This is a genomic window from Lysinibacillus sp. GW821-FHT14F06, from assembly GCF_058803665.1.
This window is the reverse complement of sequence record NZ_JBXAPF010000001.1, coordinates 50,032-280,717: the sequence shown is the minus strand read 5'-3', so window position 1 is coordinate 280,717 and position 230,686 is coordinate 50,032. Positions and strand designations below refer to the sequence as shown.

The window sequence follows — 230,686 nt, the reverse complement described above, 5'->3', positions numbered from 1 at the left end:
AATTTGATTTCTCATAGATGAAATCTTTTGACCATCAAGATGAATTTCTCCTTTATCTGCATTCAAAATGTCGGCAATGATTTGAATTAACGTGGATTTCCCCGCTCCGTTTGGTCCAATTAATCCAACACACTCATTAGCATCAATGACCATTGAAAAATCATTCACGGCTGTTTTTTGTTTAAACTTTTTCGTAATATTTTTAATCTCTAAGCGCACCTTTATTTACATCCTTTCTACCAATAATGAAGTATAGAACAGAACCAATTGAGTTACAGAACAAAATAATAATTGTCCACATCAGTATGTTTTCCCGCGTATCTCGGTGCCGATATAAATCGAATAAAGCAACAATGATTAGAACAAATCCTACGAATATAAATGGCGAAATGATTGGAAGTATACTTGCCCAATCCAGTTGGTCTAAATCATCAAAACTATAGTGTAATTTCATCCCTAAAACCTCCATTCATTATCATTATCAATAATGATAACAGAAGATGTAAAAAATTTCATTACCTTTTTACTGTACATCTGTAAAAAAAATATATAGTATATTTATTGATAATGTTCTCATGTTGATAACATTTGATTGCTTCCCTTGATACCATCTGATAGGAGGATCGTTTTATGCGGAATAAGGCAGAGACTTTAATGCACCCTGTGAGAATGAAAATTTTCCAAGCTCTGATGCACAATAAAGAAGAAGGTTTAAGCACTTTGGAAATGATTTCTATTATAAAGGATGTACCTCAGGCTACTTTATATCGACACATCCAAATTTTAGTAGATGAAAATATCATAAAAATTGTGAAAGAGAGAAAAGTACGTTCTGTTACAGAGAAATTTTATGCATTAAATGAAGGAGCAGAAAAACTTAGTAAGGAGGATTGGATACAACTAACAATCAAACAAAAACTAAATTATGTTTCTAACTATCAATTAACTTTACTATCTCAATATCAAAATTATTTACATTCATTGGATGAAAAAGAAAGCACTGCTGATTTAGCAACTTTTTCATTTATTGATTTAACATTAACAACTGATCAATTCCAGAACTTAGAAAATGAATTAAACGATTTAATCATTAAATACTATAATATGGCCGACTCAAACAATGATGAGACAAAAACAATAGCTATAAATATTATCCCAAAACCTTAAGTATTATTTTTACGTAAAGAAATGGAGAAGATTTATGAAAAGAAGAAAGTCAGTTGAAAATACACGAAAATTTATCATGATTATAATTGGCGCCATCATCGCAGCATATGGACTAGAAGCGGTATTAATTCCGAACGATGTCATTGATGGTGGCGTGACAGGTATCAGTATTATGGGAGCATACCTCTTTGGTGTTCCATTAGGCGTACTGCTCTTTGTATTAAATATTCCTTTTATTTGGATTGGCTACAAACAAGTAGGTAAAACCTTTGCATTGATGAGTAGTGCTGGGATAGCAGCTCTTTCTATTTCCACTGTGCTTATGCATGATGTTAAAACAATTTTAGGTCCAAGTGATCCGTTATTAATTGTTTTATCTGGTGGTTTGCTACTAGGTGTTGGGATTGGGATTGTCTTGCGTAATGGTGGCGCTTTGGATGGCTCTGAGGTTTTAGCCGTGCTACTATCACGTAAGATTCCGTTTTCAGTCGGGGATATTATATTATTTATTAATGCCTTTATTTTCTTAGGGGCAAGCTTTATTTTTGGCTTGGAGAGCGCATTATACTCCGCTTTAACCTACTATATTGCCAAAAATGTTATTGATATTATTCAAGTTGGTTTAGAAAAATCCAAAGATGTTCGCGTTGTTAGTGCCAAATCAGAAGAGATTGGAGATGCGATTCAAGCTCGTTTAGGACGTGGTGTTACATATACAAAAGGTCGCGGTGGATTTTCCAATGAACCCACAGATATTTTAAACTGTGTTATTAACCGTATGGAAGAAAATAAACTTGTGACGATTATCAAAGATATTGACGAGAGTGCCTTTGTTGTTATTTCTGATGTGTCAGAGGTACGTGGCGGTAACTTCAAAAAGCGAGATATTCACTAAATCAAGAACTTATTATGAGGCTGGGACAAGAGTGTTTCAGCCAACAAAAATACCGAACTATCCAATAAAACGCTCATGAAGTGTTTCGGAATAGTTCGGTTTTTCTATTTATCCTGTTTTGTTAATTTAGAGATTATTTAATTTTATGAAGAAACCATTTAGTTATGTCCTATCCTCTTTTTTTATTGACTAAAAAACTTCAATATCTTGCTATTACGTTAGAAAGGACTTATGTTTTCGCTCAATGCAGTTATACTTTGTTGTACAAAAACATGGAGGAAAGCATTTTAAAAGAAAAGAGTGAAAACATAATGAAGGATAAAAAAAACATGGAAGCGCCACAGAATAGTGGTAGCAATCAACATCCTGAAGAAATGATGACAGACGAAAGATGGCAAGCAATCGTTGAGAACGATGCATCATATAATCATCAATTTTTCTATGCTGTCGAAACGACCAAAATTTTTTGTAAGCCTTCATGTAAATCTCGTGTACCTAAAAAAGAAAATGTACGAATTTTTCAAACAGCGGAGCAAGCCCTCAATGAAAACTTTCGTCCTTGTAAACGCTGTAAGCCAACAAATCAAAACCTTCCTGATTGTGAATGGATCTCTCATGTTACTGAATATATTGATAAAAATTTCACTGAAAAGTTAAATCTTGAATTATTAGGGATGATTGCTCATGGAAGTCCCTTTCATTTACATCGAACATTTAAAAAGATTAAGGGAATTACTCCTGCTGAATACATCCAACATGTCCGATTAAAGGCTGCTAAAGACTACCTGATTGAAACAAATAAATCTATTACAGATATATCGATAAGTGTAGGCATCTCTAATTCAACTTACTTCATTACCCTATTTAAAAATAAATTTGGTTACACACCAGTACAATATCGAAAACTCTATCAATCGGACGAGAAAAAGGAGAAATGAAAAATGAACAGCATTTATTGGTCTTTACTTCAACATAAGGATTGGCATCTCTATGTCGCAGCAACACCCCAACATCTTTTATACGTTGGATCACAAAATCAGCCTTATGCAGCAGTGAGTGAATGGGTTAAGAAAAAATATCCTAAAGCTACGCTGGTCGAAAATACAGCTCTACTCGCTGCTTATTGTGATGAAATCATCGAGTATCTTGAAGGAGAACGGGCTGAATTTACATTTTCCATTGATTACAGGGGTACACCATTTCAGCTTTTAGTATGGAAAGCGCTAAATGAAATTCCTTATGGACAAACAAAGACTTATTCAGATATTGCCCACTATATTAATAAGCCAGCAGCTGTTCGTGCCGTTGGTACAGCTATTGGCGCAAATCCAATTTTACTAGCGGTTCCTTGCCATCGCATAGTAGGAAAAAATGGCGCATTAACAGGCTATCGTGGAGGGCTTGAAATGAAGAAAAAACTGTTAGAGTTAGAGAAATTGAATGCTCATTTGTAAGGGGTATTTCACGTAAAGGAGAGATAAATCGAATGAAACAAAATGTAAGCTATAAAAACTCAAAGACCATACTTAATAAAGGCACAGGTTTTTTTCAGGCTATACACATTCCTTAAATCCATATTTTAATTTACTTTATATTAACAATTATGGATCTATGTACACAACTTAAGAATTAATAATTAGTTAGAAAAACACACATGGATTTATAATTATCTAAACCATGTGTGTTTACTTTAACTGAACTGGCCATCTATTATAAGTTTCGTAGCCATAGGAGCGGGTTATTTCTCCTTCATTTACTTTAATTCGAATGGACATTCCATCTCCTACATTGGTATTGATAGAAAACTTTCCATTAAACGTCTGTACCCTTTCTTGCATTCCTCTGATCCCCATTGAATCGGCAAGAATGATTTCATCCATTTTACATCCTACACCATCGTCAGAATAATTGATTTCAAAGCCATACTCTGTTTCTAAGAGATGAATTTCGACAATGTTGGCATGTGAATGCTTCAAGGCATTGTTCATTAACTCTTGAAAAATGCGATAAATCATCAAATTTAAACGCTCATCTTCTAAATAAAGACGATCGATGGTGTAAATTAGGACAAAATCAGCACGTTTATGGAATTTTTTGATAAGTTTCTCAAGCGCTGCATTTAATCCTAATGTATCTAATAGCGGAGGTTTTAAATTTTCACAATAACCTCTCAAATCAGTCAACGATGCAATCATATGGTCATGTACTTTTGATAGGTTCGTTTGAATATTTGTTGTTTTCTTTGCATGAATCACTTCATGCATCTCTCTAGCAATATGGAGCTGCTCTTGTAAAATCGTATCATGAAGTTCTTGCGCTAATTGATACTTTTCTTGCTCAAATCGTAGCCAAAGTAACTTATTGAGCCAAGGCACCTGGTTATTATCTGCTTCCTTCATCTGCTTTAATTGTTCTAAAAGTTCTTCCACCATTTTAGTATTTTCTATAAAATTATTTAAATATAAAAGCAATAATTCTAGCCATAATAATTCCTCACCCTTTAGATAGATAGATTTATTATGATCTACGACTAGTATTCTTTTATAATTTACATCTTGGTGAATAAAAGCAATATAAAAATGCTCTGTTTTCTTTATATCCCCCAAGCTTAGTTCCTCTAGCAAAACTTCATCAATTTGATTTTGCGTATATTCTTTTGATTCCTTTGATTTACTTAATGAAGTAACCTGTTGTGTTTGTAAATCATAAGTTAGTACGTCTATATGATTAATCTCAAGATGTAAAGCAACTTCGTGAACAAATCTCTCCAATAAGTCTTCAATCTTTATGACTCTTCCAATACTATCAATGGTCGTATACATTCTATGAATTTGATCACCTTTTGTTGAAAAAAGGATTTTTCGCTTATAATAATCTATTTTTTCTTTAATATAGAAAAGTGCTATTAAAGAGAAGAAGGTAAAAGGGAAAATTTGTGTCATTCTTGAAATAGATATATCAGTTATCCAATAGTAAACAAATAACAGCCATATTGTAAAAGCAAATGAAAAATTAAAATAATGGCGTAAGCGAGTTATATAGTACTCCATATCAAATATACGTTCAGTTAACTGTGTAAAGATAAAACTATAAGGTATTAACATTAGAAATAATGAACAGATATCCGCAGAGAGTATTTGTTTATTAAAAATTATATTTGGTAATGTATATAGGAACAAAAATGGTAGAAACGGAATAATGATACTACTTAATAAGATTTTTAATTGAGGTGTTTTAAATTTAAAGTAGCTTAATCCCAATATACTTAGAATCATAGTTAGTAAAATGAAAAATATCCAAAGTGTTAGGTTAGAGAATATTGGATAAGTAGAAGGATAAATAGTACTATAAATACTTAAAAAAACAGTAATCAGGGGCAGTAAATAAAGTACTTTTATATTGTTAATAAATATCCATTTTAAATTCAAAAACAAAAAGTATTTCTTTAGAAAATGAATTAATAGGACTAGGCAAAATAGCATACTACTTCGATTTACAATAATACCAACACTATCTAATCTACCTGCCACTCCTATACTAACATAAGCCAATGACACCGTTAGTATAAAAAGAATAAGTAAATTCACTAAGAGGTTATTCTTTTGATTAAAAAATAAATATAGAGATATTATAAAAGTCAAAAAAAAGTAACAAGTTGGTGCTATAAGTACATAATAAAATTGTTGAGGAATATCACTTGGTTTTATGTGTATATGAATTAAATTACCATTTGGCTTCTTTATTAATAAATCATTGGCTGCTCGTAATATGAAATCATACTTTATATTAGAAATATTATTAATCCCTGTTCCATCTACATTTATTATAATATCTCCAGTTTCGATTTGTTGTTTAGTAGCCCAATCTTTGTAATAAGATTCCACTACTAACCATTCTCCATTTTCTTCTTTAACCCCAATATTTATAAATGTTTTGCTATAAGTTAAATAAAGTAAATAAAAACCAATTAACAAATAAATACTTATTACAAGCAAAAACCACTTACTTTTAATATTGTTTAGTACCAAAGCCGAAGATCTATACGTAGCACTTCATCAAAAGATTCAAGAATTGCCTTCTGTTCAAGTTCCGTAACACCAACAAGAGAAGCCTTTTTTTCTTTTAACAAAGATACTAACGACGGATTTTTTACTAAATATTGAATCATGTTAATCATAAAATCTCCTCATTTCATTAGTTTTTATAGTTACACTTACACTTTTTTGAAGGTATTCAATTAAGTTTCAGTTTCTATTAACTATTCACCATTTACTTGTTTATAAGGGATTAATAACCATAAATGTAACTACACCTATATTATCTTTCATATCACAATTTATATCAACATTATTTTCTAAAAATTGCTAAAATTTAATATATTATAGGTTAATTTTGCTAAAAACAGGATTTATATTCTTTTTTTGACAAATTTATTTAGATACTAATATGAGTCTAGGTCCTTCTTTAGTCAATGTGGATTTGAACCATAGCAAATAAGCCATAGTAGAGAAACATCCCTACAATGGCTTTGCTTAATTTAAGTGGACTAAACTTTCCGCTTCATTTGTCGAATTAGATTTTTAGCCTCTTTTTCCACTCGGTTAGATTCTGTAATTTTTTGTAATGCTTTGTGATAAGTAAAATCATCCAGTGAATTGTTTCTTAAATAGTCCATTGTTACAAGAGGAACTTTAACATAACAAATGGAAATAGCCCATGCGACAGCCATTTTAACATAATAACCATCATGCTTTATATCATTTATTATGGTCAAAACGCTTCCTATATAATGATAATCAATAAAATAATTTAATAGCATGACTACTCCAAAACGTACCTCATATTCTTTATTTGAAGAAAAATAAGGTTGTAAAAATGTCCATACACGCTCTTGATTATCCTTTGTAAATTTTAAGCCTGTACAAAAACTATCACATACTGACCAATTATCTATTTTCGGAACAAATGAAGATATATAAGAAAGGCGATTCTCGGTATTTGTCTTTACATAACCAATGACCATCCCTTGTAGCATCACCTCTTCAAAAAATTCATCACTCGCGGCTTTTAAATAGGTCTGCCAATCTTCCTTAGCAATGCTTTTAGCTATTTTTCGAAGCTCGGGTAACCGAATACCTAAAATATGTTGGCAATTTGGGATAAGTGAGGATGAAAACTTTTGATAATCTTGGTCAGCTAAATTTATAAGTTGTTCTCTTATTTGTTGATGCATCAATATTCTCCTATCATTTATTTTTTTATCATACTATAAAAAGTTAGTATGTTATAAAAAAATAAATGAAGTAGCAAGATTTTAAAGTGTCTACAGAGAACTAATTTTTTCATATTTTAATCCACCAATAAGACATAAGGCCCCTACGACGACAACGACGGTTGCGGCAAATATTGCATATTGATAGCTGTTCGTATAATTAGCTAATGCTCCTGCAAGTGAAGGACCTAGCATTTGTCCCAAGGCATACCCAGCAGTTAAATACCCTAATATTTGATGGCTATTTACTGGTAATATCTGTCTCGCTAATGTTGTAGCAACAGTGGTAATGCCCATAAAGGTTGCGCCAAAAATAAAGGCACTTGTATAAAGTGTTATTGTATTTGTTGCAAAGGCTGGTAATACAATGCCAAGCCCTTGAAATAGCATAGAAATCAATAATATCCTTACATAACCATAGCGTTGTGCCAGCTTTGACCAAACAATGCACGATGGAATTGCTGCAACCCCAACAACAAACCATACAAACGCAGCGTCTCCATGAAAGCTTGTAGACTCTTCAGCAATGGATACGATAAATGTCCCTGTAACAATATAGCCTAGCCCCTCTAAGCTATAGGCGATAATCAGCCATTTCATCCATGTTGTAGGGGGTGCTTTCAGTGAAGCTATGGCTGTATTCCCCTTTTGTTGAACACTTGGTGTAACGGGTTTTATAAAAATTATAATGAATATAAACAATAGGACACAAAATATTGCCAAGGCAATCCATGTTCCATTCCAATCAAAAAGAGCATGAATGGGTGATACAATAATTGCACTTAATGCAATGCCTAAACCTACACCACTATAAAAAAGCCCAGATAAATGTGCTTTGCCATTCCCTGCTAATTGATCAAGCACAAGGCTTGCAGCGACTACAAAGATAAACGCACTCATTACGCCAGAAATACAACGAAGTACATACCAAACAATAACGGTATCTGTAAAGCCCATCAAAGCCGTTGTCAAAATACTTATTACAAGTGCTATTTGTAAAAAAGGAATACGCTTATCTGCTAGTTGTAAACGGCCAGCCACCAATGCCCCTACTAAGTAACCTAGATAATTACTAGTAGCTAAATAACCTGCTGTTGCTCGACTAAAGGTAAAGGTATCTTGCATATATGGCAATATTACTGTATAAGAGAATCGACCAATCCCCATAGCAATCACTAATGCGAAAATGCCTCCAATTAAATATTGAAATGTTTGCTTGTTCATATTTTCCCTCCCTTCATCCTCACTATAACGAAAATCTAGGTATCACAAATAGAGCAAATTCGTTATAATAGATATCAAATAAATTGATGGCTGGTGGAATATATGAATATGAATGATCTCACAATTTTTCGGACAGTCGTGCAAACTGGTAGTTTTTCGAAAGCGGCTGAAGCGCTTAATTACACGCAATCCAATATCTCTATGAAAATACAAAATCTTGAGAACATGTATCAGACAACATTTTTTTATCGTGGACATCGAGGTATTCGCTTAACACCAAAGGGAGAAAAGTTTTATGAGATGGTATTAAAAATGCTACATCTCTATGAGAAATCCTTTGAAATCCTACAAAATCCAAATGAGCATAGAGGTCTTCTACGTATCGGTTCTATGGAAACGACAGCGGCACTTCACTTACCCACACTTTTAACGACGTTCCATAAGGCCCATGAACAAGTAGATATTACAATACAAACAAATCCAACGCAGCAAAATATAGAACGATTAGAAAACTATGAATTAGACGGAGCCTTTGTAACAGGACCAGTGTATAAGGAAAATATTCTTGCAAAGGAATTTGTTTGTGAGGAGCTAGTAGTAGTTACATCCAGCAAGCATAGGCATATTGATAGCTTACGAGATTTAGAGAAAAGTACCTTGATTACTTTTCGCAATGGCTGCTCCTATCGAGCCATTTTAGAGCACTGGCTGCATGAGGATGGTGTGCGTCCGCAAAATCGTATGGAGTTTGGCACCTTGGATGGAATCATTGGCTGTGTTGCTGCGGGGCTAGGTGTAACCTTATTACCACGAGCAATTGCTCAAAAATATATGAAAAACCAATCTTTGTCCCTGCATATACTAACAACAAAGAAAGCTCAAGTTCCTACTTGGTTTATCTATCGCAATGATGAAGTACAATCTCCTGTACTAAAAGATTTCCTTGAAGCAATTGCTGCATATGACTACCCATCCATGTAAAAATTTATCTTGTCATTTTAAAAAGGAGTTGTTCGACGTTTGAACAGCTCTTTTATGTTGTTATACCATAGGAAAGCAAGCGTCCATATTCTATTAAGTACAACTGGTCTTTTATCTAGCACAAATATTAGTTATTCGTGCATATTTTCTCTTCTATTCACCAAGGCCTCCCTCAAAATAAAGATTTCCTATTGTATTCGACAAAATGTAATTCCTGTTTTTCAACACTATGAAAGAGCTGTTCGAGATTTAAACAGCTCTTTTCTCCTATCTAAATTGTTATCCTTTGACGATTTATCTCATTTCCATTACGCTTTTGTTAAATCGTATATATAAAGGAGCAATATATGGATATATTGATTGCCAGTAATCGTCAGCTACCTATTCGATACTATGTTGATAAAGCTATTTGGATTCGTCGAGGTGGCTGCTCTATACATCCTCAAATGACTTTACCGTTTTTTGTGGAAATCGAAATTAAAAACAGTCTTAACTTACAAATTATCATTGACTACATTTTTGAGTTTCAGCGGCAGTACAAACAGACTGAGCTTCAAATCTTGATAAAAGATGCCCATATCTTAACAAAAATAAATGAATTGCTACATTACAATTTAACTCACCATCACACAATCACTATTCAGCAGCTATAGCAGGTAACGTGATGATAAAATGCAACATCTTATCCGAATATTTTGCATGGATGTTGCCATCATGTAGCTCGACAATACTTTTAGCAATGGCAAGGCCAAGTCCTGAGCCTTCCGCGACTTTTGTTCTTGATTGATCCTTTTTATAAAATCGCTCAAATAAGTTCACCAGCTCTTCTGATGTAAATTCATCACTCTCATTAGCAATACTAATTATTACCTGACTTTCTTTTCGCTCAAAAGAAACCAAAATTTGGCCGTTACCTGAGCTATATTTAATCGCATTCATAAGTAAATTATCAAAGACTCTGACCATTTTTTCAGTATCAATGAAAGTAAAGATACGCTCTTCCAAAAAATGTTTCACGAATGAACGATTATTTTCCTCAGCTTGTGGGATCAGCTCTTCTATTAATTGTTCGAGAAGCTCATTGATGCAAACCTCTTGTTTCCCCATAACGATATTTTCATTCGTTAGCTTCGTATATTCAAATAAATCATCTATCAAATTCTTTAATTGCTCGGATTTTGAAAATGCGATTTTAAGATATTCTTCATATTGCTCCTTTGTCTCATATCTCCCCTCTCTTAACAATCGTAAGTAGCCCATTATCGAGGTTAGTGGCGTTCGCAAGTCGTGGGATACATTGGTGATTAATTCATTTTTTTGTTGTTCAATCTTTCGTTCCATTTCGATATTGGTCATGATTGCTTCAGCCATATGATTGACATTCTCTGTTAATAATGCAATTTCATCGATGCCTTTTTTCTTTACTCGATAGCCAAGGTTTCCTTTTGCGATTTCCATGACCCCCTTTGCCAGTGCCTCAATCTGTTTCATTTTTCGTTTTGTTAAATAAAAGAAAGATAAAGTAAAAACAGCAATCGCAATAAAGTAAGAAATCGGGTCCCCCTTCGTTGTACTTGTATACAATACCCCTTGTGGAATACCACTAACAAATAAATATAAATTTTTATCCTCAATCGTTATTGGGTAAAAGGTTATATATTCTTGTCGTGATTGCTCAATCGTCTGTGCATTGAGTGGCTGAATAATAGCAAATTCCATTACGCGCCCTATCTTATTATGTAAATTAATTTGTTCCTCCTCAGCTTGCTTTGTCTTATACAGTACCTTTCCGCTCTCATCTGTCACTAATACTTTTAATGCACTCTGCTTCATTTCAAGCATGACATTTTCATCCTCAATCAATTGTCTTAAGGCTTCAATACTATTGTCGTTGATGGCTCTGTCTACTACATGCTGTACCTGATAACGAATTTGCTGCATACCTGGGCTATAGTCAATAGTAGTTCTCTCATTCATATTTCCAAGGAGAGGAAGTGAAGCTCTTGCAACAATTAGCCCTAGAAACGCACAGAAAATAAAGGTGGTCAATAACTGAACTCTAAGGTTTTGGCGCACCTTTGTGATAGCTTTTATAAAGAGCATTTTTATTTTTATGAATAAATAAAATGCTAGCTTACTGATCCTTTTCAATTTTATAACCTACTCCCCATACAGTTTTAATATATTGAGGATTTCTAGGATTGGTCTCAACCCTTTCTCGTATTTTTCGGATATGTACCATTACTGTATTTTCAGATTGGATTGCCTCTTCCTTCCAAACCTTTTCATAAATTTGCTCAGCGCTCATCACCATACCTTGATTTCTCGCAAGTAGTTCAAGTATTGAAAACTCCCTTGGGGTAAGCTTTACTTTTTCATTATTAACAATCACCTCATGTGTAGCTGTATTTATTCGCATATCTCCTATCTCTATCTCATTTTCGTTCATCGTATCGTTTCGACTCATTTTTATGTATCTACGAAGCTGGGATTTTATGCGTGCCATAAGCTCTAAGGGGTTGAAGGGCTTAGTTACATAATCATCTGCACCTAATGTTAACCCAACGATTTTATCCATATCCTGTGATTTCGCTGACAGCATTATGATGGGCATTTCTGCTATTTCTCTAACCTTCATACACATCTCAATACCATCTATCTTCGGCATCATGATATCTAAAACTATGAGATGCACCTTATGCTTTCTTAGCAGGCTTAAGCCTTGCTCTCCATCACCTGCCTCTAGCACATGGTAGCCCTCATTTTTTAAGTAAATAGCGATAAGATTTCTTATCTCCTTCTCATCATCTACAATTAGTATTGTTTCTTTCGTCATCCAATCCCACCAATTTCAATCATACTTGTTCCTAATTTTAACTATCTTTTTAATTTTCGTATATACCAATAATATAAACACCCAATTATACCGACAGATATGCCAAAATAAATACCATAACGCGTTGCCAGGGCAGAAATATACTCAATATGCTTGCCAAAGAATAACCCAAGTGTAAAATACAGCAATGTCCAAATAAAACCTGTTGTGTAGGAATACATAGCATACTTTATAAAAGACATATTATTCATGCCAACTAAGTAAGGAATAATATGTCTTACTATAGGTATAAAATAGCTGATAACCAAGGCAAAATGCCCATATTTATCTATTAGCTCCTTGGACTTTACTAAATACTTAGCTTTTTTCTTTTTCAGCAATTTATCTACTACTTTATGTCCAAATCCCTTCCCAAGGATATAGCCTAGAGACAATCCAGATACTACACCTAGATACGTTAGGATAAAGGCTTTCAAGACTGACATTTTTTCCATGGAACCTAAAAATCCACCACTCATTACAATCATCTCATCTGGAAGCGGCATCCCCACTATGCCAAGCCAAAGACTAAAAAACAATGCCCAATAACCGTATTGCTCTATAAAGGATAATAACTCACTCAATCCCATCTAACTAACCCTCTTCGTTCTCTGCTTACAGCTCAGCACATAGGCTGGAGGAAGATTAATCCATACTTTTTCATGTGTAATAGTATCAAAATATTGTTGGATAAATGATTTCTTAACTAGTGAATATTGGAATGTAATAAATTCCCCTTCCTCTAAACACTCTTTCACATTTTGTAAGATTCGTGATGCAACGACTGGATTTAAGGATGTAAAAGGCAAACCCGATACAATATAGTCGATTGTTTCGATATTTAAGTTCTTCATATACAACCCTAAATTCTCAGCAGAGCCGTAGATTACGATAACATTCGGCTCATGCTCATATTGTTGATGGAGCCTATTATAAAAAACGGTATTATTTTCAATGAGTATTAGCTTTGTAGTATGCGCCTTCCTTTTCATTAATTCTTTAGTAAAGGAGCCTGTACCAGGACCAAGCTCAACAATACATTGTGCCTTTTTAAAACAAATAGCTTCGACTATTTTTTTTGCCAATTTTTTTGAACTAGGTGAAACAGCACCGATATTTTTTGGATGCTTTATAAATTCAGTAAGAAACGTTATAAATTGCATTCATGTTCTCCCCAATCTGATGAAATGTGAATGTCTTTACTATAACGAGCATTTCTTAAAGATTTAAGAGGAGATTTCTTAACTTTTTCTTAAGAGTTTACATTTTGTTTCTGTGTCATCTATGTATGTAATATTTTAAGCTAACTTTATTTATTTGTATTTCACTGTATTCTCATGTGGGGTACGAAGCATTTTTTTCTGGGGTACTTGGGGTACAAAAAATACGGACAGGTAGATATTGAATCTGATAACTTTAGATTTATATAACCGTCCTGAACCTTGAGATGGTTATATTTTAACCAATTATTAGAATTATCAAGAACTAAATTGAAAAAAGATAGATAAATTAAAGAGCGATACATATTAGTCATGACTAGTATGTATCGCTCTTTTACTTCTTGTACAACGTTGAACCAAACAAATTAGTATTTCAAATCAATTTGTACTGGTAGTTGATTTAAAATTAATTTCAATACATTATCTTGTGACATATCATCAGTCAATTTCATTTCCCCTGCTACGCCAAGATAATCATTTGGATTCCACCAGGCACGTAAAGAATCCTATCCGAATTCCATCTTTTTTTCCCTAGAGTTATGGCGTAAGACTGTCTCCTCAAAAGATAAATCAAAATAGAAAGCGTAAGCCTCTTGGTCATAGAACTGAATTAAGTTTTTTAGCATTTCACCGTAACGCTCTTTATATAAGATCCCTTCCACAATAATAAATTCACATTTATCTTTGCCATATTCCGCAATTTGGCGAATTAGATCAATGGAAAGATTCCCTTCTCTATCCTGGACCTTCAACATTTCACGGCGAACAACATCCTGGGAAACCAATAGTGTTCCATGCCCCAAATAATTTTGAAGACTTTTCGCAGTCGTTGTTTTTCCACTTCCAGAGTTTCCCCGTATGATAATTAGTTTTGACTCCATATTTCCCCCTCGTTCATTAATAATATCTCAGTAAATAAAGCTTATATCCAATCACACGTGTTGATTAACCAAATTCATCCAGTACTTACTTGATACAGTCCTGATGAAATGTGAGTATTTCTTTGAGACCGATGTACCACTCGACAGGTAGGGTTGCATAAAGAAGCTGGCGTTTAAAACCAGCGAAGGATAAGCGTTTACAGTTGTTTTTCTTGTGTCCTTCGGTATGTAAAAACTTTAGTAACACATAGGCAATTAAAGCCGCAAAAAGCTGATTAAATACCGCATTTTTCGTCGTGCCAAATAACACAGGCGCATTTAAGTTCTGTTTAATCCAGCGAAATTTCTTCCTGTGAAATAAAGTTTTGAAGTAGTGTGAAAATCTTTGTATTCTTAGCCATGAGAGATTCCTCCTCGTAAAAGTTTGTGTGGTAACTTACATTTTACATGGAATCTCTCTTTTTCATTAGGTTTTCATGGTAAAAACTAGTTAATCAACAGACGTGGCACTTGGCGAAGTTTATACCCAAGGTGGTATAGGAAATACGCTAATGTGCCAATTTTATGTACATTGTATGGCTGGTGGAAGTGAAAGCCAATTTGCAAGGCTTGCGGTATACATGGAGTGGAAATATGGAATTACATGTATAAAGCAAATAAAAACAGAGCATGTATATGAGCTTTTAGAGCTTTTAAAGGAGAACGGCTTTAAGGATACTACTATTAAAGGTTATGTATCAGCTTTTAGACAAGTTTATAGATGGAATAAACACTTGTTTTCAGAAGATTTTGAGATGCCAACAAACACAGGCTTTGCAAAATGGACAGAAAAAGAAACACCTATTGAATAATGAAAGTAGCAGAGATATTGCAATCTACATTTAGTTAAATTACAAAAACAATTTGCACCGTATTATTAATAATAATGGATAAAACAATTAAAAATAAATAGGTTCTCCGCTAAAATTCTGACAAAGGAGAAATACAGGGATATTGTGTAAAAGCAATATCCCTTTTTTATTTCCTAAGATATTTTGAATCACAGTTTATAGGCTTTTGATAGATAATTTATATGATTTACCGACAGATGGCGTTTTTAAGTTGTGGCAAAATTGGAGAGATTATGTTCGTGGCAGATTTTAGAATAAATAAGGAGAGAAAGAAAACTATTCTATCAAAAAGATTACCTAGTGTTAAATCGTTAATTTTAATCAACCCACTTGAAAATAAAAAAGACACTCCATAGTAAGAAGTGTCCCATTATTTTTGGAAACTCTAAAGATATTAAATTTAGTGTGAGTTTACCTTGCTGTGCTGCGAAGAACACCTTTAAATACCCATTTGCGCGAGTGAGCGTTTTTGGCACGCCGTCACCCTTTACTAGGATAGTCTTATTGGGATCGTTCACTATAAGGGCTTTTTCCTTTGTCATCTCCAAATCACTCGTAATGATAATTGTCCCGCCTGTTGCTGGTAAGGCATTATATGCAGCTTCCAATGTTGCGAATGCTGTAGTTGCCGTTTTCCCATTATTGCTATTGTCTCCCGTTGCACTTACATAAACCACATCCGTAGCTGCTTTTGCCTCATATGGCATAGTTACGACAGCTACCCCACTTGTTGCCAAGGTTGCCGCTAAGAAGGCATTTAGCGGCTTTTTCCATTTTTTCTTATCCACTCGCTGCTTCCTCCCTCTTTCTTTGTTTGTTTGTGCTATTATCTGATATGCCTCCTTCCATCCGATTTGTGTCTATAAACAAAAATACCCTTGCTTATACACATGAATTAATCTACCAAATTCACTATGTGCAAAATATGTACATCTTTAGGAGGGTGGAAAAGCGCTTATCTTTTTCCCCTTCAAAAACAAAATCCTCTCAAATAGATTTTTTGATTTATTAAACCACAGATTGGGCACACTTCGTATCACGCAAAAGGCAAGGAATTGATTCGTTGTTTTGAATAACAGATAGAGGTTTTTACCAAAAAAAGTATCTGACAAAATAGATATTTAGTTAATTATTTATATTCTCTCCCTTCTAATATTCTGATACAATCAACAATATATATTTCCTCTTTTACCATATAATTGATATCTTTTGATTTGGACATAGGAGGTGTGTAGTTTGTTATATCCTTTTTAATTTTGTTTAACATCATAAAATTTTTTATGTATCAATTTATTTATTGAGCGTTACTTTTATAAATGTTATAGAAAACTAACTATATTGAAAGCGGTGAAATTCAATCATGAAAATTACAAATTTCTCACAAATACAGTCTACTTCTGTCAACACAGCAAGTAATGACACGAAGAAAAAAGATAATCAAACTCATTTAACAGAAACCTATATCCCTACGACAAAAAGCACCCAAACTGACAATTCGCTATGGAATTACACACCCCATGAAATTGGGAAACAAACCAATGTCAAAACAGCCTCCATGTTTTCCAATGATTTAACAACACCTGATTGGGATGTGTTACCAACCAAAGGGAAACAAGTACCATCACAGGATGAATTAATAGAACAAATGAAAGCGTTAGCTAGGAGAACGGCAAAAGCAGCCAATGATTCAACACATCGAAATAATGATGAAAATCATGCCATTAATAGACAATTTGCCATATTACGTGCACAATATATTTCACCTGTATCACCTGACCGCCAAGCACTACATCAACAGGCTATGAAAGCCATTAAACAATTTGAAGCAGAAGAAAACGAAAATGCGACACCTTTAGGAGAATTATCGCTTGTCACCTATCTAAGTAAAAGGGATGGGGGAATAGAGAAAAATATAGCCATGTCTACTGATGGTATCGTTAAACCGAGGCAAAATTCTTTAGGTGGTTACGACTATGAAGTGGTAGTTGGAGGACAGACATTATTAACAAGCATTAATGACAAGTGGCATTATGGTTTAACACCTGCCGAACAACAAAAGAAGGATGAGTTTAATAAAATATATTGGTCGTTTGTAGACCAAGCAAAGAATGAGTTAAAAAATTTATCAAACCAGCAAGAATAAATCATTTTTTGTAAGTTTACTATTATTTAACTATTTAATTTGAATTTATTTTACAAATATCTATTTTTGTTAATTTATGGTTATAGTGCAGTTTGGAAATATTTGAAAAATGAAATAAGGTGGGATTGAATTTGAAAAAGCTTCTATATGCTGGATTAACAGCAGCTATGGTATTATCTACAGGTACTCCTGCTACTCTTGCAAGTGAACGTGCGCTAACAGAGAACTTGACAGAAATAAAAACTGTTGAAGTACCATTAGTAGATGTATTGGAGGATTATGCAACATATGCAATTAATCAATCGACAACAAGTACACTAGCTAAGGATTTTGCTACATCAAGGTCGACAGGTAAAATTAGTTCTATTGGGCAAAATATTGATTTAAGTAAAGTAATTCCTACGGGTTCAAAAGTTGTTAGTGTTACGATTTATTGTCCAACTAATGTATCTGTGACACAATCACTCTATACATCCATTGATAATTATCGTCTTACAAATGGTGATGGCACTACAGCAACTGTTAAATTCCAAAAGACTAATACACCTACATCTACAAGCAAAACAACAGCTTTTGCAGGTGACAATGCTAGTAGTCTATGGTTTGTCCAAATAGAAGGAACTGTTCTGATGCAACATACAGGCATGGATGGATTCACTGTATTTGGTGGTAGTAAAATGATTGTAGAATATAACTAATTTTTCAAACTGCACTATCCTAATATTTTAAGATTAGGATACATCCCTTGACAGTAAGACTTTACTGGTTACGAATTTCCATAAACAATCTTTATGTTAGAGATGGCAAATGAAATGACAATTCTTTAGTTAGAGTGGCAAAAGCTACTCTTTTTTTATTTGTACTTAATTCGTAGCTAATATTAAATTACCCTTGTACACGCATTGATGGCTGAAGTAAATGTGTTTTGTTTGAATAACTTAGCATATTTAGGATTACATAAGCCTTTATCATAACCTAGTTCACCCCTTCTATTCAGTAATGGAACTTGGAACCAGCCACTTGATGCACCATATAACCATGTAAAATCAGACTCTTTTGGTTAATCTTCTGTATCTGTCATTTGCAATGTTCCTTGCGAATAAGTAAACGATTTTCCATTGATGGTAAACGGTTGACTTAAATCAAGCCCTATCCCCTCAGCGAATTTTGGGAAATGTTGCGCAAACATAGCATCATCATTTATACTATCCACAGATTTTTTTCCTTCTGCTAACCGAGAGGGGCTCATAAAAACTGCTACAAATTCATTTGCTTCTTGACGTTCGGGTAGTGAGTAGGGTTGTCGCATTTTAAGTGCTGCTTCTTGCTCTGGTGTTACAATGGACGAACCCGAAACTTTCCATAATTTAGGACTAAAATTCGAATTGAATCCCCCACTTGCTAAAGGCGTACCATTCAAAGGTTTGCCATTTACTGTTCCCAAATTATAGTAAACACCTGCTACAATATTAATAGAACACGTCTGTTGATTAACTAGTTTTTACCATGAAAACCTAATAAAAAAGAGAGATTCCATGTAAAATGTAAGTTACCACACAAACTTTTACGAGGAGGAATCTCTCATGGCTAAGAATACCACGATTTTCACACTACTTCAAAACTTTATTTCACAGGAAGAAATCGATGGAATTCTCGCTGAATTTAGTTTTGAAGATACGGCTCGTAAATGTGATGTACCAACGCTTCTAAATTACTTAGTTGGCGCAGCTGCATTTGAATGGAAAAGCTTACGTTACGCTTCCGATGTGGCAATAGAGAAAGGCTTGAAACCAGTAGATTATTCTACGCTTTCCAAACGTTTAGGTGAACTGTACTATCTGATTGTCAACGTATTTTTGAGTTGATTGTCAGCCGATTAAACCGGGCAGCGAGACGTAAACTGAAACTGAAAAAAGAGCTATTGGCGATTGATTCCACAACAATCACAGTCGGGAAAAACGCTTGCCATGGGCGCTTTATCACGGTGAACGTTCCGGTATTAAACTGCATGTTAGCTTTACAAATAGCACAGGGATGCCCCTTCAAGTCGTTGAAACAACTGGTCTGAAGCATGATGGTCCTATCGGTGTCGAATTGGAAGATAAGGGGTTTATTATCGTTGCAGATCGTGCTTATTTTTCCATGGATAAAGTCGATCGCTATGTGACAACAAATCAAGATTTCGTCATTCGTTTAAAGGATAATATCCAGTTAAATCGCAAAAAATCGTTAAAAAAAGCTGCCGTTGAAGAGGCCAATATCATCGCTGATTTCACGTGTACACTTGGCACAGCTCAAAAACAAACAAAAGAACGCCACCGTGTTGTTGAGTTTACAGATTATGAAGGTAGGATTGTACGAGTTGTCACGAATCTCCGTGATGTAACGGCAGAAGAAATCGCAGGTATGTACAAAGAACGCTGGGCAATCGAATCCTTTTTTCGCTGGATTAAACAGAACTTAAATGTGCCTGTGTTATTTGGCACGACGAAAAATGCGGTATTTAATCAGCTTTTTGCGGCTTTAATTGCCTATGTGTTACTAAAGTTTTTACATACCGAAGGACACAAGAAAAACAACTGTAAACGCTTATCCTTCGCTGGTTTTAAACGCCGGCTTCTTTGTGCAACCCTACCTGTCGAGTGGTACATCGGTCTCAAAGAAATACTCACATTTCATCAGGAACTGTATCAAGTAAGTACTGGATGAATTTGGTTAATCAACACGTGTGATATCCAATGTTTATACTTTTTAGTAGTTTTATTTGTTTACTTAAATTGTTATTGAATAACAATGGTCCGTTAGAAGATTTACTTTCAAAATATGCGTACCCGTTGACAAAAGCTTTACAATGAATATTGTTCTCTTCCGACATAAACGAATTAGCTTCTTCTTTATTTTTTGTATAAACGATCTTATATTGTTTTGTCTCTTCAGACTGTTTAAAGCGATAGGAGAACCCATTAGTTTTCTCAAGTTCGTATCCTTTAACTGCCATTGCATTTAACCAATCTGTTTCTTTTTGAGCATCTATAAAAATACGATATTTCGTTATTATCATAATAAAAATCCCTCTCTTATTTTGGAATAAAATACTATAAACACTTATATTAGGCTCTTCATCATAACGTGATTGATTTTCTATTAATTCAATAATTTTACATTTCAGTCTAGAAGAAAAGCGAAAACTCACGTATCGTAATTGTTGTCGAGACAAACCACGAGAGGAGTTTTCGCTTTGTACTCCAAGCTTATCCAAATGCTAGTACCGTTACCATCTTTTTCGAAGTTTCTTTTCCAGCAGATGAATTAACGGAAGAAATTGCCACAACTATCTGTGTAGATGCGTTCGCCTTGCGCAAAGGACACAATTATGCGACCAGTGTTTTAAATGCCGACACAGGTCGTATTTTGGCGATTGTTCCTCACCAAAATCAAGACGCCATTACCGCTGTTTTACAGAAAGTAACAGGTCCTATTCGTGCGGTGGTCAGTGATTTCGCCCTAACGATGGCGAACGCGATACAAGCCGTTTATCCAGCTGCGATTCATGTGCTGGATCGCTTTCATCTCGTGTACAGTAACTATTTGAATGACACAGTTAAAGATATCTAATTTTAGTTGGTGTATAATTTTAATAGCTCATGTATTGGTAAACTATTCACATCACTAATATGAAAAAAATACGGTAATTGCCACTTTTGTGTTGCTATCGCTTGTTTGCTAGTGGGAGTATCCCATCTAGGATAAACTCTAATTGCCATTTTTCCCTTTGTACTAGAGGTTCTAAGGATGTTTTGTTGTAAAAGAATCTCTTTTGGAAAAACGAATTGACCAAAATCACCATTATCATTAAAGGTATTTATTACCAATAAATCAGTAGCATTATCATATGTAAATGCTTGGTTTTTATTAGCTTCATCCTTTTCCCAAAATGAAACAAACTGTCCTATCTTGGTAGGTGTTATTTTTGCGACTCTAAATCTAATCGATTTGGAATTTAACTGAAATATCCCAGCCCCATAATCTGAATTTTGAGTCTCTTCTTGGATGTTTTTTATAGTTAAATTATTAGGTTCATATAGTAATTCATTTACATATGCTAACGTCTTATTAAATTTATTCATAGTTTTACTCCTTATCGTATACTAAGATATACTAGTATATCATTTCCGGACTTGTCACCGTAATTGTTCATTAAAAGGTTTTATTTCATTAGTATTTTTATTTAGATTTACTGTACCATTTGTTTCTATTGCTCATTAGCCAAATCAATAATTAAACCCAAAATCAATATTACAAACCATGCCCATCCAGCGATTATTCCTATTTTCGTATAAACAAATTCATCCTAAAACCAATTTATGAATTTCATTTAATAACCTTTCTCGCTTCGCAATATCTTTCAAATACCCTTTACACCAATTATCAGAATAGCTATATTTTTTATTTCCTTAGTGAAATTTATGTTTACCTCAAGTGGCGTGACCCAGACATACCCACTCGAGGTCTTTTTTATTTCACTTACGTCTTCCACCTACGCAACTGAATAATCTGCTTCAGCTCTTTCCCATTGCTCCTGAGTTCCTTATAAACTTGCATCCTCGGCACTTTTTAGTAGGCTTGTATGCAGCTCGCTTTGAGCACCCTTTACAACTGAAAAAAGCTATGTGGTCCTGTTGATTGATTAGCCTGACTCTATGCTGATTAACTTTCTTACGTACAGTGTTCATTTCCATCACCCAACTTTAGTCTCTTTTTTATAGAGGAAAGCATTCACAAAATTGTAGCTATTGATTTTTTCCTACATAAAGTAGGCATACAAATGCTTCCAGAAGAATAGAACCTATATAGAGGTCATTTTTTTCGAAAATTAAAGTGGGGTGTGAAAGGATGCTGAAACTAAATGATGCAAAGGAAATGGTACTCGAAATTGTACAACATGACCCATTATTTGTTGTTTTACAACAAGATACACCATTAGAAGAAACTCTTTATAATGATGCTTATTTAGCACATATTAAGGAATCAAATTATTATTCTATTTCAGAAGTAGCTGGTTGGTTTAATATCACTGATGCGATGCTTCGTTACTATATTAAGCCATTTGAACAGTATATTTTTAATGATGCTACAAATAGCCCAAACACCAATATTCGTTTAAATCTTTCTGCCATTTTAAGACTTCGGATGATTTTATTATTAAAGGACAAGCACCGTGTTAAAGGTCTGAAGAATTTATTAGGGATTGATGATCATGGTCAACTCCCTAATCATCAAATAACTGCAACAACGATGATTAATGATGATTTAGCCAATAAAGTCGATGTTCTCGGAAATGTCTTACAGCAGATAATCCAAACGGGACTCTTTACTATCTTGCCAAATGAAGAGCAAGGAGCCCTGCAAGTAGCTATTAATCAAGATTTTCTTACACAAAAAATTCAATTACTATCCACTGAGTCAAGTTCTTTTGAAGACATACAAAAAGAAACAGCTGAGCTGAAACAAGAAAATGAAAATTTACAAAAACAAATTCAAGAGCTGCAGGGAGAAAACGTGAAGACCATCGTTCAAAAAATACGTGAGCGTCATATTGAGAATGAAATTGTATCCATATTGCGCACAGAGGCCTTACAGCAATTTTCACAGGAAAGAAAAGTAGGCTTTTTCGTGAAAATGTTTCGTTCCTCACAAATTGAGATGGAAAAAGAGCAATTCGCCTTGAACTATATTTCTAAGAATTTAGAAGAACGCTTAGAAGCAACCTTGAATAATTATTATGGAAAATAATTCGACTTTTTATTTAACGTTTGCAAAAGAAAGTATTAGTCTCCCAGGGTAATGTCGCGAAGGTTTTGTCCATATGGATGTGATAATTTCTGCCTTCGTCCCCCCCCCTGGGGAGTTCCACAAGCTTACTCTTTATTCCCTAAGATCCTCTTTCTGTTCATTTCTCTATCTATATCTCTAGGAAAATTATCCATCAATCATATTGACCACCTTGGTCAATTCATATATAATCGACTTAAAATACATAAAAAGGAGAAAAAAATTGTATCAAGCATTTCAAAATTTAGAAGATGAAAAACGTTATAAAATTATAAATGCTGCACTACGAGAATTCTCATTTCATAACTACGAAACCGCTTCAACTAATAAAATAGTGAAGGATGCAAAAATATCAAAAGGAATTTTATTTCACTACTTTGGTAGTAAAAAAAATTTATATCTTTATTTATATGACTATGTAACAACGATTTTCACTGAAGCAATCAATAGTAGCGTAGATTTGGAAGAACCCGATATTTTTAAACGCTATAAACAAATCATGATGATGAAATTTGCATTAATTCAGCAATACCATACACTTTTTGATTTCTTAAAAAAGACATATGCTGAAACAAGCTTAGAAGTAAGAAATGAACTTGATCAATATAATAGTAAGCTACAAGATTCTTCCTATACTCGTGTGTTCGCTGGAATTGATTATAATTTATTTCATGAAAATATAGATAATACTAAGGCATTAGATACTATTAGATGGGTTACTGATGGAATCAGTGATCGATTTGAAAAGCAATTAAAAAGCAACGTGGATAACGCTGAAGGCTTTCATCAATTACTAGAGCAATGCATGGAAGAGGCAGCCCATTATTTTGAATTTTTAAAACAATTATTATACCGAAACACAAAGGGGTGATTAGCATGACAATAATTGAGATTAATCAGTTAACTAAAAGGTTTGGGGATTTTTATAGTATACAAAATGTGAACTTACAGATTGGAAAAGGAGAGGTATTTGGATTTTTAGGTCCAAATGGTGCTGGTAAATCTACAACAATCAGACATTTAATGGGGTTTTTACAGCCAACTGAGGGCATCTGTACTATAAAAGGATTAGATTGCCGAAAAGCTACAGCTGAAATACAAAAATTTGTAGGGTATTTACCAGGTGAAATAGCGTTTATTGATAAAATGACAGGACAACAATTTATTCAATTTATTGCCAAAATGCGGGGACTACATGATCTAACAAGAGCTCATGAGCTTATGCAATACTTTGAATTAAATGCTACAGGGCTAATAAAGAAAATGTCAAAGGGCATGAAGCAAAAAGTCGGTTTAGTTTGTGCATTTATGCATAGTCCTGAAATAGTCATTTTAGATGAGCCGACAAGTGGATTAGACCCGCTTATGCAAACAAAATTTATTGATTTGGTTATCCGAGAAAAAGAAAAAGGAACGACTATCTTCATGTCCTCTCATATGATTGAGGAAATTGAGAAGACCTGTGACCGAGTAGCCATTATTAATGCCGGAAAGATTGTTGCCATAGAAGCCATTGCTGATCTAAAAAAACGCAAATCAAAGAAATTTTTAATTGAATTTCAAAGTGAGCAGGAGCTTTCTCGCTTCCTAGAAGAATCATTTACGACTGAGCAAATCAGTCCAACAAAGGCGATTATCAAGGTTCAAGGGAATGTCCAAACATTACTTTCAACATTAGCACACTATCAAATGGTGGACCTCGATGTTATATCACAATCACTCGAAGATATTTTTATGCATTACTACGATGTAGGAGGACAAGAATCATGAACTTTCCTTTGCTAAAACATGAGATGCAAGCCACGGTTAAATTATTTTGTATTATACTCGCAGTATTAATGCTCTATATTATCAGTATTGTTTATATGTATAATCCAGAAATGAGCAATACTCTAAAGCAGCTTACGGCTACTATGCCAGAAATGATGGCCGCATTTGGGATGGGTTCTATCGGTGATACGTTAATTGAATTTTTATCCACCTATCTCTATGGATTTTTATTATTAATCCTCCCATTGGTGTTCATTATTATGTTAGCGAATAAACTTATAATGGGCTATATAGATAATGGTTCAATGGCCTATCTTATTGCAACGCCAAATAGACGATTGAAAATTGTAATTACACAGGCATCTTTTTTAATTGCTAGCATCTTTATACTGCTCGCTGTGACCACTTTGGTTGCCATTATCTTTTCAGAATTTTTATTTCCTAATGAATTAGATATCCCTGCTTTTCTTACATTAAATCTAGGTCTATTTTTCTTGCACTTTGCCATCAGTGGCTATTGTTTTCTTGTTTCTTGTAGTAGTAGGGATTTAAAAACCTCCTATGCTTATAGTACGGGCTTACCAATTATTTTTTATTTAATTGAGGCGCTAAGCAATATGGGAGGCTCGTTAGAAAAACTTCAGTACTTTACAATCTATTCACTATTTGCTCCAGAAAAATTAATGGCTCAGGATAGCTCGGCTATTTGGATGCTTGGAACATTATTTATTATTGGGCTACTATGCTACACGTTCGCTGTTCGCATTTTTGCGAAACGGGATTTGTACTTATAAAATGCATGCCAATCTATATCATAGATGCAAGCTTGGTTTGAGATTTAAACCAAGCTTTCCTTCATAAAAAGCTACATGGTTGGTGGTAAATAAATATTTAGAAATGTTAGCACGGTTAAATTACCAATATCTACAATAAAATGTGAAAAAATAACCCACCTTAAGCTCTTTGTTTTAAAATATGTAATAGCCCACACAATACCTGCTATACTTAGATAGATATATAAATGATAGGATTTACTAGCAATCGAAAATACACCCCACATGAATGGATGGCTTAGCACAAAAAATAAAGTGGAATATATTATGCTAAACCATTTTGACCAATCATCTTTCAGCCCATCTAGTAACACTCCGCGCCAATAAAGTTCCTCAAACCAAGGATTAATAAAAGCAAATACTAACCATAGTATTATGAGTAAAGTGGAATCGAATAATTGGTAATTCATTAGTAGAATGCTTAACGGAAACATCCCCAATAATAAAGAAATAGTAATCCATAATTTTGATTTATTCGACTTCCTCAGCCAGCTTTTAATTGATCGATCTCCTTTAAATAGGACAATACAAATACCCAAAGAACTCCAATAAACTACTGCTAGGGGAATCCAAGACCACCCATCTATGTACTGACTAAAAAAGGTTGCGGTTAAAAATCCTACGCCAATAATTATAATTGGTGATAGTAAAAGAGCTATATTTTTTCGACTATTCATACTAATGGCTACTCCCTTTTTCATTTATAAAAATTTTCAACAGTAAATTGGCATCAGGGATGGGGCATTCAGGCCATTGAATTTTATTAATAGCTAAGCCTTGTATAAAAGCATAATAAGTAACAGCCAAAGTTACAGGGTTTGCTGAAATAATTTCTCCCTTTTCTTGCCCTGCTTCAATAATAGGCAATGTACACATAACTGGTGATAACGACGGATCTCCTGTGAGTAGCTCTTTCACTTCAGCCGGGATAGCATCAGAGGTACTTGCCTGGATCATGATTAAAAAAAGTAGTGTATGCTCTGAATCTATAAAGCTATTTAAGATTTTCTCTGTCATCCATCTTAATTTTTCCAGTGGTGTACCCTTATATTCTTTTGTCTTTTGAATAACCTCTATAGAACTATTCGCTGCTTTTTTTACAAGCAATGAAAAAATCTCTTCTTTCGAATTAAAATAATGATAGACAAGACCATGACTTAATCCTGCCTCTTTAGCAATATCACTTATTTTTGTTGCGACCATTCCCCTCCTTGCAAAAACGATCAAGGCAGCTTTTAATATCTGTTCTTTTCGCACATCCCTTAATTCTTGATTAAGCTCTGATTTCCTTGGCATTTCTAAACACTCCTTTTTCGATTGACTAGTCAGTCAATGTTATTCTATTGTTTATTTACATATTTGTCAATTCGACAAAATATAGGAAATTTTGCATTTTAACATTATCCTGCTAAATGTTCATTTATAATGTAACTAGGTTCCCGATAAATCGCATTAAGCGAAAATGGATGGTTGCCATTTCCTCTACACTAACATCCTCATTGCTACTATTGAGCCACTCCTGAATAACTCCTATAATCGCAGAACTTAAAAAAGCCTGTAAATATTGTCGAAATTCTTGATCTAGTTTTTCTTCTTCGATAAGAGAAAGGCTATTTAAAATATGATTACTAAACACCTTTTTCATTTTATTAATAAAGGCTGGACTTCCCTGTTCCCCTAAAAAAACGCGAAAAACCTTTGCGTTCCTTTTAATGCATCGAAAGACCTCAACAAATGGTTGATAAAGCTGTCCTGTTTACGGTGTGGAAGGCTTCTACAGGTTGAACATTTTTAACATAGCACTCTAATTCTTTTAATAGCTCCTGCTGTAAATCCGCCATTACTTCAAACTTATCCTTATAATGTAAATAAAAAGTACCTCTATTGATGTTTGCAGCTAAAGCTAGATTTTTTACGGTTACTCGTTCAAAGCCCGCTTCCTCTATTTGTTGGATTAAAGCTTTTTTGATTGCTTGCTTTGTTTCAAAATTCATCTTTTCATGAATAGACATCATTAACCTCCTACAGTTTGACTCTTTAATTCAATCCTTGTGTTTGTATTTATGCTAACGAAAATTTTTGATGGTTTCAATATAGTCTAACCACTTAACACATTCTCTGTATTTGTTGATTGTAATTCCCTATACACTATTTTAAAATTTCAAGTATCAACACTGTGTTCAGTAAAGGAGATGGAGATATGGGAAACAATGCGATATCACTAAATTCCATTGAAAAAAAATTTCATCATAAGCAAGTGATTGCACCCCTTTCCTTAGAAATTCCAAAGGGTCAGCTTATCGGATTACTTGGTCCCTCAGGCTGTGGGAAAACAACGTTAATCAAAATGATTATGGGCATGATAAAACCTGATAACGGTAGTATTCAAGTATTGAACCAAATTGTTCCACATAAGCAGTTGCTAATGGATATCGGCTATATGGCACAATCTGATGCACTTTATTTGGATTTAACAGGGCAAGAAAATCTTCATTTTTTTGCAAAGCTTTTTCGATTATCAAAAAAAGAACGTGCTGAACGAGTAGCCTATGCCGCCAATCTCGTTCGTTTGACAGATGATTTAAAAGGTAAGGTCATGAATTACTCTGGCGGAATGAAGAGAAGATTATCCCTTGCCATTGCCCTACTCCAAAATCCACAACTTTTAATTCTTGATGAACCGACAGTTGGCATTGATCCTGTCTTGAAAAAGGTAATATGGCAGGAGCTTATTCGATTAAAAGACGAGGAACAGAAAACAATTCTTGTCACAACACATGCCATGGACGAGGCAGAACGATGTGATCAATTAGCTATGCTAAGAAATGGGCAGATTATTGCCTATGGTACTCCGCATGAATTAAAAGACCGTTATCAAGCACAAGATTTTGATGAGGTATTTGTAAAGGCTGGGGGTGACGTGCTATGAGAATTGGTGCTATCGTAACAAGAATTATGCAGCAGATGAAACGCGATAAACGGACACTTGCTTTATTATTTATTGCACCTTTAATTATTCTTTCCTTAATGTATTTTATTTTTAATAGTAATGAGCCTGAGATGACGCTTGTTGTATCGAATGGTCCAGCACCATTAATCCAAAAGCTTAAAGCAGTAGATGTTAAAGTAGTGGAAAACAATGATTATTCCTCACCGATGTTAAAAGAAGAAAAATATGACGGATGGTTAGCAATCAAGCAAAATGATATAAAGCTTACATTATTAAATGATGATCCCTCTAGTACAAAAGCTGTTATGATGAAGCTCTCTCAAGCCTTACAGCCTGAACAAGCTTCTATGTTCAATCTAAAGACTGAGTATATTTATGGGGATGAAAATACCGCTATCTTTGATATTTTTAGTCCAATGCTTACTGGTTTCTTTGTTTTCTTTTTCGTTTTTTTAATAACAGGGATAGCGTTATTAAAGGAACGCACCTCTGGGACACTGGAACGTCTGCTTGCAACACCGATTAAACGCTCAGAAATTGTCGCAGGCTATATGATTGGCTATGGTTTGTTTGCCTTCCTTCAAACTATTATTATCGTTTTATTTGGCATTTATATTTTAGACATAGTACATGTTGGCTCCATTTGGCTTGTTTTGCTTATTAATATTGTTGTAGCACTTGTTTCATTATCATTAGGAGCATTGCTATCAAGCTTTGCAGCATCTGAATTTCAAATGATGCAGTTTATTCCGCTTGTTATTGTCCCTCAAATATTTTTTTCAGGCATTTTTCCACTAGATAATATGGTAGAATGGCTGCAAAATATCGGACGTATTATGCCGCTTTACTATGCGGCTGATGCACTGAATGGTGTTATGTATAAGGGCTATGCTTTTCATGACATTGTTGTGGATTTAGTGATACTTGCTTGCTTCGCCCTTGTATTCATTGCGCTAAATATTATTAGCCTAAAAAAATATCGATCCTTATAATGCACACAGAAGAGTTCTGCCATATCCTAGGCAGAACTCTTTTTAACGTAATGACCAAAAATAGAAAATTACCCCATCATTTTCATAGTAAAAGAGCAGATATTCATCTATACTAGTTTTACAATTAGTGCCATCGTACATATGTATTTTACCAAAATATCAATAAAATAAAGGGGTATAAAAATGAAGATGATGATGGAAATACAGAACATCTCTAAACAATACAAAGGCAAAAAGATTTTAGAGAATGCTTGCTTATCAATTTATGCCCACCAAATAATAGCCCTTGTTGGAAAGAACGGTTCTGGAAAGAGCACTCTATTAAAAATCATTGCTGGATTAATAGATGCCGACAGTGGTGCAGTTATTAAACACCAACAGTCTTTAAAAATTGGGTATGTGCCAGAGGTGACACCTTCACATATTTTATTTACACCAGAAGAATATCTTTTTCATATGGGCAGTATTCGAGGAATGGCGACAAAACAATTACAGCAAAAAATTGATGATTTACTAGAAATGTTTCATTTACAGGAATCAAGGAATATTCGTATCATTCATTTTTCAAAAGGCATGAAGCAAAAGGTAATGATTATGCAGGCAATGCTTGAAAATACGGATCTACTAATATTGGATGAGCCATTATCAGGTCTTGATCCAAAGGCACAGAGTGATTTAGAAGAAACCCTCTCTATTTTAAAAGACAAGGGTTTAAGCATCGTCCTAACCTGTCATGAAACGAAATTGCTTCAGCATCTTGTTGACACCGTTTTTGTAATTCAGAATAACAAAATCATCCAAACAGATTCACTCAATTCCAATCAGACACAGCATAATAGATTAATTTTTGATATTGGCGATCTGGCACTATTGGAAAACCTATATCCTTTTCTTGATATTCTAGAGCAAAATCAGTTAAATTCTGACCATTTTGAAATTGTTACTGTAATTAAATTAGAGGATACCAATCGTATTTTAGAAGACCTTCTACGCAAAAATGTCTCCATCAAACAATTAATACCAGTCAACTATCAGGAGGAACATTTCTATAATCAATTTTAACGAGGAGGAATAGACACTAGAATGCTTAGTTTATTACGCTATCAATTTATCAATTATTTAAGGACTTATCAATATGTTCCACCTTTTTCAATCTTTGTGCTATGTCTTGTCGTCAATTATACCTTTGTTCCAAATCCTATATTAGATAGCTATTCATTCACAGCCATTATGCTCTTTTTTCTAATGGGATGGTTTACGGTCACACTATTTCACGCGGAGGATGAGGAGCAAAAAGTATTAACAACGCTACATGCTAAAGGCCGAACACAATACAATTTAGCAATTTTTATTATTTGTTCACTGCTTGCGTTAGGTTTAAGCTTTATATCAGTACTTTACCCTACTGTTATTGGTGCCTTTGGAGAAACGCCAAGATTTTTACATCTATTACTAGGCTTCCTTTCTCACTTTAGTTTAGCTATACTAGCTATTGCACTTTCAGCTATCTGTACAAGAGAGCTTGTTAAAAATAGGCACAATACTTGGTGGGGTGTGCTAGGCATCTTACTAATCTCTGTTGTAGCCGCTGCTTTACACGAGACAATATCACAAGTGAAAGGCCTTACTTGGCTGCTTCCTCCAGTCCGTCTTTCGTTAGAAATGATGAATTCAGAAGATTCCATAACAACAATACCAAGCATTTTTTATTGGCAATTTGCGTGGATATTTATTTATGCTAGCCTAGTCATTATGGTATTCTTCCTCCTAGCTAATCGAAAACTACTAAGGAGATAAATTTCTATGTTAAAAAAAGCAAAAGTGCTAATTATAGAGGATGAAAGTGATATTGCTACTATTATTAGAGACTATTTAAGCGTCAACCATTTTGAGCCTTATATCGCTCAAAATGGACATGAGGCTATTCAGGCTATAAAAAATAGCCGTCCTGATTTTGTTATTCTTGACCTATCTCTCCCTGATTGTGATGGCATCGAATTATGTCGTCAAATTCGAGAAGATAGCAATGTTGCGATATTAATTTTAAGTGCTCGCAGCAGTGATACTGATAAGGTTCTTGGTCTAGGATTCGGTGCAGATGATTATATGACGAAGCCATTTTCCTTAAGTGAGCTTGTAGCGAGAATAAATGCCCATTTACGGAAACAGGATAGATGGTTGCAGGACAATACAGAAAAGGTGGATTTAATTCAAATTGATCAAATGATTATCAATAAAAACGAGTATACCTTTTCCCTTGATCAAAAGCATATTTCTCTATCAGCAAAAGAGTTTGAAATGCTATTTTTTCTAATGAAAAATAGTAATCAGGTGTTCTCCAAAACGCAGCTGCTTGATGCTGTTTGGGGCTATGACACATATGGTGATGAAAACACGATAACTGTTTATATTAGACGTCTCCGTGAAAAAATTGAAGTCAATCCATCTTGCCCTATCTACCTTCAAACTGTTTGGGGTGTTGGTTATAAATTTAATACTCAAAATCATTCGTAGGAGAGCACAATGTATTTAAAAATTTGGATGAAGAAATGGCTGTGGTCTATACTAATTTGTGTTTCTCTATTATTTATTTGTTTCCTTCTATTACTGCTTACTACTGTTAAACAAAATGAGGAACCATCAAATAAGTACGTTATCAATCAAATTCGCTTACAGGTAAATAACGTTTTATTGTACATAGAAGACCATTTTACAAGTTTCGAACAAAATTTAAATTTACGCAATTCCCTTCAAGAAATGAGCAATAGCCTAGATATAGATATCACAATTGTTCAATTAGATGGGAAAATTATTTTTAATTCCATAGAAGAAGACCCTTCACAGTTTATCAGCTTAAAAAACGATTTACATTATGATTTATTTACTTCTCAACAACAACCAGGAATCATAAAAATTGCCTTTCCTATAGTTAGTAAGACGAATGAACAACTAGGTAACGCTATTTTCACCATTGATAAAGATGTACTCTTCCCCATGGAACAACCTAGTACTAGCATTTTTTCAATTTTATTTTTAAGTGGTCTAATATGTTTTTTAATCATTGGCCTTGCCATTTACATTACACGAAAGGCTAATAAGGAAATCTTACTTCCCTTAAATAATTTGAAAAAAAGTACCGAAGAAATTGTCAAAGGGAATTATGAACAGAAAACGGAGTATCCGAGAGTAGATGAAATTGGTGAATTGTATGCAGTATTTGATCAAATGCGATTAGAAATAAAAAATCTTACGCTACAACGAGATGAACAGGAGCAAAACCAAAAAAAGCTCATTTCGAGTATTTCGCATGAGGTAAGAACACCTCTAACAACAATAAAAGCTTACTTAGATGCTATTTCTGAGGGAATTTGTCCTGACATGGATTCGCTTATGTCATATATTCAAATCATGCAAACAAATACTGAAAAAATGTCCAGGCTAATTGATGATTTATTTATTCACACGTTGAAGGAGCTTGGGCATATCCCAGTTAACTTAACAGAGCAATATAGCAAAGATGTTTTTACGAATATTTTGCACCCCATTCATCATTACGTCCAAACGACTGGCATTCATTTTATCGAGCCAGAGTATATTCCTAATGTCCTTATTCGAGCAGATGAGCATCGACTAGAGCAGGTACTTTCAAACCTTATTACGAACGCACTAAAACATACTTCTAAAGGCAATTCCATAACCGTTTCCATCAATATTGAAAACCAATTACTATACATTAATGTCATAGATAATGGTAATGGAATGCTACCTGAGGATATGCCTTTTATTTTTGAACGCTACTTCAGAGGTATTCAGGCTACTGGTGAGACTGCTGTGAAAAATGAAGGAGCTGGACTTGGGTTGTCTATTTGTAAGCATATTATGGAAGCGCATAATGGTTCTATTTCATTTAAAAGCAAACAAAATATAGGAACAACATTTACATTAACTCTTCCTATTATTTAAATTTTCAAGAGGATAATTTCGAAAAATTAAGAATATAAATAATGAATGTCAGAAAAAAATTGGAGAGTGAAGACATGATTCATGACATAGAGGAATATGTAAAATATTTAGATGGTATTCATAAACGAACGATGCAAAATATGAAGGCAATACCTGATGAACTTTTAGATTGGAAGCACTCTAAAAATAAATTTTCTATAGGCGATTTATTGCGGCATATCGCATCATCTCGTTTAATGTTTCTTGGAATATTTGAACATGGTTCGTGGACGTACACAGGTCATGATACTAATAATGGGGCTTCCCTAGAGGATATATCTAATTATTTAGAGTCATGTCAAACTAAATTAACAGAGGGGCTATTGAAAATTGGTAACGATGTGTTGTCAAAAAAGGTTTTAACCCTTCATGGTCATGAAGTAAGTGCATGGAGAATACTTATGTCGATTCCCGAACATGAAATCCATCATCGTGGACAAATCTCAGCATATTTACAAATGAACAACATTGAACCGCCTCAAATTTTTGGATTAAAAATTGAGCAGGTAAAGACAAAATAATTTATGAAAGAGCTTTGGACATCATCTTATATCCAAAGCTTATTTTTGTCTTTATAATCAATTATGCCTCTGCATAAATAGAGAGAAACTTTAATCAATGGGGATTTTCTTTCTTCATCCCCAACTAATTTTTTAGATCTCCATCAATCACTTTTACGGCAAAATACGATTTTCAAATTTTCTAGTTCTTGTAATAATTTATTAATAATTTAATAAGGCCCTTATAATAAATCCCCCTTACACTAAAAGAAATAAAATCGATGGAGGCGGTATTTTCGTGGAAAAAGAGGTACTTATTCATGCTCAAAATCTATGCAAGACATATTCCACAGGGAGTGAGCAATTTCATGCAATAAAAAATATTAATATCGAAATATATAAAGGAGATTTTACTGTTATTATGGGAAACTCCGGTTCAGGTAAATCGACACTGCTTTATCTTTTAAGTGGTCTAGATTCCATTACGACGGGTGAAGTCTATTTTTATGGAGAAAGGCTGGATACATTTACCGAACAGCAGTTAGCTACATTTCGCTCTAAAAAGATAGGATATGTCTATCAAAGTAGTAATCTCGTCCCGGATATGACATTGCTAGAAAACATCAGCCTCCCAGGATATATTGCAAAATACCCTAAAAAAGATGTGATAAAAAAAGCGAAGATGCTATTAAATAAAATGGGACTTGAGGAGCAACGGAATCGTTTACCTTCGCAAACCTCTGGTGGACAGCAACAAAGAGCTGCTATTGCTAGAGCATTAGTCAATGACCCAGAGATTCTATTTGCAGATGAACCAACTGGTAGTTTAAATTACGATCAAGGAGTAGCTGTCCTAGACATTTTAACGAATTTAAACAAAAAGGGTCAGTCGGTAGTAATGATTACACATGATATAAAAGCAGCCTGTCGTGCTAATCGGCTTATTATTATTCAGGATGGAAAAATTGGAGGTATTTTAAACTTCGATCAATACGATGATGCTAGCATACAAGAGCGTGAACATATTATCTTTTCTTATGTCGCGGGAAAGGAGTAAAAAATGTACGCAATACTTACTCTTTGTTTTGCACATATCAAGAAAAGAAAAATCCAAAATTTACTATTAGCCATTCTAATTATGTTATCCACCCTTTTATTAGCTACCTCTGTAACGATTATGATGAATACAAGCAATATTTTTGAAAAAACACATCATGATTCGAATGGGGCACATCAAATTTTAACGATGGGTAAGGATATTCATAATCCAAACACTGTCAACAATTGGTGGCAAGAACAACAAGGGGTTTCTGCCTCGAATCTCATTCCCTATAGAAATTTATCTGGCTTTACAGCGAATGGTGCAGAAACGCCAAATGATCTCTACTTATTCATGATGAATACACCAAAAACGCCCTTTGCTATTGATCAATTACTATTTTCAGAGGGTGAAAATCAGGACTATCCTACTGAGGGAACAATTTGGATTCCCACATCAATGGCTACTACTTCGAATATTTCACTTGGAGATGCTATTGAATTTAACACTGGCGAAAAAGCTTTTACATTAAATGTTTCGGGTATTGTTGTAGATTTGCCATACGGTGGACCCTTTACAACGAATGCTCGTATTTGGATGAACGACTCTGACTATCATAAACAATTTGATTCGATGATAGGGTCTGAACAATATATGATGGCTCTTCGCTTTGATGATTATCAGCAAAGTGCAAACTATTGGATAGAATTCGAAAAATTTTTAAACGGCCCCTACCTTGAATCAAAAATGGAATACGTGGATCTCTATTCGTTTAATTTTATTATTAATAAAATTATTGGCTTTATCATGATCGCTTTTGGTGTAGCAATGTTATTCATTTCATTGTTTATTATTGGTTTTAGTATTTCAGATGCCATTTTAACGAACTATAAAACGATTGGTGTTATCAAATCTCTTGGACTCACTTCTCGGAAAATTAGTGCGACCTATGTTTTACAATTTGGTTTATTATCCATGGTTTCAATTATTCCGGGTCTTATTGCCAGTACAGTCCTTTCCAGAGTAATCATAGAAAGCTCTTTATCTTATTTAAAGGCCGGAAAGCATTTGACGATTATTCAAGATTTTAGAATCACTATGCTACTTGCTGTCATAATCCTCGTCATTGTTATCCTTACTGCGTTCATTTACTCAAACAAAGCACGTCACGTTGAACCAGTACAAGCAATTAAGTACGGCATGTCAGAATCTGCAAACAGTAAATTGAATCGGCGTTTAAACAACTCTAATCGTCTTTCTAATTTAGTTCATTTGCCGATTCAACTTCAAATTAGCATTAAAAACATTACTAAAAATATGAAAAGTTCGTTTTTAATTATTGTTCTTACAGCCATTACTTCTGCAATTTTAGTGTTTAGTGCAGTCATTCATAATAGCTTTATTTCCAACATCAAACAAAACACACCAGCATTGGGCTACGATTCATCACATGTTGTTGTAACGGTTTTTAATGAGGCAACATTCTCAAAACAACAGTTTGAACAATTTTTACGCTCAGATGAACGCATAAAAAATCACGCTTGGTTCGATCAATTTACAGGGGTTCTCCCTAATGAATCAAATCAACCTCTAAATATTAATGTCAATACCATTGAAGGTAGTTTTGATGTTGCTGGATACGAGACAATTTCTGGCCGTAATCCTATAAAAAAAAATGAAATCGCCATTGGCCTTAATGTCGCAAAGGCTTTACACAAAAATGTAGGAGATATTGTAGAAGTCTATATCGAAGGCAAGCAGCATCATTTGATTGTTACTGGTATTTATCAATCGATAGCAAATATGTCTAATTCAGCGAGAATTACCGCTGATGTAATCAAAGTTTATAATGCTACCTATTCTGCTTCAGAAATCAGTATGATCAATTTGGTAGATGAGACATTATCAACTCAAATCGTTGATGATTTAAACAATAACTTTAAAAGCTCTGTCAAAGCTGTCACACAACAAACATTATTATATGATGTCTATAAAGTTGTGGTCGCTGTTTTAATCATCCCATTATCTGTTATCGGAATTTTATTTATTGTTGTAACATTCATCATTATTTTTAGTGTTTCCAGAATAAACGTAAGAAAAGAAAGCGGAACTTACGGAATTTTTAAATCTATTGGTATGACCTCAAATACTATTCGATGGTCGATTACATCTGGAATTGTATTACTTTCATCACTAGGGGCTATGTTTGGAATTTTTATCGGTGTAAAAATAATTCCCGCAGCTTTACAAAGTATTATTGTAGAATATGGCTTACTAGAATTACCTCTTGTGATAAATTGGCCAATAACCATCGGATTATCCTTCTTAAGTATTGTGGCAGCCTGTGTTGGTTGCTGGTTATCCACAAAAATCATTGCCAAAACATCACCTCGAATTCTACTCGTTGACTAAAAACTGCCCTTACTCTATAAAAGAGCGAGGGCAGTTTCATCCTTTCATATCTTACTTATTCTTTCAATTCAATAACGATCGGTTCAAGATTTATTTCTTTAAAATCCTCTAGCTCTACAGTTCTATTCCTCACAACAGTTTCTCCAAAAGCATTCTTTTCCTCTATTGGTTCATCATCATTTACAGATGACTTCATGAGCCGGACATATGGCATAATCTTCAGTGTAGTTGCCCTTTCGTCAACTTTTCCAAACGTCTTACCTATACGAAGATCATTTGGATAACCGCGACCCCCATGATTCAAACCATCATAGTTATTCCCCATATCATCTGTCATTGTAAAGTCTAGGTCGATATTATCCCAATAATCTAAAATATGCTGATCTAATTGTTGCCTTACATATACAATGGTTGACATCGGTGTATGGGTGATTTGTTTGGCTGACACTCTAATGCCATCAAGAGTGGAGGATTTATTGACTATTTGCGTGTGCTTTGTGGTTGCCTCTACTGAAAAAGCAAAACGCCAATGACCATTAATCATTGTATTCTCTTCCGTTAAAATTTTATCAATATCCCATACTAAGTATGCTGTATCCCCTACATTTGTTCCGAAATTTCCAACTGTTAACATTCCAACATAATTGTAATCGTCTACTCTTTTTATTTCCGATCCCCATGCCATGCCATCTGCATCCTTTACTGAAGAAGAAGTATCATGGATTCTTGGATGATCACCTAATTTCTTTTTACTTTTGAGAGAATAGGTTACAAAAATTGTTTCACCATCGTAAAGGGCATCATTAATCGATATCTCCACACCCTTACTTACGTCGGATAATTCTATAGCTGTTGAAAATTCTTTATAATTTTCATAAAGTGAAGATCTTTCTCCATCTATAAATTGAAAGATGTTTCTTACAATAGGAATGCTTCCTGCATTGGCCGGAAAGGTATAGCCTAATATCGCCCCTGAAAATCCTATAAAAAGCATTGCTACTGCTATTTGCGACCATCTCACTCTTTTTTTCTTTTTCTTTAGGATTTGCTTTAATCGCTTTTTTACCTGAGCTTTTTCAAATTCACTAACATCCAGTTCAGTAAATTCCTTATTATCTAATTGCACGTCATTGAAAAATTTATATATTTCCTTCATGTTGGATTACCCCCAAGCTTTAATTCAATTGCTTGCTGCTGTAATTTTTTCTTGCCTCGATATATGCGATTATCAACAGCTGCACCTGTCAAACCAACTTGAATTGCAATATCCTTTGTGTTCATTCCAATGAAAAATCTCATTATAAATATTTTTCTATCTATAGCATCTAGTGTGTTGATTAACTTTACTAATTCTTCTTGATTTTCAAGCTGAATGACCACTTCCTCAACTGAAGGGTCGATTAGTAAGTCTGGGTGCTCTGAGGATATTTCTCTATTCTTTACTGCTCGTCGGTAATAATCGAAAGCTTTAAACTTAGCAATGACACAAAGCCACTTTCGAAAATCATCATTGTCTCCCTTAAATTGCTCAATGTTGTCCCAAATACTTAAAAAGATATCATTGATACATTCTTCAACTATATAATCCTGTTGCAATGGTGCAAGTACCTTATAAATAACACCTTTCACAAGCGATAAGTACTGATCTACGACATATTCAAGGGCATCCTCTTTCTGTCGTTTTAATCGCTTGATGAAATTTTTCTCATTCGATTTCATGGCACCAATTCCTCTCAACTTCTTGTATAGGCCTCTACATCCTATACAACGAACATATCAAGCATTTTCTCTCAAAAAAAAATGAATTCCTTTTACGCAGGAATTCAACTTTTTTTATTCTGTAAAAAAATCTTCTTCTGAAATAACCTCTATATTATTTCTTTTTAGCAAAGCGGTTGTGACACCTATACCGCTTATTTTTGTATGATTGAAATTACCATTATAAATCATTGCACTGCCACAGGATGGACTATACTCTTTTAAGATAACCTTCGTCGCACCAAGTTCAAGCGCTTTATGTAAAGTTGCATAGGCACCCTTTAAATACAGTTCCGTAACATCAAGGCCCGATTTTTCCACTACAATCGCCTTTCCATCAAGAACGTCTCCCCCATCTCCACCAACTATTTCAGCGGGCTCACGTGGAGTAGTAAAGCCACCCATTAATTCAGGGCACACAGTTATAGCCTTATTTTCTAATACAAGCTGTTGTATTCTTTCATCTAAACAATCTGTACCATTATAGCGTACCTTTAATCCTGCTAAGCAAGCACTTATTAATATCACATCGTTTCCTCATTTCCTCAGTATCAACACAGCATCTTTTAAATGTTACGTTAAATTTTAGATTCTTTGTTACAATATTTTTATCCCATTTATGGACTGTAAGACACATTTATTATAACTCCCTATTGATACAACTGCTATAGTAGACCTAAGACCACTATGGCACATTTTTTTGAATTAAAGGAGGAAAGAATTTGGTTGAATATACAATTTGTTTTCTTAAGAAGGGAGACAAAATATTATTACTGAATAGAGATAAGCCTCAATGGATGGGCGCTTGGAATGGTGTAGGTGGAAAAATTGAGCACAGTGAAACGCCATTAGTCGGTGCATTACGAGAAATCAAGGAAGAAACCGGCATTTATTTACAAGACATTACATACAAAGGAAAAATAACATGGACTGACGGAATCACTAATTTTGGTTGCATGTATGCATTTATTGCCGAACTACCAGAATCCTACCCTTATGTGACACCTATTAAGGTTGCAGAAGGTATTCTAGATTGGAAAGACCTAACTTGGATTTTGCATCCTCAAAATGTAGGAATAGCAGATTTAAAATATTATTTACCAAAGATGTTGGATGAATCAACCAACTATGAATACATATTTACTTATAAAGATAGTGAATTAATTGATATGACGAGTATTCCATTAGTACAAACATTTACTGTTTAAATCTGAAAGGACCTCGTAAACGTGATAGTAGCGTTTACGAGACTTGTCTAATTATTTTCTTGGCTGCGCAAATCGCATTCTGCACATCGACCAATTTAATGTTGTTTTTTGTATTTCATCATAAATATCCCACAGGCTATCGACTACCCGTACTTCTACATGACGCTTAAATAATCCCTCAAATAAATTTTTCACTTCAAATTTAGCAATAGGTAGCTGAGTTGTTTCACTCGTATAATAGCCAGCTACCTGATCCTGTAGCGTAAATCCATGGATAGCAAATTCATATAGATAAAGTGTCGTATTTTTCATTGTTTCAAACCACTTGCTTTCAATTACAATTACATGTGAAGCAGATGCAGAAGTGAAATAAGTTTGTATATCCTGTTCTGTTGTTTCTGTACCTATATGATAGCAAACTCTTGGACAATTTCTAGGCGTTAAAAAGTTAGGGAGGCATTTATCATTTATAGCCCATACGAGCCCTTTAGTTGCATCTAAATCTGTTCGTTCAGGTAATCGAGGATGAAAGACAAGAATATCACTTTCCTCACTTACATGAAATATTCTCATGTACTTCCCACCTTATTTTCTTGGTTTAAAAACTATAAAATCCGCATAATGTAAGTCTTCGTTAAACTTATATTTAATTTTTTTATCATGTAGATAGAGGCTCTCTTTAAGTAAAATATTCAAGCCTGAAATTCACTTGGAATTCCAGGCTTTTTTTAGGAATTCGATTGTGTTTTAATGGCCAAAATATTTTCTAATGTAGCCTGCTGCTTCATTGTTAACAATCGCCCACATAGCATGACGAGCAAGGCAAGAAATACTATGCCACCAGCAAATACCAGTGCTGCTTTATAGCTACTATAAACTTCTACAAGTTGCCCCGCGATAATTGGTCCAATAATTTGTCCAAATGCATAGAATGTTGTTAATAAAGATACAACAGGCCCGCTTTGAGTGGGGAAAAGCTGACGTGCATAGGAAGTTGTCAGCGTCACAATCCCTACAAATGTTAAGCCAAATAAAAAAGAAGATAATAATACGCTCCAAACAGTTTGTGAAAATACTGGTAGCAGGATGCCAAACACTTGTAATATGTATGCCACAAACAGGATTTTTATTGCAGAAAATTTTTCTAACAACACGGTCCAAACTGGTGCTGAAGGTATGGCTGCTACCCCAACGATGACCCAGCTATAGGAAGAATACGCTTGAAGCGAAGGAATATTATGAATAATATCGACTAAAAATGTACCTGTGATAATATAACCTAAGCCCTCTAAGCCATATGACACTATTAACCACGGCATAAAACCCTTTGTCATTTTTGTATCGGAGGATTTGGCAGCCTTCTTGCTATCTTGTACATCTAATCCTCTCCAAAGAATATACGTAATCCCTAAGAAAAGCGCTGATAAAATCCCTAAGCCTATCCATGTACCCTGCCATGCAAATTGTTCCTCAAGAACTGGTACGAATAAGCCTGAGATAGCAATTCCTAAGCCAATTCCGCCGAATAAATAGCCTGACCAACGAGAAAGTGAGCGCTTTGCTAAGTAATCCATAATAATGCTTGATGTTAAAACAAAAATAAGTCCCCCTGTAATGCCAGCAATCAAACGAAGCACTAGCCACACACTGTATACTCCAATGATCCCCATAAGTACAACGGAAAGGACATTTAAAACAACACTTAATAATAAAAAGTTCTTTCTATTGCGATGTATAAATCCTGCCCATAATGCTCCAATAAAATAGCCAATATAATTACTTGATGCCAAAAATCCTGCAACTTCAAAAGAAAATCCGACATCATGACGCATAAATGGCAAAATTGGTGTAAAGGCAAATCGGCTAATGCCCATTGCCACTACAAGCAATAGTACCCCTCCAAATAAAATTCCGATATGCTGTCGATTCATCTTGTCCCCTCCCCTAAAACTTTATAGTAATTAAAAGGATACAGAGTGAAAATTAATAAATCTAATATATAATTTATATAAAAGGATAAATAATTTTTATATAAGGAGAAATTTCATGAATTTACATGCTCTTAGACTCTTCACAAAAGTAGCCGAGCTTAAAAGTGTTTCTAAGGCAGCACAAGCACTAATGATTAGCCAGCCTGCCGTTACTATACAAATTCGCAATTTAGAAAAAGATTTAGAATTAACCTTATTGGAATCTAAAGGAAGAGGAATAACATTAACACAAAATGGAGAATTCTTATTTAAACAGGCACAGCGGCTATTTGATTTAGAAATGGATATTGAAAATAAGTTAGAGCAATTAAAAAATACTGGGAATGAGGAATTACAAATTGCTTCTACACATGTTCCATCCCATTTTTTATTACCAAAATGGTTAGCTAACTATAAACAAGCCTTCCCAAACTCTTATATCCATATAAAAACCGCTAACTCCCAGCAGGTTATTGAAGAATTGCTTCACTATAAAGCAGATTTAGCCTTTATCGTAAAAGAGGACGGACATCATCCAGATATTAATTATCAATTTCTTATAAACTTAGATTATTGGTTTATCGTGCCTTACGGTCACCCGATGGCAGATCAAACTGTGACATTAGCAGAACTAATGCAGCAGCCCTTTGTTTCTAGAGAAGACGGTAGCTCAACAAAGGAATTTTTAAATGCACTATGTAAGGTTCATAAAATTCCGCCTCCAAGAGTAGGTCTTCAACTCGATGGCATTAATGAATCAATCCATGCCATTGCAGCTGGCTACGGTACCATGTTAGCACCTTCCATAGCAGCTTCAAGCTTTATTCAAAGGCAACAAATAGCTAGAGTCTTTATAAAGGATATGGAGATTCAAAGACCCATCTATCTTTGTACACGAAAAAACGAACAAAATAACTCTTCCGCCTTTCATACGTTTATGGATATCATTAATGACTCTATTAATCGTATTTGAGATTTTATTCTCAAATACGATTCATTTATTAAGATGAGGCTGTTTCTGAAACAAAAAAACAATGAATCGAATAATTAATACATAGATAAATGCTTCTATAAAACTAATTGCTAACACAAGGACATAACGACCAAAATCTTCAAGCTCATTAAAATAATATTTTTGTATTTGCCAGTCAAAAAATAATGCCTTATAACTTCTTCCTAAAAAAATCGGTATGAATAATAGCCAATAAAGTACTGATAATTTAAAATTATGCCCTTTCACCAACATCTAAATCCTCCTCCTTATGCTGTCTCTTCTATGGATATTATTCGACAAACATTCACAAAAGCCTTGTTTTGCTTATTTTACTAAAGTCAGACCCTATACCGTTAATAGCTGACCATGAAATTATGACTAATCCTCTAATTATTTTTTAATGCTTGTCAAAGCTGTAAAAAAATAGTAGCAGTCATTCTAGTAACGATGGCTAATATTCGTTTTTTTATAGACTAAACAGTTTGAATAACCTATAATAGTCCAAGTAATTATCAATAAACGAACATTAAGGTGGTTTTCATGTTAAATTATACGCAAATTTTCAAAGGGACAGCTTTTTCAAGTAAGTCTTCTAGTGAAGTACAAATTTTAAAAGATTATCTATTCTTTATAAACGCAGAAGGTATAATTGAAAAAACTGTAGCTCCCGATCATGTCGACTATCAAAATCTCCTTACTACATACCAAGGCAAAGAAAATTTTCATTCCTTGGAGGAAGGTCAATACTTCTTACCAGGCTTTGTCGATTTGCATGTACATGCACCACAGTGGGCACAGGCTGGTACTGCATTAGATATTCCACTTTATGATTGGCTAAACACATATACCTTTCCAATCGAATCCAAATTCTCTGATTTAGCGTTTGCACAAGAGGTCTATGAAGATTTAGTAAGCACGCTGCTTGCAAATGGTACAACTACCTCTCTCTATTTTGCTACTGTTCATAAGGAAGCAAGCTTACTATTAGCAAAAATCTGTGCGAAAAAAGGGCAACGTGGCTTAGTTGGAAAAGTTGTTATGGATGATTCTGAACAGAATCCTGACTACTACCGCGATCTAGATACACAAACAGCATTAAAGGATACAGAAGAGTTTATCTTAGCTGTGAAAGATCTAGCAAAAACGACAAAACAGGGTGTTTATCCAGTCGTTACACCACGCTTTATTCCTAGCTGTACAGACGATGCCTTAAAGGGCTTGGGTGAATTAGCAGCTAAGTATGATACACATATTCAATCACACTGTAGTGAAAGCGATTGGGAGCATGGCTATGTAAAGGAAAGATTTAAGAAAAATGATGCCTTTGCCTTACAGGATTTTGGTTTATTAGGCGATAAATCTGTGATGGCACATTGTAATTTTTTAAGCAATGATGACGCACAGCTTTTCGCTGAAACGGGCACTGCAATTGGTCATTGCCCTATCTCCAATGCTTTCTTTGCAAATAGTGTTATTCCTATTGCCCGCTTCCATTCAATGGGTGTAGATATTGGATTAGGCTCAGATCTTTCAGGTGGTTATTCTCCAAGTCTATTCGATAATGCAAGACAGGCAGTTATGTCATCTAGAATGCTAGAAGACGGTGTAGATACCTCACTTCCTGCCGAAAAACGAGGGGTATCAAATTCACGTATTACGATAAATGAAGCATTTTATTTAGCTACTGCTGGTGGTGGCGAAAGCTTAAGCTTACCAATCGGTCGACTACAGGAAAACTACACATGGGATGTACAAATCATTGATACGAAAGTATCTTCTGCCAAACTTCCTATTTTTAGAAACAACGAAGATTTACAGGATATTTTCCAAAAAATCATGTATCTTGTACGCCCCGAAAATATCCGTGAGGTTTGGGTACAAGGAAATAAAGTTCACACAAGAGCATAATTTCTGACTCTGTCATTTAACAGTATAAATTAACATTTAGAGGTGTACATCTTAGTGGAAACGCAACATAATCAATTAAACGAAAATAGAAAAACACAATTAACTGTTTTACCTGATGAAAAAGTGTCATACGGTCAGTCAGCCTTACTAGGTTTACAGCATGTCATGGCTATGGACGTTTATGTAGTTCCCTTTCTAATTGCGATGTTAATTGGGTTACAGTCAGGACAAGCAAGTGCATTGATCCAATCAACCTTTATCGCAGCAGGGATTGCAACAATTATCCAAACTCATTTTTGTATGAAGCTACCTATTGCGCAAGGTCCATCCTATGTTCCGCTTGGAGCCATCGTTGGTATTTATGCAGCAAGTGGTAGCGGACAACTTGGCTGGAACACTGTCCTAGGAGCTAGCTTAATCGGTGCCATTTTCGTTATTATTTTAGGCTATACTGGAATTTTCAATAAAATCGTCAAAACCTTTATCCCTCCAATTGTCGGAGGAACAATTATCTTTGTCGTTGGTCTTTCTTTAATGCCTGTTGGTTTAAGTGATAATATCTTTAATGGTGCAGGTGCATCGATTAACCAAAATATCAATTTAGCGCTTATCTCAGCTGCAGTCTTAATCATTTGTGTAATGCTAGGCTCAATTTTCAATAAAAAGGGACGAATCTTTCGTATCGCCTCAGTTATCATTGCTTTAATTGTAGGTTGTATTGCAGCCAATGTAATGGGTGTCTTAGATTTATCAGCTGTATCACAAGCTAAATGGTTTAGTATGCCACAAATTCCTTTTGCGGATTTTGGCTTCACGTTTAATTTTTCAGCCATTATAACAATGGTGATTATTTATATCGTCTTACTGGCAGAGACAACAGGTACTTGGTTTGCCGTGAGTAATGTTATAGACAAACCATTAACAGATAAACAAATTAATCGAGGGGTTATTGGTGAAGGAATTGGATGTTTCGTAGCTTCATTACTGGGTTCAACTCCTGTTACTGGGTACTCAACAAATGCAGGCGTTATTTCCATTACAGGTATCGCAAGTCGTCGAGTATTTATTGCCGCTGGTGCTTGGTTTATCTTATTTGGTTTCTCTGGTAAATTAGCTGCTCTAATATCTGCAATTCCTTCAGCAGTAATTGGCGGTATCTTTGTAATCGTCTGTGGTATTATCGCAATTAGTGGTTTACAGGTAATGAAAAATGAAAGTATTGGTGAAAAGGAAATGTATGTCATTGCTGTTCCTGTCATTTTAACATTAGCATTAACGTTACTACCTGACGATTTCCTTTATTCTTTACCAACTACCGTTCAATACTTATTCGGTTCACCTATCGCTTCTGCTGCTATAGTAGCCATCTTGTTGAATAAATTATTACCTAATGTGAAATAAACTCAAATGCACAATACTCCTATTCCATTAGGAGATTGTGCATTTTCATATTTAAAATATTTTTGAATTCCCTTCCCTTTTCCTAATATTTTGTTATACTAAAGCGAAAAAATAGCAATTGATATGGTGTATGACATGATTATAATAGGTACAGGATAAATGGAGATGGCATCTGGCTATTATGTGACTCTGTTTGGATACAACCATGGATTTTTCCTTTCATATTTTATTGTGGTATTATTCAAAGTTGCTAAAATTTATAGATGGAAGTTGTGGTGATAAAAGTGGAAAAACTTGAGGAACAACTTCAACTAGCATTACAAGAATGGGAACGACTGAGACTGGAAAATAAAAAATTAAAAGAACTACTGGAATATAATAATATCAACCTTGATACGATCTCCCAATTTCAAGAAACAAAAAAAGTTGCTATTACTAGGGAACAAAAGATACAGGAAAGAATTAATATATATCGGAATCTTTTTAAAGGGAGGCCAGATATATATGCAGTAAGATGGGAAGCTAAAAATGGAAAATCTGGCTATATGCCCGCGTGTGAAAATGAATGGCATCCAACTTTATGTCAGAAACCAATAATAAGATGCGCAAATTGTCAGTATCGAAAATTACTCCCTTTAACAGATCAAGTAATTTATGACCATCTTTCTGGTAAACACACTATTGGGCTCTATCCCCTTTTACAAGATGAAACGACTTGGTTTTTAGCCGTTGATTTTGATAAGAAAAACTGGACAAAAGACGTTCAATCATTTATAGAAACATGTAATGAATTAAGTGTCCCAGCAAGTATTGAGCGCTCTCGTTCAGGAAATGGATGCCACGTGTGGATTTTTTTTAATCAAGTTGTCCCCGCTTCCTTAGCTCGTAAACTTGGAAATGTTTTATTATCAAACACACTTTCAAAACGTTATGAAGTGGGCATGGATTCATATGACCGTTTATTTCCAAATCAAGATACATTGCCGAAAGGAGGTTTTGGAAATTTAATTGCACTGCCTCTACAGAATAGTCCAAGGAAGAATGGAAATAGTGTTTTTGTCGATGAGCATTTTATTCCTTATCCTGATCAATGGCACTATTTGCAGCAAATACGAAAAATGAAGATAGAGGAAATTAACAAAATTATTAAAACATATCATCAAAACAATAATGCTTCTATGTCTATAAAAGAAAACGGACAACCATTAAAAAATAATAATAAAATTCAGCTCTCAACTAACGTTACAGTGATTGAAAAAAACGGTTTATATGTCCAAAAAGAAGGTCTTTCTTCGTCTCTCATTCATAAACTTATACAACTAGTAACTTTCAAAAATCCTCAATTTTACAAAGCCCAAGCAAAACGTTTATCGACTCATAATATACCAAGGAATATTACATGCTATGATCATACAGAGGAGCATTTAATACTGCCACGTGGATGCAAAGAAGATATGCTAAACCTATTAAATGATTTCTCTATGAATTATGATTTTGTAGATGGTACAAATTCAGGAACCAAAATATCATTAAAATTTGAAGGTAATTTAAGAGAAAAACAAAAACAAGCAGTGGCAAATTTATTAGAAAAACCAATTGGTATATTATCTGCCACAACTGGATTTGGAAAAACTGTAGTAGCTACAGCGGTAATTGCAAAAAGACAGACAAATACCTTAATTATTGTTCATCGAAACCAACTTATCGATCAATGGAAAAAAAGTTTATCAACATTTCTGAATCTTGAAGAAAAACAAATTGGTCAAATTGGCGGTGGCAAAAATAAGCAAACCGGTGTCATTGATATTGCAACCATGCAAAGTCTAAATTATAAAGGAGAAGTAAAAGAACTAATCACACAATACGGTCAGATTATCGTCGATGAATGTCATCACATTGCAGCGTTCAGTTTTGAGCAAGTACTAAAGAAGGCGAATGCCAAGTACATCGTTGGATTGACTGCTACCCCTATGCGAAAAGATGGATTGCATCCGATTATGACGATGCAGTTAGGACCTGTTTGTTATAAAGTAAATCCCAAAGATCAAACTAAAATCCTATCTTTTGAACAAATATTAATCCCTCGTTACACAAAGTTTAAGAGCAATTCAAAAGACATCCAAACATTATATACAGAACTTACAAAAGATAATAACAGAAATCAAATGATTTTTGACGATGTTTTAAAAGAATTAGAGAACGGTTCAGTACCCATTATTTTAACCGAAAGAGTTGAGCATGCCTTTTATTTAGAATCTAAATTTAAAGGGTTTGTAAAGAATGTTATCACTTTAACAGGAAAATTGAGTAAAAAAGAAGTAAAAGAAAATCTTAAAATTTTAGATATGCTTGCTGAAAATGAAGAAAGGTTGATTATTGCAACAGGGAAATATATAGGGGAGGGTTTTGATTATGCTCGACTAGATTCCTTATTTTTAGTTATGCCTTTTTCATGGAAAGGTACATTGCAACAATATGTAGGAAGACTACATCGTCAGCATGATTCAAAATTAAAAGTGAAAGTCTATGATTACGTAGATTATCAGGAGCTAATGTTTAAAGTAATGTTTGAAAAAAGATTAAAAGGCTATCGTTCGTTAGGGTATAAATTGTTGGAAAATAAATCAATTAATGAAACTTTTTCTGAACAAATGAGGTTATTTTAAAATTCCAATAAATTTTCATCTTAAAAAATCGATTCCTTAACAAAAAGGAATCCGATTTTTTAAGATTAATTGATGGTTCGACACTTCCTGTAAGTATCGAACCATTTTGCTCCGTGGAGGATTTGTCTGTCTCGCTTTTAACTTTACTCTGCGACGATAACAAATTTTTATCCTTAACTTCTTCAATTCATATACTACCAAAATAGACTAAATCTCCATCTCCCCAACAAATTTAACCGAAGACCATCCCTTACTCTTTCCAGCGCTAAACTTCACTCTTAAACTTAAATTCAGTTCACCTTCATTACAAATAAAGGTCGTTTGAATAGCAGATGGTGTTTGTTGATTGATCATTACATGACCTATGGCTTTGTTGTGTTCTAAAATGTGGCAATCGTTTTGCTTATACATTGTAATTACCTTAGTTGCATTACCTAGTATAGCTACTAAACCTTTTTGTAGCTTGTTTAATTCAGCATTCCCCACTGCTTGTCCAAATTCAACAGATATCTCTTCCAAGCATTGGCGATGGTTCTTTTTTCCAAGATCAAATTGCTTCTTCAATTTATCTAACAGTGGAACTAATGAGCCGACATCGAAATATAGCGGTCCTAAAATTTGTCCAGCTCCTGGATTTTTTACTGTTATCTTAGCACTTTTGTTTGCAATGGCTTTTAGTGATAAACCTTCTTCGATATATTTTCCGTTAGCTAATAATATTATTTTTAAATCTGTTGTATCAAGTCTATCCTTTATATAGCTTTCTGGAACTAGCTGAATACTTTGAAGTCGATATTCTCCATACTTATTCACTAAATATTCCTCTATTTTTTCTTTAGTGACTATTGACGATTCTACAATTTGTAGTAGTATATCATGATCAACAATTGAACTGTAAGAAGTCAAAATTTCTTGGTAAGCAGATTCCTCCACTTGCTGAAGCAATGGATTTGTTTTTAATAATCGGTAATAGACTATTGCTTCATTACATTTCCCAATCGCATTGCTACTATTACTCGTACTGGTTTTGACATGTTGCTCAATCTTTTTCTCAAATGCTTCGATACTTTGTAAATTTTCATTCTGCACCTTTGCATTTTCTGGGAAGTATTCAAAACTCGTTGCTATTTTAATAGAGGTAGATGGACTACTTTCAAATTTAAAACGTAATGTTAGCGCATGTTCACCAATACGTAATCCTACTGTATCATTTCCCTTTTTATATATATACAATGGTTTAGCAAAATCAATTTGGGTTTGCCATTGTTCTACCTTATAAATTTGTTCTTCATTGCACCTAGAAACAATATTAATACTGTCTGTCATCATTAGTATTTGAAAAGTTTCTTCTAGCAAACCCTTTTTTGCGTTGTAGGCTTCTTTCAGCAAATAAAATGCAATATCTCTTAATTGTGTCAAAAACACTCGACGAAGAGGATTGATCTCATCCGTAAATTTAGGGAAATAATCCTTCACCTTACTTCTTAATATTGTTATCGTATCATATTCGTTTTTTTGTTCTTTTTGCCTTACAATTTCTCGATAAAATGCTTTAAGTTCATTTTCTAAATCTACATTAAACATTTTCTGTAAAGCTTCACTGTTAAAATATTTAGATAAAAAACTTTTAGCACCTATATTTTTTGGCTGAATAGATGCTGCTCCTTTTATAGTAAAAAGATTAATTTTAATTACATCCTCATTTTGCAACATGAGAAGTAAATCTGGATGTTGATCAGGGTGATTTGTTTGATATTTATTCATAATAGATTTGATATTAGGATAAAGCTGTTTAATATAATTAGCTGTTGGGTAGTCTTTATGATTCAGTAAAGATTCGTAAACTTTTAGAACATGTACTTTTCCACGTTCACTCGACTTTGCCATCTACTATCACCTCTTATTTCCATTCTAACCTATTTTATATTTTGAAAACATCATACTGGCCTTTTATTGCACTGTTTGATATAATAAAACAAGCAATTAGGAGGGAATAATGATGAGCATCAAAGTAGAACAAAAAGGACGAGGGAAATTTAAACCCGCTCCCGACTATAGTATTGATGATGTGAAGCGTGTGTTACATGAAAAAATAATCGAAGAAAACAGCAAAATGTTACATGCAAACATTGACTCAGATTATTTGTCTTCTATTCAATATATACCAAATAAAATTAATATAATTAGCTTATTCTCTGGTTGCGGTGGATTGGACCTAGGCTTTGAACTAGCAGGTCTCGCAGCGGTTATCGGAGAAGAAGCGGCACTAAAGGCACTACATTCAAAGGAAACTTACGACACCTTACGTGGGCAAAGTATTTTTCATACAATTTATACAAATGATTTATTTAAAGAAGCGAATGAATCATATCGAGCAAATTTCCCCAAGCCCGTATTTCAGCACGGTATTGATATTCGTAGGGTGCGTAATTTTCCGAAGGCGGATCTTGTTATAGGTGGCTTCCCTTGCCCCGGTTTCAGTGAGGCGGGTCCACGCTTAGTAGATGATGAGCGCAACTTTTTATATATTCACTTTATTCGCTGCATTACACAGGCTAAACCGGATATATTTGTTGCTGAAAATGTAAAAGGGATGATGACACTTGGTAAGGGTGAGGTCATTAAGCAAATTACTGAGGATTTTGCGGCTAGTGGTTATGATGTACAATACAAACTATTGAATGCTCGTGATTATGGTGTGCCACAGCTCCGTGAGCGTGTATTTATTGTTGGTGTCAAAAAAGGACTTGGCTTTAAATATCATTACCCAAAGGCTACTCATGGTAAAGGATTACTACCATTTACGACGTTACAGCAGACAATCGGTGATTTAGAGGCAAATCCAGGACCTTATTTCACAGGCTCTTATTCTAGTATTTACATGTCACGTAATCGTAAAAAAGATTGGAATGAACAGAGTTTTACTATTCAGGCATCGGGTAGACAGGCTCCACTACATCCTAGCGGTTTGCCGATGGAGAAGGTCGGTAAGGATAAATGGATTTTCCCAGATGGTGAGGGGCAACATCGCCGTTTGTCTGTCCTTGAAATTGCCCGTATTCAAACATTTCCTGATTGGTATACATTTAGCGACGGTAGAAATATGAATGTTTCCGCTAATAATCGCCTCGATAAACAGTACAAACAAATCGGTAATGCCGTGCCTGTTTTACTTGCGAAGGCAGTTGCCACACCAATCGCTGAATGGGCGGTTGATTTTGTAGGAAAACGATTAATTGAACAATCACAACAATTGAATTTATTTTAAATATTGTGAACAAATAAATCATTTCCCATAAAATAAAAAAATCAACCCAAAGAATACTTATTAAAATATATGCAATTTTATAAGTTTATTGAAGCGATAGAAACAACATGAACGAATCCTAATGAAGCATTTAGTAGGAACAGAAGCCACCCCTATGTGAAAAAATTATAGGAACTTTACCAATCAAAATCCCAACAAATAGCGCTCCTCAAAATAAAAACAGAGGCGCTATTTGCCTCTTACCCATGATCCTAATACTTCTTATTATAAAGTATTTTCAAAAATTTCTGTCTCCTCGTCTATTCTTTTGTTATACTAGAGCAAAAAAGTAGGGATTATATGATATATGATGTGATAATCGTTGGGGCTGGCTCGATGGGTATGGCAACGGGCTATTATTTAGCAAAGGCAGGAAAAAATGTTCTGATGATTGATGCCTTTAATCCTCCACATGAAGAAGGTAGCCATCATGGAGAAACAAGAATTATTCGCTTTGCCTATGGTGAGGGGGCTGGTTATGTTCCTTTTGTCAAAAGAGCAGGTGAATTATGGAGGGAATTAGAATCGATATCAAATGAATCCCTATTTCTACAAACAGGGGTTGTGAATGTCGGAGAGCCAAGTCATTCTTTTATTAAAAATGTAACAGCTAGTGCCGAGCTTTACGACTTAGCATTAGAACAATATTCTGCCAATACAGCTATGAAAAAATGGCCAGGATTATTTGTCCCTGAAAACTTTGTTGCTTGCTTTGAGCCCACAGCTGGAGTTCTTCGTGTAGAGGTCTGTATTCGTGCCTATAAAAAATTAGCAATGGAGGCAGGAGCAACATTACATACGAATGAAAAAGTACAGTCTATTCAAGCTGGAAGCATTGTAAAGGTACAAACTGAAAATAATATTTACGAAGCGAAGCAGTTAATTGTCACTGCTGGTGCTTGGATCACGGAGCTATTACAAACAATGGACATTACCATACCTGTTACACCTACTAGAAAAACCTTTGCATGGTTTGAAGCGGATGAACAGCTCTATGGTGAAGATGTATTTCCAGCCTATTGTTTTGAATTGGCTGATTCCACATATTATGGATTTCCAAGTATTGATGGTGCAGGACTAAAACTTGGTCGTCATGATGGTGGCGAGGCAATCAACCCAAATAATCCGCTTCGTCCATTTAACGAACAGGATTCCATTGATTTAGTTAACTTTATTCAGCAATTTATGCCGCAGCATGGGGCATTAAAATATGGAAAAACATGCAAGTATTCAATGACACCAGATGAAGACTTCATAATCGACTTTTTACCTGAACATCCAAACATTATCGTAGCAGCAGGCTTTTCTGGGCATGGCTTTAAATTCAGCAGTGCAGTTGGTGAGGTACTCACTGAGTTAACACTAAATGGAGAAAGCAAGCAGGATTTATCACTTTTTAGACTAAATCGTTTTACTAAATAAAATTACTTATAAATTCATACGAAATGCATTAGAGAGTAGCGTAAACTACTCTCTACCATTTATCCATTTTTACCAAAAAGCTAAAGAGCGTTTCTTCATTGACTCTCGGTATTGCTCTGTTGAGATTGGTAATGCTTTATTTGTTTGGTAATCCATTATGACTCCAAATCTTCGGATAACATCCATTTGATTAATTTCTCCATTATTATACATCTGCTCCACTAGTGTAGGATCTGTCTCCAGCCATCTATTACGATTTCGGCGAATAAAATCCCTTTCTTTTAATGTGGCAGCTATATCTACTTCAAATGCATCGATATCACGATCGATTTCATGGATCACAACACCATAATCTAACTTAGCACGCTCAATTGAAACATATTCATCTATAACATCTTCTAAAACAGCATTAATATCTCGTGCTAACGGGTCCCCTAAACCCCCTCCACCTGCCGAAGGACGAGTAAAGGAGTCTCCTTTTTTCAGTTCGATATTGGAGAAAATCGTGCCTAAAAATGTTTCATCCCCTTTACCTGGGTTTAAAATAGCTCCCTGTGCGATAGAGGGTAAGCCACCCATAATTCCCCATGTAATAGAGCGTGAACGATCACAGCAATACGACATAACAGTTTGGTTAACATTTGTTAAAATGCCTCCCTTCTCGACACCACAACCACCACGATACTTACCTGGGCCTGCAGAATCTATTATAATTTCATGCTTTGTTGTAATAACTGGTGACAATCGCTCTTGCCCCTCACATGGCTGTACACTTAGCCCTACTCCAAACACTGGTGAGGTTGTATTGGCACCATCACGATCAATACGCCCCCCATGCCCGCCAGCCATCCAGTCATACCACATAAAATATTCACTACTATCCTGACGCTGATCATACCCACCTATTAATAAATACTCTAAATTAAATGAACATGCGATAGCGCGTTCAGGCATAATGTTTGACCATAATTCGAAACAAGCATTCATAATTTTCTCAAACGCTCCAGAACAATAGCCAGAAACTGCAACTGGGCTAGGAGCATTAACGACAGAGTTTTCAGGAAGATAAATTTTCACAACTCGATAGAATCCTGAATTTAGGGGAATATCCGGGAAGAACGTTTTAGTGCCCGCATAAGTACCAGAAAGGGCTGAGCCAAATCCCGCATTTAAAAAGCAGCTTATATAAGGATGAGAGTTACTTAAATCATACGCTATTTCACTTTCGGTAATGGTCATTTTTACATGGATTGGGATAAGGCCATCTCCTACTTGTGGGTCCATGTCGATATAGTCCACCGTTTCCCATTGACCTTTGGGTAAAGCTTTTATTTTCGCTTTCATTAATCGTTCAACATAATTTTGCACCTCTTCAAAGGCCACTAGTACTGTATCTATGCCATACTTTTCAATCATTTCCTTGAGCTGCTTCTCCCCAACTTTTGCTGCTTCCACCTGAGAACGCAAATCTCCTATCCGCTCCTCTGGTATCCGCATATTCATGACAATGATTTTCACAACATCTGATAAATATTGACCTTTACTATATATGCGTACAGGTGGAATCCGTAATCCTTCTCCGTAATGCTCCTTTGCAGTAATATCAAAGGAACCTGGATTAGAGCCACCCACATCTGCCCAGTGTCCATTCGTTTGCATAAGGGCAATTAATTTTCCATCATGAAATACTGGTAAAATGACACGAACATCGCTAAAATGTGTACCACCACGATAAGGATCATTCACTAGAAATACATCGCCAGGATGAATATCATCAGCGAAATCCTCTAAGACAGCTTTTGCGGTTAAATGTAATGTCCCGACATGTACTGAAATATCTTGGGTTCCCTGCATTACTGTATTTCCCTTTGCATCACATAATGCACAGCTGAAGTCTCGATTATATATAACAAACGAATAGCATGTACGTAACATTTGTTCAGCCATTTGATCCACTAAGTTCACAAAGCCGTTTTTCAACACTTCAAATGTTACTGGGTCTAAATTTTGGACCCTATGAGGTGTCTCTAAATTCGTTGTACTCATCACTCAATTCCTCCTTATCGAATATTAGTTCACCGTAATAATGATATTTCTATATGCATCAACTTCTGCCGTAAAACCAGGTGGAATAACAGTCGTTGTGTCGAGCTGATCGATGATGGCTGGACCAGTAAATTGTGTGTAAACTGGTATTTTATCGCGATAGTACACGTTTGTTTCAAAATAGTTGCCCTCAAAATAAACAGAGCGAGTTTCCTTGAATGCATTTTCTAAAGAGCCCTCAGGAACATATTGCGGGAAATCAGGCTTTGGTACTGTTCCAATCGCCGTGACACGTAGACCAAAAATTTCAACAGCTTGGTCCTTATCGGAAAATGCAAATTCCCGTTCATGTTCCTGATGAAATGCTTCTAGTATTGCATCTAGAGAAGTTAATTGATCAGAAACAAGTACGGCAAGAGATCGCCATTGCCCCTTATAACGAAGATCTATAAAATTCGTTAAGGACGAGTTATTCTCTGATATCCCTTCCTCCTCTAATAATGTTGTTGCTTCTATTCGTAATGCACCAAATTGTTTGGTTAGTTCTTCGGCAGTTATCTCATCAAGCTTTTTTACATACGTTTTAGAAATATCATGACGAACATCAACAAGTAGACAGCCCATTGCAGCAGCTACACCTGGATGTGTAGGAATAATAACTTTTGGAATGTTTAAATCCTTTGCCAAATAGGCACCATGTAATGGCCCTGCACCACCAAAAGCAACAAGTGCAAAATCTCGTGGATCATAGCCTCTACGAACAGATATTAGTCGTACTGCATCACTCATATTGGCATTTGCAACATCTATAATCGCGCTAGCCGCCTCCTCAATCGTTTGATTGAAAGCGTTTGCGATTTTTTTCACGGCTTCTCTTGCCGCTTCTTTGTTTAATTGCATCGTACCATCCAATAAATCTACCCCAAGACGTCCTAACACTAAATTTGCATCTGAGTTCGTTGGTTCTGTTCCACCTCGTCCATAGCAGGCTGGACCAGGAGCTGCTCCTGCACTTTGTGGTCCATTACGTAAAGATCCCCCTTCATCCTTCCATGCAAGGCTACCACCCCCTGCTCCTATTGTTAGTATTTCAATACTTGGGAAACCAATTGGATATCCATATTCTATTGACCAATCCTTTGTAATGCGAATATCACCCTTATACATAAGTGAAATATCAGTACTTGTACCACCCATATCTAAGCCAATTGCATTGTCAAATCCACACAGCTTTGCGATATGCTTACTTGCAATAGCACCAGCTGCTATCCCTGAGCTTGCTAGTCTAGCCGCATAACGTGGAACCGTACTTGAAGTCATGACGCCACCACCAGAATGTAACACTAAAATTTCTTCCTCATAGCCCTTTTTCTGCATTTCATTGCTTAACTTACTGATGTATTTACTCATAATTGGTCCGAGAACCGCATTGATAATCGTTGTGCTCATTCGCTCATGCTCGAAAATTTCAGGAAGTACCTCGCTTGAAATACAAACATAGACATCTGGTAGTTCCTCTTTTAAAATTTTTTTGACTTTCAGCTCATTCTCTCCATTGACGTAGGCATTGAGGAAGCAAACAGCAATAGACTGTGTACCTCTACGCTTTAATTTCTTGGCTAAAATCCGAACCTCCTCTTCATCAATAGCTTGAATAATGTTCCCTTCATAATCTATGCGTTCTCCTACTTCAAACCGATCTCTCCGCTGAATATAGGGCCTAGCAGTATCCTTGTACGTATCCCAAATATCTTCCTTTGTCCCACGGCGAATTTCAATAACATCCCTAAAACCCTTTGTCGTTATCAGGGCTGTTTTCGGAAGCTTTCGTTCAATTAAGGCATTCGTTCCAACGGTTGTACCATGAGAAAAAATTTTAATATTTTTCCCATCTAACCCTGCTTTTTCAACACCATGTAAAATTCCCTGCTCTGGATTTGAAGGTGTTGAAGATGTTTTTGTTACAAAAACGTCTCCCGTCTCTTCATTAAAAACAAATACATCCGTAAACGTTCCACCAACATCAATTGCTAAACGACTTTGTGCCATAGTTATACCTTCTTTCGTTTACTTGGTTTGATGAAATACACAAAAATTCTTCATAATAAATCCTCTTTGATGAAGATAATGCCTCAAGTGAATGCCGCTACATTTCCTCAAATGATAGCAATCACTATGAGAAAAATCCGAGATCATTACACTGAGGCATATAGAATGTGTTTTTGCTTGGCTGCCATGCTATTTAATTTCAAGTTGAGTTAGATTTTTATTCAACTTTTGTACCAATTGTAATTGTTTTGAAGGTTGTAAAAAATTCCTTCGCCGCCTGCCCCTGCTCACGGGCACCGGTGCTTGAGTTTTTCATTCCTCCAAATGGTGCTTGGGGCTCGGCTCCTCCTGTTTCATCGTTCACCTGTACAAGTCCCACTTCACTGCGATTAATAAAATCAAAAGCTTTTGGAATATTAGTAGTATAGATCGAAGCACTTAATCCAAAATCGGAATCATTTGATAAGCGAATCGCCTCTTCATAATCCTTAACCTTTATAACAGCTAGTACGGGGCCAAATATTTCTTCACGGGCAATCGCCATATCATGTGTTACATTTGTAAAAATGGTTGGATCGATGTAATACCCCTCCTTCATACCTTGAGTGGGACCACCACCAAATACAAGCTCAGCTCCATCTAGTTGTGCTTTTTCAATAGCGGCTAAAATAGAATCATATTGCCCCTTGGAGGATACAGGGCCCATTGTTACGCCAACCTCTATTTTTTTAGCCTCTTCTATTAACTGCTGTAGCACTTCTTCATAAATCGCTTCCTCAATATACACTCGACTAGTCGCTGTACATCGCTGTCCTGTTTGTTTCATAGCACCTTCTATCGTTAGTTTTGCAGCTTGTTTGATATTCGCATCCGCTAAAATGATGGCTGCATTTTTTCCTCCAAGCTCCAGTTGAATTTTTTTATTCGTTGATCCAGCAGTATCTAAAATACTTTGACCAACACTATTTGAACCAGTAAATGTAATCGCCTTTACTTCAGGAGCCTCCAATAAAACCTGCCCCACCTTTGAGCCACGTCCTTGAACTACATGTAACACGTTTTCTGGTAAACCTGCCTGTTGAAATAATTCCCCTATTAATTTTCCAGTTAAAGCTGTTTCAATTGATGGCTTCCAAACAACAGTATTGCCATATACTAATGCTGGAGCAATCTTCCACAGTGGAATGGCAACAGGAAAATTCCAAGGTGTGATCGCTGCAACTACACCGAGTGGCACACGCATTGTGTATAATAACTTTGATTCATTGGCAGAAGGTAACACTTCACCTATAGCCCGCATTCCCTCTTGAGCAAAATAACGCAAAATGGAAGCCCCTCGTTTTACTTCACCGAGCATTTCACTTGTTGTTTTGCCCATTTCACATGAAGCTATTTCAGCTATTCGCTCCATATTTTTTTCAAGCAAATCTGCTGTTAATCGTAAAACCTCTCCACGTGCTACAGATGATGTATTTTTCCAGCCTTTAAATGCATGATTAGCTGCAGTAACAGCTGCTTTTGTTTCGTCTAGTGTCAAAAGCTCCACTGTACCAATACATTGAGTAGGTCTCGCTGGATTAAATTGTTCTCGTACTTCTCTAACAACCGTTGTCATATTACTCCTCCTTCGCTAAATTATTGTATTTATATTTCAACGATAGTTTTACGTATATATTCAAACGTTTCGTCTAATATACGTAGCATTTCGGCCAACTCTACTTTTGATAGAATAAGAGGAGGTGCAAAAACAACTGTATCTTGATCATACGTAACTGTTCGGAGGATTAACCCTCGCTTCATTGTTTCCTGTACAAAAATCGGGCTAAGAGGAGACTCAAACAATTCACCTGTCTCACGGCTTTTAACTAATTCAATTGCCCCAAGCAATCCAAGTGTACGCACACGTCCGATAAAGCTATATTTTTCCTGCAGCGCTTGGAATCCTTTTAACATCGCTTCACCCATGACCGCTGCATTTTCAACGAGATTTTCACGCTCAACGATTTCAATATTTTTAAGGCCAACTTGACAAGCAAGTGCATGACCGCTGTATGTGTACCCATGCATTAATGTACCCTTGGAAAGCTCACAAAAGTCTTGATGAAGTTTTTCTGATATCACCACGCCTCCAAGTTGGGCATAGCCACTCGAAACGCCTTTTGCGAAGCTCATCATATCTGGCACTACACCATAATGCTCCATCCCAAAAAATTTACCAGTACGCCCAAAACCTGTAATGACTTCATCCGCAATCAATAAAATACCGTACTCATCACAAATTTTTCGCACTTCTCTAAAGTAGTCCTTTTGTGGAATATTTACTCCACCTGCTCCTTGTACAGGCTCAGAAATAAATGCAGCCACAGTCTCAGGGCCTAACGCTTCAATCGTTTCACGTAAATTACGTGCCGATTGGCTATAGACATAATGGAAATCTGGAGCATGTGAATTTGTAAAATCACGAAACGCTTGTAAACCAGTTGCATTTGTAGCGCCCATCGCTACACCGTGGTAGGAATGTGTACGAGAAATAATTTTTTGACGCTTTGGCTGTCCTTTTAGTAACCAGTAATGACGCGCTAGTTTAATGGCTGTATCATTCGCCTCTGAGCCACCTGAAGTAAAAAATACTGTGTTTAAATCTCCAGGGGCTAAAGAAGCAATTTTCGCTGCTAAACGAATCGCCGGTTCATTGCTAAATGTTGCAAAGCAGGAGCTAAATGCTAATGTGGACATTTGCTCCTTCGCGACATCAGCAATTTCTTGACGGCCATGCCCAATATTTACATTCCATAAAGAGGACATCCCATCAATATAGACATTCCCTTCGACATCTTTTAAATAAATGCCAGTTCCTTCTGTAAAAATAACAGCTGGTCCTTGTGTTTGTTGTTGCTCAATTGACGATGTTGGATGTAAAAAATGCTTTTGATCTAATGTTTTTAGCTCTTCCTGTAATTGAATTGCCATCAATGCCAACCTCTTTTCGTTTAAAATTTCATACACTTTTTTAATAGCAACTCTCGTGCCAACTGTTTATAAAATTTGCTTTCAGAAAAAATTTCAGCACAAAAAATAAAAAAAGACATTCTCTTATTCGAAAATGCCTCTTCTCATCTCATATTTAATGATGAACTTCAATGATGCAGTTCATCATTGTTTTTGCATTACGCCACTAAACACCGATGCGTTATCACCATCTACTATGCAAAAGCGAAAATTTGATGCAAAAATACATCACTATTCCTTATAAGAAATTTGCCTTGTTAATTGGAATTTTTGTATTTTGCGTACTAAAGTTGATTGATCACAACCAAGTGATTTGGCTGCCTGCCTAATACTTGGATATTGAGACAACGTCTGCTTAATAATTTGCTTTTCAAAAGCAGCTACTTGCTCCTTTAAGGTACCACTAAACATCATTGGAGCATCTGAATCCTGTATATTTGGTAGTTGCTCCATATTTTCGATATTACGAATATTCGTTGTATTACTATCTAATTCTTGTTGTACCGTATATACTGTTATTTCTGGTTGTGTAGCTAATAAGCAAATTCGTTCCACCATATTTTTAAGCTGACGTATATTTCCTGGCCAATCATAAGACGCTAATATTTTCATAGCGGCGGATTCTATTGTTCGATGAATACCGTATTTCTCTCCAATGACAGCTAAAAAATGATGAACTAAAGGAATAATATCCTGGCGTCGTTGTCTTAACGGTGGAATTTCAATAGGGATGATATTTAACCGATAATATAAATCCTCACGGAAACTACCTTGTCTCACCATTTCCGCCAAATTGCGATTTGTTGCTGCAATGATGCGGACATCAATGGAAATAGGCTTCCCACTACCAATACGCTGAACCTCTGACTCTTGGAGCACACGCAATAATTTTGCCTGTAGTAACAAAGGCATCTCTCCAATTTCATCTAAAAATACTGTACCACCTGACGCAATTTCAAATAACCCAGCTTTACCACCTCTAGATGCTCCAGTAAATGCTCCTCCCTCATAGCCAAAAAGCTCAGTTTCTAATAGATTTTCAGGTATTGCACTACAGTTAATCGTTAATATTTGCTTATGGCTACGTCTACTATTTGCATGAATTAGCTTTGTAATTTCTTCTTTACCAACCCCCGATTCACCACCAATTAATACAGTAGAATCTACCTCTGCAATTCTCATCACACGATTTATAACATCCATCATTGCAGGTGACACAGCGATTAAACTACTTGTTGTCTCCTCTTTATTATGTAATGCTTGTAGCTTATTTTTAAAACTTTCGTTTTGAACCTCTAATTTTTTCACTTCTGTCTCTAATAGTTTTAACTGGGTCATATCACGTGTAATAGCAACTACGTATTGCAACTCACCCTTTTCATCAAATATCGGCTTGCCAGTCACTAAAAAGCACTTTCCATTAATGAACGTTTGCAGTATGGTTACTTTTTCTTTCGATTCAATGACTTTCATTGATATAGAATCACTCATTAATCCTTCAGCTATTGCATCTTTTGCATATCTTCCCATTAAATCAATACCGACAATTTCGATATCAATATCATTTTGAAATAATATTTTACCATTGCTATCACAAATGGTAATGCCCTCTGATATGGAATTTAATACTTTGTTTGATAGCGGGTTCATAAAATCGATATGGCTAAACTGTGTTAATGGTCTAATAGTAAATAAACTACCTTGAGAAGTCTCTAATACATGAATAAAATAACCTTCTATTTCAAATGTTTCTGTACCTTTGCTATACTTTTTTATTATTTTTTCAAGAAGCTCTATTTGGATATCACTTTTTACAATCACTTCATCATTTTTGACAAGAATAAAATGTTCATCTTTATGAATTTCTGTTATCGACATATAGACCACTTCCTCTCAGACCAGAAAAATATAAACGCTTCATACAAAAAATTCGCTCTCTTTCCACGGGTAATTTGCATGCCTAAAGGTGCTTAAGACCTTCGCTTTATTGCTTGGCTTGCTATCTCGCAAAATTGTCGCGAATTTTTTGTAAGCTTATATCAATTATGCCTCGGCATAATTGCGTCCGGAATCGACTTTGTGATTAGGTCTGCTGAGGGCCGACACGATGTCGGTCATTTCGGTAATGCCACAGGACGTGGCGTTTTTACCGATGCAGGTCAGTTAGCTGTTTCGCATGGATGCGATGATTTTAGGCTAACATCCTTTACTAACTCCTTTCCGATTCCGTGACATCCGCCAGAGGCTTTGGGCCAACAGATGTTTTTTGCGCGAAAGCGTAGTGCTAACGTAGCAACAGCAGCACGATGTTGGTCACTCAGGCGTTTTCACAGGATGGGAAGATTTTAGCCTGAGTTCCTCTATTTCAGCGGGTGTTTGGACACCCTCTGAAAAGTAGCTTAAATTCACATTCATTTCACCACCTATAGAGGCGGGAGACTTCTGTACCTGCCGCTACGCTTTCGGTACTAAAGATATTTGCTGAAAGAAGTTAAATCACTACGATTAGGAACATCACCATACTATTCTACTCTGAGGCTAGCTTTTCCTCTATTTGCTCTGTTGGTCTTGTCGACAACTTTCGCATAATCATAAACAGCACAACTGAGACAATTAAAACTAATGTGCTTAAATAAAACTGAGAGCGTAAAGATTCAATGAGCGCTTGACAGAAATAAACAACAGTTAAAATACCAATAGTGACATACGATAGGTATGGGAATAACCACATTTTAATCGATAATGGCTCATTTGAAACCTTGTCATAATAACGTCGGAAACGAATTTGAGAAATAGCAATAAAAATATAAACCGCAATCATCAATCCACCAACACAGTTACCTAAAAAATAGAAGATAACTTCAGGTGAAATAAAATATAGCATCGCACAAATATAAGCCACCACTGTGCTACCGATAATGGCAGGTACAGGTACTCCCCGCCGATTTTTAATTTGAGAAAAGATTTTCGGTGCATCACCCTGACGTGACATTTCAAGTAACATACGTGAGCTTGTATAAAGTGCCGAATTTAAAACTGAGATTAATGAAATAAAAATGACAATTTGAATAATTTGAGCAGCAATAGGGAGCCCTGCCATCGTTAAAATATTTGCGTATGGCGCTGCCAACATTTTTGTATCATTCCAAGGTAAGATTAACACCATAATAGCTACTGAGCCTACAAAAAATAGCCCTAATCGAAACACAACATTGCGAATGGCACGAACAATATTTTTCGCTGGATTTTCAGATTCTGCTGCCGCAATAGCCGCTACCTCTGCACCACAAATTGAGAAAATAACAAATACAATGGCAGTGAAAATTGGGACAATACCATTTGGTGCAAATCCACCGAATTCTGTTAAGATTCCTAGCCCCTTTGCTTCATAGTTTGGCCAAATGCCTAAAATCATAGCTAGCCCAACTACTAAAAATACAATAATGGCAGAAACTTTGACGAAGGAAAGCCAATATTCGAATTCCCCAAATGATTTTACAGAATAAATATTGATGATGGTCATTAACAATGTGATGCCAATACTCCCAACCCATATTGGTATAAACGGGAACCAGTTATGCAGCATTCCTCCAATAAGTGCCGCCTCTAACCCCACAATAAATACCCAGCTTGCCCAATATAGCCAGCCAACAGTAAAGCCTGCCCATGGACCAATATACTTTCCTGCATATGAAGCAAATGAACCTAACTCTGCCGAACCATTAGCTTTTTCCCCTAGAACAATTTCTCCTGCCGCCATTTCACCAACCATTTGCATAATTAAAACGATGAGTAAGCATGCAATTGCATATGAAACGACTGCTGCTGGACCAGTGCTTAATATATTTTTTCCTGTACCAACGAATAGCCCTGTACCAATTACCCCTCCAATGGAAATCATTGTAATATGCCGTGTTTTCAGTGATTTTTGCAAAGCTCCCATTAAAGCACCCCTTTAGTATTTTATGTAGACATTTACTAGCCCCTTTCCTCTAATTCAATGTCTACCGTTTAATGAGCAAATTGGATGCCAACTCTATTCAATTATTAAAAATTTCAAATAATTATCTATCCATACCTCCAATTGTTGTCATTTAAAATGATTGGTTCATGAATAGACTCATATGCGATTTCGAATTTTTGATGCAAATGTACATCATTGACACTTCATTTACATCATCTATCCATATGACCGATTAAATGAGCTCAAAATGTTCATTTCCTCTCTGTACTTCGCTACTGTCCGTCTAGAAATTTGAATCCCTTCTCCACTTAATATTTTAGTAATTAGCTGATCCGTTAAAGGCTTTTGTTTATCCTCACCTTCGATCAACTGTTTAAGTCGCTTTTTTATATACATAATAGAATCCATTTTTCCTGAACTATTCATCACGCCCTTAGTAAATAACGTTTGTAAAGCATATACGCCATGAGAGGTTTTAATATATTTTCCACGAATAGCACGACTAATCGTTGATACATGTAAACCTAAAATGTCTGCTACATCCTTCAAACGCATGGGCTGTATAGCTTCAAACCCTTGTTGGAAAAAATCCTTTTGCAATTTCACTAGCAATCTAGCTAGTTCATAAAGTGTTTTATCACGTTGCTCAATTCCTTGTAGTAATAACAGAGCATCTTTCATTGTGTCTCGGAAATATGTTTTACAATTTGGATCATTCTTTAATATTTCTACATAATGTTTATCAATTGTAACGGTTGGGATATATCCACGATTTAATTTAATCAACCATTCCTCATCCATTTTCTCCACTTCAATTTCAGGAATGACATATGGAATCGCTTCCAATTTATCTCCTGTTATTACTGGTTGTAAATTTTTTATATAGTCCAAAGTTTTTTTTACTTCTTGTATTGGCGTTTTGTACTTTTTACTTAATTGTTTAATGGCCTGTGCAGCTACTAACTCTAAATCATCTTTGATAAATTGGTAGGTTAATTTAGGTGCAAGCTCATCTCTATCTACTTGAATTAGTAAGTATTCTTTCGTATTACGTGCCCCTACTCCTACTGGCTCAAATGTTTGGAGTAAATCCAATAGTGCCTCTACATGAAAATTACTTGTTTTAAATCTATCGGCGACCAATTTAATATCAACATCTAAAAATAAACGATCATCTAAAGATTGAATTAAAAACATTAAGATTTTTAAATCCATAGAAGAAAGATTTTTATGAATAGGCACCTGTTCCAATAAAAACCGTTCATAGCTTTCTTTTGCAGCTAGCCCCATCTCGAAATTAAACAAATTACTTTTTGGCTCATAATATTGCGAGGAAAAATTCTTAACGGAACAGCTTGCTAATTGGAAAATTTCCTCGTATTGACTTTTTACTGCAGCATCAGTAACAACTAACAGAGGATTTTCATTAGCTTTGTCATAGATGAACTGTTCTAGCTCATTTGTGGAGTATTGCAAAATTTCTAAATGCTGTACAAGCTGCGCTGATAAAACTTGCATTACCTTTTGGGAAGTTTTGATAGCCATTTGCATGCCCTTACCTCCATAACAGAATTTTCTACATAGTAACACGTTTATTCTGCATTTTACCATTTTTTGATTAAAAATATTACTTCCACCTCATCACTTACCCCTCCGCAACAAAGATTTTAATAATTCAAAAAAATACATTGACTCCATTCATAAGAAGTCATAAAATACACATATAAAATAATAGTTACCACATTGCGGTAAAACAGGAGGAATGATGAAATGCTTCATTTACCAACGGTGCAATTTACAGAAGAACAGGAACAATTTCGCTTAGAGGTTCGAGCTTTTCTGCAGGATGAATTAGCAAAAGGGACCTTCACACAAAAATGTGATTCTTGGTTAAGTGGAGATGATCCTAAATTCTCCAAATTAATTGGTCAAAAGGGCTGGATTGGCTTAACCTGGCCTAAAAAATATGGTGGTCAAGAACGAAGTACTATAGATCGATATATTTTAACCGAGGAATTTTTAGCCATCGGCGCTCCTGTTGCAGCGCATTGGTTTGCCGACCGCCAAACAGGTCCACTTCTTTTACGTTATGGGTCAGAAGAACAGCGTGAATTTTTCTTACCTGAAATCGTGAAAGGAGAATGCTATTTTGGCATAGGCTTAAGTGAACCTAATAGTGGCTCTGACCTAGCTTCTGTCAGTACACGTGCCGAAAAAATAGAAGGTGGCTGGATTGTAAATGGGCAAAAAATATGGACGAGTAACGCTCATCTTTGCCATTATATGGTCACTTTAGTACGTACAAGTCCTTTTGATGGGAAGAATAAGCATGCAGGGCTAAGTCAGCTTATTATCGATTTACAGGCACAGGGTGTAACCATTGTTCCCATTAAATATTTAACTGGCGAGCATCATTACAATGAGGTGTTCTTTGATAACGTTTTTGTACCGGACAATATGATTGTTGGAGAAATCGGTAATGGCTGGGCACAAGGATTAGCAGAGCTTGCCTTTGAGCGTAGTGGTCCAGAGAGAATATTGAGCACATTTCCATTAATAGATGAGCTTATTCAAGAGCTAAAGCGCCAAAACAATTCACAAGGATTAATGCAAGCATCCAAAATTGTTGCTCGTCTTTGGAGTCTACGAAATCTATCAATTGGTGTGGCTCAGCTTTTAGAATCTGGCAATAGTGAAGATGTATCTATTCCAGCAGCACTTGTGAAAGCACTTGGAACGAAATTCGAGCAAAGTATTCCTGAAATCACACGTCTAATCATACAGACTTATCCTTCACTTGATGCCGATCGTAAAATTGATCGCTTTATGGCTCAGTCTATTTTACATGCGCCAGGCTTTACAATTAGAGGTGGCACTTCAGAAGTATTGTATGGTGTTGTAGCGAAAGGAGTTGTAGCACAATGAGTGAGATGAAAGACATGATTACAGAAGTTGTTGAGCGCATGTTAAAGGAAAATGTCGATAAAGATTTAGTCGATACTGTAGAACAAGGTGATTGGGCACCGGCATTATGGGAATTATTTGAGGAAAATGGTATGACGATTGTAGCCGTTACCGAAGAAAATGGAGGTGCGGGGGGCGATATTGAAGATTTACTGAATATTGTTCGATTAACTGGAAAATACGCTGCTCCTATTCCATTTTTTGAAACAACCTTTGCGAACTATTTACTGGAGTATTCGAAGTTACAGGTACTAGAAGGTTTAGCGACATATAGGTTATCTATGAACCAAGTCTTTACGTTAGAGAGCGGGACACTAACGGGTGAGGCTCATCATATTCCATGGGCACGTCATGTGAAGCACCTAGTAACACTTGCTCATAGTACAGAGGGTACGCATCTTGTAGCAATAGATTTAAGTCAGGCTGAAATTAAACAAGGCACAAATTTAGCAGGCGAGCCGCGTGATACAGTGACATTCCAACATGCACTAATTTCACAAATGTCTGCTGTGTTATCTCCTAATGAAATACACACTTTAACAACACTCTGTACCGCCTTTCAATTAGCCCTGATGACTGGTGCTATTGATAAAATAAATGACTTAACCGTTCAATATACGAAGGAACGTGAGCAATTCGGTCGACCGATTCACCGCTTCCAGCTTGTTCAGCAGCATATTGTTCACTTAGCAGGTGAAACAGCTATTGCTTTAGCGGCATTTAATAATGTAACCGAAGCCCTTCTGACAAATAATGAAAAAAATGAGGTGGCATACGCCCGCATTCGTTTTGAAGAAATCATTCAAACAGTTACAACCATCTCACACCAAGTACACGCAGCCATTGGTACAACCCACGAACATAGTTTGCATCAATTTACACGTAGACTTTGGGCATGGCGAGACGAAGGAGTAGATTCCTTTTATTGGACTAATATTGTAGCATTACAGCTAATGGAAAATAGCGAGGATAGTCTTTGGACATATTTGACTAGTAGCTCTCCACTACTCAAAGTAGAAGGATGAATTTTGCAGTAAATACATTCAAACCAATAACCTAAAGGGAGTGTTTTTCAATGACTGATTTACTTTTTGAAGTGCGAGATCATATTGCAACCATTACGTTAAATAGACCTGAGACGTACAATGCTTTTAGTGAAGAAATGATTACTGAGTGGATAAAAGCGCTGGAAATTGTTCGTGATTCAAACGATATTCGAGCTGTCATTGTAAAAGGTAATGGAAAGTCTTTTTGTGCGGGCGGCGATATTAAAGCAATGCAAGCAGGTAAGGGCTTTTTCCAAAGCGAAGAAGATATCTCTTCTACAGGTTTAGCACGAAAAAATTCACTTTGGAAAAAAATTCAGCGCATTCCCCTTCTCCTTGAAGAAATTGATAAGCCCGTTATTGCACAGGTGCATGGTTTTGCAATGGGAGCTGGGCTTGATATGGCCTTAATGTGTGATATTCGGATTGCCGCTAAATCTACAAAGATTTCAGAGAGCTATATAAACGTTGCGATTGTGCCTGGTGATGGTGGAGCTTATTATTTACCAAAATTAATTGGTATTGATCAAGCATTGGATATGTTCTGGACAGCTCGTGTACTAACTGCAGATGAAGCAAAAGACAAAGGTGTTGTAACATTTGTTGTGGATGACCATGAGCTAGACGAATACACAATGAATTATGCACGAGACTTAGCAAGTCGACCTACTACAACACTACAATTCATTAAGCGTGCTGTTTATCAAAGTCAACGCATGGATTTACGTACTGCCCTTGATTATATTTCATCGCAAATGGCGATTGTCACAGAATTGGATGACTTTAAAGAGGGTGTAAGCGCGGTTGTAGAAAAACGTAAGCCTGTTTATAAATGATGTGTGTAGGAGGAGAAATCATGCAACCTCTTGAAAATATTCGAGTGCTAGACTTATCACGTGTTTATGCTGCCCCTGCTGGCTCCATGATGCTGGCAGATTTAGGAGCGGAAGTAATTCGCATTGAACACCCAAATGGCTCCGATAGTATGCGAGATTGGGGACCATTTGTGCAAGAGCAAAGTACGTACTATTTATGTGCCAATCGAAATAAAAAATCAATTCTACTAGACTTAAAAACAACAGAAGGTAGAGAAAGATTTAAAGATCTTGTCAAAGATGCAGATATCGTACTTGAAAATTTTAAAACTGGGGATATGGCACGTATGGGACTAAGCTATGAAGAGCTGAAAAAAGTAAACCCACGCCTTATTTATTGTGCAGTCACAGGTTTCGGGCAAACTGGCCCTCTTGCACACGAACCTGGCTTTGACCCGGTTATTCAAGCAATGAGTGGCTTAATGCATGTCACTGGCTCACCTGAGGGTGAAGCAACAAAGGTGGGTGTACCTATTGCAGATATTTTAACGTCTAATTATGTTGTCATAAGTATTTTAGCTGCCTTACGACTACGAGATCTAACTGATCAAGGGCAATTTATAGACTTAGCTTTATTAGATGTCCAAATGAGTAGCTTAGCAAATGTAGCAAGTGCTTATTTAAATACAGGCTTTTCCTCACAACGTCTAGGGAATCGCCATAATAATGTTGCTCCGTATCAAGTATTTCAATGTGCAGATGGTCCCTTAATGATCTGTGTCGGGACAGATGGACAGTTTCAAAAGTTTTGCACGATGCTGAAACATGAGGAATGGGCAAAGGATCCGCGCTTTTTATCAAATACCCTGCGTAAGCAACATGAGGCTGAGCTTGTACAGATGATAGCTACTATTACAATTACTAAAACTCGGGATGAATGGATTACATTATTACAGCAATTTAAAATTCCCGGTGGTCGTGTGAATACGATTGCTGAGGCACTAGCACAACCCCAGTTGATCGCTCGTGATATGATTGGTGAACTTGAGCACGAACAATATGGGACAATCAAATTTATTAAAAGCCCATTAAAATTTTCCAATTTAAATATTCAATATAAATTAGCACCGCCGTTACTTGGAGAACATACAATTGAATTCCAAAAAACCTCTCTCCTCTAATCAATTTACGCTATAATAGAAGTAATTTTTATCTTATTAAGATAAAAGTCTGATATCCTGTAAATATGATTTTTAGTAGGTGTTGAGATGAATCAAGAGATTTTCGAAAAAAACTATACAATGTCATCGCTGCACAAAGCTATTAAAGTATTAAAAGCTTTTACAAAAGATGAACCTAGCCTTTCTCTTACCGAGTTAAGTAAAAAAACAGGGATAAGCATCTCTAGTTTACAGCGCTTCGTTTCTACCTTTGTATATGAAGGCTTTCTGCATAAAGATGAACGTACAAAGCGCTATCAATTAGGGCATTCACTTCTGTACCTAGGAAATTTAGTTAAAGAAGAATCGAGTCTAATTATTGTTGCAGAGCCCATTTTAAAGAAGTTAAATGAAGAATTTGGTGAGAGTGTTTCCATGAATATAATTGATGGATTGGAAAGGCGCTGTATATTAAACTACGATTCAACCTACCCGCTTTCAACAAAGATGTTCGTTGGGGACACTTCTCCTCTTTATGCGGGAGCTTCTTCTAAAGCATTGCTCGCTTTTATGGCAAATGCAGAGGAATATGTTGAGCGTATAGAGCTTGAATTAATCTCAGACAAAACCATTCTTTCCAAAGAGCAGCTATGGGAGGAATTACTGCAAATTCGTAAACAACGATTTGCAAAAAGCAATAGTGAACGTGTACGAGGTGCATGCTCGCTATCGGCTCCAATTTTAGATGCTTCTCAGCAAGTTATTGCCTCCGTGTCATTGGTCATACCTGAAGTACGATACAATGACTATGATGAAAATCAACTAATTGGCACTATTCAAAGCGTTGGCTTAGAAATTGAAAAACAATTATTTTAAAATAATCCCGAATGAGCTCATACCTCATTCGGGATTTCTTCATACAATATGGATTATTTTAAGAAAATCATTCCAATGTTTCAATCGTGGCAATTCTACTTGCTGATTATAGGATTGATTTTTTAAGATTACTTTTGTTGCTACATTGCCAAGTGTTTCTAAGACTGCTGGTTTATCATCCACATAGACATCTAAGACAAGCTTGTGAATAATTTCTACTTTTTCTGTATCCTGCATGCCACAGAAAAAGTAGCCATCTTTGATTGGGAAGCCCTGTGCTTCCATCCATGTCTTTGTGCGCTTACAATACTGCTTTGGACGCGATGTGATGTAATAAATTTCATGTCCCTGCTGTGCTAACAATTGAAGTGTCTCAAGGGCTCCCTCAAAGGAAGGACAGTCTGTAAAATAGATTTCCTCCATGGAGTCATTCCACATCTTTGCTCCTTCCATGTCTGTTAACCCAAACGGTTCATGAATTTCCACCCTTTGCAATGCTTGAAATACCTCTTGTGCAATATTTTTACCTAGTTTTTGATTATAGAGTGAAAAGGCATGAGCACGTAAATCAATGAGTGTGTCATCTATATCAAAGCCAAATTTCATGTTATTTTCTTCCTTTCAGGACGCCTTGTTGATAAAGTTTGCTGCGAAGGTTTGCTCTTTCTCTAGTTGTTTTGCCAAAACTTCCTCAATAGCTTGTGCACGCATTTCCTGGAATCTTTTCACATCGAATTGAGCAAGCGACTCTTTCTTTAACAGCGATGCTAAACAATCTGCATCCTTTAACGCACTGTTAAGGCCAAATGCCCCTGTTGGTGTCATCGTGTGAACAGCATCTCCTAGCAAAGCAATACCTTTTGTTCCCCAGCTTTCACAAAGGCTACTGAAAACATCAAGCAAGACAAAGTCATGCCAAGAGGTGATCTGTGTTCTTACTGAGTCTGCTAATTCCGGAAATGCCTCTGAAAGCTGATGGATAAACGGAGTAAAGTCCTGTTTTTTTAATTGTGCAAAACTTCCCTGCTCAATATTCCACCCTATCTGAATAAAGCCACCAACCTGCGTAAACAATGATAGCTGTTTATCTCCTATTAAGGCCATTTTTATAGACGGCTCCCAGCCTTGTGGGGCCAGAATTTTTGCCCAAAGTAAATCAAAGCCATGCTTGCGCTTTTGAATATCAATTTGTGCATGCTTACGAATAGTTGAATAACGACCGTCAGCCCCAATTATTAACTGACTGTCAATTTCAATAGTTCCCCCATTCTTTGTTGCAACAACGCCTATATACCTACCTGAGGAATCCTTTAGAAGCTGCGTTACTTTAGTATGTAGGAAGCATGAAAAATGAGGAAATTGCTGTGCCTTTTGTAAAATTCCCTGTAATAAATTTGCTTGAGGTACATGAATCCCTAAATGTCCAACAGCATCATCAGGAAAGATTGTTTTAAAAGCTTTCCCTTCTGCGTAATATTCAAGCTTCTCCATACGTAATATGCCGAGTGCTTCGACTGCATCAAAAAGCTGATGACTTTTCAAAACAGCCTCCCCCTCCTCATTTAAATGCTCGCCACGAAATGCCTGACCAAGTGCTGCATTTTGCTCTAATAATATGACAGAGAGACCTTTCTTGGCTAATAAATAGGACAGTAATGCACCACCTGGCCCTGCGCCTACGATACAAACATCGGCTTGATAATTCACTTGCCCTCACCCTTTTTCGGATAAGCAATAATACGTAAATCCTGCCCAATCTTATCAATGGATGCAACTTCAACATCCCATGATGCATCCATTGTTGAAGGATTTGGACCGGCAAATGGTGTTAAGGATAATTTTCCTCCAAGAACTTTTGGTGCAATATAAATGACATATTTATCAATCGCACTCTGCTGTAAAAAGGAAGCATTTACTGCACTGCCGCCCTCCACTAAAATATCAGTAATGCCATATTGATAGAGCTTATCAAGCATATCATCTATCATAAGGCCCTCTTGATTACTGTGCACTGGAATAACTGTTACACCTTGTTCACGTAAGACAGCTATCTTCTCTAAACTTGCATTCCTATCACAGACAATAATCGTGTTAGCTTCTTTCACATCTAGTACGTGAGCATGTGCTGGTATGCGGAGTGTGCTATCCATAATGATACGTACTGGATTTTTCCCGTACCCCTCTTGTAGCCTTGTTGTCAAGGAAGGATTGTCAGCTATCACCGTGCCAACACCAACTAATATCCCATCTACTTGATGTCGAATATGATGAACATCCTGACGAGCCTCCTCACCTGTCACCCACTTAGAATGACCAGTGTGGGTCGCTATTTTTCCATCTAATGTCATCGCGTATTTTGAAATGATAAATGGTCGTTTTGTTAACATATTATGAATAAAACGTTCATTTAAACGTTGAGCATGCTCCTCCAGAACGCCTACAGCTACCTCAATCCCTGCATCACGTAGTAGCTGAATACCACGACCAGCCACAGCAGGATTCGGATCTTGCATGGCAACCACAACACGATTAACTTCAGATTCCTTTACTAATTTCGCACAAGGAGGTGTTTTTCCATAATGTGAACATGGCTCAAGTGTTACGTAAAGTGTAGCACCCTTTGCATGTTCTCCAGCCATACGGAAAGCATGAACCTCCGCATGTGGCTCACCTGCCTTTCTGTGTAAGCCTGTGCCTACAATTATGCCATCTTTTACGATTACTGCCCCAACAAGTGGATTCGGGTTCGTATTGCCTTTTGCACTAGCGGCTAAATCTAGTGCTAATTGCATATATTTTTCATCTGTTGTCATCTCGCAACTCACCTCATTTCTCTTCGCGTATATGTCCAGATTTTTCGACCTTTGTATCTAAATAATAACGATTTGTCTCTGTCAGACCTCCCCATAATGGGACATGTCCTTCTGCCGCTAAGCCATGTGCCTGTAATGCTGCAAGCTTTTTCGGATTATTCGTAATTAGCGTAACTGGCTTTGAACGTAGGGCACCTAATACGGTAATTGCCTCTTCATAGGAACGAGTATCGTCTGAGAAGCCTAGTGCATGATTTGCTTCAACCGTATCCAATCCCTCTTCTTGTAATAAATAAGCAAGAGATTTGGAGAATAAACCAATGCCACGCCCCTCATGATCCGCTAAATAAAAAATAGCTCCACTGCCATGCTCCACAATCATTTTCATTGATTCATGTAATTGATAGCCACAGTCACAGCGCTGACTGCCAAAGATATCACCTGTATGACATATACTATGCATACGGATTAAAACATCGTCTGTATGGGTAAATTCACCATAAACAAGCACTGAAGATTGTTGAGAGAAAGCTAAATTGGCTGAAACTAATCCGTCAATGATTTCTTCTTTCGATAAATTTGCATCTACTTTTAGCCAGTTATACCATTGAAAAATGGCTGAAAAATCACCTTGTTTCACTGGTAACTTTACTGGCCCAACTAAGCAAATATGTTCTGTCTTAGAGTGCTGTACAATAATCATTTTATCTTTCACTATATCCATAACTTTTGTTGTAATTGTCATTTTCATCCAACCTTCTATTGTTAACAGTTAGTTCATTTCACTAACTGAGCACGTGTATTTTCACATCACTTACATAACGTAACTTAGTTTATAATAATAACTAAAAACTGTCAAACAACTGCTCCTAAACTATAACTAAAAATATATAGAAACGAAAACTGCTATAAGACGTTTTAATGATATACTAATAGCTTATGGAGATGCTATTTTTTCTGTGCAGGCTAGTCTATAATAAGCTGAGGTAATTGTAATGATGAAAGGAAGTTTAGAATGAACTTAGAAAAGAATGTTCAGGTGAAGCAGCCAAAATATCAGCAAATTGCAGTAGATCTTGCTTCAAAAATTGTAGAAAGAAAATATAGTATTGGCGATAAAATTTATGCAAGATCCTCTCTTGCAAGTCAATATAATGTATCTGCAGAAACGGCAAGAAGAGCTATCGCAGTTTTACAGGACTTAGAAATCGTAGAGGCTTCAAAAGGCAGTGGCGTCATTATCAAATCGTACGAAAAGGCAGCACATTTTGTCCGACAATTTCAAGATGTACAATCTGTCCATGAGCTGCAAACTGAGCTGATGATTAGTATTCAGAAGCAGCATCAAGAATTATTGAACCTACAGGATAAAACGAAACAGCTTATTAGTCGAACTGAACATTTCCGATCCGTCAATCCGTTTATCCCTTATCAGTTAGAAATGACTGTCGAAAGTCCTTGTATCCATCAAACAGTACAAGCTTTGAATTTTTGGCAAAATACATCTAGTACGATTGTTGGTATCCGTCGAGGAAATGAATTATTACTATCACCTGGTCCATATGTTTCGTTTGAAGAAGGTGATATTATTTACTTTATTGGTAATGATGAAAGCTTCGCTCGTGTTCAGAGCTTTTTATATCCAAATTAAAATCCGCTTAAGCGCTGATATCACAGCGTTTAAGCGGATTTTTTCTGATTTACCGATTTGACAAAAGTAACAACTCTTTGTTAGTCTTGAGTTGTTACTTGTTTATTTTTGGGTATCATTATCCTCAAATAGTGGTTATCTTCATGCAGCAAATGTTTGTAGCGAAAGTGAAATATCGGCTATAGAATACTCCCACCTCTATAGGTGATGAGATGCAGATGTGAAGATATAGTCTCTGGTGAATGTCCCGGAAAAGCCGGACAAACTATTTATTTGTGCAACAGCACATTTACGCCAAGGCTAAATTATTCTTCGAAAGGAGTGGTTCTATGGAAAAAATAAAAGTGGAGCATGTTTCAAAAGTATTTGGAAAACATATTCCTCAAGCATTAGAACTCGTCAAGCAACAAAAAAGCAAGACTGATATCTTAAAAGAAACAGGTGCAACTGTTGGTGTCTATGATGCAAGTTTTACCGTAAATGAAGGTGAAATCTTCGTTATCATGGGATTATCAGGGAGTGGAAAGTCAACCCTTATTCGACTTTTAAACCGACTGATTGAACCGACTAGTGGAAACATTTATATCGATGGAGAAAATATTTCGTCAATGGGTAAAGAAAGTTTACGAAATGTTAGAAGGAACGCAATGAGTATGGTTTTTCAAAACTTCGGTTTATTCCCCCATCGTACACTTCTTCAAAATACCGAATACGGCCTTGAAATCAGGGGCATTTCAAAGGAAGAACGTCAAGCAAAAGCGGAACAGGCACTCGCAAACGCTGGCTTACTTGCGTATAAAGACCAGTTTCCGAATCAACTATCAGGCGGTATGCAACAACGTGTCGGATTAGCACGGGCACTTGCCAATGATCCTGAAATTTTACTAATGGATGAAGCTTTTTCAGCACTTGATCCATTAATTCGGAAAGAAATGCAAGATGAATTACTCGATTTACAACGAACATTGAAGAAAACCATTATATTTATCACCCATGATTTGAATGAAGCATTGCGTATTGGAGATCGTATAGCCATTATGAAGGACGGCTCGATTATTCAAATTGGCACGGGAGAAGAAATATTAACAAACCCAGCAAATGATTATGTAAAAACCTTCGTAGAAGATGTTGATCGTTCTAAAGTATTAACTGCTGAGAATGTTATGGTACGACCTGTATATGTCAATGTTGACTTAGATGGTCCTGCCGTAGCCCTTAAGAGAATGCGCCAAGAAGCTGTTAGTTTGCTAATGGCTGTTGACAAAAATCGTCATTTAAAAGGCTATATTACGGCTGATGACGCACTGGCAGCTGCTAAAAAGCATGAACAAACCGTGCATTCCATTGTTCAATCAGAGGTGTTAACCGTTCCACCAGATATGCTATTACAGGACATTTTAGGTTTGATTCATAATTCTCCTACTCCTATTGCAGTTGTAAAAGATGAGCGTTTACTTGGAGTTCTCATTCGTGGCGTTGTCATCGAAGCATTATCAACTAGCGATGAGGAGGCTGTAACACATGAATAATTTATTAGACAATATTCCAAAAATCCCGCTAGCTCCATGGGTAGAATCAGCTATGGACTGGTTGACGAGTAATTTTTCAGTGTTGTTTAACGCTATTCAGAAATCTGGAAAACTACTCATGAATCAGGTCACTGATTTATTAATAAACATTCCTGCCATTATTCTTATAGTACTTGTCGTCATTTTTGCCTTTTTCATCACGGGCAAAAAATTTGGGCTCGCTGCTTTTTCATTCATTGGTCTGTTATTTATTTATAACCAAGGCTTATGGTCACATCTTATGGAAACAACCACACTTGTACTTTTCTCAAGTATTATTTCAATTATTATTGGTATTCCACTTGGTATTCTTATGTCCAAGTCTAATGTAGCAGAAAATATTATTAAGCCTATTCTTGATTTTATGCAAACAATGCCCGGCTTCGTATACTTGATTCCGGCAGTTGCCTTCTTTGGCATTGGAATTGTACCTGGTGTTTTTTCCTCTGTTATTTTTGCATTACCTCCAACAGTACGTATGACGAATCTCGGTATTCGCCAGGTTCCAAAAGAATTGGTGGAAGCTGCTGATTCCTACGGCAGTACGGCAAGCCAAAAATTATTTAAAGTGGAGGTTCCACTCGCTAAATCAACCATCATGGCAGGTATTAACCAAACAGTTATGCTTTCACTATCAATGGTGGTCGTTGCCTCAATGATTGGCGCTCCTGGACTTGGCCGTGAAGTATTAACTGCATTGCAACGTACACAAGTCGGTAATGGATTTGTGGCAGGTTTAAGTTTAGTAATCTTCGCGATTATTATTGATCGTTTAACACAAAGCTTTAATAAAAAGAAAGCAGCCTAGAAAAACCATAGCAACATGATGCGTTTTTTTCAAATTTATAAATGAGAAAGGAAGATTCGATGAAATTGAGAACTTTATCTAAATTAGGGATGGCTTTAGGTCTCGGCTTTATGCTTGCCGCATGTAGTGGCGATGATTCTAACAAGAGCAGTGGGGACTCAAAGGATGTCAACCTTGCCTATGTGGAATGGGATACAGAAATTGCTTCCACTAATGTCGTTGGTCAGGTGCTAGAGGACTTAGGGTATAATGTAACATTAACACCGCTTGATAATGCTATCATGTGGGAGGCTGTTTCAAAAGGTGAAGCAGACGGAATGGTTGCTGCATGGCTACCTCATACACATGCCTCTCAGTACGACAAATATAAGTCTGACTTAGATGAGCTAGGTGAAAACCTGGCTGGTGCAAAAATTGGTTTAGTAGTACCAAGCTATATGAATGTAAACTCAATTGAGGATTTAGCAAATGAGGCGGATCACACAATAACAGGTATAGAGCCTGGTGCAGGAATCACGGCTGCAACTGACAAGGCGTTAGAGGAATACGATAACTTATCTGATTGGAATCTAGTAACCTCTTCATCTGGCGCCATGACAACTTCCCTTGCGAAAGCCCTTAAAAATAAGGAAGAAATTATCGTGACAGGCTGGTCTCCTCACTGGAAATTCGCCAAATATGATCTAAAATATTTAGAAGATCCAAAGGGCGTTTATGGTGGAGAAGAAACCATTAATACATTCGTTCGCAAAGGCTTAAAAGAGGATCAACCAGATGTCTATTCTGTCCTAGATAATTTCCATTGGACATCAGAAGATTTAGAAAGTGTAATGCTTGAAATTATGGATGGCAAAGATCCAAAAGATGCCGCAAAAGACTGGATAGAAAAAAATGCTGATACAGTAGCTGAATGGACAAAGGATGTAAAAAAATAATATTTTCAAAAAGCACTTCCCTATAATGAGGAAGTGCTTTTCTTATTTTACGATAGTAATTTCAAGGAAATTGCTGCTCCTAGCACCAACGCAATACAAATAATACGTCTCCAATCCCTTGATTCATTGAAGAACAGCATACCTAGTAATGCTCCACCCGCCGCTCCAATTCCTGTCCAAATGGCGTAGGCTGTGCCCATCGGTAAAGTTTCCATAGCATATGCTAGCCCAGCAAAGCTTAAAGTAAATGCAAAAATCAATAGTGCTAAATTTTTAATGCTCTTGGTATCATTATATTTGCTAATCATATAAACACCCATCATCTCACAGAGCCCTGCAATCACTAATGCCATCCATGCCATTATTCACTCACCTCTTTATCTTTCGGCTCCCCAGTCACCAGCTTTAAGCCCACAACCCCTGCAAGTAACACCACAATACATAAAATTTTAGCGATTTTCCACGGCTCTCCAAATAGCAAGCTATCTGCACACACCGTTCCTGCCGTTCCTAAGCCTACAAATACTGCATAAACTGTTCCGACAGGCAAACACTCCCCAGCTTTAATTAATAAATAAAAACTAACAAAAATAGCAATAGCTGTACCTATCCATTCAAAACTATTTCCCGCATGCTTTAAGCCTATGACCCAACCGACTTCAAAAAAAGCGGCAATGATAACACTTGCCCATTGTTTATTCATAGTGAATTCCTCCATTTGATTGCTAGACACGGATCAACGACTATCCTAAGGTTGTTTAGCTTTATTTCTTGTTGAATGAAATTTATATCTGCGTGTTTTTTCTCTGGGTGAAGCGCTATGCACTTCGACTGAGCGGGACGATTTTCTCTCCAAGCCGAGCGGTTTTCCCATTCGCCTGAGCGAATTTTCCCCCAGGCCGAGCACTTTTCCCATCCACCTGAGCGAATTTCCCCCCAGGCTGAGCAGTTTTCCCATCCACCTGAGCGAATTTCCCCCCAGGCCGAGCACTTTTCCCATCCACCTGAGCGAATTTCCCCCCAGGCCGAGCACTTTTCCCATCTACCTGAGCGAATTTTCCCTCAGGCCGAGCACTTTTCCCATCTACCTGAGCGAATTTCCCTCCAGGCCGAGCAGTATTCCCATCCACCTGAGCAACCCTCTCCCCGAGCAGAGCATTTTTCTCTCAGTATCGCTCGATTCAGCACACATTTCAAAATACCAGCATTAAAAGCATAACCTTATTTTAGCCAAACAAAAAAAGCCTGAAGAACACTGTCGTAAACAGTATCTCCCAGGCTTTTATCCTTCCGTGTCACAAAACAATTTGTGGTTTTCTCTCGGACCAGACTAGCTAATGCTACGGAACCCTAGAAAACTATCATATATGATTATGCCACTAGTATAACAAACTATTTAGTTATTTTCCACTGGAACATAGCCGACTTTTTCGACTATTGCTTGCCCCTCCTCTGATACAATCCAGTCTATAAATTTCTTTACATTCGGATTATCGGTCCCTGCTGTAATCGCATAAAATTCAGATACAAGTGGGTATGTACCATTACGAATATTTTCCTTTGTAGGCGCAACGCCATCAATGGACAATAATTTAATATCCTTGTTATTGACCATTTCCGTAGAATAAAATCGAAACGTGTAGCCAATAGCATTTTTATAATTACGATATTGAGATACCTCATGGATAATGCCCCCCATGCCTGTTGCAACATTTTCAGCAGGTGCTTCCATAATTGGTGTATCCCCCATAATTTTTTCTAGTGCTGTTTGACTTCCGCTATCAGCCGGACGTTGAAAGGCACGAATCGCATCATTTTCACCGCCAACTTCCTGCCAATTTGTAATTTTGCCAGCGTATATTTGCTGAACTTGTCCCAGTGTTAAGTTTTCTACAGCGTTCTTATGATTAACAAAAAAGACAAACGCCTCTCGTCCAATAGGAATCATATCAAAAGTAAGCCCTTGCAGCTCAGCCTGTCTCTTTTGGGATTCTGATGGTGCTGCTACAAAAATTAGATCAACCTCTCCGGAGATTAAATTTTGATACGCTTCAGGTGTACGGCTTACCATTACTCTACTATCGTAATAAGGATAATCACTCTCTGGATATGTCGCTTCTACAAAGGCAGCATACAGTGGATACATTGCCGTTGCTCCATCTAAGCGTGGCAAAGGTTCAACGAGCTGTAATGAAGTACTTGTATCTTGCTTAATAACTAGGTTATGTTCCGTAAATGGTTGATAGGCTGATACATCAATTTCAGCATCAACTGTTGGGATACTCATTTTGTAGTAATGTTGAAGAGGCTCAACTAAGGCAAGGCATAGTGAGATTCCCATTATTCCAGCTAGCCAAACCTTGCGCTTCTTTGTTGACAACCAATTAAAAATCAAACAAACAAATAGAACAAATAAACATAGTGGAACTACAACTAGTAATCCTCTAAAATGTATTCCGCCCATTAACAATACATATAACCCAACTATCCCCGTAAAAAATAGCAATCCTATTAGGACAAAAAGCGTTTGTAGTAATTTCGAAAGCATTTCCTCACCTCCTAAAAGTGTAATTTTACACTATATATTTATAATAGGCTATTTACGATAGATAAACAACTATTTATTCTGAAAATTATGTTAAAATAAAGCTTAAATATGCCAAGGAGGTAAATACATATGGCAATTGAAAAGGTAAAAAAGCATTTAGCACAATGGAATGTGGAACACAAAATACTGGAGCTAGACGAAAGCTCTGCTACGGTGGAATTAGCAGCACAGGCACTCGGTTGTGAGCCAGAACGCATTGCCAAGTCTTTATCGTTTCTTGTGAACGATGGCGCGGTATTAATCGTTGCCGCGGGGGATGCAAAAATTGACAACGCTAAATTTAAAGCTATCTTTGGAACAAAGGCAAAAATGCTAGCAAAAGATGAAGTCCTTGAAAAGATTGGACATGAAGTAGGAGGTGTTTGTCCTTTTGGTGTGAATGATGGTGTCGCTATTTATTTAGATGAATCACTTAAACGTTTTACAACAGTATTCCCAGCATGTGGTAGTAGTAATTCTGCCATTGAGCTTACGATTTTTGAACTAGAAACCTACACACCTTATCAAGAATGGATAGATGTTTGCAAAGGCTGGAATGAATAATGTCATTTTTCCCTAATCGATGAAACATTTAAGGTCGTTTCATCGATTATTTTTCAGTAAAATAATATCCCACTATAATATAGAGTATTTATAACTCCCCTACTCATCTAATGCCCACCTAAAAATGCATAGTTATAATCCAAAATAAAAGAAAAAATTCCTTTTGAAAAGCCTTTTTTTCAGAAAAAAATATTTTTTCCTTTTGTGTATCTAAAAAAAGTCAGTAATCACAACATCTCATTACCAATAAAATAATTTTTCACTAAAAATCTAATAGTTTTACTTTTTAAAAAAAGTGTTATAATCGCCAAGAATTTAAAATTTTCAACTTTGGAGGTTACTTTATGGTATTACGTGACTTTTTTATTTACTTATCAGAAAACAAATTATTAAATAGCGCTGCACAAAAATATGGACTAAAAATGGGAGCCCAGAGCGTTGTTGCTGGCACAAGCCTTCCTGAAGTTGTGCAATCAATCAAAGAATTAAATAAAGCTAATATTTCTTGTACAGTTGATAATCTTGGTGAATTCGTATACGAAAAATCAGAGGCAACGGCTGCGAAAAATAATATTTTAGCTGTAGTTCAAGCTATCCATGATGAACAGCTGGACGCACATATTTCACTTAAACCTTCACAGCTAGGTTTAGATATTGATTATGCATTTTGCTACGAAAATTTAAAAGGAATCGTGGAACTTGCACATCAATATAATATTTTTGTGAATTTCGATATGGAAAACTACGAGCGTTTACACAGCTCATTTGACTTACTTGAGGAGTTACACAAAGAATTTGATAACGTTGGTACAGTTATTCAAGCTTACTTCTTTGAGTCAGAGGAAAATATTGAGAAATATAAAAACTTCCGTTTACGCATTGTAAAAGGTGCCTACAAAGAACCAGAAAATGTAGCATATCAATCAAAAGGTGATATCGATCGTAACTACCTGAAGCTAATTGAATATCATTTATTGCATGGTAAATTTACATCTATCGCTACACATGACCACAATGTAATCAACCATGTGAAGCAATTTGTTAAACAACATAATATTTCAAATGACAAGTTTGAATTCCAAATGCTCTACGGCTTCCGTAAAGAAATGCAACTAGACCTTGCACGCGAAGGCTACAACTTCTGCACATATCTACCATTTGGTAACGATTGGTATGGATACTTTATGCGCCGTTTAGCAGAACGCCCTCAAAATGTAGCACTTGTTACAAAACAAGTGTTTAATAAAAATACAAACTTGGCTATCGGCATAGGTGCAGCAGCATTTGCCCTCGGTCGCCTTTCTAAAAAAAGAAAATAACATAGCAAGCTATCAAAAAAGCGAAAACATCGTTAATCAATGTTTTCGCCTTTTTTATTGAGCTTATAGTTTTTCACACGGTATTGTAAGCTTTGTCGACGTATCCCTAACGCAGCAGCCGTTTTGGAAATATTACCCTGATGAAAGTCTAACGCCTTCGAAATATAATATTCCTCTACCTCTTTCATGTAGACGTCTAGTGGTCTTATGTCCTGCTGATTTTTAATAACAAATAAATCACTCGTAGAAGCTTCTTTTTCAATTTCTTCACATGCACTTTGAATTTTCCACTTAAAATGGACAGGCAACATATGTGGTTCAACGATGGTTTCATTCGTAATGAGTGAGGTGATTTCATCCAATAGCACTTCTAATTCCTTTAAATTACCTGGCCAGTCATATTTTAGAAAGGTCTCTCGCACCTCTTCTGAAAGCCCTTGGATAGATGAGCCAAAGCTGTCACGATGCCTTTTGAAATAATCATCAATAAATGGCATTATATCTTCTTTTCTTTCTCGTAAAGGTGGCACATAAATCGTGATACCTGAAAATAGTCGATAAAGTGTTTTGGATAGTTCATGCTTTTGAATTAAATCAATTGGATCTTTACCTACACTAGCAATTAAAACATGCTTATGATTTGGATGATTGTTGAAAAGCTCAACAACCTTTTCTTGAGCTTCTAGCGATAAATATTCAATACGCTCAGCAAAAAAAGTAATTTTTTCCTTTTCAACAATATATTTTTCAAATTGCTTTAGCACTGTTTTCTCATCTCGACGGCAGATTAGAGCAATAAACATATCATTTTGCACCTTTAGATCATGATGAATTCCTTCAGCCACCATATCTATACCAGTACCTGATTCTCCGATCAACACAACAGGCATTCTGCTTAGTGCAACAACCTTTGCTTTTTCTATGACATCCCTCATGACTGCCGATACAGCCGTAATAATATCAAATGTCAATGGTGCGCCATACCTTCGTAATGGCTGGTACATCATGTATTCAAGCTGTGTAATATCTCGGGCAAATTCAACAGCTCCCACTAAAATACCCTCATAGTGCAACGGATAAATATTGCTTATGTAGGTCACTTCTTGATTTTTTTTATTCCAATACGTTTTTTTCACATTGAGCACTGGCATTTCAGAGCTTAGAACCTTATAAATATCACTTTTTTCGATTTCGAAATCAATAATCTCTAAGGCTCGCCTCTCCTCGAACTCATCTTCGTTCACGCCTTCTAGTTCCCTCATCTTTTTATTGTATATGAGCAGCTTGCCTTCCGTATCGATAACGCAAACGCCCATATCACCTTTTTCAATAACGTATTTATAAATACTTTGTAGTACATTATTATCCATCTTGTCCTCCTGTATTCCCTTAAGCCTATTCTAACACCAATAAGAAAAACAGATGCAAAAATTAAAAAAGTTTTAATATTTGAGTTGATTAATGCCAAATTATATTGCATTATATAATTATCACAATCTCGAAAGGTGCATAATCATTTGGCACCTTCTATCCATGGGAGGAAAATGACATGATTCCATACAAACACGAACCGTTCACAGATTTTTCACAAGAGGCAAACTACAACGCTTACGTAGAGGCTTTAAATAAAGTTGAAAGTTATTTAGGTCAAGACTATCCACTTATTATTGGTGGCGAACGTATTACGACAGAAGATAAAATCGTTTCGTATAACCCTGCTAAGAAAACAGAAGTGATTGGTCGCGTGTCAAAAGCGAGCAAGGACTTAGCTGAAAAAGCGATGCAAGCAGCCGATGAAACATTTAAAACATGGAAAAAAGTAGATCCAGCAATTCGTGCAGATGTGCTTTTCAAAGCAGCAGCGATTATTCGTCGTCGTAAACATGAATTCTCTGCACTTTTAACAAAAGAAGCTGGGAAACCATGGGCTGAAGCAGATGCTGATACAGCAGAAGCAATCGACTTCCTAGAATATTATGGTCGCCAAATGTTGCGTATTAAAAACGGCCAGCCAGTTGAAAGCCGTCCAGGTGAGTACAACCGTTATGACTACATTCCATTAGGGATCGGCATTGTTATTTCACCTTGGAACTTCCCATTCGCGATTATGGCGGGTACAACAGTGGCCGCTTTAGTAACAGGGAACACAGTATTATTAAAACCAGCTTCAACAACACCAGTTGTGGCGTATAAATTTATTGAAGTATTAGAAGAAGCTGGTCTTCCAGCAGGTGCGGTGAACTTTGTACCAGGTTCTGGTGCTGAAGTGGGCGACTACTTAGTAGATCATCCAAAAACGCGCTTCATCAGCTTCACAGGTTCACGTGATGTTGGTTTACGTATTAACCAACGTGCATCTGTCCTTAACGATGGTCAAATTTGGATTAAACGTGTGATCGCTGAAATGGGCGGTAAAGATACAATCGTTGTGGATAAAGAAGCAGATTTAGAGCTAGCTGCACAATCCATCGTGAAATCAGCATTTGGTTTCTCTGGTCAAAAATGTTCAGCATGTTCTCGTGCTGTCATCGTAGAAGATGTGTATGACCAAGTTGTGAATCGTGTAGAAGAGCTAACAAACGCTTTAACAGTTGGTGATCCTACAGATTTCAGCAACTTCATGGCAACGGTTATTGACCAAGCAGCATTCAACAAAATTACGGAATACATCGAAATCGGAAAAGGCGAAGGTCGTCTAGTATCTGGTGGTACAGCAGATGATTCAGTAGGTTACTTCGTACAACCAACAGTATTTGCTGACGTAGCGCCTTCTGCACGTATTATGAAAGAAGAAATCTTCGGACCAGTGGTAGCGATCGCAAAAGCAAAAGATTTCGATCACGCTATTGAAATTGCGAACGATACAGAATATGGTTTAACAGGTGCCGTAATTACGACAAACCGTATGAACTTAGAAAAAGCACGTGAAGAATTCCATGTTGGCAACCTTTACTTCAACCGTGGCTGTACAGGTGCCATCGTTGGCTACCAACCATTTGGTGGCTTCAACATGTCAGGTACAGACTCAAAAGCTGGTGGTCCAGACTACCTACAGCTTCATATGCAAGCAAAAACAACTTCAGAAATGCTTTAATTAACAAAGATAAAAACATATTAGAGTAACACATATATAATAGAAGAAACTCTTAAATATAAAAATCCCTAACAGCCTCAAAAAACTAGCTGTTAGGGATTTTTCACTTTATTTTATTTTTTTATTTGTAGTGTTTTTTCTTCCATATGTCATAAAGCGCCATACCTTTTCAAACGGACCAATTTTAAAGAATTTAAACCAAATAACACTAAAGATTATTTGTATCACAAAGACTAGGCTAGCTATTAACACGATATCTGAGGGTGAAACAACCTCTAGTCCCATTAAAGATATAATCGCTAGTGCAATAAAGCTTTGAGCTAAATAATTGGTAAACGCCATTTGACCAACTCTGCCAATGGGTTGAAGGAATTTAGCGATTTTTTCATTCTCCAAAATAGTAAATAGACAAGCCAAATAAAAATAAGTGGTTGGAATGACTCCTAAGCCAATTAGTAATGGTAGATTTTCATTATCACCTTGAGATGCAAACCAAATACATATTGAGATACCTATAAAGAATGGTAATGTTATAAACTGTATCCATTTTATTTGTTTGAAATGATCACTTACATGACTAATCCAACCTGCTTTTGCTACTAAAAAACCAGTTAAAAACATAATATAAATAGTTATTGCATCATTTCCAACTACACTAAATGCAGTTGAGAGAGCCCCGTTATTTGGCATAAATATTTGTCCCATAATACCAAGTACATGAATAGTTATAATAGCAAATAGCCATTTACCAATCGTTGCGACCTTTGCATTATAAAATGGTAATAAGAAGAATCCTATTACAGCATAAATGGCAAGAATCGAACCCCAGAAAATAAAAATATGAACAATACCTATTAGAAGCAAGGCTAATAAACGTCTTGCGAAACGCCATTTTGGTTTGTCACCTCGAGCTTCTGCACGAGAAGCAAAAATATAAAAGCCTACACCAAATAGAAAGGAAAAAATCGAAAAGAATTTCTTCTCAATAAATATATCGATAAGTCTATCGATTAGACCATTTATTCCACTATAGTCAGGCATCGGTCCTCCCTCTATGATTACCTGATAGGCAGCCACATTAATAAATAAAATACCAAACAGTGCTAATCCTCGAATAATATCTAAGGAAACTATTCTTTCTTTTTGTGTAATGGATGAATTCATACAGTAATACTCCTTATCTTTCAATCTTTTTTCCGCATAAGTGAAGCCTGCACGACAAGCCGAATTGAATCGACAGCAGGATTTGCTTATGCACCTTAATATTATTGTGCTACTGCTATCATAGCTTTCCATCCTTACACATATTTTTTTTAAAGCTTACAGTAACCTTACAAATTATTTTTTGGAAAGGCATTCAGATTATTCTGTATTTTTTCGCTTTTACTAGTTTTAAATCCCCTTTCACAGACCAAAACTTCATATTTTATAATAACTATTTCTTTTAGAAAGGGGTTAGATGATGAACAGACAGCGTAAGCTTGGCTTTTGTTACCCAGGCTATAAATATTGTGGGCCAGGTTGTTCAGGACCAGGTGCACCAACGAATGCTGTAGATGCATGCTGTAAGCAACATGATGAATGCTATGCTCGATACGGTCGTACAAAACATTGCGATGAGCTGTTTCAAAACTGCTTACAGCCATATATGAAGACAAATGATAAAATAGCTAGAGATGCTAAATTATTTTACAATATTTTCGAAATACGTAATCGCTTCTTTTAAGATGAAAAAGCTCACATTGTATTTCTTTTTATTAAAAGTCAAGTTTTAAGCTGAAACTATTTTAAATAGTGAATTTTTATTTAATGACACACATTATATGTATAGAAATTAAAAGGATAGAAGAGCTTATGATATGCTCCCTATTAGGTAGACAGATTAAAAAATAAAATCTGTTTATCAAGGGGGAGCATATCAAAAGGGCTGTCCTGGCCTCTTTCCTAATCTTTATACGAAGATAATCTCAGATAATAGCCATCAGGGTCAATAATACGAAAATCTTTCATTCCCCAAGATTGCATTTTAAGACTTGATTCAACTGGATAATTTTTATCTAGAACACTGCATGTGGAAAATAGAATAGCCGTATATCTGATAAAAAAATCAATGATATACGGCTATTCGTGATGCGTACCGAAAAGGTGCGCCTATTTTTTTATAATTCGGGCTTACACTTTATCAATACCTTTTTATAAAAAAGTGTAATTAAACAACACTATTTCATTGTGGACATGTATTCAAAGAATAGATTAATATCTTGTTTCCACTAATTATTAAAAGGCGATTATAACTTGTATATGCCATAATTGTGCGAATTTTGAAGTTCAAACTTACTTCTGCCTATTTTTGGGGAAACAATGTATAAGCCCATGAATAAATAAAGTCAGCAATAAATACAATTACCCAAATTACACCTATTGCAAACGCAGCATCATTTGGATAAGGTGATCCTTTAGCATTTTCATTTCCTAGCCACGAAAAATCACTTAAGTACATCTTTATTTCTGCCAAACTTTCTGTACCAATTACCCACAGAATAGCTTGAACTGTAATGAACAAAACTAAATGAATATAGGATGATACACGATATTTCTTTGCAATATATTTAGGATTATTATTTTTTTCAATAATCTCATAATCTTTATCAGTCAATAATTCAACGCCACGTAACTTTCCAATTTTTTTACGCATCCAACGATCCAATTTGATAAAATCGAGTATACCAAATGTAAAAGCATAAATGATAAAGATGATAATAACGATTTGAAAAGTTGATATTTCTCCTGTTTGACGATAGACATACAGTCCGAGTAATCCCTCAATTATCAACAAAAACAGAAATAAAAAAATAAACATTAGGCTATATCGAGTTTTTTTAAAAAAATAGCGAAATATACCGAATAAGATCAGGGATATTAATGACAATACCTCTATAGAGATAAACAATTCCCAATTGTAATCAAGGATAACATCCAAAAAATTTTCACTCCCCTTCAAAAGATTGAATAACGGCAAAGGTTTTTAAAAGAGAAAACCTTTACCTAGAATTATGGTCTATTTCGATTTTCAACTTGATTTATCCAGTTTAAATCTGCTTCTAAATGCAAGAGGGTACCAGTGATTAATAAATACCTATTCTCGTCACCTTGAAGAAGAAATTCCGTTTTAAATTTAGTCAATTCCATGACATCTTTCATTATCATCGCTTTTTGTTGATCAAGCATTTTCTTTTCTTGTTCGAAATCACTCTTACGAGCACAGCTCCATTTAAAATGAAAGTCTTCTTTAGTAGAATGATAGGGTACAGGTTCCAGTAACCAATTTTCCAACTCTTTTTTACCTTCGATAGTGATTTTATAAAGTTTTCTTTCTTGGTCATCAATTCCTACAGATAAGACCAGTTGATCACGTATTAGACGGTCCAGAGTCGTATAAATTTGACCAGGATTAATTTTCCCTTTAACTCCCAGAAGGGATTCTAGCTCTAGTTTTAATTCATACCCATGATTTTTTTTTATAAATAGCAGTGTTAATATTCCGTACTTAACCGACATAATTGCTTAACCTTCTTTGAGTGATGATATAATATTTATTTTACTAGCCGTAGTACTGGAAATCCAAGAAGCAAAGAGACTTAGAGAAACACCAGCAATCAGTGCCAGAATAATATTCCCTAAAGGTAATTGAAAAGATATAAACCCTCCCAATAGTTCGGATTGGCTAGTTGTATAAAGTAAAACTACACCTGAAATTATACCACCAATAACCCCCGACAATCCTATAAGTAAACCTTCTCCAATGATCATCTTTTTAACTTGCTGTTTCGTAAAACCAAGCGCTCGCATTGTCCCTATCTCGGTGGTGCGTTCCAACGTATTCATTAATAAAGTGTTTGCTGTACCGATACTAGCTAGTCCAATGATTAAAACTAACATGATTAAAACCAACTCATTCATACCGGTTAATGCTGAAGTAGTTGATTTAATTTCATCTTCTACCGTTTCTACTTTTGAGAGATGAGTGCTGAAATCCAACCATAACTCATTACGTAATTGTTCACCAGTATATCCGTCATTTAAAGTTAATAACATGTCGAAATGATTCGCCCAACCAAATTCATTATTTAAATGATTCTTATCCATAAATGCAACATAGCCTGAGTAATTCGATGTTTTCACTACCGCAAGGACTTCAAGTTGTTGTTTACCTGAAGGTGTATTAATGTAAATATATTCTCCTATATTTCCACCCCATTCATCAAAAGCTCTTTCGCCGAGAACAACAGAAGGCTCCTTTGCCAGTTCATAATATAAATTTTCCTTTTTAGAACTTTCAAACAATGCGGGTCCTTCTTCACCTACAGCAAAGATGGAAAACTGTCTCTTCTCCCCATCAGTGGTTACCCATGTAATTGGCGTAGCTTCCGTTAAAGGATCAACATTTACAACAGCATCATACGATAATAACTTTTCTCTATCCAGATTAGACCAAGGTGCTTCTGATGAAACTCTCAGGTCTCCTCCATACGTATTCCTGATTTCATTTTCATAACCTTCAGGTGCGGATTCAATAACAGCACTTAGTAATAATATCACTGCAATCCCCACAGCAAGAATAGCAGCAGTATTAGCATTTCGATTTAATTGTTTTGTAAGGCTTTGCGTTGCCAGACTACCAGAGTAACCGAAGAATAATTTTAAAACAGGTTTAAATACTCTGCTCATACCAAGTAACAATAATGGAAACAACAAAATGATGCTTGCCAAAATCGCTAAATAAGAGATGGGATGATTGATAAATACAAGAGCAAGCAAGCCAACACCCAGAACTGCCCTAACTATGTATAGGTTTCTCGATGATTGGGTTTGATTTGCCATTTTTAATGTCAATAACACAGAGGTTTTCCCCGCATTGTAAATAGGAAATAATGAAGATACAACAGGAAATAAAATTCCAATTAGTACAGCTATTAATGCAGGTATTTTCCAATTTAATGTGTAAACCACGTCAAATTCAAATACGCTTAGTAAAGTTTGCATGAACATATCCCCAAGCCAAATTCCTATAGGCACCCCAACAGCTGTACCTATTAGCCCCAATAGTAGTACTTCAATAAGAATAAGTCTGGAAACAGAACTTTGTAGATATCCGAAACTTTTCATGATTGCAAATTCCTTTTTTCTCTCCATAACACTTGTATAAATCATATTAAAAACAATGAATCCGCTAATAAACATAGATAACCCAGCAATTAAGTAAAAGAACGTATATAGTCCCCCTATATCGTTACTTTGCCGATCATCCGCGACAACTGGTTGTACATATGCATTTGAATTACGAAATTCTTCCTGGAGAGATTGAAAAAGTTTCTCTCCTTCTTCATTTGTTTGAAATCTAACATAGGAAAGTTTGTCCTCCATACCAGTCCATTCTTGTAGCAATTCTAGTGGAGCCATGATTCGGAAGCTGGTTGATTCTGCACGCTCCCAGTTATTCGGACTTGCAAGCAACTGCGTATATTCAACAATGGCGGAAACCTTAGCTTCTCCCAAATCGGTAAACCTAATTGTATCTCCTACGTTTTTATTTAACAGATTTGCAACAGCTTTTGGTATCACCAAACCTTCATTATCCAAACTCCCTTCGATAACAGGAAGTTTCAATAAAGAGCTGTTTTGATCATTTACGCCTGTAATTCGGACGGATCTTTGATTTAGAGATTGATCACCCTCCAGCTCAAAAAAAGCTTGTTTATCAAGTGCAAGCATGGTTTCCGTCACAATTGGACTAGTTAAAACTGACGAAACCATATCCTCAGAGTAAGTATGTTCATCACTTAGAACCCAATAATCCGCATTTGCCACATACATTTCTTCATAATAATCGAAAACATCATTTGTTGTTTTGTCTGCAATAAGCATAGATGTTACAAAAGCTATACCTAAGATTATCCCAAGTAGGGAAATAAAAAACCTTTTTTTATTTTGTGTTATATTACGCCAAGAAATTCGCCACATATTTAGCATAATCATCATCCTTTCTAGAAATCACTTGATCAATAACACCATCCTTAAATAGAATAATTCGATCAGCACATCCAGCTGCGAAAATATCATGCGTTACCATGATGATTGTTTGATTATTTTCTCGATTGAATCTTGATAATAATCCGAGTATTTCTTCGGCTTTACCTCTATCTAAATTTCCTGTTGGTTCATCGGCTAATAGAACAGAAGGGTTATTAACTAATGCCCTGGCTATAGCAACTCGTTGTTGTTGACCGCCACTCAGCAAATTAGCACGTTTCCGACCAAGTCCTTTCAATCCGACAGAATCAAGCAGTTCTATAATAATTTGGTTCTTCTTTTTAGTTAAACTGCCATCTGCATGAAGAGGGAAAGCTATATTTTCTTCTACACTTAATGTAGGGAGTAGCTGGTAATTCTGAAAAATAAAACCGATATACTTTCTACGAAATATCGTTCTTTCTTTTTCCGTCATATTACTTAAATTACTTTGATTTATTACTATATCTCCTTCAGTAGGGACATCAAGACCCCCTAAAAGTTGTAGTAATGTGCTCTTTCCAGAACCACTTGGGCCCATTACAGCCACAAATTCGCCTTCTTCAACGTTCAAATCAAAACCCTTCAAGACTTCAGTTCTTTCTTGCTCCTGTATAAATTCCTTTTTCAAATTTCTAACTTTAATCATGTTTTAATTCCTCCTATTCTTTCGAAATTATTATATACTAAGTATATAATACATAAAAGTAAAATCGTTTAAATTTCATTATAAATTATGTATTTTTTATAAAAGACCCCCTAAGTATAATATATACTTAGTATACATTGTATAAAGATAATAAAGTCATCACTTTATCGTAAGCCCGTATTCAAATAACGCATATAAACACGCAGCACCTCCTGGTACTATAAAGGTAATCTGGTAATTCTAGAAATGGTTCCTATACGCGTATGCTACATACTGAGTTTGGTGATCTTCAACTTGCTATCCCTCGAGATCGTAATGGAGAATTTAAACAACAAACCGTTGCGCCTATCGCCGTTCAAACGATACACTAGAAGCGTTCGTGATTCATATGTTTCAAAAAGGCGTGACAAACGCTGAAATTGCTGATCTCATCGAGCGGATGTATGGTCACCATTACACATCACAAACGATTTCGAACCTCACAAAGGTGATGTCTGAACAAGTTGAGACGTTTCAAGTTCGTCCCCTTTCTGCACGGTATGCGTGTGTTTATTTAGATGCGACCTATATTGCTTTAAAACGAGAAACAGTCGCAAAAGAGGCTGTTTATATTGCCGTTGGAATCCGTGAAGATGGCTCAAAAGATGTACTAGGATATACCATTGCACCGACTGAATCAGCGAGCGTATGGAAAGAGGTTCTTCAAGACATTCAAGATCGTGGTGCGGAAGAAATCTTATTATTTGTATTAGACGGTTTAAAAGGTATCGCAGAAAAAATACCAAACGTGTTGTGTCCACCTACAACGAAATATTTCTCATAAAGTACGAATTTCTGATCGCCAAAAAATCTGTGACGATTTCAAAAAGGTTTACTGTACAGATAACTTGGAAAATGCACAGAAAGCGCTCCAAGATTTCATTGAAAAGTGGAAAACACTCTATCCCAAAGTCACAAAACCGTTAGCTGCCAATCCTTATATACTCACGTTCTATAGCTTTCCAAAATCCATTTGGCGTAGTATTTACTCCACCAACTTGATTGAATCATTCAATAAACAAATCAAGAAATATAGCAAGCGTAAGGAGCAATTCCCCAACGAAGAATCGTTAGAACGCCTTCTAGTCTCACAGTTTGAAGAATATAATCAACGGTTCGCCACCAGGTACCATATAGGTTTTGACAAAGCTTGAGCAGAACTTGAAAATCTGTTCAAAACGAAAGAATAAAAGAGCGTCTACAAGAAAAGGAAAAACTTATTTACACAAAATTATTGACGGTACCTAATTTTTCAAAAAGGAGAGTTTATGAATAAGATTATTGTTTTTGTATTAACGATATTTATATTATTCTCAGGATTCGCAACACAAAGTTATGCGTTGTCAGATTCGAAATCTGCGGCAATTCAAGCGTTGCTAGATGATGCCCGTCGTATATCAGGTGTGCCGGGAATGTCAATCTCAATACTTGCTGATGATGAAGTGTTCTACTTTTCTTCAGGGTATGCAGACCGTGAAAAGGGGTTGTCTGCAAGTGAAAATACACTCTATGAGTTAGCCTCGGTCAGTAAAGCTTTTACCGGTATGGGTATTATGCTGTTGGAAGAGCAAGGGCTGCTCTCAATAACTGACCCTGTCCAAAAATATTTACCTTGGTTTACGTTAAAGTATCAAGGGAAACCTGTTGATATGCAAAGCCTTACACTAAATAACTTTCTTCACCATACCAGTGGTCTAACAAATATTAGGCATACTCAAAATATTCCTCAAGGCAATACACCGGATATGTTGCGAAAGACTGTGGAAATGCTTGTGGACGCTGAATTGGCGTTCCCTCCCGGTGAACAGTATAACTATGGAACTGTTAATTATGACGTATTGGGTTTGGTTATTGAGATTGTGTCGCGACAAAGCTATGAAGACTTTATGAGGGAACAGGTATTTCAGCCATTAGGTCTTCACCAGACGTATGCTTATAAAGAAGATGCTCAAGCCACTGGACAGTTGGCGCAGGGCTACCGTTCTTCCTTTTTTATGACAACTCCATTTAAAGCTCCGGATTATGCTGGGAATAAACCCGCAGGCTACATCATTTCTAATACAAAAGATATGGCGCGTTGGATGGGCATACAGATGGGTATCGTGCAGGACATACCCGAAATATTTCACACGGTTATCGAAAAATCACATAAGGGTGATATGTCTGTTTCGGCTGTCAACGATATGTATTATGCGGCAGGTTGGTCGGTAAATGCCGACCAAACGATTATAGAACACACTGGGGGCAATCCAAATTTCAGAACCGAAGTAGCCATACTGCTAAATGAACGAACAGCTGTCTGCTTGCTGAGCAACGGTGCAAATACCAATATAAACCTGGTACTAAAAGTTAAAGATATATTAGACGGCAATCTAACTCAGTCATATGAAATAAGCGGCACACAGCTTTTGGATATTACATTGTCGTCTATCACAATTATTCTTTGCCTATTGGCCGTTTTGTTATTTCTCTTAGGATTACGCAGAAGGAAAACGAATGAGCGGCAGCCAATGACAAAAAAGAGAATAATCGTAACAATTATTTTCCTGATCGCTACGATTGCCCTGGGTATACTGTGCTGTGCTTTAGATTGGTCAACGATACTTATTTGGCAAACATATAGTGTTCTTACAGCTTTGATTTCGTCAGCATTATTAACAGCAAGCATTGCATGGTTTGTATACACTCACCGATAAAATACCATGCTCCCAAGATAAACATAATGTTAAGTAATTAAATTTCAATTTATCGGTATGCTTAATTTGAAAAACATAAGACACTTCGGTGTCTTTTTTAATATCATCGACAATTTTCCCAGCCAAACCTAATTACTATTACTTCCACTAACTTGTTCGTTCGGAATAAGGTTTTTTAAACAACTTTATTATTTTTTAAATGACTTTATTGTAAATTAAACAACTTTATTATTTCTGCACAACTTGGAGAGCAAAAAGAGAGAAATATCATACTAAAGAAACGTAGTTAGTTCTTTCTTCAGTCTCTCTAATATAATAATATAGGGAAGGTTCTATTGTTCCTTATTCTAAAGCTACATCGATAGATTGGAATAAGAATTGATAACTACTTTATCATTTTTTGACGATTTAAAATTAATCGTTACACAATCATAAAAGATTGAAAGGCTTAGGCGTTATTCCTAAGCCTTTTTGGAGGTTTTCAATGAAAGAAAAGTTATGAATATAGCATTGGTTTTATGTATTTTAAAATTTCCTTTGTTGGTGTTCGGTACACCAAATGTAGGAAACAAAGAATCTTTTTAAGTTGTTTAATTCTTATTGAACGGAGCAGGTTGATTGAAGAAAGGTCAAATTTATTTTAAGGTTATTTTTGGGAGGAGATAAGCAATGAGGGCACCTTATCAAGTTTTGGTATTTCCTTATATAATCACTGACAATTCTATTGAATATGCAATTTTTAAGAGAAGTGATTATGGATATTGGCAGGGATTAGCTGGTGGTGGAGAAGAGGGTGAGACTCCTATTGAATCAGCTAAACGAGAAGCATTTGAAGAGGCTGGTATTACAAGAAATTATCCATATATTGAATTAGATTCTATGTCTTCACTACCAGTAAGCCAAGCCTAGTAGCTAAATGATAGGAGGCATGGTTATTAATATCACAATCCCAACAAGGTATTATATTATTTAAAAGGCAATAATCTATAAATGTTTCTGCAATCAAGTTCGCTAACCCTTTTCCTTGATAACTCGGATCAGTTATTATATCCACCTCTGCATATTGCATCGATTTAAAAATGGAAACGCTTCACTAATTATTTGGCCTTCATGTTGAAGACAAAAACCGAAACCATTTTTTAGAAAATTACTAGTTGTATCCCAATATTCTTGATAGTATTGATTAGTAAATTCTATACTATGTTCGTTGCTGATTGATCTTAGAGCATTCAAAATCTATTGAATGACATTTTTCCCTCTCATTATAAACATTCTTATCAAAGCTAAACGTGTATCGTTGTAATTTCTTAACATATCCTTTTAACTCTTGGTTAATCTTGGCACTCCAATCATCCGAATAAGTAAATAATGTGAAGCGTTTATTTTGTTCACGCGATTCTTGTAGTAGCGTTACAATTTTACTTACAATATGTTTACAAGACGAATCACCATTAACATAATATATTCCCGATTTTGTCTGTACTAGAATAGAATGATAGCCAGCATCATCTGCATAAATGGTACCTTCTATTATCTGATCCAGTATGCTGTAGACGAATGTTGGCGCCTCTTTAATAGTCTCTCCTATCGCTGAAAAATCCTCTGCTTTTACCTCTATCATTATCTTTTCCCCAATTGTTTAAATATTGTTTTCTTCTTATTATAATGTATATTGTAAATAGTAGAACTATTGTTTAATATTGAAATGCGTCTAGTATAAAACATTTGAAGGGACTGAACGATGCGCAGATAGCAATATTTTTTATCCAAATAAAATCAATTTCGCCTTGGCGTAATTGTGTCTGGATTTTGAATTGTGCCCACACAATTCATTCATTCCATTGAAAATCCGTGACATCCGCCGGAGGCTTTATCATCATTCAGTAGGTGTTTCGTCACCCACTGAAAAGGAACCGAAACCGCTTTCATCTCACCACCTGTTGAGGTGAGAGTCTTCTGCTGAATGAAGATAAAAACTTGGAGGTAAAAGTATTGATAGAACAAATTGACACAAAAAGACTATATTTAAGAAAAATGAAATTAGAGGATGCCAATAATTTATTTCAAATTTGGTCAGATCCTGACGTAACCAAATATATGAATATTATGAATTTAACGGATGTTAAACAGGCACAAGAAATGATTACAATACTTGATCAATTAGCGAAAGAACAAAAAGGCATTCGTTTTTCAATTATTGAGAAGACATCCCATAAAATTATTGGCTCTTGTGGATTTAATTCATTTGATGATGAGAACAATACCGCAGAAATTGGCTATGAGCTTGCGAAAGCTTATTGGGGTAAGGGTTTTGCGCAGGAAAGTATTGTAGCTTTAATTCATTATGCCTATACCACTTTAAATATAAAAAAATTTGAAGCAAAAGTTGAGCCTGCTAATAAAAACTCCATAAAATTACTAGAAAAGTTGAATTTCAGCTATATAGGAACATTGCCAGAAACTGAAACATCTGATGATATTAGTATTTATGCTTTAATACAATAAATTCGTAAAGGCCAAGAAACATTATTCTTGGCCCTTCTAATTTACTTAATCGGTATCCAAATTTCAGAATAACAATCAGGATTAAATGGATCCTGTTCAGAATACACTTCAAGCTCTGCGGATCCTATCGGTTCGTAAGGATTAGATGGGAACCATTCAGAATATATTTGTTTCCAAGTATTCTGCATTGCATCTGGCATAGGACCATGTACTTCAAAGACAACCCATTTAGATGCTGGTATGTCCATTGCCAATAAATCATTTGGTACATCCCCTACATGATCGGCAGCAATCCAATAATCAATCAGGCTATTCTGTGGATAGTTGGGATCTGGAACACAAACTCCAAGTACACCCTTAATTTCTCCATTATTTAATTGAATTAACTGCTTATCAAAATCTTTGCTGTTCATTTCATTCCAAAATTGAGGAATCTCTCTCGTATTTTCACCACTTTGACAATTATAAGTTCTTTTTACCCCTACCACCTGAAATGCTTCTTTTTCTTCAATTCTATACTTCATTGGTTCTGCTCCCTTCAGACTTACCTGTATGACCAGGCGATTGTATGATTGTAATGGACCTTGCTTCTTTCTAGCTTCACTAGGCGTTACATGATGTTGCTTGCGAAATGCCTTTGTGAAAGCTTCAGGAGAGTCATAGCCATATTTGTAGGCGAGATCGATTATTTTTTCATCAGTATTCACCAACTCTTGCGCAGCCAATGTTAATCTTCTACGTCTTATATAATCCGCAATGGACATATCCGTTAAAATAGAGAAAGTCCGTTGAAAATGAAAGACTGAAGAATGAACCTCTCGTGCAATTTGCTCCATAGTAATGTCCTCTAATAAATGCACCTCGATATAATTGATTGCTTTTTGAATCGACTCAATCCAACTCATTGCTCTCACTCCTTGTATATAGATTAACGAAATGACATGATTTAATCCTGTTTTTTTATGCTTGCTTTGGACAGGTTCATTCATATCTACTATATTAATAATCTTTAAAGAAAAGTTTACTAAATAATTTCTAATTGTTACCCAATTCCAATTATGTATTGGTAAGTAAGATATATTCATTCTTAAGTCTATATCACTTACTTAAATTTTTGCAAAAATATGAGGTTTGAAACAGTTCAGTGACCAAATAACAACAAATCTTGAGTATCAGTATTTAAAATAATCGTAATAAAAGTCACGCTCTTATGAACATGACTTAATATTTCTCTATAGTTTTTTTGGTACCCTCATTAATATTAGAAAGTTTGCATTGTTTCACTAACATTATTTAAGTTTTATTTTTTCAATGGCTGCCTCATAGATCAATTCATTCTTGATTTTTATATATTGATTTTTCGCTGTCTTGCAATAGCCTTCTTTTTCTAAAAATTCTTTTAACGCAGATTTCCTGGGAAATATTTTTTCCATTACACTTGAAGTTTCTTCAAGCTCATCCATTCTTTTAGTAATTGAAAGCATAAAAATTTTTGACAAATAATATCCTCCTTTCAATTAGGCATGAAACTTTTTAATTATAAATAATTAGAGCTGAATGTATAACAGTCTGTTCTCCAATGTATAAAGTGTTATATTTAATATCGATTATTAGATATTCACTTAAATCTAGAAGAGCATTATTAATATCATTTTCAAATTGTACAATATCATTATTTTGAATTGTTACTACTTGTGTCGCTTGTATCATATACTTTTCTCCCCCTCTTTTTTATATTAAGTTAAAAGGAAAGATTTGTCACAGAAATAATATAATTGTTCAAACGAAAAAAGTGCTAGAGCGAAAAAGCTCCAACACTTCCTTTTAGTACATTCTTAAATATTCTTCACGCTCCCAGTTATGGACGCGTGTACGATATTTATTCCATTCTATTTCTTTAGCAGTCGTGAATTTTTCAAAAATATGATCCCCAAGTGCCTCACGTACTATATGATCCATTTCTAATTCAATTAGCGCAAATTCCAATGATGATGGTAAACTATCAATACCGTTTAATTCACGTTCATTCCGAGACATTTTATAAATATTGCGATCAACTGCATCTGGAGGTGTTAAATCATTGCGAATCCCATCGAGCCCTGATGCTAAAATAACGGCCATCGCTAAATATGGGTTTGCTGCAGGATCAACAGAACGAAGCTCAATGCGTGTTGAAAGGCCTCTTGCAGCCGGAATTCGAATAAGTGGTGAACGGTTTTGAGCAGACCACGCTACATAACAAGGAGCCTCATAGCCAGGCACTAAACGTTTATAGGAATTCACAAGCGGATTTGTGACTGCAGTAAAACCATGTACATGTTTAATAATACCAGCCATAAAACTACGCGCTGTTTGGCTTAATTGCAGTTCTGCATTTTCATCATAAAAAACATTTTTACTTCCCTCAAATAAAGATAGATTGAAATGCATTCCTGAGCCATTAACGCCATATAATGGCTTTGGCATAAAGGTTGCGTGTAAACCATGCTGCGCTGCAATTGTTTTTACAACAAGTTTAAATGTTTGAATATTATCACAGGCTTCAATAGCATTGGTATATTTAAAGTCAATTTCATGCTGACCAGGTGCCACCTCATGATGAGATGCTTCAATTTCGAAGCCCATTCCTTCTAGCTCTAATACAATGTCACGACGACAATTCTCGCCAAGATCTGTTGGTGCTAGGTCAAAGTATCCCCCACTATCATTTAATTCAAGTGTTGGGTGCCCTTTGTCATCCAGCTTAAATAAGAAAAACTCTGGTTCTGGCCCTAAATTAAATGAAGTAAAACCAAGCTCCTCCATCTCCTTTAGTACCCTCTTTAGGTTAGAGCGTGGATCACCTTCAAACGGCGTACCGTCAGGTCTTGTTATATCACAAATAAAGCGCGCTACCTTGCCCTTTTCAGCTGTCCAAGGGAAAATTACAAAAGTATTAAAATCTGGACGTAAATACATATCTGATTCTTCAATACGTACAAAGCCCTCAATGGATGAACCATCAAACATCACTTTATTGTCCAATGCTTTTTCTAATTGACTTACAGGAACCTCAACATTTTTAATTGTTCCCAATATATCAGTAAATTGTAGGCGAATAAATTTCACATTTTCTTCTTCCACTCGGCGTATAATATCTTCTTTTATATAATGTTTCATTCTTCACCACTCCAATGTAATTTTAGTTAACATCACAATAAATAACTGTTTTCAAATTACATTATAAAAGAAAAAAACGCAATACATATGTAAGATTTTATTACATTGTTTTTTCCGAAGATATTTATCTTTTTTTTAGATATATAGAGCTCTCATTTACGAATCCCTTTATACGGGATTAAGGCTTTACTACAAAAATTTTCAGCAATTTTCATGGTCTGTTTTATGGAATTTAAATAAGAAATAATATTTCCACAATTTATATCACAATAGTCTTGTATAATGCCATATTTATTGGTAAATTTATAGCAAATTAGAATTTCTATATTGTTCATCAGCCAAGTAAATAAGGCGTATATAATATAGTTAGAAATAAATAACTAAGATTCCTGGAAATCTTCTGTTAAAGATACATAAGGCGGTGAATGTAGGAAGCATGTCAGTATTAATTATTGGCAGCGTAAGTAATGATGTATTGCGTCTGCAAAAATATTTTCATCGTATAGACATCAAAGATATTCATTGCTTTTCCTCCTCTGATGCAGCAATGAATTATTTATTAGATTCTTTGAAAGAAGAGCTGGAATTAATTATTCTCGATGCAAAATTGACACTTAAAAATTGCGAAGAAATATGTCAGCAAATTGACAGTTTAATAAACTGGATTGATGTCCCAATCCTTCTTGCTACTACTTATGAGAAAACGATTACGATTGATAGAGTTTTTGAAGCTGGGATATTTGATTTTATTTTAAAGCCATTTGATTTCACACAATTTAAAACTCGAATTCAAGTAGCCACAAAATATCAGAATGAAGCAAAACTTCGAAAGCAGCAAGAAAGTATTATTCAAAAAGACTTAATTGTGGCAAAAAAATTTCAAAAAAACGCTTTATCACCACCATTAAATCTTAAATACCTACAGATTGATGGACTTTATGTTACATCCAATACACTAGGAGGTGACATGTACTGTTGGTTTAGGATTAATGAACATTTGACAGCTATTCTTTTATATGATGCTATGGGGCATGGCATCGCTGCATCACTTGTTACCATGTCCGTTCGATCTCTGTTAAAAGGTATGATTACAAAATTAATCGATCCTGTAACAGTCATTCGGGAGCTGAATCGTCAAATATACGAACTTTTCTCTGATGAAGATATGGACCGTTTTTTAATGACGGCTATCTACATACTTATTGATACAAAAAATGGAACATTACACTATGTTAATGCAGCCCATCCAGCTGGATTTTTATTTGGAAAGTATGGAGAGACAGTATTTCTTCAAGCGAACACACCTATTCTTGGATTATTCCCTACAATTCCAATCACTAAAAAAACAATTCCTTTATCTGGCTGGCATCGAATTATACTTTATACAGATGGATTATTGACATTAAATAAGCAACACAGTATCGATATGGAATTTTTCCATTCCTATGCCTCACAAGAAAATAGCTATGCCTTACAAAAATTTTCTCAAAAGTACAATTTATTAGATAATGATCACAGTGATGATATAACAGTAGTTTCAATAACAATTACATTACAGGGTAGGTGATTGGTGATGGAATTCACGCTCAATGTAAATCCTGATACACAAGCTATAGCATTCGTAGATCAAGTTATGGAAAATTATTCAAATGTATATAATCTACCTTATAAAAAGGAATTACGCTTTGTTGTACATGAATTAGTTATAAATGCTGTTGAAGCAATGGGAAAAATCAATACATGCTCAAAAAAAGAAATTCAAATACATGTATGCCAATCCAATGAAGAAATAAAAGTAACTGTTACTGATGAAGCAAAAGGGATTGCTGAAAATGATTGGGATAAAGTTCTTCAATACGATTTCAATGAACTTGATTATTCAGATCGTGGGCGTGGTTTATTTTTTGTCAAAAATATGGTTGATGATATTTGGTTTGAACATATTTCTGAAACAAAATTTTTAGTCGGTATCTCAAAAAGAATTTATATAAATGAAAATAGAGAGCTTTGATAAATTTTTAACTATTAAAAAACGCTACTCGACTCGCCAAAACGAGCAGCGGAAATCATAACGTGATATAAGGTTCAACAACATATACCTATAAACGTATAATTGGAGGAGTTTTAATGAGACTGTCAATCCGAAAAAAAATAAGCCTGCTAATCTTTAGTTGTATTTTACTACTTACTTCACTTTTAGCAGGGATAAATTATTATGTTGCGAAAAAGAATCTTTTAGAAAGTGCTGATACTAAGCTTCTATCAGATATTCAAGTAAGCTATGAATATTTAAATGCAAAATTCCCTGGAGATTGGTCCATCAAAAATAATCAATTATATAAAGGCGATATCAATATGGTTGAGAATTTTGACATCGCTGATAAAGTTGGCGAGCTAACAAACGGTAATGCCGTATCCATTTTCCAAAATGATACACGAATTAGTACCAATATTGTTGAAAATGGAGAGCGTGCTTTAAATACTAAAGTATCTGACGAGGTGGCAACTGTAGTATTAGGAGAAAAAAAACGATTTATTGGTTCAGCCAGTGTTTTAGGAAGCATGCACCAAGCAGCCTATGACCCTATTTTAGATAGCAAAGGAGATGTAATAGGTGTATGGGCAACAGCCGTTCCAACAGCACCTTATATAAGCATTGCAACAAAATCTGCTCTTGAAAATGTAGCCGTTTCGTTAGGGATTGCTATTCTATTGATTGTCGGTATTAGTTGGTTTTTACAACGACAAATCATTAACCCAATTAATATTCTAAGCTCCAATGCCCAAGAGCTAGCAGATTTAAATTTGAATGTTAAATTATTAAATCCTAAGAGCAAGGATGAGATTGCGGATCTGGCACTTGCATTTAGTAATATGAAGGATCGTTTAACAGAAACAATTACAATTGTGGCTGGTAGTGCTAATCAGGTCGCTAACTCTTCCCACTCTTTAGCTGAATCATCACACCAAACTAGTGAGGCTTCTAACCAAATTGCATTAACCATGAATGAAATCGCAGTTGGAACAACAACACAATCCGATCAAGCTGAGCAAATTGTATCGATGATGCAAAAAACAATTGAAGAAGTATCGAGTAGTTTGCAAAAAGCTGAAATGACTTTGACTAGTGCTATAGAATCATCGAATATTGCACGTAAAGGAGAAGAAGCGATTACTGAAGCGATCAAACATTTAAGTGCTGTAACCCAAACAGTGTCTTATGCAACCGACTCAATTCAAAAGCTTGGCAAACGCTCTGAGGAAATTGGTGGTATTATCACCGTGATTACAGGTATTGCAGAGCAAACAAATTTACTTGCCCTTAATGCAGCCATAGAAGCCGCACGCGCAGGTGATCAAGGAAAAGGCTTTGCGGTTGTTGCCTCAGAGGTACGTCAGCTAGCTGAGCAATCAAGCATGGCATCTGGGCAAATTACAAATCTAATAAATGATATTCAGGCTGAAACATCAGTAACAGTTCGCACAATGGAAAGCAATTTGCTTGCAGTAGAGGAGCAAGTAACAATTATCAATAAAGGAGGAACTGCTTTAAAAGAGATTGTGGAGAAAGTTGTGGAGACGGAAAAAGGTGTTGAACAAATGAAAACTGCATTTACGCATGTCAATGATAACTCCTTAGGTGTTCAACAAGCTATTCAAGACATTTCTCGTATCATTGAGGACTCTGCGGCTGCAACAGAGGAAATCGCTGCTACTTCTGAGGAACAATATGCTACCGTAGCAGAGATAACACAAAACTCAGATGAATTAGCAACAATTGCTGATAAATTACAAAACGAAGTCAATAAATTTAAGTTTTAATTAAGAATTAACATGATACGATGTGATAGAATCAGTGGGAGTCTATTAAAGCAATATACAAAAATGCGGTGACTCCCACAATAACATAAGCAGATGAGGTGGCTCAAAAAGGTCTTTGGAAAGCCTTCAACCTTGTCAAGAAATTATCCAAGTAGTAATTAATCCATAAACAAGAAAAGGAAAATGGAGGCGCTATAGTATGAATCAGAAGAAAATTGCGATGGATATTGGCACAAAGGCTGATTATATCTTAATTGCGTTTACTGGTGATTTGGAATACGAGCTGATTGAGGATATAAAAAAAGATCTTCAATCACTAAATTTAGAAACAAAGCATGGATATATTATCGATATGCAAAAGGTAACAAATATAGATAGTACCGGCTTTGGTATGATCGTCAACTTTGCCAAAAAAGTTTCTATAAAAGAAAAGAAAATCGCCATAATTGTCGTCGATGATTTCATCCGCAACTTATTCGCTATTTCACAGGTTGATAAAGTTTTTCCTATCACAAACAGCGAAGAGCAAGCAAGAAAGATTATTAAAGAAGACTGGCTAGGAGAATTATCACTTACCGAATATTAATCCTATTGTTGCCCCCATTATTAAAATAGGGTGTATTCCTGTGAATGGAATACACCCTGCTTTTTAATATTGTAATAGCATATTTAGTAAAACAACTAGAATAACTATAGGTACTACAATTAACATTAATAGTCGATATATAGAATAATACCCATGCCCCATATGGCTTCCCATCAGTAATTCCTTCTTCACAAATTCTTTATCAGCTACATGTACAATAAAGAACGCTATCAATAAGTTTCCTATTGGAAGCATTAAATTCGATACTAGAAAATCTGTCGTATCAAAAATTGTTTTTCCAAAGAATGATACATCAGCTAAGGTACTAGATGACAGTGCTGCTGGAATTGCAGCAATAAAGACTACTATACCTAATAACAGTGTCAATACTGAGCGAGACAATTGCCCCTTTTCTATAAATGCCGCTACGATAATTTCGTATAAACTAAAGGAGGATGTTAACGTTGCGAATAAAAATAATAATAAAAACATCGCTAAGAACACTTCACCAAACGGCATTTGGCTAAATGCTGTTGGCAGCACCATAAACAGTAAGCCCGGTCCAGAAGCTGGCTCTAAATCAAAGGCAAATACCACTGGAAAGATCGCTAATCCTGCTAAAAATGATACAAGTACAGTTAAAAGAACAACCGAGCCCGCCGAGTTAGGTAAGCTCACATCCTTCTTTAAATAAGAGCTATAGGTCACAAGGCAAGAAAAACCCACTGCTAAGCCAAAGAAGGATTGCCCTAACGCTTCTAATAAAGCCCTTCCAGTAATATTAGAGAAGTCTGGCCATAAGAAAAATTTCACACCCTCCATCGCCCCATCTAATGTTACTGCTCGGACAACAAGTACAATAAACATCATAAATAATAATGGCATCATAAACTTATTAGCCTTTTCTATACCATTTTGCACACCAAGGGATATCACTAGTACATTCGCTAGCGTAAATAACCCTAAACCTAGCAATGTAATCCAAGGCGTACCTATAATTTTTCCAAATAGCTCTCCAGGATCATTAACAGGATCAATAACAGTTCCAGCCACACCAAGACCGCTATAAATAAAAATCCAACCACCCACAACACTATAAAAAGTTAATAATAAAAAGCAACCTAGTACACCCATGCGGCCAATCCATGCCCAGCCCATTTTCGTCGGTGCAATTTTTTTATAGGCAGTGACCGCCTCAGATTGGGTGCCACGACCTAAAACATATTCTGATAATAGCATCGGTAAACCAATCAGCAATGTAAATAGAACAAATATAAGGAAAAATGCTCCTCCGCCACTTTGTCCAGTAACATACGGAAGCTTCCAAATTGCCCCTAATCCAATTGCTGCACCTGCTGATGCTAAAATAAAACCTAGTTTACTAGACCATTGTGCTTTTTTTTCACTCATCTCTTCAAACTCCTCTAGCATTTCTAAACTCTTTCTTATTCTACATGAAAACACTAGGCCCGACTAGATTAAGTTCATTTGACGAATCTATCCATTACTTCATGCGTTCTATCCATAAAAAAACCTCAAGTGTATCAAAACACCCGAGGTTTCATAATCTTATTTCGTTAAATACATATTACGTTGACGATCTATCCATTTGCGCATAGTTGTAAATAATAAAGCCATGATAACAGTTAATAAAATTCCTTTGACAATATTAAATGGCAAGATTCCAGCCACAATCATTTTATATAATGAATCTCCTACAACAGGCTCCATCCCCAAAAAGTACGTGTACATTGGTAAAAATACAGCATAGTTAAGAACACTCATACCAACCGCCATAACGATTGTTCCTGCTGCTAAGCCACTAATAAGGCCACCAATGTTTTTAAAACGCTTAAAAATAATGGATACCGGTAAAATAAATAAAATACCTGTTGTGAAGTTAGCGATATGTCCTACTGGTACTCCTGTCGGCGTGCCTGAGAAAATCCAATCCAAAACATTTTTAAATAACTCTACTAGAATCCCCGCTACAGGTCCCATTGTGATAGCCGCTAGTAATGCAGGCATATCACTGAAATCTACTTCCAAAAACGCTGGGAATGGCGGAATTGGGAAATTAAATAGCATTAATAAAAATGAAATACTGCTCAGCATGCCAATCGTTATAAACGATTGAAGTTTAACATTTTTCTTCATTGAAAACTCTCTCCTCTTTGCTGATTCAATCTCGCAAGAAGAAAGGTTACGACCTAATCACATGTTATTCATGAAAAAACCCTTATGCATTTTTGGCATAAGGGAGAATAGGCATGATTAATAAACGCCATTAATTAGCAGTTTTTGAGCGAACTTTAAAGTCATGTTGAAAAAACGCCCGTTCAAAGCCAATTTAAAATAACGAATGACGATCGTACCTCCATCTTCTCCCATCCAGACTCTAACTGTCGGCCTTGGAATCGCACCAAGTCAGCCATGCAAAAAAATTTGCACAGGTCGCGGGCTGAAGAGTCATTAGTAAATCATTCGAGCCAATGTCTTTCACATTAGCGATTTACAACTCTATTACCGCCGGTCGGGATTTTCACCCTGCCCCGAAGATGAATCAATATTTTATTTTTGTTCTACAGCTTTACTATAATGAATTATTTAGAAAAAGTAAATAGTTCTGCTTAAAAAATCCTATTAGATTTGTATGTTTTATGGACAGTTAATTGATTTATCGCCAGAAAAACAAGAAGGAGTATTCTCGCCACTGTCTATGTACGAGAAAACTCCTTCACTATCGCCAAAAAGTTGCTATGGCGTATCCATATATTGCTTGTTTGCGCCTACTGGCTTGGGCAAGAAATTTTTAAAATCAAAGCCTTCCCAATTTTCCTGAACTACATTATCTAGGCGTAATTGTTTATCAAAGCTTGCAGCCGTTAGCATCATTGCTTCGATTAATTGTGTTGCTCGAACCGGTTCCATAGTCGTTAAATCAAGAGGATCATTAAAGGTAACAACAACACCCTCAGCAACCTCCTGAACAGTATAGGTCACATTTTCTGGAACGACAGGAACATAGACATCATCATTTTTATTGCGCATAACTGTAATCGCTTCTGTTACCGTGGAAAAAGTTTGACGAAAATCAGGAGATAAATACTCCGTCCCATTATTCTGATCTTTATATAAATAATAATTAAAATGACTTGGACCTGTTAATGACATAGCCTTACTCGGCTCCCCCTCTTGGGAGAACTCGTATGGTGTACCATCTGCATTTTCAAACTCTACCTCTGTATACTCTGAGTCCGAAAATGTATCCTGCAAGGTTCCCTTATACTCATTCACAGGGGCAGAAGCTACATCGTAATCATTTTTCTCAGGTAATACATGAATCAGCTTATCGTCTTTTTCTTTCAATTCACCTTGATATGGATGGTAATTAGTAAAGCCTTTTTCTTCCTCTTTAATTTGTGGTGCATACTTTTTATACATTTGTAATGTAGAAGGTTTTTCTTTCCCAAAATCTGCTGCAACTTGCTCATTGGGAATAATATACGTCATTGGTACACTTTCTACATCACGGCTTGCCAAACCAATGCGGAAGACAACGGCATCCGTTAAGTCCTCCTCGTACACAGAGGTACGTAGAGACATAAATTTAGCATGTTCTGCAACAATGCTCGAATCCAAATAATTATCATGATTTTCAGCAGTTTTTGCAGCTGGCCCATCTTCCATAGTAGAATATGGAGCAATATCAGGGGCAGTCGCCTGATCTATCTTGGAATGTTTATTATTCATAAACATAGAACCTACACCTACTGTTAATGCGAAAACAGCGGCAACACTCATAAAGATTGGCCATTTACGGATTTTGCGCTTTGTTGATTCTGTCTCTGTACTTTGCTGTTGTTCTTGCGCTGACACTTCTTCGTCTACTGGCTGCTGGATGGCTTCTTGCAGATGAACATTATCCTGCAAGCGAGTATCTGCCAATAATCGATTTAATATTTCATCTTTAGAACGGCGGTCAGAAAGCTTAGGGGCATTGTTCAATACATGTTCTAGTTGGTCATTATCAAACTGGTTATGTGTCATTGCCGTTTCGCCTCCTGTTCTCTAACCTGTTGTAGCTGTTGCCTTAAAAATTTAATGGCACGATGCTGCGTTGTTTTTACCTTTGCTTCTGTCCAATCTAGTATTTGTGCTGTTTCTGCAATCGATAAATCTTGAAAATAGCGCATAATGATGACCATCTTTTGGTCTCCTGTACAGTTTTCAAGTGCTGACTCTACCTGCATAAATTCATCACTGGCCTCCAACATATCTTCCGGTGATGGTGTGTTTGAATGGAGCTGTTCCGTTTCCCAGTCAAAAAAATCAAGTGAATGCTTTTGGCGTACTGCCTGCTTCCGAAAGTGATCGATTGCTACATTTTTAGCAATGGCAAAAAGCCATGTCTTTTCACTGCTATTTCCTGCAAATTGATCGTATGAGCGCAACACTCGTACATAAACCTCGTGCGCTAAATCTTCAGCAAGTATACGGTTTTTTACTAAATAAATAAGAAACTGGAACACGTCTTGATGGTATGCATCGTATAGTCGATGGAACACGGAGTCATTCAATGCACTCCACCCCCGTTCTATAATATTTGTCGTCTTCATGTTTACAGAAGTTACAGCCAATTAATACCACTAAAGTAGCAATGATATTAATTACTCGAAAGGTAAATAAAACGTAAAGGTCGTACCTTCTTTCAGCACACTGTCTACCATAATCGTCCCTGAATGTGCCTTTACAATATTTCTAGCAATAGCTAAACCTAGGCCAGTTCCGCCTTTAGAACGCGTCCGGGCTTTGTCAGCTTTATAAAAACGTTCAAAAACATAAGGTAAGTCCTCATGTGGAATGCCATGTCCTGTATCCTGAACAGATATTTTTGCGAAGGTCGGCTCCTGCTCAATTTTGACAGTAACTGACCCTTCATCCGTATGACGGAGTGCATTGTCAACTAAATTTGTTAACACTTGTTCAATCCGATCCTCGTCAATACTTATCCTAGCTTCCTCATTGAATTCACTATCAAATACTAGACGAACATTTTTCTCTTTAGCGACTTGAGCAAACTTTTGTGTTATCCGCTCGAATATAGAATTAATTGGAAGCTCATCCTTATAAAGCGTCATATGCCCCGATTCCATACGAGCTAAATCTAATAAATCTGTTACTAGACGTCCCATACGCTTCGATTCATCGTAGATAATTTTTGTTATCTCGTTACGTTCTTCCTGATCCTGAATAAAATCATCATCCATTAAGGCCTCTGAATAGCCCTGAAGCATTGAAATTGGTGTTCTCAGCTCATGAGATACATTCGCTATGAAATCTGAACGCAGCTTTTCTAAGCGATGCTGCTCTGTCATATCACGAATAACAGCAACTGCTCCACGTATTAATTCCCCACTGTAAAGGGGACTAATCGTAAAGGTATAATAATTTCCGTCCATCTCAATTTCTTCTTCTAATTTATCCTCAAACATCAGTACATGATCTAGCATATGATATAGCTCTGGTGGAATTGGCTTTGCACTTTGAGATCCTTTATTAACAAACCATTTTTGCATTAAACGCTCTGCTGGCGGGTTACTTAATAATATTGTACGATCTCGATTAAACGTAATGACTGCATCTGTCATCGATGTCAAAATATTAGAAAGTTGTTCATTTTCCTGATTAATTACCTCTAAATTATGCTTTAATTGTCGCCCCATTTGATTAAAGGCAACAGCAAGCTGACCAATTTCATCATTTTGTGTTGTTGGCATTTTTGCTTCAAAATTCCCTTTTGAAATTTCAAACGCCAGTTCACGCATTTTACGTAATGGCGAGGTAATACGTGAGGAAAGGAAAAAGGCAAAGAATGTTGTTAGCACAAAGGCAATAAAGGCAGATAAAAAGACAATTTTTGTCGTTTCTTTCGATGTTTTATGTAGTGCATCTGGACTTTGATAAATAAAGACAGCACCATGCACGGCATTCTCTACATTTAATGGGAAGCCGAGCACCACATACGATTCTATTTTTTCTTTATCTGTAGATGATGGCATCATCATTTCTTTCGTAATTGGTTCATCTGATTGAAAAATTTTATGGAAAGATTTATTGGCTAATATAGTATCCTGTATTTCTTTTTTATTAACTCCCTCCTGCAAAGCAAACGATACTTCGTTATTACCTGTCGCAATAAGGGCATTCGTGCTTTCGGGTAAAATATCTTTTAATAATTCCGATGTTGACTCTGCCGTTTCATTATCATCTACAATACTTGCCACCGTTGCAGCTGTTTGACGCAACGAAATCTCCGCTTGCTGCATATGGTAATTTTGTAGAAATTCGAGCATCAAAACCGTGAAAACAAATAATACAAATGAAACGAGAAGCAATATGGTTACCCATAGCTTCCCGACAACACTATTCCATATTCTATTCATTGACAACCTCAAATTTGTAGCCAACGCCCCAAACAGTGACAATCATCTTTGCAGCGTTTTCAGATACACGATTGAGCTTTTCACGTAAGCGCTTTACATGCGTATCCACAGTACGTAAATCTCCAAAGAAATCATAATGCCAAACTTCTTTTAGTAATTGTTCACGGTCAAATACTTTGTCTGGCGACTTCGCTAGAAAATAAAGCAATTCATATTCTTTCGGTGTTAAATTTACCTCAATCCCCTCTGCTGTTACACGATGGGCATCGTGGTCGATCATTAAATGCTGGAATACAACCAAATCTTTAGAGGAGGATGCATTTGTCGAAGGTGAGAATGCCTGCGAACGACGTAATATAGCCTTCACACGTAACACTACCTCACGAGGACTAAATGGTTTTACAATATAATCATCTGCCCCAAGCTCAAAGCCCTGTACACGGTTTGCTTCTTCGCCCTTAGCAGTTAATAAAATAATTGGTGTTGCTGCACGTTCACGGATTTCTGCACATACTTCAAGTCCGTCTTTTTCAGGCATCATGATATCTAATAAAATACAATGGTACTCTTTTTCTAAAGATTTTTCGATCGCTTGTTCACCATTTTCTGCTTCGTCAACAAGGTATCCTTCACGCTCCAAATACATTTTTAATAAGCGTCGAATACGATCCTCATCGTCTACTACTAACACTGAAATATTCTCTGACACTTTCACGATCCCTCTCTTCCAATCTTTCTCTACATTCTATTGTACATGGTTCGACACATATTGAAAAGAAAAGAAAGCCCTCTTGCCACAAGCAAGAAGGCTTATCTTTCTAATACTAGCGACGTTGAAAATCTCATATATGCTTCCATACTAGTTCATCATCCTGCAAAACTTGTGCTCCAAGGTAAAAGAAGTGAACGCTCAACTGCTTCTTCATGCAGACAGGACGTTATTATACAAGCGTTTTCATAGTTGATATAGGTATAAGCTTGTATCCCTCTCTCCCAAGCACCCCTAAACGTAAGCTAGTTTCGTATTAATTTGATGCGTATGAGTGTAAGCCTGCAAGAATTAAGTTAACAGCAACTAAGTTGAATAAGATAATGGCGAAGCCAATTAATGCTAACCAAGCTGATTTTCTACCTTCCCAACCTTTTGAAAGGCGTAAATGTAAAAATGCTGCATAAAATAACCATGTGATAAGTGCCCATACCTCTTTTGGATCCCATCCCCAGAAACGACTCCAGGCGATTTGTGCCCAAATCATCGCAAAGATTAAAGCACCTAATGTAAATACTGGGAAACCAATTAATACGGAACGGTAGCCGATTTCATCTAGTAATTGTAAATTGACACGCTTAACAAATGGTTGGAATATTGCGCTAATACGTCGTCGTGCAATTAAACGAATTAATAAGTATAAAATTGATCCTACTAATAATGACCAAACAACCGTTGTTAATTTCTTCGCATTAATAAGTGAAGGCATTTCTACAATTGGCGACATACCATGTTCTTCAATTGCTTTAAATTCATTCATTCCAAATATCGGTGGCATATTATAAGTTATTTGACGCTCTGTGCCTTCTTTATCAACATAAGAGTATTTAGATTCGTAATCCATCGCCTTAAACGTAGAGGAAGCAATGACAAAGCCAACTACTAACACTAAGCAGAACATCACTGTTTCTAACCAAAAGCGTTCTTTAGTGGCCTTCGTAACATCTACTACTTTTAATAAATAAATCAGTCCAGCTACCGCACTTATGGCCAAAATCGATTGACCCAAAGCCGCTGTAATAACATGAATTGTTAGCCAATGACTTTGTAAAGATGGCACTAATGGACTTACTTCGTTCGGGAACATCGCTGCATAGGCAATGATTAAAAGTGCCACAGGTAGTGCCACTAAACCTAATGCTGTCATGCGGTAAATAAAGTAAATTAAAATAAATGCAGCAACAATGAACATACCAAAAGCTGTCGTAAATTCAAACATGTTACTAACAGGTGCATGCCCTGTATGAATCCAACGGGTAATAAAATACCCAAGCTGCGAAAGGAAACCAATTATAGTGATAGCAATAGCCAGCTTGCCCCATTTATCTGTATTTTTGCCTGTAGCATTCGATTGCTTTATTGAACCACCAAAGAATAACGTTGCTACAAGATAAGCTATAAATGCCACAAACAATAGGTTTCCGCTTATATCAATCAAACTCATAAGGTGTTGTCACCTTCCTTTTTAGTAATGGCTGATTTTGTCGACTTCTCGACATCTTCTGACTTCTCTAGCTGATCTATATATGGTGGTAAATCAGTAAAGGATGAAACAGCATCTAAATCTTTTTTCATGCTGAACATATTTTTATTAACATGGGCAGCCATTATCACTTTTCCATCTGGCTCTACCTGTAACCATAAACGTCTGTGATTCCAATACGAACCGATTGCTACACCAATCATGAAAATAATACCACCAACAAATAGAATAGGTATTGTACTATCTTTACGTATTGTAAAGTTTGCCGTATTTCGTGTGTCAGCACTAGCAAATTTCATTCGATATTTATTTTCTCCAAGCGGTTCAAGAGGCGGCTTCATAATTTCAACAAAACTTACCTCTCCATCTGGTGTTTCAGGTGTTTTCATTTTAAATAAAAATGCTGGATTATTAGGTATAGAAGTTTTTGTTTGTGGTTCACCATTCTCAAAACCAGAAAAATCTGGTGTATAAACTAGAATCTGTACGGAAGAACCATTTCCTAAATCATATTCCTTTTTAGGATTTGTTAGATCAATTTCAGCTTTACCAAGAGATTCACCAGTTACTTTATTCACCAAATCGAAATTCATCTGCTTCAATTCATTCAATCGGTAATTCATTTGATATAAGGCAAAACCATCTTCTTTTAAAGGATGGTTTACACGAATCGAGTAATCTCTCACCTTTTCAAGATTATCCAAGTCCCCTGGAAGTGAGCCTTCAGGTTGTTTGTATAATGTGACATCCGTTTGGAAGTTTTTTGCTACTACATTGACACCTTGTGCCACTTGCTCGCCCTGTGGCTTATTGTCATGAGTTTCTAAAATAAATTTATTATTTTTAATAAAATAGCCTTCCATCCCTGGTATAGCTCTTGTTTCACCTTCACGAATCCAAATCGACTCATCCACATAGAAGCCAGGCACTAAACGTATCATAACGCCTGTTAAAAAAATAATAAGGCCGACATGGTTTATGTATGGGCCATATCGAGAAAAACGGCCGCGTTCTGCTAAAAGTGCGCTTCCATCACGTCGAACATTATATTTTAAGTCAGTCATTTTTTGCTGAACTTTTTCGAGTGTTTCCTCAGGATTTGAAACTTGTCCCTCTGCTATAATGCGTTGACGCTTCAGAAAACTTTCATGACGTTTAACGCGTTGATTTTTCAGAGACTTATGCAATGGTATCCCACGGTCTAAACTTGCAACAATAATCGATATAGCGAGCATTCCAACTAAAATTTGGAACCACCAAGTGCTATACAAATCAGATAATCCTAAATAATTATAAAGTTTACCAAACCAGCCGTAGACTTTCTCATAGTATTCGGCCTTACCTGCATCTGGAGCGTTTACATATATTTCTTGCGGTAAAATTGTTCCGATTGACGCAGCGACCAGTGTGATAATAATAAGGGCAATTCCTACTTTTACACTCGAGAAGAAATTCCAAATTTTATCAACAAATGTCTTGTTGTATGTTTTTGATCGAATCGCTGATCCATCATAGCGCATATCAACAACTTTTGTTTGCTTACCTTCCTCAGTTAAAGGGCGACCACATTTTTCACAGAGCTTCGTGCCATATGGGTTACTATGACCACAAGCACAAATGATATTTTCCATAGTCATTTACTCCTTATTCGGCTTCACTAATTCCATGTACGAAGCAATATTTGCCTCCGTCATTTCACCCGTAATAATTTTCGCTACCTTACCATCTGGATCAATAAGAACCGTTGCTGGTAATTGTCCAACATTGTAGGCAGTCATAACACTTTTTGTTTTGTCAATAACCACTGGGAATGTTAAGTCGTATCTATCGACAAAATTCTGAACTTCAAAATCTGTTTGTGCAATATTGACAGCCAATGTTTGTACACCTTGGTTTTTAAACGATTTATACTGACGGTCCATTGCAGGCATTTCCTTTTCACATGGCTTACACCAAGTTCCCCAGAAGTTCAAAAATACCCCCTGCCCTTTATAATCAGACAGTTTATGTTTCTCACCGTTTAAATCTACTAACGTGAAGTCTGGTGCTTCAGAGCCTACTGCTACTAACTCTACCTTCTCCTTTGTCGCTGTTCCATATACAGTGTACCCAATTGCAAAGACCAAAACTGCTAAAATAATGGTACGGATGACGAGACGTTTTTTCTTTTTCTCCAAGTTAATAAACCCCCTATCAATTACGGCTTTGAGCAACGTTTATAACGCAAAGTTTTTAAAATATGTATAGATATTTCATTTCCTGTACAGCTAGTATGGTTTCAAATTCTATACAACTCTATTGCTTCTGCGCCTAAAAGCTACAAAGTCAGAAGTGAATACTACTTCGACTGGATGAAACTAATATAGGTGTACTGTTCTCACCTATTATAGCAAAATGATACAAAAACGCTTAGCTAATAATTATGAATGATTTATGAACGATTACACCACTAAGAAAGTGAAAACATTCCCATACGGATAATGGTATCTTCACTTTCTATAAGATCATGTTCAATTAACCTATTTTTCCTGTCTCTGCTAACACTCTTAATTGCTTCACTTCATGCTTTGTCAATTCACGATACTCTCCAGGTGCCAGACCATATAAATCTAAAAAAGCAAAGCGTTCACGTTTTAATTTGACAACAGGTGTACCAATTGCCTCAAACATGCGGCGCACTTGACGGTTTCGTCCTTCGTGAATGGTAATTTCACAAATCGCCTTACCAGCTTTCTCGTCAAAGGAGGTCATACTTACCATCGCTGGTGCCGTTTTACCATCCTCTAGCTTTATTCCTCGTTGCAGCTTTTTTAAACCTTCAATCGTTGGAACACCTTTGACACGTGCAATATAAGTTTTGTCGATTTTAAATTTCGGGTGTGTCAACATATAGGAAAATTCCCCATCATTTGTCAGCAATAATAAGCCAGATGTATCATAATCAAGACGCCCGACTGGGAAAATACGTTGCGGAATATGCTTAAATAAATCTGTGACAGTTTTGCGTCCTTTATCATCCGTTACAGCTGAAATGGTTCCGCGAGGTTTATATAATAAGTAATAAACCTTATCCTCTTTTTCAAGTTTTACTCCCTCAACTTCAATCGTATCTGAGTTGGACACCTTTGTACCTAGCTCACGCACTACAACGCCGTTCACCTTTACTTTACCTTCTAAAATCAATTGCTCCGCCTTACGCCTCGATGCAACACCTGCATATGCAATGACCTTTTGTAATCTTTCCATACTTTCACCTCTAGTTTTCATTCGCAATGGCATTCATGCCAACTTATCAATTTCGCCTTGGCGTAATTGAAATAAACCTTATACAATCTTCAATCAGGTTATTTTTCCCGCTAATCTGTGAAAATTATGTCATACTTTTGTGTATTATTAAAGAAAAACTAATTATGAATAAGTAATTAGAGTATTTGAAATAATTTTTTATTAGCTAGTTTCTATAATTTTAACACCTAAAATTTACTGTAGATCCTTTTTATTCAGAGCTAGTATGCTCGTTTCTTTAAATGACAAATCGACTGTGATTCTAAAATTTTTTTCCTATAGGAACGTTCTAACGTCAAAAAAATCAGCGTCCGCTTTTAACGATCCGCTGATTCAACAGTTACTGCCTTTGCATATATTCGTTCCTCACCGATAAAAATCGATAGGACAGCCTCCTGACGTTTCCTTGAAACATGTAACACTTGCCTTACACTATCTTTTTCCTCTTTGGTTAGTTGTAAACGAATTGGCTGCTCTAAACGAATGGCTACCTTTTTGTTCACATTATACTTCCCTTTTTTCACTACTGTCTCAAGATTGTACTCTTCCCACACTTTATTGGCTAACCCCCGATGTACATTCCAATCATCGGATTCATTCAGCGTGACAACGATACAAGTTTGCCCATCATTTTGAAAGGCAGTAGCCAGTGTGCGACCAGCAACCTTTGTAAAACCCGTTTTTCCAGCAAAGGCTGTACCCGTTGCAGTTTTTAAGGAACTCACTGGCTGCTGTTTCACGTCGTCATCTAAGATAGCAGAGGTTCCTGCTCCCTCTCGCAATAAACGATGCTTATTTTCCCAAAGCATTCCATTTTCTGTATCAGCTCTATATAAAACAGTTGATGCAATTGTCTTGAAGGTTTTATTTTGAAGAGCGATCCTCAGCATCTCCGCAGTATCCCTAGCTGATGATAGATGCTCATCATGATGTAAGCCAGAAGGATTCATAAAAACGGTATTTGTGAGACCAGCTACAACAGCTCGCTCATTCATTAATTTGACAAACCCCTCTACTGACCCTCCAGCATGCTCCGCTAAAGCTGTTGCTGCATCATTTCCTGAGCGCAGCATTAAACCATATAATAGCGTTTCAACCGTTACCTTTTCACCTGCTTGCAAGTAAATTGATGAGCCTTCAGCCATCGCAGCCCTTGGTGAAATAACCACTTCCTCCTGAAGATCACTGTTTTCAATAGCAACAAGCGCTGTCCAAATTTTTGTTAAGCTGGCAATGGGTAGCCGTGCATCACTATTAGATTCTAATAAAACACGGCCCGTATCACCATCAAGGACAACATATCCACTGCCTCCTCTTGCTAGGCTGGTTTGCGGAAGCATAAGCATTAACACGACAAACATGAACAATAGTACACGTACTAACCGAAGCAACGAGCCACTCCTTATTAAAAGTAATAGGAAAATATAAATAACATGAAACTAATCTAATGGTTCTTTTCCAACCAGTTGTTAGCTCACTAATCTAGCCTCTACAAATGGTCTTACACTTCTATTTCAACTTCCATTTAAAAGGAAATCTTACTACTATATGTTTATGCTAGATACATATTTATGTTAAAAGCAATATATGATATATCTTTACTTTATCCCACTAAAAGTTTCTTGGAATTTCGTCATAAATAAATCTGTTTCTTGCTCTGTTTCAACGTTTTCTTCCTCAGGTAGAGGCGGCATTTCTTCAATACTATTTAATCCAAAGTAGTTTAAAAACTCTTTAGTGGTCCCATATAGAATTGCACGACCTGTCCCTTCTGAACGGCCAACCTCTTTAATTAATGCTCTAGAAACAAGCGTTTGTATAGGCCTTTCACACTTCACACCGCGCAAATCCTCAATGGCTACACGTGTAATTGGCTGCTTATAGGCCACAATCGCAAGTACCTCAAGTGACGCTTGAGATAATGATTGGACAGTAGGATTTTCTACTAATCTTTGAATAGCATCTGCAAGCTCAGACTTTGTTATTAGCTGATAAACACCTGCCATCTCTTTGACGGTTATGCCCCTCGCTAAATCCTCTTCATAGCTTACACGTAATGCCTGCATAGCCTGTACAACAGGTTCTTCGGCCTCGCCTAATAGCTGTGATAATTGTTTGATGGTTAAACCATCATCTCCGACAACAAATAATAAAGCTTCAATTCTACTCTGTAGCATCATTGTTTTCGTCATCATCCCAATCCTCCTTCTGTAAGGTAACCGTTAATTCTTCAAAGTTACCGTCTTGCTCTACGATGACGACCTGACGTTTCATCAGCTCAAGTAGTGATAAAAACGTCAGAATAAGCGTTGGCTTATCTTCATAGGGAAAAAGCGCGAAAAATGATGCACGTCCACCTGTGGAACGTAATGAATCAACAACTGAGCGCATTTGGTCACGCACTGAACGCTCCTGTCTTGCAACAGTTGTCTTTAATGGTTTTTTCAATTTCTTTCGGCGCATCAGCTTTTGAAAAGCACTAAGCATATCATAGATGTTGACATTCATATCAAATAACGCCATTTGCTCATCTGAGGCTAATCCCGATAAATCTGCTGGCGGCCTAGTAAATACTTGTGCTCGGTCTGTTTCAAGCTCTTGCAGATTACTAGCCGCTTCCTTATATTTCTTATACTCAATTAAACGTAGTACAAGTTCTTCACGAGGGTCTGGGCCATCCACTTCTAATTCGGCATCCTCCAGCTCACCTTCATGAATCGGCAAGAGCATACGGCTTTTAATTGCCAGTAATGTTGCAGCCATCACTAAATATTCACTAGCTTCATTTAATTCCAGTACTTGCATAGCATGTATATGATCAATATATTGTTGAGTAATTTCAGCCATTGGGATATCATAGATATCAATTTCCAATCTGTGAATTAAATGCAATAATAAATCAAGAGGCCCTGAAAAGGCATCTAATTTTACTTCATAAGACATTGTTTTACCACCCTGTGTTTCTATGTTCTTTTAGTATAGTAGAAAGGAGTCCAAAATGCATCCACAGCATCATACTTTATTTATCGACTACTGCGCATATTTCAATGGCAACCATGATTTTTTTGAATGTCATGAAGTTCTTGAGGAATACTGGAAGGATATTGCTCCAGGTGATAAAAAACATCCGCTCGTAGGATATGTACAGCTTGCAACGGGCCTATATCATTGGCGACGTCACAATTATACTGGTGCAGCACGAATCCTCGAGAAAGCATTCAATAATTTTCAATCTAATCGTAACGATATCTTTTTTACAGAAATTAACTACGATAAACTAATGTTACATCTTGCCGAGGTGCTTTCTGCTATCCACACAGGTAGATCCTTCCAAGCCTTTCAGTTACCCCTTTCTCCTGCATTGGAAGATTTAACAATCACTCGCATACAACTTTTACCAAACAGTAACGCTAACTATCTTCTTCATAAACATATGCTTCGAGATCGCTCACATATTCTTGCAGAAAGACAAGAAAGTAAACATAGAAAAAGCAGACGTTAATGCTCGTCTGCTTCTTCATCCATACAATTTATACATTTTCGAACAAATTTACGTGTTTCATCTGTTGCGCGCACATTTTCGAACTGACCAAGTTCAGCCACTTCCTGCAGCATTTCCTTCGCAACGCCCTCTCCTCTGTAAGAAGGGACAACGGATACATGCTGAATCGTAGCAATATTATTATCGTCAGTTACCAGTCCGACAATGCCAACATACTCATCATTCTTTTTCCATAAATATAATACCCAGTTATCATTATTTTCATAGGAGTGGATTGTCTCTGTGAGCTTTTTTATGTCTTTTTCGTTAGGCATAAACGAGAGTAGCCCCATTGCTATTTTCTCGAAAGCTTTTTTATATCGAATTAACATATTTGTCTATTCCCTCTTTTTCTAGCTGTACATAATCTTTGACTATCCTACACGATTTGTACTTTTACCGCAAGCCAATTTCTGTCTTACGAACCAGGTCCAAGTATTCCTTTAGACGCCAACACCCAATAAAGTACGCCCCACAATAAGATAAAAACTGAAATGGACGCTAGTAAAACCCATTTATTTTTCCTCAAATTTACTCACCCTTTTTTAACGTAAGCGGGAGATCGTTTTGCACAATATCTTCATAACTTTCGCGTCGAATTGCTAACTGATGCTTACCATCTTCTACGAACACTACAGCTGGTCGTGGAACACGATTGTAGTTACTTGCCATAGAATATCCGTACGCGCCAGTACAGAAGATTGCTAATACATCTTCAGAAGCTGCTTCCTGAAGTTTTGCATCGATAATTAATTTATCACCAGATTCGCAAAGCTTTCCAGCCACTGTATATGTTTCACTTTTTGGTTCACTTGCTTTATTTGCAATGACAGCCTCATATTTCGCATCGTATAGCGCTGGACGGATATTATCGCTCATGCCTCCATCTATAGCTATATATTTACGTACGTCTGGCACTGTTTTTTGTGAACCAATCGTATAAAGAGACGTACCTGCATCGCCTACAAGTGAACGACCTGGTTCAATCCAAATTTCCGGCATTTTAAGTCCAAGTACAGTCGCTTTATTTTTGACGACTGTAATCATATCTTCTACATATACTTGTGGCTCAAGAGGTGCATCTTCTTCTGTATAACGAATTCCGAAGCCTCCCCCTAAGTTTAACACAGTACATGTAAAATCGTGAACCTTGTACCAATCCGAAATTTTATCGATTAATTTTTCCCCCGCTAAGCCAAAGCCAGCTGTGTCAAAAATTTGTGAGCCAATATGGCAGTGTAAACCTAGGAGCTCTAAATATGGATGGTTAAATGTTTGTTGGAACGCTTCATCTGCTTGACCATTATTTAAATCGAAACCAAATTTAGAATCTGCTTGACCAGTCGTAATAAAATCGTGTGTATGTGCTTCGACACCTGGAGTGACACGCAATAATATACGCATTTTTTGTTGACGGCGCTCTGAAATTTCTTTTAATAACTGAATTTCATAGAAATTATCTACGACAATACAACCAATTTTGGCATCAAAGGCTAACTCTAATTCAGCTATGCTTTTATTGTTACCATGGAAATGAATACGCTCAACAGGAAATCCAGCTTTTAACGCTGTAAATAATTCTCCTCCTGAGACTACATCCAACGATAAATTTTCCTCGGCCGCTAATTGGTACACAGCTACACATGCAAATGCCTTTGAAGCATAAGCTACTTCTGCTTTAACGCCTAGTTTTTTAAACGTATCAATAAAGCCGCGAGCACGCTTACGAATAAGCGCTGTATCGTACACAAATAAAGGTGTACCGTATTCTTTGGCAAGCTCTAGCGTATCTACCTGTCCTATTGTTAAATGACCTTTTTCAGAAATTGCTTGTGTCCCATATAAATGCATGTGCATCTCTCCCTTTTCACATCGTTCCATTCTGTGATTCATCACATGAAAATTTCATTGCGCTTGTTTGAATACTACAATATTTTATAGCTTTCAAACAATCCTTCATGTTTATCTCCTGCTCACAAATTCGTACTTGTATGAATAAACCATTTTGTATGAAGATAATTTTCGCAAAAATCACAAAATACTATATGTGAACTTTATCACATGAAAAAAACGAGTGCAACGGCTCCTATGATCTTTTTCGCTGTTTGGAAGCGACTACATAAGGTCTTAATGCATCTGCTGTCATTGGGAAACGGATCAGCACACGAAGCATTGCTACTGGAAAGAATGGAATTAACGGCCACATATAAGGCGCCTGCATCGGACGTAACGAACATAAATACGTAAATAATAGAAAAATGCCTATAAATAACCCGTTCACACCCCAAAGACCTGTCATAATTAATAATGCTAATCTAAAGAGCTTCACAGAGATACTTAGTTCATAGGTCGGAATAATAAATGTTAGAATAGCAGCAACTGCGGTGTATAACACAACCTCTGATGAGAACAATCCAACATCAATGGCAATTTGACCAATAATTACTCCCGCAACTAAGCCCATCGCAGTAGACAATGGGGACGGGGTATGAATGGCGGCCATTCTCAAAAACTCAATCCCTATATCGCCAATTAGAATTTGCAGCAATAATGGAATATGTGATTTTTTCTCTTCACCTAAAAAGGAAATAGCATCCGGCAATATGGATGGATTTGTTGCAAATACATACCACAGTGGTAATAACAGCAAACCCATAATGGCACCAAAATAACGCATAAATCGAACAAAAGTACCAACTAAAGGTGCCTGTCTATACTCCTCCGCATGCTGTAATAAATGAAATACAGTTGCAGGAACAATAATGACTGAAGGGGATGTATCCACAATGATTGCAATATGTCCTTCTAGTAAATGTGCTGCAACAATATCTGGTCGTTCTGAGTAACGTACAAATGGAACTGGATGGAACTTTTGTTTAAACAGCCATTCCTCAAGTGATTTATCTGCCATTGTTAAGCCATCGTGCTCAATCTGACCGATACGCTGTCGCAATTTATCGAGCATTTCAGTATTCGCAATATCCTTTATAAACGCTAGAGCAACATCGGTTTGACCAATTTTGGATACTTTATGTAGCTCGAAACGCAAATTGCTGTTGCGAATACGCCTACGTATTAAAGCCGTATTTTGAGAAATCCCTTCTGTAAAACCGTCCCTTGAACCACGTATAACTTTTTCATTATCTGGCTCCTCGGGAGAGCGCCCTGGATAATTTCGTAGTTCAGCAACATAGCAGTAACCGCTTTTGGTAATAAAGGTTACTTGCCCACTTAAAATAGCTAATAAATAAGCTTTACGTTCCGTTTCCTCTGAGCGACCATGAAAGTTAAAATAGGATTCAAAATACTCTTTTTCATCCTCCAAATCAATTTCAATGTCCTCATCAGGCAACATATTAGACAGTAACTGGGTTAAAGCCTCTCCATCTACAAGTCCACTTATATATGCACAAAGAACCGGCAAATCCTTGACAAATAAATGCTTGATACCAACGTCAAATGATTCGCCGTCACCAAATTGTTCAATAAGAAAATTTTCGGCTTCTTCTAAGCTGTTAAATAATTTATTTGTCATGCTGTCACCATTTTCTTAGTTGTCTTTTTTTATTTCTTCCTCTTCTATAGTGGCACTTGTGGCCATCCAAGTTTTTAATTGAGCAAGAATTTTTTTCTCTAATCGTGATACCTGCACCTGTGAAATACCTAATCTAGTGGCAATTTCTGTTTGGGTACAATCTGAGAAATAGCGCAAATAGATTATTGATTGTTCTCGTGGATCAAGTCTCGTTAATACCTCTTTAAGAGGAATATAGTCAAAAGGCTGTTCAGATTTTTCATCCTTCATTTGATCCATTAATGTAATGGAATCTCCTTCACTTTCATACAATTGTTCATGTAAGGAAGCAGGATCTCTTAAAGCATCTGAAGCTGTAACAATCTCCTCAGCCGTGACACCGAGTACCTGCGCTAATTCCTGAATGGTAGGCGGGTGTTCATTATTTTTAATAAACTCATCCGTTGCATGGCGAATTTTAAAATTTAACTCCCGAATAGAGCGGCTCACCTTCACCATCCCATCATCCCTTAGAAAGCGTTGAATTTCTCCAATAATCATCGGTACGGCATATGTCGAAAATTTCACATCATACGTTAAATCGAATTTATCCACGGATTTCATAAGACCTATACAGCCTATTTGGAATAAATCCTCAAGCTCCACACCTCTAGTTGTAAAGCGTTGTACGATGGACCACACAAGTCTCGTATTCCCTTCAATCATACGTTTACGAGCCTCATGATCGCCCTGCTGTGCACGCGCAATTAAATCACGCATTTCTTCCTGTGACAATAGCTTATCGGACGACTGTTCTAACGGCTTCACAATCCCTACCTCACATTACCGGTGTGCGAACCGAGTAAAATTTCTTGGTAAATGTAACCGTTGTGCCCTCTTGCCATTTAGAAATAACTGTTAATTGATCAGAAAAACTATCCATGATTGTAAAGCCCATGCCAGAACGCTCTAATGCGCTTTTCGTTGTAAATAACGGCTCCATTGCTTGGCTTACATCTTCTATACCAGTACCTTTATCCATAACAGACACAGTTACAATATCATCCTCACGTTTTGCATGAACTGTAACAACGCCTTTGCCATTCTCTTCATAGCCGTGAATAATAGCATTGGAAACAGCCTCTGAAACAACCGTTTTAAATTCAGATAGCTCATCAATTGTTGGATCTAATTGCGCGATAAAGCCCGTCACAGCTACACGTGCCAAAGCTTCATTTTCACTAAGTGCTAAAAAAGTTAATGTCATTTCATTATCCATTTACAATCCCCCTAACTCGTTCAATCGCTTCTTCTTCTGTTGCATCCATCATCCATGGCCCTAAACCTGAAAATTGAAATACTTTTCGCATTGTCGGCGATGGATTTAATAAAATTGTTCGACCAGCCACTGCCTCTAACTCTCGCATCCGGCCAAGTACTAAACCTACACCTGAGCTATCCATAAAGGAAAGTCCCTCTAGGTTCCAAATAATCGTCGATACAGCACCTTGAAAAATGGCTGTAGAAATTTTTGCTCGAATTTGCTCTACTGCATGATGATCGAGCTCCCCAAATAACCGTATTACCACAGTCTCTCTTGTTACCATTTCTAATTGAAAATGCATGAACATCGCCTCCTCCTCGTGCAATTCCACATTTGATGCGGTGATTCCTTGCGGCTGACAGAACTAGTGCAAAGTCTTCCGAAATAGTGTCAAATCGACATACTGATAGCTTTTTAGGTTAAGTGCAGTATGGGATAAATCAACATTTTTTAAACGCCATATTCTTTAATAAGTACTAGCAATATTTTGAGTGAATCTATCCATCACATTGACACTTCTATCTATCCATTGAGTTTATATTTCACTTTAGCTTTTCTATCCGTTACATAACAAAAAGCGAGAACCCTCTTTTCCTAAAAAGAGAGTTCTCGCTCCAAAATATTTATGCAATTGTATAAGCTTTCTGTACTTTATCTACTGTTTCCTCATCAATTACGCGATTTGAATATAAATAAGCAATCGCCTCACCTTTACTTACATGATCACCTTTTTTAGCAAGTAATTGGATACCAGCGTCGTAATCCAGTTCTGATTCCTTCGTTAATCGACCTGCACCAAGGGAAACACTAGCTTCACCGATTAACAGGGCATTAATGGTTGTTACAGTGCCTTCAGCAGGCGCTTTGACCACTACTTTATTCATTGTATCTTTCTGTACAATATCGTCTAAATCTCCGCCCTGTGCCACAATAAATTCTTCAAATTTTGCCGCTGCTGAGCCGTCCTCTAACACACGCTTCACGGCTGCTGTTGCCTCTGGTTCATTCACGCCAGCTGCAACCTGGTACATTAATGAGGAGATGATTGTACATTCCTCAAGTAAATCCTCATGTGTCTCGTCCATATGGCCTTTAAGTAAAGCACAAGCCTCCACTACTTCTAGCTTATTCCCAATCATTTTCCCTAATGGATTATCCATATCGCTTATATGAGCAACAACTTTTCGTCCTAGCTTTTCACCAATTGCAGTCATCGTGTCAGCTAAAACCTGAGCTTCCTGTTCCGTCTTCATAAATGCACCTGAGCCACATTTTACATCTAATACAATGCCGTCCGCACCACTTGCAATTTTCTTACTCATAATTGATGCCGCAATAAGCGGAATGGAATCGACAGTACCTGTCACATCTCGTAGCGCATACAACTTTTTGTCAGCTGGTACAAGATTACCTGTTTGACCAGCCACCGCAATTTTATGTTTATTGACATTGTCGATAAATTCCTGTGAAGAAAGCTCCGTCTTAAACCCTCGAATAGACTCTAATTTATCGATGGTCCCTCCAGTGATACCTAGACCCTTACCACTAAATTTTGCCACTGGAATGTCTAATGCTGCAATTATTGGTGTGACAATAAGTGTGACTTTATCACCTACCCCGCCAGTCGAGTGTTTATCTATTTTAAAGCCCTCAATAGATGTTAAATCAATAACATCTCCGGATTCTATCATTGCCTTTGTTAAATAAAATGTTTCATCATCTGTCATGCCCAATAAACGAATCGCCATTAGTAAAGAGCTTGCTTGATAGTCAGGGATTGAACCAGTAGTATAGCCTTCTACAAAATACTGAATTTCAGCCTGCGATAGCTCCTTGCCATGTTTTTTCTTTTCAAATAGCTGCGCCATATTCATACGAAAATCCCCCTATTTCAGTTCATTTAAGAAACTTTTACCGAATGCTGGTGCTTCGACGTTGAAGTTTTCAGCAATTGTTGCTGCAATATCTGCAAAAGTTTCACGCAGAGCAAGCTCATGTCCACCTTTAAAACGTGGTGAATAGATAATTAATGGTACAAATTCACGTGTATGATCTGTGCCATGGAATGTTGGATCATTGCCGTGGTCGGCTGTAATAATTAGCAAATCATCCTCAGTCATGGTCTCAGTAATTTCTGGTAATCGAGCATCGAATTCCTGTAATGCATTTCCATAGCCTAATGGATCACGTCGATGTCCAAAATTGGCATCAAAGTCTACTAAGTTTAAGAAGCTGATTCCGTGGAAATCACGGCGCACAACCTCCGCAAATTTATCCATACCATCCATATTATTTTTCGTACGAACTGCATCTGTAACACCTTCACCGTTGAAAATATCAGAGATTTTTCCGATAGCGATTACATCTAAGCCTGCATCCTTTAATACATTCATCGTTGTACGACCAAAAGGCTTTAACGCATAGTCATGACGATTAGATGTACGTGTGAAGCTCCCAGGCGTACCGATAAATGGTCGAGCAATAACACGACCAACTAAATATTCGGGTTGTAGCGTTAGCTCACGTGCTATTTCACAAATTTTATAGAGCTCCTCCACTGAAATAATTTCTTCATGTGCAGCAATTTGCAGAACTGGGTCAGCTGAGGTATAAACAATAATCGCACCTGTCTCCATATGCTCCTTACCAAAGTCCTCAATGACCTGTGTTCCACTCGCAGGTTTGTTGCACAGTACTTTACGGCCCGTTCGTTTTTCAAGCTCCGCAATCAACTCTGCAGGGAACCCTTCTGGATACACTTTAAAGGGTTTATCAATATTTAACCCCATAATTTCCCAATGTCCTGTCATTGTATCTTTACCAACAGATGCTTCCTGCATTTTTCCATAGTACGCTTTTGGTTCTTCTACTGCCTGTATACCTTGTAGTGGTTCAATATTCGCTAAGCCCAAAGCTTCCATATGAGGCATTGTAAGCCCATTCATTTTTTCAGCGATATGACCAAGTGTATGTGAACCAACATCGCCAAAGTTCGCTGCGTCTGGGGCTTCACCAATTCCCACTGAGTCCAAAACTACTACATGAATTTTATTAAATAGTTTATTCATAATTGTTGCCTCCTAATCTCATGACTCTATTTTACCAAAAAAAAGCGAAAAATAAAGGTCAGACATCCGACTAACATACAATTTACATTCTTAAGCTCGTGGATGAAATTGCTTATAAACTTCTGATAGTCTTGTTTTACTAATATGTGTATAGATTTGTGTTGTGGAAATATCCGCATGACCAAGCATCTCCTGCACAGCTCGTAAATCCGCACCGTTTTCTACTAAATGGGTTGCAAATGAATGACGTAATGTATGTGGTGTTAACTCGTGTTGGATGCCTGCTTTTAAAGCATGCTCCTTCATTAATTTCCAACAACCCTGTCTTGTTAAACGTTTCCCTCGTTGATTGATAAAAAAAGCATCTGTTTTTGGGTATTTTCCTTGTAATTGACCCCGAGCACTATTTAAATAGTGATTTAATGCAGAAAGAGCGCTTTTTCCAAGGGGGATGATGCGCTCCTTTCCTCCCTTACCAAAAACACGGACAAAGCCCATTGTTAGATGAATATCTGATAAACCTAATGAAATTAACTCACTAATCCGCATTCCTGAGCCATATAACAATTCCAGCATTGCCACATCACGCACACCTTGAGGCTTACTGCGATTAGGTGCCATTAATAACGCTTCAATTTCTTCAATAGAAAGGATATTTGGCAGCTTTTGCTCAATCGTTGGCATCTCTAAATGCACTGTTGGGTCTGTTTCAGCACGTTTTTCTCGCAGTAAAAATTGATGGAAGCTACGAATAGAGGAGATATGGCGTGCAACGGTACGGCTTGTCTTCCCTTGCATCCGTAGTTGCTCCAAATGACGTAATATGGTCGTTCTCTCCACCTTGCGAAAGTCTGACATTCCCTCTACTTCCTGCAAAAAAACCACATAATTTTCTAAATCTCGGCGATAGGATGCTAAAGTATTGTCAGATAACTGCCGTTCAACTTGGATAAAATGGATGTAATCCTCTATAGCATATTGAAATTCATTCATCATAACGCCCCCTCAATAACTGTCAATTATTCTCTATTTTAGCACGCCTCCTAAAATTGTGCTTAAATGCCCACCTAAACTATTTTCAGATTAATAGTTCAAACCATCTCTCTTAGTAGTATCAGTAGCAATAAATGCTGAAAACAAAAAACTGCCCGATTCAATCTATAACTTAAGATTAAAACAGACAGTTTCTCGTTATTTTTCTTCATTCGATTCGTCGTTTTTATCATGACAGCGCCAACAAATACCGTGGAAAGTTAATCGGTGATCCTTTATGATAAAGTTCCAACGCTTTTCAACAACGGCTTCCACATCTTCAAGTAAATCTTCCTGAATTTCATCTACTGCACCACATTCGATACAAACTAGATGATGGTGGAAATGCGCAGCACCCTCTTGGCGTAAATCATAGCGTGATACGCCATCGCCAAAGTTGATTTTATCGACAATTTTGAGCTCAGTTAGTAACTCTAACGTTCTATAGACAGTGGCTAGACCAATCTCAGGTGCCTTTTCTTTTACTAAAAGATACACATCTTCTGCACTTAAGTGGTCTTCTTCGTGCTCAAGCAGTACAGCAACTGTTGCTTCTCGCTGCGGCGTCAGCTTATAACTTGCACTATGCAACTGTTTTTTTATTCGGTCAATTCGGCTCTCCATGTGACGCCCCCCTAAACTCTTTCCATTATACCAAAGGAGTAAATCCTATTACAAGATAGTGAATAGATTTCAAATATGCTTTTGCAAGTTTTTACATTATGCTAACTTTGTGTATGTGAACCTATTATTTTAATACATATGAAATAACAATAAACTCAGCCACTATTATGATGAAAAACGCAACAAAATTCAACAAAATTGTTCGACCAGGTACCATTTTCCCAATTTTTCGCTTAGACCAAGCAGGTACAAGTAAATTGCATAGGATTAGCAACAATATACAATAGATGAGCTGAAATGGAAACCACCAAATCGTATAAACCCAAAAAGCTTCAAGTTTTTGTAATAAAAAAACTGAACTAAAGCCAAAAAAGGTTGCACGCATTGCCACTGTTACTCGTACTAAAACCTTTAGGACACTATGAGTTGCCAGCAATAATACAAGAGCTACTGAAACGGCAACTGGTAGTACTAATCGAAATATAGAATGCCTGTCCCCATCTGCTAAACGAGGCTCTATAAATAATATAAAAGGCTCCGCATTCGGCCCACCGATAATGTGAAAGAAGATAACGCCACAAACAAAACTCACAGCTATAATGGAAGCGTGATAAAATGTAGACACCGTACGAGACATAAACATGCTCCTTTTCTATCAAGGTTTGTACAGCTTATGCTCGTCCGTCTCTATTATGCTAAAGATTATTTTCTTATTGTGTCGCAAGCCAAAGTACTGCAAACGCTGTTTTAGCATCATAAATACGCTCATCTATAATCATTTGTTGGGCTTCTTCCAACGAAACTTCTAATAATTCGACAAACTCATCTTCATCTAAATCTGCTTTGTTGTCAATTTTATATAAATCTTTTGCGATAAAAAGATGAATCACCTCATCTGCAAAGCCAGGAGAAGTTGCAAATGCTTGTAAAAAGGTAAAGCTTTGTGCACCGTAGCCTGTTTCCTCCTCTAACTCGCGACGTGCTGTCATCATTGGCTCCTCACCAGGTTCAAGCTTTCCAGCTGGAATTTCAATAATTGATCGTTCAAGAGCTTTACGATACTGCTCCACTAACACTAACTTACCTTCTGCAGTAACAGCAATCACCGCTACGGCGCCTGGATGCTTAATAATTTCACGTTTCGCCACCTGACCATTTGGTAATGTGACATCATCAATTTGTAACTTCACAATTTTCCCGTCATAAATAGGAGTAGTCTTTATCGTTTTTTCCTCAAACTTTTTCATTGACGATAACCTCGCTTGTTCTTCAGATATGTTCATTGTACCATTACAGATAGAGAAATCGAAGGAGGTCATTCGCATGAAAAAAAGACAGCTTGGTTCTAGTGAATTGTTTATTTCGGAAATCAGTTTAGGAGGTATGTCTCTTTCGACAGATAAGAATAAGGCTGCTTATATTGTTGATATGGCACTAGATGCTGGCATTAATTATTTCGATACAGCCGATTTATATGATTTTGGGGCAAATGAAGAAATAATTGGCGCAATTTTAGGAAAGCGTCGTCCACATGTAAAACTAGCAACAAAAGTAGGAAATCGTTGGAATGAGGATAAAGAAAGTTGGCATTGGGATGCATCACCTTCCTATATAAAAGAAGCTGTACGTGCTAGCTTGAAACGGCTTGGCACTGATTATATTGATGTTTATCAGTTGCATGGCGGTACCTTAGAGGATGATTGGGATAGAATAATAGAGACTTTTGAAGATTTAAAAAAGGATGGTCTAATTAGAGAATACGGCATTTCCTCAATTCGACCAAATGTGCTTAAACGGTTTTTACCAGCTAGCTCAGCAAAAAGTGTGATGATGCAATATAGTGCCTTGGATCGTCGTTCAGAGGAATGGCTCAATTTTATCGCCAAAGAAGGGGCTTCTGTTGTAACACGTGGTACTGTTGCAAAGGGTTTACTAACGAATAACTGGCAAAAACGTTTGCAGCACAGCAGCGGCTTTAACACATATACAGGCGAGGAATTAACTGCAACATTAACAAACTTAGCCTCACAATATGATGATTTACATGCACTGGCCATTGCCTTTAATCTAAAGGAATCTGCTATTGCATCAACAGTGATAGGTGCAAGCTCCCAGGAACAGCTGGCACAAACTCTCGCAGCCTATGAAAAAATAGATTCCATATCCAACTTTATAGCAGCCAATGAGCTAACAAAAGCAGAACTCTATTTAGAACATCGATGAAAAAACGGCTTGTCTTGGCGGTATTTTTGTTGGTGCTAATTATTTCATCTAGCATGACCTATGAGCAACAAAGCATACTACCAGAATTAGAGGATATCTTAGCAAATAAACCCTTTGAGAAACAATTATCTTTATTACAAATACCATATTGGGACACAGTCGTTTCTGTGGAAGAGCGTGGTTATTTTAAATTTGTAGAGTTTTTAATTCGAAAATTAACACATTTTGTAGGTTTCGGTTGTATTGCACTTGGTATTTACTTTGTATGGGGCAAACGCCGATTTCCGGCATCAGTGGCAATTATAGGAACAGCTATAATTGCTATGCTTGATGAGTTTCGTCAAAGCTTTACACCGGGACGTATGATGAGCGGGCAGGATGTTCTTGTCGATACGGCTGGAGCCATAGTTTTTGTGGGTATTGTTGTGTTTGTTAAGAAATTAAGAAAGTAGAGCATTCTATTTAATGTAACTCTGCTATTCCAAAAAAAGTAACGAAAAAATGATGGTTTGTAAATGGTTACATTCGTTTATAATAATTATTAGAAGGGAGCAATTTGAATGAAAAAAATACAATTAAACTCACCTGAATTTAATCGTGTACTGAAAAATTTACAATTTGAAAATTTATCACTAACTCCCACACTTCAAAAAAAAGTGCTTGAAATCGTTAATTCTGGTGAGCAAATCTCACCAACTATTATTAAGGAAGCTTTAAAAAATGGGAAAGTATAATGAGAAATTTAATGATGATTACCTTCTAAAAACAAACCTTCTAGGTATTTCTGATTATAAAAATCTTGAATTAGCAGAAGCTTTTGTGTTTTCACTCAGAGCTACACAAATTGAACAAGGAACATACAAAATCAACTCATTCTATCTTCGTGGCTTCTAACGTTTACACGCACATCTATTTCAAGATATTTATTCGTTCGCTGGACACTTTAGAGATGTTCAATTAATGAAAGGTGCTACCCGATTTTGCCAATATCAATTTATTAACTCCTATGCAAGTGAATTGTTTCTACAAAAAAATAATGAACCAACTTGGAGTTCCATTAATCAAGCTGCAAATAGATTGGCTTATTACAAATCCGAATTGAATATGCTACATCCTTTCAGAGAGGGAAATGGGCGTACCATTCGTATTTTTTTACAAGCATATGCTTTATCTAAAGGTGTTAACTGGAATTTTACAGATATAGATCAAGATACTTATTTAAAAGCTATGATTCAATCTGTTACCGATACAGAACTTCTAGAAAACCTATTTTTAAATACGATTGAATTTATCTAAACAATTAAGACAATTGTTGCTATAAAACTCAAAAGCTTTCTATCAACATAAAAACAGTGAACCCGCATGTGGATTCACTGTTTTCTTTTAAAATTTTGAGCCTTTATCGCCGTATTCGTTTAGGAGCTCTTCAAACGACTTGTTCTTTTCACGCTGCTTGCGCTCAAAGGCTAGTTTGGCTTGGCGCTCTTCTTCAGCCGCCTGCTCCTTCGCTGCTAAATCTTGTTTAGCCGCCTTTAATTTAGCAAGTACATCCCCACCAAGTTGATCTGCTAAGGTCATGGCCTCCTGCTTTGGTAAACTAGCTGTCAAGCCACCGTCCATACGCTGTTGTTGCTGTTTTCGTTTCTTTCCCATTGCTTTCACCTTCTTACTATCATCAAGGGCGTTTAACAATTGTTGCTACGCCTTGGCCCCCACCGATACAGAGTGTTGCAAGACCTGTTTTGGCATTAGTCTTTTCCATCTCATGTAAAAGTGTTACTAAAATACGTGCACCACTTGCACCAATTGGGTGACCAAGAGCAATTGCTCCCCCATTGACATTTAGTTTATCATGATTAAAGCCTAGTTCGCGATCGACAGCTATCGATTGCGCTGCAAATGCTTCATTGGCTTCAATTAAATCAATCGTTTCTAAAGTGACATCAGCCTTTGCTAATGCTTTCTTTACTGCTGTGACAGGTCCAGTTCCCATAATGGCTGGATCAACACCTGCACTCGCATTTGCAGCAATCAATGCCATTTGTTGAATGCCTAACGCTTCCGCTTTTTCTTTTGACATAACAACAACTGCTGCTGCGCCATCATTAATGCCGGATGCGTTTGCTGCTGTCACCGAGCCATCCTTTTTAAAAGCAGGACGTAATTTAGATAGAGACTCAGCTGTCACACCCTTACGAGGGAATTCATCTTTATTGAAAACAATTGATTCTCCCTTTCGTTGAGGTATTTCCACAGCGACAATTTCATCGTTAAACTTACCTGCTTCAATAGCTGCTTCTGCACGCTGTTGTGAGCGTGCCGCAAAAGCATCTTGCTCTTCTCGAGAAATCTCATAGGCATCGCATAAATTTTCTGCGGTAATGCCCATATGGTAATCATTAAATGCACACCATAGACCGTCATGAATCATTGTATCTACAACCTTTTGATCCCCCATACGGAAGCCTTCGCGTGCATTTTTTAAGACATATGGTGCTTGGCTCATATTTTCAAAGCCGCCTGCCACGATAATATCTGCATCTCCTGCTAAAATAGCCTGTGTTGCTAAATGCACTGCTTTTAAGCCCGAGCCACACACCTTATTAATCGTTAAGGCAGATACCTCATGTGGTAAGCCAGCTGCAATGGCTGCTTGGCGAGCTGGATTTTGCCCAAGACCTGCCGATAAAACATTCCCCATAATAACCTCGTCAACTTGTTCGCCTGCTACGCCAGCACGTGCCAATGCTTCTTTGATAACAATACTGCCTAAAGTTGTTGCTGGTACGTCCTTTAATGCTCCTTGAAAAGAACCAATCGCTGTACGTACAGCACTTACGATTACTACCTCGTTTGCCATATCCATTCTCCCCTTTTCCCCGTTCAAAAATCAACACTGCATGCATATGCTACTAGCAGATATGTATATTTTAACAAATGTTTAGAAGATTTTCGATAACAGAAATAATCGCAGTTTTGTCGGAGTTATTGTAAAATGTTGACGTGTTTTAAACAATCTTAGTTGGGAACATTACAAGTAAGAAATAGGACGTGGAGGTGCTAATCATGAAGAAGAAAATGCTTTTATTGTCAGGTATTACGACGACGCTTGCCGCTGCTGCAACAGGACTGTTCGGCTTTGCGCTTTCAAATAAATTGATGTACATTCAACAAAAGGACCCTGAGTTTGTTCGTGAACGGGAAACTACAGCTAAACGCTTTGACGAGGCTTGGTACAATAAAAATCTAAAATGTGAATTAAATATCGATTCTCCTAATGGGTATACGATTCGGGGTATTATGTTTCAGCCTTTAGAAACTAATAATACTATCATTATTTGCCATGGCGTAACAGAAAACAAAATCAACTCTGTCAAATATGCTCGACTTTTTGAACGACTAGGATACAATTCTGTCATTTTTGATCATCGTCGCCATGGGGAATCTGGTGGCAAAACGACTAGCTATGGCTATTATGAGAAAAATGACTTGGATGCCGTAGTGAAAACAGTCAAGGCGATGATTGGAGAACATGCTATTCTTGGTATTCATGGTGAATCAATGGGTGCTGCAACAATGCTCCTTTATGCAGGAACCGTAGAGGATGGTGCTGATTTTTATATTTCGGATTGTGCCTTTTCTGATTTTTCCATGCTCCTTCGACAAATTGCAAAAACAGAATTTAAATACGGCTCTATTATTCCCATTCGTTTTGCAGATTTTTTTATTCGATTGCGTGACGGCTATTCCTTTAAAAGTGTGACACCAGCTGAAGCAGTCACAAATATTGAAAAGCCAGTACTCTTTATCCATAGTATTCCTGATACATTTATTCCTGCATCTATGTCACTGGACTTATACAATAAAAAGACCGGTCCTAGGAAATTAAAGCTATTTGATACAGGAGCTCATGCTCAATCCTTTAATGAAAATATGGCTGAATATGAAGATTTAATTCATGACTTTTTAGAAAATTTTATCTATCAAAAAATGAATCGTGAATCTTCCTCCTCAAATGTTATCCCATTTCATTTCTAAAACATGAAAACCTTGCGCATAAATTTCACGCAAGGTTTATTTTTTATTCAGCAAAAACGATATGCCATTCATCACGTTTTGCTAAAAACTCTTTAGCTAATGCTTGTGCTCCTTCTAAGCTATGGCTCGCTGCCCAGCCACACTGCACCTCATTACAGGCAGGAACCGCAGTAGCCTTTGTTACATCCGTAAATGTCTTCTCTAAAATATCTAATAAATCCTCATAATCATTATGATTAATCAATGATACATAGAAACCTGTTTGACAGCCCATTGGACTAAAATCAACAATTTGATCTGAATAATTGCGGATAATGTCAGCCGATAAATGCTCTAAGGAATGTAATGCAGGCATTTCCATATGCTCTTTATTAGGCTGCTTAAAGCGAATATCGTATTTATATACTTCGTCGCCATTTTTTCCTGATTTTACACCAGCTAAACGAACATATGGTGCTTTCACCTTCGTATGATCTAAATCAAAGCTCTCAACATTTGTTTTTTCTTTCTGCAATGCACACAACTCCTTTAAATAGATTAAGTCCATTATAACGAGTTTTCCGATAGAATTGTATGATTTTTAAGAATTATATAAAATATATGGCAATTAAGAGTCTCTTAAAGGGGCACTATAATGAAAAAACAACTAGCCAGGCTTGGACTAGTTGCTCTTAAAAAAACCCAATTATTTTTGGAACTTATTCATTTGTGCCATCATTTGACGTACTTGCTTTTCAGACGGCGTACGACCCATTTGTGCCATCATCATACGAATCATTTGTTCATTAATTGGTGGGTTTTCTTTTAAATATTTCATCATAGCTTGACGAGCGAAATAGAAACCAAGTGCCGCGCCCGCTGCTAACGCAATAATTACGATAATAATCCAGCCCCATGTAGGCAACATAACCAACCTCCTCCACTACAATATACCGAGAAAAAACTCTCCACGCACCATTATACAACAAATAGTAGCGTGTTACTATATATTGTAGCGAATTTTACTAGTGCATTGTATACTTCATGGGCTTTAACCATCCACACTCATTATCTTGTTTATTGAAAGCAATAAAACGCTCACTCATCTTCGCAAGCATCTGGAATAGATCTAAATCAAGCATTCTTGACCCTTCACAATAGACACAAATTTTTCTTTCCACCAAATAGATGGCCATTTTTCCCTTAATTGGATGTTCTAAAAATAAAGCATTACGAGCCCTTTCTAAATGTGCATATTTGGAATCTAGCTGCGCCTCAAGCATCGCGGCAATCTCATCGAAACGAACAGATTCACATATATAGGCTAGCTCTTTTAAGGATTTCTCGTTAGCATCTTCACAGCCCTGCATCATCTCTAATAACTTTCGCTCTCTACCGAAAATAAACGTTAAATGCTCTTCTTTTATTTTATATATGGAATAGGTTCTCACCAGAAATCCTCCTTCGTTCAGTATCTTTTTCATAAGTATAGCTCAAGCTACCTCCTTAATTTGTCAAACGAAGGAGGTATTCATCTTCTATTTTTGTCGAAAACCTTCTAGTTTCGGACCTATCAATGACATTATGACAGAACAAAGAATGAAGGATTTTTAAGCATGAATAAGTGGTCAAGTGCTTGTAAAACTAGCTCATTTATTACGCAATCATTGATTAAAAAAGCCTTTATAGCAATCGCTTAGATTGTCCTCAGCCTCAAGACCTAGAGTAAAATCAATTTCCAGTCCGTTTTAGAAATGCTTTACGAAAGGTACTATAAAGGTACAAACGAAAGGAGCTAAAACATATGAAAAAATTTCTTCTATTAACAGGAGGCATCATTGCAGCATGTGTAGCACTTGCCTTAATCGGACCACTAGCAGGGTTACTATTTTCGGGGTTATTTGTAGCACTTGGTATGCACTTCTACATTGCAAGCAAATCAACATTCGGCAAAATCATTTGGTTCACAGTGGGTCTGATTGGTGTTCTTTCAGCCCTATCTAATATCCCGGCAATGATTGGATTAGCAGCAATCGCTATCATCTACGTCATCTATAAAAAATGGAATAACGAAGATGTTAAAATTCCAACAATTGAAGCAAAAGAAGCAGATCCGTTTACAAACTTTGAAAAAGAATGGTCAAACTTAACAAAATAAAAGGAGAGAAATTATATGAACTTATTCCAACGCTTTAAATATACAATAGAGGCAGACTTACATCAGGTATTTGATAAAAAGGAACAAAAAAATCCAATTGCCATGCTAAATCAATATATTCGCGAGGCAGAAAAACAAACTGAGCAAACAGGAACTTTGTTAGAGCGCCAAGGTCAGCTAAAGGAAAAATTGGAGCAGGAGCTGAAACAAAACACTGAGCTACTCGTTAAACGTGAAGCTCAACTAAAATTGGCTACTACTAGTGGTGAACAGGATTTAATCGATTTTGCGACAGATGAGGTTGCGGCTTACACAGCAAGAAACAACACATTACAAGCTAGTATTGAAGCAAGCACACGTGAGTACTTCGAGCTTGAGCGTAAATTTGAAACAATGAAGCACAAAATTAAAGATATGAAAGTTCGTCAATTACAGTTGATGGGCAAAGAAAACGTAACACGTGCACATCATCAAATGGATGGTATGCTTGCCAAAAACAATAAAACGAACTTTGAGGATTTAGAAGCTTATATTGATAAACTTGCTCACCAAATTGACAAAGACCATGAAGTTACTACTTTTGAGGCTCGTCTTGCCCAATTAGAAAAAAAAGCAGCGGAAGAAAATGCACCGCTACTAATCGAAAATAAATAACATGTTATAATATAAAGAAATAAGGGATGCCTCTATTAGGAAGCATCCCATTTCTTTGAAGAAAAACTAATAAGGCAAAGTCAGAGGTTGTCACAGCATTGTTACCTCTGAATTACGAGATAAAGGAATATTCATAATGAAAAACAGAAAGTGGTTTAGTCATATGATTAAAATATGTCTTTTTGCTTTTATTATACTTCTATTATTTGCACTCATATTATTCGGTTATCGTTTGGTTGTACAACAGCACATTGTTCAAAAAAGTGCTGAAATTATTAAAAATGGTGGTATAAGTGAGCTAAAAGAAATAGTGGTCAATGGAGAGAAACAGTTTATCTTAGTGGAAGGGCAAGATAAGGAGAAGCCCTTTTGTTTATTCCTTCATGGTGGACCGGGTTCTCCGTTTCCTTATGGTGTAAGTGCGCGAACATTGTATCCAGAAATAACTGAGAATTGTGTCGCAGTCTATTATGACCAAAGAGGTTCAGGTAAAAGCTTTAACAAGGAGCTATCGATTGATACTATGAATCTATCTCAATTTACAGAAGATGCTAATCGTATCGTTGATTATATTAGAGAGCTTTATCAGCAGGAAAAAGTCTTTGTCATTGGTCAATCCTTCGGTACGATTATTGGTACTCAATTAGTGGCTAAATATCCTGAAAAATTCCACGCCTATTTAGGTATTGCTCAAATAACTGATATTATTAAAGGACAGGAACTCGGTTATAGCTGGTTAAAAATTAAGGCACAAGAAAATGATGATGAGAAAACACTGAGCATTTTGGAGGATATAGGAAAGGGACCTTATCTAGAGGAGGACGAGGATCGATTTAGTGACCTGATTAATCAATATAAAGGAATGAATTATTTTGATGAAACGATAGAAAAGGTTAATCTTTTTGGTTTAATAAAAGGAGCTTTTACTTCACCAGATTACTCTTTACGGGATTTATATAAAGCTTTTATTTCTGGGCCTCAATTTAGCCTTGTTAAAAGCAAGTCATTAAAAGAAGAAATTATCCGAACAAATTTTTTTGATACGGTAAAAAGTATAGACGTTCCTGTTTACATTATTCATGGTAAATATGACAAACAGGCAAATTTTGAATTGGCAAAACAATATTACGAGCTTTTAGATGCGCCAAATGGTAAGGAATTTATCACATTGGAGCACTCTGCCCATTACCCAAATGAGCTCGATGCCCCCATCATAAATGACACAATAAAAAACATGCTTGAAAAATAAAACTTTGATCTTTTAGAGAAGTTCGGCTTCTCTCATCAATATCTAGAAAGAAGGGTGACCCTCTTGCAAAATTTCACAACCAATAAGCTTACATTTTGGGTACTAAGCTTCTTTTTACTCGTTTTTGTAGAGCTTACAATTTTTAATAATGGCGGCGCCTTTAGTCTATTGATTGGAGCAGGACTTCTTTACTTAAGTTTCTCGAAAAAAAATCGTTTCTTTAAATGGACAGGAATTTTCTTCATTGCCATAGCCCTCTTTACGATGTGGAGCCTGCGCCTGTTTATTGTTATCATACTGCTCTACATGCTTTATCAATATTTACAAAGAGAAAATGAAGCAAAGGTGGTCGGCTCTGAGCTATTTGAAAAGCTTCCTGCTACAAAAAATGAAATATTCGGTACGATGCCTGCACCTATAGATGCCTATAAATGGCAAGATGTACAAATTCAAAGGCTCGCTGGTGATATTACAATAGATACGACACAAACCATTTTACCTGCTGGCACAAGTATAATTACGATTCGTCAAGGCATTGGTAAGGTGCAAATTTATATACCTTATGAAATTCCATTCCGTTTACACTATACAACCCTATTTGGCGAAATAACTTGCTTAAATATTGGACCGCAACGCTTACTGAATGAAAGTGTAAGCTTCTCAGATGGCAACCCTGAAGATGCAAAGCGTACACTTGTTATACACGTTGCAACATGGCTTGGAGACTTGGAGGTGCTACGTAAATGATTGCTTTTATTTCAAGAATCTTTACGCTATTTTTCATTTTAACGAGTGCTGCTTTTGGTCTCCTCGTAGCTGTCTGGGGTGAACCAAAGGAGAAGACCTGGGAACCTCTTTGGCATCAACAATATGGCAATATGCCATTAGGCGGAATAATACTTCTCAGCATTTTTGGTCTTAGTCTACTAATAGCAAGCTGGATTAGTATGACAGCTCGTGCTAGAGAAGCTCAGGCAACGCACATCGTCAAACAATTAATTGAACCAGATTTTATCTTACCTAAAAAGCAACCTTTGCCGAAACCGCTGAAAAAAGCAATCGTGCAAACAAGTGAATTAATCGATACCCAACGAAAAAGCTTGCAGCGATTATCGAATGAACGAGCAGAAGCAAATGATAAAATTATACAGGAACGCATTATTGCTGAACGTCAGCGCCTTGCCAGAGAACTACATGATTCTGTTTCACAACAATTATTTGCAGCCTCTATGCTATTGTCCGCATTAACGGAGAACAATGAAAATGCCACAAGCTTAAAGCAGGTCGAAAAAATTGTTCAACAGGCACAGCTAGAAATGCGAGCATTATTATTACATTTACGCCCTGTTGCATTGCATAATAAAACACTTGCACAAGGTCTAGAGGAGCTAATTATTGAGCTTCAGCAGAAAGTATTTTTTCATATTGAATATGAGTTGGAGGAAATGTCTTTATCGAAAGCCGAGGAGGACCATTTATTCCGTATTGCTCAGGAGGCACTATCCAATACGTTGCGCCATGCAAAGGCGAGCGAGGTCGAATTACTGCTTGTTGCCCGAGATGGTTTAGCTATTTTACGCATTCAGGATAATGGTCTTGGCTTTGATATTGAAGCGGATAAATCTACTTCCTATGGCTTGCAAAATATTGCTGAACGAGCAGTGGAGATTGGCTGTACGTACAAAATTGTGTCAGTGCCTGGAGAAGGTACAATTGTAGAGGTGAAAATTCCACTACAAAAGGAGGTTGAAATAAATGATTCAAGTGTTAATAGTGGATGACCATGAAATGGTGCGGATCGGTGTTTCTGCCTACTTGTCAGCACAGCCAGACATAACAGTTGTAGGAGAGGCTGAAAATGGCAAAGTGGCGGTTGAGCGTGCCCTCGCTCTTCGTCCCGATATTATTTTAATGGACAATGTTATGCCAATTATGACAGGGGCTGAAGCAACGGCTGAAATTTTAACGGCATGGCCAGAGGCAAAAATAATGATGGTCACAAGTTTTTTAGACGATGACAAAGTCTATCCTGCACTTGAGGCAGGTGCAGTCAGCTATATTTTAAAAACATCAAATGCAAAGCAGATTGCGGACGCTATTCGCAAAACAATGGGTGGCGAAACAGTTTTAGAGCCCGAGGTGACATCCAAAATGATGCACCGTATGCGCCATGGCAACAGCACCCCACTTTATGAGCAATTAACAGACCGTGAGATGGAAGTGCTGCTGTTAATGGCTCAAGGTAAGGCGAATCAGGAAATTGCGGATGACTTATATATTGCCTTAAAAACTGTAAAAACACATGTCAGCAATATTTTAGCGAAGCTTGATGTCCAAGATCGCACACAGGCAGTTGTCTATGCCTTCCAAAATGGGCTGGCAAAGTAACATTGTTCAATCATCCATTTCAACTTTACGAAACTGCATTTTTAGCAATGCAGTTTCAAGTGTTGAAAAATTAAATAGTCAAGGGACTCTTTGTGAATATTTAGTCAAAATGAAGGTGATTTCCGTTCCAGGCTACTCGCTTTCCTGTGGGCGAGCGACGAGCGCTTCCTGCGCTGACGCTCCGTGCAGGGTCTCGTCTGTCTCGCTATCCCACGGGAGTCGAGTAGCCTTGCACTCCAATCAGCAATAGTGTAGAACTTTAAATATTTTCTTCCCTCAAAAGTAGCATATTACTCACCATCATTAAATGGATAGAATATTGGTACAATTCTACAGATGTTAACCTACATTTTATGCGGAAAACAAACTACTTTGTAACTTTACATAAAATACTCCTCTGTTTTCGCATAGAAAAATGTTATCAAAGCTCCATTTTTGCACAATATAGTGATAGCTAAGACTTCAAATTTATCACAATATATTTGTGTGAATTGCCAGAAGAAAATACGATGAGCAAAGGTTGATTGGAGTGTAGACTGAGTGACTCCTTGGGGATTCAGCGTCACAGATGAGACCCTGGAGCGAGCAATGCGAGTGAAGCGGCTCATCGGACGCCCCCAGGAAAGCACTCAGTCGGAACGGAGATCAACCCCTCGTTTTGAAAAAGAGCTATACTTTTTAATTTGTCACCTTGATTTCATTGACATAATAGTATTTCAACAACATGAAACTGCATTTTTAGCAATGCAGTTTTTTATTTACTAAAAAACGCCTGGAGCTCAGGGACACTGTTTACTATATACGTTGCTTGTGCATTCTGTAGTTCTTGCCATGACCCAAAGCCGTATGTTACACCAATCGAATCAATTTGATTTTCTTGTGCGCCAGCAATATCATATTTTCGATCTCCTATCATAATAAATTGCTGACGAGGAACCTCGCTAAAGTTTTCTAGAACAAACTCAATGATCTCACCTTTTGCGGATCGCGTACCATCTAAATGACTTCCAACCACCAGATCAAAAAAATGCTCAAGGTTAAAATAGCTTAATATTTGTTCCGCAAAAACGGTTGGCTTAGACGTGGCCACTGCTAATTGATAGCCTTGCTCCTTCAAATTTGCTAATAAGGGGGTTACATCTGGATAGAGCTTATTTTCATACATACCCTTTGTTGAAAATCGCTCCCGATAATAAGCAATTGCTTGATGGATTTGTGCCTCATCCATACCATATTGTTCAGCAAGAGATACTTGCAATGGTGGACCAATAAATGTCTCTAGCTTATCCAAATCCTCCTCAATAATCGCCATCTTTTCTAAGGCATATTGCACAGATTTTGTTATCCCGATTTTAGGATCAGACAAGGTGCCATCTAAATCAAATAATACTACTCTATAGTTTTTCATATCCCTACCCCATTTTTTCAAAATATTCTCTAATTGTATAAAATAATGGTAATATAAATTTTAAGAAAAATTGAACCTTCTATTTCTATTATCGTTACTATTTAATATAAGGAGGAATTGTATGGAAACACAATTAACTTATAAACAATTTGTTACGAATCATTCGTTTTCTCTACTCGATCCTATTTTTGAGGTCATATTGCTATTCGCTGTGATATTGCTAATGTTTGTCTTTTTTAAAAATGTACCTATTTGGTTTTGTCTACTGTTTGCAGGATTCTCTATCCTTATTTCAGGTCAGCTGCTTTGGTTTAGTGGTATTATAGTCGATGAACTCAATATTGGAGGAAGTGCAAAGAGCTTCTTCATATTTATTGCCACTCTGTGTATTCATGGCGCAGCTATTTGGATTGCCCTTATAAAATCTTCCAAACGTGAAAAAGTACCGCAGCACTCAGAGGGTTTTTAACCCTACTGAGTATTGCGGTACCTCAATCTATTAGAGAGCTTTTACTTTCTCTACAACATTCTCTACTGTAAATCCGTATTTCTCCATTACTAATTCACCTGGTGCTGATGCGCCGAACTTGTCGATAGCAATAACGTCACCTTCAAAGCCAGTATATTTATGCCAGCCGAATGATGCACCCATTTCAATTGCAAGACGTTTTGTCACAGCTTTTGGTAGAATCGATTCTTTATAAGCAGCATCTTGCTTTTCAAAACGATCCATAGATGGCATTGATACAACTGCTACATCCACGCCATCTGCTTTTAATGCTTTTTGTGTCTCAATAGCAAGTGAAACCTCAGAGCCAGTTGCTATTAAAATCGCATCTGCCACTTCTTTTGAAGCTGGAGATACTGTATAAGCACCCTTCGCAACTCCTTCACGTACTGTATCAATTGATGCATTCAGTACAGGCAAGTTTTGACGAGATAGCACTAAAACAGTTGGTGTTTTTTCTGATGCTATGGCAAGCTCCCAAGCAACTGCTGATTCATTTGCATCTGCAGGGCGAATAACAGATAGATTTGGCATTGCACGTAATGAAGCTAGGTGTTCGATTGGCTCATGTGTTGGACCATCTTCCCCTACTGCGATAGAGTCATGTGTAAATACATACGTTACAGGAAGACCCATTAATGCAGAAAGGCGAACAGCTGGACGAACGTAATCAGAGAATACGAAGAACGTACCACCAAATACATTTAATCCACCATGAAGCGCCATTCCGTTCATAGCAGCACCCATTGCAAATTCACGAACACCAAACCAGATATTACGGCCAGCATAATCGTCTGCAGAGAAATCGCCTGCACCCTTCATCGTTGTTTTATTAGAGCCTGCAAGGTCAGCAGAGCCACCAAAGAATGAAGGTGTTTTCTTCGCAATGGCATTAATCGCATCACCTGAAGAAGAACGAGTTGCAACAGATTTACCTGCTTCATATACTGGTAACTCAGAAGCAAAGTCCTCTGGTAATTCCCCATTCATAGCTTTTTCAAATTGAGCAGCTAGCTCTGGGAATTCTTCTTTGTAGGCTGCAAATTTTGCATTCCAAGCTTCTTCCGGCTGTGCTCCTTGAATTTCAGCAGCGGCATTAAATGTATCGTATACTTCAGCAGGAATTTGGAATGGTTCATGTGCCCATTCATAGGCTGCTTTTGTTAATACGACTTCATCTGTACCAAGTGGTGCACCATGTGAATCTGCCTTACCAGATTTATTTGGAGAACCGAAACCAATCACCGTTTTTACTTCAATCAATGTTGGTTTGCCAGCTGATTTTTTAGCTTCCTCGATAGCAGTGTTAATGGCTTCAACATCTGTGCCATCTGCTACTTTTAAATAGTTCCAGCCATATGATTCGAAACGCTTTTGCACATTTTCTGAGAATGATTTTTCTAAATCTCCATCAAGAGAAATATCATTTGAATCGTAAAGCACGATTAATTTTTCAAGTTTTAAGTGACCTGCTAAAGAAATAGCCTCTGCTGCTACACCTTCCATTAAGTCACCATCACCACATAGTGCGAATGTATAGTGATCAACAATGTCATGACCTGGTTTATTGTAAGTAGCTGCTAAATGACGCTCAGCCATTGCCATACCTACTGTCATAGCAATCCCTTGACCTAGAGGACCTGTTGTTGCCTCTACTCCAACTGTATGACCATATTCAGGATGTCCTGGAGTTAATGAATCCCATTGACGGAAGTTTTGAATTTCCTCCATTGGTAAGCCGTAGCCACCTAGATGAAGTAAACTGTACAGAAGCATAGAGCCATGACCTGCAGAAAGTACAAAACGATCACGGTTAAACCATTTTGGGTTAGCTGGATTATGGTGAAGTTGTTTTGTCCATAGCGTATAAGCCATTGGCGCTGCCCCCATCGGTAAACCTGGGTGACCTGAATTTGCTTTTTCAATTGCATCGATTGACAATGTTCGGATAGCATTAATCGCTAGTTGATCCGCATGTTGAGTCATTTTGTTGTGACATCCTTTCTCGTCCTATATATTGTTCTTTTACAGTTTAGTCAACATTGCCACAGAAAACAATGCTTTTGTTATACTATTTGCTTTTATGACATACTTTATATTTATTTATACTGTGTAGCATTCAAAATCAGGCTACACTTATGCTGAGACGTAATTGATCTAAATGTGTCACATTAATTTAGAAATTTATTTTTTTTCGCTTGTTTAACCTTCTCTGGTGTTACATCATTGCCTTCTACATCTACCACTTTTACATGTTCAATGGTATCACGCATAGTTGCTCTAAATGTATCTAAATACTCTTTACGAAGTGCTGTCTGCTCCTTCGCTTCCGCCTCCGTTAATGTCCCACTTTTTGCTTTGGCAGAAAGTTCATTGATTCGCTTAATTTTTTCCTTTGATAACATAGTTACACACCTTTCCAGTACATATCTTAATGTATTTGGTATGCAAAGTATAGCATGTATTCCCTTAAAATGCAGTTATACCAACCCTTTTACTATAGTAAAAAATACCACTAATAACATGACTTTCAGGAGTTAGATGTGTATAACTATAGTAGAACCTAAAAAAATTTACATACATGGAGGAAAAGACAATGAAGATAGAAACAAATAGATTATGCATTCGAAAATTTAAGGAGGACGATTGGCAAGCTGTCTATGAATATACGTCTGATAGTCATGTGATGAAGTATATTCCAGAGGGTGTTTTTAACGAGGATATGGCTAAGAAATTTGTATCAGACAATAGTGGCGAACAGGCAAAATACTTTCCAGTTACTTTAATAGAAGAGGATTTAATAATTGGTCATATTGTTTTCCATCAATATTTTGGCGACCATACATTTGAAATTGGCTGGGTCTTTCATCCTAAATATTACAATAAAGGCTATGCTTCTGAGGCAGCAAAAGCTGTCCTGCACTATGGATTCAAGGAAATGAACCTACATCGAATCATTGCAACATGCCAGCCAGAAAATATTGCCTCCTATCGTGTCATGGAGAAAATCGGCATGAGACGTGAAGGATATTTTAAAAAATGTATCCCAAATGGTGAGGAATGGTGGGATGAATACTATTATGCTGTTTTAGGTGAAGAGTGGGTTTGATTGCAATCGACCAAAGGGAATATTCATATAGTGACTTCAAACAATTTGCAAAAAAATAGAGTTGTAGATCATCTACGGCTCTTTTTTATGCCTTAAATGTCTAATATATTGGACATTATTGAGATTTTTAAACTATAATATGTCCAATACTTTAGACAAATGAGGGGATAAAGTTGAAGAATATCATCAAAGCATTAAGAAAAAAATTAGGAATGACACAAGAGGCGCTTGCAAGGGAATGTGGCGTTGTTAGGCAAACGATTAATTGTATTGAAAATGACAAATATGACCCTACTCTTGAATTAGCCTTTAAAATTGCAAAAGCCCTAAATAGAAAAGTTGACGAGGTGTTTATTTATGAGTAAGTTTTGCCCTGATTATATGATTACCATGAAGGATTTCGTAAAGGAGGGCTCTGCCATCTTGCGAAAGAAGACAAACGAGGTGATGTTACCTGTAGCAAAAGAAGATCAAGATGTATTACGATGTATGCTTCAATATTTAAGGAACAGCCAAGATCCAGACATTTCGAAAAAATATAAATTACGCCCAGGATCAGGATTATCCGCCAACCAAATTGGACTTAGCAAAAGAATGTTCGCCGCTCTATTTGAAGAAGGTAATCAAATGTATGAATATATGCTCGTTAACCCTAAAATCATTCGTCACTCTTTAAACATGATTTATTTACCAGAGGGAGAAGGTTGTCTTTCCGTTAATAGGAAGATTAATGGCTATGTACCACGATATGAAAGAATTAAAGTTAAAGCATATGACATTCTTGGTCAAGAAATCATTCTTCAATTTAACGGCTATGGTGCCATCCTAATGCAGCATGAAATCGATCATTTAAACGGAATTATGTTTTATGACAGAATAAATCAAGAACATCCATTTAAATTACCCGATAATGTAGTGATTGAGAGCTTGTATTAATCTCGCTCTCCTATTTCATCAGTGGGATGGGCAAAACTCCCACTGATCTTACATTATTCACTTATCAACTTTTTCTGATGCTCCTGATATCTTCGATGTACTGTTGCCTTACTAACATCAAAGCCTAAGCCTCGAAGTGTCATGGCAATTTCCTCAAACGTAAAGCCTTTGTTTCGAAGAGTAATAATTTCCTCAATCGGCACTTCCTTACGCTCCTGCCCATTTGGATTTCCACGATTCGATAGATTGTTTTCAGGTCTATAGCCCTTTTCAACAGCTCGACGCATACCACGTCGTATTTTAGCATTATGGATTCTGCGCTGGTATTCCTCTACTATCGCTAATATTTCGAGCAGCATCGTATCCATTTCATTTAATTGTACAGGGCCTGCATCTCGCATGGAGAAAACATCCGTTTCCGTTTTTTGCAATAAATGCAGCACTGCCATTCTGGCATTTCCACGTCCCAAGCGTGTTTCATCCTGGACAAATAGCGCATTAATTTCCTGTTCTTTAATGAAATCAAGCATTTCAAGTAAGCCATCTCGCTCCACATCATAGCCACTATGCTGATCTAGAAAAATGCCCTTTATATCGTAGTTCTGCTCCTTGGCATAGCGTGTTAATTCTTCCTGCTGACGCTCTAGCGAGGAACTTTGTGTCTCTTTTTCTGTACTCACGCGGCAATAGATGACGGCTGATTGTTGTTTATTTATCATTGTTCATTTCTCGCAATTTCAATAGAGTTTATGGGATTGGCTTGGTTTCCCACCACTGGAATGACTAATGATTTACCAGCAACAATTTGAACGTTTGGTAATTCATTTTCCGCCTTTACAAGCTTAATCCAGTCTTCCTTACTCATTTTACCACGGTATTGCTCTGCTAACGACCATAGGTTATCCCCATGCTCCACTTGTATTTCCTTGTAAGTCACCTCACCAGGATCTGTTATGTAAAGGTATCCTGCAAATAATAGGCAAGCCCCTAATAAAATGGAGATATGCGGATTTTTCTTTAACCAATTCATCGTTATGACCTCTTTTCTAGAATGTTTGTTCGGAATGTATGTTCTTATAATAGTGCGAACAAACGTTTTTGTCAAACACTTTTCGAACCTATGTTTGCATAAGTGTTCGCATTCTGCTATACTATCTAATAAGAAGAAATATAAGAAAAAAGAGGTGAGCAATCATGAAAAAAGTTTCGAAAAGACAAGAAGACATTTTAGCCTTTATCAAAGAAGAAGTACGCGCAAAGGGGTATCCACCATCTGTACGTGAAATTGGTGAAGCAGTTGGACTTGCTTCAAGCTCAACGGTTCATGGACATTTAGCTCGTTTAGAGCAAAAGGGCTTTATCCGCCGTGACCCAACGAAGCCACGTGCGATTGAAATTTTAGAGCCAGAAGATTCTATTCAAAAGCAACATGTTATTCACGTCCCACTTGTAGGGAAGGTTACAGCAGGTTCTCCAATTACAGCTATTGAAAATATTGAAGAGTATTTCCCGCTACCAGATACTTATGGGACAAGTGAGGATCAATTATTTATGCTAGAAATTATGGGTGAATCCATGATTGAAGCTGGAATTTTAGATGGAGATTTAGTCATTGTAAAGCAAAAATCAACAGCAGATAATGGTGATATTGTCGTGGCTATGACAGAAGAGGATGAAGCAACCGTTAAGCGTTTCTTTAAGGAAAAAAGTCATTTCCGCTTACAGCCTGAGAACTCCACAATGGAGCCAATTATTGTCGATCAGGTTTCTATTTTAGGACAAGTTGTAGGCCTTTATCGTCGTGTACACTAAAAAATATAAAATTATTGAATGATTTTAAGAGGATGATATGTTCCCCGATGAGCATATACCTCTTTTTCTTAATTTTAGACATAGAACAAAATTCAATCTACATAGGGAGTGCATCTATTTGAAACAAAAAATCAAACAAGCTGTGCAAGAAGCTTATACGACAATGTATAGCTCCTTATACGATGAACAAATTTATGCGGCTGTTTTAGTGACAGATGGAGATTGTGGTAGCCTTTATTTAACAATGGGAACTGAAAAATCACTAATTGAAATTGGTCAAAACTATGAGGATGCCCCCGAGGATTATCGCTTTTTAAAGGATGAATATTTACATTACGATGAAACGGATATGCTCGAAAAGGTAAGTCGTGAATTATTGGATATTGTATTGCATATTGAAGATGAAAAATTTATTGAACATAAAGAAATGCTGCATCAAGCAATGTGTGATACGATGTATGAATTGAAACAGGAGGGCATTATTGACGAAAGCATTTTTGTTTTTATTTCGGTGACTGATGATAATGAAGAGGAAATGCTGGAGTTATCGTCAGCGAGGCGTTGTAATTCTAATCATCCCCTACTTCCTGCGTTTGTGCGTAATTGGGGACATTAAATACTCTATTGTTCTAAAGCAAGAAGATGTCGAAGAAGATTTTTCGCCATCTTCCTTTTGTTTAGCTGGTTTACAAAAAAAGAATCCACTTTAATATGGATTCCTTGCAAGCACTATGCCTCTAATTTGAATTTCAAGCTTGCCTTGATAAAAGCAGTAAATATTTTCTTTGATACTTCATCCCCTGCCATCGCCTGCTCCTCTGGATGCCACTGTACTGCCAGACAAAATGGGTGGTCCTCGTGTACGACCGCTTCTACAATTCCATCACTGGATTTGGCTGCTACCTTTAATTTCTCAGCTAATACATTAACTGCTTGATGATGAAAGGAATTTACAGCAATTTTCTCTTTCTCGGTGAATCTGTTTAATAATGTATCAGGTGTAACCGTAACATAGTGGGTAGCCACGCCCCGAGTTGCCTGCTGCATATGCTTTAATAATTTTTTACTATGATATTCGCTCTCCATATCCTGATAGACATTGCCTCCAAGAGCCACATTTAATATTTGAATACCACGACAAATACCAAAAATTGGCATATTACGAATAAAGGCTGCCTCGATTAAAGCAAGCTCTACGGAATCTCTTTCAGGATGTATCTTCCCTAATTTAGGTGCTGGCTCTGCATCAAAGAGAAATGGATGGACATCACAGCCTCCTGATAGCAATAATCCATCTGTCAACGACAAAATTTGTGCAACATCCTCCTCTATGCCAAGAGGAATAATTAGCGGAATGCCCCCAGCTTCGATAATACTATTGCTATAGGCAGCATTTAATCTTGCTGACAAATCATCCTCCACAAAGGCCGTTATGCCAATAACTGGCTTCACTTTATCCCCTCCAAGATTGTAAGTTATTCCTTACCACAAGCCAAGATACCAATTCATCAAGGCATCCCCATAAAAATAAACAACGATAGCCGCAGCAGCAATGGATGGACCAAATGGTATTGGGGTCTTTCTACCCTGCTGCCGTGTTCTTAACACTATAATGCCTACAACCATTCCGATAACAGCGGCTAAAAATAATGTTAAGAGTGCATGTAGTGTGCCCAATACAAGCCCAAGTAAAAAGAATAATTTAATATCCCCTCCACCCATACCTCCCTTTGACAACACAGCAATACTATATAATATGCCAAAGCCAACGACTGCACCCAGCGCACTATCCCACCATGGGGTTAACGGTGAAAGCACACGTCCTATAAAGAGCAATGGTAGAAAAAAGAGTAGTACTTTATCAGGAATAAGCATATAGGCAAAATCCGATACAACAATAATAACAAGTAATGAAATTAGCAAAATGGCTACAATAAATTCTACGGTAAAGCCTAGCTTCCAATAGGCAAATGCAAATAAAACCCCTGTCATAAGCTCCATGAATGGATATATCCAAGAAATTTTTTGTCCACAGCTACGGCATTTGCCTCCTAGCCATACATAGGACAAAACAGGTACTAAATCAAGGGCTGTTAGCTGCCTCTGACAATTTGTGCAATGTGAGGGCGGTTGCACAATAGACTCCTTTACTGGTACACGTAAGCCGACCACATTAAAAAAGGAGCCAAAAACAAGCCCAAAAATAAATACTGTCACGGTATAAGCCATTTCCATTTTTATGTCCTCCTAAACTAAGAGGCGCCCATACATATAAAGTATGCGCGCCTATCTTTATTCTTTTCCCTCGTAATAGAACGTCGTAATCTGTACAGTAGCCTTAATAGTATTATCCGCCTCTTTATCTAGCTTTTCTTGCTCACCAGGAATAGTCATATTAATCGTATCAATTTTCATAACACGCTCAAGCTTTTCCACTTCCTTTAAAAAGGTAACCATTGAGTCAAATGTTAAAGCACCAATATCAAAGGTAAAGGTTACTAGCTTAAGCTCTGGTGGAATATTTTCTTGGGCAATCGTAGAAACAGGTGGAGTTTCCGTATTCTCTTGATTCTCCTCATTGACCTTTGCCTCCGCCTCAGCAACTGTATTCGTTTGATCCACATTGGCATTCGCTACAGGCTCATCATAATTATTAAAGGTTAGTGACTCCATGCGCGTACCTGTCACCTCTTCAATTTCCACCATATCCCTTAATACCTGCTCGACCGCTCTTGCACTAGGCACCTTTTTTTGCATCTCTAAAGTATCCTGCATGGGAACCTCTAGCTGCTCATCAAAGGAGGTAAGGGATTGCTCTAAGCTTTTAATCTCCGTTTGCAGACTTTGAATACTAGCTTCCTTCGCTCGTACCTCATCCTTCTTTGGCAAAATAACATAATAATAGAGAGCAAACAATAAGGAGGCTATCAACAGAACAAGCAGTAATAAACCTGATTTCTTACTATTTAGTAATTTCGTCATTAGCTTCGTCCCCCTACCAGATACATAAAGTCAATTGTAGCTGTAATGGAAACTGAGTAACGAGGCATCTGCTTAAATTTCTCCTCCGCAGGTAAGTCCTTATCCTGCTCCCCTAGCTCAATGTCAAAATTGGTGATGGAGCCGATTTGTGTATCTGTAAAATAAGGGCTTGCTAATAAACGCTCGACGTATTTTGAAATAGCTGTCATAGTTTCAAAATCTGCCTCAATTGTTACTTGGTTCGTACCAAATGAATAGCTGCGTAAATAGCTTGGGCTTGGTAGCAGTGCATTCGTTTCATCTATTAACGGTGTTACGGGATAAGCAACACTTTGTACATAGTGAACAGATTGCTTTAATGAGCCTGTATTTTGACTTTGCTTTGTCGCAATATCATTTTGTAGCTGCTCCTGCCTTTCCACTAAGCGTCGCTCTTCTGCTGATAAATCCTTTAACGCCGCCCTAGCATCGAAAAATAGATAGGTCATAAACGCTAAAATAATAAGAATAATAGCTAGAATAATATAAATCAACAATGGCGAGGTTTTCCGCTTCTCTAATTTCGGTAAGAGGTTAATTTCTGGAATCATCCGTTAACCTCCTTCAAGGCTAGTCCAAGCAAGGAGGAAAACGCTCTTGTAAACTGCGGAAATTTCTTTTGTAGCATCTGATCATTTAACTCTGTTAATGGAACACCTAAATTGGCACGTAAAAACTCGCTAATAGTTGGTAATAAAGGATTGTCCCCTAAAATAATAATTTCATCAACAGTTTTTTCACCTTTATGCAAAGAAAAACGGAAGAAGTTCATCATACGATCAATTTCCAGCACCTGATCCATAACAATCATCCGATAATCCTCTAGCTCTCCATTATATTGAAAGTCATAGCTATATTCGCCCTGTGCCTTGCTTTCCCATTGCTCCATATTTGTATCAATTGATTGATAACGTAAAAATTCCACATTGCCCTGTGAAAATATGCTAATAGATAGCTCATTAATAGACCATTCTGCAATTAAATAGGTTTTATCCATCTCCAGTAGCTGTAAATAATGCAATAAACGGATATTACAAAGAGCCCGTATATCCGCTGCCTCTGGCTCCAGTGCAATATCGAGAAGCATTGCCACAATCTTATTTACTTCCTCTGAGGGCGCGGCATATAATTGTGCCTTACCGTCAAGGGGATCAGCATCATAAACATCAATAAGTGGCTCCTGAAATGGGAGATGAATCGAGTGCCCAATCTCCATTTCGGCATAGCCTCGAAGCTCCTCTTGCTTCAGGTCATGGGGCACATCAAAGCTTTTCAAAAGAACAGACATATCTGGCACAAACATTCGAGCCAATTGTTTTTTGCCAACCCATTTCACCACTTCTTGATTCATTGCTTCAAATAAAGCGACCTCATCATGGATAATGCCATTTTCAAGAATGCCATGTGCTAATGGCAGCTCATAATGCCGCCAACGTGAAGGATCAAGCCCTTCCGCCACAATGGCACGAAGAACATAATCCTTCAATTCGAGGGACACATACGATTTTTTCTTTCTCTTCAACATGTGAAAAGACCCCCTTTTCAGCTACCTCATAGGTGAATGAATTAGTCATCCATTTCCCCTCCAGAAATACAGATGCGTACGCAATTCTGGGGGGGTTTGAAGGTCTAATTAATCAGTTTTAGATCCTACTTCGTATGCAGCGTTGATGTCACTACCTTTTTTAGTATCTTTATTAATTTTATCAAGAGATACATTAGTAAAAGTTATGTCACTACTAAATACGCCCTTAACCGTAGCATTTATTTCAAGTTTACCCTTTGAAACTGATGCAGTAGATGGTAATTTACCTGTAGATTTCAAAAAACCTTTATCTATCAATGTAGCAGCAGTTACGGGACCTGTTTCATTTGGCATATCAGTATAGTACAAATTCGCTGCACTTATGATATTAGTTGCATCTGCCTTTACAGCCGTATAACGTGAATTTTCAATAATATTGCCAATAGCAGGGATAGCAATTGCAGCAACAATCGCTAAAATAACGACAACTGCTAATAATTCAATAAGCGTTAAACCCTTCTGATTTTTCAAAAGCTTTTTGTTCATTAATTTCTTTAACATATTAATTCCCCCTTATTATATTTTATATATGAAGTGTGTCAACACGAACTTCCTTTTTAAAGATGAACAATTCAAGATCCCTCTGATATAGTTATCTAGAGAAAACCATTCAATTCTATCATTCTAGAAAATAAACCAAACTTTCACTTACATATTTTCGTATAACTTGAACATGGGTAGGAAGATTGCTGCAATTATAATGCCCACTACCAACGCCAGTACTAAAATCATTAATGGCTCAACAAGTGATTTTAGGGTATCGACTGCACGATCTACTTCCTCCTCATAAAAATCGGCTACCTTTTCTAGCATATAATCGAGTGAGCCTGTTCGTTCACCAATAGCAGCCATTTGTGAGACAAGTGGTGGAAATAGCCAGCTTTTTTCAAGCGGCTCGGATAAGGTGCCACCCTTTTCTAAATTATCCCGTGCCTCTAACACCACCTTGGCTATAACAGGATTGCCTGCTACCTTTTCAACGATGGTTAAAGCGTTTAGGATTGGCACAGAGCTACTAAATAGAGTAGCTAATGTTCGCGTCATACGAGCAATAACACTTTTTTGCATTAATGAACCAAATATAGGCATACGCAAAATCATAATATTGATTGAATAATTAAATGCCTTATTATTTTTATATAAAAGATTAAAGCCAATAACTATGATAAACAAAGCTATAATCACAAAATACCAGTTAGCGATAAGCCAATCACTAATTCCAACAACAATTACTGTCAGCAGTGGCATTTCCATATCCATATCCTTAAAGGTAGCCATAAAGGTTGGTACGATAAAGACCATTAAAAACAAACCAACGGCAATGGTTAAAATGGATAAAATCGCAGGGTAGGTAAGTGCCGATGTTATTTTCTTTTTGATGCTATACTGCTTCTCTAAAGTATTGGCTAGTCGGTCTAATGTATCATCAATACTTCCTGTAGCCTCTCCCGCACGCATCATATTAACAAATAAAATTGGAAATACCTTTGGATGCTTGGCTGCGGCATCTGAAAAGGCTGTACCGCTCTGAATATCCTCCTCTACCTCCAACAAAGCCTTTTTTAACGTTTTATTTTTGGTTTGTGCGGCTAAAATTTGGGTAGCCTCTACAACGGAAATACCAGCACGTATTAATGTGGCATACTGACGGCAATAGACAACAAAGTCCTGATGCTTTACCTTTCGAGCAATCGCAAGATCCTTATGTAAAATACTAGTGGATTCCTGTACCTCACGCGCATTAATTCCTTGCTTGCGCAGCTTTTCAATCGCAGCCTGTTTATTTGATGCTTCAATAACACCCTTTTTCTGTACGCCTGCTTTTGTGCGCCCATTATAGCGAAATACGGTCAACTATATTCCCCCGCATTCATATACGGTCTCGCATCCTCAAGTGAGATTTTACCTGTTGTAATTAATTGCTGGATCGACGATTGAAGCGTATGCATGCCTAGTGCCTTACTTGTTTGCATCACACTTGGAATTTGATGTACCTTCTCATTACGAATTAAATTGGAAATGGACGGTGCCTGCACAAGAATTTCGGTTGCTGCTATACGTCCCTTTACATCCTTACGAACAAATAATCTTTGTGAAATAATGCCCTGCAAGACATTCGCTAGCTGTACGCGAATTTGTGCCTGCTGATGGGGCGGAAAAACATCGATAATACGGTCAATTGTCGTTGGTGCACTACTTGTATGTAGTGTCGCCATCACTAAGTGACCTGTCTCTGCGGCGGTGATTGCTGTAGAGATTGTTTCATAGTCACGCATCTCCCCTACTAAAATAATGTCAGGGTCCTGACGTAACGAAGCCCTTAAACCATTGGCAAAGCTTTTCGTATCGACACCAACCTCACGCTGATTGATAATGGATTTTTTATGTGAGTGTAGGTATTCGATCGGGTCCTCCAGTGTAATAATATGCTTTGCTCTCGTTTCATTGATGTAGTCAATCATGGCAGCCAGCGTCGTGGATTTACCAGAGCCAGTTGGACCTGTTACTAAAATTAATCCCTGTGGCTTTTCTGCAAGCTGATAGAGCACCTGTGGCATATTTAGCGTTTCAATCGAAGGTATTTTTGCCTCGATTAAACGAGCCGCCACAGACACCTCATTGCGCTGATGATAAGCATTGACACGAAAACGACATTTACCAGGTAGAGAATAATTAAAATCCGTCTCCCCCTTCTCCTCGAATTCCTGTTGCTTATGAACGGGCAAAATCATCTTCACCATTTCTAATAAATCGGCACTTTCTAATGGCTCCGTGCCATAGTGCTCAAGCTGACCGTGAATTCGATAAACAGGTGGCACCCCTTTTGTTAAATGTAAATCAGATGCCTTCACTTCAAAGGAACGATGTAATAACTCAATAATTGAATATGCTGTCACTGGGCTCACCTCCTACTCTTTACTTGCAACACGTAAGATTTCAGATATTGTTGTCTGTCCTGCTGCAACCTTTTGTAAACCATCCATTAGCAATGTTTTAAAGTGTTGCTGCTTCATATATTCTCTGATTTTCTGATCGCCCACCTCATGGATAATTAATTCCTTCACATGACGATCAACTGGTAGGATTTCATGAATAGCCATCCTACCGCGATAACCAGTAAAGTTACATGCCGCACAGCCACGTCCCTTACGTCCATGTGTGATATCTGGTATACCGTTATCTTTTAAAATAGCTAACTCATATTCAGTAAATGTATAGATTTCAGAGCAATCCCTACAATTTCTTCTAACAAGACGTTGTGCCATAATACCAACTAATGAAGACGATAATAAAAATGATTCAATGCCCATATCCTGCAAGCGTGAGATAGAATCGACTGCACTATTTGTATGCAGGGTACTTAACACTAAATGCCCTGTTAAGGATGCACGCGTCGCAATTTGTGCCGTTTCCAAATCTCTAATTTCCCCAATCATTACAATATCTGGGTCTTGACGCAAGATAGAACGTAGCCCTGTCGCAAATGTGAGCCCAACCTCTTCCTTTACCTGAATTTGATTCACACCAGATAATTGATACTCAACAGGATCTTCAACTGTAATAATATTGACACCATCGTCGTTTAATTCATTTAATGCCGCATAAAGTGTGGAGGATTTCCCCGATCCAGTTGGACCTGTTATCAGGACAATACCATTTGGATGCTCAATCATGGAGCGAAATAATGCTTCATTTTGATCAGAAAAATCAAGCTGCTCAATACCGTTTACAGCGTTTGCTAAATCTAAAATACGCATTACAACCTTTTCTCCATAAACGGTTGGTAGCGTGGAAAGTCGAATATCAATCGGTCGGAAATTAATGGTTGATTTAATACGTCCATCCTGTGGAATTCGATTTTCTGTAATATTGAGATTCCCCATAATTTTTATACGGGCCAATACAACACTTTGCATATTTTTTGGCAAGGAACGTTCTGTTCTTAGGACACCATCAACACGATAACGTACACGCAGCTCAGTTTCCTGTGGGTCAAAGTGAATATCACTAGCTCGTTGTGCCACACCATTTGCAATAATTTGATTAACAAGGCGAACAATTGGTGAATCCTCACGTTCGATATCCGTTTGCATATCAATGCTGGATGTTGCCATATCAGATAGAGCTGCATCCATTGATTCCTGTAGATCATAGTATTTGGTAATTGTTCGATACAAATCGTCCTTCGCCGCAATACTTGTTTCAATTTGACAGCCTGTAGCCATACGCACTTCCTCGATAGCAAAGTAATCCATCGGGTCTGCCATTGCTATAAAGAGCTTATTTCTTTCCTTACGAACTGGCATAATGTTCGTCCGTTTTGCTAACTCTGCTGGTATCAACTGCAGTAAATCAGGGCTAATCGTATATTGGTTTAAATTAATATGAGGAATCCCAAGCTGAAACTCGAGGACTTCAATAAGCTGTTGTTCTGTTAAGTAATTCTTTTTAATTAAAAAGTCGCCAAGCTTTTCTTCTTTTGACTTTTCAGTTAGCGCGTATTCTAATTGCTGTGGTGTAATAACACCTGATTCTACGAGTAAATCACCTAGTCGTTTCCGTCCAGCTTTTGCTGCCATGAAAAGTACTCCTCTCTTTTAAGGACTTGTTTGTACAAAATTTCCACCCTTATCATAGTAGCCATAGACAATTTCTGGTCCATCTTGCTTCTGTTCTGTTGTAGATGTATTTGCATCTGGTAAACCATTACCATCTAAATCCATCTGTAAATCAGAATCTGTTGCTGTCTTTTGCTGATCTGTCACGACACTTTCAGCGGCTTCAAGCTTACGAGATGATCGTACAACAATACGGTTGACAGGAGCATAATAGTCTCGACTAACAAGCTGTTCCTCCGAAGAGCCACCATTAACACGGATGGAGCGATAAATTTCAATACGAACGCCCTCCTGCCCCTCCTGCTCAATCTTTTCCTGACCAGCAGCTAGCTCATCTGAATAGCGAGCTATAACTCTCGGTCTGACGATCTTATCCTTCGTCACACGAACGGTCACTTCCTTGTCTTTTTCCGCAGACCATATTTCAATTTTCAGCTGATTTCCTTCAATCGTAGCTTTTAGTTTATTAAGCTGAGCTGAAGTATTTACAAATTGCAAATCCTTGGCCAGCACCACATTCAGCTCTGCCTCCAACCCTTGCTGTAGGAAAGAGGGTGGAACGGCTTGAGCATGACGTTCTACAATCGCATAATCTGTTTGTAGGATTGTGCTATAGACCATCGAGGCAATAAAATTAAGGGTTTCTATATGAACCGAATTCGCCTGTTCTCCAAGCAACTGCAGTAGAGACATTTTTTGATTCGGTGCAATTAACTGATTATTAAGCGTATCAAGCAATCCCTCTAAATTGTCAACATTCTTCGGAATATCACTTATTTGAAAAGCGATTCGTTCATTCTCTAATGAACTTACATCTACTAATTCTGCATTGATCTGATGGCTGCCTAAATTTCCAGCCTGATTAAGAACCATTGCAATTGTTTCCTCTGTTTTCCATTGCGACATACTTTTCACAGCTTTCTTTGTATTGACACCAGCTATTACTGGGATTGGAAGCTGAACGGTTCTTTTACTTTCCCAAAAGGCAAACCATGGCTTTTTTGACAGCTCCTCATATTGAGACACTACCTGCTCTATATCAAACTGTAAATCATGTGCATCCAGTTCCTGCTCAGTACCACTACCACTAATAACAAGGGGCGTTTCCTGCCATTTCTCCACCGCATCACGAATAGTTTGGAGGCTCTCTTCTTTATTTAGCCCTTCAACAGAAATACCACCAATTGTTGAATCTTCAGGACTTTCCTTCGCAAAGACTGTGCCATTTAGCACAAATGATGGAATAAAAATTCCTACAATTAGAACCATTGCCAATATGATGCTAATTATTTTTATGTATGTTTTCATCCATCTCACCCTTCCATTCACTAATGGAATTTCTATTTATATACAAAATGATACTACAACTATAGTATTTTGACACTACAAAAAATGCAACTTTTTTCCGATTTATTTTTCAAACTTCTGAAATCATTCAAAAAATATTCAAAAAGTAGTTCTATAGAATTACAAAATAAGATAAATTCCATTAGATATAGTTCCAGAATTTCGTTATAATACCCTTAATAGTCATTTTTATCTAGTTTCAATTAAAGTGGCTTTAATGGTTCTAATTGAAGTAGGAAGAAGTAATTAAAAATATATGAATAGAATTAATAAATTAAAACATCTTTGCAATTAAAAAATGTAGTTTGAAATTTCAATTGAAAAGAGTCATTTATAGAAAAAATTATTTATTTTGGGAGGAGAAAAATGAGAAAGACTAGTTATGTTAATCAAGAACAAGGTCTTACTTTAGTAGAAGTTATCGCTTCAATTGTTTTAATCTCTATCATACTTTTGAGTTTCATGGGGTTATTTATGCAATCTAATAAAACAACAGCAACCTCTGGAGATATTGTAAATGCTACCTATATTGCGCAAAAGGAAATGGAAAACATCTATAAACATAGAATTTATAACACACCTGAAGAAATTGTAAGTAAGTTAAATGAGCAAAGTCGATCCTCTACCCCATCAGAACCTGAATATGTGGGAAATCTAAACTCTTGGGAAAAGCAAAAAGATAATATAAGAATAAAATTAAAAATGGAGAAGGACAATGTTCATCCAGAATTACAGTTAACAACGATTGTTGTAGAAGTCTATGAGGAAGTTAATGGGACTGAAACGTTAAAAAGCAAGATAGAAAACAGATACAAGTTAGGAGGCTGATAAACATATGCGAATTAAACAGCAACAGGGTTTAACCCTAGTTGAAGTGCTAGCAGTATTAGTCATATTTAGTATCATTTCCGTTCTTTTAATGAATATATTAGGATTTAGCACATCTACTTATCAAAAACAACTAACTAAAAATAAAGAGTTACAGAATACATCTATTGTTCTTAAGTTGATTACGAAGGATTTTCGGAAATCAGTAAAATTTGACGAAGCTACCTACACTTTTACAACTATAGTCGATGGGGTAAAGATTGAGCAAACATACGTACTTTCTGACAATGAAATTACACGTAATGGTGAAACTATCGCCACTGATATAGAAGTATTCGAACTTAGTAACCAAGAGAGTAGCTCTACCCTTACTATACGTTTAAAAAGCAAACACGATCAAGAAATACGAACAGAATTAACATCAAGAAAAAAACCATAATCGCAAAAAATTAGAAAATAGGGGGAGTTTTATGAAAAGACATACATCTTTATTGAGAAACGAGAAAGGCTATGCTTTTCTACTCGTCTTTTTAACTATTATTTTAGTAACTGTGCTCGGATTAAGTATTTTAAGATTCTCTAACAATACATTAACTACTTCTGCTCATGAAAGAGATGACCAATCTATCTACTATATTGCGGAAGCTGGATTGAATTATGGACGTGAAAATTTTAATCAAAATATAGAAACTGCCTATAATGCGGCAGTTGAAAAATACGATGAGGCAAAACTCGCTTTTGAAAAAGAACCAAATAAACCTAAACCAGAATTCAGTAACTTTTTAATCGTTGAATTAAATTCACTGGGCTATCCTACAACCGAGAACGATAAAAAAGATATAATTAATAATCTTGATTTCGAAAATCAATTTGGAAAAACACCTAAAGCAATAGTTAATCTTACATTAGAGAAAATAAACCAAAATGAACTTCAATATGTGATTGAATCAACAGGGCAATTTGAAGGAACATCCATAGAAAGAACCTTGCAACAAAGCATAAAAATCGCATTAGAATATACAAATTCAAATGATAACGAAGAAACTAACAACGGGGGTTCTAATAATGGGGGCTCAAATGGTAATTCAAATGAAAATCATTATGTTCCAAGTGATTTTACTGTGCAAACAAAAGGCAATATAATTGTAAATGCTGGAGGAAAAATTGATGGGAATGTGGCAAGTGCTGGAGGTAACATTTCATTAACCGGTGGATCATCTATCACCGGGAGTATAGGCACTTCTTCTGAAAATTTTAATGTTGATAATCCAGGCTTAGAATACTTAAAAAATCAAGTAACCGCAGCAAAGGATTTTCCTGCGGGCAATGTACTTGCACCATTTCCTAGCGATAAAATGAATGATCTATCTCAGTTAAATTATCCACCAAATGAAGAAGTCGCAGCTAGTCAGTGGAATAAAACTAATATTATTAATAATGGCAATTTCCAAGCAGATAACTGGATGACAAATAATTACACACTTAATTTAACAGGGGATACACATTTTAAACAATTTAAAGTCGATCAAAACAATAAAATAATTATTAATGTTGGAGATACAGATAAGGACCTGTATATTGAAAACCTTGATATTTTAAGAGGACATATTGAAATAGTAGGAACAGGGAAATTAAATATTTATGTTCAAAATTCTGTAAATATTACTGGTTCATTTAACCAAAATGGCGATGTAAATCAGGTGAATTTTTCGTATAGTGGCACAGCTCCAGTTAATTTTTCTGCTGATACTAAAATTTCAGGCTCCTTTTATGCTCAAGAGGCTGATTTAACATTCGCTGCTGGGGCTAGCGTAAAAGGAAATATTTATACAGGCGGGGATAATGTCACATTTAATGGAGGATTTACTTCAACGGGTCAACATATAATAGCTCCTAATGCTAACGTTAAAGTGGAGGCTGGAGCTCATATTAAAGGTGCCATTGTAGCCGATACTATTATTGTTGATGGAGGTGCCTCAGTAACTTTTGGTGAAAGCATTGTTTCACCAGGAAATAACGGCGGGTCAAATAATCCAGGAGGCAGTAATAATCCAAACGTACCTCCTTCTCCACCTAAAAAAAATATTATCGAAGAAATCATACTAGAAAAGTAAAAAATTAACACATGGACAATAAATTATATTTTAATTGTCCATGTGTTTTTCTAAACCTATCAAATTCCCCTAATTATCCTTCCTCAACAACCTACCTGACAACAATAACCCTATCCCACCAATCGCAATAAATAGAACAGCTCGTATTAATAGATCGAGTGCAGATAAATCAAAGAAGATAAGCTTAATAAACGCAATAACTAAGATAGTAAAGCCGGTTAAGCGTAATGTTCGTAAGTTGCGCACCGTACTAAGCCATAGGGCGATACTGGCTGTTACAAAAAGTGTAATCGTAGAAAGTGCGATGCTAAGCTTCCAGTCTAGTAGATTATTGTAGGCTAGCTGATGCACGAATCCCCATACAGATAGCATTATCAACACGATGCCGACACTAATTGTTGAATCTACATATTTCTCCATCTGTTGTTGGTAAATTTGATAAATACGGCCTTTCATCAGTACATCTAGTAAAATTGCCACAAGCACAACAATATAAATGATTCTTGTTAATAGATGAAGCCATCCAATTCCCTGCATTTCGGCTGGAAGGATACCGATTGAGAGCGTGAAAAGCAGGAAAAATGCGCCAAGTACTGGTGTTAATGCGCGTCCTTTATAATTTGTTGACACTAGAAGGGATGCCGCAAATAAGACAGCCAACATGATACACATCATATGTGGGGTGTTACTAACACCCACAAAATAAGTTGCATCAAGCTTACTAATATAGGCTAAGAAGTAACCTGTTGTTATGACCGCTAAAAAGTCTATTATATATAAATCCTTCATCAGCTTTTCAAATACCGTAAGTGATTCTTTTGGACGCATTGCATATAGATAAATAAGCAGCAGATAGATGGCTGGCATTAGTAAGTTAACATGGGAAATGCTGAAAAATGGTGTCGGCTCATGAATGATAAAGCTTATGATAATAGTAATCGTAAATATCATGGAGCTGACGACCTTCATCAAGCTTGCTCGTAAACGTAAGCTCATCATAACACCTGTAAATGCGATAAACGGTAATAGCAAATCTTCTACTTTCTCTGGAACATTCATAACAAGTAGCATATTACATAGGGCGATAAATGCGAGTGTGATGGCACTATCAAATGCCTCCTGCCATTTTTGCCTATAGCCATAACCCGCTAAAGTCGCAAACAAGATGACCAATACAAGTAAAAGCGCTTCGCTATATTCGATTGGTCTAATCATCAGGTTCATAAGCAATAAGCTAAAAATGCCTAGACTAAATTGAAGACCAACATGAATATGCTTCCATTTAGATTCAGTTTGAAATAAACGGCACCAACTCGTATAGTAAATAGCTAATACAGTCATCAAGCCAAACGCCATTATAGCTCGATTGTCGATGTTCATAAACGCGATAATGCTAACAGCTAGCATAGAGAAAAAGGTTGCTATATAGAGAGCTAGTTTTTGCTTATGCTGATATATGACAAATTGTAGCATTGTAAATAACGCAATAACATAAATTAAGATAATAACAGCACTAAAATCCATATATTCTAGTAAATACGGTAGCAAGAGTGAAGTGAAGGCTACAAACACTGTTAATATTTCATTTTTCTTCAAGTAACTAATGGCAATCCCATAGCCGATATAAATGATGGCGATGATGAGTGCCAGTGTTAAGCCAATGATTTCATACAATATTGCACTGGCCGCTGTTGTTAGAATTCCTACGATAAATGCCCCACCATATAAGGAAATGGTGATAGCTGGAGATCCCTTTTTTCTATGCTCCAGCACATATGCTAGTACGGCTAAGAAAATCGATAATGAATAGGCGAGGATGATTTTAACCTCATTCGATAAATAACCATAATCACTGACGAGCTTAAGACCCCAAAGCACCCCCATCACTAAAATGACCATAAATATTTTTGGTAAAGCCCACATGATACGTTCCTCCAGCGATTGCTGTGGTTGCTTCTTTTTTTCAGGTATTGGCTTTGCTTTTGGCTTGGAAGTAATAGTTGGTTTTTGTCCTGCCAATGATGAAGATTGTTCCATCATTATTTTTCTAGCATTTATTGTTGTTGATTGACCAACAGAATGTTGCTGTTTTAAGCTATCCAGCTCCTGCCTTAAATCCATCATTTCCTTCTCAAGCTTGGCAATCCTTTGCTCCATTTCAAGTGACATCCCATCATCCTCCCTACTTTATCATTTTTTTACATTATAACATCTTTTTAAAAGGTGTAAAATTATACTTTTAGATCATATTTATACTATTACTATCTAGGTCTCCGATACATTAAAGCACGCTCACTATCCTTCGTTCCCCTTGTAGTTGGATCTACAACAACCCCCATTAATACGAGAATTGATAAGACAGTATTTAAGATGGATGTTAGCTGCTCACTCATTGCACTCGTTAAATCATAGCCAAAAATAGCTGCAACTTGCTGTGCGAGTAATAAAATCAATGAAAACAGTGCCAATAAAAATGGCTTATGCTGAAGACGAATCCTCCAATTAATTTTCATAGAAGCTCACCTCCCCCCTTCTCTCTACAATATATGCACAGTGAAAACTTAACACATATGCAAAAATGGAGCTCGAACTATAGAAATAAGGGATTTAAATAAACAATTTACTTTAACGAGAAACACAAATCTACTCTATAAATACTATTTTATAGGGCAATAATCACCATAAAAAACAATGTGGATAAAAATCAGGTCTAGTACAATGAGTTCTGGTTTTGCTTAGTAAGAATTCCTCTTAGCTTTTCAAATAGTTTGTAATTACTTAATTCCCTAAATAATGCTTTGTACACTTTTATCTGTACTTCTATAACATTAAAATTTTTCCATCTAAAGCATTGACAAAAAAAACCTTACGTTATACAGTTAGTTACAAGAGTAATTAACCAATTAACAAAGGAGGTGGATTGTGATTCATTCTTTAAACAATGAAAAGCCTATCTTCCAGCAAATCCGTGAACGAATAGAGGATGCCATTCTAGATGGACAGCTGCAGCCTGAAGATCGCATTCCCTCCACCAATGAATTTGCGAAGGAATATCAAATTAATCCTGCAACCGCTGGGAAAGGCGTGAACGAATTAGTGGATAAAGGTGTTATTTATAAAAAACGTGGTGTTGGCATGTTTGTTAGTACAGATGCGCGTGAAATTTTACTGGTGGAGCGTAAGGAAAGTTTCTTTCAGCAGCATATAGAGCCATTAAAGAAGGAAGCAACAAGACTGGGTATATCCAATGAAGAATTACAAAATATGTTACAAAGGAGCTAGTGTATGAAAGTCGAAATAAAAAATGTTGTCAAAACATTTAAACATAAAAAAGCTTTAACAAATGTCACATTTACGATAGAGGGACCTAAAATTATTGGGTTTTTAGGTCATAACGGTGCTGGTAAAACAACTTTTTTAAATTTATTAGCTGGACTAATTACCCCCACTAGTGGAAGCATCTCTGTCAATGGAGAAAATGTCTTTAATGCACCTGCAACTTTACGTGACATTTGCTTTATCGCAGAAAGTGGTAATTTTCAGGAGGAAATGACCATTGCCCAAACATTGAAAGCCAATAGTTTCTTTTATCCACAATGGGATGAAACGCTTGCAAGAGAGCTACTTGAGGTATTTGCATTAAACCCCAAGGATAAAGTTCGTAGCTTATCAAAGGGAATGGTTTCGGCATTAGGCATTATTACAGGCTTTGCAAGCAATGCAGGAATAACAATCTTTGATGAGCCTTATATTGGACTTGATGTGGCTGCTCGAAATACATTCTATGATTTATTGATTGAGCAACAAACCGAAAATCCAAGACTTTTTATCTTATCCACGCATTTAATTGATGAGGCGAGTGAGCTGTTCGAGGAGATTCTTATTTTAAATGAAGGGCAATTGCTACTTCAAAAAACAGCAGAGGAATGGCATCAGCATATTGTGGCGGTAAAAGGAAACGCTTCAGATGTTGAGCGGGCAATACAAGGGCTAGAGGTTATCTATCAACATATGTTTATGCAGGAATTAACAGCGGTAATCTATAGCAATGGCCGCCATATTGAAGGGCAAAATATTAAACTTGAGCGTGTTTCATTACAGGATATGTTGGTGTATTTAAGTAAGCAGCAGAAAGCGAGGGCTATTAAATGAATACAATAAAGGGTAGTTTTTATATTCTATTTCAAAGCTATAAAAAGCAAAACATTATTTTTTGGTGCATTTTATTCGCTATCGTTCTATTGACTTTTTTCATAGATACTTTTTTTGGGCAATACTTGTTTTCTTTCGCCATTACGATTTCTATTCCAGTCTATATCTTTTACAGTACAACGGCATCAAAGTTGTTAAATAAAACCTTGCCTTATTTTTTAAAGCTCGGAATAAGTCGTACGCAGTATATGGTCAATGTTGGTCTCTTTTTTATCTGCTGGAGCCTAGCTGGCGCTGTAATCATTACTTGTACGCATAAAGTCATTAATTACTTCTCAGCATTACTAAAAATCAAAGAAATACTTATTATACATCCAATATACTTTTTCGGAAATTCCACTGCATTTATCGACACAGTTGCACTGGACACGGTATTACTACTATTCTCTTTAACTTCCGGGCTATTGTTAAACATTGTCTTTTATCGTTTAGGAACGATTGGTGGTTATAGCTTTATCGGGCTACTTTGTTTAATTCCGATTACTATGGTCATTTTCGAGTGGTACACTACATTGTTTGAGCTGTTTTCAAAACTATCAGCTATTACAATAGTAAGCAGTCTATTCGTATTTAGTGTTCTCCTGTACTTTATCATCACACTAGCTTTACGGAGAGCTTCAGTGCATCCTGCTTAATTCAAAAAGAAGGGATCAGCTAGATGGCAAAAAAAATGTTAATTAAAATAATTGGCTTAGAACTTCTTCTTATATTTTTCTATGTTTTGAATGGTGCCTACGTTTCCATTCAACAACCTTCAAGCCCCTTTCTCCAATTTGTGCTGCTAGTACCTCTAGCGGTAGGGCTCTTTGTATACATTGGGGTGAAAAAGAATTGGCACCAATACTTCTTTTTAGCTTTTAATAAAAGTAATATTTTACTCGTTAGCCCACTGATTTTCATTTTATGTATCATTCTTATCGGTACAAAAGGCTTGAATACAGAATCCTTTAGTCATTTAATCGTGATGTTGATCATGCAATTGTTTGTCGTAGCTTTTATCGAAGAAACGGTTTTTAGAGGCATCATGCTACGGATGCTATTAGCAAAAGGGCCTTTTACAGCAGTTTGGGTATCAAGTTTCCTATTTAGTGTCACACATGCCCTACAGTTACTTGGTGGTCAATCTCTTGAAGATACAGTTATCCAAATAATCTATGCACTACTTGTTGGCCTCGTACTTTCTTTACTAATTTTAGATGGTCAATCCATCATTCTAACAATATTGTTCCATGGCTTGAATAATTTCTTTAACTTTATGGGCAATGAAGAAAGCTCTTTGTTGTATGCATACATGATTATAATTATACTTTTTGTCTATATGCTACTATTATGGAAGCGTGTGAAGAAAAAAGTAGTCATCTAATAGTATATTCTCCTGATGCCAGGTCATTTGATGAGAAGACTTGGCATCTTTTTATGAGGTTTGATATTACTTTTTTGCCTCTTTTTCATTTACTTGAAAAAGAGAAATTTCCCCATTATTCGCGCAGTCAACTAAAACATACTCCACTTCATTTTGATCATTAATGCCAGACATTATATTTTTACAAACATCTGTCTCTTGCCCTTTGTCCTGCCCTCCAAATGCATCATGTGAATTATCATGCGTATATTGAATGTCATTCCCATCAAAATGTAAATCTGCGAAGATGGGATCCCCCTCTTTTGTATATGCAGTCACTCGAACAGTATCCTCTTGATTATTAGCTAGATGCTCAAGAAATTGTTCAAATCGTTCTAAATTATGTACTCCGTTATGTAAAATTGTAATATCCCCTCTTTTAATCGCTTTAGTGGAGTCGTATCCACCTGTTAAGGAACACCCAGTTAAAATGATTAAAACCATTAACAAGAATAAAATTTTTTTAAGCAAGGCTTAACCCCCTTTCTATGACCACTTATTTCAATACAATATTTACCATAACGAAAAATATATTAAGATGCAAGTTTAGTTCTTTTTCGTTCATAACATTTATACACTTAATACAGTAAGTGGGATAAAAAAATAAGTGAATAAACACACAGTTAAAATTCGGGTGCTTATCCACTTTTTTAGGAGAGTAAAGAGGCAATTATATTCGTTTTATTTTTGGGCAGGTTATACAGTAATCATTCGCTTCGTCGGAGCTTAAATAATAAAAGCAACAGGTTTTTCTTAATCGTATAGGCATATCAGTATCTTTAACAAATACCTTGGGATCACAATATTTTGTTAATGGATTTTTTCTCTCACCAAATAGATCGCCTGATGCCTGAAACGCTATATAATAATAATCATCCTCTAAACGAGCTATTTCTAGTGGATTCGCTTCTTCTCTTATTTTTGTTTCATAGAGCCAATTCACATAGATGGCTGTGTTTTCCCATAGAGTCGCTTTAGGAATTTTAGCAGTTGTCGCTAATATCCGCCAAACTCTCTCAAGGTTATTGGCAAATATATGTTGCATAATTTGATCACGCCAGGCTAGCCGATTTTGTATGGGGAGTGAAGTTGACCAATCTATTAATCTTATGCTGGGAAGCCACGGCTTTTCCTTATTATTCGATTCAATCCAAGCATTTTCAATGTCAACATTCAGCCCCTTTTCAAACCTTGACATTGCATAAAGTGCAGAGGCCATTGTCAATACACTATAGCGCTTAGCAAATAACGATGCCGTAACAAGTATAGAAGAAGAATTAAAAAAGGAAGCAATTTCTTGTAAATAAGTTAGGCAAAAATCTGTGTCTAGTAAATTCTTTGCAGGAATTGAATAAATTAAATCTGAATTTTGTTCGATTGTAAGTCTATACCCTTGCGTTAATACTGCTATTTCATCAGCTGTAAGATCTAAACTCACCTGATGCTTGCCTCCCCACTTTCCTCTTCTACTACTGTGCGTCCCTTACCATGAGGAACACATAATGGTGTCCCGAAAATTGGATCTTTAATAATCGTACAGTTCATTCGAAATACATTTTGCACCATCTCCATTGTCACAACTTCCTCAGGTTTACCTTGAGCGTATATTTGCTTATCTCGTACTGCGACAATATGATGGGCATAACGACATGCTAAATTTAAATCATGTAGTACCATAACAACTGTACGATTTTCTTCGACATTCAAATCAAATAGTAAATCTAATATTTCTATTTGGTGAGCCATATCTAAATAAGTAGTTGGTTCATCTAATAAAATTAAATCCGTTTTTTGTGCTAAGGTCATCGCAATCCAAGCACGTTGTCTCTGACCACCAGACAAAGCGTCTACTGATCGATCTACAAAATCAGTCATCTGTGTTACTTCTAACGCTTTATTTACAATTATTTCATCCTCATTAGACCACTGCTTTAACCAACTTTGATGAGGATAGCGCCCCTGTTTAATTAATTGTAAGACTGTTAATCCTTCAGGTGCAACAGGTCCCTGTGGTAGAATCGCTAAACGCTTTGCAATATCCTTTGTGGGAATTTTTTGGATTACGTCATCCTCTAAGAAAATTTGACCAGCTTTCGGTTTTATTAAGCGTGCAAAGGTTCGTAAAAGTGTGGATTTTCCACAACCGTTGGCACCTACCAAAACGGTAATTTTCCCTTTAGGTATTTGCAAATTTAAATTCTCTAAAATTTTATTCTCCCCATAATATACGCTTAAATCATGAGCCTTTAAAACATTTTTCAAAATCCTGTCACCCTCTTTTATACTCTTTAGCTATTGTAGCCGTTGTTAAAAAGCATTTATTGATTGCGTGTTTTAAACAATAAATATATAAAAAATGGAGCACCGATAGCTGCCGTAAATACACCTGTTGGTAGATCTTTAGGTAAGAAGGCTGTTCGAGCCACAATATCGGCTGCTATAACAATAATGCCACCGATAATAGCCGTTACTGGAATTAAAGCGGCAAAGGAGCGTCCAACAAGCATTCTACTCATATGTGGTGCCACTAATCCGACAAAAGCAATTCCACCAGCAAAGGCTACAGCAGAACCTGCAAGCATAACACTGATCAGTAAAAAGAATAAACGATAGACCTGAACTTTTACACCTAGTCCGATTGCAATATCATCTCCCAATTCCTTAACATTTACAATTCTAGCCATTACGAAAGTCAATGGTAATAATACTAAAACCCATGGAAGCAATAGAAAAACATCTTGCATATTAGCCCCATATAAACTTCCTGTTAACCATAAATATGCTTTCGTGGTGGCAGCCACATTGCTAATAACGAGCAGCATGGTAACCATCGCTTTTGCTAGTGCCGAAATCCCAATACCAATCAACACCATACGTATAGGAGTTACACCCTTTTTCCAGGAAAGAAGATAGATGATAAACGACACGATCGAAGCACCTATTATTGCTGCTAGGGGTAAAAATTGAATACTGACTGTTCCCATAAAATACACGATAAAAACAATCGCCCCAACTGATGCTCCACTCGTTACTCCAATAATATCTGGAGCTGCAAGTGGATTACGAATAATTCCTTGTAAGATTAAGCCCGCAACACCAAGTGCTGCACCGACTAACAAAGCCATCAATACTCTAGGTAGTCTTAATGTATGTAAAACAAAATTATAGTCCCCACTTCCGTAACCAAACAATTCCTGAATAACAATCCATGGATGAATAAAGTCACTGCCAGCTGATAAGCCAAGAATCGTTAATAGGACTAATAAAAGACTTAGAATTAGAGTGATCAAGCATGTTTTTAAAGCAATTTGAAACGAAATACGATCAGATTTTGAGCGTATTGTCATGTACTTAGGCATTTTTCGCTAACCCCTTTCGTGCAATATAAATGAAGAAAGGAGCACCAATTAAAGCAGTCATAACACCAATTGGCATTTCCAATGGCATGATTATAAATCTAGCTGCTATGTCAGCCAACAGCAGTAATGTAGCCCCAAACACTGCACTATAAGGAATAATCCAGCGAAAATCTGAACCTACAAGCCCGATTGCTATATGCGGAACGATCAGACCAATAAAGCCGATTGAGCCCGCTACCGCTACAGAGCTACCTGCAAGCACAATAATAATTATTCCTAGCATAATTTTAGTGATAATTGTTCGCTGCCCTAACCCTTTTGCAATATCATCACCAGATTGCAAGACATTAATGGATCTTCCCATAACTATTGACACAATGGTTGCAACTAAAATAAATGGAAGAACAGGTAAGAGCATATCAATGCTACGTCCTGACACTGACCCTGCTAACCAAAAAAGAACACTTTGTAGGCCCTGCTCATCAATCACAAGTAACCCCTGTGTAAACGATACGAATAAGGCTGTAATCGCTGCACCTGCTAATACTATTTTGATGGGTGATAAACCATCTCTTCCTAATGATCCTAAGAAAAAAACCATTGCTCCTGCAATACCTGCCCCTAAAAAGGCAATCCACATATAACTCATTAAGGAATCTATTGAAAACAAAGTAATCGCGCTGACAATAAAAAATATAGCTCCTGCATTAATACCTAAAATATCAGGTGCCGCTAACGGATTTCTTGTTAATGCACGCATTAAAGCCCCAGCAATGGCAAGGCTGGCACCAACTACCGCAGCAATAATAGCGCGTGTCAAACGAGAAGTTCTTATAATGACATGGTCTGTATTTGCATCATTAAAATGAAAAAATGCCTGATAGATAACCTCTAATGATATTGAGGTTTGACCAAGTGCAATACTTAATATAAATGTGCAAAAAAGCAATACACAGCTTATTAGTAAGCAAATTTTTTTCATTGGGGTACTGGAAAGAATAATTCTCATTTTATGCCAACTTTCTTCATCCACAATTTATCTCAAAAACTAGCTTGCAGTTTAAATATAAAGCTTTCTATCTACAAGAAGAGGGCTGTCACTAAAGATACAGCCCTTACTTGCCATTATTTTTCTATTTCAAATTTGTCATAAATATCATCAAGCATTAAATTAGCGCTTAGAATACCACCAGCTAGATTCCAATTAATTTCATCAACCTGATATACTTGATTTGCTTTGACTGCATCAAGCTCTTTCCATAATGGATGATTTGTCCATTCTTCATAAACTTTTTTAACAGCCTCATCATTTTCCATAAACATATAAATCACATCTGCATTCATCTGTGTAATACTTTCTTTGTCAGTTAGTTTTACAATCTCTAATGAATCATCTGTTAGATTTTTAGGTCCCTTGAAGCCAAGTTCTGATAAAATCGATCCTGCAAAGCCTGTAACATAAATTCGTGCATGATCTGCTCTGAAATTAACAACTGACACATGTAGTGGCCATTGGTCCCCAAGCTTTTCTTTAATTTTTGTTTGGAAATCTGCCACTCGGTTATCCCAATTTCCTAATAGTTCTTTGACCTTATCTTCTTGATTCATTGCTTGACCCATCATTTCTGCTGTTCCTTTGAAATCAAAAACAGTTTCATGGGCAACTGTTGGTGCAATTTGAGATAACTGATCATAAATTTCCTCATGACGCACTTTCGAAGCAATAATTAAATCAGGCTTAAGCTTCGCAATTTCTTCTAAATTTGGCTGTGTTTCCTGCCCAACGATTGTTACACCGTCTAAATCATTTTTAAGATAGTTATAGATAGGCGCTTCTGCCCAGGACTCTACTGCACCCACTGGCTTAATACCCATTGCAACTGCCACATCGGTAGCACCTTGATAAAGCGTTACTATTTTTGTAGGTGTTCCTTTTACTGTTGTTGTGCCCATCGCATGTGTAATTTCACGACTTGCTTCCTCTGTTTTTCCTTCTTCTGATGCTTTATTTTCCTGTTCACTACTTTTCGATGTTTTATCCCCGCAAGCAGCTAGTAAAAATGCGAATGATAGTAATAGTGTGAAAAGCAAATAAAAATTTCTTTTGTTAAATGTAAGTTTCGACATATATGTCCTCCCAAATAATAATCAACAATGATAATCATTATCACTAGAAGAGTATACTGTACAAAAAATGTATTTACAATATCTTTTTTTATAAAAAACGTACCTTTTTAATAATTTTAATAATATTTTATTTTTAATTAGCTGCTTATTATACAAATATACAAATTAATCTCTTTTGATAAAGAAAATCACCTGAAACAAAGGTATATATACTCATCTAAATAAGCTATAAGGATATATTAGGCATATGTTACATAAGTTTCGATTTTCACTGATGTGTGAGATTTATCTAATAGTTAGTAGGCAAATAAATAGACCCTATCGACATAGCCCTCATATCTTAATAATGAACCACAACTTATTAAAACAGGAGGTAATAACCATGTTTAAACGTATGCGTCACCATGGGAAAGGTCCACATTGCTGTCCACCACAAGCAATGCCAACACAATTTGATCCACCACAATTTATGCCACCAGAGCAATATGTTCGTACAAATTATATCCATACTGTCGTACCACATGTACAACCAACACATATTACAAATGTAAATAAACATATGATCGATCATCAATACTATTTCCCATGTACTGAATCTGTCGTGAATGAATGTTGCGAAAATCATACACTTTGCGGTATGCCGCCTAATCCTTGTCACATGCCGCAGCATCACTGCCCTATGCCACATCACCACGGTCATATGCCGTACCACCATAAACATATGGGCTATTAATGAAATAAGCGATGAGGCTATAATTTTTTATTAAAAATTTATTTATGATTATCATAAAAGGTTGCACATTTTAATTAAGAAAAATTAAGACTGAAATCCAATATTGGATTCAGTCTTAATAGTGTTGAAAAACTAAATGTTCAAGGGACTCTTTTTGAATACTACTAAGTCAAATGAAGAAGGATATTGAGTCACTAACGACTGATCAACTAAAGAGGAGACTTGAAAGTTTGGTATTTCAACAATTAATAAACAAATATAAATAGTAAGAAAAAAACGCTCAGAATATAATTTCCATTAAAAGTAAAGTAAATAATTTAACCCTCTTTTAATATATCAAATGTCACACATTATACAGGGTAAAAAAATAGGATAGGAAAGCAGTAAGGATATCTGCTTTACCTATCCTTTTATGTACTACAAATGACCTCATTTACCACAATAATAGAACTTCATGCGTTCAACTAACACCTCGTTAGTTCAACAATTACTGTATTATCTTTCTCACTTTAAAGTCCCTACCCAAACATCTCCTTTGTCGAGACTATATTGCAGGAAACCCCCAAATTCATTTTCAAATTTTATGGTTTCGTAGGCATTTCCCTTAATTTTTGATACTTCTTTTTCAGTTAAACTTCCTTCTTCTAACCAATCATTCAAGTCGTTTTCATCGTAATAATCAATCTCTATGTTCAAATCCCATTGAAATTGTTCTAACTTGTCCCTCAAGGAATGAAATTTATAGAAAGGGAATTCCTTGTTTTCTTCCCTTGTTTGAAGGATTTATTATAGAAATCAAGACAATCTCTATATGCAACGACAATTTGTGAATTGATAAAATTAGGGTCATACAGCCAGATTTTTAAATAAAATTCTTCATTTTCATCCATCATTTTTTGATGCCACTCTAGGTAAACTTCAATCATTGCATCAAGTAAAAGCCGATTATACCAATTGGGAGGGGTTTTTCGTACCCATGCATAAAAGGGATGAATCCATAATTTTTCGTATTGTCTGTGGTAATTCCTTAAATAGTCCATATCTAAATTTATTGCATTTTGCTTCCATCTTTTAATTTTTCTCTTATGTCTTTTCCAACCTCGTATTTTCTTCTTTTTTGAGTAATAAAATAGAGCCTGCACTCACCCCAGCTAAAATCACTCCTTGGTTCCACGCTTTTCTTAAAACATGATCTAATCCCCATTCTGTTCACAAAGCTAAAAGATTTTTAGTGTTTCCTCCACCAACATCAACAATATCTTTTTCTAATATAAAACTTTCAAGATCCCTGGTTGGGGGATTAAATAGTGAAAGATGGGATGGATCACAATTTTGGTGATTAAAAAAATTATAATACCTTAATATGTATTATCGGCATCTCCACTTGCGGTAGGGATAAAGCAAATGTTAGGCTCAAATTTCTCAACTTGGTTCAATATATATAAATCTAATAATGGATTATCTGGTTCCATTGAAAAACCGCCACCACCAAGTGCAATTATTTGTCTCATCTAAAAAACCACTTCCAGAAAATAACATTAGGTAAAAAGTTATACAAGTATTTAAGTAAACCCTTTTTGAACTAGCCCTGCCCCAATAGTTGCAGAAAAAAAGCGTTGGACCCATACAGATCCAACGCTTTTTATTAGTACATTTTTAAATATTGGTCACGTTCCCATTGATGAACAGTAGTGCGATACATATCAAACTCGATTTCTTTTGCTTCTTTGAAGTTTGCATAGATATGCTCACCTAACGCTTCTTGAGCTACTTTGTCTTTAGCTAGTAATGTTAACGCGTCATCAAGAGCTGGTGGTAAGTTTTCAATTCCATTTGCTTTACGTTCTTCTTCAGACATCACATAAATGTTACGGTTAATTGCAGCTGGTGGAGTTAGGTTTTGACGAATCCCTTCTAGACCCGCTTCTAAAATAACAGCCATTGCTAAATATGGATTAGCGGCTGGGTCCACAGAACGTACCTCTACACGTGTTGACAGACCACGAGCTGATGGAATACGAATTAGTGGTGAACGGTTTTGTGCTGACCATGCAACATAACAAGGTGCTTCGTAACCAGGAACAAGACGTTTATAAGAGTTAACTGTAGGGTTTGTTACAGCTGTGAAGCCTTGAACATGCGCAATAACTCCTGCCATGAATTGCATAGCTGTATCAGAAAGACCTAGTTCAGTCGATTCATCGTAGAATGCATTTTCTTTCCCTTTAAACAACGAAACATTGAAGTGCATCCCAGAGCCAGCTTCACCGTATAATGGTTTTGGCATGAAAGTAGCGTGTAAGCCATGTTTACGAGCAATTGTTTTTACAACTAATTTGAACGTTTGGATATTATCACAAGCTGTAATAGCATCTGCATATTTAAAGTCGATTTCGTGTTGTCCAGGAGCTACCTCATGGTGAGAAGCTTCGATTTCAAAGCCCATCTCTTCTAGCTCTAATACGATATCACGACGGCAATTTTCACCAAGATCAGTTGGCGCTAAATCGAAGTAACCACCGTGGTCATTTACTTCTAGTGTTGGTTCGCCTTTTGCATCTAATTTGAATAGGAAGAACTCTGGTTCAGGCCCTAAGTTGAAGCTTGTGAAGCCCATATCTTCCATTTTCTTTAGGATACGTTTTAGGTTATTACGTGGGTCACCAGCAAACGGTTCGCCTTTAGCAGTGTAGACATCACAAATGAAGCGTGCTACTTTCCCTTTTTCAGAAGTCCAAGGGAATACTACAAACGAATCTAAATCAGGATATAAATACATATCTGATTCTTCGATACGAACGAAACCTTCAATAGATGAACCATCAAACATCATTTTATTTTCTAGCGCTTTGTCTAATTGGCTTACAGGAATCTCAACGTTTTTGATTGTGCCAAGTATATCCGTAAATTGTAAACGAATAAAGCTTACGTTTTTTTCTTCGATTAGACGTTTAATGTCCTCTTTTGTGTATTTACCCACAGTTTTCCACACTCCTATAATTTGTCTAGCTTTTATCTTTACCCTACCCTATTAAAGGCTTTTAATAGAATCGGGATAAATCCCCACGTCGAATGGATGATTTTTGCATGCGTTGTGCTTGACGCATTTCCTCGCGCATAATGCGACGTAATTCTGAGTCACTTAAATCTGGCTCATCTGTCGTTACAGGGTCACTCTTTTTAGCAAATAATTTTTTAATCTTTGCCATATTCATTCCCTGCTCTAAATAATCCTTTATTTCTAGCAATGTATCGACGTCATTTAATGAGAACATTCGACGATTGCCATCTGTTCGGTGCGGCTCAATTAAATGGTGTTCTTCATAATAACGAATTTGGCGTGCCGAAAGCTCGGTCAATTGCATCACGATACTCATGGATAATAACGGCATAGTTCGTCTAATTTCACGACTCATTTAAGTCCCCTCCAATACCCGCTTATCATATAACGAAATTTTTACACTGTCAACAAAGATGTAAGGTTTCCTAACATCGATTTTTAATATTTTTTTCGACTGCTACAAAATTGTAAAAAACTATTCAGAATCATGATTTGAATAGTTTTTTACCTATTTATTTCTGAATTTTTTGAACAGCACTACAAATGGCGAATTTTACATGCTCATATGTGAGGCCGCCTTGAATAAATGCTGTATATGGCGGACGAATAGGACCGTCTGCTGTAAGCTCAATACTCGAACCTTGAATAAAAGTACCTGCTGCCATTATGACATCATCCTCATAGCCTGGCATATAGGCTGGCTCTGGTGCGTAATGGGCATTAATCGGTGAGTTTGCTTGAATTTCACGACAAAAGGCAATCATTTGTTCAGCTGTTTGGAATGAAACAGATTGAATTAAATCTGTTCGTTTCGCATCATAGCTTGGTGTCGTAGACATACCAATTTCTTCTAGCATTGCAGCTGTGAAAATGGCGCCTTTTAATGCTTGTGCTACAACGTGTGGCGCTAAGAAAAAGCCCTGATAAAAATCGCCCAGCGTATTTAATGTTGCACCTGCTTCAGCGCCAATACCAGGTGACGTCATACGAAAGGCACATTTTTCAACTAAATCAGCGCGACCAGCAATATAGCCTCCAATTTTCGCCAATCCTCCCCCTGGGTTTTTAATCAGAGAGCCTGCCATTAAATCTGCCCCTACCTCTGTCGGTTCCTGATCCTCCACAAATTCACCATAGCAATTGTCGACAAAGATAATAGCCTGCGGTGCTAATTCACGGACTTTCACGCACATATCAGCAATTTCTGCAATAGTAAAGGATGGTCGTGTTGCATAGCCCTTTGAACGTTGAATAGCAATCATTTTTGTATTCTCTGTAATAGCAGCCGCTACACCGTCCCAATCAATCTTTTGATTAGCCATTAAATCCACATGATGATAACTGATTTTATAATCCTTTAATGAACCAGTATCCTTGTCACCGCCATCTACTATGGATTGTAATGTATCGTATGGCTGACCTGAAATATACAGCAATTCATCACCTGGTCGCAGCACTCCGAATAGACTAAGCGTAATGGCATGTGTCCCCGAAATAATCTGTGGACGTACGATGGCAGCCTCCGCTCCAAAAACCTCTGCATAAACACGCTCTAAATTGTCACGCCCCTCATCATCATAACCATATCCATTAGAAGGATGTAAATGATAGTCACTAACTTGATGCTTCCTAAAAGCTGCAAGCACCTTTTGTTGATTAAAGAACGCCATATCGTCTACCTTCCTATGAAACGGGTAAACCTTCTCCTCTATTTCGGTAGCTAATGCTAACGTTTCTGTTGTTAAATTCGTTGTAAAAGTCATTCATTCTTCTCCATTCACATTTGTTCAATTGTGGGCACCATACCCACAAATTGAAGTTTTCACTTTACTCCTATCTCATCTTAACAATTTGTAGATGTGTCTGCAAAACTTGCCTATTGTTTCTACTCGTAATATGCGCTAAGCTAATGTGCGGACTTCTTTCATTATTTTCGATATTTCGACTACAAAATTCATAGATTCTGTTACATTTAATAGAATTCTTTAACTTTAATGAGAAAGTACATTATTTTTCAGAAGGGGTGAAAAGGGATGGCTTGGGAGGTTTTTAGTATTATTGGAACAATTGCCTTTGCTATTTCTGGGGCAATTATCGCGATGGAGGAAGAATACGATTTATTCGGTGTTTATATACTCGGTATTGTCACTGCCTTTGGGGGTGGAGCAATTCGTAACTTGCTTATTGGCTTACCTGTTACAACGTTATGGGGACAGGATATGATGTTCCAAATTGCGCTTGCGGCGATTACTATATTTTTTATTTTTCCACATCATCTAATTCAGCATTGGCATCGATGGGGAAACTTCACAGATGCAATTGGCTTATCTGCATTCGCTATTCAGGGCGCACTCTATGCTGTAAAGCTCGACATGCCAATTAGTGCAGTTATTGTAGCTGCTGTCTTAACTGGTTCAGGAGGTGGGATTGTTCGAGATCTATTAGCAAGACGCAAGCCCCTTGTATTACGTGATGAAATTTATGGTGTTTGGGCAGCTCTAGCAGGACTCGTGATTGGTCTAGAAGTATTAACAGGCGACCTCTTTTTATATGGATTATTTGGTATGATTACAGTGCTAAGAATTCTTTCCTATATGAAGAAATGGCGTTTGCCTTTACGAAAGCTGAATCGAGCATAACCATTTTATGAATAGTAACAAGCCCAAATAGTTCCAATATATGGACTTGTTATACTTTTTGGTACTACAAAGAAATGCCTTAAGCGTATATTTTTTCACCTATTCATTCGATTCTACTAGCACTACAGATTCCTCAAGTGTAGCCATGTTTTTCATCATGGAGCATGCTGCATCTAAAATTGGAAAGGCTAAAGCTGCACCAGAGCCCTCTCCTAAACGCATATTCATATGCAGCATTGGTTCTATCCCTAACAACTTGGCTGCTATTTTAGCACCTGGTTCTTCTGAGGCATGTGAAGGAATAATGTAGTCCTTTACTTTTGGCTCAAGCTCAAAGGCAATGAGGGCAGCAATCGTAGAAATAAAGCCATCTATAACAACAGGCTTGCGATTTGCTGCAGCTGCAAGTACAATTCCAGCCATAGCACCTATTTCTAAGCCACCAACTTTTGCAAGAATATCAATAGGATCGTGGCGATTTGGTTTGTTTAATGCAATGGCATTTTGAATAACCTCCACCTTATGCGCAATTCCTCCTGCGCCAACACCTGCGCCCATTCCCGTTACTACATTTGGATGACAGGCTTGAAGCACGGATAGGATAGCCGCACTTGGTGTAGTATTCCCAATACCCATTTCTCCAGTACCAAGAATATCGACTCCGTTACTTATTTCACTCGTTGCAACTGCAATACCTACTTCGATGGATTGAATAGCTTCTTCTCTTGACATAGCTGGACCCTTTGCCATATTGTCTGTTCCATATTTAATTTTCTTTAAAATGACCCCAGCATCAAGTGGTAAATCTTCTTTTACACCAACGTCAACTGTTACGATTTTTGCATTGGTTATGTTGGCGATAGCACAAACACCCGTAAGCCCTTTTGGAAAATTCATTGTTTGTAAAAAGGTTACCTTTTGTGGATTAGAAGTTACATCCTCCTCACAAACACCGTGATCTGCAGCACAGACAATAATTGCTTTGTTATCTATCTTTGGAAACATTTCTCCTGTAATACCAGCTAATTGTACTGCAAGAGATTCTAGTTTTCCCAAACTTCCAGGTGGCTTACTAAGAGCATCTATACGCTCTCTCGCTTTCTTCATCATATGACTGTCTACATGTTGAATACTTTCAATGGTTTGTTGTAATAATTGCATGAATCATTCCCCTTTCTATTTTACATTGAGCTTTAGAGAAAAAATAAAAAGCCTGTAGTTTATTCATCACAAATAAACTACAGACTTTTCCATCGTCTATATAATCGAAGCAATTAGGCAGGTCTCCTGGCTCAATTTCAACATTTCATAGAACCTTCCCAGCACCATGCTAGTGGCATACTCTATGAAACTCCCTTTTACAGTGGTGGGACCGCTAAAGACTTACACTTTATTCCCTATTCTCCCATAATGGGCACCCAATGCTATTATGCAATTTCTTTTAATTTACTGTAAAGTTTTTTGGGTGTCAATATGACAGCATTATCTTTATTACACTTTTGTATCAATTTCGCCTTGGCGTATTTGCGCCTGTAGAGGTGGAAGTCTTCTGTATCTGCCGCTGTCGCTACGCTTACGCGCATAAAACATCTGCCGCTATGCTTTCGATACAAAAACATTTGCTGAATAAAGATAAATAATCTAGAAAGTTGGAAAAAGACCAGATTGAATTTGGTGAATCTGACCATTCTTAACTTCAAATGTTAAATCAGCTGCATTTTTTATCATTGAATCGTGTGTCACCAATACAATGGTTTTTCCCTTTACTTTGTTTAAATATATGAGTAGAGATTCTATAATGCTCTGATTTTCTTTATCTAATGAAGCTGTAATTTCATCAAACAAATATATTTCGGCATCCCTTAAAAGTGATCTCGCTATAGAAAGCCTCTGCTGTTGTCCAGTAGAAAGATCAAGTCCATTATGTCCAATTAATGTATCAAAATTATTCTCCAAAGACGTTATAAAATCATATATATTTACTAGCTTGCATACTTTTATTAAATCTTCATTAGTAGCATCTGGATTTGCTAAAAGTAAATTCTCTTTGATAGTTCCAGTTAGTAAAAAATGATTTTGAGAGACTAGACATATTTTTTTCTTATAGATATGGTGAGGAATATTTTTCACATTATATTGATTTATTAATATTTCCCCTGTGTAACCTACATATAACCCTGAAAGTATGTTTAACAAAGTTGTCTTTCCTGATCCGCTCACACCTTTAAAAAGAACGATTTTTTTTAAAGGTATTGCAATATTAATATTTTTAAAAATTGGTGAAAATTCATTAGAATATTCATAACATACGTTACGTAACACCATCCTACCTTCCTCAAATGAAGGTATCGTCATATGACTAGACATATTGTTTACATCACATTTTGTTTCAGCAGGCACATCTAGTAGATTTTTAACTCTATTTATGGATACTATGGCTTCTTGAAAAAAGGTATTTAGTTGTCCAAATCTTAAAAATGACTGGTTAAAATTATTTGAATAAGAAGTAAAGGCAATTAAAATACCTATAGTCAAATCTTCTTTATAAATAAGATAGACGCCTAAAATAAGAATCAACAAATAGCTTATATAATTTATGAATTCTATTATTGTCCCGGATTTAATATTTAACAACATTTTTTCAAGCGATAGTTTATAGACTAAATCATTTTTTTGAGAATATCTATTTACTCCCTCAGCTTCATTATTTAATAGTTTAAACAATTTAAAAGATGACAGTAACTCTCCTAAGTATGTTAGATAATGATCTAAACTTTGCTTTACACTAATGTCCTTTTCCCGTATTTTTTTGCCATAAAATTTAAAGATAAATAATGTTAATGGACATGTGATAAATAGAATCGAAACTAACAATAAATTGATATTTAGTAAAATTATAAACACAACTAGAATACTAATACAATCGATGAAAATATTTAGTAACTCTGAAAGAACATTTGAAAAAGCTTTTGTATCGTTTTCAATTTTATTCATCATTTCGCCTTTAGGAATTAATTGATAATCATCCATATCCTTAGCCATAATTCGTTTAACCATTTTCAATTTAACATCTATTTGAATGTTAGCAATTAATTTCGCTAAATAATATTTCTGAATAAATTTAATGCCTAAATTAATTAAAAATAATATTGCAATAAATAGGATGATTTTTAATGCGTTACTTACTTCCTTATTTGTTACATAATCTATAAACCTACCAAATATTAAAGGATGTATTATGTTTAAACCCATCGAAACGCACATTATAGTATTTATAAATACTAATTTCCTGTTATATGGACCTGTATATTTAAATACCTCCAGTAATACCTTCATGTATTATGTTATTTGCCTCCTAATCTTCTTATCAATTTATTGATCCTCCAACTTTATGATAAACGAATAAGCATCTTGAGGTTTTTCTTTCAAAATAGTAAGATAATCTGTCATATATGATTCTGTAGTTGTATGAAATTGTTCATTTTTCATTGTTTTCAGCTTTGCTTCACTAAATAAATCACTGTTATTATTTAGAATAACTTTCTGTTCAATAATTTTTTTTAACAACTCATAACATACCGTCTGTTTCTCTGTCTTCCAAGTTTCGTTCATTAAAATATTTAGTAAATCTTCTATAATATTATAGCCATAATTAAATTCAAAAAATTTATTAGAATATGGACGTATTTCAATTGTCTTTCCATTAATGCTTATAATATTTCCGACTTCTCTATTAATTGGTAAATTAAAGTCTTTAGTAATACTAATTTTTTGATAAGGATTTTTTATTCCGAACTGTGCCATTTGTTGGGTAAGGTCTGAATAGATAGCAGAAAATCGATCAGCTCGTTTTTGACTTACTCCTTTATATTGAACAGTAATTTCATTGAATACATAACTCTCATAGGGCTGACTCATTAGCTCGTTCTCTTTGAATTCTTCATACAAATGTAAACAAATTATTGCTAAAATTGAACAACTGGCTAAGCTAGCAAAGAAATACTTGTCTTTTTTTAATGTTGGCCTTTTACTAAAACAAACCGCCGCTGCCATAGAGCAAATACAAAGAAATAAAACACCCACAAAATTTAAATAATGTAGATTATCTGGATACATAAAGTTAAGCGTAGGTGCAATATATTGAATTATCTCCAATTTATAGCCATGCATTAACATTAATACAAAATAAATCACAACAAGTATTAAAATAGAGGCATATTGATTTGAAAAGAATGTAGCTACTAAAAATGGAATAGATATTGTAAATATATGAAATATAATAATTACAACTAAAATATTAATAATAGGTGTATCAACATAAACATATTTCTCGAAAAATCCAAGTAATATAAATGCCGGTGAAGTCAGTACAAAACCTAATATCCATTGCCACAAAATTATTTTTCTTGTAGTAAATATTGAAATTAAAAAGATTTTGTCCATTTGATAACGCTGATGCAATGAAATAATTTGTATTGTCATTACGGCTGAAAAAATACCATATAAAGGAATCATCGCTTGTGCATCATTTACAGTAAAGAAAAATTGTGAAATGAACAAGGCTAATACTAACGCATAATAAGTGAAGAGATAATCATTACGAACGATAACCTTAGACCAAAATAAGCTTATATCTTTCATATTTCTTTCATCCTTCTGTCAAAAAGATAGACGCTAAAAACGATAAAAAAAACTCCCAGACATAAAAAAACTATTCTTTTTAAATTAAACACAAGGTTTACCAACTGTGTCTCAAGTAAATCTGGATTAAACCAGATAGATAAAAAGGGTGAATTAATAAATTGTATACTAAGTAATAAATACAATATTGTTATAATGTGAAGATAGATTGTGCGCTTTAAAAAAAAGGCGATTAAAAAATTAAATGCTACACAGTATAAAACCGTACTCATTACTTGAAAAAGAGTAATGAACATTAATGTTATTGAAATCATTCCTTTAAAATAGCCAAATAAAACAATATAAAAAATTAAAATCACAATATAAATTAACAATATGATGGCCATCATTTTGGCTAATATATACATAGGCTTATTGTTTAGTTTAAGCAAAATAACATTTCGCTCAAATGTATGTAAGTAACCTTTCCATACATATGAAACTACGCTTGGAATAAGTATAATAAGAAAAATCATTTGTATTTGAAGAGCTGCGTACCAATTCCCTTGAACTTCATCCAACGAATTTAAATATATAACCATTATCGGTACTACAAATATAAAAATTACTAAACTAATAATGATTGCTAGACTTTTTATTAGTCTTTTAAACTCAAAATTTAATAATACGATTAGTTCATTCATAGCATCGTTTGCTCTTTTCTATTGATAAAAATATACGCATCCTCTAATGTAGGAGCTGTTACAGCACTTCCTGGAATAGGTTCATCTGCAATATATCGTATTTCAATATCGTGCTCTCTTTCTTGCAGGGATACAAACAACTTGGATTGAATAATTTCATCAGGGCTACTTTTTGTGCGATGAAGCCAAACCTTCCCCTGAACCTGTTGAATAAGTTGAGCTGTATCACCTATATAATTGATTTTTCCTTTTTGGAGAATCATAAGTCTCTTACAGGTTGAGGAGATATCCTGCACAATATGTGTAGACAGTAAAATAATTTTATTTCGACTTATACTGTTAATTAAATTTCGAAACGATACACGTTCATGAGGATCCAGGCCGACAGTTGGTTCATCAATTAGTATTATTTTAGGATCACCTATTAATGCTTGTGCAATGCCAAGTCGTTGCTTCATACCACCTGAAAGTTCCTGAACCTTTTTCTTTCGTTCGTTGAATAAGCTAACCTCTTGAAGTCTTAAATTAATCTCTTGTGAGCGTACATCCTTTCTATGTATACCTTTTAGCCTACATAGATAATCTAAAGTTTCTTCGACCGTTACGTTTGGAAAAAAATCAAATTTTTGCGGTAAGTACCCTAACATTTTACGAACCTCATGAGGATTGTCTTTTAAGTTAATTCCGGCTACTTCTATTTCACCCTGATTGAAAGGAATTAAAGTAGAGATGATTTCCATTAACGTTGTTTTTCCTGCACCATTTTCGCCAAGCAATCCAAAAACGCCCATATTGATTTCCAGTGAAATATTTTCTAGAACACGGATACTCTTATAGCTTTTCGTTAGATTTTTAATTTTGATTTCCATTTCGAACAAACTCTTTCTCTTTATTCTTTTCTAAAAGTATTTCTTTTTGTTCTTCTGTTAAACGCAAATATAGATGTAAACAGCCTTCTAATTGTTTTCTTGTTAAAGTACAATACTGTTTAGGTGGATTAGTTACTTTTCCTGTCATTTCTAAGTTCTCATGATGACATCCACCACCACAAAGATTTTTAGCCCAGCAACTATTACAATTTAACCTGTTTGAAACATGCGCTTCCATTAGAAAATCTGTTTTCGAAACTTCATTTACACCTTCAAAAATATCTCCTTGCTTATATTCCTTATTGTTTACAAATCGATGACAGGGATAAAAATCACCATTAATGTCTACAGCTAAAAAATTCACTTCAGCTCCGCATGAATATGTAGATTCATAACCAGCATGAATGCGTTCTAAATTTTTCATAATATTATTGATTTTAACAGCCTTATGAAATTCTTCGTTTTCTACTAATTCTTCGAAGTATTGTATCAAACTATTATAGCTTTCATTAAGTTCAATAAATTGCTCCTCTGTAAACATTTGAATAGCAGGTGCAGCATAAATGCTTCTGAAATTTAAATCAAATAAATGATTATAAATTTCAACTAAATCTGTATTCTCAGGAGTAATTGTAGATCTAACTCCTAGCTTTCTTTTATTTCTTAGTTCTTCTGTTCGTTTTATAATAACCTCATAACTACCTTTTTTATTTCCATAAAATCGATTTATATCATGGGCATTTTCATTCCCATCAACACTCACTTGAACAGCAATTTTATTCTCAACTATAAACTTTGTAATATCCTTATTTATTAATGTTCCATTACAGGTCATACTATAACTAATATTTTTATTGTATAGATCTGATTGCATGTTTGCATACTCGACAATTTTCTTAAGCACATCGAAATTCAGTAATGGCTCCCCACCAAAAAATACAATTGACAGATTATTTCTATTCCCTGATTGTGCTATCAAAAAATCAACTGCTGCAATTGCCGTTTTTAATGACATTCTGCCCTTTTCATTGTATTCACCATCGCCAGCATAACAATATTTACAGCGCAAATTACACTCCTGTACCATCATTAATGTGATTGCACTAATATTTTTAAATTTTTCAGGAGATATAAGTGTTTTTTCTTCTACATAATTTATTAGCTTATTTTCAATTAAAGCATCTATTATGTTTTTAAATTCAATTTCATTGATTTTATCCTTCAACTGGTTATAGATTTCTGTCGTACTTTTTAGTTTGCTTGTCAAGATAAAATGAATAGTATCATCAATTTCAAATAATGCATTTGAAACAGGAACATACACATAGTTTTTTTTATTCTCTCGTACTATTTTTATATTAGAAACTGCAATTGTTTTCGTAGTATTTAAAATATTGATAGACATAAATGAATTCCCCTCGTATTCATAATAAGTTTACAATATGCAATGTGGAGCAAATACATGTGTCATTTAAATGCATTTACTCCACACCATTTCATAAGTTTCTATAAACATTACCCATCATGATCACTGAAAATGCAAAATTCACTACCCTTCTCACACGTCCAATCCCAATTGTCACAGTGAATACAAGTATCCCGCTTGTCACATAAAATACATGTTCTGGAAAGACTAACTTCGGAACTAAATCCCTTATTAATTTGTTTTAACATAATGTCACCTCCCCTTTAACAAAACAATTGACCTACTTAAAGTCATTTGCTTTTTTAAAGTCTAACAGGTTTCATATAAAAAAAAATCGGTATATCTCGCAATAATTTATACGGAAAACACCTATAATTTTTCACAGATACTCACGAAAATATGTAGGTTCGCGAGTATTTGTCACCCTTCTTTAATTTCAAAACTATAGATATTTTTACATAGTTCTTAACTCATTTTAAATTTCCATATTTTTTCACAAATTACATAGAAATAGCAAAACCATTTATGCTAATATATGGATAATAAAGAACAGATTTCATTTAAAGTTTGTTCGATAGCTTCCTAGATGAAACATATGATCTTTTCTCCTATATCTCATCTTGTTATAGAACGGAGTGGAAATGATGAACATTAACGTGTTATTTGTAGAAAAAACAGAGCTACTAGAAACTCAAACAGAAAATCTTGATTATACTGTTAAGGGAATCCCAGACCCTTCCTTGTTATTTACAGATATTTATCCATCCAAGATAGTCTTGGATATTTCTATAAAATCCTTTAACGGTCTTCATTTATTCAACCATCTACTAAAGAATATGCCTAATCATCCTCCTATTCTAATTAAAAACCATACTGGTGTAAGAATAGAGGAAGAAACTAATAAGACAAATGAAAATTTAAATGAGGGGAAATACATTCATCAAACGAATAAGATGCTTCCGCAAATTCAGACTAATTTTTCTGAAAAGAAATTAACTGCGAAAGAACTAGAAATACTATTACATATAGCAGAAGACAAAACAAATTGTGAAATAAGCCTAGAAATGGGGATAAGTAAAAGAACAGTAGAGCACCATATTTCGTCTATAATTCAAAAATTTGATGTAAATTCACGTGTTGGTGCTGTTGTTACTGCCATAAAACATGGACTTTTAAATGTTAAATGAATGAGTAACTGCAAATTACATAGTAAAGAGGCTATCCGAAAAATCAGATTTCCTCTAATTTTTCAGATAGCCTCAGTTAATTATCATTATTTTCGTTCTTTCTGATCTATTTCACTAATAAAGGTCGCACTAAGTAATAGAATAGCTTCTATTATTTGTAGCATAGTCATTTTTTCTACTATAATCATCGTTGTGATAACCAATGATGTAAGAGGGTCATTATAGCTTAAAATGCTTACTTGATCATTCTATTCTTATTTTATCAAAATCCACTTGCTATTTAAATTGATCGATATTTGGCTGGTGTCATTCCAACATATTTTTTAAATACTTTACTAAAATACTCCTCATTACTATAGCCCACTAATGAAGCAATTTCATTATTTCTTTTATTACTATGAACTAATAGCTGCTTTGCCCTATCAATTCGTAGTTCATTTAATAGGTGGATGAAATTTTTATCAATGCTTTTTTTAATTAATATACTTAAATTTGCTTGGCTTTTATTAAATATGCCTGATAAGTAATTTAAATCCAACTGTGGATCATCAAAATGCGTATAAATATAATCGACTATTTTTTTACCTAAATCATCCCTATTGCCATGTAAATTAAGTATTTTATCTACGAGCGGCTCGATATAGCTATTTACTATTGTTGATAGATTGTCTTCTTTAATCATTTGATGGTGAATACTAATAATTTTTTGGGCACTGTTATACGTTTCAAAGCAATTGAAATGGATGCTATATTGTAGTAAGAACGTAATCATAAATTCTAATCTTTGCTGAAAATCAATGTTTGTATTTTGTAAAATCGCTATAAATTCTTGTAATTTAAATTCATCCGTAAAGATTTGATTATCAAAAATGGGTTTTCTTTTGTTTAGCGCAGTGCCGCCTGTATTTAGATGCTTCTTCAGCAGTAACTCCAGCACAGCTCGATTTACATCATGTAAGTCTTTTCTTTGCAGAACAATATGATGATCCTGACTATACGACAAAACAAAATCAGTATTCATAATTTCAATATGTTCCCCAAAAATATTAAAATGAAATAGCTCATGAGCGTGTGGAATTCCTGTATTTTTTGTTTGATTGATGCTGACAACAAAGTATTCAAATGAATAGATATTACTATCCGTCATTTGTTGATCAAAGGCCAATATTAAATTTAATAATTGATAATATTTGATGGAATAATCTACTTGTCTCTTCATGCTCAATGCTTCCATCGTTTGTGACAGCTTTAGCTTTAGATTTTTATAATCAATCGGCTTTAAAATATAATCCTCTGCTCCAATTTGAATAGCACTTTGCAAATATTGAAAGTCATCATAGCCTGATAGAAAAATCACCTTAAACTGATGGAACTTTTTTAGCTCCCATACAGCCTCTATTCCACTCATCCCTGGTAAATTAATATCTGATAAAACGATGTCAGGGGAAATATCTTTAGCTGCCAGTAACATGTCTTCCCCGGTTGCATAAGAAAAGACATGTAGGGATTCAGTAAAATTTCTGTTGATAAAAAAGCTTAGTCCCTCTCTAATAAAGTTCTCATCCTCTACTATAAATATATTCATAGAGCTCACCTCACTGTTAGAAGACATTATTTCTTATATGGTAATAGAATTCTCGACACAAAGTATTTTTGTTCATTAACTAGAACTGTAACACCATATGCTTCCCCATATTTTATCTTTAATCGTCTATTTACATTTTTCAATCCAATACTACCCTCATGATTTTCTTCATTTATTTTTTCATTTAGCATAGCTATTTGAGCAATGTCCTTATATTCGCTATTGTTATAAATATCAATTACGACATCATTTTTTTTTCGATAAATATCAATATTTATTGATATAGACTCTTTATAGCTGTAACCATGCTTAAAAATATTTTCAACGATTGGCTGAAGTGTAAATTTTAAAATAGCACTTTGTGATAAATCATTATCTTTTATCTGAATATCAAATACTAAATAAGAAACTCTGATTTTCATAATATTAATGTATTCTTCAATAATTTCTAGCTCTTTTTCAATCGTTGTTTCCTTTTCACTATTGCCCGTGTTATATCTAAAAAGCTTTGCTAGACCAACGCTTAAAGTAGAGATTTCCTCAACTTCATGAATCATAGCTAATTGATTAATATTGTCTAAGGTGTTGTAAAGAAAATGCGGATTAATTTGGCTTTGTAAATTATTTAATTGTGCTTCATAATTTTCTCGAACATAGTCTTTTTCCTTTTCTACCATATATGCAATTGTCTGATTTAATTCTTGATTGGCGATATTCAACTCATCATTAATCCAAGTAGGCTTCTTCTCTTTATCTTCAATATGATAAACTGCTTTTCTATAAGAGGTAATACGCTCAATAAGCATTTGCAGAGTCGTACTAATTTTATTGGAATATAAAAAAGTGATAATGGTTAGCAGTAAAGTAGAGGCAATGGCGAAGGCCATTAAATCCTCCTTTTTATTATTCAGCTCTTTAAAAATGGAATCAGACGTAGCAATAACAACATAATAACAATTATTAAAAGGATCAAATGAATACATCAGAATTCGTTCTACATTCAAATAATCAATTTTATAGTAATTGGTTTTCTGGGGTTCTAATTTACGAAAATACTCCATATGCTCTGAGATATGGGAATTCGTGCTAAATCTAATATCCTTTTGCTCTGTTAATAACAGAAAATCAGAGTAGCTTCCCCAAATTGAATTTAACACTTCATGATATACCTTTGTGCTTGCTTGATTATTCTCAAAAGACGAATTAAAATAATGAATTTTTTTCAATACTTCTAGTCTTGTTTCGATCAGTAGCTTCTTTTGATATTCTCCAACATTATTGATATAAATCACAGTCATCATAAAATAGGGCAATATAAAAACAATGAGGGTAAGAATAAGATATTTATATTTTAACGATAAATACATTATTCTCACCCCTGTCTAGTTTCCTAGGATTGTTCCTCTTCCCAGATCGATTGGCCGCTAGATACACCACCATCAATAACTATTTCACTACCCGTCATATAGGATGCTTCCTCGCTCCCTAAATAATAGACTAATGATGCAATTTCCTCTGGACGTCCTAATCTTTTTAATGGTACATACTTTGCCTGATCCTGCGGCGTTTTATTTGCTTTTTGCGCTGCATACTCAATCATTTGTGTTTGAATATATCCAGGATGAATGGAATTCACTCGTACAAAAGGTGCAAATTCCATTGCTGCGTTTTTTGTAAGTGTTCGTATGGCACCTTTAGTTGCTCCGTATATCCCTAGACCTTTTGCACCAAAAAAGGCGGCATTGGAGGATGCATGAATAATCGAGCCATTTTCCTGTTTATACATAATAGGTGCAATATATTTTAAAGCTAAAAAGCTACCCTTCACATTAATATCAAACATAGCCTGATACTCTTTTTCTGTGGTTGTAACGATATCATTCATGACAAATATCCCAGCGTTATTAAACAATACATCAATTTGATAGTCTTTGTCATGTATATATCTTTGTAACGATTTCCAGTTATTTTCATTTGTAACATCTAATTCTATAAAGTCAACCCGAGCACCATAAATACTACTTAGCTTGCTGCCTTCCTCTGCATTAATATCACATGCGAGGATATGAAAGCCCTCCTGATAAAATTTATCGAGAGTGGCTCTGCCAATACCAGCAGTTGCTCCTGTAATTAGAATACGCTTTGCCATATATACCTCCATCAATAATCTTTATTTCGCAATCCAGCCACCGTCAATAACTAGCTCACTGCCTGTCACAAAATTTGCCTCATCACTCGCTAAATATAAAACACCGTAGGCTACATCCTGAGGTTTTCCAAGCAATGGCAATGGTGTTACTTCCTTCATCCATTTTGCTTTTTCACTATTCTCAAAAAGATCTCGTGTCATTTCCGTTTCAATCATGCCAGGATGCACAGAATTCACACGTATATTGTATTCGGCTAAATCCATTGCTGCTGCCTTTGTTAAGCTTCTGACAGCTCCCTTTGAGGCATGATAGGAAACATAGCCTTTTTCACCAATAATTCCATAGACAGACGAGATATTTATAATACTTCCTGCCTTCTGCTTTATCATGTGTTCAGCACATTTTCGAACGCCTAAAAAAGTACCCGTCGCATTAATGTTCATAACCTTATTCCAGCCCTCTAAATCCTCATGTATCACTGAGCTTCTAGAAGGTATGCCTGCATTATTCACTAAAATATCTAAACGTCCAAACAATTGAATGGTCTTTTGAATAACGATCTCCCACTCTGTCTCAGAGGATACATCATGTTTATGCACGAAAAGATGATCATTTCCTATGTGCCGCTTCCTCAAGAGCTCTAATGCCTCTCCATTAATATCTGTGGCAACAACCTTCGCTCCCTCTTGTAAGAACAATTCTGCCTCTGCCAGCCCTTGTCCATTTCCCGCACCTGTAATAATTGCTACTTTATTGTGTAAGCGCATTTTATTCATCCTCTCTATTTCTGAATCTTCGAACGTCCATAAAAATCGATCATAACAGCGACAATTATAATGGCGCCTTTAAAGATGGATTGCCAATAAGTACTGATGGAAAGACTATCAAAAACATTTGAAATCATAATTAAAATACTTCCACCAATAAATGTTCGCCAAATTGCACCCTGTCCACCTGAAAGTGAGGTACCCCCAATAACGACAGCTGCTATTACATCTAAAACAATTGATTCCCCTATATTTGCCTGACCCTGTGCAAGTCGAGATGATAAAATGATACCGCTCATGGATGCACATAGACCACAGATGATATAGGTGCTAATGACTAGTCGATTTGTCTTTAACCCCGCTAATCTACTAGCCTCACTGTTACCTCCTACTGCATATAGTGCCTTTCCATATAGCGTATAAGAGAGAATTGTCCCTAGCGTAATAAAAATAACAGCTAGAATAATGACAGAAACGGGAATAGGTCCGAGATAATGAGAACCGAAAAATTTATAGGCTGGGTCCTTCACAAAAAATGGCTGTGCCTTCGAATATACTAATGCAAAGCCAGTGAAAATAGAGCCTGTTCCCAGTGTTGCTACAAAAGGAGGTACTTTTAAATAAGTGATTAAAACACCATTTAATAAACCTGCAATGAGGCCAACTGATAAACCAACAATCACTGCTACAAAAATAGATGTGCTATCTACTAGGCTTGCAGCGACGACGGCCGTTGCAGCGTATAATCCTCCGATAGACATATCTAAACCACCAGTTATCATTACATAGGTCATTCCAGCAGCCATTATGCCAATAATCGCCAATTGACTTAGCATATTTAATATATTAGTAGGATTTAGAAACCCATTGTAAACAATTGAGGAAATAATAATCAGCACAAAAAATGCAAACACTACGCCATATCTAAACCCTAAATTTTTAATATTACTAATATTCAGACTTTGTTTTCCAGAAGAAGTCAAATTCTGCTCTTCAGATAGTTTATTCATTATGTCTGATGACTCCCTTCCAAAAACGTTGATTCAACGATTTTATTGACACTAATGTCCTTGCCCTTTAGTTCACTAACAATTTCTCCTTTAGAAATAACAAGTATACGATTGCTGACAGCAACCACCTCTTCTAGCTCTGAGGAAATAATAATGATACTCATACCTTGCATCGCTAACTCCTTTAATTTACGTAACACATCTAACTTAACGCCAACATCAATTCCTCTAGTAGGTTCATCTACTATTAAAACCTTCGGATTAACACTCGTAACCTTTGACAATAAAACCTTCTGCTGATTTCCCCCTGATAAATTTTTAACGATGGAGTTAATCGGTCGTGTTAGCTTAAACTCCTGTATATATTGTTGAGCAAGTTTTTTTGATCTTTTAGTAGATAAAAAACCATAGGAACCAATACGCTTTAAATCAATTAGATTAATGTTTTCATGTACCTCAAAGCCTAAATGAAGTCCCGTTTTTTTCCGGTCCTCTGGGGCTAATACGATTCCATTTCCAATTGCTTGTCTAGGTGTAGAAGGGATTTTAACTGACTCCCCCTGTATTTTAATCGTTCCTTTACAATTTTCGCCTAGCCCATAAAGCGTGTTAGCAATTGCGCTTCTGCCCGAGCCCACTAATCCACCCAAGCCTAAAATTTCTCCTCGCTTTAACGTAAAGGATATATTTTTTAAAAAGTGGAAGCTCTCCAAATTTGCAACCTCTAATATAATTTCCTCTGAAGGAATTTGATTTGGATACTCCTGCACTAAAATTTCTTTAAAATCACTGTCGATTTCTTCTCCAAGCATAGCATGTACAATTTTTTGCTTTGTCCATCCCTCTATGCTGCTATGCTCCGTAACTACACCATTCTTTAACACCGTAAATGAATCACAAATCTTCATGATTTCGTCCAGATGATGACTAACGTAAAGAATCGTGATTCCTCTTTTTTTCAATTCCGTTAAAGCCTCTAATAAAGCCTCCCTCTCATTCTGTGCTAAGGAGGACGTAGGCTCATCTAAAATTAGAATTTTGGAATCTAAATTTAAACATCTCATGATTTCAAGAATCTGCTGATCGGCTACAGACAAATCAATTGCATAAGAATTCGGTGAAATACGCGTATTTAATAGTTTGCTCAATTCATAAAATCGTTCTAATCGTTTTTTTCGATTGACTAAAATTGACTTACCTTCCTTAAAGCCAAGAAATACATTATCTAAGGCGGTCATATTCGGTATGATGGTTAATTCCTGAAATATTGTTGCAATGCCAGCCTCTCTAGAGCTATGAGGATCGCCATAATGCAATTCATTTTGATCAATAAAAATATTGCCTTCTGTTGGCTTAATTCTGCCTGAAAGCATGCCAATAAGTGTTGATTTACCAGAGCCATTTTGCCCAATAAAAGCGTGGCAGTGACCTTTTGATATTGTTATATGAATGCTTTGATTCGCAAAAAATTCACCATATTTTTTTGATAAATTAGTGATATTGATAATAGGTGCTGCCTTTGTCATAGAATCACTCCCCTCCTGATAAAGCAAGCACACGGGGTAATAGAAAATGCCCGTGAACTTGCCTTATATTTTTATAATGGCTCAATCTAATATTCTGGTAACCCTTTTGTCTCAAAATCTGCGATATTATTTTTATTCACATAAGGTGTACCTGGTAAAATTTCCTCTTGCGTTAAATCATAAAAGGATTGATAATCCTTTCCTTCAAAATGATTTTTAATCGCTTCCATTCCTTTTTGTACCTCTTCTTTTGGAAGCATAATAACTGTTTGTTCAATATCACCGTTTCGGACTGCTTCAAAGGACCACTCGTCCCCACCAAAATCATAAATTTTCACTTTTCCTTTTTTACCCGCAGCATTCACGGCCTCTACAACCCCTGCTGACATTCCTGAATAGTTTGAAAAAATCACCTTCAAGTCAGGATGAGCCTGTAATGCGTTTTGTGTAACTTGGAACGCTTGATTGGCCGTGTAATCTGTTGAATAGGGACCAATGATTTGCCATTTATCATTATTGGCTATTTCAAGCTCCATGCCCTTTATATTGTTTAAATAAGGCGTACCAGTGGATGGACCACCAATAATAGCAATCTTCCCGCCATCTGGATTGTTTGCAACAATATCCTTGTAAATATCTTGATAAACATTAACACCTTGTCCACCGACAAACGTAAGTGTTCCCTCAGCAGCATCATCCACTGCTCCACACAATTCAATATTAATGGCTGAAACAGCAATATTCGCTGGAAGAACTGAGCTTTGAACCATATCACATAGCTGATTACCATCCACCGCCTCTATTAAAAAGGCGTCAAACTTTTTTTGTGCTACTGCATTTTGAAGCTGGTTTAGCTGTTTAAGCGGATCAAAGCCACCATCAAATATTTCTATTTTCCAACCGTATTCTTTTGCTACTTTTTCTGCTTCTTTAATGCCTGTTTGTAAATAATTATTGCTGGCACCTGCAGAGAAAAAGGCCACCGTTTTCTGATCATCAGAGGATTGCTTGTCATCCGAGCTGCCTGAATCATCCGTACTACTACATGCTGCCAAAAGGACAGCGAAAACGAACAAACAAACTGTTAACCATTTTTTCATAAAAAACACCTCTTACATATTATAGTTTTGATATAAATCATTTCTTCGTTTTCTATCATGAAAAGTAGTAGCTACACCACTTTTTCTTTTGTCATATAATGTGTCTATCTCTAGTATAGAGGTAATAATCTCAAAATCGCTTGTAGTACATTCTTCCATTATTCCGTTGGATGTCCATGGAAGCTCACATGGCGATAAATTGGCAGAATTACCAAAGCCAGTTTCGATGACACCGTCTACCTCTCCAATAATAGGGGAATGAATTACGTATAACTGATTTTCAATACACCTTGCTTCAGCACAATGACGAACACGCCAAAAACCATGCTCAGTAAATGTATAGGAAGGACAGAAAATAATATCCGCTCCTTGTCTACTATAAATTGTCGCTATTTCAGGTATTTCAATTTCATAGCAGATAGCTACACCAATCCTTACTGGTCCAATATCAAATGTTTCAAGGATATTCCCTTCTTTTGTATCCCAATCCGATTCCGCTGGGAAAATATGCGTTTTTCTATGCTTAGCATAATTACCTTTTCCATCAAAAATATAAGCTGTATTATAGGTATCCAGTCCTTCCTGCTCAAGCGTGGAGCCAGCAATAATAACCTGATTTCTAGCTGTAGATAACGTATTAAACAGCTCAATATAATCATTTAAAAAATTAACAAGCTTACTATTATCTTGACTTGTAAATGTGTGATAGTCCTCATAGGTTGTCAGTAGACCAATCGTTACTAGCTCCGGGAATAAAACATAATCACTATCTAAAGGAATATCTTTAAAAATACGTTGGACCGTATTGGCAAAATCCTCAAAGGATGAATAGCTTTCAAATTTAAATTGAACATTCGAAACCTTTACTTGCATGGATGTATTTCCTCCTTTTTTAAACGATTAATTAATATTTTCTTCATATGCCAAGCAAATATTTTCAAGTGTTGTGAACCAAGCTCCTTTCTCTTCCATATATTGAATTAGCTTTTCTAGCATTTGAATATTATGTGCTCGTCCTATTGTTTGAGGATGAACGGTTAAAATATAACAAGCCCCCTCTAAATGATCGATTGCATAATCGAAGATAGATTTCCAGCGCTCATATACTTCTGTGTTTGAGCGTAGACCCTCTCCCCCTCCAATCACATATTCTTGGGTTGGAAAATCATCTAAATACCATGATACGGGAATTTCAATTACGTGACTTGGGGGGCCAAAAGTATTGCCATTATCAAAATCAACATTTACTTCTCTTGGACGATATGGATGTAGATCATTCCCCATTAAACTACTATCATATTTAAAATTATATTTTTCTAATAGTTTTAATGTATTTGGGCTGTAATCCCACGCTGGTGAACGATAGCCCACCGGTTCAATCCCAACTCGCTTTAAAGCCTCTAATCCCTTTAACATTATGGATTCCTCTTGTTCATAGCTCATATCTGTTGGGTTTTCATGTGCGTAGCCGTGATGGCATACTTCATGTCCGGCTTTAATAATGTTTTTAACAGTTTCTGTATGTGTGTCTATCGTATGTCCTGGAATACAAAATGTTGTCGTAATATTATATTTCTCAAATAAATTCAATAATCTTGGCACACCAACCTCAGCTCCAAACTCACCTCTTGCTAAATAGGCTGGCGATGTTCGACCAAACGTGCCATACCATACAGATGCTGCATCAAAATCTACACCAATATTTACTGCAACTTTCTTTCCCTCAGGGATTCTCACTCTACCAGTACTTTGCATATCAATTCCTCCTTCGTTTCATTACAACAAAAATATACATAATTCTGATTATTTTTAAAAATGCAAAAAATTAAAAAGCAGCTATTTTTTAAATAAACACAAAAAATAGCTGCTTTTTACATCAATCTTCTCATGGTTGGTTTTTATGTATTTTAATAAGATATACGATGAAGACCGCTTTCATCGTGTATCTTTCTAATCTGAAATTTTATAATAGCTATAGCGGTTATTCCCTATCTTTTCAAGCTTCAATGCTTTTACAATACGGTAGGCAATATACTTGCTTGGTATATTGAATTCTTGGCATAAGGTGTTTGTGGTAATATAGCTGTCCCGTAAAAGACGGTAATCCTGTAATGATTGTAGAAATGCCTCATTATTTTCTACACCACAACTTCGACAAAACCAGGAGCCATGTCTATAAAGCATGCTCTTCTCATAGGCACACATTGGACATAGAACCCCAGATCTCCACTCATCTTTCGTTAATTTCTGTTCCCATAATTTATCTTGACGTATAATTGTTAAATGGTTTAGCAACCTTCGAAAATCACTGGTTGCTAAAGAATGTTGGTCAAAATATTGCTGCTGTTGTCTTAAGAAATAAGGTAAACCTACACTATGCATAATTGGACACTCCTTACTTAATTGACCAATTACGGTAGATTGATTTGCAATTACTATCACTTTCACAATTGGAAGTTCTATATTTAGTTGCTTTAACAATATTTGAAAATAACACTGATGTCGAAATAGTTGGTCCACTGGATAGATAATACTGTCTATTTTTCCATCCAAAGTTGTTCGAATGCATTGTCTCTTTACATCATCAAAGTCAAGTCGTCCTAAAATATTTTTAATTTCGATTAAGCATAGAAAATGTGGTGTCACGAATAGCGTATCGATTTGATGTGTAAAGCCTGAATCATTGACAAAACTATAATCATGGAATAAATGATAGGGGAAAGCGAAGTTCATTTCTTGCAAAAGTCGATCAACTCGGAGCTCACCTTGAAAACCTGCACTCAATTTTCGATGTAACTCTTGAAAATACGGATAATTTGGGGATGTTTTTGGGAGTCTTCGTAATATTGCTTCAAGCTTTAATAATTTATGGGGCTTTTTTCGCTGGATTGTTTGCAATTTATCACCACCTTTCTTGTACTTATCATATCAGTTAGACTGAATTGCGTTCAATCATGTATTTTTCTCTTGCTATCAAGCACAAGCAGCCCTCTATCTAGCATAAATACTAATTAATCCTGCACATATTTCCCTCAATTCAGCAACCCCCCCATCAAAACACAAATTTCCACTTGTATTCGACAAAATAAAAAGCCCTCGCATACAACACGAAGGCTCAAAATCAATGTTATTTAAATTCTAACTCGCCATCATAAGCAAGCATGCCGCCTTCAAGGTTTGTCACATTAAAGCCCTGAGCTTCTAGGTATGAGCAAGCATTTGCTGAACGACCGCCAGCCTTGCAAACAATAATATATGGCTTCGTCGCATCTAAGTCCTCTAAATGTTCTGGAATTGTTCCAAGTGCTATATGTTGAGCACCAGGAATCATACCTTGCGCTACCTCATCATCCTCACGAACATCAATAATGTAAAGATCTTCATTAGCATCTAATAGTTCTAATAATTGCGTTGTATCCATTGATTTCATAAAAGTTCCTCCAAAATATCAATTTCCTATTACATTATAGCCCGAAGACAAAAAAACAGCTAGTGTCATGAACACTAACTGTTTTCATATCGTATTTACTTGATTTTATTGCTCTGTTTCTAAAAAATCTACTTGCTTTACAGGAACGAATGTAGAAATTGCGTGTTTGTAAATAAGATGTTGCTTACTTTCAGCATCAATTAACAACACTGTAAAGTTATCATAGGATTTTACAGTTCCTTTTAATTGAAAGCCGTTTAATAGAAACACAGTTACAAATACACTGTTTTTACGTAGATGGTTCAAGAACGTATCTTGCAAATTAATAGACTTCATCAAATGTGCCTCCCTACTCTTTCTACCTCTTCATTCCTATAGTAGCATGTTCTACCATTTTAGCAATTAGTAATTTTTAGAAATTCCCAATTCTGTAATATGGAAGTTTTAAATTTGTTCACCATTTGAAATAAAATAAATATCCATTTTATTACGAAAATAAGTTAATTGTCTTTTGGCATAGCGACGAGAATTTTGTTTTAAACTGTCCAGCGCTACATTGAGTGAACATTTGCCATCCAAATAATCATATAATTCCTTATAGCCAATCGCTTGAATGGACTGTACACCTCGAATATTTTGCTGCCATAAGCCTTTTACTTCCTCTAATAGACCCTTGTCCATCATCACATCAACACGGCGGTTAATTCGATCATATAGCTCTTCCCGAGACATATTTTGACCAAGCCCTAAAATAACATGATTATAGAGAGGGATCTCACCACGATTTTGTGCCTCGGAAGCCTTAGAAACACCACTAAGCTCGATCATCTCTAAAGCTCGTATCACACGGCGTGTATTATTGGGATGAATGGACTCCGCTGTTTGTGGGTCAAGCTTCTTGAGCTTCGCATGCATCGCATCAGGTCCTAATTTTTCCAGCTCTTCATAATAAGCCTTTCGTGCCACCTCATCTACCTGCTCCTCTGTAAATTGAAAATCATAGAGCACTGCCTGCACATATAAACCAGAGCCTCCTACAATAATAGGTAACCTCCCTCGTGCTCGAATTTCTGCAATTTTCGATCGCACCAAGCTTTGATAGTCTGCTACTGAAAAAGCCTCCAGTGGCTCCTTAAAGCTAAGTAAATGATGTGGCACACCCTCCATCTCTTCCACAGTAATTTTAGCCGTACCAATATCTAAGCCTCGATAGACCTGCATGGAATCACCGTTTATAATTTCACCATTATATTTTTTTGCTAGCTCAATACTTAATGCTGTTTTACCTGAAGCAGTTGGGCCAACAATTGCGATGACCTCTGCCTGCCTTATTTTATCTTGTATCATATTTTTCTAACCACCGTAATAAAACTTGATAGACTGCATCCTGGTTATCCTCGTTTAAAATTTCATGGCGCTTATCCTCAAATAAATAGACTGTCACATCCTGCAAGCCTGCCGCAGCGAATTGCTCAGCAACAGCATAAATACCCTGTCCTTGATCTCCTACTGGATCCTTGCTGCCGCTTATCAAAAGAATAGGAAGATCTTTTCTTACGTTAGCAATTTCTTTTTTTCCATTTAAGGTCATAAAACCTGTTGTTAAATCTACAAAAAATTGATTGGTCGGGATAAAACCGCAATATGGATCATCTATATATTTTTGCACTTCGTTTTCAACAGAGCATAACCAATCATACGCAGTCTTCGAATTTGGGAACTGCTTATTAAAGCTCCCAAAGCTCAGCTTATTTAACAGCTTGCTTTCTGTCTCTTTTCCAAGCTGCTTCGCTAAGCCTCGTGCTACCATATTTCCCATTGCATGCAAGGTTGTCACATGCCCTGTTCCACATAGGATTACCCTATCAACATGGTAGCTGTACAGTTGCATATATCTTCTCGTAATAAACGATCCCATACTGTGACCAAATAGGAAGAAAGGGACATCTGCAAACTGTTCATGTAATACTGTGACTACTTCATGAACATCCGCTACGACTCGATCAAATCCATTTTGTTCAGCAAAAAAACCTAGTGTACCATTATAGCCTGCTGTTTCTCCATGCCCTCGATGATCATGCATAGTCACTGCATACCCAGCTTCCGTTAGAGCGCTAGCAAACTTCATATAGCGCCCACTATGCTCCGCCATACCGTGTAAAATATGAATATGGCCAATACATGTATCTCTTGGCTGTAATGTACGCGTAAAGACAAAATGGCCGTCTGACATTTCAATGTAACGTTCCATTTCCCTACACTCCCTCTTCCACAAAACTTGTTGCATCTAAAATAGCCTGCTCTAGATGTGCAATATACATGTTTTTTTGTGGTTCTGTATAATGTAAGCGTTGCTGCATCACTTGAATAACCTGTTGCTTATAACGTTTGACTGCATCAATATCAAAGTATAACAAGCCTGTACGACGAATAAAGAAGTCACTTGGTGTGTATACCATCTCTGCCTCAATACCATAGAGAAGCATTGCATGAAGAGCAAGTGGCATCGTACTACCATGCTCATGTAAATATTTCACTTGATCAAACAATGCATCGACATTTGTACCATATTTTTGAACAAGCATTTTTGCTTCATCATAGTTAAGCCCATACTGAACGCCTTCTCTTGCTTTATAGGCTGTATAATCTGGGAAATTAATCGCATTGATGCCCTTTGCACCAGAAAGTGATAATTCACGCGTTATACATGTACTTGCATGCTTGTATCTATTCGTTTTGACAATTTTATCAACAATTGTTTCTGCCATTTGGCGATAGCCTGTTAATTTTCCACCAGCAATTGTCATGAGTCCACTTGGAGCCGTCCATATTTCATCCTTTCGCGAGATTTCAGATGGATTCTTTCCTTTTTCAAAAATAAGTGGACGTATGCCTGCCCAGGAAGATTCAATTGTATCTCTTGAGATATTCGCTGTTGGAAAAACAGTTTTTGCTGCAGCAATTAAATAATCAACATCCTCTTGTGTCGCAAAAGGATGTGCTGGGTCCCCCTCGTATTCTGTATCTGTCGTACCTACATAAGCTTTGCCATCGCGCGGAATAGCAAAGGCCATTCGACCATCCATGATATCGAAGTACACCGCTTGCTTTAGTGGAAAATCCTTTTGATCTAGAACAATATGGACACCTTTCGTTAATCGTAATTGCTTTTTATCTGTCACTTTATCCTTTTGACGAACTGCATCTACCCAGGGTCCTGTTGCATTAACAATTTGCGCAGCATGCACTTCTATCGTTTTCCCTGATACATGATCCTTTACTTGTACACCTACAAGCTTTTTCTTATGATATAAAAATTCTGTCATCTCGGCATAGTTCATGCATAATGCACCATATTCCACTGCTTTTTTCAGAACTTCAATAGTAAGACGCGCATCATCTGTTCGATATTCAACATAATAGCCTCCACCGACCAGCTCATCTTGATTGAGTAAAGGCTCAAGTGCTGCTGTTTCCTGTGCACTTAGCATTGTTCTACGCTCATTCTTCTTGACACCTGCTAAGCGATCATAGACCTTCAATGCTAATGATGTAGTTAAAGGACCAAGTGAGCCTTTTTTATATAGTGGTAGAAGCATCTTTTCAGGTGTTGTCACGTGCACGGCATTATCGTATACAATTTCCCGTTCACGTCCAACCTCAGCCACTACGCTTACATCAAATTGCTTTAAATATCGAAGTCCCCCATGAATAAGTTTTGTAGAACGACTTGAGGTGCCAGCAGAAAAATCCTGCATCTCAATCAAAGCAACTGACAACCCTCTAGATGCAGCATCGAGTGCTATGCCTGCACCTGTAATACCACCACCAATGATTAAGACGTCAAAGCTATATTGTTCTAAAAAATGCATAATTTTAGGACGATGCTCAAATGAAAACATATCTTATTCCCCCATCAGCTATGATTTAAATATTCTTGTAGCCGTTACAGCTCTTTGCCAGCCCTCATAAAGAGCTACACCTGCTTCCGCAGTCATTTTCGGCTGATACGTTTGCCCATGCATCCATAATGCAGATAATGCCTCTTGATTTGGCCAAAAATTCGTCGCAAGCCCTGCTAAATAAGCTGCTCCAAGTGCTGTTGATTCATTAAGCTTAGCTAGCTCCACCTTTAATTGCAAAATATCACTTTGGAACTGCATTAAAAATTCATTACTTACCGCTCCACCATCTACTCGAAGCACCTCAATAGGTGTACCCGCATCTTGCTCCATGGCATCTAGCACATCTTTTGTTTGGTAGGCTAGTGATTCCAGTGTTGCACGAATAAAGTGCTCCTTAGATGTTCCTCGTGTTAAGCCAAAAACGGCTCCTCTTGCATCGGTATCCCAATAAGGAGTTCCTAAACCTACAAATGCAGGTACAACATACACACCATCCGTGTTTTCCACCTTACTCGCATAGGTCTCTGAATCCTCGGCTGTACGAATCATTCGCAAACCGTCTCTTAGCCACTGTATCGCTGAGCCTGCAACAAATACACTTCCTTCTAATGCATACGTCACTTGACCATCGATTCCCCAGGCAATGGTAGTTAATAAACCATTTTCTGATTTAACCGCCTGCTGACCTGTATTTAATAGCATAAAACAGCCTGTGCCATACGTGTTTTTAGCCATTCCCTTTGTAAAGCATGTTTGGCCAAAAAGCGCTGCCTGCTGATCCCCTGCTATCCCAGCAATCGGGATTTCCTCACCAAAGAAAATACTAGGCGCAGTATGTGTATAAATCTCAGAGGAATTTTTTACACTTGGCAGCATTGACATTGGAATATCTAATAGTGTGCAAAGCTCTCCATCCCACTTCAAGTCATGGATATTGTAAAGCAAAGTGCGCGCTGCATTTGAATAATCCGTTATATGTGCCTTTCCTTTTGATAGTCGCCAAACAATCCAGGAATCAATCGTACCAAATAATAAATCTCCGTTTTCTGCCATCGTCCTTGCGTCATCAACATGATCTAAAATCCATTTAATTTTTGTTGCTGAAAAATAGGCATCTAAACGTAAACCAGTTTTTTGCTGAAATAGCTCCTCTAGTCCTTCTTGATCCTTTAAGTCATTCACAATGTCCTGCGTTTGTCGAGACTGCCAGACAATGGCATTGTATACAGGCTGACCTGTATGCTTATCCCACACAACGGTTGTTTCACGTTGATTAGTGATCCCAATCGCATGTACTTCACTGGCCTCGTGCCCGCTTTCAGTTAATACGGCGGCTATCACGGCAAGGATAGAACCCCAAATTTCATTGGCATTATGCTCTACCCAACCAGCTTTTGGAAAGTATTGTTGGAATTCCTTTTGAGCTACATGGACAATTTTACCTTTTTTATCAAACAAAATCGCTCTTGAGCTCGTTGTGCCCTGATCTATAGCTAAAATAAATTCACCCATTCATTCTCCCCCTTTAATGCAGATTTACATAACCCGTTTAAACATTTTTTCCACTTCATAGGTCGTAAAATGTATGAGCACTGGACGTCCATGAGGGCATGTAAATGGATTATCAGCATTTCGTAAATCATTCAATAACGTTACCATTTGCTCCCTAGTTAAAAAATGATTGGCCTTAATCGATTTTTTACAGCTCATCATAATAGCTGCGGCCTCCCGTAATTTCTTAACGTCTGCCTTTTTCGTGGTCAGTACCTGTTCAATTAAATCTTCAATAATTTCCTGTTCTTCCCCTTTAGGAAACCAGCTAGGATGCTCCCTCACGACAAATGATGACTGTCCAAATTCCTCTAAGAACACCCCAACTGCCTCTAATTCTTGTTTGTTCTCTCTTAATAGTAGTGCCTCGTCAGCGGCATAGTGGAAGGTTAATGGTAACAGTAAAGCCTGACGCTCATTTGGGTTCACCATACCCACCTTCTCTCGGAAAAATTCATATTTAATACGTTCCTGAGCTGCGTGCTGATCAATTAAATAAAAGCCATCCTCCATCTGTGCAACAATATATGTGCCATGAATTTGCCCCACTACTTCCAGTGCAGGAAATGGTTCTTTCGTAGACTTAACAATCGGATCTTGCTGGGCTTCCTCAACTATCACATTTTGAATGGGTTCTTCCTCAATTGGCGGTGCAGGTTCAAAGCTTTCTTCAACAGGTGTGGGTGATGATTCTGGAATTGATTTTACTGGCTCTAGCATGCTTGATTCTTGAACGGTTTGCACATCATAAAGCTTTTCTACAATGGCATTCATTTTCTCCACATCTAGCTTCGGGGCTGGCTTCCAAATATTTAACTGCTCTGTTGTAGGCTGCACTATCTTTTCCTTCTTTTCCATTTGCGGCACTCTGATAACATGGCGTATCGTTTCCCGAATGGTCTCCTCAATGAGTTTAAGCAGCTCTGGTTCCTTACTTAAACGGATTTGATGTTTGGCAGGATGAACATTGACATCTGTTAAATAGGGGTCACCCTCTATAAAGAGAGCCACTATAGGGAAACGCTCAATCGGTAAATACGTATGATAAGCATCGACAATCGCTTTTTGCACTAAATAATGCTTGACCCAACGACCATTGACAAAGAGAGACATATAATTTTTCGAGGCACGTGTCACTTCAGGTAATGATACAAAGCCTGAAACTTTATAATCATGTGACTCTCCCTCAAAGGGCACCATTTTCTTGGCATTATGCACACCGTAAATAGCCGCTAATACTTGTTGCACGTCACCTCGTCCATTTGTTTGTAGCAACTGCTGACCATTATGTAGCAATCTAAACGCAATGTGTGGATTTCCAAGTGCAAGACGGTTCACCAAATCGATTGTATGTCCAAGCTCGGTTTGTATCGTTTTCATATATTTTAAACGTGCAGGTGTATTGAAAAATAACTGTGCCACTGTTAGATCTGTTCCTTTTCTCAGGGGACCAGGCTTATGTGTCACCTCATGTCCACCCTCCAGCTCTAAATACGTACCTGATTCCCCATTAGATGTAATAAGTGTCATTTTAGAAACTGAAGCAATCGAGGCCAATGCTTCACCTCGAAAGCCGAGAGTACGGATGCGGAATAAATCATGCTCTTGATGGATTTTACTTGTCGCATGACGTGAGAATGATATTAGTGCATCCTCTTCGTCCATTCCACTTCCATTATCAATCACCTGAATTGAAGTGAGGCCCGCTTCTAGTAAAAAAACATCGATGGACGTACTACCTGCATCTATGGCATTTTCCACAAGCTCTTTCACAACAGAGGCTGGTCTTTCAACTACTTCCCCTGCAGCTATTTTATTGGACAGCCATTCGTCCATAATTTGTATTTTTCCCATTGCGCATCACTCCTTTATTTTTTAGCACTTACTAGCTGCTGCTGTAGCTCATATAAAATATTCATTGCCTGCATGGGTGAAGTGCCTAGAATATTTACATTTTCTAAATTTTTTAGCACTTCTGTTTCGGCGGATGAAATTGGCTCCTCCTCTGAGAATAGCGTCATTTGAATGGGCTGTTCGTTAATTTCCTGAGGTGCAGCTACTTCCTTCCCAGCCTCAAAGTTTTCAAGCAGCACACGTGCCCTCGATAAAATTTCCTCTGGCAATTGAGCAAGCTGTGCTACATGAATACCATATGATTTATCAGCTGCACCCTTTTTGACCTTGTGTAAAAAGACAACTGTTCCACTTTTTTCAGTGGCTGAAACATGAACATTTTGTAAACGTGGTAATTCCTTCTCAAGTGCTGTTAATTCATGATAATGAGTAGAGAACAGCGTATTTGCTCCAATTTTATCATGGATATATTCCATCATGGATTGCGCAAGGCTCATGCCATCATAAGTGGAAGTACCCCGTCCAATTTCATCAAACAGCATTAAACTATTTTTCGTAGCGTGCATAATGGCATGCTGAGATTCTAGCATCTCTACCATAAACGTTGATTGCCCTGCCGCTAAATCATCCGCTGCCCCAATACGTGTAAAGATCTGATCTGTAATAGGCAATCTCGCTCTTTCAGCAGGCACATAGCAGCCCATTTGCGCCATAACCACAATTAGTGCAACTTGACGCATATAGGTGCTTTTACCGGACATATTCGGACCTGTAATGAGCATCATATTATGATTTTCCTCAAGCACACAATCATTAGGCACATACATCTGCTTATTGAGCATTTTCTCCACTACAGGATGACGACCTTCTATAATTTCTAAGGAGCGACCATTATGGAATACAGGCTTTGTAAAGCGATATTTCTCAGAAACACTCGCAAAACTGACTAACACATCTATCTCACTAATACTTGCTGCTAGTGCTTGTACTCGTGGGATAAATGCTTTTAATTCATCACGAATTTCCACAAACAAGTTATACTCTAATGTTAAACTTTCTTCTTCCGCATTTAAAATTAATGCCTCTTTTTCCTTTAACTCCTGTGTAATATAGCGTTCTGCATTCGCTAAAGTTTGCTTGCGTTCATAGCGTGTTAAATCAGCTAGATGGATATTCGATTTCGTTATTTCAATATAATAACCAAAGATTCGATTATAGCCAATTTTTAAGTTTTTAATACCTGTTTTCGCCCGCTCCTCTTGCTCTAACTGTGCAATCCAATCCTTGCCATTACGTGAAGCATAGCGCAGCTCATCCAAGCGTTCATTATAGCCATCGCGAATGACGTCACCCTCTTTAATTGTGATCGGAGGGTTATCTGTAATCGCATGAGCTAATAATGTTTCTACATCTGCGCATGTATCCAGTGCAGCACCAAGTTGTTGTAAGGTTTCTTTATTAGCGCTTAGTAATTGTTGCTGAATGACAGGCACCTGACGTAACGAATCACGAAGCTGCGCTAAATCACGCCCTCCTACATTTCCAAAAGCAACACGACCCGCTAAACGTTCTAGATCATATACTTGTTTTAAGGATGCCTGTAGCTCTGTTCGAACAAAATATTCTTCTAATAAATCTGACACAATGTCCAGTCTAGCCTCTATGGCTGAACGTGTAGCAAGGGGCTGATGTAGCCATTGCTTTAGCTTGCGCCCACCCATGGCTGTCACTGTATCATCTAATAGCCATAGGAGTGTACCTTTTTGATCGCCACCACGTATTGACTGAATAAGCTCTAAATTACGCTTTGAACTAGAATCAATGCGTAGGTAATTTTTCATTTCATTATAGGTAAACGCTTGAATATGTGATAATGAACGCATTTGTGTTTTATCGATATAAGCCATCAAACGTAAGCATGCAACTTGTAATTCACTTGGTACAGCTTCTAAATAATTTTTAGCTTCATCCATAGCCATTTCATCTGTTTCAATAGATAATACGATTCCAGCATTGACTGCATGCTCCGCTAATAAAAGCTGTAAACCTTCCGTTACAATCAGTTCACGCACTCCATATGCCTGCATTTGTAGTAAAAGTGCCCGACCATCTCCCTCGATGGAGGAGACGACTGCTTCACCAGTAGAGAGATCTAAATAGGCATAACCAAATGTCGTATCATCAAGCTGCTCCGCTGCACCAATAAAATGATTGGATTTTCCTTCTAGGGATTTCCCCTCCATGATCGTACCAGGTGTAATAAGCTGTACAACTTCTCGCTTCACTACACCTTTTGCTTGCTTTGGATCTTCTGTTTGTTCACAAATAGCAACCTTGTATCCCTTTTGCACAAGTGTTTCAATATAATTTTTTGCCGAATGATGTGGCACGCCGCACATCGGAATACGTTCTTTTGCACCTGCATCTCGGCTTGTTAATGTTATTTCTAACAGTTGTGAGGCATTAATCGCATCCTCAAAAAACATCTCATAAAAATCACCTAATCTAAAAAATAAAAAGGCATCTTTGTAATCTTCTTTTACCTGCAAATATTGTTGCATCATCGGTGTATATGTAGTCATAGTAAACTTTCCCTCGCTCTTGCCATATAGATATTTTTATTATAACAAAAGATACATGCGAAACGCTTCATTCATCTTTTTTAAGATGTTAGCGTTTCGCATGTATCAATAACTTATCGCTACGATTATTATCTTGGTCTTTCATCAGGAAACGATGAGGACTCTAAAACATACCTTCCTTCTCCACTAGAGCTAGACGATGAGCTAGAACTGGAGCTAGAGGAAGAAGAGGATGAACTCTCATCATTAAAGCTCCATTCTTCTTCAAAATCTAGTGGATGTACACTAATACAAATTGTCGTTTCTCCCATAACCTCTACTACTACTTCACGCTCAACAACGATTTCAAATTTCGTGCCACATGGAGAAATAATAGCCTCTATGCAGTTTGGCTCTTGAACAACACGAACTCGCACATCATCGCCAACCGTTACCTCGCCTTCTCTAAAATGGAGCTTCACTTTATCTTTATAGTGAACCGTTTCAGAAAATACGGCCGTTTTCGAATGGTTACTATAGGCATACCATACATTGACATCAAACTTACCAGATACTTCGACGAATTTACCAACTTTTTTTGCTGAGCATGTATGGTTGATAACCCAGCAGCCTAGAATACTTGTCGGTTTATTCGTTGGACTTAATGTTACACGTTCTTCCGTTCTCTTCTTCCCCTTGGCAACTACTGCTTTCGTCACGATTTGTCGTAAACGTTTCAGCGCAATTCCTCCTTTGACTCTTTTCACTCCATCATATGCAGGTGGCGCCCATTGGGTGAACATATATTTTTATAGAATTAAATTGCAGATCATATTCTTTTTTCATAGAATTTTATCTAAATGACTTGAAGATTGAGGATTAACGGGATTGCCATAGAAAGAAAGCATAAAAAATAGCCCGAATAATTTCATTCGAGCTATGCTATGAACTAAAGCACAAATACCTTCTGAACTTTTCTAGATTGTTCTATTTATGAGCAGCTGCCTGGCTTTGTGTTAGCTACCTGAGAGCCTGTTTCTCCACGCAATACATCACCGCCAGTTGAACGTACAATCTCATTTGTTACATTGTTTGCAATTGTGTTGGAAACTAATTGTAGCAAATCGTTAACATCGCCTTGAGATTCCTTAAATTGCTGAACAACTGGAATTGCATTAATTTCTTCCTCAATTTTTGCAATTTTATCTTCAATCAATTTTAGCGCTTTTTCTTTTCCTAAGTGCTGGAAGTTAACAGCTTGCTTTTGTAAGCTCTTTAAACTTGCAATGCGCTCACGTACTAGCTGGTTTTCATTAATTTGTGCCTCTGCCTTTTTGAAGAATTCAACTTCTGGCGTATTGGCAATCATATGTGCAATTTCATAAGACTTCTTAATTAAATCATCTTTTGTATATAAAATTTGTGTCATTTATATTTCCACCTTTTCATTTTTTACGACTTCAACAAATTCACCACTTAATGAATATGAAGAAGCCTCAATTATTTTTACCTTCACTAATTGACCAATTAAATTTGCCGGTGCTTTAAAGTTAACAAGACGATTTTTACGAGTATACCCTGCTAATACATCTTCGCGTCTTTTACTTGTCCCTTCAACCAATACCTCTACTATTTCACCCTTTAAGCCCTCTAATGATTGGCGAGAATATTCTCCTACAACCTCATTTAAGCGTTGAAGACGTTGCTTTTTCACTTCCTCAGGTACATTATCTATCATTTTAGCAGCAGGTGTACCCTCACGAGGAGAATAAATGTACGTAAAGGCTGATTCAAAGCCAACTTCACGGTATAAGGAAAGTGTTTCCTCAAATTGCTCCTCTGTTTCATTTGGATAACCAACGATAATATCTGTTGTCAGCGTAACCTCAGGAATAGCTGCTTTAATCTTTGCCACTAATTCAAGGAAATGCTCACGTGTATACTTACGTGCCATAATTTTTAAAACGTCATTGGAACCAGATTGAACAGGTAAGTGAATATGCTCTACTAAATTACCACGCTTAGCAAGTATTTCAATTAAATGATCATCGAAATCACGAGGGTGACTCGTTGTAAAGCGAATACGAGGAATATCGATTTTTCGTATTTCTTCCATTAAGTCCCCTAATCGGTATTCAATATCATCAAAATCCTTGCCGTAAGCGTTGACATTTTGTCCAAGCAACATAATCTCCTTATAGCCTGCTGCTGCTAGTTCACGAACCTCCGCTATAATTTCCTCTGGACGGCGGCTCCGTTCCTTTCCACGTGTATAAGGTACGATACAATATGTACAGAACTTGTCACAGCCGTACATAATATTTACCCACGCCTTGATGGAGCCAAGACGTTTCTTCGGCAGATTTTCAATAACATCGCCTTCTTTTGACCAAACTTCAATAACCATTTCCTTAGACATGTAGGCTTCTTTCAAAATGTTTGGTAAACGATGGATATTATGAGTACCAAATACCATATCAACATATGGATAGCTTCTTAAAATTTTATTGACAACGGATTCTTCCTGTGACATACAGCCACAAACACCAATTAGCATTTCTGGATTTTTACGTTTATATTTCAGCAGGAAACCAAGCTCTCCAAATACTTTGTTTTCTGCATTTTCACGGATTGCACACGTATTCAATAACACGATATCGGCTTCCTCTATCTTATCCGTTGGCGTGTAACCTAGCTGCATAAAAATCCCAGCCATTACTTCTGTATCGTGCTCATTCATTTGACAGCCATACGTACGTATATAGAAGGTACGATCAACACCCATACCAGCAAATTCTTGAGCAATTTTAAAGTCCTTATGGTACTTTACCTCTTCTTTCCCACGTTTTTTTGCATCCTTTAACGAAGGGGCGGTAAAGACTGTTTCAAAATATTTACTATAATCCTTTTCAGGCTTGTCTTTCTGTTTTGGTTGATTGACATGTTGATTAGCTAAGCGTTGTTCCTCATTCATCGCAATCAGGTAACTCCTTTCAAAACGAAATCCATGCATTTGAATTCCCATTTTACTATTATACTGAATAATTGCTACATCCTACAAGGTTTGCGTACTAAATGTCGTGGTTTAGACTTAATTACGCTTCGCTCAATGAATATCTCTGTCAGATTAAGGGGGCTATCCATAGTTCGCTGTTTCTATCCGTCACTTTGATTGATTCTAACCGTTACTTCGATGATTCTATCCTATTAAAACAAAAAATCACCGATGATATCATCAACGGCGACCTCTATTATAATTCTATATATTGTTTGTGACGTTGGTTAAACCCAACAATTGATTGAACACCACAACTTTTTAGTAAATCTGTATTGGCAAATGTATACTTACCTAAATCATCTGGGAAGTGTGCATCTGAGGAAACCGTAAAAGCTACACCATGCTCAAGTAATACTTCTAAGAAACGAGGACCTGGACACATTTCCTTTACTGGATAGCGATAATATAAACCAGCATTTATTTCTGTCGCAGTTTGTGTTGCCACAAGTGCCTTTGCAATTCGCTCATACCAAGAATCAAGAAAAGCCGCATCTTTCACTTGATAGTCAAACACTTTAAAATTATCCAAATGCGCTACAAAATCGAACATTTTAGCATGGATCATTTTCTCAACCGCAGCAAAGAATCGCTCATAGCTTTGCTGTAAGGCAGCCTCATCCATACCTTCAAATATATATTGTGTTTGTGGGTTATCGAAGCCCCAGCCATCCACAAAATGAACGGAGCCAATTACATAATCCCATGGATATCTATTCAATAATGATGCTAATTCTTCCTCACCCCCAACAAAGTAATCTGCCTCGATACCAAGTTTTAAAGCAATCCCATTCTGATACCACTTTTCCTTTGCACGAATAATGGCTGACACAAAATCATCCATGCTCTCAGTCATCACATTATTTAACCAATAACGCTGCACCTTTCCAATTGCCTCAGTGTTCTCTAGCTGCATATAACGCTCGAAGTAGGCTCGTGTCTCCTTAAAGCGATATAAATGATCCACAATGCCCACCTCTCGTAAGCCCAGCTTCTTAGCCTGCTGTAGATATAAATCTAGCCATTGCTCATTATAGCAGCCTCTTTGCAGTCGATTTGTCAGCTGTTGCATGGTCTTTTCTATAGATGCCTTGGACCCTTTCCCAGCATCCTCAGCATTAAAAAATGCCATTGCTTGAGAAGTGCGCTCTAGCCAACGGAATGAGTATGGACCCTCCTCTAAATGTACATGATAATCAATCATCAGCTTTTCCCTCCAGTGCATACCGTCCATTTTTCCTCATAGGCCTGCCACTCTAGTGGACAAGCTATATCACAAAGAATTTCTGTACACTCCTCAATATAACAAATTTGATAAAAGGATTTACCATTCAATTTGGAAGCATCCGCTAATAAATAATTCATTTTGCTATGATCAAGCATTTTTTTAGAAATCAATGATTCATCCAAATCATAATCGTAAATAACACCTTCACTTAAGCCGCCACAGGATAAAAATGCTTTATCAAAGTTCATATTCCCTAACAGTTCTAGCGTCATTGCACCTGCAACTGAGGATTGTCTTGGATTTGTTGTACCTCCTAGTAGTATGACTTTCCCTGTCATCCTTCGTTCTTCGATTGCTAAATTAAACTGTACAGCTGCAGCGATGGAATTCGTAACAACCGTAATATCATCAACTGCCATGATGAAATCTGCTATATGCACTGTCGTAGTTCCTGTATCAACAGCAATGGTATCCCCATCACAGATGCGCCTTGCTGCCAAGCGTGCGATATTGCGCTTTGCTTCTTTTTGCATTTGTAGCTTGCGTAAAAATGCCGGCTCATTTCTAACATTCGTATACTTAATTGCACCACCATGGACGCGTGTTAATAAATGCTGTTGCTCTAGCTCATCAAAATCTCTACGTACTGTTTCTGGCGCCACCTGTAGCTCTTCTGCAATATTTGCAACAATAATTTTTCCATCTGTCTCTAATTGTTTTAAAATAAATTCGAATCGTTCAATTTTTGCATACGTCATGATAATGCAATCACATCTTCCCTTGCCACATAGCACATATATTTTTCATTTATTTTAATTAGTTGCTCTCGCTGATGGAGCTGCTCCATCGTAAAGAGGCAATTCCCTTCAAATATTGTACGAATCACATTGCCACTCATAAATGATTGCTTTGCCACACCAGCTATACTTACATCCCCCTGTCTCATATCTAGATGGATGGCCTCTGGACGGATAGCAAACTTTGAAAAACCTTTAGGTAACGACTCGCCTATCATCTTCTCTAAAGTCTGGCGTGTAAAAACATTGTAATGACCAATAAAGCCGGCAATAAACTCACTTTCTGGTCTTGTATAGATAGCAGTCGGTGTTCCACTTTGTGCAATCCTCCCATTATTCATCACAAAAATTCTATCAGAAACAGCCATTGCCTCCTCTTGATCGTGCGTGACTAAAATCATGGTAATACCTAATTTTTGCTGAATATCTCTTAAATCTGCCTGCAGTTTCTTGCGAATTTGAGCGTCTAATGCACTTAACGGCTCATCCAGTAATAATACCTTTGGTCGAACAATTAACGCACGTGCTAAAGCTACACGCTGCTGTTGACCACCTGATAATTCCTTTGGGTAAGCCTGTGCCTTCTCTGATAAATGGACAATTCCTAGCATTTCTTGTACACGTTGTTCAATCTCAGCGGAATTTACTTTTTGCATACGTAAACCAAAGGCGACATTCTCCTTAACTGTCATATTAGGAAACAGCGCATAGGATTGAAATACCATTCCAACTTGACGATCCTTTGGTTGAACACCAAGCATATCCTTTCCTTCAATAAGGATTTTCCCTGCAGATGCATCGGTTAAGCCTGCTACTATTCGTAAAATGGTACTTTTCCCACAGCCGCTAGGACCTAAAAGCGTGATAAACTCGCCCTTTTCGATACTCATCTCAATATTTGTTAAAACAGTGGCTTGTCCATATTTTTTATGAAGTCCTTCAATGACAATATAACTCATCCATTTATAGCACCTTTCGATTGTTTCGTTAATCTTGCAATAGCGAACGTTAATAACCCCATTAGAACGATATAAATGAAAACAACTGCACTGGCAATATGTCCGCTTGTACTAAGCTTTTTCATTAAATAAATTTGCACGGTTTCAAAGCGAGAACCGACCACTAGATTGATCAATACAAATTCTCCAAAGAGTACGGAAAACGATAATAATGCACCTGCAAATAAGCCGGGATAAACAGTTGGTAATAATATTTGGGTAAATGCCTGTAATTTAGAGGCACCCAATAACTGTGCCACATCTAATAGCTGGCGTGCATCTACATTACGCAAACTATTGCGTGTTCCCTGATAAATGTAGGGAAGTATGCCGATTACATAGGCTCCTAACACTACTAAAATCATAGATACGCCTAATTTGCTATAAACACGGATTAATCCAACGGCTAAAATAATGCCTGGAAATGAATAGACCATGACAACTGCCACTTGTATCCACTTCTCATATTTTGGAAAATATAACACAATTACAAAGATAGCTGGAACAATGACAAGCAACGCAATCAAAACCGCCCCACAAGACAATAAAACAGAGCGCCCAAATGCCTGCATAAATTCAGTATCCTGAAATAATGTTGCTAGCCATTTAAAAGTTAGCCCTTCAGGCAAAATGGTCTTATTCCATTTCGTTGCAAAGGCATAAAGCATTGTCGCTACAACTGGTAACACTAAATACAGTGCGAGCAGGAGGAAAAATAAATCAGCAAAGCCTCTTTTTTTCATTATAGCTTCCTCCTTGTTTTTGAAATACTCCATTCACTTAACAGCATCGCCGTCACCATCGTTACCGCAAGTAAAACGGCAATAGCACTTGCTAGCTCTGGCTGTGCAAAAATATCTCCTTTAATTAGCGAACCAATTCGTATGGCCACTAAATTGTAATTACTGCTTGTCAGTGCATAGGCTGATGCATATGCACCCATTGCATTGGCAAAAAGCACACTAAATGTTCCAACAATCCCAGGAAGCATGACTGGAATGCCAATCTTTCGCCAAAACTGCCAGGTAGACGCCCCAAGCAATGCTGCTGCTTCCTTCCATTGTTGTTGAATTCCATCATAAATTGGATATAGCAGCATTAATGCTAACGGTAGTTGAAAATAAATATAAATTAGTAGCAGGCCACCCCAGCTATAAAGTGAAAAGGAGGAGAATGCGTCGATACCCCATTTGTCGAATAGCAATGTAAATAGCCCACTATTGCCAAGCAGCACAATAAAGGCAAACGCCAGTGGAATACCTGAAAAATTGGATGTTAGGTTTGTCAGTATTAAAATCTTTTCCCGCATTGACACAGAAAACCTCATCATTGCATAGACAGCAAACAATGTAACGATTAATGCAATAACCGCTGAAATAACAGACAAGGTAATACTATTTTTAAAGCCTTGTAAAATGTAACCATTCGTCAGTACGGATTGATATTGTGCAAGTGTAAAGCCATCACTATTTTGAAAGCTTGTGATAAGCATGTACAACAATGGAACTAAAAAAAATAGCAATATTAGTACTAGAAAGGGAGTTAACCAGGCAATCGATTGCCGCTTCGATATCAATACAATCACTTCTTTCTAAAATTAATCGCGGCTGTTTCCTGTAGCAATATTCGCGCCTTTAAGCCCTTTTACCACTGTAGAAGGCGCAAATATGTTATAAAAACTAAACTTTTTTTAAGGATTGTACGCCCTCAATTAATAATGAAACCATTTCATCAGAAGGCTCGATCCCCAATAAATAACAGCAAAATGGCGCTATTTGAAGCTGAGAGACGGTCTCATCCTTTATGCCTGCTTTCACCCGCTTAGATATAACAAACAATGGTACATGACGATCCTCAGCCGTTGTTCCTCCATGATTCCCATCACTTGTCATCCCATGATCTGCAGTGACAATTACCTCATAGCCCTGTGCCAAACATTTTGGAATAAATAGAGATAATAATGCATCAACTGCTAACACACGATTTCGATATTGTGCAGAGTCCGCTGTGAATTTATGGCCGTCATCATCTACATTCATTGGATGAATATAGAGAAAATCGGGCTGCTTTTGATCCATCAGCCAAGCTGCATCAGCAAATAAATGACTATCAGGATAATGATCCTCAAAGTAGAACAAGCCGTTTTCAATAGGTAGTTGTGTATCTATTTGTAGCCTGTCCTCCATATGCATAAATGGTGCTCGATTATAAAGCTCACTGACCCAATAGTAGGCTGCAGCAGCTGTTGTCAAACCATTTTCTTTCGCCAAATGAAATAGGCTATTTTGTGTGGATAAACGAACTGTCATATTGCTTGTGACACCATGCACAATAGGTGGTGTTCCTGTTAAAATCGTCTCATATAGAGGTCTTGATAATGATGGAACCTCTGAGCAAACCTTATAGCGTGCGGCAATTTTACGTTCCACTAAATGATGCATAAATCCCATATGCGTACAGGCTGTATCAAAGCGAAGTGCATCTATGACAATTAAGACAACTTTATTATTTTGCATGAATTAATACCTGCTCCTGATAGAGTTGTGGAATCTGTTTTGTTGTTTCTTCCCATTTCTTTTGATCTTTAACTGGCTGTGCATTTTTGTACATATCCGAAGGTAGTAGCAGCTGCTTCACATCGTCAGATAATTGAACCTTGTCACGAATTGGACGAGCATATCCTTTTGCTAAATTTTCTTGCCCAGCATCAGATAAAATATATTCACGCGCTAGCATTGCAGCATGAGGGTTTTTAGCGTATTTGTTAATAATCGTTGCATAGCCTGATGTGACAGAACCTTCAGAAGGAATAACTACATCAAAGCGTTGCTCATCAATTTGATGTCGATAGCCTAGTGCATTAAAATCCCATAGGATGGCTACATCAATTTCGCCTTTTTCTAAATTCGCCACAGAAGGATCACCCTGTAAGCGCCCCTGCTTTGCTAGGTCTGCAAAAAAGTCTATCCCTGGTTGAATATTCGATTCATCGCCACCAAATGCCATCGCAGCTGCTAAAATAGCAAACTGGGCTTGGTTCGCAGTTAGTGCATCACCAATGCTGATATTATAATCGCCGTTTTTAAGGTCCTCCCAAGAAGTAGGAACGTTTTTTACATTGTTTTTATCTGTTAAAAATGAAATAGTTCCCGTGTAACCCACGATCCAGTGTCCATCATCATCCTTTGCCCAGTCTGGTATTTCATCCCAATAAGACGTTTTGTATGGTAATGTTAAGCCCTTATCCTTGGCAATTGGACCAAAGGCAATCCCTACATCACCAATATCAGCAGTTGCATCATCCTTTTCTGCCTCAAACTTTGCCAGCTCCTCAGCACTCGACATATCTGTATCCTTATGCTTTAAGCTATATTCCGTACCAAGCTCTTCCCAAGTCTCTACCCAGTTTGCCCATGTATCTGGCATACCGACTGAATTAACGGTTCCTTCTTCCTGAGCTTTTTTTGTAATTTCCTCAAGCGATAAATCACTGTTTACCTCTTTAGAGCTAGATGAACTATCAGAACAAGCTGCCAACATTGAAACTGCTAATGCACCAATAAGACCTTTCTTCCACAACTTTCGCATTGCCATGAGTTGGACCCTCCATTTGTTTTTGTTTATTTTTATTTGCTTACATCCGTTATGTTATAAAACAAACATTAAGCAAGTATGGAGGGCTTTAAAATATTCGGTAAAAATTATTGAGGAATTATAAAATATATGAATTTTTATTTTGCGAATGGTAGATTTGTAAAGTTTACAATGGATTGGAGTAGACTATTGGAGGAATCTGGCGATGTATGCGCACGTTTTGATAGCACTTGAAGACGTGCACACACTCTAGATTATTCAGATAAACCAAGAAAATTTGCATATGTATGTGGCTCATTTTCCTTTAGGATTGTTAAAAATGTAAAGGCAAGCTGGACAACTGACCACCATCTCATATTATAGGTTGTCTCAAAGTGAGTAGGCTCGAAAGCAAACACATCTTGAAAAATATTAAGAGGATCAATTTGCTCATCCTTTAAAATGGATAGAAAGCCTAGAAATAACGAATGATCTTTCACTTCGATTATTTTTTCATCAACAAGTGTGTCAATATTCTCGGGATGCTGAAAATTACATTGTGTCGCAACATAACGCTCTAAATCTTGAGCACGCTGCCTTTCTTCACGTTCTTTTTTCTTTGCAATAAAATCAATGACGTTACTCACGTGCATCGCCTCTTCTTTTTTCTTTTATTGTAGCATTTTTCAGACGAAGATTGTCTGTACTGACACCAGCGATTTTTATGGAGGTCTATAGGAAAGACATTTTATTAAGGCTTTACAAAGTCAACTGAGGAATTTTATTAGTCATTTTAAGATATATAAAGTGAAAAAAGGCAATTCCCAAACGAAGAAATGCTGCAACGATTTCCTAGTCAACATTACGCGCCACATATCAGCACATTAATTTAAGCAAATAATCTGAGGGTTATTAAACTGCACTTTTGTAACATTTCGATTAAATAGCAAAAAATAAATGGAAAAATTTTATTTTTATGGAATTTTTTAACCTAATTTTAACCTTTAGCTAGTAAAATTATAAATGTAAGAAAAATAAAACAAACTTAGGAGGATTTTTATGACATTAGTGACAAGAAAGTTAATTAACAGTGTTACATCTGAAAAACAGCCTCATGCAGGCCAAAGAAACCGCTCAAGCGCAAACTTTAGTACAGAAGGAATTCCAAATGGAACAAAAAAATTAGTTTGGGAAATTGAAGGCGACACAGAAACAAAAGCCATCAAATTTAATGTGATGCAGGATAAATCTGTTGCTATAGACCCTACTATCTTTACAGATGTTTTTAGTGGCAAGGAAACAGACGTAAAATCTGCTCGCTTCCTTTATATTGCAAATCCAAAAGGTGCCACTTCTTCGTTTAAAGTGAATGTGTATGCAGTTTATTAATTTGGGAATATAGAGCCCTTTCATCTAATTTGAAGGATTCTAGATAATGAATCCTTCCTCCTATTTCAGGGGGAAGGATTGTTATATTAAAAAATGAAAAAATAAAGAAATAGCTTCAAGAGTTGCCATTTCTTTAAAATAGCCGTATATCTAATTCAATACCCGATTGTTTGGCTGATTCATCTCGAAACCGGAACCCCAGATTCTCACGCACTTATCAACACATCTTTATACTAGTTTGCAAATGTATAGTTATCTTTGTTCAAAATAAATGGTTCAGTTACTTTGAGATGAGCTGTAACCTTGTTTCTACTATTTATATTATTCAAAAGTAATATAACTTCACAAAAACTTATTGTATGTCAAGCCATCATCCCTTTTTTAGGTGTTCTTGAGTATTTATTAAAAGTTTATGCTTAAGCTGTTAGATGCCCCACACCTCATTTATTGGTGAATTGCTCGATATAAAAAGGCAGCCAATTGAGCCCTTGTCACAGAAGCTTCAGGGCGGAACTTTCCATTATCCCCTAATGCAATTTCTGCTCCTTCTAATGCCGCAATATAGCCTGCGCTCCAATGACTGCTGTCTACATCTACAAAAGAACCTGTTCCTTCTGGTTTAAGCTGTAATGTATTCGCAAAAATTTTAGCGAATTGTGCGCGAGTGATATTGTCTGTTGGACGAAATGCTCCATCTGCTCCATCAACAATACCTGCTTGTTGTAAAATCGTGATTTCTTCAAAGTACATATGATTTGGTGATACATCAGAGAAGGGTATTGTTGGGCGGGTTGCCTTGAAGTCAAAAGCACGTGTAAATAGTGCGGCAACATGCTGACGACTAATCGACTCATTTGGACGGAAAGTACCATCTGAATAGCCTTTAATAATTCCCTGCGTTGCTAATGCCTCAATCATTTCCTGCGCCCAATGGTTTTCGATATCTTGGAAAGTCACTACAGATGGCTTGTTTAGCTGTAATGCTTTAGGTGCTTCCGCTTCTTCTACTTGTAATGCTGTCCATTTCGCAAAAAGTGTTAGATTTTCTTTAACAAGCATCTCCTTAGCCCACGGTTTCGTTAACGCCTTATCCTGATACCAGCCATCAAAACGATAGCCTTCTCTTGTTGGTACAGGAAGAATACTAACTTTTGTATTGGAAGTAATTTCAATTGGTTCTATTGATATGCCACCATTTGTTTGAAATGTAACTTTCACAGGTAATGGTGGAGAATAATCATTGTCGTTTGTTGTTGCTGGCAATGTAGTACTATCACCGGTTATTGGTGGGCTCGCTTTCCACTCAGCATATAATGTGATATCTGCTTTGCCCATTAGGAAGGTTGCATTTTCCGCATAGTGTGTGCCTTTGCTATCTGCTTGAGTGTTCCAGCCTGCAAATGTATGCCCTGTTTTTACTAGTTTGCCACTATTGCTTTGTACTGTCACATTTCCTTTTTCTTCATACAGCGTGTTATCTTGCGGCACAGTACCACTAGTTGCGCCGTTCCCATCATATTGAACTGTATAAATTGCATTCACTGTCCACTGGGTATAGAGTGTAACCTTTGCTTTACCCATTTGGAAAGTATCATTCGGCATATACGCTGTGCCTTTACCGTCTGCCTGTGTGTTCCAGCCTGCAAATGTATAACCTGCTTTCACCAGATTGCCGCTATTGCTTTGTACTGTCACTTTTTCTTTTTCTTCATACAGCGTGTTATCCTGTGGCACAGTTCCGCTTATTGCGCCGTTCGCTTCATATTGGACTGTATAGGTTGGTTTCACTGTCCACTGGGCATAGAGCGTGGCTTTTGTGTTACCCATTTGGAAAGTATCATTCGGCATATATGCTGTGCCTTTGCCGTCTGCTTGAGTGTTCCAGCCTGCAAATGTATGGCCCATCATTACTAGATTGCCACTATTCTCTTGTATAGTTACTGAATGTCCTTGGTCATAGGTTTCCTTATCTACTGGCACATCACCTGTCGCTCCGTTTTTCTCATATGTCACGTTATTAAGAAATGCCTCATACGCTCCTAAATCAATTACTCCACCCTGAATGCGTTTATTACCAGCAAGATCTGTTGGTGTACTATTAAATCTATCCATTCCCTTATCAATCGCTGGAGACTTTGCTCTTAATCGATAATCCTGCTGACTTGGATCGATAAATATATCTTCAGGCGTATAAGTATCAGCATCTATATCCATTGTTGTCTTGTAAAACCTAGCTATATTGCCGCCCATATCCAATAAACTATCTTCAATCGTGCCGAAATAGTCAAAAAATGCTGGTTCATTATGATTACCAACAATAACGCTATTCCGCACAAAGCCACTCCCACCATAAATTGCACTTTTCACATTCCCTGTTGACTTATTCCCACTGATGGTTATATTCGTTAAATTCAGGCTACTATGAAAATTGAACATACCACCTCCCTGATTTTGTGCTATATTCCCACTGAAAATTACATTTGTTAGGGTTGGACCTTGACTGTTATCATTGGACATACCACCTCCATTCCCTGCCGTATTTTCACTAAATGTTATATTCGTTAGGGTTGGACTACTATACACATTGAACATACCACCTCCACTCTCTGCTGTATTTGCATTGAACATTACATTCGTTAGAGTTGGGCTACTATTACCATTGAACATACCACCTCCCTGACTTCGTGCTATATTGGCATCGAACGTTATATTCGTTAGCGTCGGGTTACTCATCCAATTCGACATACCACCTCCATAAATACCCGCTTTATTTGCGCTAAAAACTATATTCGCTAGTGTCGGGCTACTTTGCCGATTATACATACCGGCTCCATCTACATCTGCTATGTTGGCCCTAAACTCTACATTCATTAACATGGGGCTACTATGTGAATTATACATACCGCCCCCTATATCATGATTATTTGGATAGCCATTATTGGCATTTCCATCTGTAATTGTGACCCCATCTAAAATCGCCGTAGCATTTAAATTCAAGCCACTTGGATGATAAAACACATGGTAAGCATTGTCAGTATTATCACCTTCAATGCCGATATCTCCACTTAAAATGGTTTTGTTCACTTTCCAGTCACGCTGTGTTACATCCGTTTCTGTTCCACTATAGCCTCCATAAATGACGACGTTGTTTTTCATTTGGAATGTGGCATACCGAGCACCAACCCCACCAATTTCTTTTGATGGTTTATAGATGCCTGCCGCTAACCAAATTTGCTGTCCACTTTGTGCGATATCCAAGGCTGATTGCAAATTGTCAAAAGCATTTGCCCAACTTTTACCATCCTTAATGCCACTAGTCACATCGGCATTTACATAAATAATATTGCCCTTTGCTGATAAGATAGGCTGTGGCGCAGCAATGCGAATTAAATGCTTATAGATAGTAGGCTGTCCAACCACTCTAAACCAAATCGCATGGTCGCCTTCATCTTTTACAATAAGTAGTTCTGAAATCGAAAATGCTGTCCATGTGTTTCCCTCATCTTTAGAAAGCTCTACTTGTACATTTGCACTGTCGGCTGTAGTCGCTGTCACTTGGACGGTTACAGGGTTTGTTGCTATAGTTCCTTCTATATACGGTGCATTTTCTGTTGTTATTGTAACTTGAAGTGTCTCATTTATATTTGCAAATACGGTCACACTACCACATACAGGTTGTATAAGTAACAACCAGATGACAAATAATGAAACCCCTTGTTGCCATGTTCTTCTCATAACATCCCCCTTTATCTTATAATCACACATGTTGATTAACAAAATTATACAAATAGGTACCATGATGGAGATTTTATTATTGTTGTAAGGCTCTGTATAAAAATGCTACAAATTGGGCACGTGTTACTGAAGATTCTGGTTTAAAGTAACCGTTATCTCCTAACGCAATATCATTTGCCGCCAGTGCAATAATATAGTCATGTGCCCAATGTGTTAATGGAATATCTTTAAATGTATGTGTGCTCGCAGATGATAAGTTTAACGCTATGGCTAATACTTTCGCTAATTGAGCACGTGACATATTTTCATTTGGCTTAAAATATCCGTTAATACCTTGATAAAGACCAGCTTGTTGCACCAACTTGATGGTTTCATAATACGGATGATTTAGTGGAATATCCTTAAATGTTAGTGCTTCCTGTATTGGATTTAGTTTAAAAATACGTGAAAATATCAAAGCAACATGCTGCCGAGAAATCGGATCATTCGGTTTAAAAGTACCATCCGCATACCCTGTAATATATCCACGTTTTGCAAAATCACCAATCATTGTGTAAGCCCAATGATGCGCAGGCACGTCTGAAAAGATAATATCTGTAATGGGCTCTTGCGGTTGCTTAGGATCAATCGGTACCAGCTGAGGAAGCTCTATTGGTGCTGGCTTCGTTACAGTTGGTGCTGCTGGCTCTACAGGCCTTGAGTTTCCTTGAATTTGTGTTGAATCTACGGGTGCTGGTGGCTGCCCACGATATACTTCAACTGTGTATTTTTTTTTCGTAACCCCATCTGGTGCTGTTATTTCTAGTATAATAGTATTTACCCCGAAGTTTAGTGACACTGTCATTGTCTTTCCACTGCTGCTTGGTAGTCCATTAATCATCAGCGTTGCATCATTGTCATCCAGTATTGGTGTTAAATCTATACTATTCACATTTACATCAACATTTACTGAATATTTTTCTCTTTGAGAATCGAATGACGGCGTCAATTTTCCATAATTCAACGTTAGACTTTTGAAATTTGCGTTACTCGATGGGAATCTCGTTACCGTTACTGTATAGGTCTGCTGCATTGTGTTATCTTCTGCTGTTACTTCTATTGTTACCGTATTCTCTCCTACATTCAGTGGAATCAGATTTGATGCTGTACCACTGTTCACGGCATGCCCATTCACCTTTATTTTAGCTGTAGCATCTGCCTGCTGTTGGTGTTACCGTTAAACTGGTAATGGCATTCTCTACACTTGCTGTATAGGTGAAATCCCCCCCACTAAATACAGGAAGGAATGACCCCGAGCTTAGAGTGAGATTACTCAGATTAGCATTGCTCGATGGGAATCTCGTTACCGTTACTGTATAGGTGCTCTGCGTTGTATTATCTTCTGCTATGACTTCTATTGTTACTGTATTCTCTCCTACATTCAGTGGAATCGTATTTGATGCTGTACCACTGTTCACCGCATGCCCGTTCACCTTTATTTTAGCTGTAGCATCTGCTGCTGTCGGTGTTACCGTTAAACTAGTAATGGCATTCTCTACGCTTGCTGAATAGGTGAAATCTCCCCCATTAAATACAGGAAGGAATGACCCCGAGCTTAGAGTGAGTTCACTCAGATTAGCATTGCTCGATGGGAATCTTGTTACCGTTACTGTATAGGTCTGCTGCGTTGTATTATCTTCTGCTGTTACTTCTATTGTTACTGTATTCTCTCCTACATTCAGTGGAATCGTATTTGATGCTGTACCACTGTTCACCGCATGCCCGTT

General features: G+C 36.6%; 225 protein-coding genes, 7 pseudogenes and 3 riboswitches (1 of these 235 cut by a window edge). Of the genes and pseudogenes, 84 read left to right on the top strand and 148 right to left on the bottom strand.

Annotated elements, in window-relative coordinates; all coding sequences use genetic code 11:
* Positions 1-219, bottom strand: the 5' end (the start) of a protein-coding gene (locus tag AC1RNS_RS01370; RefSeq protein ID WP_492990244.1) for an ABC transporter ATP-binding protein. The gene continues 684 nt to the left of window position 1, outside the view; 219 of the gene's 903 nt are visible here — the first part of the coding sequence; it begins with the start codon at positions 217-219; its stop codon lies beyond the left edge, outside the window.
* Entirely contained in the window at positions 203-454 is a 252-nt protein-coding gene (locus AC1RNS_RS01365) for a PLD nuclease N-terminal domain-containing protein (protein ID WP_492990242.1), read from the bottom strand. Before AC1RNS_RS01365 ends, AC1RNS_RS01370 begins: the two co-directional genes overlap by 17 nt.
* 176 nt (positions 455-630) lie before the next feature.
* Between AC1RNS_RS01365 and AC1RNS_RS01360 the strand changes: the two genes are divergently transcribed.
* From AC1RNS_RS01360 to AC1RNS_RS01345, 4 genes are all read left to right on the top strand, one after another.
* Positions 631-1,167: a helix-turn-helix domain-containing protein gene (locus AC1RNS_RS01360; RefSeq protein WP_492990240.1), complete on the top strand. Its 537-nt coding sequence runs from the start codon at positions 631-633 to the stop codon at positions 1,165-1,167.
* A gap of 34 nt (positions 1,168-1,201) precedes the next feature.
* Entirely contained in the window at positions 1,202-2,062 is an 861-nt protein-coding gene (locus AC1RNS_RS01355; protein ID WP_492990239.1) for a YitT family protein, read from the top strand.
* A 329-nt stretch (positions 2,063-2,391) separates the two neighbouring features.
* A complete protein-coding gene (locus tag AC1RNS_RS01350) occupies positions 2,392-3,000 on the top strand; it encodes a bifunctional transcriptional activator/DNA repair enzyme AdaA (RefSeq protein WP_492990451.1) in 609 nt (202 codons plus the stop codon).
* Positions 3,001-3,003: 3 nt separating this feature from the next.
* Positions 3,004-3,516: a methylated-DNA--[protein]-cysteine S-methyltransferase gene (locus AC1RNS_RS01345; RefSeq protein ID WP_492990237.1), complete on the top strand. Its 513-nt coding sequence runs from the start codon at positions 3,004-3,006 to the stop codon at positions 3,514-3,516.
* A 231-nt stretch (positions 3,517-3,747) separates the two neighbouring features.
* Here AC1RNS_RS01345 and AC1RNS_RS01340 read toward each other — a convergent pair whose 3' ends face one another.
* From AC1RNS_RS01340 to AC1RNS_RS01325, 4 genes are all read right to left on the bottom strand, one after another.
* Positions 3,748-6,057: a sensor histidine kinase gene (locus AC1RNS_RS01340; protein ID WP_492990235.1), complete on the bottom strand. Its 2,310-nt coding sequence runs from the start codon at positions 6,055-6,057 to the stop codon at positions 3,748-3,750.
* Between the two features lie 23 nt (positions 6,058-6,080).
* Positions 6,081-6,239, bottom strand: a complete 159-nt coding sequence (gene comX, locus AC1RNS_RS01335) for a competence pheromone ComX (RefSeq protein ID WP_427548832.1) — start codon at positions 6,237-6,239, stop codon at positions 6,081-6,083.
* 369 nt (positions 6,240-6,608) lie between these two features.
* Entirely contained in the window at positions 6,609-7,295 is a 687-nt protein-coding gene (locus AC1RNS_RS01330) for a DNA alkylation repair protein (RefSeq protein WP_492990232.1), read from the bottom strand.
* A 90-nt stretch (positions 7,296-7,385) separates the two neighbouring features.
* Positions 7,386-8,558 (bottom strand): YbfB/YjiJ family MFS transporter, encoded by a 1,173-nt coding sequence (locus AC1RNS_RS01325; protein WP_492990231.1) that lies wholly within the window; start codon positions 8,556-8,558, stop codon positions 7,386-7,388.
* 102 nt (positions 8,559-8,660) lie between these two features.
* Here AC1RNS_RS01325 and AC1RNS_RS01320 point away from each other — a divergent pair, with 102 nt between their 5' ends.
* Positions 8,661-9,539 carry a LysR family transcriptional regulator gene (locus AC1RNS_RS01320; protein WP_492990229.1) on the top strand — a complete coding sequence of 293 codons (879 nt, stop codon included), beginning with the start codon at positions 8,661-8,663 and terminating at the stop codon, positions 9,537-9,539.
* Between the two features lie 347 nt (positions 9,540-9,886).
* Positions 9,887-10,192 (top strand): hypothetical protein, encoded by a 306-nt coding sequence (locus AC1RNS_RS01315; RefSeq protein ID WP_492990228.1) that lies wholly within the window; start codon positions 9,887-9,889, stop codon positions 10,190-10,192.
* Here AC1RNS_RS01315 and AC1RNS_RS01310 read toward each other — a convergent pair.
* The 5 genes and pseudogenes from AC1RNS_RS01310 to AC1RNS_RS01290 all read right to left on the bottom strand — a co-directional run bounded on the left by AC1RNS_RS01310 (position 10,176) and on the right by AC1RNS_RS01290 (position 14,515).
* Positions 10,176-11,642 carry a sensor histidine kinase gene (locus tag AC1RNS_RS01310; RefSeq protein ID WP_492990449.1) on the bottom strand — a complete coding sequence of 489 codons (1,467 nt, stop codon included), beginning with the start codon at positions 11,640-11,642 and terminating at the stop codon, positions 10,176-10,178. The genes AC1RNS_RS01315 and AC1RNS_RS01310 overlap by 17 nt on opposite strands.
* A gap of 31 nt (positions 11,643-11,673) precedes the next feature.
* Positions 11,674-12,375 carry a response regulator transcription factor gene (locus AC1RNS_RS01305; RefSeq protein ID WP_492990227.1) on the bottom strand — a complete coding sequence of 234 codons (702 nt, stop codon included), beginning with the start codon at positions 12,373-12,375 and terminating at the stop codon, positions 11,674-11,676.
* Positions 12,376-12,416: 41 nt separating this feature from the next.
* Entirely contained in the window at positions 12,417-13,004 is a 588-nt protein-coding gene (locus AC1RNS_RS01300) for a DedA family protein (protein ID WP_492990225.1), read from the bottom strand.
* Complete coding sequence (locus tag AC1RNS_RS01295; protein WP_492990223.1) at positions 13,005-13,577, bottom strand: class I SAM-dependent methyltransferase; 573 nt, start codon at positions 13,575-13,577, stop codon at positions 13,005-13,007.
* A 422-nt stretch (positions 13,578-13,999) separates the two neighbouring features.
* Positions 14,000-14,515: pseudogene (locus tag AC1RNS_RS01290) on the bottom strand (kinase).
* A gap of 551 nt (positions 14,516-15,066) precedes the next feature.
* On the opposite strand from AC1RNS_RS01290, the gene AC1RNS_RS01285 reads away from it, so the two are divergent.
* Complete coding sequence (locus AC1RNS_RS01285; RefSeq protein ID WP_492990221.1) at positions 15,067-15,366, top strand: site-specific integrase; 300 nt, start codon at positions 15,067-15,069, stop codon at positions 15,364-15,366.
* 356 nt (positions 15,367-15,722) lie between these two features.
* Here AC1RNS_RS01285 and AC1RNS_RS01280 read toward each other — a convergent pair whose 3' ends face one another.
* Entirely contained in the window at positions 15,723-16,193 is a 471-nt protein-coding gene (locus AC1RNS_RS01280; RefSeq protein ID WP_492990219.1) for a hypothetical protein, read from the bottom strand.
* A gap of 572 nt (positions 16,194-16,765) precedes the next feature.
* Between AC1RNS_RS01280 and AC1RNS_RS01275 the strand changes: the two genes are divergently transcribed.
* Both AC1RNS_RS01275 and AC1RNS_RS01270 read left to right on the top strand, forming a co-directional pair.
* Positions 16,766-17,548, top strand: coding sequence for a hypothetical protein (locus AC1RNS_RS01275; RefSeq protein WP_492990217.1), 783 nt, complete (start codon positions 16,766-16,768; stop codon positions 17,546-17,548).
* 131 nt (positions 17,549-17,679) lie between these two features.
* A complete protein-coding gene (locus AC1RNS_RS01270; protein WP_286927401.1) occupies positions 17,680-18,246 on the top strand; it encodes a hypothetical protein in 567 nt (188 codons plus the stop codon).
* Positions 18,247-18,608: 362 nt separating this feature from the next.
* Here the strand turns inward: AC1RNS_RS01270 and AC1RNS_RS01265 are convergent, their stop codons facing one another.
* A complete protein-coding gene (locus AC1RNS_RS01265) occupies positions 18,609-18,992 on the bottom strand; it encodes a hypothetical protein (protein WP_492990215.1) in 384 nt (127 codons plus the stop codon).
* 139 nt (positions 18,993-19,131) lie between these two features.
* Here AC1RNS_RS01265 and AC1RNS_RS01260 point away from each other — a divergent pair, with 139 nt between their 5' ends.
* Positions 19,132-19,413 carry a transposase gene (locus AC1RNS_RS01260; RefSeq protein ID WP_492990214.1) on the top strand — a complete coding sequence of 94 codons (282 nt, stop codon included), beginning with the start codon at positions 19,132-19,134 and terminating at the stop codon, positions 19,411-19,413.
* Positions 19,414-19,510: 97 nt separating this feature from the next.
* The gene (locus AC1RNS_RS01255; protein ID WP_492990212.1) at positions 19,511-20,257 is read left to right on the top strand and encodes an IS4 family transposase; all 747 of its coding nucleotides are present in this window, start codon (positions 19,511-19,513) and stop codon (positions 20,255-20,257) included.
* Between the two features lie 10 nt (positions 20,258-20,267).
* On the opposite strand, the gene AC1RNS_RS01250 is transcribed toward AC1RNS_RS01255, so the two are convergent.
* On the bottom strand, positions 20,268-20,807 hold the full coding sequence (locus AC1RNS_RS01250) for a DUF2812 domain-containing protein (RefSeq protein WP_492990210.1): 540 nt from the start codon (positions 20,805-20,807) through the stop codon (positions 20,268-20,270).
* On the opposite strand from AC1RNS_RS01250, the gene AC1RNS_RS01245 reads away from it, so the two are divergent.
* The gene (locus tag AC1RNS_RS01245) at positions 20,744-21,163 is read left to right on the top strand and encodes a transposase (protein WP_492990448.1); all 420 of its coding nucleotides are present in this window, start codon (positions 20,744-20,746) and stop codon (positions 21,161-21,163) included. The two genes, AC1RNS_RS01250 and AC1RNS_RS01245, sit on opposite strands and share 64 nt — an antisense overlap.
* A gap of 2 nt (positions 21,164-21,165) precedes the next feature.
* On the opposite strand, the gene AC1RNS_RS01240 is transcribed toward AC1RNS_RS01245, so the two are convergent.
* Entirely contained in the window at positions 21,166-21,675 is a 510-nt protein-coding gene (locus AC1RNS_RS01240) for a MepB family protein (protein WP_492990208.1), read from the bottom strand.
* A gap of 766 nt (positions 21,676-22,441) precedes the next feature.
* Here AC1RNS_RS01240 and AC1RNS_RS01235 point away from each other — a divergent pair.
* The 4 genes from AC1RNS_RS01235 (at position 22,442) to AC1RNS_RS01220 (ending at position 25,944) form a co-directional block, all read left to right on the top strand.
* Positions 22,442-23,341, top strand: a complete 900-nt coding sequence (locus tag AC1RNS_RS01235; protein WP_492990206.1) for a hypothetical protein — start codon at positions 22,442-22,444, stop codon at positions 23,339-23,341.
* A 262-nt stretch (positions 23,342-23,603) separates the two neighbouring features.
* Entirely contained in the window at positions 23,604-24,251 is a 648-nt protein-coding gene (locus AC1RNS_RS01230; protein ID WP_492990205.1) for a TetR/AcrR family transcriptional regulator, read from the top strand.
* An 11-nt stretch (positions 24,252-24,262) separates the two neighbouring features.
* A complete protein-coding gene (locus tag AC1RNS_RS01225) occupies positions 24,263-25,150 on the top strand; it encodes an ABC transporter ATP-binding protein (RefSeq protein ID WP_492990446.1) in 888 nt (295 codons plus the stop codon).
* Entirely contained in the window at positions 25,147-25,944 is a 798-nt protein-coding gene (locus tag AC1RNS_RS01220; protein ID WP_492990203.1) for an ABC transporter permease subunit, read from the top strand. Before AC1RNS_RS01225 ends, AC1RNS_RS01220 begins: the two co-directional genes overlap by 4 nt.
* Before the next feature lie 71 nt (positions 25,945-26,015).
* Here AC1RNS_RS01220 and AC1RNS_RS01215 read toward each other — a convergent pair whose 3' ends face one another.
* From AC1RNS_RS01215 to AC1RNS_RS01200, 4 genes are all read right to left on the bottom strand, one after another.
* A complete protein-coding gene (locus AC1RNS_RS01215; RefSeq protein ID WP_492990201.1) occupies positions 26,016-26,660 on the bottom strand; it encodes a CPBP family intramembrane glutamic endopeptidase in 645 nt (214 codons plus the stop codon).
* Position 26,661: 1 nt separating this feature from the next.
* Complete coding sequence (locus AC1RNS_RS01210; protein WP_492990199.1) at positions 26,662-27,279, bottom strand: TetR/AcrR family transcriptional regulator; 618 nt, start codon at positions 27,277-27,279, stop codon at positions 26,662-26,664.
* A 124-nt stretch (positions 27,280-27,403) separates the two neighbouring features.
* Positions 27,404-27,697: a TetR-like C-terminal domain-containing protein gene (locus tag AC1RNS_RS01205; protein WP_492990445.1), complete on the bottom strand. Its 294-nt coding sequence runs from the start codon at positions 27,695-27,697 to the stop codon at positions 27,404-27,406.
* Positions 27,698-27,710: 13 nt separating this feature from the next.
* On the bottom strand, positions 27,711-27,995 hold the full coding sequence (locus tag AC1RNS_RS01200) for a TetR/AcrR family transcriptional regulator (RefSeq protein ID WP_492990197.1): 285 nt from the start codon (positions 27,993-27,995) through the stop codon (positions 27,711-27,713).
* Positions 27,996-28,183: 188 nt separating this feature from the next.
* Here AC1RNS_RS01200 and AC1RNS_RS01195 point away from each other — a divergent pair, with 188 nt between their 5' ends.
* The 9 genes from AC1RNS_RS01195 to AC1RNS_RS01155 all read left to right on the top strand — a co-directional run bounded on the left by AC1RNS_RS01195 (position 28,184) and on the right by AC1RNS_RS01155 (position 37,878).
* Complete coding sequence (locus AC1RNS_RS01195) at positions 28,184-28,912, top strand: ABC transporter ATP-binding protein (RefSeq protein WP_492990195.1); 729 nt, start codon at positions 28,184-28,186, stop codon at positions 28,910-28,912.
* Positions 28,909-29,925 carry an ABC transporter permease gene (locus AC1RNS_RS01190; protein ID WP_492990193.1) on the top strand — a complete coding sequence of 339 codons (1,017 nt, stop codon included), beginning with the start codon at positions 28,909-28,911 and terminating at the stop codon, positions 29,923-29,925. The genes AC1RNS_RS01195 and AC1RNS_RS01190 overlap by 4 nt, the downstream gene beginning before the upstream one ends.
* A 183-nt stretch (positions 29,926-30,108) precedes the next feature.
* Positions 30,109-30,987 (top strand): ABC transporter ATP-binding protein, encoded by an 879-nt coding sequence (locus tag AC1RNS_RS01185; protein ID WP_492990191.1) that lies wholly within the window; start codon positions 30,109-30,111, stop codon positions 30,985-30,987.
* A gap of 21 nt (positions 30,988-31,008) precedes the next feature.
* Complete coding sequence (locus AC1RNS_RS01180; RefSeq protein ID WP_492990189.1) at positions 31,009-31,722, top strand: ABC transporter permease; 714 nt, start codon at positions 31,009-31,011, stop codon at positions 31,720-31,722.
* Between the two features lie 6 nt (positions 31,723-31,728).
* Positions 31,729-32,439: a response regulator transcription factor gene (locus tag AC1RNS_RS01175; RefSeq protein ID WP_492990187.1), complete on the top strand. Its 711-nt coding sequence runs from the start codon at positions 31,729-31,731 to the stop codon at positions 32,437-32,439.
* Positions 32,440-32,448: 9 nt separating this feature from the next.
* The gene (locus AC1RNS_RS01170) at positions 32,449-33,888 is read left to right on the top strand and encodes a sensor histidine kinase (protein ID WP_492990185.1); all 1,440 of its coding nucleotides are present in this window, start codon (positions 32,449-32,451) and stop codon (positions 33,886-33,888) included.
* Between the two features lie 74 nt (positions 33,889-33,962).
* Entirely contained in the window at positions 33,963-34,448 is a 486-nt protein-coding gene (locus tag AC1RNS_RS01165; RefSeq protein WP_492990183.1) for a DinB family protein, read from the top strand.
* Positions 34,449-34,725: 277 nt separating this feature from the next.
* On the top strand, positions 34,726-35,484 hold the full coding sequence (locus tag AC1RNS_RS01160; RefSeq protein ID WP_492990181.1) for an ABC transporter ATP-binding protein: 759 nt from the start codon (positions 34,726-34,728) through the stop codon (positions 35,482-35,484).
* Between the two features lie 3 nt (positions 35,485-35,487).
* Positions 35,488-37,878, top strand: a complete 2,391-nt coding sequence (locus AC1RNS_RS01155) for an FtsX-like permease family protein (protein ID WP_492990179.1) — start codon at positions 35,488-35,490, stop codon at positions 37,876-37,878.
* Positions 37,879-37,933: 55 nt separating this feature from the next.
* On the opposite strand, the gene AC1RNS_RS01150 is transcribed toward AC1RNS_RS01155, so the two are convergent.
* From AC1RNS_RS01150 to AC1RNS_RS01140, 3 genes are all read right to left on the bottom strand, one after another.
* Positions 37,934-39,034, bottom strand: a complete 1,101-nt coding sequence (locus AC1RNS_RS01150; protein WP_492990177.1) for a DUF4179 domain-containing protein — start codon at positions 39,032-39,034, stop codon at positions 37,934-37,936.
* Positions 39,031-39,597 carry a sigma-70 family RNA polymerase sigma factor gene (locus AC1RNS_RS01145; RefSeq protein WP_492990175.1) on the bottom strand — a complete coding sequence of 189 codons (567 nt, stop codon included), beginning with the start codon at positions 39,595-39,597 and terminating at the stop codon, positions 39,031-39,033. The genes AC1RNS_RS01150 and AC1RNS_RS01145 overlap by 4 nt, the downstream gene beginning before the upstream one ends.
* Positions 39,598-39,711: 114 nt before the next feature.
* Positions 39,712-40,164, bottom strand: coding sequence for a 2-thiouracil desulfurase family protein (locus AC1RNS_RS01140; protein WP_492990173.1), 453 nt, complete (start codon positions 40,162-40,164; stop codon positions 39,712-39,714).
* Between the two features lie 194 nt (positions 40,165-40,358).
* Here AC1RNS_RS01140 and AC1RNS_RS01135 point away from each other — a divergent pair, with 194 nt between their 5' ends.
* Entirely contained in the window at positions 40,359-40,844 is a 486-nt protein-coding gene (locus AC1RNS_RS01135) for an NUDIX hydrolase (RefSeq protein WP_492990171.1), read from the top strand.
* A gap of 51 nt (positions 40,845-40,895) precedes the next feature.
* Here AC1RNS_RS01135 and AC1RNS_RS01130 read toward each other — a convergent pair whose 3' ends face one another.
* Positions 40,896-41,417: a DUF6886 family protein gene (locus tag AC1RNS_RS01130; RefSeq protein ID WP_492990169.1), complete on the bottom strand. Its 522-nt coding sequence runs from the start codon at positions 41,415-41,417 to the stop codon at positions 40,896-40,898.
* A 155-nt stretch (positions 41,418-41,572) separates the two neighbouring features.
* A complete protein-coding gene (locus tag AC1RNS_RS01125; protein WP_492990167.1) occupies positions 41,573-42,775 on the bottom strand; it encodes a YbfB/YjiJ family MFS transporter in 1,203 nt (400 codons plus the stop codon).
* A gap of 115 nt (positions 42,776-42,890) precedes the next feature.
* Here AC1RNS_RS01125 and AC1RNS_RS01120 point away from each other — a divergent pair, with 115 nt between their 5' ends.
* Entirely contained in the window at positions 42,891-43,787 is an 897-nt protein-coding gene (locus AC1RNS_RS01120; protein WP_492990165.1) for a LysR family transcriptional regulator, read from the top strand.
* A 21-nt stretch (positions 43,788-43,808) separates the two neighbouring features.
* On the opposite strand, the gene AC1RNS_RS01115 is transcribed toward AC1RNS_RS01120, so the two are convergent.
* Entirely contained in the window at positions 43,809-44,060 is a 252-nt protein-coding gene (locus tag AC1RNS_RS01115) for a hypothetical protein (RefSeq protein WP_492990163.1), read from the bottom strand.
* A gap of 288 nt (positions 44,061-44,348) precedes the next feature.
* On the opposite strand from AC1RNS_RS01115, the gene guaD reads away from it, so the two are divergent.
* From guaD to AC1RNS_RS01100, 3 genes are all read left to right on the top strand, one after another.
* Entirely contained in the window at positions 44,349-45,716 is a 1,368-nt protein-coding gene (guaD, locus tag AC1RNS_RS01110; RefSeq protein WP_492990161.1) for a guanine deaminase, read from the top strand.
* A 54-nt stretch (positions 45,717-45,770) separates the two neighbouring features.
* Positions 45,771-47,117 (top strand): uracil-xanthine permease family protein, encoded by a 1,347-nt coding sequence (locus AC1RNS_RS01105; protein ID WP_492990159.1) that lies wholly within the window; start codon positions 45,771-45,773, stop codon positions 47,115-47,117.
* Between the two features lie 284 nt (positions 47,118-47,401).
* On the top strand, positions 47,402-49,783 hold the full coding sequence (locus AC1RNS_RS01100) for a TOTE conflict system archaeo-eukaryotic primase domain-containing protein (RefSeq protein ID WP_492990157.1): 2,382 nt from the start codon (positions 47,402-47,404) through the stop codon (positions 49,781-49,783).
* A 207-nt stretch (positions 49,784-49,990) separates the two neighbouring features.
* On the opposite strand, the gene AC1RNS_RS01095 is transcribed toward AC1RNS_RS01100, so the two are convergent.
* Entirely contained in the window at positions 49,991-51,670 is a 1,680-nt protein-coding gene (locus tag AC1RNS_RS01095) for a hypothetical protein (RefSeq protein ID WP_492990155.1), read from the bottom strand.
* Between the two features lie 112 nt (positions 51,671-51,782).
* Between AC1RNS_RS01095 and AC1RNS_RS01090 the strand changes: the two genes are divergently transcribed.
* Together AC1RNS_RS01090 and solA are read left to right on the top strand one after the other, a co-directional pair.
* Positions 51,783-53,051 carry a DNA cytosine methyltransferase gene (locus AC1RNS_RS01090; RefSeq protein WP_492990153.1) on the top strand — a complete coding sequence of 423 codons (1,269 nt, stop codon included), beginning with the start codon at positions 51,783-51,785 and terminating at the stop codon, positions 53,049-53,051.
* Between the two features lie 339 nt (positions 53,052-53,390).
* A complete protein-coding gene (solA, locus tag AC1RNS_RS01085; RefSeq protein WP_492990152.1) occupies positions 53,391-54,512 on the top strand; it encodes an N-methyl-L-tryptophan oxidase in 1,122 nt (373 codons plus the stop codon).
* A 69-nt stretch (positions 54,513-54,581) separates the two neighbouring features.
* Here the strand turns inward: solA and AC1RNS_RS01080 are convergent, their stop codons facing one another.
* From AC1RNS_RS01080 to rpoN, 7 genes are all read right to left on the bottom strand, one after another.
* Complete coding sequence (locus AC1RNS_RS01080; protein WP_492990151.1) at positions 54,582-56,558, bottom strand: hydantoinase B/oxoprolinase family protein; 1,977 nt, start codon at positions 56,556-56,558, stop codon at positions 54,582-54,584.
* Positions 56,559-56,582: 24 nt separating this feature from the next.
* Positions 56,583-58,607 (bottom strand): hydantoinase/oxoprolinase family protein, encoded by a 2,025-nt coding sequence (locus tag AC1RNS_RS01075; RefSeq protein WP_492990150.1) that lies wholly within the window; start codon positions 58,605-58,607, stop codon positions 56,583-56,585.
* Positions 58,608-58,824: 217 nt separating this feature from the next.
* A complete protein-coding gene (locus tag AC1RNS_RS01070) occupies positions 58,825-60,222 on the bottom strand; it encodes an aldehyde dehydrogenase family protein (protein ID WP_492990149.1) in 1,398 nt (465 codons plus the stop codon).
* Positions 60,223-60,251: 29 nt separating this feature from the next.
* Positions 60,252-61,577 carry an aminotransferase family protein gene (locus AC1RNS_RS01065; RefSeq protein WP_492990148.1) on the bottom strand — a complete coding sequence of 442 codons (1,326 nt, stop codon included), beginning with the start codon at positions 61,575-61,577 and terminating at the stop codon, positions 60,252-60,254.
* A 270-nt stretch (positions 61,578-61,847) separates the two neighbouring features.
* A complete protein-coding gene (locus tag AC1RNS_RS01060; RefSeq protein ID WP_492990147.1) occupies positions 61,848-63,494 on the bottom strand; it encodes a sigma-54 interaction domain-containing protein in 1,647 nt (548 codons plus the stop codon).
* Between the two features lie 649 nt (positions 63,495-64,143).
* Positions 64,144-65,559 carry an amino acid permease gene (locus AC1RNS_RS01055; protein ID WP_492990146.1) on the bottom strand — a complete coding sequence of 472 codons (1,416 nt, stop codon included), beginning with the start codon at positions 65,557-65,559 and terminating at the stop codon, positions 64,144-64,146.
* Between the two features lie 237 nt (positions 65,560-65,796).
* Positions 65,797-67,131, bottom strand: a complete 1,335-nt coding sequence (rpoN, locus tag AC1RNS_RS01050) for an RNA polymerase factor sigma-54 (protein ID WP_492990145.1) — start codon at positions 67,129-67,131, stop codon at positions 65,797-65,799.
* Positions 67,132-67,350: 219 nt separating this feature from the next.
* Here rpoN and AC1RNS_RS01045 point away from each other — a divergent pair, with 219 nt between their 5' ends.
* From AC1RNS_RS01045 to AC1RNS_RS01025, 5 genes are all read left to right on the top strand, one after another.
* Positions 67,351-68,505: an acyl-CoA dehydrogenase family protein gene (locus tag AC1RNS_RS01045; protein WP_492990144.1), complete on the top strand. Its 1,155-nt coding sequence runs from the start codon at positions 67,351-67,353 to the stop codon at positions 68,503-68,505.
* Positions 68,502-69,569 carry an acyl-CoA dehydrogenase family protein gene (locus AC1RNS_RS01040; protein ID WP_492990143.1) on the top strand — a complete coding sequence of 356 codons (1,068 nt, stop codon included), beginning with the start codon at positions 68,502-68,504 and terminating at the stop codon, positions 69,567-69,569. The genes AC1RNS_RS01045 and AC1RNS_RS01040 overlap by 4 nt, the downstream gene beginning before the upstream one ends.
* Before the next feature lie 50 nt (positions 69,570-69,619).
* A complete protein-coding gene (locus tag AC1RNS_RS01035; protein WP_492990142.1) occupies positions 69,620-70,426 on the top strand; it encodes an enoyl-CoA hydratase/isomerase family protein in 807 nt (268 codons plus the stop codon).
* Between the two features lie 20 nt (positions 70,427-70,446).
* Entirely contained in the window at positions 70,447-71,586 is a 1,140-nt protein-coding gene (locus tag AC1RNS_RS01030) for a CaiB/BaiF CoA transferase family protein (RefSeq protein WP_492990141.1), read from the top strand.
* A gap of 87 nt (positions 71,587-71,673) precedes the next feature.
* Positions 71,674-72,441, top strand: coding sequence for an IclR family transcriptional regulator (locus AC1RNS_RS01025; RefSeq protein ID WP_492990140.1), 768 nt, complete (start codon positions 71,674-71,676; stop codon positions 72,439-72,441).
* A 39-nt stretch (positions 72,442-72,480) separates the two neighbouring features.
* On the opposite strand, the gene AC1RNS_RS01020 is transcribed toward AC1RNS_RS01025, so the two are convergent.
* The 4 genes from AC1RNS_RS01020 to AC1RNS_RS01005 are packed head-to-tail and all read right to left on the bottom strand — an operon-like array spanning position 72,481 to position 75,999.
* Complete coding sequence (locus tag AC1RNS_RS01020; protein ID WP_492990138.1) at positions 72,481-73,047, bottom strand: 5' nucleotidase, NT5C type; 567 nt, start codon at positions 73,045-73,047, stop codon at positions 72,481-72,483.
* Between the two features lie 15 nt (positions 73,048-73,062).
* Positions 73,063-74,148 (bottom strand): FAD-dependent monooxygenase, encoded by a 1,086-nt coding sequence (locus AC1RNS_RS01015; RefSeq protein WP_492990136.1) that lies wholly within the window; start codon positions 74,146-74,148, stop codon positions 73,063-73,065.
* Entirely contained in the window at positions 74,145-75,254 is a 1,110-nt protein-coding gene (gene ribD / locus AC1RNS_RS01010; RefSeq protein ID WP_492990135.1) for a bifunctional diaminohydroxyphosphoribosylaminopyrimidine deaminase/5-amino-6-(5-phosphoribosylamino)uracil reductase RibD, read from the bottom strand. Before ribD ends, AC1RNS_RS01015 begins: the two co-directional genes overlap by 4 nt.
* Positions 75,255-75,267: 13 nt before the next feature.
* On the bottom strand, positions 75,268-75,999 hold the full coding sequence (locus AC1RNS_RS01005) for a GTP cyclohydrolase II (protein WP_492990134.1): 732 nt from the start codon (positions 75,997-75,999) through the stop codon (positions 75,268-75,270).
* A gap of 270 nt (positions 76,000-76,269) precedes the next feature.
* On the opposite strand from AC1RNS_RS01005, the gene AC1RNS_RS01000 reads away from it, so the two are divergent.
* The 4 genes from AC1RNS_RS01000 (at position 76,270) to AC1RNS_RS00985 (ending at position 80,216) form a co-directional block, all read left to right on the top strand.
* A complete protein-coding gene (locus AC1RNS_RS01000) occupies positions 76,270-76,905 on the top strand; it encodes a GntR family transcriptional regulator (RefSeq protein WP_492990133.1) in 636 nt (211 codons plus the stop codon).
* Positions 76,906-77,234: 329 nt separating this feature from the next.
* Entirely contained in the window at positions 77,235-78,434 is a 1,200-nt protein-coding gene (locus tag AC1RNS_RS00995) for a quaternary amine ABC transporter ATP-binding protein (protein ID WP_492990132.1), read from the top strand.
* Complete coding sequence (locus AC1RNS_RS00990) at positions 78,427-79,281, top strand: ABC transporter permease (RefSeq protein WP_492990131.1); 855 nt, start codon at positions 78,427-78,429, stop codon at positions 79,279-79,281. Before AC1RNS_RS00995 ends, AC1RNS_RS00990 begins: the two co-directional genes overlap by 8 nt.
* Positions 79,282-79,340: 59 nt before the next feature.
* On the top strand, positions 79,341-80,216 hold the full coding sequence (locus tag AC1RNS_RS00985) for a glycine betaine ABC transporter substrate-binding protein (protein ID WP_492990129.1): 876 nt from the start codon (positions 79,341-79,343) through the stop codon (positions 80,214-80,216).
* 47 nt (positions 80,217-80,263) lie between these two features.
* On the opposite strand, the gene AC1RNS_RS00980 is transcribed toward AC1RNS_RS00985, so the two are convergent.
* From AC1RNS_RS00980 to AC1RNS_RS00970, 3 genes are all read right to left on the bottom strand, one after another.
* Complete coding sequence (locus AC1RNS_RS00980; RefSeq protein ID WP_492990127.1) at positions 80,264-80,578, bottom strand: DMT family transporter; 315 nt, start codon at positions 80,576-80,578, stop codon at positions 80,264-80,266.
* Complete coding sequence (locus tag AC1RNS_RS00975) at positions 80,578-80,919, bottom strand: DMT family transporter (RefSeq protein ID WP_492990125.1); 342 nt, start codon at positions 80,917-80,919, stop codon at positions 80,578-80,580. Before AC1RNS_RS00975 ends, AC1RNS_RS00980 begins: the two co-directional genes overlap by 1 nt.
* Before the next feature lie 566 nt (positions 80,920-81,485).
* A riboswitch (guanidine-I (ykkC/yxkD leader) is annotated at positions 81,486-81,581 on the bottom strand.
* Between the two features lie 31 nt (positions 81,582-81,612).
* Positions 81,613-82,764, bottom strand: a complete 1,152-nt coding sequence (locus AC1RNS_RS00970) for a PstS family phosphate ABC transporter substrate-binding protein (protein ID WP_492990124.1) — start codon at positions 82,762-82,764, stop codon at positions 81,613-81,615.
* A 129-nt stretch (positions 82,765-82,893) separates the two neighbouring features.
* On the opposite strand from AC1RNS_RS00970, the gene AC1RNS_RS00965 reads away from it, so the two are divergent.
* Positions 82,894-83,367 (top strand): YbaK/EbsC family protein, encoded by a 474-nt coding sequence (locus AC1RNS_RS00965; RefSeq protein ID WP_492990123.1) that lies wholly within the window; start codon positions 82,894-82,896, stop codon positions 83,365-83,367.
* 344 nt (positions 83,368-83,711) lie between these two features.
* Positions 83,712-84,686, top strand: a complete 975-nt coding sequence (locus AC1RNS_RS00960; RefSeq protein ID WP_492990122.1) for a proline dehydrogenase family protein — start codon at positions 83,712-83,714, stop codon at positions 84,684-84,686.
* 32 nt (positions 84,687-84,718) lie between these two features.
* On the opposite strand, the gene AC1RNS_RS00955 is transcribed toward AC1RNS_RS00960, so the two are convergent.
* A complete protein-coding gene (locus tag AC1RNS_RS00955; protein ID WP_492990121.1) occupies positions 84,719-86,056 on the bottom strand; it encodes an AAA-type ATPase lid domain-containing protein in 1,338 nt (445 codons plus the stop codon).
* 179 nt (positions 86,057-86,235) lie between these two features.
* Between AC1RNS_RS00955 and pruA the strand changes: the two genes are divergently transcribed.
* Complete coding sequence (pruA, locus tag AC1RNS_RS00950; RefSeq protein WP_492990120.1) at positions 86,236-87,780, top strand: L-glutamate gamma-semialdehyde dehydrogenase; 1,545 nt, start codon at positions 86,236-86,238, stop codon at positions 87,778-87,780.
* Between the two features lie 108 nt (positions 87,781-87,888).
* Here pruA and AC1RNS_RS00945 read toward each other — a convergent pair whose 3' ends face one another.
* The gene (locus AC1RNS_RS00945) at positions 87,889-88,944 is read right to left on the bottom strand and encodes a DUF418 domain-containing protein (RefSeq protein ID WP_492990119.1); all 1,056 of its coding nucleotides are present in this window, start codon (positions 88,942-88,944) and stop codon (positions 87,889-87,891) included.
* A 298-nt stretch (positions 88,945-89,242) separates the two neighbouring features.
* On the opposite strand from AC1RNS_RS00945, the gene AC1RNS_RS00940 reads away from it, so the two are divergent.
* On the top strand, positions 89,243-89,506 hold the full coding sequence (locus AC1RNS_RS00940; RefSeq protein WP_492990118.1) for a Parvovirus coat protein VP1-like protein: 264 nt from the start codon (positions 89,243-89,245) through the stop codon (positions 89,504-89,506).
* Positions 89,507-90,124: 618 nt separating this feature from the next.
* Here AC1RNS_RS00940 and AC1RNS_RS00935 read toward each other — a convergent pair.
* The 4 genes from AC1RNS_RS00935 to AC1RNS_RS00920 all read right to left on the bottom strand — a co-directional run bounded on the left by AC1RNS_RS00935 (position 90,125) and on the right by AC1RNS_RS00920 (position 94,498).
* Entirely contained in the window at positions 90,125-90,760 is a 636-nt protein-coding gene (locus AC1RNS_RS00935; RefSeq protein ID WP_492990117.1) for a hypothetical protein, read from the bottom strand.
* 71 nt (positions 90,761-90,831) lie between these two features.
* On the bottom strand, positions 90,832-91,338 hold the full coding sequence (locus tag AC1RNS_RS00930; RefSeq protein WP_492990116.1) for a PadR family transcriptional regulator: 507 nt from the start codon (positions 91,336-91,338) through the stop codon (positions 90,832-90,834).
* A 6-nt stretch (positions 91,339-91,344) separates the two neighbouring features.
* Positions 91,345-93,810 carry an FtsX-like permease family protein gene (locus tag AC1RNS_RS00925; protein WP_492990115.1) on the bottom strand — a complete coding sequence of 822 codons (2,466 nt, stop codon included), beginning with the start codon at positions 93,808-93,810 and terminating at the stop codon, positions 91,345-91,347.
* On the bottom strand, positions 93,779-94,498 hold the full coding sequence (locus AC1RNS_RS00920; protein ID WP_492990114.1) for an ABC transporter ATP-binding protein: 720 nt from the start codon (positions 94,496-94,498) through the stop codon (positions 93,779-93,781). The genes AC1RNS_RS00925 and AC1RNS_RS00920 overlap by 32 nt, the downstream gene beginning before the upstream one ends.
* Before the next feature lie 248 nt (positions 94,499-94,746).
* On the opposite strand from AC1RNS_RS00920, the pseudogene AC1RNS_RS00915 reads away from it, so the two are divergent.
* From AC1RNS_RS00915 to AC1RNS_RS00900, 4 genes and pseudogenes are all read left to right on the top strand, one after another.
* Positions 94,747-94,869, top strand: a pseudogene (locus AC1RNS_RS00915) (transposase); the annotation flags it as partial.
* A gap of 17 nt (positions 94,870-94,886) precedes the next feature.
* Positions 94,887-95,691, top strand: a pseudogene (locus AC1RNS_RS00910) (IS256 family transposase).
* 114 nt (positions 95,692-95,805) lie between these two features.
* The gene (locus AC1RNS_RS00905) at positions 95,806-97,233 is read left to right on the top strand and encodes a serine hydrolase domain-containing protein (RefSeq protein ID WP_492990113.1); all 1,428 of its coding nucleotides are present in this window, start codon (positions 95,806-95,808) and stop codon (positions 97,231-97,233) included.
* 669 nt (positions 97,234-97,902) lie between these two features.
* Positions 97,903-98,130 (top strand): annotated as a pseudogene (locus AC1RNS_RS00900) (NUDIX domain-containing protein); the annotation flags it as partial.
* Here the strand turns inward: AC1RNS_RS00900 and AC1RNS_RS00895 are convergent.
* Positions 98,111-98,466 (bottom strand): annotated as a pseudogene (locus AC1RNS_RS00895) (GNAT family N-acetyltransferase). The pseudogenes AC1RNS_RS00900 and AC1RNS_RS00895 overlap by 20 nt on opposite strands.
* Positions 98,432-98,854, bottom strand: coding sequence for a GNAT family N-acetyltransferase (locus tag AC1RNS_RS00890; protein ID WP_492990111.1), 423 nt, complete (start codon positions 98,852-98,854; stop codon positions 98,432-98,434). The pseudogene AC1RNS_RS00895 and the gene AC1RNS_RS00890 overlap by 35 nt, the downstream one beginning before the upstream one ends.
* A 371-nt stretch (positions 98,855-99,225) precedes the next feature.
* Between AC1RNS_RS00890 and AC1RNS_RS00885 the strand changes: the two genes are divergently transcribed.
* Positions 99,226-99,738 carry a GNAT family N-acetyltransferase gene (locus AC1RNS_RS00885; RefSeq protein WP_492990110.1) on the top strand — a complete coding sequence of 171 codons (513 nt, stop codon included), beginning with the start codon at positions 99,226-99,228 and terminating at the stop codon, positions 99,736-99,738.
* A gap of 41 nt (positions 99,739-99,779) precedes the next feature.
* Here AC1RNS_RS00885 and AC1RNS_RS00880 read toward each other — a convergent pair whose 3' ends face one another.
* The 4 genes from AC1RNS_RS00880 to glnA (AC1RNS_RS00865) all read right to left on the bottom strand — a co-directional run bounded on the left by AC1RNS_RS00880 (position 99,780) and on the right by glnA (AC1RNS_RS00865) (position 102,897).
* Positions 99,780-100,643 (bottom strand): AraC family transcriptional regulator, encoded by an 864-nt coding sequence (locus tag AC1RNS_RS00880; protein ID WP_492990109.1) that lies wholly within the window; start codon positions 100,641-100,643, stop codon positions 99,780-99,782.
* A gap of 384 nt (positions 100,644-101,027) precedes the next feature.
* Complete coding sequence (locus tag AC1RNS_RS00875; protein WP_492990108.1) at positions 101,028-101,237, bottom strand: hypothetical protein; 210 nt, start codon at positions 101,235-101,237, stop codon at positions 101,028-101,030.
* 34 nt (positions 101,238-101,271) lie between these two features.
* Positions 101,272-101,448, bottom strand: coding sequence for a sporulation protein Cse60 (locus AC1RNS_RS00870; protein ID WP_492990107.1), 177 nt, complete (start codon positions 101,446-101,448; stop codon positions 101,272-101,274).
* Positions 101,449-101,562: 114 nt separating this feature from the next.
* Positions 101,563-102,897, bottom strand: coding sequence for a type I glutamate--ammonia ligase (gene glnA, locus AC1RNS_RS00865; RefSeq protein ID WP_492990106.1), 1,335 nt, complete (start codon positions 102,895-102,897; stop codon positions 101,563-101,565).
* 436 nt (positions 102,898-103,333) lie between these two features.
* Here glnA (AC1RNS_RS00865) and AC1RNS_RS00860 point away from each other — a divergent pair, with 436 nt between their 5' ends.
* The 4 genes from AC1RNS_RS00860 (at position 103,334) to AC1RNS_RS00845 (ending at position 107,305) form a co-directional block, all read left to right on the top strand.
* Positions 103,334-104,464 (top strand): SpoIIE family protein phosphatase, encoded by a 1,131-nt coding sequence (locus tag AC1RNS_RS00860; protein ID WP_492990105.1) that lies wholly within the window; start codon positions 103,334-103,336, stop codon positions 104,462-104,464.
* 6 nt (positions 104,465-104,470) lie between these two features.
* On the top strand, positions 104,471-104,908 hold the full coding sequence (locus AC1RNS_RS00855) for an ATP-binding protein (RefSeq protein ID WP_492990104.1): 438 nt from the start codon (positions 104,471-104,473) through the stop codon (positions 104,906-104,908).
* Positions 104,909-105,024: 116 nt separating this feature from the next.
* Positions 105,025-106,719, top strand: a complete 1,695-nt coding sequence (locus AC1RNS_RS00850; RefSeq protein WP_492990103.1) for a methyl-accepting chemotaxis protein — start codon at positions 105,025-105,027, stop codon at positions 106,717-106,719.
* A 199-nt stretch (positions 106,720-106,918) separates the two neighbouring features.
* A complete protein-coding gene (locus AC1RNS_RS00845; protein WP_492990102.1) occupies positions 106,919-107,305 on the top strand; it encodes an STAS domain-containing protein in 387 nt (128 codons plus the stop codon).
* Positions 107,306-107,368: 63 nt separating this feature from the next.
* Here AC1RNS_RS00845 and AC1RNS_RS00840 read toward each other — a convergent pair whose 3' ends face one another.
* From AC1RNS_RS00840 to AC1RNS_RS00780, 13 genes are all read right to left on the bottom strand, one after another.
* Positions 107,369-108,715 (bottom strand): sodium-dependent transporter, encoded by a 1,347-nt coding sequence (locus AC1RNS_RS00840; RefSeq protein ID WP_492990100.1) that lies wholly within the window; start codon positions 108,713-108,715, stop codon positions 107,369-107,371.
* Between the two features lie 159 nt (positions 108,716-108,874).
* The gene (locus AC1RNS_RS00835) at positions 108,875-109,462 is read right to left on the bottom strand and encodes an ECF transporter S component (protein WP_492990098.1); all 588 of its coding nucleotides are present in this window, start codon (positions 109,460-109,462) and stop codon (positions 108,875-108,877) included.
* Positions 109,463-109,680: 218 nt separating this feature from the next.
* A riboswitch (FMN riboswitch) is annotated at positions 109,681-109,869 on the bottom strand.
* Between the two features lie 193 nt (positions 109,870-110,062).
* Entirely contained in the window at positions 110,063-111,355 is a 1,293-nt protein-coding gene (locus AC1RNS_RS00830) for an RsiX family anti-sigma factor (RefSeq protein ID WP_492990097.1), read from the bottom strand.
* Positions 111,352-111,885 (bottom strand): RNA polymerase sigma factor SigX, encoded by a 534-nt coding sequence (sigX, locus tag AC1RNS_RS00825; protein WP_427546725.1) that lies wholly within the window; start codon positions 111,883-111,885, stop codon positions 111,352-111,354. Before sigX ends, AC1RNS_RS00830 begins: the two co-directional genes overlap by 4 nt.
* Positions 111,886-111,975: 90 nt before the next feature.
* A complete protein-coding gene (locus tag AC1RNS_RS00820; protein WP_492990096.1) occupies positions 111,976-113,751 on the bottom strand; it encodes an ATP-binding protein in 1,776 nt (591 codons plus the stop codon).
* Positions 113,744-114,460: a response regulator transcription factor gene (locus AC1RNS_RS00815; RefSeq protein ID WP_049668637.1), complete on the bottom strand. Its 717-nt coding sequence runs from the start codon at positions 114,458-114,460 to the stop codon at positions 113,744-113,746. Before AC1RNS_RS00815 ends, AC1RNS_RS00820 begins: the two co-directional genes overlap by 8 nt.
* A 316-nt stretch (positions 114,461-114,776) precedes the next feature.
* Positions 114,777-115,964, bottom strand: coding sequence for a c-type cytochrome biogenesis protein CcsB (gene ccsB / locus AC1RNS_RS00810; RefSeq protein ID WP_492990095.1), 1,188 nt, complete (start codon positions 115,962-115,964; stop codon positions 114,777-114,779).
* Positions 115,961-117,634, bottom strand: coding sequence for a cytochrome c biogenesis protein ResB (gene resB / locus AC1RNS_RS00805; protein ID WP_492990094.1), 1,674 nt, complete (start codon positions 117,632-117,634; stop codon positions 115,961-115,963). Before resB ends, ccsB begins: the two co-directional genes overlap by 4 nt.
* Before the next feature lie 6 nt (positions 117,635-117,640).
* Complete coding sequence (gene resA, locus AC1RNS_RS00800) at positions 117,641-118,180, bottom strand: thiol-disulfide oxidoreductase ResA (protein WP_492990093.1); 540 nt, start codon at positions 118,178-118,180, stop codon at positions 117,641-117,643.
* A gap of 337 nt (positions 118,181-118,517) precedes the next feature.
* The gene (locus tag AC1RNS_RS00795; RefSeq protein ID WP_427546711.1) at positions 118,518-119,249 is read right to left on the bottom strand and encodes a pseudouridine synthase; all 732 of its coding nucleotides are present in this window, start codon (positions 119,247-119,249) and stop codon (positions 118,518-118,520) included.
* A gap of 356 nt (positions 119,250-119,605) precedes the next feature.
* Positions 119,606-120,679 carry a D-alanyl-D-alanine carboxypeptidase family protein gene (locus AC1RNS_RS00790; RefSeq protein ID WP_492990092.1) on the bottom strand — a complete coding sequence of 358 codons (1,074 nt, stop codon included), beginning with the start codon at positions 120,677-120,679 and terminating at the stop codon, positions 119,606-119,608.
* A 207-nt stretch (positions 120,680-120,886) separates the two neighbouring features.
* Entirely contained in the window at positions 120,887-121,480 is a 594-nt protein-coding gene (gene scpB / locus AC1RNS_RS00785) for an SMC-Scp complex subunit ScpB (protein WP_492990444.1), read from the bottom strand.
* The gene (locus AC1RNS_RS00780) at positions 121,452-122,231 is read right to left on the bottom strand and encodes a segregation/condensation protein A (protein WP_492990090.1); all 780 of its coding nucleotides are present in this window, start codon (positions 122,229-122,231) and stop codon (positions 121,452-121,454) included. The genes scpB and AC1RNS_RS00780 overlap by 29 nt, the downstream gene beginning before the upstream one ends.
* Positions 122,232-122,286: 55 nt before the next feature.
* Between AC1RNS_RS00780 and AC1RNS_RS00775 the strand changes: the two genes are divergently transcribed.
* The gene (locus AC1RNS_RS00775) at positions 122,287-122,790 is read left to right on the top strand and encodes a DUF309 domain-containing protein (RefSeq protein ID WP_492990088.1); all 504 of its coding nucleotides are present in this window, start codon (positions 122,287-122,289) and stop codon (positions 122,788-122,790) included.
* Here AC1RNS_RS00775 and AC1RNS_RS00770 read toward each other — a convergent pair.
* The 12 genes from AC1RNS_RS00770 to AC1RNS_RS00715 all read right to left on the bottom strand — a co-directional run bounded on the left by AC1RNS_RS00770 (position 122,787) and on the right by AC1RNS_RS00715 (position 133,638).
* Positions 122,787-123,161, bottom strand: coding sequence for a GNAT family N-acetyltransferase (locus AC1RNS_RS00770; protein ID WP_492990087.1), 375 nt, complete (start codon positions 123,159-123,161; stop codon positions 122,787-122,789). The two genes, AC1RNS_RS00775 and AC1RNS_RS00770, sit on opposite strands and share 4 nt — an antisense overlap.
* 199 nt (positions 123,162-123,360) lie before the next feature.
* Positions 123,361-124,680: a diaminopimelate decarboxylase gene (gene lysA / locus AC1RNS_RS00765; protein ID WP_492990085.1), complete on the bottom strand. Its 1,320-nt coding sequence runs from the start codon at positions 124,678-124,680 to the stop codon at positions 123,361-123,363.
* A gap of 235 nt (positions 124,681-124,915) precedes the next feature.
* Positions 124,916-126,364 (bottom strand): spore germination protein, encoded by a 1,449-nt coding sequence (locus AC1RNS_RS00760; protein ID WP_492990083.1) that lies wholly within the window; start codon positions 126,362-126,364, stop codon positions 124,916-124,918.
* A gap of 15 nt (positions 126,365-126,379) precedes the next feature.
* Complete coding sequence (sigF, locus tag AC1RNS_RS00755; RefSeq protein ID WP_492990081.1) at positions 126,380-127,171, bottom strand: RNA polymerase sporulation sigma factor SigF; 792 nt, start codon at positions 127,169-127,171, stop codon at positions 126,380-126,382.
* Positions 127,172-127,181: 10 nt separating this feature from the next.
* Positions 127,182-127,622 carry an anti-sigma F factor gene (spoIIAB, locus tag AC1RNS_RS00750; protein WP_492990079.1) on the bottom strand — a complete coding sequence of 147 codons (441 nt, stop codon included), beginning with the start codon at positions 127,620-127,622 and terminating at the stop codon, positions 127,182-127,184.
* Complete coding sequence (gene spoIIAA / locus AC1RNS_RS00745) at positions 127,615-127,968, bottom strand: anti-sigma F factor antagonist (protein WP_054772226.1); 354 nt, start codon at positions 127,966-127,968, stop codon at positions 127,615-127,617. The genes spoIIAB and spoIIAA overlap by 8 nt, the downstream gene beginning before the upstream one ends.
* Before the next feature lie 322 nt (positions 127,969-128,290).
* The gene (locus AC1RNS_RS00740) at positions 128,291-129,541 is read right to left on the bottom strand and encodes a thymidine phosphorylase (RefSeq protein WP_492990076.1); all 1,251 of its coding nucleotides are present in this window, start codon (positions 129,539-129,541) and stop codon (positions 128,291-128,293) included.
* 12 nt (positions 129,542-129,553) lie between these two features.
* Positions 129,554-130,735 (bottom strand): phosphopentomutase, encoded by a 1,182-nt coding sequence (gene deoB / locus AC1RNS_RS00735; RefSeq protein ID WP_492990075.1) that lies wholly within the window; start codon positions 130,733-130,735, stop codon positions 129,554-129,556.
* Positions 130,736-130,825: 90 nt separating this feature from the next.
* A complete protein-coding gene (xerD, locus tag AC1RNS_RS00730) occupies positions 130,826-131,728 on the bottom strand; it encodes a site-specific tyrosine recombinase XerD (RefSeq protein ID WP_492990073.1) in 903 nt (300 codons plus the stop codon).
* A 198-nt stretch (positions 131,729-131,926) separates the two neighbouring features.
* A complete protein-coding gene (fur, locus tag AC1RNS_RS00725; protein WP_004232171.1) occupies positions 131,927-132,391 on the bottom strand; it encodes a ferric iron uptake transcriptional regulator in 465 nt (154 codons plus the stop codon).
* A gap of 124 nt (positions 132,392-132,515) precedes the next feature.
* Entirely contained in the window at positions 132,516-133,028 is a 513-nt protein-coding gene (locus AC1RNS_RS00720; protein ID WP_427546675.1) for a hypothetical protein, read from the bottom strand.
* A gap of 73 nt (positions 133,029-133,101) precedes the next feature.
* On the bottom strand, positions 133,102-133,638 hold the full coding sequence (locus AC1RNS_RS00715) for an NUDIX domain-containing protein (RefSeq protein ID WP_492990070.1): 537 nt from the start codon (positions 133,636-133,638) through the stop codon (positions 133,102-133,104).
* A gap of 76 nt (positions 133,639-133,714) precedes the next feature.
* Here AC1RNS_RS00715 and AC1RNS_RS00710 point away from each other — a divergent pair, with 76 nt between their 5' ends.
* From AC1RNS_RS00710 to AC1RNS_RS00690, 5 genes and pseudogenes are all read left to right on the top strand, one after another.
* The gene (locus AC1RNS_RS00710; protein ID WP_492990069.1) at positions 133,715-134,614 is read left to right on the top strand and encodes an aldo/keto reductase; all 900 of its coding nucleotides are present in this window, start codon (positions 133,715-133,717) and stop codon (positions 134,612-134,614) included.
* Positions 134,611-135,066, top strand: coding sequence for a VanZ family protein (locus tag AC1RNS_RS00705; protein ID WP_492990067.1), 456 nt, complete (start codon positions 134,611-134,613; stop codon positions 135,064-135,066). The genes AC1RNS_RS00710 and AC1RNS_RS00705 overlap by 4 nt, the downstream gene beginning before the upstream one ends.
* Positions 135,067-135,174: 108 nt before the next feature.
* Positions 135,175-135,348, top strand: a complete 174-nt coding sequence (locus AC1RNS_RS00700) for a Zn-dependent hydrolase (RefSeq protein WP_283871305.1) — start codon at positions 135,175-135,177, stop codon at positions 135,346-135,348.
* Positions 135,335-135,508, top strand: a complete 174-nt coding sequence (locus AC1RNS_RS00695) for a hypothetical protein (RefSeq protein WP_492990066.1) — start codon at positions 135,335-135,337, stop codon at positions 135,506-135,508. The genes AC1RNS_RS00700 and AC1RNS_RS00695 overlap by 14 nt, the downstream gene beginning before the upstream one ends.
* 15 nt (positions 135,509-135,523) lie before the next feature.
* Positions 135,524-135,910 (top strand): annotated as a pseudogene (locus tag AC1RNS_RS00690) (Fic/DOC family protein); the annotation flags it as partial.
* 87 nt (positions 135,911-135,997) lie between these two features.
* Here the strand turns inward: AC1RNS_RS00690 and AC1RNS_RS00685 are convergent.
* Together AC1RNS_RS00685 and AC1RNS_RS00680 are read right to left on the bottom strand one after the other, a co-directional pair.
* A complete protein-coding gene (locus AC1RNS_RS00685; protein WP_492990065.1) occupies positions 135,998-136,267 on the bottom strand; it encodes a YqkE family protein in 270 nt (89 codons plus the stop codon).
* Between the two features lie 22 nt (positions 136,268-136,289).
* Positions 136,290-137,474: an acetyl-CoA C-acetyltransferase gene (locus AC1RNS_RS00680; protein ID WP_492990063.1), complete on the bottom strand. Its 1,185-nt coding sequence runs from the start codon at positions 137,472-137,474 to the stop codon at positions 136,290-136,292.
* Positions 137,475-137,680: 206 nt separating this feature from the next.
* On the opposite strand from AC1RNS_RS00680, the gene AC1RNS_RS00675 reads away from it, so the two are divergent.
* On the top strand, positions 137,681-138,652 hold the full coding sequence (locus AC1RNS_RS00675) for an alpha/beta hydrolase (RefSeq protein WP_492990061.1): 972 nt from the start codon (positions 137,681-137,683) through the stop codon (positions 138,650-138,652).
* 43 nt (positions 138,653-138,695) lie between these two features.
* Here the strand turns inward: AC1RNS_RS00675 and AC1RNS_RS00670 are convergent, their stop codons facing one another.
* The 3 genes from AC1RNS_RS00670 to sirA all read right to left on the bottom strand — a co-directional run bounded on the left by AC1RNS_RS00670 (position 138,696) and on the right by sirA (position 140,082).
* A complete protein-coding gene (locus AC1RNS_RS00670; protein WP_492990060.1) occupies positions 138,696-139,199 on the bottom strand; it encodes an S-ribosylhomocysteine lyase in 504 nt (167 codons plus the stop codon).
* 138 nt (positions 139,200-139,337) lie between these two features.
* Positions 139,338-139,556, bottom strand: a complete 219-nt coding sequence (locus AC1RNS_RS00665; protein ID WP_004232154.1) for a YneF family protein — start codon at positions 139,554-139,556, stop codon at positions 139,338-139,340.
* Between the two features lie 100 nt (positions 139,557-139,656).
* A complete protein-coding gene (gene sirA / locus AC1RNS_RS00660; RefSeq protein WP_427547886.1) occupies positions 139,657-140,082 on the bottom strand; it encodes a sporulation inhibitor of replication protein SirA in 426 nt (141 codons plus the stop codon).
* A 353-nt stretch (positions 140,083-140,435) separates the two neighbouring features.
* Between sirA and AC1RNS_RS00655 the strand changes: the two genes are divergently transcribed.
* The 6 genes from AC1RNS_RS00655 to AC1RNS_RS00630 all read left to right on the top strand — a co-directional run bounded on the left by AC1RNS_RS00655 (position 140,436) and on the right by AC1RNS_RS00630 (position 145,080).
* Positions 140,436-140,789: a lmo0954 family membrane protein gene (locus AC1RNS_RS00655; protein WP_492990058.1), complete on the top strand. Its 354-nt coding sequence runs from the start codon at positions 140,436-140,438 to the stop codon at positions 140,787-140,789.
* Between the two features lie 15 nt (positions 140,790-140,804).
* Positions 140,805-141,443 (top strand): PspA/IM30 family protein, encoded by a 639-nt coding sequence (locus tag AC1RNS_RS00650; RefSeq protein ID WP_492990057.1) that lies wholly within the window; start codon positions 140,805-140,807, stop codon positions 141,441-141,443.
* Positions 141,444-141,579: 136 nt separating this feature from the next.
* On the top strand, positions 141,580-142,692 hold the full coding sequence (locus tag AC1RNS_RS00645) for an alpha/beta fold hydrolase (RefSeq protein WP_492990056.1): 1,113 nt from the start codon (positions 141,580-141,582) through the stop codon (positions 142,690-142,692).
* 63 nt (positions 142,693-142,755) lie between these two features.
* Positions 142,756-143,439, top strand: a complete 684-nt coding sequence (gene liaF, locus AC1RNS_RS00640) for a cell wall-active antibiotics response protein LiaF (protein WP_492990055.1) — start codon at positions 142,756-142,758, stop codon at positions 143,437-143,439.
* Complete coding sequence (locus tag AC1RNS_RS00635; RefSeq protein WP_492990054.1) at positions 143,436-144,473, top strand: sensor histidine kinase; 1,038 nt, start codon at positions 143,436-143,438, stop codon at positions 144,471-144,473. Before liaF ends, AC1RNS_RS00635 begins: the two co-directional genes overlap by 4 nt.
* Positions 144,448-145,080, top strand: coding sequence for a response regulator transcription factor (locus AC1RNS_RS00630; RefSeq protein WP_054772235.1), 633 nt, complete (start codon positions 144,448-144,450; stop codon positions 145,078-145,080). The genes AC1RNS_RS00635 and AC1RNS_RS00630 overlap by 26 nt, the downstream gene beginning before the upstream one ends.
* Positions 145,081-145,834: 754 nt before the next feature.
* Here AC1RNS_RS00630 and AC1RNS_RS00625 read toward each other — a convergent pair.
* On the bottom strand, positions 145,835-146,488 hold the full coding sequence (locus tag AC1RNS_RS00625) for an HAD family hydrolase (RefSeq protein ID WP_492990053.1): 654 nt from the start codon (positions 146,486-146,488) through the stop codon (positions 145,835-145,837).
* A 121-nt stretch (positions 146,489-146,609) separates the two neighbouring features.
* Here AC1RNS_RS00625 and AC1RNS_RS00620 point away from each other — a divergent pair, with 121 nt between their 5' ends.
* A complete protein-coding gene (locus AC1RNS_RS00620) occupies positions 146,610-146,957 on the top strand; it encodes a hypothetical protein (RefSeq protein ID WP_492990051.1) in 348 nt (115 codons plus the stop codon).
* A 30-nt stretch (positions 146,958-146,987) separates the two neighbouring features.
* Here the strand turns inward: AC1RNS_RS00620 and tkt are convergent, their stop codons facing one another.
* Complete coding sequence (tkt, locus tag AC1RNS_RS00615) at positions 146,988-148,982, bottom strand: transketolase (protein ID WP_492990049.1); 1,995 nt, start codon at positions 148,980-148,982, stop codon at positions 146,988-146,990.
* A 185-nt stretch (positions 148,983-149,167) separates the two neighbouring features.
* On the bottom strand, positions 149,168-149,401 hold the full coding sequence (locus tag AC1RNS_RS00610) for a DUF896 domain-containing protein (RefSeq protein WP_492990048.1): 234 nt from the start codon (positions 149,399-149,401) through the stop codon (positions 149,168-149,170).
* 191 nt (positions 149,402-149,592) lie between these two features.
* Here AC1RNS_RS00610 and AC1RNS_RS00605 point away from each other — a divergent pair, with 191 nt between their 5' ends.
* The 3 genes from AC1RNS_RS00605 to def all read left to right on the top strand — a co-directional run bounded on the left by AC1RNS_RS00605 (position 149,593) and on the right by def (position 151,041).
* Complete coding sequence (locus tag AC1RNS_RS00605; RefSeq protein ID WP_492990047.1) at positions 149,593-150,105, top strand: GNAT family N-acetyltransferase; 513 nt, start codon at positions 149,593-149,595, stop codon at positions 150,103-150,105.
* Positions 150,106-150,278: 173 nt separating this feature from the next.
* Positions 150,279-150,470: a helix-turn-helix transcriptional regulator gene (locus AC1RNS_RS00600; RefSeq protein WP_053594565.1), complete on the top strand. Its 192-nt coding sequence runs from the start codon at positions 150,279-150,281 to the stop codon at positions 150,468-150,470.
* Positions 150,463-151,041 carry a peptide deformylase gene (gene def, locus AC1RNS_RS00595; RefSeq protein WP_492990044.1) on the top strand — a complete coding sequence of 193 codons (579 nt, stop codon included), beginning with the start codon at positions 150,463-150,465 and terminating at the stop codon, positions 151,039-151,041. The genes AC1RNS_RS00600 and def overlap by 8 nt, the downstream gene beginning before the upstream one ends.
* A 53-nt stretch (positions 151,042-151,094) precedes the next feature.
* Here the strand turns inward: def and AC1RNS_RS00590 are convergent, their stop codons facing one another.
* Positions 151,095-151,760, bottom strand: a complete 666-nt coding sequence (locus AC1RNS_RS00590; protein ID WP_492990042.1) for a YneB family resolvase-like protein — start codon at positions 151,758-151,760, stop codon at positions 151,095-151,097.
* Entirely contained in the window at positions 151,757-152,071 is a 315-nt protein-coding gene (gene yneA, locus AC1RNS_RS00585) for a cell division suppressor protein YneA (RefSeq protein WP_492990041.1), read from the bottom strand. The genes AC1RNS_RS00590 and yneA overlap by 4 nt, the downstream gene beginning before the upstream one ends.
* A 164-nt stretch (positions 152,072-152,235) precedes the next feature.
* On the opposite strand from yneA, the gene lexA reads away from it, so the two are divergent.
* Both lexA and AC1RNS_RS00575 read left to right on the top strand, forming a co-directional pair.
* The gene (gene lexA / locus AC1RNS_RS00580; protein ID WP_492990039.1) at positions 152,236-152,853 is read left to right on the top strand and encodes a transcriptional repressor LexA; all 618 of its coding nucleotides are present in this window, start codon (positions 152,236-152,238) and stop codon (positions 152,851-152,853) included.
* Between the two features lie 118 nt (positions 152,854-152,971).
* On the top strand, positions 152,972-153,469 hold the full coding sequence (locus tag AC1RNS_RS00575; protein WP_492990038.1) for a DUF4303 domain-containing protein: 498 nt from the start codon (positions 152,972-152,974) through the stop codon (positions 153,467-153,469).
* A gap of 113 nt (positions 153,470-153,582) precedes the next feature.
* Here the strand turns inward: AC1RNS_RS00575 and AC1RNS_RS00570 are convergent, their stop codons facing one another.
* From AC1RNS_RS00570 to AC1RNS_RS00525, 10 genes are all read right to left on the bottom strand, one after another.
* Positions 153,583-154,305 carry a gamma-glutamyl-gamma-aminobutyrate hydrolase family protein gene (locus AC1RNS_RS00570; RefSeq protein WP_492990037.1) on the bottom strand — a complete coding sequence of 241 codons (723 nt, stop codon included), beginning with the start codon at positions 154,303-154,305 and terminating at the stop codon, positions 153,583-153,585.
* Positions 154,306-154,335: 30 nt separating this feature from the next.
* Complete coding sequence (locus AC1RNS_RS00565) at positions 154,336-155,088, bottom strand: prepilin peptidase (protein ID WP_492990036.1); 753 nt, start codon at positions 155,086-155,088, stop codon at positions 154,336-154,338.
* Between the two features lie 57 nt (positions 155,089-155,145).
* On the bottom strand, positions 155,146-155,835 hold the full coding sequence (locus AC1RNS_RS00560) for a hypothetical protein (protein ID WP_492990035.1): 690 nt from the start codon (positions 155,833-155,835) through the stop codon (positions 155,146-155,148).
* Positions 155,835-156,425 (bottom strand): PilN domain-containing protein, encoded by a 591-nt coding sequence (locus tag AC1RNS_RS00555; RefSeq protein ID WP_492990033.1) that lies wholly within the window; start codon positions 156,423-156,425, stop codon positions 155,835-155,837. The genes AC1RNS_RS00560 and AC1RNS_RS00555 overlap by 1 nt, the downstream gene beginning before the upstream one ends.
* The gene (gene pilM, locus AC1RNS_RS00550) at positions 156,422-157,399 is read right to left on the bottom strand and encodes a type IV pilus biogenesis protein PilM (RefSeq protein ID WP_492990032.1); all 978 of its coding nucleotides are present in this window, start codon (positions 157,397-157,399) and stop codon (positions 156,422-156,424) included. Before pilM ends, AC1RNS_RS00555 begins: the two co-directional genes overlap by 4 nt.
* A gap of 108 nt (positions 157,400-157,507) precedes the next feature.
* On the bottom strand, positions 157,508-157,960 hold the full coding sequence (locus AC1RNS_RS00545) for a prepilin-type N-terminal cleavage/methylation domain-containing protein (protein ID WP_492990031.1): 453 nt from the start codon (positions 157,958-157,960) through the stop codon (positions 157,508-157,510).
* Positions 157,961-158,107: 147 nt separating this feature from the next.
* A complete protein-coding gene (locus AC1RNS_RS00540; RefSeq protein ID WP_492990030.1) occupies positions 158,108-159,313 on the bottom strand; it encodes a type II secretion system F family protein in 1,206 nt (401 codons plus the stop codon).
* Positions 159,310-160,356, bottom strand: a complete 1,047-nt coding sequence (locus tag AC1RNS_RS00535; RefSeq protein WP_492990029.1) for a type IV pilus twitching motility protein PilT — start codon at positions 160,354-160,356, stop codon at positions 159,310-159,312. Before AC1RNS_RS00535 ends, AC1RNS_RS00540 begins: the two co-directional genes overlap by 4 nt.
* Before the next feature lie 12 nt (positions 160,357-160,368).
* A complete protein-coding gene (locus AC1RNS_RS00530; RefSeq protein ID WP_492990027.1) occupies positions 160,369-162,039 on the bottom strand; it encodes a GspE/PulE family protein in 1,671 nt (556 codons plus the stop codon).
* 18 nt (positions 162,040-162,057) lie between these two features.
* A complete protein-coding gene (locus AC1RNS_RS00525) occupies positions 162,058-163,386 on the bottom strand; it encodes a G5 domain-containing protein (protein WP_492990025.1) in 1,329 nt (442 codons plus the stop codon).
* 405 nt (positions 163,387-163,791) lie between these two features.
* Between AC1RNS_RS00525 and AC1RNS_RS00520 the strand changes: the two genes are divergently transcribed.
* Genes AC1RNS_RS00520 through AC1RNS_RS00510 form a run of 3 tightly spaced genes read left to right on the top strand, consistent with a single transcriptional unit; the run spans position 163,792 to position 166,367 of the window.
* Entirely contained in the window at positions 163,792-164,253 is a 462-nt protein-coding gene (locus tag AC1RNS_RS00520) for a type IV pilus modification PilV family protein (RefSeq protein WP_492446211.1), read from the top strand.
* 7 nt (positions 164,254-164,260) lie between these two features.
* Positions 164,261-164,692, top strand: coding sequence for a PulJ/GspJ family protein (locus AC1RNS_RS00515; protein ID WP_492446213.1), 432 nt, complete (start codon positions 164,261-164,263; stop codon positions 164,690-164,692).
* A 31-nt stretch (positions 164,693-164,723) separates the two neighbouring features.
* A complete protein-coding gene (locus AC1RNS_RS00510) occupies positions 164,724-166,367 on the top strand; it encodes a bactofilin family protein (protein ID WP_492990022.1) in 1,644 nt (547 codons plus the stop codon).
* Between the two features lie 69 nt (positions 166,368-166,436).
* Here the strand turns inward: AC1RNS_RS00510 and AC1RNS_RS00505 are convergent, their stop codons facing one another.
* Both AC1RNS_RS00505 and AC1RNS_RS00500 read right to left on the bottom strand, forming a co-directional pair.
* Positions 166,437-168,536 carry a DUF2339 domain-containing protein gene (locus tag AC1RNS_RS00505; RefSeq protein ID WP_492990020.1) on the bottom strand — a complete coding sequence of 700 codons (2,100 nt, stop codon included), beginning with the start codon at positions 168,534-168,536 and terminating at the stop codon, positions 166,437-166,439.
* Positions 168,537-168,628: 92 nt separating this feature from the next.
* Positions 168,629-168,880, bottom strand: coding sequence for a phage holin (locus AC1RNS_RS00500; RefSeq protein WP_492990018.1), 252 nt, complete (start codon positions 168,878-168,880; stop codon positions 168,629-168,631).
* A 409-nt stretch (positions 168,881-169,289) separates the two neighbouring features.
* Between AC1RNS_RS00500 and AC1RNS_RS00495 the strand changes: the two genes are divergently transcribed.
* From AC1RNS_RS00495 to AC1RNS_RS00480, 4 genes are read left to right on the top strand one after another with little or no spacing between them, the layout of a single operon-like run.
* Positions 169,290-169,649 carry a GntR family transcriptional regulator gene (locus AC1RNS_RS00495; protein ID WP_427547830.1) on the top strand — a complete coding sequence of 120 codons (360 nt, stop codon included), beginning with the start codon at positions 169,290-169,292 and terminating at the stop codon, positions 169,647-169,649.
* Between the two features lie 3 nt (positions 169,650-169,652).
* The gene (locus tag AC1RNS_RS00490) at positions 169,653-170,519 is read left to right on the top strand and encodes an ABC transporter ATP-binding protein (protein WP_492990016.1); all 867 of its coding nucleotides are present in this window, start codon (positions 169,653-169,655) and stop codon (positions 170,517-170,519) included.
* Entirely contained in the window at positions 170,516-171,214 is a 699-nt protein-coding gene (locus AC1RNS_RS00485) for a hypothetical protein (RefSeq protein ID WP_492990015.1), read from the top strand. Before AC1RNS_RS00490 ends, AC1RNS_RS00485 begins: the two co-directional genes overlap by 4 nt.
* Before the next feature lie 23 nt (positions 171,215-171,237).
* Entirely contained in the window at positions 171,238-171,942 is a 705-nt protein-coding gene (locus tag AC1RNS_RS00480; RefSeq protein WP_492990013.1) for a CPBP family intramembrane glutamic endopeptidase, read from the top strand.
* Between the two features lie 66 nt (positions 171,943-172,008).
* On the opposite strand, the gene AC1RNS_RS00475 is transcribed toward AC1RNS_RS00480, so the two are convergent.
* The 6 genes from AC1RNS_RS00475 to AC1RNS_RS00450 all read right to left on the bottom strand — a co-directional run bounded on the left by AC1RNS_RS00475 (position 172,009) and on the right by AC1RNS_RS00450 (position 177,467).
* Positions 172,009-172,452 carry a DUF4362 domain-containing protein gene (locus AC1RNS_RS00475; protein WP_492990011.1) on the bottom strand — a complete coding sequence of 148 codons (444 nt, stop codon included), beginning with the start codon at positions 172,450-172,452 and terminating at the stop codon, positions 172,009-172,011.
* Positions 172,453-172,651: 199 nt separating this feature from the next.
* Positions 172,652-173,419, bottom strand: a complete 768-nt coding sequence (locus AC1RNS_RS00470) for an IucA/IucC family C-terminal-domain containing protein (protein WP_492990009.1) — start codon at positions 173,417-173,419, stop codon at positions 172,652-172,654.
* Complete coding sequence (locus tag AC1RNS_RS00465) at positions 173,416-174,243, bottom strand: ABC transporter ATP-binding protein (RefSeq protein WP_492990008.1); 828 nt, start codon at positions 174,241-174,243, stop codon at positions 173,416-173,418. Before AC1RNS_RS00465 ends, AC1RNS_RS00470 begins: the two co-directional genes overlap by 4 nt.
* 56 nt (positions 174,244-174,299) lie before the next feature.
* On the bottom strand, positions 174,300-175,340 hold the full coding sequence (locus tag AC1RNS_RS00460; protein ID WP_492990006.1) for a FecCD family ABC transporter permease: 1,041 nt from the start codon (positions 175,338-175,340) through the stop codon (positions 174,300-174,302).
* On the bottom strand, positions 175,333-176,349 hold the full coding sequence (locus AC1RNS_RS00455; RefSeq protein WP_492990005.1) for a FecCD family ABC transporter permease: 1,017 nt from the start codon (positions 176,347-176,349) through the stop codon (positions 175,333-175,335). Before AC1RNS_RS00455 ends, AC1RNS_RS00460 begins: the two co-directional genes overlap by 8 nt.
* A 116-nt stretch (positions 176,350-176,465) precedes the next feature.
* Positions 176,466-177,467 (bottom strand): ABC transporter substrate-binding protein, encoded by a 1,002-nt coding sequence (locus tag AC1RNS_RS00450; protein ID WP_492990003.1) that lies wholly within the window; start codon positions 177,465-177,467, stop codon positions 176,466-176,468.
* Between the two features lie 382 nt (positions 177,468-177,849).
* Here AC1RNS_RS00450 and AC1RNS_RS00445 point away from each other — a divergent pair, with 382 nt between their 5' ends.
* Positions 177,850-178,200: a CotD family spore coat protein gene (locus tag AC1RNS_RS00445; RefSeq protein WP_492990002.1), complete on the top strand. Its 351-nt coding sequence runs from the start codon at positions 177,850-177,852 to the stop codon at positions 178,198-178,200.
* A 504-nt stretch (positions 178,201-178,704) separates the two neighbouring features.
* Here the strand turns inward: AC1RNS_RS00445 and AC1RNS_RS00440 are convergent.
* From AC1RNS_RS00440 to AC1RNS_RS00415, 6 genes and pseudogenes are all read right to left on the bottom strand, one after another.
* Complete coding sequence (locus AC1RNS_RS00440) at positions 178,705-178,860, bottom strand: hypothetical protein (RefSeq protein ID WP_492990000.1); 156 nt, start codon at positions 178,858-178,860, stop codon at positions 178,705-178,707.
* 65 nt (positions 178,861-178,925) lie between these two features.
* Positions 178,926-179,342 (bottom strand): hypothetical protein, encoded by a 417-nt coding sequence (locus AC1RNS_RS00435; RefSeq protein WP_492990460.1) that lies wholly within the window; start codon positions 179,340-179,342, stop codon positions 178,926-178,928.
* A pseudogene (locus AC1RNS_RS00430) lies at positions 179,329-179,711 on the bottom strand (Type 1 glutamine amidotransferase-like domain-containing protein); the annotation flags it as partial. The gene AC1RNS_RS00435 and the pseudogene AC1RNS_RS00430, both read right to left, overlap by 14 nt.
* A gap of 134 nt (positions 179,712-179,845) precedes the next feature.
* Complete coding sequence (gene glnA / locus AC1RNS_RS00425; RefSeq protein WP_492989999.1) at positions 179,846-181,180, bottom strand: type I glutamate--ammonia ligase; 1,335 nt, start codon at positions 181,178-181,180, stop codon at positions 179,846-179,848.
* A 61-nt stretch (positions 181,181-181,241) separates the two neighbouring features.
* Positions 181,242-181,616 (bottom strand): MerR family transcriptional regulator, encoded by a 375-nt coding sequence (locus tag AC1RNS_RS00420; RefSeq protein ID WP_492989998.1) that lies wholly within the window; start codon positions 181,614-181,616, stop codon positions 181,242-181,244.
* 157 nt (positions 181,617-181,773) lie between these two features.
* On the bottom strand, positions 181,774-183,024 hold the full coding sequence (locus AC1RNS_RS00415; protein ID WP_492989997.1) for a methionine gamma-lyase family protein: 1,251 nt from the start codon (positions 183,022-183,024) through the stop codon (positions 181,774-181,776).
* A gap of 270 nt (positions 183,025-183,294) precedes the next feature.
* On the opposite strand from AC1RNS_RS00415, the gene AC1RNS_RS00410 reads away from it, so the two are divergent.
* The gene (locus AC1RNS_RS00410; protein ID WP_492989995.1) at positions 183,295-183,900 is read left to right on the top strand and encodes a trimeric intracellular cation channel family protein; all 606 of its coding nucleotides are present in this window, start codon (positions 183,295-183,297) and stop codon (positions 183,898-183,900) included.
* Between the two features lie 99 nt (positions 183,901-183,999).
* On the opposite strand, the gene cobT is transcribed toward AC1RNS_RS00410, so the two are convergent.
* The 5 genes from cobT to papB all read right to left on the bottom strand — a co-directional run bounded on the left by cobT (position 184,000) and on the right by papB (position 191,498).
* Positions 184,000-185,061 carry a nicotinate-nucleotide--dimethylbenzimidazole phosphoribosyltransferase gene (gene cobT / locus AC1RNS_RS00405; RefSeq protein WP_492989993.1) on the bottom strand — a complete coding sequence of 354 codons (1,062 nt, stop codon included), beginning with the start codon at positions 185,059-185,061 and terminating at the stop codon, positions 184,000-184,002.
* 99 nt (positions 185,062-185,160) lie between these two features.
* Positions 185,161-185,337: riboswitch (cobalamin riboswitch) on the bottom strand.
* 204 nt (positions 185,338-185,541) lie between these two features.
* Positions 185,542-187,152: an ABC transporter ATP-binding protein gene (locus tag AC1RNS_RS00400; RefSeq protein WP_492989992.1), complete on the bottom strand. Its 1,611-nt coding sequence runs from the start codon at positions 187,150-187,152 to the stop codon at positions 185,542-185,544.
* 120 nt (positions 187,153-187,272) lie between these two features.
* The gene (locus AC1RNS_RS00395) at positions 187,273-188,541 is read right to left on the bottom strand and encodes a hypothetical protein (protein ID WP_492989991.1); all 1,269 of its coding nucleotides are present in this window, start codon (positions 188,539-188,541) and stop codon (positions 187,273-187,275) included.
* A gap of 679 nt (positions 188,542-189,220) precedes the next feature.
* Positions 189,221-190,093 (bottom strand): ABC transporter ATP-binding protein, encoded by an 873-nt coding sequence (locus AC1RNS_RS00390; protein ID WP_492989989.1) that lies wholly within the window; start codon positions 190,091-190,093, stop codon positions 189,221-189,223.
* On the bottom strand, positions 190,077-191,498 hold the full coding sequence (gene papB / locus AC1RNS_RS00385) for a PapB family radical SAM/SPASM ranthipeptide maturase (RefSeq protein ID WP_492989987.1): 1,422 nt from the start codon (positions 191,496-191,498) through the stop codon (positions 190,077-190,079). Before papB ends, AC1RNS_RS00390 begins: the two co-directional genes overlap by 17 nt.
* A 665-nt stretch (positions 191,499-192,163) precedes the next feature.
* Between papB and AC1RNS_RS00380 the strand changes: the two genes are divergently transcribed.
* A complete protein-coding gene (locus AC1RNS_RS00380) occupies positions 192,164-192,706 on the top strand; it encodes a response regulator transcription factor (RefSeq protein WP_492989985.1) in 543 nt (180 codons plus the stop codon).
* Positions 192,707-192,986: 280 nt separating this feature from the next.
* Here AC1RNS_RS00380 and AC1RNS_RS00375 read toward each other — a convergent pair whose 3' ends face one another.
* From AC1RNS_RS00375 to AC1RNS_RS00235, 29 genes are all read right to left on the bottom strand, one after another.
* The gene (locus tag AC1RNS_RS00375; protein WP_492989983.1) at positions 192,987-194,291 is read right to left on the bottom strand and encodes a response regulator transcription factor; all 1,305 of its coding nucleotides are present in this window, start codon (positions 194,289-194,291) and stop codon (positions 192,987-192,989) included.
* Positions 194,292-194,317: 26 nt separating this feature from the next.
* Entirely contained in the window at positions 194,318-195,658 is a 1,341-nt protein-coding gene (locus AC1RNS_RS00370; RefSeq protein WP_492989980.1) for a sensor histidine kinase, read from the bottom strand.
* Positions 195,659-195,681: 23 nt separating this feature from the next.
* Positions 195,682-196,440, bottom strand: a complete 759-nt coding sequence (locus tag AC1RNS_RS00365) for an SDR family NAD(P)-dependent oxidoreductase (RefSeq protein ID WP_492989978.1) — start codon at positions 196,438-196,440, stop codon at positions 195,682-195,684.
* A gap of 21 nt (positions 196,441-196,461) precedes the next feature.
* Positions 196,462-197,208: an SDR family NAD(P)-dependent oxidoreductase gene (locus AC1RNS_RS00360; protein WP_492989976.1), complete on the bottom strand. Its 747-nt coding sequence runs from the start codon at positions 197,206-197,208 to the stop codon at positions 196,462-196,464.
* A 14-nt stretch (positions 197,209-197,222) separates the two neighbouring features.
* On the bottom strand, positions 197,223-198,218 hold the full coding sequence (locus AC1RNS_RS00355; protein WP_492989974.1) for an ABC transporter permease: 996 nt from the start codon (positions 198,216-198,218) through the stop codon (positions 197,223-197,225).
* Entirely contained in the window at positions 198,218-199,744 is a 1,527-nt protein-coding gene (locus tag AC1RNS_RS00350; RefSeq protein ID WP_492989972.1) for a sugar ABC transporter ATP-binding protein, read from the bottom strand. Before AC1RNS_RS00350 ends, AC1RNS_RS00355 begins: the two co-directional genes overlap by 1 nt.
* 86 nt (positions 199,745-199,830) lie before the next feature.
* Positions 199,831-200,844, bottom strand: coding sequence for a sugar ABC transporter substrate-binding protein (locus AC1RNS_RS00345; RefSeq protein ID WP_492989971.1), 1,014 nt, complete (start codon positions 200,842-200,844; stop codon positions 199,831-199,833).
* Positions 200,845-200,856: 12 nt separating this feature from the next.
* On the bottom strand, positions 200,857-201,717 hold the full coding sequence (locus AC1RNS_RS00340; RefSeq protein WP_492989970.1) for a nitrilase-related carbon-nitrogen hydrolase: 861 nt from the start codon (positions 201,715-201,717) through the stop codon (positions 200,857-200,859).
* Between the two features lie 27 nt (positions 201,718-201,744).
* Positions 201,745-202,599: a polysaccharide deacetylase family protein gene (locus AC1RNS_RS00335; RefSeq protein WP_492989968.1), complete on the bottom strand. Its 855-nt coding sequence runs from the start codon at positions 202,597-202,599 to the stop codon at positions 201,745-201,747.
* Positions 202,600-202,794: 195 nt separating this feature from the next.
* Positions 202,795-203,742, bottom strand: coding sequence for a nuclease-related domain-containing protein (locus AC1RNS_RS00330; protein ID WP_492989967.1), 948 nt, complete (start codon positions 203,740-203,742; stop codon positions 202,795-202,797).
* A 229-nt stretch (positions 203,743-203,971) separates the two neighbouring features.
* On the bottom strand, positions 203,972-204,274 hold the full coding sequence (locus AC1RNS_RS00325; RefSeq protein WP_492989966.1) for a rhodanese-like domain-containing protein: 303 nt from the start codon (positions 204,272-204,274) through the stop codon (positions 203,972-203,974).
* 105 nt (positions 204,275-204,379) lie between these two features.
* On the bottom strand, positions 204,380-204,610 hold the full coding sequence (gene hfq / locus AC1RNS_RS00320; protein WP_054770660.1) for an RNA chaperone Hfq: 231 nt from the start codon (positions 204,608-204,610) through the stop codon (positions 204,380-204,382).
* A 108-nt stretch (positions 204,611-204,718) separates the two neighbouring features.
* The gene (miaA, locus tag AC1RNS_RS00315) at positions 204,719-205,621 is read right to left on the bottom strand and encodes a tRNA (adenosine(37)-N6)-dimethylallyltransferase MiaA (RefSeq protein WP_492989965.1); all 903 of its coding nucleotides are present in this window, start codon (positions 205,619-205,621) and stop codon (positions 204,719-204,721) included.
* Positions 205,608-206,525: an alpha/beta fold hydrolase gene (locus tag AC1RNS_RS00310; protein ID WP_492989964.1), complete on the bottom strand. Its 918-nt coding sequence runs from the start codon at positions 206,523-206,525 to the stop codon at positions 205,608-205,610. The genes miaA and AC1RNS_RS00310 overlap by 14 nt, the downstream gene beginning before the upstream one ends.
* A gap of 4 nt (positions 206,526-206,529) precedes the next feature.
* Positions 206,530-208,176 (bottom strand): glycerol-3-phosphate dehydrogenase/oxidase, encoded by a 1,647-nt coding sequence (locus tag AC1RNS_RS00305; protein ID WP_492989963.1) that lies wholly within the window; start codon positions 208,174-208,176, stop codon positions 206,530-206,532.
* 18 nt (positions 208,177-208,194) lie between these two features.
* Positions 208,195-209,691, bottom strand: coding sequence for a glycerol kinase GlpK (gene glpK / locus AC1RNS_RS00300; RefSeq protein WP_492989961.1), 1,497 nt, complete (start codon positions 209,689-209,691; stop codon positions 208,195-208,197).
* A 24-nt stretch (positions 209,692-209,715) separates the two neighbouring features.
* The gene (gene mutL / locus AC1RNS_RS00295; RefSeq protein WP_492989960.1) at positions 209,716-211,584 is read right to left on the bottom strand and encodes a DNA mismatch repair endonuclease MutL; all 1,869 of its coding nucleotides are present in this window, start codon (positions 211,582-211,584) and stop codon (positions 209,716-209,718) included.
* Positions 211,585-211,598: 14 nt separating this feature from the next.
* Positions 211,599-214,166, bottom strand: a complete 2,568-nt coding sequence (gene mutS, locus AC1RNS_RS00290) for a DNA mismatch repair protein MutS (protein ID WP_492989958.1) — start codon at positions 214,164-214,166, stop codon at positions 211,599-211,601.
* 128 nt (positions 214,167-214,294) lie between these two features.
* Complete coding sequence (gene cotE, locus AC1RNS_RS00285) at positions 214,295-214,948, bottom strand: outer spore coat protein CotE (RefSeq protein ID WP_492989956.1); 654 nt, start codon at positions 214,946-214,948, stop codon at positions 214,295-214,297.
* 188 nt (positions 214,949-215,136) lie between these two features.
* Positions 215,137-215,574: a YlbF/YmcA family competence regulator gene (locus AC1RNS_RS00280; protein WP_492989954.1), complete on the bottom strand. Its 438-nt coding sequence runs from the start codon at positions 215,572-215,574 to the stop codon at positions 215,137-215,139.
* A complete protein-coding gene (miaB, locus tag AC1RNS_RS00275) occupies positions 215,575-217,119 on the bottom strand; it encodes a tRNA (N6-isopentenyl adenosine(37)-C2)-methylthiotransferase MiaB (RefSeq protein WP_492989953.1) in 1,545 nt (514 codons plus the stop codon). It lies immediately after the preceding gene.
* A 277-nt stretch (positions 217,120-217,396) separates the two neighbouring features.
* The gene (locus AC1RNS_RS00270) at positions 217,397-218,407 is read right to left on the bottom strand and encodes a histidinol phosphate phosphatase domain-containing protein (RefSeq protein WP_492990442.1); all 1,011 of its coding nucleotides are present in this window, start codon (positions 218,405-218,407) and stop codon (positions 217,397-217,399) included.
* The gene (locus AC1RNS_RS00265) at positions 218,404-219,186 is read right to left on the bottom strand and encodes a DeoR/GlpR family DNA-binding transcription regulator (protein ID WP_492989951.1); all 783 of its coding nucleotides are present in this window, start codon (positions 219,184-219,186) and stop codon (positions 218,404-218,406) included. Before AC1RNS_RS00265 ends, AC1RNS_RS00270 begins: the two co-directional genes overlap by 4 nt.
* Complete coding sequence (locus AC1RNS_RS00260; protein WP_492989950.1) at positions 219,183-220,184, bottom strand: ABC transporter ATP-binding protein; 1,002 nt, start codon at positions 220,182-220,184, stop codon at positions 219,183-219,185. The genes AC1RNS_RS00265 and AC1RNS_RS00260 overlap by 4 nt, the downstream gene beginning before the upstream one ends.
* Positions 220,181-220,966, bottom strand: a complete 786-nt coding sequence (locus AC1RNS_RS00255) for an ABC transporter permease (protein WP_492989949.1) — start codon at positions 220,964-220,966, stop codon at positions 220,181-220,183. Before AC1RNS_RS00255 ends, AC1RNS_RS00260 begins: the two co-directional genes overlap by 4 nt.
* On the bottom strand, positions 220,966-221,808 hold the full coding sequence (locus AC1RNS_RS00250) for an ABC transporter permease (protein WP_492989947.1): 843 nt from the start codon (positions 221,806-221,808) through the stop codon (positions 220,966-220,968). The genes AC1RNS_RS00255 and AC1RNS_RS00250 overlap by 1 nt, the downstream gene beginning before the upstream one ends.
* Positions 221,809-221,902: 94 nt before the next feature.
* The gene (locus tag AC1RNS_RS00245; protein WP_492989945.1) at positions 221,903-222,739 is read right to left on the bottom strand and encodes an alkaline phosphatase family protein; all 837 of its coding nucleotides are present in this window, start codon (positions 222,737-222,739) and stop codon (positions 221,903-221,905) included.
* Complete coding sequence (locus AC1RNS_RS00240; protein WP_492989944.1) at positions 222,729-223,817, bottom strand: ABC transporter substrate-binding protein; 1,089 nt, start codon at positions 223,815-223,817, stop codon at positions 222,729-222,731. Before AC1RNS_RS00240 ends, AC1RNS_RS00245 begins: the two co-directional genes overlap by 11 nt.
* Positions 223,818-224,071: 254 nt before the next feature.
* Positions 224,072-224,449 carry a 2-oxoglutarate ferredoxin oxidoreductase subunit beta gene (locus AC1RNS_RS00235; RefSeq protein WP_492989943.1) on the bottom strand — a complete coding sequence of 126 codons (378 nt, stop codon included), beginning with the start codon at positions 224,447-224,449 and terminating at the stop codon, positions 224,072-224,074.
* Between the two features lie 406 nt (positions 224,450-224,855).
* Between AC1RNS_RS00235 and AC1RNS_RS00230 the strand changes: the two genes are divergently transcribed.
* Positions 224,856-225,185 carry a DeoR family transcriptional regulator gene (locus AC1RNS_RS00230; protein WP_492989942.1) on the top strand — a complete coding sequence of 110 codons (330 nt, stop codon included), beginning with the start codon at positions 224,856-224,858 and terminating at the stop codon, positions 225,183-225,185.
* A 444-nt stretch (positions 225,186-225,629) separates the two neighbouring features.
* Here the strand turns inward: AC1RNS_RS00230 and AC1RNS_RS00225 are convergent, their stop codons facing one another.
* From AC1RNS_RS00225 to AC1RNS_RS00215, 3 genes are all read right to left on the bottom strand, one after another.
* Positions 225,630-228,920 carry an InlB B-repeat-containing protein gene (locus AC1RNS_RS00225; protein ID WP_492989941.1) on the bottom strand — a complete coding sequence of 1,097 codons (3,291 nt, stop codon included), beginning with the start codon at positions 228,918-228,920 and terminating at the stop codon, positions 225,630-225,632.
* 76 nt (positions 228,921-228,996) lie between these two features.
* Complete coding sequence (locus tag AC1RNS_RS00220) at positions 228,997-230,079, bottom strand: S-layer homology domain-containing protein (protein ID WP_492989940.1); 1,083 nt, start codon at positions 230,077-230,079, stop codon at positions 228,997-228,999.
* A gap of 22 nt (positions 230,080-230,101) precedes the next feature.
* Positions 230,102-230,686 (bottom strand): cadherin-like beta sandwich domain-containing protein (locus AC1RNS_RS00215; RefSeq protein WP_492989939.1); only part of this gene is annotated, 585 nt, incomplete at its 5' end.

What these genes read in the sequence shown, in the direction of transcription:
- AC1RNS_RS01365 (WP_492990242.1), bottom strand. Translation starts at nt 454, where the DNA reads ATGAAATTACACTATAGTTTTGATGATTTAGACCAACTGGATTGGGCA.
- AC1RNS_RS01360 (WP_492990240.1), top strand. Translation starts at nt 631, where the DNA reads ATGCGGAATAAGGCAGAGACTTTAATGCACCCTGTGAGAATGAAAATT.
- AC1RNS_RS01355 (WP_492990239.1), top strand. Translation starts at nt 1,202, where the DNA reads ATGAAAAGAAGAAAGTCAGTTGAAAATACACGAAAATTTATCATGATT.
- AC1RNS_RS01350 (WP_492990451.1), top strand. Translation starts at nt 2,392, where the DNA reads ATGGAAGCGCCACAGAATAGTGGTAGCAATCAACATCCTGAAGAAATG.
- AC1RNS_RS01345 (WP_492990237.1), top strand. Translation starts at nt 3,004, where the DNA reads ATGAACAGCATTTATTGGTCTTTACTTCAACATAAGGATTGGCATCTC.
- comX (WP_427548832.1), bottom strand. Translation starts at nt 6,239, where the DNA reads ATGATTAACATGATTCAATATTTAGTAAAAAATCCGTCGTTAGTATCT.
- AC1RNS_RS01330 (WP_492990232.1), bottom strand. Translation starts at nt 7,295, where the DNA reads ATGCATCAACAAATAAGAGAACAACTTATAAATTTAGCTGACCAAGAT.
- AC1RNS_RS01325 (WP_492990231.1), bottom strand. Translation starts at nt 8,558, where the DNA reads ATGAACAAGCAAACATTTCAATATTTAATTGGAGGCATTTTCGCATTA.
- AC1RNS_RS01320 (WP_492990229.1), top strand. Translation starts at nt 8,661, where the DNA reads ATGAATATGAATGATCTCACAATTTTTCGGACAGTCGTGCAAACTGGT.
- AC1RNS_RS01315 (WP_492990228.1), top strand. Translation starts at nt 9,887, where the DNA reads ATGGATATATTGATTGCCAGTAATCGTCAGCTACCTATTCGATACTAT.
- AC1RNS_RS01310 (WP_492990449.1), bottom strand. Translation starts at nt 11,642, where the DNA reads ATGCTCTTTATAAAAGCTATCACAAAGGTGCGCCAAAACCTTAGAGTT.
- AC1RNS_RS01305 (WP_492990227.1), bottom strand. Translation starts at nt 12,375, where the DNA reads ATGACGAAAGAAACAATACTAATTGTAGATGATGAGAAGGAGATAAGA.
- AC1RNS_RS01300 (WP_492990225.1), bottom strand. Translation starts at nt 13,004, where the DNA reads ATGGGATTGAGTGAGTTATTATCCTTTATAGAGCAATACGGTTATTGG.
- AC1RNS_RS01295 (WP_492990223.1), bottom strand. Translation starts at nt 13,577, where the DNA reads ATGCAATTTATAACGTTTCTTACTGAATTTATAAAGCATCCAAAAAAT.
- AC1RNS_RS01285 (WP_492990221.1), top strand. Translation starts at nt 15,067, where the DNA reads ATGTGCCAATTTTATGTACATTGTATGGCTGGTGGAAGTGAAAGCCAA.
- AC1RNS_RS01275 (WP_492990217.1), top strand. Translation starts at nt 16,766, where the DNA reads ATGAAAATTACAAATTTCTCACAAATACAGTCTACTTCTGTCAACACA.
- AC1RNS_RS01260 (WP_492990214.1), top strand. Translation starts at nt 19,132, where the DNA reads ATGGCTAAGAATACCACGATTTTCACACTACTTCAAAACTTTATTTCA.
- AC1RNS_RS01240 (WP_492990208.1), bottom strand. Translation starts at nt 21,675, where the DNA reads ATGAATAAATTTAATAAGACGTTAGCATATGTAAATGAATTACTATAT.
- AC1RNS_RS01235 (WP_492990206.1), top strand. Translation starts at nt 22,442, where the DNA reads ATGCTGAAACTAAATGATGCAAAGGAAATGGTACTCGAAATTGTACAA.
- AC1RNS_RS01220 (WP_492990203.1), top strand. Translation starts at nt 25,147, where the DNA reads ATGAACTTTCCTTTGCTAAAACATGAGATGCAAGCCACGGTTAAATTA.
- AC1RNS_RS01215 (WP_492990201.1), bottom strand. Translation starts at nt 26,660, where the DNA reads ATGAATAGTCGAAAAAATATAGCTCTTTTACTATCACCAATTATAATT.
- AC1RNS_RS01210 (WP_492990199.1), bottom strand. Translation starts at nt 27,279, where the DNA reads ATGCCAAGGAAATCAGAGCTTAATCAAGAATTAAGGGATGTGCGAAAA.
- AC1RNS_RS01200 (WP_492990197.1), bottom strand. Translation starts at nt 27,995, where the DNA reads ATGTCTATTCATGAAAAGATGAATTTTGAAACAAAGCAAGCAATCAAA.
- AC1RNS_RS01195 (WP_492990195.1), top strand. Translation starts at nt 28,184, where the DNA reads ATGGGAAACAATGCGATATCACTAAATTCCATTGAAAAAAAATTTCAT.
- AC1RNS_RS01190 (WP_492990193.1), top strand. Translation starts at nt 28,909, where the DNA reads ATGAGAATTGGTGCTATCGTAACAAGAATTATGCAGCAGATGAAACGC.
- AC1RNS_RS01185 (WP_492990191.1), top strand. Translation starts at nt 30,109, where the DNA reads ATGAAGATGATGATGGAAATACAGAACATCTCTAAACAATACAAAGGC.
- AC1RNS_RS01180 (WP_492990189.1), top strand. Translation starts at nt 31,009, where the DNA reads ATGCTTAGTTTATTACGCTATCAATTTATCAATTATTTAAGGACTTAT.
- AC1RNS_RS01175 (WP_492990187.1), top strand. Translation starts at nt 31,729, where the DNA reads ATGTTAAAAAAAGCAAAAGTGCTAATTATAGAGGATGAAAGTGATATT.
- AC1RNS_RS01170 (WP_492990185.1), top strand. Translation starts at nt 32,449, where the DNA reads ATGTATTTAAAAATTTGGATGAAGAAATGGCTGTGGTCTATACTAATT.
- AC1RNS_RS01165 (WP_492990183.1), top strand. Translation starts at nt 33,963, where the DNA reads ATGATTCATGACATAGAGGAATATGTAAAATATTTAGATGGTATTCAT.
- AC1RNS_RS01155 (WP_492990179.1), top strand. Translation starts at nt 35,488, where the DNA reads ATGTACGCAATACTTACTCTTTGTTTTGCACATATCAAGAAAAGAAAA.
- AC1RNS_RS01150 (WP_492990177.1), bottom strand. Translation starts at nt 39,034, where the DNA reads ATGAAGGAAATATATAAATTTTTCAATGACGTGCAATTAGATAATAAG.
- AC1RNS_RS01145 (WP_492990175.1), bottom strand. Translation starts at nt 39,597, where the DNA reads ATGAAATCGAATGAGAAAAATTTCATCAAGCGATTAAAACGACAGAAA.
- AC1RNS_RS01130 (WP_492990169.1), bottom strand. Translation starts at nt 41,417, where the DNA reads ATGAGAATATTTCATGTAAGTGAGGAAAGTGATATTCTTGTCTTTCAT.
- AC1RNS_RS01125 (WP_492990167.1), bottom strand. Translation starts at nt 42,775, where the DNA reads ATGAATCGACAGCATATCGGAATTTTATTTGGAGGGGTACTATTGCTT.
- AC1RNS_RS01120 (WP_492990165.1), top strand. Translation starts at nt 42,891, where the DNA reads ATGAATTTACATGCTCTTAGACTCTTCACAAAAGTAGCCGAGCTTAAA.
- AC1RNS_RS01115 (WP_492990163.1), bottom strand. Translation starts at nt 44,060, where the DNA reads ATGTTGGTGAAAGGGCATAATTTTAAATTATCAGTACTTTATTGGCTA.
- guaD (WP_492990161.1), top strand. Translation starts at nt 44,349, where the DNA reads ATGTTAAATTATACGCAAATTTTCAAAGGGACAGCTTTTTCAAGTAAG.
- AC1RNS_RS01095 (WP_492990155.1), bottom strand. Translation starts at nt 51,670, where the DNA reads ATGGCAAAGTCGAGTGAACGTGGAAAAGTACATGTTCTAAAAGTTTAC.
- AC1RNS_RS01090 (WP_492990153.1), top strand. Translation starts at nt 51,783, where the DNA reads ATGAGCATCAAAGTAGAACAAAAAGGACGAGGGAAATTTAAACCCGCT.
- solA (WP_492990152.1), top strand. Translation starts at nt 53,391, where the DNA reads ATGATATATGATGTGATAATCGTTGGGGCTGGCTCGATGGGTATGGCA.
- AC1RNS_RS01080 (WP_492990151.1), bottom strand. Translation starts at nt 56,558, where the DNA reads ATGAGTACAACGAATTTAGAGACACCTCATAGGGTCCAAAATTTAGAC.
- AC1RNS_RS01075 (WP_492990150.1), bottom strand. Translation starts at nt 58,607, where the DNA reads ATGGCACAAAGTCGTTTAGCAATTGATGTTGGTGGAACGTTTACGGAT.
- AC1RNS_RS01070 (WP_492990149.1), bottom strand. Translation starts at nt 60,222, where the DNA reads ATGACAACGGTTGTTAGAGAAGTACGAGAACAATTTAATCCAGCGAGA.
- AC1RNS_RS01065 (WP_492990148.1), bottom strand. Translation starts at nt 61,577, where the DNA reads ATGGCAATTCAATTACAGGAAGAGCTAAAAACATTAGATCAAAAGCAT.
- AC1RNS_RS01060 (WP_492990147.1), bottom strand. Translation starts at nt 63,494, where the DNA reads ATGTCGATAACAGAAATTCATAAAGATGAACATTTTATTCTTGTCAAA.
- AC1RNS_RS01055 (WP_492990146.1), bottom strand. Translation starts at nt 65,559, where the DNA reads ATGGGAGCTTTGCAAAAATCACTGAAAACACGGCATATTACAATGATT.
- rpoN (WP_492990145.1), bottom strand. Translation starts at nt 67,131, where the DNA reads ATGCAAATGGCTATCAAAACTTCCCAAAAGGTAATGCAAGTTTTATCA.
- AC1RNS_RS01045 (WP_492990144.1), top strand. Translation starts at nt 67,351, where the DNA reads ATGCTTCATTTACCAACGGTGCAATTTACAGAAGAACAGGAACAATTT.
- AC1RNS_RS01040 (WP_492990143.1), top strand. Translation starts at nt 68,502, where the DNA reads ATGAGTGAGATGAAAGACATGATTACAGAAGTTGTTGAGCGCATGTTA.
- AC1RNS_RS01035 (WP_492990142.1), top strand. Translation starts at nt 69,620, where the DNA reads ATGACTGATTTACTTTTTGAAGTGCGAGATCATATTGCAACCATTACG.
- AC1RNS_RS01030 (WP_492990141.1), top strand. Translation starts at nt 70,447, where the DNA reads ATGCAACCTCTTGAAAATATTCGAGTGCTAGACTTATCACGTGTTTAT.
- AC1RNS_RS01025 (WP_492990140.1), top strand. Translation starts at nt 71,674, where the DNA reads ATGAATCAAGAGATTTTCGAAAAAAACTATACAATGTCATCGCTGCAC.
- AC1RNS_RS01020 (WP_492990138.1), bottom strand. Translation starts at nt 73,047, where the DNA reads ATGAAATTTGGCTTTGATATAGATGACACACTCATTGATTTACGTGCT.
- ribD (WP_492990135.1), bottom strand. Translation starts at nt 75,254, where the DNA reads ATGACAACAGATGAAAAATATATGCAATTAGCACTAGATTTAGCCGCT.
- AC1RNS_RS01005 (WP_492990134.1), bottom strand. Translation starts at nt 75,999, where the DNA reads ATGACAATTACAACAAAAGTTATGGATATAGTGAAAGATAAAATGATT.
- AC1RNS_RS01000 (WP_492990133.1), top strand. Translation starts at nt 76,270, where the DNA reads ATGAACTTAGAAAAGAATGTTCAGGTGAAGCAGCCAAAATATCAGCAA.
- AC1RNS_RS00995 (WP_492990132.1), top strand. Translation starts at nt 77,235, where the DNA reads ATGGAAAAAATAAAAGTGGAGCATGTTTCAAAAGTATTTGGAAAACAT.
- AC1RNS_RS00990 (WP_492990131.1), top strand. Translation starts at nt 78,427, where the DNA reads ATGAATAATTTATTAGACAATATTCCAAAAATCCCGCTAGCTCCATGG.
- AC1RNS_RS00985 (WP_492990129.1), top strand. Translation starts at nt 79,341, where the DNA reads ATGAAATTGAGAACTTTATCTAAATTAGGGATGGCTTTAGGTCTCGGC.
- AC1RNS_RS00980 (WP_492990127.1), bottom strand. Translation starts at nt 80,578, where the DNA reads ATGGCATGGATGGCATTAGTGATTGCAGGGCTCTGTGAGATGATGGGT.
- AC1RNS_RS00975 (WP_492990125.1), bottom strand. Translation starts at nt 80,919, where the DNA reads ATGAATAAACAATGGGCAAGTGTTATCATTGCCGCTTTTTTTGAAGTC.
- AC1RNS_RS00970 (WP_492990124.1), bottom strand. Translation starts at nt 82,764, where the DNA reads ATGCTTTCGAAATTACTACAAACGCTTTTTGTCCTAATAGGATTGCTA.
- AC1RNS_RS00965 (WP_492990123.1), top strand. Translation starts at nt 82,894, where the DNA reads ATGGCAATTGAAAAGGTAAAAAAGCATTTAGCACAATGGAATGTGGAA.
- AC1RNS_RS00960 (WP_492990122.1), top strand. Translation starts at nt 83,712, where the DNA reads ATGGTATTACGTGACTTTTTTATTTACTTATCAGAAAACAAATTATTA.
- AC1RNS_RS00955 (WP_492990121.1), bottom strand. Translation starts at nt 86,056, where the DNA reads ATGGATAATAATGTACTACAAAGTATTTATAAATACGTTATTGAAAAA.
- pruA (WP_492990120.1), top strand. Translation starts at nt 86,236, where the DNA reads ATGATTCCATACAAACACGAACCGTTCACAGATTTTTCACAAGAGGCA.
- AC1RNS_RS00945 (WP_492990119.1), bottom strand. Translation starts at nt 88,944, where the DNA reads ATGAATTCATCCATTACACAAAAAGAAAGAATAGTTTCCTTAGATATT.
- AC1RNS_RS00940 (WP_492990118.1), top strand. Translation starts at nt 89,243, where the DNA reads ATGAACAGACAGCGTAAGCTTGGCTTTTGTTACCCAGGCTATAAATAT.
- AC1RNS_RS00930 (WP_492990116.1), bottom strand. Translation starts at nt 91,338, where the DNA reads ATGTCGGTTAAGTACGGAATATTAACACTGCTATTTATAAAAAAAAAT.
- AC1RNS_RS00925 (WP_492990115.1), bottom strand. Translation starts at nt 93,810, where the DNA reads ATGCTAAATATGTGGCGAATTTCTTGGCGTAATATAACACAAAATAAA.
- AC1RNS_RS00920 (WP_492990114.1), bottom strand. Translation starts at nt 94,498, where the DNA reads ATGATTAAAGTTAGAAATTTGAAAAAGGAATTTATACAGGAGCAAGAA.
- AC1RNS_RS00905 (WP_492990113.1), top strand. Translation starts at nt 95,806, where the DNA reads ATGAATAAGATTATTGTTTTTGTATTAACGATATTTATATTATTCTCA.
- AC1RNS_RS00890 (WP_492990111.1), bottom strand. Translation starts at nt 98,854, where the DNA reads ATGATAGAGGTAAAAGCAGAGGATTTTTCAGCGATAGGAGAGACTATT.
- AC1RNS_RS00880 (WP_492990109.1), bottom strand. Translation starts at nt 100,643, where the DNA reads ATGAGTTGGATTGAGTCGATTCAAAAAGCAATCAATTATATCGAGGTG.
- AC1RNS_RS00870 (WP_492990107.1), bottom strand. Translation starts at nt 101,448, where the DNA reads ATGATACAAGCGACACAAGTAGTAACAATTCAAAATAATGATATTGTA.
- glnA (WP_492990106.1), bottom strand. Translation starts at nt 102,897, where the DNA reads ATGAAACATTATATAAAAGAAGATATTATACGCCGAGTGGAAGAAGAA.
- AC1RNS_RS00860 (WP_492990105.1), top strand. Translation starts at nt 103,334, where the DNA reads ATGTCAGTATTAATTATTGGCAGCGTAAGTAATGATGTATTGCGTCTG.
- AC1RNS_RS00855 (WP_492990104.1), top strand. Translation starts at nt 104,471, where the DNA reads ATGGAATTCACGCTCAATGTAAATCCTGATACACAAGCTATAGCATTC.
- AC1RNS_RS00850 (WP_492990103.1), top strand. Translation starts at nt 105,025, where the DNA reads ATGAGACTGTCAATCCGAAAAAAAATAAGCCTGCTAATCTTTAGTTGT.
- AC1RNS_RS00845 (WP_492990102.1), top strand. Translation starts at nt 106,919, where the DNA reads ATGAATCAGAAGAAAATTGCGATGGATATTGGCACAAAGGCTGATTAT.
- AC1RNS_RS00840 (WP_492990100.1), bottom strand. Translation starts at nt 108,715, where the DNA reads ATGAGTGAAAAAAAAGCACAATGGTCTAGTAAACTAGGTTTTATTTTA.
- AC1RNS_RS00835 (WP_492990098.1), bottom strand. Translation starts at nt 109,462, where the DNA reads ATGAAGAAAAATGTTAAACTTCAATCGTTTATAACGATTGGCATGCTG.
- AC1RNS_RS00830 (WP_492990097.1), bottom strand. Translation starts at nt 111,355, where the DNA reads ATGACACATAACCAGTTTGATAATGACCAACTAGAACATGTATTGAAC.
- AC1RNS_RS00820 (WP_492990096.1), bottom strand. Translation starts at nt 113,751, where the DNA reads ATGAATAGAATATGGAATAGTGTTGTCGGGAAGCTATGGGTAACCATA.
- ccsB (WP_492990095.1), bottom strand. Translation starts at nt 115,964, where the DNA reads ATGAGTTTGATTGATATAAGCGGAAACCTATTGTTTGTGGCATTTATA.
- resB (WP_492990094.1), bottom strand. Translation starts at nt 117,634, where the DNA reads ATGGAAAATATCATTTGTGCTTGTGGTCATAGTAACCCATATGGCACG.
- AC1RNS_RS00795 (WP_427546711.1), bottom strand. Translation starts at nt 119,249, where the DNA reads ATGGAAAGATTACAAAAGGTCATTGCATATGCAGGTGTTGCATCGAGG.
- scpB (WP_492990444.1), bottom strand. Translation starts at nt 121,480, where the DNA reads ATGACGAAAACAATGATGCTACAGAGTAGAATTGAAGCTTTATTATTT.
- AC1RNS_RS00780 (WP_492990090.1), bottom strand. Translation starts at nt 122,231, where the DNA reads ATGTCTTATGAAGTAAAATTAGATGCCTTTTCAGGGCCTCTTGATTTA.
- AC1RNS_RS00775 (WP_492990088.1), top strand. Translation starts at nt 122,287, where the DNA reads ATGCATCCACAGCATCATACTTTATTTATCGACTACTGCGCATATTTC.
- AC1RNS_RS00770 (WP_492990087.1), bottom strand. Translation starts at nt 123,161, where the DNA reads ATGTTAATTCGATATAAAAAAGCTTTCGAGAAAATAGCAATGGGGCTA.
- lysA (WP_492990085.1), bottom strand. Translation starts at nt 124,680, where the DNA reads ATGCATTTATATGGGACACAAGCAATTTCTGAAAAAGGTCATTTAACA.
- AC1RNS_RS00760 (WP_492990083.1), bottom strand. Translation starts at nt 126,364, where the DNA reads ATGACAAATAAATTATTTAACAGCTTAGAAGAAGCCGAAAATTTTCTT.
- spoIIAB (WP_492990079.1), bottom strand. Translation starts at nt 127,622, where the DNA reads ATGGATAATGAAATGACATTAACTTTTTTAGCACTTAGTGAAAATGAA.
- spoIIAA (WP_054772226.1), bottom strand. Translation starts at nt 127,968, where the DNA reads ATGCATTTTCAATTAGAAATGGTAACAAGAGAGACTGTGGTAATACGG.
- AC1RNS_RS00740 (WP_492990076.1), bottom strand. Translation starts at nt 129,541, where the DNA reads ATGAATATGGCGCAGCTATTTGAAAAGAAAAAACATGGCAAGGAGCTA.
- deoB (WP_492990075.1), bottom strand. Translation starts at nt 130,735, where the DNA reads ATGAATAAACTATTTAATAAAATTCATGTAGTAGTTTTGGACTCAGTG.
- xerD (WP_492990073.1), bottom strand. Translation starts at nt 131,728, where the DNA reads ATGAATGAATTTCAATATGCTATAGAGGATTACATCCATTTTATCCAA.
- fur (WP_004232171.1), bottom strand. Translation starts at nt 132,391, where the DNA reads ATGGAGAGCCGAATTGACCGAATAAAAAAACAGTTGCATAGTGCAAGT.
- AC1RNS_RS00720 (WP_427546675.1), bottom strand. Translation starts at nt 133,028, where the DNA reads ATGTCTCGTACGGTGTCTACATTTTATCACGCTTCCATTATAGCTGTG.
- AC1RNS_RS00715 (WP_492990070.1), bottom strand. Translation starts at nt 133,638, where the DNA reads ATGAAAAAGTTTGAGGAAAAAACGATAAAGACTACTCCTATTTATGAC.
- AC1RNS_RS00710 (WP_492990069.1), top strand. Translation starts at nt 133,715, where the DNA reads ATGAAAAAAAGACAGCTTGGTTCTAGTGAATTGTTTATTTCGGAAATC.
- AC1RNS_RS00705 (WP_492990067.1), top strand. Translation starts at nt 134,611, where the DNA reads ATGAAAAAACGGCTTGTCTTGGCGGTATTTTTGTTGGTGCTAATTATT.
- AC1RNS_RS00700 (WP_283871305.1), top strand. Translation starts at nt 135,175, where the DNA reads ATGAAAAAAATACAATTAAACTCACCTGAATTTAATCGTGTACTGAAA.
- AC1RNS_RS00695 (WP_492990066.1), top strand. Translation starts at nt 135,335, where the DNA reads ATGGGAAAGTATAATGAGAAATTTAATGATGATTACCTTCTAAAAACA.
- AC1RNS_RS00685 (WP_492990065.1), bottom strand. Translation starts at nt 136,267, where the DNA reads ATGGGAAAGAAACGAAAACAGCAACAACAGCGTATGGACGGTGGCTTG.
- AC1RNS_RS00680 (WP_492990063.1), bottom strand. Translation starts at nt 137,474, where the DNA reads ATGGCAAACGAGGTAGTAATCGTAAGTGCTGTACGTACAGCGATTGGT.
- AC1RNS_RS00675 (WP_492990061.1), top strand. Translation starts at nt 137,681, where the DNA reads ATGAAGAAGAAAATGCTTTTATTGTCAGGTATTACGACGACGCTTGCC.
- AC1RNS_RS00670 (WP_492990060.1), bottom strand. Translation starts at nt 139,199, where the DNA reads ATGGACTTAATCTATTTAAAGGAGTTGTGTGCATTGCAGAAAGAAAAA.
- AC1RNS_RS00655 (WP_492990058.1), top strand. Translation starts at nt 140,436, where the DNA reads ATGAAAAAATTTCTTCTATTAACAGGAGGCATCATTGCAGCATGTGTA.
- AC1RNS_RS00650 (WP_492990057.1), top strand. Translation starts at nt 140,805, where the DNA reads ATGAACTTATTCCAACGCTTTAAATATACAATAGAGGCAGACTTACAT.
- AC1RNS_RS00645 (WP_492990056.1), top strand. Translation starts at nt 141,580, where the DNA reads ATGAAAAACAGAAAGTGGTTTAGTCATATGATTAAAATATGTCTTTTT.
- AC1RNS_RS00635 (WP_492990054.1), top strand. Translation starts at nt 143,436, where the DNA reads ATGATTGCTTTTATTTCAAGAATCTTTACGCTATTTTTCATTTTAACG.
- AC1RNS_RS00630 (WP_054772235.1), top strand. Translation starts at nt 144,448, where the DNA reads ATGATTCAAGTGTTAATAGTGGATGACCATGAAATGGTGCGGATCGGT.
- AC1RNS_RS00625 (WP_492990053.1), bottom strand. Translation starts at nt 146,488, where the DNA reads ATGAAAAACTATAGAGTAGTATTATTTGATTTAGATGGCACCTTGTCT.
- AC1RNS_RS00620 (WP_492990051.1), top strand. Translation starts at nt 146,610, where the DNA reads ATGGAAACACAATTAACTTATAAACAATTTGTTACGAATCATTCGTTT.
- tkt (WP_492990049.1), bottom strand. Translation starts at nt 148,982, where the DNA reads ATGACTCAACATGCGGATCAACTAGCGATTAATGCTATCCGAACATTG.
- AC1RNS_RS00610 (WP_492990048.1), bottom strand. Translation starts at nt 149,401, where the DNA reads ATGTTATCAAAGGAAAAAATTAAGCGAATCAATGAACTTTCTGCCAAA.
- AC1RNS_RS00605 (WP_492990047.1), top strand. Translation starts at nt 149,593, where the DNA reads ATGAAGATAGAAACAAATAGATTATGCATTCGAAAATTTAAGGAGGAC.
- def (WP_492990044.1), top strand. Translation starts at nt 150,463, where the DNA reads ATGAGTAAGTTTTGCCCTGATTATATGATTACCATGAAGGATTTCGTA.
- AC1RNS_RS00590 (WP_492990042.1), bottom strand. Translation starts at nt 151,760, where the DNA reads ATGATAAATAAACAACAATCAGCCGTCATCTATTGCCGCGTGAGTACA.
- yneA (WP_492990041.1), bottom strand. Translation starts at nt 152,071, where the DNA reads ATGAATTGGTTAAAGAAAAATCCGCATATCTCCATTTTATTAGGGGCT.
- lexA (WP_492990039.1), top strand. Translation starts at nt 152,236, where the DNA reads ATGAAAAAAGTTTCGAAAAGACAAGAAGACATTTTAGCCTTTATCAAA.
- AC1RNS_RS00565 (WP_492990036.1), bottom strand. Translation starts at nt 155,088, where the DNA reads ATGGAAATGGCTTATACCGTGACAGTATTTATTTTTGGGCTTGTTTTT.
- AC1RNS_RS00560 (WP_492990035.1), bottom strand. Translation starts at nt 155,835, where the DNA reads ATGACGAAATTACTAAATAGTAAGAAATCAGGTTTATTACTGCTTGTT.
- AC1RNS_RS00555 (WP_492990033.1), bottom strand. Translation starts at nt 156,425, where the DNA reads ATGATTCCAGAAATTAACCTCTTACCGAAATTAGAGAAGCGGAAAACC.
- pilM (WP_492990032.1), bottom strand. Translation starts at nt 157,399, where the DNA reads ATGTTGAAGAGAAAGAAAAAATCGTATGTGTCCCTCGAATTGAAGGAT.
- AC1RNS_RS00545 (WP_492990031.1), bottom strand. Translation starts at nt 157,960, where the DNA reads ATGTTAAAGAAATTAATGAACAAAAAGCTTTTGAAAAATCAGAAGGGT.
- AC1RNS_RS00530 (WP_492990027.1), bottom strand. Translation starts at nt 162,039, where the DNA reads ATGGCAGCAAAAGCTGGACGGAAACGACTAGGTGATTTACTCGTAGAA.
- AC1RNS_RS00525 (WP_492990025.1), bottom strand. Translation starts at nt 163,386, where the DNA reads ATGAAAACATACATAAAAATAATTAGCATCATATTGGCAATGGTTCTA.
- AC1RNS_RS00520 (WP_492446211.1), top strand. Translation starts at nt 163,792, where the DNA reads ATGAGAAAGACTAGTTATGTTAATCAAGAACAAGGTCTTACTTTAGTA.
- AC1RNS_RS00515 (WP_492446213.1), top strand. Translation starts at nt 164,261, where the DNA reads ATGCGAATTAAACAGCAACAGGGTTTAACCCTAGTTGAAGTGCTAGCA.
- AC1RNS_RS00510 (WP_492990022.1), top strand. Translation starts at nt 164,724, where the DNA reads ATGAAAAGACATACATCTTTATTGAGAAACGAGAAAGGCTATGCTTTT.
- AC1RNS_RS00505 (WP_492990020.1), bottom strand. Translation starts at nt 168,536, where the DNA reads ATGTCACTTGAAATGGAGCAAAGGATTGCCAAGCTTGAGAAGGAAATG.
- AC1RNS_RS00500 (WP_492990018.1), bottom strand. Translation starts at nt 168,880, where the DNA reads ATGAAAATTAATTGGAGGATTCGTCTTCAGCATAAGCCATTTTTATTG.
- AC1RNS_RS00490 (WP_492990016.1), top strand. Translation starts at nt 169,653, where the DNA reads ATGAAAGTCGAAATAAAAAATGTTGTCAAAACATTTAAACATAAAAAA.
- AC1RNS_RS00485 (WP_492990015.1), top strand. Translation starts at nt 170,516, where the DNA reads ATGAATACAATAAAGGGTAGTTTTTATATTCTATTTCAAAGCTATAAA.
- AC1RNS_RS00480 (WP_492990013.1), top strand. Translation starts at nt 171,238, where the DNA reads ATGGCAAAAAAAATGTTAATTAAAATAATTGGCTTAGAACTTCTTCTT.
- AC1RNS_RS00460 (WP_492990006.1), bottom strand. Translation starts at nt 175,340, where the DNA reads ATGCCTAAGTACATGACAATACGCTCAAAATCTGATCGTATTTCGTTT.
- AC1RNS_RS00455 (WP_492990005.1), bottom strand. Translation starts at nt 176,349, where the DNA reads ATGAGAATTATTCTTTCCAGTACCCCAATGAAAAAAATTTGCTTACTA.
- AC1RNS_RS00450 (WP_492990003.1), bottom strand. Translation starts at nt 177,467, where the DNA reads ATGTCGAAACTTACATTTAACAAAAGAAATTTTTATTTGCTTTTCACA.
- AC1RNS_RS00445 (WP_492990002.1), top strand. Translation starts at nt 177,850, where the DNA reads ATGTTTAAACGTATGCGTCACCATGGGAAAGGTCCACATTGCTGTCCA.
- AC1RNS_RS00420 (WP_492989998.1), bottom strand. Translation starts at nt 181,616, where the DNA reads ATGAGTCGTGAAATTAGACGAACTATGCCGTTATTATCCATGAGTATC.
- AC1RNS_RS00415 (WP_492989997.1), bottom strand. Translation starts at nt 183,024, where the DNA reads ATGACTTTTACAACGAATTTAACAACAGAAACGTTAGCATTAGCTACC.
- AC1RNS_RS00410 (WP_492989995.1), top strand. Translation starts at nt 183,295, where the DNA reads ATGGCTTGGGAGGTTTTTAGTATTATTGGAACAATTGCCTTTGCTATT.
- cobT (WP_492989993.1), bottom strand. Translation starts at nt 185,061, where the DNA reads ATGCAATTATTACAACAAACCATTGAAAGTATTCAACATGTAGACAGT.
- AC1RNS_RS00400 (WP_492989992.1), bottom strand. Translation starts at nt 187,152, where the DNA reads ATGGGTTTAAACATAATACATCCTTTAATATTTGGTAGGTTTATAGAT.
- AC1RNS_RS00395 (WP_492989991.1), bottom strand. Translation starts at nt 188,541, where the DNA reads ATGAAAGATATAAGCTTATTTTGGTCTAAGGTTATCGTTCGTAATGAT.
- AC1RNS_RS00390 (WP_492989989.1), bottom strand. Translation starts at nt 190,093, where the DNA reads ATGGAAATCAAAATTAAAAATCTAACGAAAAGCTATAAGAGTATCCGT.
- papB (WP_492989987.1), bottom strand. Translation starts at nt 191,498, where the DNA reads ATGTCTATCAATATTTTAAATACTACGAAAACAATTGCAGTTTCTAAT.
- AC1RNS_RS00380 (WP_492989985.1), top strand. Translation starts at nt 192,164, where the DNA reads ATGAACATTAACGTGTTATTTGTAGAAAAAACAGAGCTACTAGAAACT.
- AC1RNS_RS00375 (WP_492989983.1), bottom strand. Translation starts at nt 194,291, where the DNA reads ATGAATATATTTATAGTAGAGGATGAGAACTTTATTAGAGAGGGACTA.
- AC1RNS_RS00370 (WP_492989980.1), bottom strand. Translation starts at nt 195,658, where the DNA reads ATGTATTTATCGTTAAAATATAAATATCTTATTCTTACCCTCATTGTT.
- AC1RNS_RS00365 (WP_492989978.1), bottom strand. Translation starts at nt 196,440, where the DNA reads ATGGCAAAGCGTATTCTAATTACAGGAGCAACTGCTGGTATTGGCAGA.
- AC1RNS_RS00360 (WP_492989976.1), bottom strand. Translation starts at nt 197,208, where the DNA reads ATGCGCTTACACAATAAAGTAGCAATTATTACAGGTGCGGGAAATGGA.
- AC1RNS_RS00355 (WP_492989974.1), bottom strand. Translation starts at nt 198,218, where the DNA reads ATGAATAAACTATCTGAAGAGCAGAATTTGACTTCTTCTGGAAAACAA.
- AC1RNS_RS00350 (WP_492989972.1), bottom strand. Translation starts at nt 199,744, where the DNA reads ATGACAAAGGCAGCACCTATTATCAATATCACTAATTTATCAAAAAAA.
- AC1RNS_RS00345 (WP_492989971.1), bottom strand. Translation starts at nt 200,844, where the DNA reads ATGAAAAAATGGTTAACAGTTTGTTTGTTCGTTTTCGCTGTCCTTTTG.
- AC1RNS_RS00340 (WP_492989970.1), bottom strand. Translation starts at nt 201,717, where the DNA reads ATGCAAGTAAAGGTTTCGAATGTTCAATTTAAATTTGAAAGCTATTCA.
- AC1RNS_RS00335 (WP_492989968.1), bottom strand. Translation starts at nt 202,599, where the DNA reads ATGCAAAGTACTGGTAGAGTGAGAATCCCTGAGGGAAAGAAAGTTGCA.
- AC1RNS_RS00325 (WP_492989966.1), bottom strand. Translation starts at nt 204,274, where the DNA reads ATGAAATCAATGGATACAACGCAATTATTAGAACTATTAGATGCTAAT.
- hfq (WP_054770660.1), bottom strand. Translation starts at nt 204,610, where the DNA reads ATGAAGTCTATTAATTTGCAAGATACGTTCTTGAACCATCTACGTAAA.
- miaA (WP_492989965.1), bottom strand. Translation starts at nt 205,621, where the DNA reads ATGATACAAGATAAAATAAGGCAGGCAGAGGTCATCGCAATTGTTGGC.
- AC1RNS_RS00310 (WP_492989964.1), bottom strand. Translation starts at nt 206,525, where the DNA reads ATGGAACGTTACATTGAAATGTCAGACGGCCATTTTGTCTTTACGCGT.
- AC1RNS_RS00305 (WP_492989963.1), bottom strand. Translation starts at nt 208,176, where the DNA reads ATGTTTTCATTTGAGCATCGTCCTAAAATTATGCATTTTTTAGAACAA.
- glpK (WP_492989961.1), bottom strand. Translation starts at nt 209,691, where the DNA reads ATGGGTGAATTTATTTTAGCTATAGATCAGGGCACAACGAGCTCAAGA.
- mutL (WP_492989960.1), bottom strand. Translation starts at nt 211,584, where the DNA reads ATGGGAAAAATACAAATTATGGACGAATGGCTGTCCAATAAAATAGCT.
- mutS (WP_492989958.1), bottom strand. Translation starts at nt 214,166, where the DNA reads ATGACTACATATACACCGATGATGCAACAATATTTGCAGGTAAAAGAA.
- cotE (WP_492989956.1), bottom strand. Translation starts at nt 214,948, where the DNA reads ATGTTCACCCAATGGGCGCCACCTGCATATGATGGAGTGAAAAGAGTC.
- AC1RNS_RS00280 (WP_492989954.1), bottom strand. Translation starts at nt 215,574, where the DNA reads ATGACACAAATTTTATATACAAAAGATGATTTAATTAAGAAGTCTTAT.
- miaB (WP_492989953.1), bottom strand. Translation starts at nt 217,119, where the DNA reads ATGAATGAGGAACAACGCTTAGCTAATCAACATGTCAATCAACCAAAA.
- AC1RNS_RS00265 (WP_492989951.1), bottom strand. Translation starts at nt 219,186, where the DNA reads ATGACGTATGCAAAAATTGAACGATTCGAATTTATTTTAAAACAATTA.
- AC1RNS_RS00260 (WP_492989950.1), bottom strand. Translation starts at nt 220,184, where the DNA reads ATGAGTTATATTGTCATTGAAGGACTTCATAAAAAATATGGACAAGCC.
- AC1RNS_RS00255 (WP_492989949.1), bottom strand. Translation starts at nt 220,966, where the DNA reads ATGAAAAAAAGAGGCTTTGCTGATTTATTTTTCCTCCTGCTCGCACTG.
- AC1RNS_RS00245 (WP_492989945.1), bottom strand. Translation starts at nt 222,739, where the DNA reads ATGCAAAATAATAAAGTTGTCTTAATTGTCATAGATGCACTTCGCTTT.
- AC1RNS_RS00240 (WP_492989944.1), bottom strand. Translation starts at nt 223,817, where the DNA reads ATGGCAATGCGAAAGTTGTGGAAGAAAGGTCTTATTGGTGCATTAGCA.
- AC1RNS_RS00235 (WP_492989943.1), bottom strand. Translation starts at nt 224,449, where the DNA reads ATGCACGTGAGTAACGTCATTGATTTTATTGCAAAGAAAAAAGAACGT.
- AC1RNS_RS00230 (WP_492989942.1), top strand. Translation starts at nt 224,856, where the DNA reads ATGACATTAGTGACAAGAAAGTTAATTAACAGTGTTACATCTGAAAAA.
- AC1RNS_RS00225 (WP_492989941.1), bottom strand. Translation starts at nt 228,920, where the DNA reads ATGAGAAGAACATGGCAACAAGGGGTTTCATTATTTGTCATCTGGTTG.